Source organism: Thalassotalea euphylliae (genome assembly GCF_042682785.1).
In the GTDB taxonomy this organism is placed as follows: Bacteria; Pseudomonadota; Gammaproteobacteria; order Enterobacterales; family Alteromonadaceae; genus Thalassotalea_F; species Thalassotalea_F euphylliae.
In genome coordinates this window covers 1,153,432-1,339,523 of record NZ_JBHUIB010000001.1, presented here as the reverse complement: position 1 = coordinate 1,339,523, position 186,092 = coordinate 1,153,432, and the positions used below count along the sequence as shown (strand labels likewise).

Below are 186,092 nucleotides of genomic sequence, written 5' to 3'. Positions count from 1 at the left end.
TCACACTCGTGTTAACTGATTGCTCTCTCGTTGAGAGCGGATGCGCATTTTACGCTTCCCTGTTTTAATGTCAACAACTTTTTGAAAAAAACTTTAATTTATTTTTCTAAGTTATCTGACCCGTTTGGTGACTATATAAAGCAACTAAACTTATCAAAACAGCTTCTTGGCTTGTCCCCGAGAAGTGGATGCGCATTTTAGGGGTTTTTCGGGTGGCGTCAACACCTTTTTGAAATAAATTTGAAATAATTGTTTATTTGCAGATAATTTAATCAAAGCGCGTTTTTATTGGACTATATAGGACATTTAATCAAAGAAAAGTAACAATTATGTTCTTTATCTACGTTTGTTTACTATTTGCCTCCTAGTCTCCGTAATATCATTTTTACTTTTGCAAAAGCTGATTATTTAGAGAGTATTTTGCTAGTATTAAATTAATTTCAATAAGTTAATTATTACTATGCCTAACAATATTCGTTCTTTTAAAGGTATAACACCTCAAATCAGTCACCAATGCTATATAGATAGTACAGCCGTGATCGTCGGTGATATTGCGATAGGAGTCGATAGCAGCATATGGCCCCTTGTTGCCGCTCGCGGTGATGTAAACGTTATCCGTATTGGGGAACGCACGAATATACAAGATGGCACTATTTTGCACGTTACCCGTAAAAGCCAATCGAACCCTGACGGCTTCCCGCTGATTATTGGCGATGACGTGACCATTGGTCATCAATGTATGTTGCATGGCTGTAAATTAGGAAACCGCATTTTAGTGGGTATGGGTGCAATTATTATGGACGGTGCGAAAGTACAAGATGATGTGTTTATTGGTGCAGGTACATTAGTACCACCTAATAAGGTATTAGAAAGTGGTTACTTATATGTCGGTAACCCGATGAAAAAAGCGAGACCACTAAAAGAAGGTGAAATCGCTTTCCTTAAACAGTCTGCTATTAACTATGTTGAGTTAAAGAACGACTACTTAGCAGAAATCTAATAAGTAAAAGCAAAGTTTCAGCTATATGTGGAGGTGGATTTCATTATCCTCCGGCTCGTTCTTTTCAAGCCATAGTTCAACCACCTCTTCTAAATCATATTTAGTGCACTGGTCGATAGAAGCCAAATGTTTAAGCTTTGGACTATGAAAATAAATGGTAATTAGCTGACCAGCCATAAGACCTGTGAAACGCCAGGCGTCTTTATCTTGATCAAATGCCAAATCATCATTAAATAAAATCGATTGATTCATTATGTTACCTTTAAAAGCTCTCTGAGTTTATTTTCAACAGGCGTCTTATTGGGCATTACACCACGCCATACATTAAAGCTTTCTGCCGCCTGCCCCACTAACATCCCTAAACCATCAATAGCGGTTTCTGCACCTGATGCCAATGCCCAATCAATAAATACAGTATTTTCTGCTTTGTAAGACATGTCATAAGCAAAGCCACCGGTTTTGAAAATAGCAGGTGTAACAGCTGGTATCTCGTTAAACAGACTGGAAGAAGAAGAGTTAATGACAACATCAAATGGTGCTTCACTTTCGAGTTGTGCTGAAGTTAACGCAGCAATGCGACCATATTCATCAAAATGCGAAGCCAACTCCTCTGCCTTTGCATGTGTTCTATTGGTAATAACTAGCAACTCAGGCTGTTGTGCCAACAAAGGCTTAATTACGCCGCGCGCGGCACCACCTGCACCAATAAGTAAGACTCGTCGATTCAAAGGTGCTTTGTTCTCTAATAAGTCAGCAATTAGTCCTGCACCATCGGTATTGTCACCTAATATTGAACCGTCTTTGTTAAACACTAACGTATTTACAGCTTTAGCCAACTGAGCTCTCTCTGTCAGTTTCGTTGCCATGGAAAAAGCTTGTTCTTTAAATGGTGCGGTTACGTTGGCCCCTTTTCCACCTTGCTCGATAAAAGTCGTAATCGCGTCGTGAAAGCGATCAACATCCGGGCCAATTGCGTTATACTCGAGCACCTGCTTTGTTTGGTCGGCAAATTCGGCATGTATCAATGGCGATTTAGATTGAGCAATAGGGTTTCCAAAAACAGCGTATTTATCCATAACAAGCAAAGGTAGTGATTTTGTTTGGCATTAAAAAACTTTTTTCCGAAAGAGACAAGACGCAATCGTTATCAGATAGTGTTACGCCTTATATCTTAATTGGTGAAGAAGCAGGCACACGAGCGCTTGCCAATGCATTTTATGATGAAATGGAATCTAACATTCATCTAAAAGAACTTTTAGATATTCATGAACTGCCCCTTGATGGCATTCGTCAAAAGGTCTTTGAATATTTATCAGGATGGCTTGGTGGACCACCATTGTTTGAAGAGAAGTATGGTCACCCGAGATTGCGCCAACGCCATTTACATGTTGCTGTTACACGTAAGCAAGCGGAACTGTGGATGCTTTGTATGACAAACGCATTAAATAAAACTGTTGAACACGAGCCACTAAAACGAGAACTCAAGCAAAAGTTCGGACAGTTAGCTGCGCATATGATTAACCAGTAGTAACATCAGCAATAAAAAAAGCCGCAATACGCGGCTTTTTTATTTGGTTGGGGGTGATGAGGTGTTAAGTTTTAAAACTTATAACCAATCATCAGTGAGTAAACCATTGGGTCTACGTCAACTTCTGCCGTACCTTTAATATCTTCACCAATTTTAAAGTCTGCATCAGTGCCGATATCGATATAACGAATAGAAGCATTAATATGCCAATTATCATCTAGCTCATAGTCTGCGCCAACTTGGAACGATACACCGAAAGAGCCATCTAACTCTAAGTCATTAAAACCTAGACTTTTAGGTGCTGATTTAAATTCTTCGTCGAAGAAAATTGTGTAGTTAAGACCAGCACCCACGTAAGGCTTAAACTTTGATGCTGAATCAAAGTAGTAAATAGCGCTTAATGTCGGTGGTAAGTGTGTTACTTCACCTAATGTGATGCCATCTACGTCTAGTCCAGGAACACCAAATACACCTTCTGCAATACCTTGAGGATCATGAATTTTAACATCATGCTTAAACGGTGTAGCAGCTAATAGTTCTACAGCCCAGTTGCTGTCAAAGAAGTACACAAAATTTAAACCTAGTTGTGTGTTGTCATCTACAGAAACAGACAATGGTGTATCACCACCAAGTGCTTCAATATAAACGCCAGCTTTGTCACTATCAGGATCAACCATTGTTGCACCGCCGCGAACAAGAATATCGCCCGCTTGGTAACCTGCTGCTAATGACCCGAAAGACAATGTTGATAACACCGCTAATGTAATAAGACTTTTTTTCATGAGAGTATCCCTTTAAATAATTGGCGTCAGTTTACAATCGCGTCATGTATGAAAAGTTGATTTACCTCAAATTACTGTGTGGTTACATGTCGCTACAGTTAGACAACGAGCGCGATCATGATCTATATCAACTTTTGTGCTCTAGTCTGTATAAAAGCTAGACGATAGATGGGGTAAAGCAAATTAAATGCAGTGACCATGAAGTAGCATGGCCGTCTAAATTGTAATCACTTTGTTTGACTTGAAAGTAGGTAGAAACAAAACAGCTACAAAAACGTCCCATTGTTATAGGATGATTTGATATCATGACGTATGTTTTTTAACCCCGCGGCAGTATGAGCGTAGAGTCTAGCGTTGAAAATAAGGTCTTTATTTGGTTGCCTATATTTTGTGTATTAGGTCTATTTCCATTGATGATCTTCCGAATAGTCGAACATGATTGGATAATTGCCGCCTTAGACTTTTCTTTAATAATTATTCTCGGGCTTATCAGTTTCAACGCGATTACCGGCAAAGATCAAACGTTTGCATTTTCTGCAGTGGTCTCTGCTGTGGCAATATTACCTGTCGCAATGGTCTATTTGAAAGGCGCCGGCGCTATTGTTTGGTTCTATCCAGCCATTGCAGTCATCTACTATTTTGTATCGCCAAGAAGGGCGTCGTTACTTTCGGCCATCATGCTTATGTTTGTTTTGATAATCATCTTTGAACAGCTCGAGAGTTTTCAATTTTTTTCAACAGCAATCAGCATGGTCATCACGGTAGTATGCTCATTCACGTTCGCTTATCAAAAACGATTTCAAGCCAATAAACTGTATGAACTCAGCCACAAAGATGCCCTGACCAAAACATACAATCGCCGTGCGTATATTGATACGATGGACTCGATTACCAACAGCAGCATGGATAATCAAACCTGGTTATTGTTATTTGATTTAGACCATTTCAAAACCATCAACGATAAATTTGGACACAGCAGTGGAGATGATGTACTCACTCAAGTATGCGACATCATCTTTCCATTAATTGCCGATAACAAATTGTTTAGAGTAGGTGGTGAAGAGTTTGCCATTACCATGGATAACCAAAATACCAAAGACGCCTTTGCATTTGCTGAGATAATTAGAACGGCAATTGAAAGCGCATCGATAATACCAAATCACCAAGTCACCATATCGTGTGGTCTAAGTGAATTGCAGCATGGCGAAACGCCAAGTGCTTGGTACAAACGCGCAGATGACGCTCTGTACCAAGCAAAAACGGAGGGCAGAAATAAAACAGTGCTAGCTTAACCAGTCCCTTGGTTTCAAGTAATTAGTAAGTTTACCCTCTGCTGTATCTTTGTCTGGCTGAAAGTTGTACTCCCATCGCGCTAACGGTGGCATAGACATTAAGATTGATTCAGTGCGGCCTCCTGACTGCAAACCAAATAAAGTGCCACGGTCAAACACTAAATTAAACTCTACATAGCGACCACGACGATACAGCTGAAATTGACGCTCTTTCTCGCCAAACGGTGTATCCTTTCGCTTCTCCATGATAGGCACATACGCATCAATATAGCCTCGACCAACTGCCTTTATGTACTCAAAACACGTGTCGAAATCCCACTGATTTAGATCATCAAAAAACAGACCACCTACACCACGAGTTTCGTTTCGATGTTTTAAAAAGAAGTATTCGTCGCACCACTTTTTATGGGCAGGATAAATATCATTACCAAAAGGTGCACACAAGCCATGCGCTGTTTGGTGCCAATGCTTAATATCTTCATCAAATGGATAAAATGGCGTTAAATCAAAGCCACCGCCGAACCACCAAACAGGCGCTTCACCTTCTTTTTCTGCCACAAAAAAGCGAACATTGGCATGTGAAGTCGGTATAAATGGGTTTTTGGGATGAATCACTAACGATACACCGCATGCTCTCCACGTTCGTCCAGCTAATTCTGGTCGATGTGCTGTGGCTGAAGGAGGGAGTTTATTACCCGAAACTAGCGAGAAGTTCACACCACCTTGTTCAATAACTGCACCATCGGTCAGCACACGTGTGCGACCACCACCGCCCTCTTCACGCTGCCAGTTATCTTCAACAAATTTCGCCCGACCATCAGCAGCTTCAAGCGCCTGGCAAATGTCATCTTGCAACGTTTTTAAAAACGCAACCACAGGTTCAATTGCAACATTACTCATATGCGAAATACTTCTCCGGTAAGGCCATCAATAATCTTAGAGGGCTGATCAAATCCTAGTGTTTGACCTTTAATGACAAAATCGACCTGCTGCGATAAATACTGCTCTACTTCTTGCCAAGTTTTAGCAGGTGGCTCACCCGTAAGGTTAGCACTTGTCGAGACAATAGGTTTACCCAACTCATTGCATAAAGCGACAACATCAGGTTGGCTAGTAACGCGCACTGCCAATGTATCAAACTGACCGGTTAGCCATTTTGGTGTGGTAGGCGTGCAAGGCAACACTTGAGTGATCCCATCTGGCCAGCGTGAAAGCACAGAAAAACGTTTATCTTGTGGAATTTTTAAGTCATCAATATATGGCAGCAATTGAGAGTAATTTGCTGCCAATAAAATTAACCCTTTTTCGATTGGGCGTTGTTTTATATCGAGAATTTTTTGAACGGCTTGTTCGTTATCGGGATCACACCCCAAACCAAAAACCGCCTCTGTCGGGTAAGCAATAACACCACCTTCAGTGTATGCTTGTTCCGGTGTTTCAAAGGTCATTTTATACGCTAGCTGGTTTATTTGGGCGCTAGTCTAGCATTTTTAGGAAACAGAAACAGTACACACAATAGCGTTCACTACCAGTACTGTTCTACTTTTAACCGCACAAAAGTAAATTTACTTATTTATGTTACCTCTAGTGGTATTAATAAATACTAACCAAATAAACTTCGTACCTTTTCCCGCAACACAAACTTTTGAATTTTTCCTGTCGCTGTTTTAGGTAATTCACTAAATACTATTGTTTTAGGTATTTTGAAATGCGCTATATTTTCACGACAGAAAGCAATCACCTCTTGCTCGGTAATATTTGCGCCTTCTTTCAGTGTTACAAATGCACAAGGTGTCTCACCCCACTTTTCATCCTTGCGAGCAACGACAGCCGCCTCCAATATTTGCGGGTGTTTGTATAGTGTGCCTTCTACTTCTACAGACGATATATTCTCACCACCAGAGATAATAATATCTTTCGACCTATCTCTAATTTCAATGTAGCCATCCGGATGTTTAACAGCGAGATCGCCTGAATGAAACCAGCCCGCTTTAAATGACGCTTCGGTAGCAGATTCATTTTTAAGATAACCTTTCATTGTTGTGTTGCCCTTAAACATGATCTCACCTATGGTTTCAGCATCTGCAGCCACAGGTAGCATGGTATCAGGATCTAGCACATCAACGTGTTCTTGTGTTGGATATCTTACGCCCTGCCTTGCTTTGAGTGCAGCCCTTTGGTCGCTATCCAACGCATCCCACTCTGAGTTCCACTCACTCACAACACAGGGACCATATACCTCTGTTAAGCCATATGTTTGCGTAATATCAAATCCGAGTTTCTCCATACCTTTAATCACCGCAGGTGGTGGTGGTGCACCAGCAGTCATAGCTTTGATCCCTCGCGGTAACCCGTGCAAATACTCGGGTTCAGTATTCATCATCATATTGAGTACGATTGGGGCACCACAAAAATGTGTCACGTGATGTTCTTTCATAAGCCCGGTAATCGTTTCACACTCCGCTTGGCGAACACAGACTTGAGTTCCACCAACTGCAACAATTGTCCAAGGAAAACACCAACCGTTGCAGTGAAACATGGGGAGTGTCCACAGATAAACAGGAGGTTCTGGCATGGGCCAAATCATGGTATTACCGATTGCGTTAAGATAAGCACCACGGTGAGAATACACCACACCTTTGGGATTTCCTGTTGTGCCAGAGGTATAATTTAGCGCTAATGCCTGCCACTCATCTTCAATTAAATTGGGGGGCGCTTTATCTTCGGCTTGCTGAAGAAGTTGGTGATACTCCACTTCACCAATAGTGTCATATACACCGCTAAGCGGATCTACAATATCAATGACGAGCGGCTGTCGTGACGAAAGTGCTAATGCAGAACGCATAAGTCCGTTATATGCACTGTCAACTAACAACACATCACACTCACCATGATCAAGAATAAATGCCAGCGCTTGGGCATCTAGTCGCGTATTTAGAGAATTAAGCACCGCTCCGGTCATGGGCACAGCATAATGCGCTTCTATATATGCAGGGATATTTGCAGCAATAATGCTAACTGTATTTCCTGGCTTGACGCCTAGCTCAATGAGTGAGTTTGCAAAGCAATGGACATTTTGTTGAAACCTACGGTAACTAATATGCTGATTGCCATGAATGATGGCCGTCCTCTCAGGAAAAACTTGCGCAGTGCGCGCAAGGAAGTTAATCGGTGTTAACGGCTGTGCATTTGCCTTGCATTGGTCGAGGCCATGTTGATATATGTTCATTTCTCCCCCTTTCGTCTGCCTTGATTCAAATGCATATTGTCTATACTTGCTAGGCAGCTTGTTTCACTTAGCTTACTTTGGTGAAATTATTTTTAAATTCGCCTTTAGTCTATGGCGAACAATATTGGTGAAAAATTAGCAGCTAAATTTCCGTATCAGACCAAACACGGGTATAATGCGCGGCCTATTTAACCGGTTGTTTTGACCTTGTGTTTTAAACTTTGATTAAGAAGGCGCTTATACAATGAAAGTAGGTATTATCATGGGCTCTAAGTCGGACTGGCCGACAATGCAACATGCTGCTGATATGTTAGATTTATTTGGTGTTCCGTATGAAACCAAAGTGGTATCAGCTCACCGTACTCCTCACCTACTTGCTGAATATGCAGAAAGTGCTAAAGAACGCGGTATCAAAGTAATTGTTGCTGGCGCTGGTGGTGCGGCTCACTTACCAGGTATGACAGCAGCCTACACAAGCTTGCCTGTACTTGGCGTGCCTGTTCAGTCAAAAGCATTAAGCGGCCAAGACTCTCTACTTTCTATCGTGCAAATGCCAAAAGGTATTGCTGTAGGTACACTCGCTATTGGTAATGCTGGTGCAGCTAACGCTGGATTGCTAGCCGCACAAATCATCGGTACACATGATGAAGACGTGATGGCAGCTGTCGAGAAGTTCCGCAAAGAACAAACTGACACTATTTTAGCTAATCCAAACCCAGCTGAGTAGGAAGTACTTATCATGAATGTTCTTGTTTTAGGTGCAGGCCAATTGGCACGCATGATGGCATTGGCGAGTAAGCCTTTAAATGTCAATGTACGTGCTTATGATGTAGGCTCGCGCACAGTAGTAGATCCGTTAAACCTTGCGCAAAGCTATGGTGACTTAGCGGAAGGTATCGCGTTTGCTGACGCCATTACTGCTGAATTTGAACATATAGCTCATGATGTGCTTGCCCAATGCGAAGCATCAGGAAAGTTACACCCAAGTAGCCAAGCAATCAAAACAGGTGGCGATCGCCGCCTTGAAAAAGGTGTGCTTGAGCAATGTGGTGTGGCCAATGCCCAGCATAAAATCATTACTACTGAGCAAGACTTTGCGGATGCTATCAGTGAATTGGGTCTGCCACTTATCTTAAAAAGTGCATTAGCTGGCTATGATGGTAAAGGTCAATGGCGCATTAAAGATGCAAGCCAAGCTGCTGATATTTGGAAAGATATTGAAGCTTTCTTCGCTGGCGCCAACGAACCTGCAGCTCAAGCCGTTGTTGCAGAGCAAATGGTCCCATTTGATCGTGAAGTGTCGTTAGTGGGCGCTCGCGATGCTAAAGGCAATACCCAAGTCTATCCGCTTGTTGAAAACCATCACACTGATGGCGTATTAACGGTTACCGTAGCACTTGCACAAAATGAAGCCCTGACCGCACAGGCAAAAGCCATGTTCGATAAAGTGGCTGATGCATTAAACTATGTAGGTGTGTTAGCGATTGAGTTTTTCCAAGTTGGCGAACAGCTGCTAGTTAACGAAATTGCACCGCGTGTTCACAACTCAGGGCACTGGACGCAGCAAGGTGCCGATACCTGTCAATTCGAAAATCATATTCGTGCAACGACGGGGATGCCATTAGGCAGTGGCGAATTAGTGCGTCCAACAGCGATGATCAATATCTTAGGTGAAGATGAAGTACCTAGCGAGGTTTTGTCGGTACCAAGTGTTCATTTGCATTGGTATGGCAAAGGTAAGCGTGCTGGCCGAAAAATGGGTCACATCAACCTTTCTGCTGATACAAACAAAGCGCTTGTTGAACGCCTATACCAAGTAGCACAACTTCTACCTAGCGCAGCCTTTGAGGATATTCAGCAATACGCTGCCGAGTTAGCCAAAAAATATTAGGGCCTGTTCTCTAGTTACTGCGCTGATTGGAAGTGACCACACTTTTTATCAGCGCATTGTAACTTTTCTCCACTTGCCATAGAGCGCTTCAAAAGCAACGAAAAGCCACACTTCTCGCATTCACCTGCAACAGGTTCATGATTAACAGCAAATTTACACTTTGGATAATTGTCACATGGATAGAACGTTTTACCATAGCGCGTTGTTTTTGCGACTAAATTCCCTTTCTTACAGCTAGGACATGAAACTTCGGCAGTAGTTTCAGCCTCGTCATGTTCAATATGATTGCAATCAGGAAAATTCGTACAGCCAATAAACATACCGTATCGTCCTTGTTTTACGGCAAGCTCATGTCCACATTCAGGACACTCAGACCCCGGTAATACTTTGTCTTCAACTTTCTCGTGCTCTACAACAGGGCGAGTATAGTCGCAGGAAGGATAACTTTCACAGCCAATAAATGGTCCTGCTTTTCCTCTTTTCACCGCCAGCTCTGAACCACATTTAGGGCACGTCTCGTACTCTTTCTCTAATGCGTGTTTCGCTGCTTCAAATAATTTATCTGTCATAAAACGATCTTATTTCGCTGTTAATTTGCGATTGTTCTATTTTATACGCAAATGAATTATGTCTAAATCTAGAATTTATCCACCAAGGTTTTACGACGGCTCTCTCGCATTCTTCTTTAAGTTGGCAGCGAGTGGCTATGTACCAGCAAATTGGTTTGTAAAAGACCGACCTTCTGAACAAGAACGAGCTAAGAAAACAGGCCATCTAGCGTTAGAAATCGTCAGCCACTGTTGGAATTATTCGCATATGTTGGCATACCAGCTAAGTTCATTGGTACAACACCCGCCAACAAAATCTCATGTGACTATGACGTTATTTTACTGCCCTGACGATGAAAAAACACAAGAGTTGGTAAATTTCTTTGCAACCTTTGATGTGCCCAACGTCACGTGGAACTGGCAACCGCTAGAAAAAAAACTATTGTGTCGAAGAAGTATAGGAAGAAACCAAGCTGCCTTAGCCACCAAAGCTGATTGGGTATGGTTTACTGACTGTGACATTATTTTCTCGGAAAACTGCCTAGATAGTTTAGTGGATAGCTTACAAGGTAGAAATGATGCGTTAGTTTTCCCGCGTGAAGAAAAGACCACACCATTGCTACCCAACGAGCACCCTCTTTTACAACCTGGCGCAAGTCCACAATTAGTTAGTATCAACAATACCCGTGTCAAACCGTATTCTCGCCATAAGGCAACAGGCGAATTTCAAATTACTCATGGTGATGTAGCGCGAGCGATAGGTTACTGTGCCAACATCGATATTTACCAAACTCCATCAGAGCATTGGTGTAAATGTGTCGAAGATCGCGCTTTTCGCTGGCTGGTTGGCTCACACGGCGTGCCCATTGATGTCGACAATGTTTTTCAGATACGCCATGTCGCTAAGGGGCGATACAAAAAAGGGTCGCAATGGTCACAGGTCCGCAGCAAAATACGTCGTATGCAAACGAAATACAGCTAATACGTAACAATTACTTGAAGAGAATAACGTTATATTAATGTTGTTAAGTAAAGCCATTCATAACATTACGAAAAACCGCTTTGTCGTACCGTATACGCCTTTTTATCGTCACTACCCATTTCAGGGACGGCCTTCGATAAAAAGCGCTGACGACAGAGGGTGTGTTGATTTTGAATTAGGTATTTTTTACAACCGAGTGCCCAAAGCCGCTAATTCAACCATAGTGTCGAACTTGGTCAATACCAAACTTGGGCATGAAATTGACTCACCACAAGCTAAGAAGATATTTCGGTCTCCCTCTACGCTCTCAAAATACGAGCTAGAACAATTCGAGGGACTCTTCAAATTTACCGTGGTTAGAGATCCGTTCTCCCGCACCTTATCAGCCTTTCTTGATAAAATTGATCGAAAATACAATCAACATCACCAGAAAGTCTCATTCAAAGACTTTTTGAAAACACTCAAAGAAGGCAAACTTCATAGCAACTTACACTGGGCACCGCAGTCTTCAATCTTTCTGATTCCGTTTGAGAAATTTCAATTCGTTGGCCGCTTTGAAAACCTTAATGCGGATCTATCGACCATCATTCGCCACATAGACAACCAATCAGCCGCCCTTCATAGCTTCTCTCGTAAAGGCCCCCCTTCTACTAGCGCAAATGAAAAACTACGAAAATTCTACGATGAAGAATGTGAAGAGCTCGTAAAGCAAATGTACAAACAGGATTTTGCGTTATTGGAATATAACGACAGCATTCAATAACGTACTAAACCGACCTCTCGGTATTTTTATGCAATAAGTTAAAACCAAATTCAGTTGTTTTGATTTTGTGTTTTTCGTTAAATACGCGGAGTTTCTTGTTCTTAGCAACCATTGCCGGATCGCGATATCCGCGTGCATGGTCAAGATGAAGTACGTGCGCATTGTAGCGAACATGTTTGGCTTCGATTCCGTTATTGCGTAATCGCACGCCTAACTCTCTGTCTAATCCACCATACTGCATCCGTTGATCAAAGCCGTTGATATCAAAAATGTCTTGTTTCCAGGCTGATGCGTTGCATCCTAAAAAGCTTTTTGGCGCCGGCGTTATCACATTCATTAATGCTGCTCGCCAACCTGTTACTTTGTACTTTAAATGCTTACGCGTAACAGGTAAGCCATTATCTACTAGCCATTGCCAAGAGAAACAAGTGCCGTTCACAATATCTTCTTTGCAAATTAACTCGCTGGTGGACATGGGCAAGCGCATAACACTACCAGTTAAAAAGCGATTAGGTTTTACATATCGCAAGTGTTCCGCGATAAAATCAGGATGTGGGATGCAATCTCCATCTGAAAAAATAATGTAATCTGTTTCAACCGTTAGAATAGCTTTATTCAGAATTTCACATTTTTGAAAGCCATTATCTTCATGCCACACATGCTTAATATCTAGCCCTGTTTCTTTCCTCATTATCTCAATCAACAGACGCGTATCGTCAGTCGAGCCGTCATCTGCAACAACGATATCAAAATTGGTATAACGCTGAGCACTGTAGCCCCAAAGTACCTTTTCAAGCCAACAAGGAGAGTTATAGGTAGTAAATAAAACGGTTACTTTCATAAAAGTGAAACTGAAATTTGTGAAGCTGTTTATAACTGGCAAACAGCTGTCTTATTGGACACCATTATAGTGCGTTCTACATGACAGTTTTATGTAACCTTAGTCGTGACATGGTAAGCATTAAAAATCAGGTACCTATGTATTTCTGTATATTTTCATTCAACCGCGGGCAGCTTCTTAAAAACTGCGTGTCATCGATAGAGCTATGTGTCGATAAACCAAATATTATCGTTTTCGACGACAACAGTACCGACCGAGAAACAATGGCAGTGCTGTCAGAAATAAACGAAAAGCATGACGTCATTGTGCCCAAACTAGACGATCAGAACGCACATAAATGTGGTGGTTTGTACAACAACATGCAGCTTGCTCTTGACTCTATGCCTGAAGAGTCGCTTGTCTGTTTTGTCCAAGACGATACGCAATTTGTACGCCCTATTGATCAACATGACATGGATGACATCGAACATTTCTTCGCACATCATCAACAATCAGCGTTTATGCAATGCGCATTTTTGAAAGGTAAAGCGCGTAATCGAGTCAATGGCTATACCTATTTTGACAATGTCTCTGGTGCTTACTTAAGACAAGATGTAAAGCAAAGTGCAGGTATTTACTTCTCCGCGGTTAGTATTGGTCATGTTGGGCGGCTGAAAGCTGTGGATTGGACATTCAAATCACGTGAAAAAGACAACAATACACAAGCCAAAGCTTTATTTGGCCCGATGGGTTTTATGAAGAATCCTTTCCTGATGTACTTACCCAGTGCGCCAGCATATCGCGGCAAAATGAAAACATTGGGCCATAAACTGGCCGAAAAGAAAAATAACTGTGGCTTTCATCCATTCAACCTAATGGAAGACGCTCAATTAGCTGCATTCAAAGCGCGGAACCCAAGTACTCTGCCCTTTGCTGAAGATTTTTTATCGCTTGCATTCGCTGAGCTGCCAAAACCTTGGGTAACTAACCCTTTTCAAGGGACAAAGATACTAAAAGCGCTACACAAAGCAGAGCTTGTGGTTCGTAAAAAATTTGGCTAGGCCGTGTTTAGTGCAGCGGCCCGTCCGGCATTTCATCGAAAATTAAGTCTTCCATTTGTGAGTAGGCGTTCTCTCGTCCAGGAACATTGAAAAGTACCATCAAGACGACCCATTTAAGATCATCTAGATAAAAGTCTTTGGTATCAAGTTCCATTACACGGTCAATAACCATTTCACGCGTCGTCATATCAAGCAGGTTAACTTGTTCAAGGAACATTAAAAAACCACGACATTCCGGATCTAACCGTCTCATTTCATCCGCAGTATAAATACGCGTGGATGGACCCGAAACTTTTGTTAAGTAAGGATGTGCGTCGTTGTTTTGAAGTTCTGCTAGTTTTTCTAGCCAAGAAAGCGCTTTGTAAATTTCATCTTGATGAAATCCAGCGCGTGTCAACTCATCGGTGAGTTCATCATGGTCAACCATGATTTCAGCTTCGGAGTGAATGTAGTTCTCAAACAAATACATAAGAATATCGAACATAGTTACCCCCTATGCAATTTAAGATAGCCTCCAGGCACCGCAGATACCAGACCTCTAAGCTCTAACATTGTTAGCCGGGTTAACACTTCCTCTGTGGAAAGCTTACACCGGGAAACTACTGTGTCTACGGGAGTAGTTTCATAACCCACACTAGCTAACAAAACATCGTTTAACAAGCCCTGCTCTTTATTTTTTTCAACTTTTTCGCGCGGTTCGTTTAAATACTCAAGCTGCGCAGAAATTTCTAACTCTTCCACTATGTCGGCAGCATTTTCTACAAGCTTAGCCCCTTGCTTAATTAAATAGTGGCACCCCTTAGCCATTGGATTTCTTGGTGAACCTGGTACCGCAAATACCTCTCGATTTTGCTCTAATGCCGTGCGAGCTGTCACCAAAGAGCCACTTTTAACTTCAGCCTCAATCACCAAAACACCTAAACTTAGACCACTGATAATACGATTTCGTTTCGGAAAATGACCTGGACGAGCAGTAACGCCAGGCAAAAACTCACTGACAATGGCGCCATCGTTTTCAACAATCATTTTGGCCAGTAGCTTATTTCGAGTTGGGTAAACGACATCTATGCCGGTGCCAACCACAGCAACCGTTTTTCCTCTGGCCTCTAACGCGCCTTTATGCGCCATCGCATCAATGCCAAGCGCTAACCCACTGGTAATAGCCACATTGGGCGCTAACGTGTGTGCAAACTCAAAGGATAATTCACGACCTGTCGTCGTGGCACCTCGGCTTCCCACAATCGCTACTTGCGGTTGGCTCAAAACAGAAACATCGCCTTGTACCCAGATAACAAGTGGAGGGTCATATATTTCGCGCAGCAACTGTGGGTAGTCCAAATCATCGATACCAATGATTTTTGCGCCGACTTCGCGTGAGCGCTCAATAATCGACTCTATCCGAGGCCAGTCTGGCGCTAAGACAGCCTCGCGTTGCGTAGCGTTCAATCCACACGCTTTCAATTCGATTGAATTAAGAGTAAAAATATCGTCTAAACCATAACGGTCAAGTAATGAGCGTTTTTGCTGATAAGACAGTCTAGGGACCAGCTTTAACGCCAACCAAAAATGCTGAGCACGTTTCTCCACTTATCTCCTCCTTAAGATTCAAGTGTGCGACGCGATGTATTTATTATTGCCAATAAAAAAGGCATATCACTATAGGTATAGTAGATATGCCCTTGTTTTAGCAAAGATTAATTTTTATGGTGCGGCAACTACATCCAATAAACGCGCTGGCTTGCTTGTACGCATAATCAGTGCCATTGAAGCATTTTCATAAACTTTAAACACCATGATTTGCCCTAAGTCTTCTTCAGGCATATCGTATTCAGAGCCATCTTCTGCGGACATTCTTGCCCAACGAGATGCGTCTACTGTGTATTGAGGACCCGTGCGTGTTTCAACAACACTTGGGCTCTTGCGTTTGATGCTTAAGATGTCACCCACTTTAACCGAGTCAGCTTCACCTTTATTGATCATAATCACTTCTAGTTTACCGAACTCACGTCCATCGGATGACGATTTCACAATCACACCGCGTACAGAGTCATCCGCTTTTTGCATGGTAAAGAACGAAGGGAGTAATTGACCATCATTGATTGGCATCACAACATTACCCGCGCGTATTTCACGGCTAGCTGAGTTGACCAATAAAGTGCCTGGTCGTTTGTTTTCCATATCGCCATTGCGTATCGCTTGCGCAGTAGCAGTTAATCGAACATCAAAACCAATAGGCTCTTCTGTTTCAGGGTCAATAATTTCATCACCTATGTGATACACCGCATACGATTGACCCAGAACAAGGTTGTCTGTGACATACAACTTCATACCGTCCATACCTGATTTTTGGCCATCATCATTGCCAATAACATGCGGAAGCTGGTCGATTTGTTCTTGCGTTAATAAGTGGTCATATTGCATATACGGCGCAATCACATGAAGCGGCATGGTCTGAACAGGCTGCTTTTTCACTTCTTTACGAAGTTTTGGTGAGAGCTTAATCGTTGGTTTTTCGCGAACCACTTCAACTGGCGGCGCTATTGGTTCTGGCTCTTCAACAATAACTTCTTCTACATACTCTTCTTCGTAAGGTTCCTCTTCTACGATAAGCTGAGGCTCACCTTGATCATCGAAAACTAAACGGAGTACGTCACCAGGATAAATAAGGTGTGGATTGCTGATTTCTGGGTTGAGACGCCATAACTGCGGCCATAGCCAAGGCTGTTCGAGGAATATTGAAGAAATGTCCCAAAGCGTGTCACCTTCTTCAACAATATAGGTTTTCGGGGCATCCTCGTTTATTTGGAGTTCATCGGCTACCAAGTGCATTGGTAAGCTGAAGAATGTCGCAGCGAGTATAATTTTTTTTAGCATGCTACTCTGTCCATGTTATACAAAAACTTCAAACCACTATTATTCGTATTATTTAATGGCTAAAATTGAAACATAACATCCTAGATAAATTATCGCTATTTATTTGTAAAAATTATGACCGTTTTAAACGTTTTACGCTTTCCTGATGAAAGATTACGCACCAAAGCAGTAGAAGTTACTGAAGTAAATGATGAAATTCGCCAAATCGTTGATGACATGTTCGAAACCATGTACGACGAAAATGGTGTTGGTTTAGCCGCTACGCAAGTGGATATTCATAAACGCATTGTCGTGATGGATACCACGGAAGACCGCAGTAACCCTATTACCCTTATTAACCCTGAAATCATAAAGAAAAGTGACGAGACTTTTATTAATGAAGAAGGCTGTCTCTCAGTACCGACTTGCTACGCCAAAGTTACTCGACATGAACGTGTAACCGTGAAAGCACTAGACCGAGACGGAAACGAGTTCACGCTTGACGGTGAGGAGTTACTGGGTATTTGTATTCAGCATGAGCTAGATCACTTACAAGGCATCTTGTTCATTGATTACTTATCACCGCTCAAACGCAAGCGCATCCAAACCAAACTTGAAAAAGAAGCTCGCTTAGCCGCGAAAGCTTAAGGTAGACCATTGACAGCTCCACTTCGAATTATTTTTGCAGGTACACCTGATTTCGCTGCGAAACACCTACAAGCACTGATCGACTCTGAACATGACGTTATTGCGGCTTATTGCCCGCCAGATAAGCCAGCTGGACGCGGTAAAAAGCTAACTGCCTGTGCCACTAAAAATCTCGCGTTAGAACACAACATTCCAGTGCTTCAACCTAAAAACTTCAAAGAAGTTGAAGACCAAGAAGCATTGAAAGCACTTGGCGCTGATGTCATGGTTGTTGTTGCATACGGATTACTGTTGCCCAAGGTGATATTAGATGCACCGCATTTAGGCTGCATCAATGTTCACGGTTCGCTACTACCGAAATGGCGTGGCGCAGCGCCTATTCAACGTTCTCTCGAAGCTGGCGATTTGGAAACAGGCGTGACCATTATGCAAATGGACGAAGGCCTAGATACAGGCGATATGATTCTTAAAGCCAGTTGCCCTATTCTGGATACCGATACTAGCGCTAGCCTATACGAAAAGTTAGCTGATTTAGGTCCAGCTGCATTGATTGATACTCTCGCCCTCATGGCGTCCGGCGCATATCCCAGAGAACCGCAAAATAATGAACAGGCCACTTACGCCAGTAAACTCGATAAAGCAGAGGCGGAAATCGACTGGCACCAACCGGCGAAAACGATTGATCTGAAGTTACGCGCATTTACTCCGTGGCCAGGTACCTATGTCAATTTCACCGATGAAAACAACAAGGTGCACACGCTGAAAATTCATCAAGTGGTATTAACTGATACCGACAGTAGTAGTCAGGTACCAGGAACTATCATGCAAGCGGACAAACACGGTATTTTGGTGGCAACGGGAAGTACAGCGCTGAATATTTTGACGCTTCAGCTGCCAGGTAAAAAACCGTTACCTGTTCAAGATGTGTTGAATGGCCGCGCTGAATGGTTCGCCGTTGGCAACCTGATAACTGGACAAGCATAAGTACATAATGAGTAAGAATATTCGCGCCGTTGCCGCTCGCATTTGTTTCTCGGTTGTCGATCAGGGCAAAAGTTTATCTGAGCTTATACCACAAGCATCTTCAGAAGTTGCAGCCAAAGACAAAGGCTTACTTCAAGAAATTTGTTATGGCGTGTTAAGGCACTTGCCAGAACTTGAATATCAAGTACAACAATTAATGGATAAACCGTTAAAAGGAAAACAACGGGTCTGCCACTTTTTGTTGTTAGTTGGCATTTATCAGGTGAAGTATACGCGCATTCCTGATCACGCTGCAGTCAGTGAAACGGTATCCGCTACGCTGGCGTTAAAGCACAAATATTTAAAAGCGTTAGTCAATGGTGTACTACGTAGCTACTTGCGCAACAAAGATGTAAGTACACACTCCCCTAGTGATGCTATTACCTATAACCATCCAAGCTGGCTGATCAAAAAGCTAAAAGCAGGCTACGCAGATACATGGCAAGACATTTTAACAGCGAATATGGAACGCCCCCCTATGTGGCTTCGTGCCAATGCATTACAGGTTAGCGTCGAAGCATATCAACAGGAATTGCTTAACACTGAAGTTGCCGTTAGTGACATTGAAGAAAAGTCGGGCGCCATTCAGCTATCCCATGCTGTCGATGTCACGAAGCTTCCTGGTTTTGAGCAAGGTCGAGCGTCCGTGCAAGACGCCGCTGCTCAACAGTCCGCGCGCCTACTCGATTGTCAGCCCGGCGATGTCGTGCTTGATTGCTGCGCTGCACCCGGAGGGAAAACCTGTCATTTATTGGAGCATACGCCAGAGATTAAGCGTCTGACCGCTTTAGACATCGAGGAAAATAGGCTTGCACGCGTTCAAGAAAACCTGGATCGTATTGGCTTACAAGCCAAGCTAGTTGCCGCTGACGCCACGAATACCGACGCATGGTGGGATGGCGAGCTTTTCGATCGTATTTTGCTTGATGCCCCTTGTTCTGCAACGGGTGTGATCAGACGTCACCCAGATATCAAGTGGCTGAGAAAACCAGAAGACATCGACGTGTTAGCAAGCCTACAACGGTCGATATTTGAAAAAATGTGGTCATTACTTAAACCAGGTGGTACGTTGGTTTACGCGACCTGTAGCGTATTGCCGCAAGAAAATGCAGAGCAAGTTCAAGCATTTATTGAGCAACATCAAGATGCTGAGCTGATCGCGCTGCCAGAATACAATACTCAAGCCGGGTGGCAAATATTACCTGGCGAGCAGAATATGGATGGCTTTTTCTACGCAAAGCTAAAAAAGCGCCAGTAAAATAATTATAAAGTTGGCTAAATATGAAAATTATTATCATCGGTGCTGGGCAAGTAGGTGGCACTCTCGCGGAAAACCTTGTTGGCGAGAATAATGATATTTCACTGATCGATACGGACAGTGATAAATTACGTGAACTGCAGGATAAGCTCGACTTGCAAGTGGTTGCGGGACAAGGCAGTCACCCCGATGTTTTGGCCAACGCTGGCGCGGATGACGCCGATATGATCATTGCGGTCACCAACGATGACGCGACCAACATGATTTCGTGTCAAATTGCCTATACACTTTTTTCTACCCCTAAAAAGGTCGCGCGTATTCGTTCTTCAAATATCGTAGAGCGTGCTCGTGAGCTATTCAACAAAGACCATATACCTGTCGACCACGTTATTGCACCAGAGCAATTAGTGACACGTGATATTCGTCATTTGATTGATTATCCTGGTGCATTACAGGTGCTTGAATTTGCCGGCGGTAAAGTCAGCTTGGTGGCGGTAAAGGCTTATTATGGCGGCCTGCTTGTTGGACATGCCTTATCAACCTTAAAAGAGCATATTCCAAATGTAGACACCCGAGTGGCAGCTATATACAGAAATGGGCGCCCTATTCGTCCGCTAGGCACTACCGTTATAGAAGCAGATGACGAGGTATTCTTTATCGCTGCGAGTATTCACATTCGTGCCGTAATGAACGAACTTCAAAAACTAGAGCCCGCGTACAAACGCGTAATGATTGCCGGTGGCGGTAATATTGGTGCAGGTTTAGCAAAAGAGTTAGAAAATAATCATCAAGTTAAACTTATCGAGCGTTCGCAAGACCGTGCTGAAAAGCTTGCCGAGGAGCTCGATAGTACATTGGTATTTGTGGGTGATTCTTCTGATCAAGAGCTTCTCTTAGAAGAGAATATCGATCAATTTGACGTATTCATTGCGGTCACCAATGATGATGAAGCCAATATCATGTCATCGCTGCTGGCAAAAAAATTGGGTGTTCGTAAGACTATGGTGCTTATTCAACGTGATGCCTATGTAGACTTAGTGCATGGCAGTAGCATTGATATCGCCATCTCTCCTCAGCATGCCACTATTTCAGCACTATTAACGCACGTTCGTCGAGGTACTATCAACAATGTGTATAGCTTGCGTGGTGGTGCGGCAGAAGCCATTGAGATTGTAGCCAAAGGCGATGAATCGTCATCGAAGGTAGTTGGCCGTGAAATTCGCGATATTAAACTCCCTCCAGGCACCACCATAGGTGCTATCGTCCGCGGAGAAGAGGTGCTGATTGCACATTCCGATACCGTGATTATGGAAGAAGATCACGTCATTTTATTCTTGGTCAACAAGAAGTACATTACTGACGTCGAGAAGCTATTCCAAGTGGGCGTTATTTACTTCTAACCAAATGTCGTACTAATCGCGCCAGAACGCTGGCGTGAATAATACCAACAAGGTAAATATTTCAAGTCGGCCAAACAGCATAGCGACAATTAAGACCCATTTGCTGAAATCGCTAATCGATGCAAAGTTAGCTGCTACTTCACCTAACCCTGGACCCAGGTTATTCATACAAGCAGCAACTGCTGTAAATGCACTAATATTATCCATGCCGCTTGCAAGTAAAAGTAGCATACAAATAACAAACACCGCCGCGTAAGCCGAGAAGAACCCCCACACAGCTTCTACAACGCGATTGGGCAGCGTTTTCTTACCTAACTTGATAGAGAATATTGCTTTGGGGTGCACGAGCTTGTTAAGCTCGCGTATGCCTTGCAAGTAAAGCAAGATTGCACGCACGACTTTCATACCACCGCCTGTGCTCCCTGCACAGCCACCAATAAAGCTCGAGAAAATCAGTAATAGCGGCAATAACGTCGGCCAGTCAGCAAATGATGTGGTGGCAAAACCTGCGGTGGTGCTGATTGATACTGACTGAAACAGGGCTTGATCTAGCGCTTGGTCAGCATCTTGGTAGGTACCGTGATGCATCAGTACCAAGAAACAAATCAAGGTCAACGCAAACTGAATAGCGATAAATATTTTAAATTCAGGATCAGCAATATAGCTCCTGAACGATCGGCTCTGTACGGTCGCGTAATGCAAGGCAAAGTTAACACCCGCAATAATCAGAAACACGACACACACCAGGTTTATCATTGGGCTATTAAAATAGCCCATGCTCTCATCATGCGTTGAGAAGCCACCTATCGCTATGGTGGAAAATGAGTGGCATATCGCATCAAACACTGACATACCCGCAAGCCAGTAACATAGTGCACAGGCAATGGTTAACGAAAGATAGATGTACCACAAGTGCTTTGCTGTATCAGCAATCCTTGGTGTCATTTTAGAATCTTTTACCGGGCCTGGCGTTTCAGCACGATAAAGCTGCATACCACCAATACCGAGCATTGGCAGCACCGCAACTGCTAGAACAATAATCCCCATACCACCTAACCATTGCAATTGCTGACGATAAAACAGTACCGCATGCGGTAAACCATCAATTTGAGTCAATATGGTGGCGCCGGTTGTTGTTAAGCCTGAAAAAGCCTCAAAGAAAGCATCTGTGGTAGTTAGATTAGGTTGCTCGGTGAGCATCAAAGGAATAGCAGAAAAGCTAGCCAATACGACCCAGAACAATACAACGATAAGAAATCCCTCCCGGGCTCTTAAGTCACCTTTTTCATATCGGTTTGGATACCAGGCAGCAATACCGATGAATAAACACCACGCAAACGCAGTTAAAAATGGAACACCACCACCATCGCGGTATATCAGTGACACGATTGCAGGCGGCAACATAGTCACACTTAATAAGGTGACCAGCAGTCCTAAAATACGAATGATGTTTTTGTATTGCACTAACTATTTCTTATGCTGCGTTACTTACGTCATTTATCGCGGCGGATTAACCAAGGTTAGACGTCCCGAAGATACGGTAAGCAGTTGTTGTTCAAATAGTTTAAGTTGATCATCCGGGATAGCCAATAACATTTTGACATTTTCTTGATAATCTTCGGACACTACGTGTGCCTTGAAGGTTTTAATGAGGTGTTGAATATCACTTACTTCTTGGTAATCACAAGTAAGTTCTTTTTCAGTAACGGCGACTTTTATCGTAGTTTTTACATGTGGTAGCGCCTCTCGGACGGCGCCACCATAAGCCCGCTGTAGGCCACCTGTCCCCAGTTTTACGCCGCCAAAGTAACGTACAACAATGGCAGCAACTTCTCCAATACCAGAACCTTGAAGCACTGCTAACATTGGGCGCCCTGCCGTGCCACTAGGCTCACCATCATCAGAAAAACCATACTGTTGACTATCCATAGGAGAACCTTTCACAAAAGCATAGCAGTGATGATTTGCACTCGGATGTTCTTGTTGCAACTCAGCTAAACGCGCTTTAAACATCTCGGCATTTTGACAAGGGAACAGGTAACACAAAAAACGACTGCGATTAACAGTCGTTTCATGCATTACTTCCTCAACAGGGATTTTATAGTCAGGCATTAGGGCGTATTAATATTTAGGGCTATTTCCCTAATCAAGACTAAGATCACGCGTCATGTTCTCATTGTGAGACTGATGGACGATCACGTTATCTTCGATACGAATACCGCCAAATGGGCGCATCGCATCCACATGTTGCCAATTCACTAGTTCACCATGCTTACTCGCTTTAAGATCTGCTAATAGTGAATCAATAAAGTATAACCCAGGCTCAATAGTGAACACTTGATCGGCCTCTACAACGCGTGAAGTGCGAAGGAAAGGATGTGCATCAGGTGAGTTAATATGCGTTCCACGTTCATCAGCCATAAAACCGCCGACATCGTGCACTTGAAGCCCTAAATGATGACCTAAACCATGTGGGAAAAATGTAGAAACTATGCCCGTATCAACCGCATCAGCGGCACTACAATTAATAAAGTTGAACTCTGCAAGCACCTCGGCAATTGCTTGGTAGGTTTCTATATGCAGATCTACATAGCTTTTACCTGGTTTAAGCCCAGCTACCGCATCGAGCATCAATTTGTCCATACGGGTTATCAGCGCAGCAAAATCATTCTGTTCAAACGCGTAAGTACGCGTAATATCCGACGCATAACCATGGAAATTTGCACCTGCATCAATCAAAAACGAACGATGTGCTGCTGGTTTTACACGCTCTAATGCAGTGTAATGCAAAATAGCCGCATTTTCGTTTAACGCGACAATATTGCCATAGGGTGTATTGCTGTCTGTATGAGATGTTGCTTGAAGATAAGCTCGTTGGATCTCGTATTCAGTTTCCCCCGCCATAAAAGCCGCTTTCGCCGCTCTGTGGCCTGCAACTGCTTTTACGTTAGACTGGCGCATACACTCTTGCTCGTAAGGCGTTTTGTAGGCACGGTGAAAGTGTAAATAGTTAAGTACTGGTTCTGGGTTGATTTGGCTGAAACCTAAAGCAGTAGCGACTTCTACATGCTCACCTATATAGGCCACCTTTTCTTTATCATATGGCAAAAGCTGATCAACATCACTGGCTTTAGTTAATACTTTGATATCAAAATGCGCATTCCAGTAATCTTCCGGTAAAGGCAATACTTTATGCCAGAAATCTACTGGTTGATAATAGACAAGTGTCGGCTTATCTACACCGTTAATAATCAACCAACTATTAGGTACATCTGTTAACGGTAACCAGTGTTTAAAATGGGGGTTTACACGAAATGGGTAGCTGTTATCGTCTAAAAAAGCACGTAGCTCTTGTCCAGAATGAATTACTAAACCTTCCAGACCTTCGCGGTGCAACACATTTTTAGCACGAACTTGCAGTTCGCTGACATGTGTAGGATATAGGCTAGCTAAGCTTGTCATAATAATGTCTCTTATAAATTGTTTTGCTTGGTAACTAAGTTTGAATAGCTACCATTGTAATATGCATATTGTATACATTTCTATAAAAACTGGATCTAGTCAGCAATTTCTGTCGCGATTATCTGCTCGAACGGTGATTGATGACTTAATTTTAACTTTTCTTGGTAAATTTGCTGATAAGCCATCACACTTTTGACATATTCCCGCGTTTCTTTAAAAGGTATGGTTTCTATCCAGATATCAGCTGGCAGAGCATCCCCACGTTTAAGCCACTCTTTAACCCGATAAGGGCCAGCATTATAAGAAGCAGTGGCAAGAATTGCATTGCCATTATTTCTATCGAGTAATTGCTTCAGGTACTTAGTACCAAGATTGATGTTATTGGTGGCGTTTAGCAAATAGCGATTAGACACTGATCCTTTCTTAAGTTGCTTAGCTGTAGCCGGCATTATTTGCATTAATCCCCTTGCCCCTGCACCGGAATGCGCATCTGGCATGAAAGAACTTTCACGACGAGCGATAGCAAAAGCCCAACTAGCATCAATGTCATACTTGCTTGAGAATTTTTCAATATCCGCTTGATAGGCCATTGGAAAACGTAACTCTACATCATCCAAGTAACCCTGTGCGGCTAGTGTAAATATAGGCCTGTCATACCACTCTTTGTCATATGCAATCATAGCTGCCAATAGCTTTTCAGATTGCGGTAAATTTGATAGCCAATAGTTCCACTCTTTGCGTGCATGGCTGTAACGCTCTAAGTGGAACAGTTCGAAAGCCCTTTTAGCAGCATCATTGTTCAACGCTTTCAACTTTTGCTCGTCACTGTAAATCAATGGCTCATGCTGAAGTTGAATGGGTTGATTGATGTGCTTGGCCGCCAAAAAGCCGTAATAGTGTCGCTTTTGAGCAAGTTCTTTAAAAGCTAACGCTGCTTCTTCTTTTCTTTCCAACACCTCTAAACTTCGAGCATGCCAATAAAGCCACTGCGCCGTGTTCTTTTTGCTTTCAGGCAATGACATTAACGTATCGTAAATAGTTTTCCAATTTTGAGTTTGGAGTGCGTTGGTTAACTTCCACTGCACCAAATTACTGTCTAGATACGATTCAGGTACCTTATCGAGCCACTCAGTTGCAGCGACATGTTGTTTGCTAGCCAATGCAAGCGCAAAACGTGATGCTAAATAATCTCGTTGTTTTTGGGTAAATGGAAACTTTGTCTCTGCCTTTTTAAAAGTCTTTAGTGCACGATCAGGGTCGCGCCAGATAAGACGCTTTAATCCATAAGCCATAATTTGCGTTTCTTTATCATTAAAATAAGTGAAACGAGATAACTTTGTGATATGTGCAGGGTCGCGACGCACTTTATGCCAGAGTTTGCCAAGATACTGCTCTTCTGGTGGCAATAGGCCTGTTAAATATGGAATGAGTGTATGCTTTCCACCATCGGCAGCCAAGCCGATACGCTTCCATACTTTGTCACTCGTTCTATACCCAGCCTTTTGCCATAGTTTGAAAAGTGGATCACACGCCTTGTCCTGAGATTTACCCACCAGCCACCATTGACTGACTTCAGGTAGTACCGTTGTTTGAGGAACACCCGCATCTAACTGGTAGCGAAGTTTTGTACAGTTAAGCTTAGCGTTGCTGTTTGGCTTAAAGAACTTTAAGAACATCGCTTTGCGCTCTCGCTTAGCAAGATAGTTAAGCCATTTTTTTCTCAGCGGCCAATCTAATGGCGTGCTCTCGTATTCGTTTAAAAATTCTTCTATTTCGCTAGCATCTTTTAAGCGAATGTTATGTATAAGACGCTTCTGATCGAGGTATGGTTGCAGTGGATAAAAATGAAGTTGGTTATATAAGGCCTTATATGTTGGAGAATTGGCTTGCCAAACATTTTTCTCTGCCTTAAGAAAGGTTTTACGTTGGCTATTGATATCTTTAGCAACGACCGTATGGTGAAAAAGCACCGCAGCACAAGTAGTTAAGAAGAATATGCCGCGCTTAAAAGGGGTCATAACGTGAAAAATCCCGATGTAGTAGCTATTCGAAAAAGCACAACCAACACAAGTGTAACGTATATTTTGTGCTACGGTGAAAACATAAATGTACTATATTGCAACACCACTTTATAGACCGGACCGAATGCGATAGCATTGCGCGTTAACACAACTTGACAGTAATACTATGAGTACACTGAACGAAAGCCAAGCTGATCACCAATTAGATGCTTTGGGGCTACGCTGTCCAGAGCCCGTTATGATGATACGAAAAAAGATGCGTGAATTGTCTACTGGCGAGACACTTTTTATTCAAGCGGACGATCCAAGTACAACAAGAGATATCCCAAGCTTTTGTCGATTTATGGAACATGAGCTTATCGCACAAGATGTTGATAACGTGCCCTATCACTACATCATAAAAAAAGGAGGCTAAGCCTCCTTTTTTATTACGCTGTTACAGTCTTTAATTACTGTAACAACGAAATATCAGCCACTTCCAAGAAACGGCTACGAATAGCGCTTAACAGCGTTAGTCGATTCGTTTTAATCGCTTCGTCGTCGGCCATTACCATGACATGTTCAAAGAAGTTATCAATTTCAGTTTTGATAGTCGCTAAAGACGTTAACGCTTGTTGATAATCTTTCTCAGCTAACGAAGCAGACAATTGGCTATTAATATTGTCAAAAGCTGTCGCCAGTTGTTTTTCCGCATCTTCTTGAAGCAAATCAGCATTTACCGATGATAATAGTTCGCCATCAAACTTCGCTAAGATATTACCTACACGTTTGTTAGCTGCTGCTAGTGTTTCTGCCGCAGGCAATGTTTTGAAGTGAGCAACAGCTTTGATGCGTTGTTCAAAATCTAAAGGTGCCGTTGGCTTATTCACCAATACAGCTTGGATCACATCAACACTTATTCCTTGCTCTTCGTAATACGCTCTGAAACGGCCCATGACAAATTCGATTACATCACTTTCAACACTATCGCTCGTCAGCTTATCGCCAAATAAGCCTTTAGCATGAGTCACTAACGACGCAATATCTAGTGGTAATTGCTTTTCAATAATGATTCTAATCAAGCCAATAGCTGCGCGTCGAAGTGCAAATGGGTCTTTGTCACCTTTAGGCGCTTGTCCAATACCAAAGATACCAACGAGAGAGTCAATTTTGTCTGCTATTGCAACAGCACAACCGATATTTGCATCTGGTAAACTATCACCAGCAAAACGAGGGCGGTATTGATCTTCTAGTGCCTGGGCAATGGCTTCTGGTTCACCATCGTGTCTAGCATAGTATTTACCCATCGTCCCCTGTACTTGTGGGAATTCTAATACCATTTCTGACATCAAGTCAGTTTTACTCAATAAACCAGCGCGATATGCATCAGCATCGTTTTCATTGATTGCCAGAGCAATGAATTTGCTAAGTGCAGCAATACGTTCAGATTTATCTTTCAATGTACCCAATTGTTTTTGGAATAGTACACTTTCCAAACTCTTCAAACGTGATTCAAGTGACTGTTTTTTATCTGTTTTAAAGAAAAACTCTGCGTCTGCTAAACGCGGACGTATAACCTTTTCATTACCAAAAATGACTTGCTCTGGTGCTTTACTCTCAATATTTGCCACAAAGATGAATTTATTCATCAAGTTGCCATTCGCATCTTTTACTGGAAAGTACTTTTGATGGTCTTGCATCGAGTAAATAAGCGGTTCAGCTGGAACGGTTAGAAACTCTTCATCAAATGTACCCACTAACGTATTTGGCCATTCGTTAATACTGACAACTTCTTCAAGTAAATCAGGGTCAACAATCGCATGACCTTGAATGTCAGCAGCAACTTTTTCTACTTGTTCTACGATTAACGCTTTTCGTTTTTCATAGTCAGCAATAACGTAAGCGGCTTTTAATGCTTCTTCGTAGTTATCAGCGTGGTCTAACGTGACCACACCTTCGAAATGGAAACGGTGACCTAAAAGCTGATTGCTCGATTGCACACCTAACGCTTCACCCGAAATAACTTCTGCACCATAAAGCATCGTCAGTGTATGCACAGGGCGGATAAACTGGATTCGTTCACTTCCCCAACGCATAGGTTTTGGAATAGGCAATTTATTAAGTGCATGAACAACCATATCTGGTACAAGTGCTTGCACTTGCTTACCTGGTTGCGTTGCTTTGTGATATAACCACTCGCCTTTATCTGTGGTTAAACGGTCTGCTTCAGCAACTGTAATACCGTTTGAACGTGCCCAGCCCTCAGCCGCCTTTGTTGGGTTGCCATCAGCATCAAAAGCGACATTTGTCGCGGGGCCGCGCTTCTCAATTTCTTTGTCCGCTTGTTTTGCGGCAAGCGCTTTTACTTGTACCGCTAATCGACGTGGAGATGCGTACCACTTAATATCTTCGTAAGTTAACTCGGCACTATCAAGCTGTGTTTTAATTTGGTTGTAGAAAGTTGTAGCAAGCGTGCTTAACGCTTTCGGTGGTAACTCTTCTGTACCAAGTTCAATCAATAAAGTTTCAGTCGTCATTATGCATCTCCCTTTTTCTCTTCAAGAGTTGCGTCTTGGTTGTTACTTACTTGACTATTACACAGTGGGAAACCCAATTCTTCTCGAGCAGCATAGTATGCTTCAGCACAGGCTTTCGCCAACGTTCTTACTCGCAGGATATAACGTTGACGTTCAGTAACAGAGATAGCGTGGCGAGCATCAAGTAAATTGAAAGCATGTGATGCTTTCATCACCTGTTCGTAGGCTGGTAGCGGCAACCCCTTTTCAATTAGATCTTTGGATACTTTTTCACACTGATCAAATTGGTGGAATAAGTCTTCTACATCAGCGTGTTCAAAGTTGTAGGCAGATTGCTCAACTTCATTCTGATGGAAAACATCGCCATACATCACTTTACCCATAGGGCCGTCAGTCCACACCAAATCGTAAATTGAATCTACATTTTGGATATACATAGCTAAACGCTCTAAGCCGTAGGTAATTTCGCCTGTCACTGGTGCACACTCAAGACCACCTACCTGCTGGAAGTAGGTAAACTGCGTAATCTCCATACCATTTAGCCAAATTTCCCAACCTAAGCCCCAAGCACCTAACGTAGGAGATTCCCAGTTGTCTTCAACAAAGCGTATATCATGGACAAGTGGATCAATACCTAACTCTTTCAATGAGTTAAGGTAAAGTTCTTGGATATTTTTCGGGTTTGGCTTAAGCATTACTTGGAATTGGTAGTAATGTTGTAAGCGGTTTGGATTTTCACCATAGCGTCCATCAGTTGGACGACGGCAGGGTTGAACGTATGCGCTAGACATTGGCTCAGGGCCTATAGCACGTAAAAATGTCATTGGGTGGAATGTACCTGCCCCAACTTCTAAATCGAGTGGCTGAATAATTACACAGCCTTGACGGGCCCAATAATCTTGCAATTGCAGGATTAAGCCTTGGAATGTTTTGATATCAAAGTTAGCCATGAGGATATCTTTTTGCCTAAGTATTTTCGTAATATAACAGCTATCTAGAGTAATTGCTTTAGTAGTCTGTTAAAAGTAAAAAGCCCGATTTGATAACCGGGCATAAATTAGTTTGTCGTTCGTAAAATTCTACACGTCTAGGTTAGCAACCTTCAGTGCATTGTCTTCAATGAATTCCCTACGAGGTTCTACATGGTCACCCATCAGCGTATTAAATAACTGGTCAGCAGCAATAGCATCCTCGATCGTTACACGAAGCATACGACGAGTTTCAGGGTCCATTGTTGTTTCCCAAAGTTGATCCGGGTTCATCTCACCTAGACCTTTGTAGCGCTGTATGTATTGACCACGTTTCGATTCAGCCATTAACCAATTTAGTGCTTCTTCGAAAGAAGCAACTGGTTTAACTTTCTCACCACGTTTAACAAAAGCACCCTCTTCCATTAAACCATTGATGGATTTGTTCAATGCAATGATAGATTGGAATTCACCTGACTGAATGAAGTCAAACGTAACCGGGTACACTTTATCAATACCATGTTGGCGTACATTAAACTCTGGAAGGTAGATATTACGTTCACTGTTATGCTTGATATCTACAGAGTAAATAGAACCATTGCCCTCTTGATTCTCTAGTTGCTCAATAAGGCTGTCTGTCCATGCTTTTACTTTAGGTTCATCAGAGAAGTCATCTTTCGAGACTTCTAAACCGTAAACCATTTTTTCTAGAATATCTGCCGGAATTTGACGAGAGATTCTATTGATTGTTTCTAACGTAGAGCGGTATTGATTCACTAAACCTTCAAGAGCAACATCCGATATTGCTGGCGCAGATTCATTCACATGAATTTCTGCGTTTTCTAGCGCTAAAGTAGTTAAGTATTCTGTTAGTGCTTCATCGTCTTTAATATAACGCTCTTGCTTACCTTTCTTCACTTTATACAGTGGAGGTTGGGCAATAAAGACATGGCCACGTTCCATAATTTCTGGCATTTGACGATAGAAGAACGTCAAAAGAAGTGTACGAATATGAGAACCATCAACATCAGCATCGGTCATAATGATGATGCTATGGTAACGAAGTTTCTCTGGGTCATATTCATCACGACCAATACCTGTACCCAAAGCTGTAATTAATGTGCCAACTTCAGCAGATGAAATCATCTTGTCAAAGCGCGCTTTTTCTACGTTTAAGATTTTACCTTTCAACGGTAAGATAGCTTGGTTTTTACGGTTACGACCTTGCTTAGCTGAACCACCCGCAGAGTCACCCTCCACTATGTATAGTTCAGAAAGTGCGGGATCTTTTTCCTGACAGTCGGCAAGCTTTCCAGGAAGACCAGCGATATCTAGAGCGCCTTTACGTCGTGTCATTTCACGCGCTTTACGAGCAGCTTCACGAGCTCTTGCTGCATCAATAATCTTCATAATTATTGTTTTTGCAGTACTAGGGTTCTCTAATAGGTGTTCGCCCAGTTTCTCACCCATCGCCTGCTCAACTGCTGTTTTTACTTCAGAAGAAACTAGCTTGTCTTTTGTTTGTGAAGAGAATTTTGGATCTGGGACTTTAACAGAAATTACTGCTGTAAGACCTTCACGTGCATCATCACCAGAGGTATTGGTCTCGCCTTTTTTAGATTTGTTAAGACCTTCTTTTACCATGTAGCTATTCAACGTACGCGTTAATGCTGCACGGAAACCACTTAAATGGGTACCACCATCACGTTGTGGAATGTTGTTAGTAAAACAGAAAATATTTTCTTGGAAACCATCATTCCATTGCATTGCTACTTCAACCGCAATGCCATCTTCTCGCTCTAAGTCAAAGTAGAATATTTCTTCATTAACGGGCGTTTTGTTTGTGTTGAGGTATTCGACAAACGCTTGAATACCACCTTCATAATGAAAGTGTTCACTCTTATCTTCATCACGCTCATCAATTAACTTGATAGAGACACCTGAATTCAAGAATGATAATTCACGGATTCGCTTTAACAGAATGTCGTAGTGAAATTCGATATCTGAGAAAATTTCAGCACTTGGCCAAAAGCGAACCATAGTACCTGTACCATCGGTATCACCTACTTCTGCCAGAGGCGCTTTAGGTTCACCTAAGTGGTACTCTTGTTCATGGACTCTGCCATTGCGTCGAATAGTCAATGTCAGTTTGTCACTCAATGCATTAACTACCGATACACCTACACCGTGAAGACCACCAGATACCTTGTAACCAGAATCTTCACCACCAAATTTACCACCAGCGTGCAGTACCGTCATAATAACTTCTGCAGCCGACACCCCTTCTTCAGGGTGAATATCCGTCGGGATACCACGACCATCATCTTGAACAGACACTGAACCATCCAAGTGAATGGTTACAATGATGTCATTACAGTGTCCAGCCAACGCTTCATCAATAGAGTTATCTAGAACCTCAAACACCATATGATGCAAACCAGTGCCATCATCGGTATCACCGATATACATCCCTGGTCTTTTACGAACAGCATCAAGGCCTTTTAAAACCTTAATACTATCCGAGCCGTAATCGTTTTCTACTGTCATAGCGTTTAGCCTATTTCTTTCATTTCCGAAATCTTGCCATGTTCCACGTGAAACATAGAACAATTTTTTCTAATCGTTTCGCTAGAAAAAAGACTTTCTACAGCACTTTTCTCAATAGCGGTAATCACCATTTGGCAATCGAGTTTGGAAAGAGCTTTTTCAAGTAATACTCGAGAATTTACATCTAGCTCTGCACCAAAGTCATCAATTAACAAAATTGGTTTTACTGGCTTAACTTGTTCGATTAACTTTGTTTGTGCAAAAGTTAACGCCACTAAAAACAACTTTTGTTGCCCTCTCGACAACTTTAAATCAAGTGGTTTTCCATCTACCAAAAACTTTAAATCAAACTTATGGGCTCCACTAAATGAAAATCCTTGCTTCATTTCTCTGTTAAAGTTTTCTTTCAGTACCACATGTAAAGGTTTAGAGGAACTCCATCCTTTATAAAAATGTAGTGAAACACGATCTGATATTTCAGGTAGAAGTATCGGTAACCACGAGGCAAGTTCATTTTCCAGCTTGATTACATAGTCACTTCTTAACTTTGAAATTTGCTCTGAACTATTTACAAACTCGTTCGTCCAGTATTCAAAATCAAAACTTTTGTCTCTAGTTTTAATTAGCGCGTTGCGTTGTTTATGAATTTTTGAAAACCATTTCCATTGTTCTGAAAAAAGATGTTCCACGTGGAACAATCCTAAATCCAAAAACTTTCTCCGCTCTTTAGCTCCACCAAAAAATAGTTTAAAACTTTCAGGTGTCACAATTTGAACCGCAAAATGTTTCGCTAATTCTGACAACTTACTTACTCTAGCGTTGTCAATTTTAATCTGAAAACTAGGATCAGATTTTTTCTTACTTAAACCGTAGCTACGCCCTTGCTCATCTTTAACATTAATGAAAAATTCTTCGTGCTCAAAATGGCAAATAGACTCTGATTTAATCGTTCTAAATGACTTTCCGTGGCCAATGCAAAATAGAGACTCTAAAATACTGCTTTTGCCACTGCCATTATCTCCAATTACGATATTAGTCGACGAACTCAGCTTTAAGCCTTGCTCGTTAAGATTGCGTAAATTTTTTACATATAAACTAACTATCGTCATTTACAGACGCATTGGCATCACTACGTAGAGAGCCTCACTTGCTTCGCTACCCTCAATCATCACGCTACTATTAGCATCAGCTAAGGTGAATTTAACGTTACTGTCCTTAATCGCATTTAACACGTCGAGCACATAGCTAACGTTAAAACCAATTTCTAAATCTTCATAGGGGAAATTAATTTCAATAACTTCTTCCGCTTGCTCTTGTTCAGGGTTATTTGCGGTAATTTTTAATTCTCCGCTAGCAAAGTTCAAACGAACACCTTTAAACTTTTCATTAGACAAGATCGAAGCTCTACTTAGTACTTGCTTCAACTCATCTTTATTCGTTTCTAAGAACTTGTCACCATTACGAGGAAGAACACGCCTGTAATCTGGAAAGCGACCATCGACTAGCTTACTGGTAAATGAAAACTCGGTATCAATCAAACGAATATGATTAGACCCCATGAACACTTGCACTTCTTCTTCAACTGGATCAAGCAAACGAATAATTTCAAGAATACCTTTTCTTGGGACAATAACTTGGCGAGCAGGCAACGATAATGCGTTATTGCCAATTTTACATATAGCTAAACGATGTCCGTCTGTAGCAACCGAACGGATCTCTTCACCTTCAGTTTCAATCGACATACCATTCAAATAGTAACGTACATCTTGATTGGCCATAGAAAAATGCGTGCTTTCAATTAAACGAAGTAAATCCAATTTTCTAATTTGGAATTCTACATCGCCTTTCCATTCTTCGATATTTGGGAAATCTGTTGCTGGCAATGTTGATAACGAATATTTACTGCGTCCACTACTTATCGTGACTGAATCACCACTAGTTTCGAAAGTCAGGATAGAATCTTCTGGTAAGCTTTTAGAGATATCCAGTAGCTTTTTAGCCGGTATCGTCAATTTCCCCGACTCGCCTTGGTTGTTAATCTCAGTGCTAGCTACCATTTCAAGCTCCAAATCAGTAGCCGTTAGCGTAAGTGACTGCTCACTAACATCAAAAAGAATATTGCTTAAAATTGGAAGCGTGCTTTTTCTTTCTACAGCACCAGATACCAACAATAGGGGTTTGAGCAATGATTCCCTGTTCAGTGAAAACTTCATCTTTTATACCTGCTTATCAAGAGCCCTAAACTAGGACGACAGTGTTCTTATTAAATTCGAATAATCTTCTTTTATATCATGCGTTTCTTCACGTAACGCCTTGACTTTGCGACACGCGTGCAACACCGTAGTATGGTCTCGACCACCAAAAGCATCCCCTATTTCCGGCAAGCTATGATTCGTCAATTCCTTAGATAATGCCATTGCAATTTGTCTAGGTCTAGCAACAGAACGACTACGACGTTTTGAAAGCAAATCAGCAACCTTAATTTTGTAATATTCAGCCACTGTTTTCTGAATATTATCAATGGTCACTAGCTTGTCTTGCAATGCTAACAAATCACGAAGTGCTTCTCTAACAAAATCAATCGTAATCGAGCGTCCAGTAAAGTTCGCATTTGCGATAACACGATTCAATGCACCCTCTAATTCTCTCACATTTGAACGCAAACGTTTAGCAATAAAAAACGCTACTTCATCAGCTAAATTAACATTACTTTCTTGGGCTTTCTTTTTCAGGATGGCAACCCGAGTTTCGAGTTCAGGAGGCTCAATCGCGATCGTTAAACCCCAACCAAAACGGGACTTCAGACGATCTTCTACACCTTCAATTTCTTTTGGGTAACGATCACTGGTTAAAATTATTTGCTGATTACCTTCTAACAACGCATTAAACGTATGGAAAAACTCTTCCTGTGTGCGTTCTTTGTTAGCGAAAAATTGAATGTCATCTATTAGCAATGCATCTACTGAGCGGTAATACTGTTTAAATTTCTCTATCGCATTGTTTTGTAGGGCTTTAACCATATCCTGCACAAAGCGCTCTGAGTGCATATATGCTATTTTTGCTTTCGGGTTATTCAGTAAAATACCATTGCCAACAGCGTGCAATAAGTGAGTTTTACCTAAACCAGTTCCACCATAAATAAATAAGGGGTTATAAGCTGAACCTGGATTATCAGAAACTTGAGAAGCAGCAGCCCTTGCCAACTGGTTTGATTTACCCTCTACGAAGTTATCAAAAGTATACTTGTTTCGAACATTAGTCGTTTTTGGCAGGTTTGATTCAACTTCCTGTTTTGGTTGGCTCAACGGCGCATTAGCTACTGTTGGATCTTTACTAATACCACTGGTAGGAACTGTCTGCTGAACAACTGGTTTGGTGCCTACGTCAAACCTCAATAGCGGTGGGTTACTAGATTCTTCGATCGATACGATCGAGGTTATCCGCTCTACATACTTATCTCTTACCCAATCAAGCACAAAACGATTAGGTGCATACAAAGTCATGATATTGTCTTCTACAACACACTGAAGTGGACGGATCCACATACTAAACTGCTGTGCAGGAAGCTCTTCTTGTAAAACAGAGAGACAACGCTGCCAAAGAGAATGATCCAAAATGGACTCCTGGCGATATAAACTTCTTTGTTCGAACTCGTTTCACTTGTGGATCGTCGAGGCGATCAGACGGGACGTGAGAAGTTAAATTATTATACGAATCGGACAATTATCTACGCAGTTATCCACAGATGCAACAACAATCACTGGGGAAAACTCAGTTTAAAAACACCCCCCTTTTCTAGTTGTTGTTTTTATTATGTATTTATAATTTATTAGATTAATTTTTTACTAAAATACTCGCCTTAGAATATTTAAATATTAATAGTTTTATCGTTTATTTATTAATCAAAAAAGTTGTTCTGTGGTTAATTTGTGGATATGTTCAGATCTAATAGGATCGATCCGGCGATCATTTATGCAAATCAACTTCAGGAAAACATTGACAACTGCTCAAAGTCTATTTAAAATTCGGCCTCTTTTTTTAGACCAGTGTGCTCAATACGGCTGTTTTGCCTGGGCAACAACAACCGACGGAATAGTGTAATGAAAAGAACATTTCAACCTTCTGTATTAAAGCGTAAGCGCAACCACGGTTTCCGTGCTCGTATGGCTACTAAAAACGGTCGTGCAGTATTAGCACGTCGTCGTGCTAAAGGTCGTGCTAAGCTAAGCGCTTAATTCTCTTAGTCCCTTTAAGAGAATAAGTAACCAGTTTACTTATGAAATCGGTTACTTACGAATTCAACCGGGGGTCACGCTTGTTGACTCCCGGGCAATTCCAAGAAGTATTTTCAAACCCTTCTCGATTTGGCTCTAGTCATTTCACCATCCTAATTACCAAAAATAACCACTCTAAATGTCGCTTAGGCATGGCTATCGCAAAAAAGCGTGTCAAACTTGCAGTGCAACGAAATCGTATAAAGCGGCTAACAAGAGAAAGCTTTCGCTTACATCAACACGAATTACCTTCCGTTGATATGGTTGTTATGGTCAAATCAGGTATTGATAATTTAGACAATGCCACCATAAATAAACAGTTGGTGAAAATATGGCGAAAAATCGCTCAGCGTCACAAGCGCTAGTTATAAGCCTAGTGAGAGGCTATCAGCGGTTTATCAGTCCGTTGTTAGGCAACAATTGTCGATTCCAACCAACATGCTCACAATATACTGTTATCGCCATTGAACGCTTTGGCGTTATAAAAGGTTGTTGGTTAGCAATCAAACGTATACTAAAATGCCACCCACTCAATGCGGGCGGCGAAGATCCCGTACCACCATTAAACAAAGAGAAATAACAGATTATGGAATCCCTACGCAGTATGCTCTTTATTGGCTTATTGGTTGTTACCTTCCTGTTGTATCAACAGTGGGCACTAGACAATGCACCTGTGCCAGACGTAACACAAACTGCAAGCCAAACCTCTGGTAATACAACAGCCGATGACGACTTTGTACCAGCAGCATCAGAAAATGCCGCGCCAGTGGTTAAGCCGGTAGCATCAAGCGCACAGCTGGTTACGGTCGAAACTGATGTTCTAAACGTTAAAGTGAACACGCAAGGTGGCGACATCGTTGAAGTGACATTACTTGATTACGAAACAGAACAAGGTAGTGGCGTTCCATTTACTATCATGCAAAACGGTAGCATGAAATACATTGCACAATCAGGTTTAACTGGTGCAAATGGTATTGACCGTATTGTATCCGGCCGACCAATTTATAGTGTTGAATCGTCTTCATTAACCATGCAAGACGGCCAGCCATTGACACTAACACTGACCTATCAGCATGAATCCGGCATTGTAGTTCAAAAGAACTTTGAATTTACACCGGGCAGCTATCAAGTGAATGTGACCTATAACGTCACTAACAACACGACAAATACTGCAAGTGTTCAACTTTACGGCCAGTTAAAACAATCAAGCTATGTTGATAGCTCTTCAGGTTTGATTCCAACCTATCGCGGCGCTGCTTATTCAACAACTGAAGAGCGCTACGAAAAGTATGACTTTGAAGACATTGCTGACGCAAACCTCAATAAGTCTACACAAGGTGGCTGGGTAGCTATGCTACAACACTACTTCGTGTCAGCTTGGGTGCCGGAGAAAGCAGGAGTAAATCAACTTTACACTAGCTACACAAGTGCTGGCGATGCGGTTATCGGCTTTAAGGCACCAAGCCTTAATATTGAACCAAATACAACAGCTACTACATCTGCAGTATTCTATGTAGGTCCTAAAGATCAAGAAGCACTTGAACAAATTGCAGACGGTTTAGATTTAACTGTTGATTACGGCTTCTTATTTATGATTTCTCAACCACTATTCTGGTTACTACTAAAAATTCAATCAGTAGTGTCTAACTGGGGCGTAGCGATCATTATCATCACAATTATTGTGAAAGGCTTGATGTACCCGCTGACTAAAGCGCAGTACACATCAATGGCGAAAATGCGTGAACTTCAACCAAAAATGAATTCATTAAAAGAGCGCTTTGGTGACGATCGCCAGAAAATGTCGCAAGCAATGATGGAACTTTACCGTAAAGAGAAAGTAAACCCAGCAGGTGGCTGTTTACCTATTCTTATTCAAATGCCTATTTTCTTGGCACTTTACTGGGTATTCCTAGAAAGTGTAGAACTTCGCCACGCTGAATTTGGTTTATGGCTAACTGACTTATCTAGCAAAGACCCATACTACGTACTACCTATCTTAATGGGTATCAGTATGTTTGTGATGCAAAAGATGACACCAATGACGGTGCAAGACCCAATGCAACAGAAAATGATGCAATACATGCCGGTTGTCTTCACAGTATTCTTCTTCTGGTTCCCGTCAGGTCTGGTACTTTACTGGTTCATCAGTAACGTTATTTCTATTATTCAAATGAAGATGATCTTTAACGGTATGGAGCGTGCCAAGGCCAAAGCTACAGCTTAAGGTTTGTCGTCGATTGATAACCTATTGAAAAGGTGGCTTTTGCCACCTTTTTTATTGTCTCTTAAATAGTCCAATAATTATGTTCCCAAAGCGACATAGCGTTATAATAACGACATAGTAATATTTTGAGTTTGGTTATGTCTGCTAATTCTCCCTTCATGTCGTCAACGGAAACCATTGCTGCACAAGCAACTGCCCCAGGTAGAGGGGGCGTAGGCATCATTCGAGTGTCAGGCCCTAAAGCGAGTGATGTTGCACATGCTATTTTAGGCAAACAGCCGAAAACTCGATATGCAGATTACCTTAACTTTCGTGGGTTAAATGGCGATGTGCTTGACCAGGGTATTGCGCTATATTTCGAAGGGCCAAACTCTTTTACTGGTGAAAATGTACTTGAGCTACAAGGACATGGTGGCCCCGTTATACTTGATATGCTGCTCAAAGAAATTTTGCAGGTATCAGGCGTTAGAATGGCAAAGCCAGGTGAGTTCAGCGAACAAGCTTTTTTAAACGATAAACTCGATCTCACCCAAGCAGAAGCCATTGCTGACCTCATTAATTCCAATTCAGAACAAGCGGCTCGAAGTGCATTACACTCACTGCAAGGTGACTTCTCAAAGCTTATCAATGCGCTAGTCGAAGACGTCATACATTTGCGCATGTACGTTGAAGCAGCAATTGATTTCCCAGAAGAAGAAATAGATTTTTTAGCCGACGAAAAAGTGCTTAATGATCTTAAAAAGATTATTGCCGATCTCGATACTGTGCAAGCACAGGCAAAGCAAGGCAGTATTATTCGTGAAGGTATGCGCGTTGTTATTGCTGGCCGTCCCAACGCAGGAAAATCAAGCCTGTTAAACGCCCTGAGCGGAAAAGAAACAGCTATTGTGACAGACATCGAGGGAACGACTCGAGACGTACTTACTGAGCAAATACATATCGACGGTATGCCACTACATATTATCGATACAGCAGGGTTGCGAGAAAGTCCGGATAAAGTCGAGCAGATTGGCATTGAACGCGCGTGGGCAGAAATTAGCAAAGCGGATCGCGTTTTACTGATGGTAGATTCCAGTACACAGCAAGAGTCCGATATCACGGCATTTTGGCCAGAGTTCTTTGAACAACTTCCCGATAATATGGGCCTTACTATCGTCAGAAATAAAGCTGATATAAGCGGTGCTAAAACAGGAATGACAGCATCGGAGCAACACCCTGTTGTCACCTTGTCTGCAAAAAATGGTGAAGGTGTTAGTGATCTTACAGAACACTTAAAAACCATTATGGGCTATCAAGGCAGTATTGAAGGTGGCTTTATGGCTCGACGACGTCACTTAGTCGCGCTAGAAAACGCGCATCAGCACTTGCAAACAGGCTTGGATCAACTAGAAGCTTACGTTGCCGGTGAAATATTGGCGGAAGAGCTGCGCCTTTGCCAGCAAGAATTAAATGAAATAACCGGCGAATTCACCTCTGATGATCTACTTGGCAAAATCTTCTCGTCATTTTGTATTGGCAAGTAGTTCCTTAGTTTTTAATTCGCTGCGCTAAAAAATCGACCATAGCGACTACTTTGGGCGTAGCGCCTAACCGACTTGGGTAGATAGCATAGAAGTTAACACTTCGCCCTACCCAATCGCTATTTACCTCAACTAAATCACTGTCAGCCGAGTCAACCATATACTCCGGTAAAAGCGTAATTCCTAACCCTTGCTCTGCAAGCGATTTGAGGACATTAAAGTCGTTAGACATCATTAGGGGGCTTATATTTACGTCCTGCTCCTTATCTCCCACACACACGTGCCATATCGATTTATTACTATTTTCATTCATATATAAGCAACCGTGATCGTTTAAGTCACTCGGGTTATCAAACGTAACACCAGCATCTTTGCATATCTCGACATACGTGTTACTGGCATAAAAGCGCATGGTTACCGTCTGCAATCGTTTAGATATTAAGTTAGAGTCAGGCGACTCTCCTACTCTAACAACCAGATCGTAACCCTCCTCGATAACATCAACTCTGCGGTTGGTGAGCTTAAGATCGACGTTTACATTAGGGTAGGCTTGATTAAAATCGCTCAATAATGGTGCTATTAACGATTGACCAACGCCTACAGAACAGCCAAGCAGAATAGTGCCAGTGGCCGCTTCACTTAAGTTTTCTATGCACAGATCTGCTTGTGTAAGTTCATCGCTAATTCGTTGACAATGCTGATAATACACTTGACCGATTTCAGTTAAATGGAGTGATCGCGTTGATCGCTCCATTAAACGAACTGATAGTGCTTGCTCCAACCGAGTAACTTTACGGCTAATATTTGACTTGGGTAAATCTAAAGCATCAGCAGCTTTAGTAAAACTGCCTAAATCGACTACTTTTTTAAATACCATCAAATCATTTAAATCAACATTACTTAGCATTATTTGTTACCAAATGTAGAACACTGTTATCCAGTAAAGCATCTTTTTTACCAAAATTAAAATCAATAAACTAATTACTATCTTCAAAACGGCTAATTGGACAGGAACATGGAAATACTTAAATTTGATGAATTACCTCAAGGTGGATTTGCGGGCTTAATTGAGAAGCAATTTGTAAAAGATCAGAAAGTATTCAGCCCGGCTAGGCAAGGTAAGGCGACTAATGGTATCGGAAACTTTGTTTATCTTGCTGATGCTAACTTTTTACCGCACGGTGAAACCGGCATGCACCCGCATCGTGAAATAGATGTCATTTCGGTGATGGTTGAGGGAAAAGTTAATCATCAAGGATCATTAGAACACGGCAAATCATTAGTAGCTGGCGAGATACAGGCTCAACGCGCAGGTGCTGAAGGCTTTAGCCACAATGAAATTAACCCTAGTAATCAGCGCAACCAACTTATCCAATTATGGGTATTGCCTGATAAAACAGGCATGCCGGCTTCATATAAAACATATTTACCTGAAACAAACCAACTGACTAAGGTATATGGTGGCGATGCTAATCAAACTAAAACGCTAACGTCTCAAACAGAAATTTATGTAGCAAACACCGAGGGAAATTTTTCTACGACTTTTGACAGCGCAGCAATCATCTACATAAGCAAAGGAAACGTAATTGTTAATGACCGAGAGTTACCCGCTAGAACTCTGGTAAAAGTAAAAGACGGTTTTACTTTATCAAGCCATGAAAGTTCGCAAATTATCGTTATACGAGGGCAGAGCAATCAATAATATGCCAAACAAGCACTTGATAATGCTTTTCAATTTTATGTGTCTATTTCCTTTGGTGTATTTTATACCATCATTACTTGAAACGTATTTGATCCAGAACCTGGCTTTGATCACCTTACTTTCATTGTTGCTGATAGTGCCGTTACAATCATATATATTAATTCCTGGGTTTACCTACCTCTATCGATACATTACTAACAACTCCCGAGAATAATTCTAGCGTGATAAAATCCATTGCAATATTTCTTTTCTTGCAATGGATTTTTCTATGAACCCGATACAAATAATCGTTGGCAGTATGCTTGGCGGCACAGAATACGTGGCGGAAGCATGTGAGCAAACACTCAATGAACTTGGTTTTAAAACGACACTTCACTTATCTCCATCCCTTGAAGAAATTCCGTATGAAAATCAAACTTGGTTAGTATGCACATCTACACATGGTGCAGGTGACTATCCTGATAACTTGCTTGAGTTTGCCAACGCTGTTAATAAACAAGATCCCGTTTATCAAACAACTTCCCTTTTAGTGATCGGGGTTGGTGATACCAATTATGACACTTTCTGCTTTGCTGCAAAAAACTTAAATAAACTACTAATATCAAAGGGTTGCAAACCTATAATTGAACCGCTTTACTTAGATATGGCGCAAGATATAGATCCCGAAGAAATGGCTCAACAGTGGATCGAAACGAATAAAGATCACTTATCCTAATATTACACACCATTTATCCACATAAAAGAGTGATATTTCCCTCTGCTGTGGATAAATAACGTATAAACCCTGTATTTAACCTTTATTATCCAGTTAATTAAATTTTTTCAGAACTACACTGTGGATAAAAGGCCATTTTGATCAAAGCTTTTTACCGTGTAGATCAAACTTTGATCACAAGATCTGATCATGTCAAAACTATTGTTTTTAATGGTGTTTATTGACTTATACACAGAAAGGGCGAGATCTAATAAGTAATAATAACAAGATCTTTATATAGATCTTTATATTTAATTAATGGATCGCGGTGCGATCTTTTTGGAAAATTGATCATTCCCCTACCTATAAAAAAAGTGCTAAAATACGTCTCTTTTTTTTAACCTAAGGTCGCTGAATAAATGTGGTATCAAGACTCTTTTGACGTCATTGTTGTTGGTGGAGGGCATGCAGGAACGGAAGCATGTTTGGCTGCAGCACGTATGGGCTGTAAAACGTTATTGCTAACTCACAATATTGACACCTTAGGTCAAATGTCCTGTAATCCAGCTATCGGCGGTATAGGTAAAGGGCACCTAGTTAAAGAGATTGATGCATTAGGTGGATTAATGGCTACCGCCACCGATCACGCTGCGATCCAATTTAGAACACTCAATGCGAGTAAAGGACCAGCAGTGCGAGCAACGCGCGCACAGGCGGATCGCGCTTTATACCGGGCTTTTGTTCGTAATCACCTTGAAAACCAAGAAAACTTAACCATTTTCCAACAACCTTGTGATGACTTGATCTTGGAAAACGATCGCGTTGTTGGTGTATCAACACAGATGGGACTTAAGTTCAAAGGTCAAGCTGTCGTGCTGACTGTTGGTACATTCTTGGCCGGTCAGATTCACATTGGCATGAACAATTACCAAGGCGGTCGTGCTGGTGACCCTGCCTCTGTCAATTTGGCAAAAAGTTTGCGAGACATGCCGTTTAGGATGGATCGGTTGAAAACAGGTACGCCTCCTCGATTAGATGCGAGGACACTTGATTTCTCTGTTATGCAAGAACAGCCAGGAGATACACCACGCCCTGTATTCTCATTCATGGGATCGCGTGATGATCATCCAGAGCAAATTTCTTGTTACATCACTCATACTAACGAAAAAACACATGATGTCATTCGTGGTGGCTTAGATCGTTCTCCAATGTATACCGGTGTTATTGAAGGTATTGGTCCACGTTATTGTCCTTCGATTGAAGATAAGATCATGCGTTTTGCGGACAAAGACACGCATCAGATTTTTGTTGAACCTGAGGGGTTAACAACCAATGAGGTTTATCCTAACGGTATATCAACTAGCCTCCCATTTGATGTACAAATGGAGCTGGTTCGCTCTATCAAAGGCTTTGAAAACGCACATATCACTCGCCCTGGCTATGCCATTGAATATGATTTCTTCGATCCTCGCGATTTAAAACAAACCCTTGAAAGCAAGTTCGTTCAGAATCTTTATTTTGCCGGTCAAATCAACGGTACTACTGGTTATGAAGAAGCTGGTGCGCAAGGTTTAGTTGCTGCAACCAATGCTGGATTGCGTGTGCAAGGCAAAGACGAATGGATCCTAGGACGTGATCAAGCCTACATGGGCGTATTGATTGACGATCTAGCAACCTTAGGAACGAAAGAACCATACCGAATGTTTACTTCACGTGCCGAATACCGTTTGTTATTACGTGAAGACAATGCGGATATTCGTTTGACTGAAAAAGGTCGAGAGCTTGGTCTGGTTGACGATGCTCGTTGGACGCGTTTCAACGAAAAAATGGAAAATATTGAACAAGAACGTCAACGCTTATCAGGTATTTGGGTGCAGAAGAACCATCCAGCTGTAGACGAGCTAAACCAACAGTTGAAAAGCCCAGTAAGCAAAGAAGCGACATTGGAAGATATTATTCGTCGTCCAGAAACGAAATACGAAGATCTTATGTCAATTGAGGCATTTGGCCCGACTCTTGACGATAAGCAAGCAGCTGAACAAGTAGAAATTCAGATTAAATATCAAGGCTATATCGATCGTCAAATGGATGAGATCGAAAAGAAAAAGCGTCATGAGAATACGTTGATCCCTGTAGATTTTGACTACAGCCAAATCTCGGGTTTATCAAACGAGGTCGTTGCTAAACTTACAGATGCTCGCCCTGAGACTATTGGTAAAGCGTCACGAATTTCTGGTATTACCCCTGCAGCAATATCATTGTTACTGGTATACTTGAAAAAACACGGTTTACTCCGTAAAAGCGCTTAGTCTCGGTAACCTCTATGCTTGAACAAAATTTACGTGCGTTATTATCGCAAACGGATATTACTGTCAGCGATTTGCAGATCGTCCAGCTTATCGATTATGTCCAGCTACTGGACAAGTGGAACAAAACGTACAACCTGACGTCTGTTCGTGATCCTAACGAAATGTTGGTAAAACACATCATGGACAGCTTATCTGTAGGTAAACATCTGAAAGGCAATCATTTTATTGATGTTGGTACTGGCCCTGGCTTACCAGGAATTCCATTATCAATATTGTATCCTGAGCGAAATTTTGTATTATTAGACAGCTTAGGTAAGCGTATTACTTTTTTGCGCCAAGTTATTTTGCAGTTGAAGTTGACTAACGTAACTCCGGTTCAGTCTCGCGTTGAAGCGTACCAACCAGATGTTCCATTTGATGGCGTACTAAGCCGTGCATTTTCATCATTGCAGGACATGGTTTCTTGGTGTCATCACTTGATTGACAGCGAGTCAGGCCGATTTTTTGCGTTAAAAGGCATATACCCGACGGATGAACTTGCTCAATTGCCTGAGCACATTGAACTGGTGGAAAGTTTCCCATTAGTCGTTCCTTCACTGGAAGGTGAGCGACACTTAATAGAATTAAAAAAAACACAGTAAAAAATTCGAGGGAGCCGTGGGCAGAATCATTGCAGTTGCAAACCAAAAAGGTGGTGTAGGAAAAACCACAACTTCGGTGAATCTTGCTGCTTCATTAGCAGCAACAAAACGTAAAGTCTTGCTCATTGACTTAGATCCTCAAGGTAATGCGACCATGGGGAGTGGCGTTGATAAATACGACTCACTAAAAACCAGTTATGAATTACTGATTGAGCAACAACCCTTCGATCAAGTGGTATGTAAAGATACATCTGGCGTATATGATCTAATCGCCGCTAATGCAGATGTTACTGCCGCTGAAATTAAATTGATGGAAGTATATGCGCGTGAACTGCGTTTACGTAATGCGTTAGCCCCAGTTAAAGATGACTATGATTTTATTATTGTAGATTGCCCACCATCACTGAATATGCTCACTGTAAATGCTATGGCTGCCGCTGACTCGGTCTTGGTACCAATGCAGTGTGAGTACTATGCCTTAGAAGGCCTTACCGCACTAATGGAAACCATTTCGCAACTCACTTCTGTTGTTAATGCGGATTTAAAGATTGAGGGTATCCTGCGAACCATGTACGATCCGCGTAATCGACTAGCCAATGACGTGTCTGAACAACTCAAGCGTCATTTCGGCGACAAGGTATATCGCACTGTTATCCCACGTAATGTTCGCTTAGCAGAAGCGCCTAGTTTTGGTGCTCCTGCAATGTACTATGACAAGTCCTCCACTGGAGCCAAAGCCTATTTGGCACTGGCTGGTGAAATTTTACGTCGTGACGAAGTTGCGAAGAAAACCAATAACAAAGAACCGGTAACTGAGTAATTAAGGATTGCTATGAGCCCTGCTAAACGTCGCGGATTAGGTCGCGGATTAGATGCTTTATTAACACCTTCACCGAAATCAGAAGTGGGTAATGAACAAGCAGCAAGTGATATAGCGGATTCCCCAGAAAAAGGTGAACTTCGCAAGTTACCTATTGAACAGTTACAACCGGGTAAGTACCAACCACGTAAAGACATGTCTGCTGATGCGTTAGAAGAGCTCTCAAACTCTATTAAAGCGCAAGGTATCATTCAGCCAATTGTGGTTCGTACTATTGCTGAAAATCAGTATGAAATCATTGCTGGTGAGCGTCGCTGGCGCGCTGCACAGTTAGCTGAGATTGAGCTTGTACCTTGTCTTGTTAAAGATGTGCCTGATGAAGCAGCTGTTGCGATCGCTTTAATTGAAAACATTCAGCGTGAAGATCTTAATGCGATGGAAGAAGCTATTGCATTGGAACGTTTACTTACTGAGTTTGAATTAACTCATCAAGAAGTTGCTGAAGCCGTTGGTAAATCACGTACTACAGTCACTAATTTATTACGTTTAAATAACCTTAATGATGAAGTAAAAACATTGCTTGAGCATGGCGACATTGAAATGGGCCACGCAAGAGCATTGCTTGCGCTTGAAAACGATGAACAAACCACGACAGCACGTACTGTTGTTGCCAAAGAGTTAACCGTGCGTGAAACGGAGGCTCTTGTCAAAAAAGTGCAATATCCGACGCCAGAAAAGCCTGTAAAAGAGAAAGATGCTAATACCGTTTCTCTTGAACAAACCCTTGCTGAACGTATCGGTTCACCTGTGGCAATCAGCCACAATAAAAAGGGTAAAGGTAAACTTACAATTTCATATACTAGCCTCGACGAACTCGATGGAATTCTTGCTAAAATCCATTAATTTTTAGCATTTGACTCGCCAAATAAAACTTTTCACAAAATATTAAACTTTTTCGCACAATATAGGGGCTAAGGATGCCCTATATTGTTGCAATAAAACCGTAATTGAGTATACTTGCGGGGATTTTTTAAGATGTAATTTTATCTTACAAAAAACGCAGGGTTTACGAAGGTTTTCGTTAGAGGTTTAGACAATTGAATCAGCTGGTAAAGCCAGGTCGCAATTTAACTCGGCAGCAGTTGATAATCGCTTCTACCCTAACCTTAGTTTCTGCGGTAATAACATATTTTTATTGGGGGTTAGGCCATGCCCAGTCAGCATTAGCTGGTGGTTGTATCGGCATAATCCCTAATTTTGTGTTTGCTCTTTACGCATTTCGATATGCAGGAGCACGCGCCGCTAGGCAGGTAAGGGAATCCTTTATGAAAGGCGCGCGAATTAAAATGCTACTAACGGCTATTTTATTTGGGTTGAGTTTCAAGTTTTTGTCTCTGTCCTTAGTCGCATTTTTCGGCACATACATATTGGCGGTGATTTCTCCCATAATTTACAGCGCCATATACCGGTTTACTTTTAATCAACAATAATTGGGATACAAGATGGCAGCAGATACTGGCTCTTATATCAAACATCACTTGACCAATGCGAAGATGTGTTCCGTTGACGGTGGCATTGCTTTTAACAAAGCATGTGCTGATGCCGGCTTCTGGGCTGTTCACATTGACACATTATTATGGTCTATCGTGCTCGGTTTGATTTTTCTTATGACCTTCCGCTCAGTCGCTAAAAAAGCAACTACAGGCGTTCCAGGCAAACTTCAGTGTGCAGTGGAAATGATTGTAGAGTTTGTCGACCAGAGTGTGAAAGAGACTTTCCACGGTAAAAACGCATTAATTGCACCGCTTTCATTAACCATTTTTATGTGGGTGTTACTGATGAACGCGATGGACTGGGTACCCGTTGACTGGATCCCTACAATTGCTGGTTTAATCGGTCAACACGCGTTTGGTATGGACCCGCACGATGTGTACATCAAGTCGGTACCAACAACAGATATGAACATGACATTTGCCCTAAGTATCGGTGTATTTGTTCTTATCATTTTCTACTCTATCAAAATAAAGGGCTTCGGTGGTTTTGCGAAAGAACTAACACTACAGCCGTTTAACCACCCAGCGTTTATTCCTGTGAACTTCATTTTGGAATCTGTAACGCTAATCGCTCGCCCTGTATCACTTGCCTTACGTTTGTTCGGTAACTTATACGCAGGTGAATTGATCTTTATTTTGATCGCGACAATTGGTTTATTCCAATTACCAGTTCACTTCTTGTGGGCAGCGTTCCACTTGTTAGTTATTCCGCTTCAAGCTTTCATTTTCATGATGTTAACCATCGTGTATTTAAGCTTGGCGCACGAAGATCATTAATTTATTAATTTTTAAACTTTAAATTTACTTTTAAATAATCGGAGAAAAATATGGAACACTTAGGTTTACTATATGTTGCAGTGGCTATCATTATCGGTTTAGGTGCATTAGGTACCGCGATTGGTTTTGGTCTTTTAGGTGGTAAATTCCTAGAGTCAGCTGCTCGTCAACCAGAGCTTGCTCCTCAACTACAAGTTAAAATGTTCATCGTTGCTGGTCTTATCGATGCGATCGCTATGATCGGTGTTGGTATCGGCCTTTACATGTTATTCGCGCTTTCTTAATCGATAGAGTCATTAAATCATCGCGAATAACTGTAAATAGGAGCTACGAATATGAACATTAATGCTACCCTAATCGGTGAATCTATAGCATTTATCGTATTTGTGTGGTTCTGCATGAAGTTTGTGTGGCCGCCACTTATGGCAGCTATCGAAGAACGTCAGAAGAAAATTGCTGATGGTCTTGCTGCTTCTGACCGCGCTGCAAAAGATCTTGAGTTAGCTCAAGAAAAAGCTGCTGCGCAACTTAAAGAAGCTAAAGCACAGGCTGCTGAAATCATTGAAGCTGCGAAGAAACGCGAAGCACAAATGATTGATGAAGCGTCTGAAAAAGCACAAGCAGAGCGTGAGAAAATCATCGCTTCTGGTCATGCAGAAATTGAGTCTGAACGCAACCGAGCAAAAGAAGAGCTACGTCAGCAAGTGTCTACGTTAGCTGTTGCTGGTGCCGAGAAAATTCTTGAGCGTTCAATTGATGCCGCTGCACACAGCGACATCTTAGATAAATTAGTCGCTGAACTTTAAGGGGTATAGAGCATGTCTGAATTGACAACTATCGCTCGCCCCTACGCTAAAGCAGCGTTCGATTTTGCTGTAGAAGCAAATGGCGTAGACAACTGGTTAGAAATGCTAGTGTTTGCGGCTGAAGTTTCTAAAAACGAGACGATTACTACCTACCTTTCAGGTGGTGCGTCTACCGAACAAGCGCAAGAATTATTCTTGAATGTTTGTGGTGAACAGCTAAATGAACAAGGCCAAAACTTATTAAAAGTGATGGCTGAGAACGAACGTCTGTTGGTGCTACCACAGGTTGCTGAGCAATTCGCTTCAATGAAAGCGGATTACGACAAAGAAGTAACTGTGGATGTCACGTCTGCTGTTGAATTAACAGCTGACCAACAATCAAATATTAGCGCCGCGCTTGAAAAGCGTTTGGCTCGTAAAGTGAAGCTTAATTGTGTTGTAAGTGCTGACGTTGTGTCTGGCTTGATTATCAAAGCTGGTGACATGGTAATTGACGGTTCTATTCGAGGTAAATTAGACCGTTTAGCAACAACAATGCAATCTTAACGGGGAACAGAGCATGCAACTGAATTCCACTGAAATCGCCGAACTGATCAAAAAACGTATTGAACAGTTCGACGTAGTTAGTGAAGCTCGTAACGAAGGTACTATCGTTTCTGTAACTGACGGTATCATTCGCATCCACGGTCTTGCTGATGTAATGCAAGGTGAGATGATCGAACTTCCTGGCAACCGCTACGCAATCGCGCTTAACTTAGAGCGTGATTCAGTAGGTGCGGTTGTTATGGGTCCATACGCGGACCTAGCAGAAGGCGTAAAAGTTAAAGGTACTGGTCGTATTCTTGAAGTACCAGTAGGTCGTGGCCTTTTAGGCCGTGTTGTTAACACTCTAGGTGAGCCGATTGACGGTAAAGGTCCAATCGACAACGATGGCTTCTCGCCAATTGAAGTCGTTGCTCCAGGTGTTATCGACCGTAAATCAGTTGACGAGCCAGTACAAACTGGTATTAAGTCAATTGACTCAATGATTCCAATTGGTCGTGGTCAGCGTGAGCTTATCATCGGTGACCGTCAGGTTGGTAAATCAGCGATCGCATTAGATGCAATCATTAACCAGAAAAACACGGGTATTAAGTCAATCTACGTAGCTGTTGGTCAAAAAGCATCAACTGTTGCTAACGTAGTACGTAGCTTAGAAGAGCACGGCGCACTAGAAAACACTATCGTTGTTGTAGCGTCTGCATCTGAAGCTGCTGCACTTCAGTACTTAGCACCATACTCTGGTTGTACAATGGGTGAATACTTCCGTGACCGCGGTGAAGATGCGTTAATCGTATACGATGATTTATCTAAGCAAGCTGTTGCTTACCGTCAAATCTCGTTGCTACTTCGTCGTCCACCAGGTCGTGAAGCTTACCCAGGTGACGTATTCTACTTGCACTCACGTCTACTAGAGCGTGCTGCACGTGTTAATGAAGAATACGTAGAGCGTTTCACAAATGGTGAAGTTAAAGGCCAAACTGGTTCATTAACAGCTTTACCAATTATTGAAACACAAGCGGGTGACGTATCTGCATTCGTACCAACCAACGTAATTTCAATTACCGATGGCCAGATTTTCCTAGAGTCGAACTTATTCAACGCTGGTATCCGTCCTGCTGTTAACGCAGGTATCTCGGTATCTCGTGTTGGTGGTGCTGCACAAACGAAAATTATCAAGAAACTTGGTGGTGGTATCCGTTTAGCATTAGCACAATATGCTGAATTAGCGGCCTTTGCTCAATTCGCTTCAGACCTTGATGACGCTACTCGTGCACAATTAGAGCACGGTCAACGCGTAACAGAGTTGATGAAGCAGAAGCAATACAGCCCATTATCAATTGCGGAAACAGCTGTTTCTCTATTTGCTGCTGAAAAAGGCTACCTAAATGATGTAGCTATTGAAAAAGTAGTAGATTTTGAAGCTGCATTATTGTCTTACGCAAACAATGATAATGCTGAGCTTATGGCTACTATCAACGAAAAAGGCGATTACAACTCAGATATTGAAGCAAGTTTGGTTAAGTTACTTGATACGTTCAAGTCAACTCAAACTTGGTAATAGTAACTTTTTCGGAGAGAAATAGTCATGTCCGGCGCTAAAGAGATAAAATCGAAGATTGGAAGCGTAAAAAATACGCAGAAGATCACCAGCGCGATGGAAATGGTTGCAGCCAGTAAAATGCGCAGAGCGCAAGATGCAATGGCTGCCTCTCGTCCATACGCTGAAAATATGCGAAATGTGATCGGTCACATCGCGCGAGGTAACTTAGAATATCGCCATCCTTACATGGAAGAGCGTGAAGTTAAGCGCGTAGGCTATATTGTTGTCTCTACAGACCGTGGACTTTGTGGTGGCTTGAACATTAACTTGTTCAAGCAGGTACTTGCTAGCGCTGGTGAATACCAAGCGAATGGCGCCGAAGTTGAATTTGCAGTTGTTGGCTCTAAAGCCACAGCATTTTTCAACAATATGGGTGTTAAGGTATCGGCACAAATTTCAGGTCTAGGTGACCACCCTTCAGTAACTGACTTAATTGGTTCAGTGCGCGTTATGCTAGATGCATACGATAAGGGTGAATTAGACAAGCTGTACGTGGTTTACAACAAGTTTGTAAACACCATGACGCAGCAGCCGACAATCGATCAACTTTTACCTTTGCCTAAGTCAGACGATGACGAAATTAAACATCGCTGGGATTACTTGTACGAGCCTGATGCAAAAGCTCTTTTAGAGCAATTGTTAGTTCGTTACACAGAGTCGCAAGTATACCAAGGCGTGGTTGAAAACTTAGCATGTGAGCAAGCTGCTCGTATGGTTGCAATGAAAGCTGCAACTGATAATGCTGGTGATTTAATCAAAGAGCTACAACTGGTATACAACAAAGCACGTCAAGCAAGTATCACACAAGAATTGAGTGAGATTTGTGCCGGTGCTGCAGCGGTATAAGCAAAGGTCTTAATTAAGAGCAAAGATTAGAGGATTAAACATGAGTACAGGTAAAGTCGTCCAAATCATTGGCGCAGTTGTGGATGTAGAATTCCCACAAGATGCTGTACCTCAGGTATATGACGCGTTAACAGTAACTGAAGGTGACCTTTCAGGCTTAGTACTAGAAGTACAACAGCAATTAGGTGGTGGTGTAGTTCGTGCTATCGCTATGGGTTCATCTGACGGTTTGCGTCGTGGTCTGAACGTAGAAAACACAGGTAATAACATCCAAGTGCCAGTAGGTACTGCAACACTTGGTCGTATTATGAACGTATTGGGTGAGCCAATCGATGAAGCTGGCCCAATCGGTGAAGAAGAAAAATGGTCTATCCACCGTGAAGCGCCTTCTTATGAAGAGCAAGCTTCTGCTAACGAATTGTTAGAGACGGGTATCAAGGTAATCGACTTAGTATGTCCATTCGCTAAAGGTGGTAAAGTAGGTCTATTCGGTGGTGCTGGTGTTGGTAAAACCGTAAACATGATGGAACTTATCCGTAACATCGCTATCGAGCACAGTGGTTACTCAGTATTCGCTGGTGTTGGTGAGCGTACGCGTGAGGGTAACGATTTCTACCATGAAATGAACGATTCAAACGTACTTGATAAAGTAGCGCTTGTATACGGTCAGATGAATGAGCCACCGGGTAACCGTCTTCGTGTTGCGATGACTGGTCTTACTATGGCTGAGAAGTTCCGTGACGAAGGTCGTGACGTTCTTTTCTTCGTAGATAACATCTACCGTTACACACTTGCAGGTACTGAGGTATCAGCACTTCTAGGTCGTATGCCTTCAGCGGTAGGTTACCAACCAACACTTGCTGAAGAAATGGGTGTACTTCAAGAGCGTATTACGTCAACTAAGACGGGTTCAATCACGTCAATCCAAGCGGTATACGTACCTGCGGATGACTTAACTGACCCATCTCCTGCGACAACCTTCGCTCACTTGGATGCAACAGTTGTACTTTCTCGTGACATCGCAGCACAAGGTATCTACCCTGCTATCGATCCACTTGATTCAACATCACGTCAGCTTGATCCATTAGTTATCGGTAACGAGCACTATGAAACAGCACGTGGCGTTCAATCAACATTACAACGTTACAAAGAACTTAAAGATATCATCGCTATCTTAGGTATGGACGAGCTTTCTGAAGAAGATAAGCAAACTGTTGACCGTGCTCGTAAGATCCAGCGTTTCTTATCTCAACCGTTCTTCGTTGCTGAGGTATTCACTGGTTCTCCTGGTAAGTATGTATCACTTAAAGACACAATTGCTGGCTTTAAAGGTATTCTTGCTCGTGAGTATGATGATTTGCCTGAGCAAGCGTTCTACATGGTTGGCTCAATCGAAGAAGCTGTAGAGAAAGCTAAATCAATGTAAGGTGTTTAGCCGCTGCTTAATTTGATCAGCGGCTAATATTAGGAGGTCAAACAATGGCAGCAATGACTGTACATTTGAATGTAGTAAGTGCGGAAGAAGAGTTATTCTCTGGCCGTGTTGAATCATTGCAAATTACTGGTAGTGAAGGTGAATTAGGTATTATGCCTGGTCACGCACCTTTACTGACCTCACTAAAACCTGGCATGGCTCGCATCGTGAAACAACACGGTGAAGAAGAAGTGATTTACCTTTCTGGCGGTATGTTAGAGGTACAACCTAATAGCGTTACCGTGTTGGCCGACGTGGCGACACGTGCTGGAGACTTAGATCTTCAAGCAGCAGAAGATGCAAAACAACGTGCTGAAGCAAAATTAAATGCGCACAGCGACGATGTAAACTTTGCAGAAGCTGCCGCTGATTTAGCACGCGCTATCGCGAAACTTCGCGTTATCCAAGCTTCGGAAAAGAAATAAAATTACTAACCTGTTTTAGTGATATGAAAAAAGCGACCATTTGGTCGCTTTTTTGTTTTAACGCAAAGTGAAAACTCATTCTCCTCTAACTTTTCATTTGAGTAAACTTTGATGTCGAATGTCATATTTCTACGGTAGAATGTGTGGGATTTTTAGATTTTAAATGGAAATATCATGTCTTTATCAGTAGTTATCTTAGCAGCGGGCAAAGGTACTCGCATGCGTTCTTCATTGCCAAAGGTGCTTCATCCGGTTGCTCATAAGCCTATGGTGTCTCATGTTATTGATGCTGCTCGTCAGGTTAACGCTGAAGATATCTATTTAATTTATGGTTTTGGTGGCGATGTTCTAAAAGCACAAGTGACAGGAGATGACCTCAATTTTGTTGAGCAAAAAGAACAATTAGGCACTGGTCACGCTGTCGATATGGCATCTCCATACCTTAAAGATGATGAAGATGTTTTGGTTCTTTACGGAGATGTTCCACTAACTAAAGTATCGACTTTGCAACGCCTTATTTCGGCGAAACCAGTAGAGGGGATGGCTCTACTAACAGTTAAATTACAGGATCCAACAGGCTATGGTCGTATTATCCGTAGTAATGACACGGTAGTTGGCATTGTAGAGCAAAAAGATGCAAATGAAGAGCAGCTGGCCATTGATGAATGTAATACCGGTATTTTGCTTGCGAATGGTGGAGACTTAAAACGTTGGCTATCAAACCTTTCAAACGATAATGCGCAAGGTGAGTATTACCTTACTGATATTATTGCCATGGCGCATGGCGAAGGTAAGCAAATAGCGACCGCACATCCTGAGACTGAAATTGAAGTGGAAGGTGCCAATAATAGAGTGCAACTAGCCGCACTAGAGCGGGCTTACCAGCTAAGACAAGCAGAAGAGCTGATGATAGCAGGAGCTAGCTTACGCGATCCGGCGCGTATTGATGTGCGTGGAAATTTAATGGTTGGCCAAGAGGTAAAAATTGACATCAACTGTATTTTTGAGGGTGATGTCGAATTAGAAGATAACGTTACTATTGGCGCTAACTGTATTCTAAAAAACTGTAAAATTGGTAAAGGCGCAGAAATAAAGCCAAACACTATTGTTGAAGATGCCATTATTGGTGAGTTAGCGTCGGCGGGCCCTTTTGCACGTATTCGTCCAGGGTCAGAGTTAAAGCGCGACGCACATGTCGGTAACTTTGTAGAAATGAAAAAAACAGTTCTCGGTGAAGGTTCCAAAGCCGGACATCTTACTTATCTTGGTGATACCGAAGTTGGAAGTGGCGCTAATATTGGTGCGGGTACGATCACGTGTAACTATGACGGCGTAAATAAATCGAAGACTATTATTGGTGATGGAGCGTTTATCGGTTCTAATGCTTCCTTGGTAGCGCCAGTATCTGTAGGTGCAATGGCAACTACCGGTGCAGGCTCTGTTATCGTTAAAGATGTTGCTGATGAAGAGCTAGCGGTTGCTCGTGGAAAACAGCGTAATATTGGTGGCTGGAAACGCCCAGTGAAAAAATAGTCACTGTATATCGTGGCGATAAAAAAGGGAGCTTTATGCTCCCTTTTTGTTTAGCTAATTTATAGCTTACTCTCACTGGCTTTTATTCTCTGCTGAAAGAAAATGCATACTGGTGGCGAATCTATCCGGCATTCCTGGCCAAGCTTGGCTCATTGAACCGTCTGCTTGTTTTGTTTGCGTTGCTTGTTGATGTTTAGGCAACATCGCACAACCTTCACTGTTTTCCTTGATGTAACAATTAAGAAACGCTAACGAAAAGTGCTGATTAAAGTAGTTTAATTGGTTTTGCGCCCAGGAAGGTTCATGGTAGTGCCCTAAATCATCACTGTTAGCATAAGCGACTGATGGCGCAGGATGTGGCGCAACATTATGTCGAGCACCGTTATACACTAGAAGGTAATTATCTTCTTTACTGGTTTGCTCAAATAGTTTTTTGACACCTTGCTCATAACCTGAAATATCATCAAGGTCGCCTGTTATGTAAAGCGTGGCTGGTGAAATCGAACCAAGAGCCTCTGTGCTATGTAGGTTATGCTCTTGCCCCCAGGGGGCATAAGCAATCATCGCTTTCCAAGCGCTATCGACGTTCTGTTTTCCTGCATTGCAGAAATTAAAGCTTGGAAGAATTTTTACAGCAACCTCTTCAGGAATACCAAAGCGTATTAAACCTTGCTGGGTAACCTGGTAGCAACCGCCCACTGTGTTTATAGCGCCAAAGCCTCCCATTGAATAACCGATTACGCCGGCTTTGTTTGTATTGGTAATGTCGCCCAATGGTGTTGTTAGGCTACGAAAATAATCGAGTACGAATTGTTGATCGCGGCTACGGTGAATCAATGTGCTGATAAAGCCTTCAAAAGGCTTTTCTTTAAAGCTTATCTCTTTGGTCGTCGAATCGGTGTGATCGATACTGGCTACAATATAGCCATGACTCGCTAAGTGTTCTCCTAAATAGAACATTAACGTTCTATCACCTGTGTAACCATGAGACAAAACAATCAAAGGGTAACGGTTGTCACTGACTGGTTTAGCGTCTCGATATGCATTAGCCTGAATAGTGAAGGGCTGATGACTCCTTGTAACCGCATTGTATACGGCTAATTTTTCTTTGTTGTGGTGTGCTGGATACCAAACTTCAACCGTAAGTGGTCTTTCATAGGTACCTGAAAAAGTGCGGTGGTCAAAAGCTCGTTTGTTAACAACTGAAAGTGTGGTTACACCTACATTCAACTCACCTCGTTTAGATAGCTCTGGCAATATCGCCGGTGTTACTGGATATAGCTGTTCAGGCTCTGTTGCATCGACGTATATACAGATGAAAAACATAAAAGCAGTTAAAAAAACTCTTTTCATGATAGGTATTTGATTAATAAATAGTATAAATACTATCTTATTGTCTTTTACCATTGTCAACGCTATTGCTGGTATTTAGATTGTTTTTGAGCCACCTTCTCTAGGTATCGCCTCGATTCCTGCTTAGGGTGTTTATGTGTAAGCGCCCAATAGACTGATTTGGAAGTCAGACTATTAATGTCGCGTATAGCCCTATCTCGATTAGCATCAAAGGTTTTAAGCACATTCCCTGCTCCCCCATTGTAAGCGGAAATAACAGTGTAAGTTTTACTTTGCTTATTATTAACAGAAGCTAAATAACGCGTGTCTAACAAATGCAAATAGGCGGTACCGATATCGATATTGGTTTCAGGCGAAAACAATTGTTGCTTTGTCGGTTGCCCCGATCTGTTTTTTATTTTTTGGTAAACATCTTTACCGGCAGTTGATGGTACTACTTGCATTAAGCCATACGCATTGGCTGAACTGACGGCAAACGGGTTGAAGCTACTCTCTGTCTCGATTACCGCATAAATGAGATGTGCAGGTATTTGATACTTCTGCGCTGAGGCAATAACAAACTCACTATACTGTAATTGGCGTAAATGCTGGTGTTGAGGCACCAGACTAAAGGTGACTTTATGCTTGTTTGGCTCGTTTATAAGATTATTTTTTAGTAGATAGTCTGCAAAACGATTTGCACGCCATTGATACCTAATCGCTTGTTTATCTTGATCAATGACCTGCCTGTAAAGAAATGGCTCCTCACCAAGGTCTGGCGCACTACTAGAGAAAATGTCGGTATTTCTCGGATCCGCAGGCGTTAATAAGGTCAGGGTAATAGCTTGCTTGAGCAAATCAGTAGGGTTCTTTTTTGCAATCGTTTCTACCGTTACTGAGCCATTTTCAAAATCTACGATAGCTCTCGCTCGGTAGTCATTACTGTATTTCACATACTTTTTACTGGAAGGGAGCTCGGTATCCTCCTTACCCCAAATAGATTCAACGACTCGTTTCAGCTCTTTTAGCGCTAGCTTTACTTGTTCTGCATCGCGAATAATTGCTTTATGACTTTGTTGCGACTTTTCTATTACCGATACAATATCTTCAGGATTATTTTCAACCTGTTTTACCAACTCTTCGATGTGTTTTACCGAATGTAGAGATGATGTTGATTTACAGCCAAATAGAAAAACGAGAACAAAAATAAAGGAAAGGCGCTGCATAGTTAACATATAGGGAATAAGCGATAACCTTAGTTTTACCGTGAAGATATCAAAAACACCAGCCATAATGATTCGAAGCTATTGACTGGTTCAGGTTGACATTTAATAAACGATACCTATAATTCTTTCGAAACGAAACTTATTTGGTTTGATTTGTGTCAAAACGAAACACGCAACAACGACGTCACTATATTATCTCTGAGCTCAACGATGCTGGTGAAGTCAGCGTAGAAAGTTTAGCAAGACGCTTTGAGACATCGGAAGTTACCATAAGAAAAGACCTAGCTGCGCTTGAAAAAAGCGGTTTGCTGTTGCGTCGATATGGCGGTGCGGTGCCGTTGCCACGAGAAATTGTTGAACCACAAAATCAAAAAGTTTCGAAACAAAAGGAATGTATTGGCAAAGCGGCCGCATCTTTAATAAAAGACCACTATCGTATTGTTATAGACAGTGGCAGAACAACCTCTGCTCTCGTGGAGCACCTAAGCGATAAGCGTGGGTTAGTGGTGATGACCAACTCATTAGCAATAGCGTCTCGCCTGAACGAGCTAGAAAATGAGCCAACGTTGCTGATGACTGGTGGAACTTGGGATCCAACATCAGAATCTTTTCAGGGTCAAGTTGCAGAGCAAGTGCTTAAGTCTTACGACTTTGATCAGCTATTTATCGGCGCTGATGGCATTGATATCGAACGCGGTACCACAACATTCAATGAGCTGATAGGCTTGAGTAAGGTAATGGCGAACGTTGCACGTGATGTTATTGTGATGGTTGAGTCAGAAAAGATTGGTCGTCGAATTCCAAATTTAGAATTACCTTGGCAGCAAATACACACGCTAATAACAGACAATGGTTTGCCGGCCAACCTCAAACAAGACATAGAAAGTAAAGGCGTTATAGTGATATGCGCCGACTAACATTTTAACGCAAATAAGGAAGTCATTATGTGTGGCATTGTAGGTGCAGTAGCACAACGTGATGTAGTAGATATTTTGGTGGAAGGCCTGAAACGCCTTGAGTACCGTGGCTATGATTCAGCTGGTGTAGCCATTATCGATGATAACAAACAGCTACAACGTGTTCGTCGATTAGGTAAAGTGCAAGAATTAGCTGATGCAGTTGCGGAAAGCCCATTGTCTGGCGGTACAGGTATTGCGCATACTCGCTGGGCGACACACGGTGCACCAAGTGAAACGAATGCTCATCCACATGTTTCAAGTGACAATATTGCGGTGGTTCACAATGGCATTATTGAAAACCATGAAGAACTACGTGCTGAGCTTTCAGGTCTTGGCTATGCTTTTGTAAGCGAGACAGATACAGAAGTTATCGCTCATCTTGTTCATCACGAATTAAAGTCACATGATACGTTACTAGCAGCAGCGCAATCAGCGGTTAAGAAGCTTGACGGAGCTTATGGCACCGTGATCATGGATACCAATGACAAAGAACGAGTCGTTGTCGCACGTTCAGGTAGCCCATTAGTCGTTGGTTATGGCCTTGGTGAAAACTTTATTGCTTCAGATATGATGGCACTACTGCCAGTTACGCGTAAATTCGCGTTCTTAGAAGAAGGTGATGTTGCCGAAGTTACACGTTTTGAAGTGAATATATTTGACGTCGATGGCAACCCTGTTGTTCGTGAGGCGAAAGAGTCAGAAGTCAGCCACGATGCTGGTGATAAAGGTGAATATCGTCACTACATGCTTAAAGAGATTTACGAGCAACCATCAGCAATTCGCAACACGCTAGAAGGTCGTTTATTGGGTGGCGAGCTTAATACAGCAACATTTGGTGAAGGTGCTGATGACATCTTCAAAGAAATTGAACACGTACAAATTATTGCGTGTGGCACCAGTTATCACTCAGGTATGGTCGCGCGCTATTGGCTTGAAGCATTTGCAGGCGTTTCATGTAACGTTGAAATTGCCAGCGAATTCCGCTATCGCAAGTCACATGTGCCTAAAAACGCCCTACTGGTGACGATATCTCAGTCAGGTGAAACTGCTGATACGTTGGCTGCATTGCGCTTAGCAAAAGAACTTGGCTACCGTGCAAGTTTAACGATTTGTAACGTTCCAGGTTCAAGCTTAGTGCGAGAGTCTGACTTAGCATTTATGACCAAAGCTGGCGCCGAAATAGGTGTGGCATCAACTAAAGCGTTTACCACGCAGCTTGTTGGTTTAATGATGATGACGTTGGCTTTGGGCACACATCACGGCATGAGTGACGCTGATCAGAAAGCAATGGCTCAAGCGCTAATTACTCTGCCTAACAAAATTGAAGAAACATTCGCGTTAGCTGATGAGATTGAAGATTTAGCAGAAGACTTTGCTGATAAGCATCATTCTTTGTTCCTTGGTCGCGGCGATCAATACCCGATTGCAATGGAAGGTGCGCTAAAGCTTAAAGAAATTTCATACATTCATGCAGAAGCATATGCAGCGGGTGAACTTAAGCATGGCCCATTAGCGTTAATTGATGCGGAAATGCCTGTTATTGTTGTAGCACCCAAGAATGACTTGATTGAAAAACTTAAATCAAACGTTGAAGAAGTGCGTGCTCGTGGCGGTTTGATGTATGTATTTGCTGATAACGATGCGAAATTTGAAAGTGATGAAACCATGAAAGTCATCAATGTGCCACATTGCGACGACATGATTGCGCCAATTGTTTATACATTGCCACTTCAGCTACTTTCATACTACGTAGCTATCATAAAAGGTACAGATGTAGACCAACCGCGTAACCTAGCGAAAAGTGTAACGGTAGAATAATGTATCGATAGTCAAAAAAAGCGCTTTATGGCGCTTTTTTTATTGCTGTTTAACAATACAGGCCAAAAATTGCCTAATTAATCTCAAATTGTCATTTTGTTGCTGTTTTTGGATGATTTAATGGTTGACTACAACGAGACGCGCACGTCTAAATACCCTTGTTATACTTAATAAATGTGCGTTTACAGCGTCTTAGATGCGCTACAATATGCTCAGCAATGAACACTAGGGAACTAACATGTTAACGAATACCGCTCAGTGGCAACGTCTTTTAGGCCATTATCAAGAAATGAAATCAGTGCATATGAATGCATTGTTTTCGGATGACGATAATCGGTTCCAAGCCTTTTCTTTGACTGCAGCAGGTATCACCTTAGATTACTCCAAGAATCGTATTAACGCTGAAACAAAAACGTTGCTTGTCGACTTGGCGAAAGCCATGAAACTTGAAGAAAAGCGTGCAGCAATGTTCTGTGGTGATGCGATTAATAGTACCGAACAACGTGCAGTTTTGCATACTGCGCTGCGAAACTTTAGTGATGCGCCGGTGATGGTAGATGGTCAAGACGTCATGCCTGAAATCAAGGCTACACGTGAAAAAATGAAGCTGTTTGTCGATGCAGTATCGACAGGTAAAAAGGTTGGTTACAGCGGTAAGGCATTTACAGATATTGTCAGTATTGGCATTGGTGGTTCGTTCTTGGGCCCTAAAATCATGTCTGAAGCGTTAAAACCATATCGCCAAAAGCAATTGAATGTACATTTTGTTGCTAACGTTGATGGCTGTCATATTCAGGACGTGCTTGCATCACTCAATCCTGAAACAACGATGATTATGACCTCATCAAAAACATTGACAACACAGGAAACGTTGCGCAATGCAGAAACCGCTAAGGCGTGGTTTTTACAAACAGCAACACAAGCTGATGTTATTCACAACTTTGCTTGTGTCTCAACCAATATCGAGGGCGCAGAAGCTTTCGGTATTAGCCAAGACAATATTTTTCCAATGTGGGATTGGGTTGGCGGTCGCTACTCGGTTTGGTCTGCAATCGGGCTTCCTTTAGCACTCGCTGTTGGTTACGACAACTTCGAAGCGTTTCTAAAAGGAGCATATGAAATGGATCAGCATTTCACCTCTGCGCCTTTGGAAGAAAATATGCCGGTTTTAATGGCGTTACTTGGTATTTGGTATCGCAACTTTTTTGGTGCCCAGTCACACGTGCTTTTACCTTACTATCACTATTTACGAGGCTTACCAGCTTACGTGCAGCAACTTGATATGGAGAGTAACGGTAAGCGCGTAACGCAAGAAGGACAATCGGTGGATTATGATACTGGGCCTATAATTTGGGGAAGCGAGGGAACCAATGGTCAGCACTCATTCCATCAATTGATCCACCAAGGCAATACCGTTATCCCTGCAGACTTTATGTTGCCGCTACAGCCGCATCATGACGTAGCAGATCATCACGATATGCTAGCGGCAAATTGTTTTGGTCAAAGTCAGGCGCTCATGGCTGGCCAAACTGAAGTAGAGGTTCGAGCGGCTTTGGAGAGTGCAGGTAAGAGCCAAAAAGATATTGATGCATTAGCCAGCCATAAAACTATGCCTGGCAATAAGCCAAGCAATACACTGCTGTTTGATACGTTGGACCCTAAGACCTTGGGTAAGCTGATTGCGCTTTATGAACACAAAGTGTTCGTACAAGGCGTTATTTGGCAGGTTAACTCCTTTGATCAGTGGGGTGTTGAGCTAGGCAAGTTGTTAGGTAATCAGGTACTCAAATCTATAAGTGACGTGTCGTCATCTCTGGATATGGATGCTTCAACAAACGGTCTTGTTGCTGCATTTCGAAATCGTAAGTAGTCAACGTATCAGAATAGCGCCCAATAGAGGGCGCTAACACTTCTTATCGACTCTTTTACACATATTTACAGCATTACAAAGCTGTAACAACTATCCTTTTCATAACGCTTAAATTTTTGACAACCTGTTGGAGTCAGTTATGAAAAAAATTGCAGTTGCCCTTTCACTCTTGTTTGTTTGCTCTACCGTTGTGGCACAGTCGACCGTTTATGAAGGTGTGGTTGAGAAAGCCGAGGTTATTAATACCCAGGTAGGTAAAGACGGTAAGCCAATTTTGGGCGCTGCAATTGGTGTTGGCATCGGCTCTGCCTTTGGCAGTGGCAGTGGCAATGATGCTGCGAAGATTGTTGGCGGTTTGGCCGGCGCACGCAGTCAGATGAAAAAGAAAAAGCAATCGCTTTACGGCTGGCGATACATTATCAAGGCAGGTGAAGATTTACATGTCGTTGATGCGTGGTGTCCACAACCGGGTCAACAGTGTACAGGTATTCCAAAAGGAAAAAATGTATACGTCATAAATGGTAACGAAGTTGCCGTTAAATAAGTAGTTTGATGAATATGCTCGCTAGTAGACATACTTGCGGTATTCTGGGTGAAATTCAATGTAGTCACACCATGTGCTAAAGCTTTTCACTGTGTATCGCTTGTCTGTCGCTTTGTACCATTTTGAATGGGCTAATGCTGGCAAGCGAAATTTTATTTTTCTACCATCTATGGCAACGTAGCATGCCAATTCTTTTGGGGTTTCGTTTATCACTTTGATACGGACAAATCCCTCTAAAGTTCGACCAAATTCGGTTTTAATTTGCGGCATAGCGAAAGCAAAAAAGCTAGCCAATGCGACAATAAATCCTACAATAAAAGTCCGTCTATGTTGCATTGCGCTTTTCCAGCCAATAAGCAGCAACCAGCATTAAACTGGTGCCAATAGTTAAACGAACAATATCTGCTTGTTCGCCAAATAGCGTAATAGAAAATATAACCGCGAACGGAATGTAACCATTATTCATCAAGCCAAGCGTGCTCGCTTTCACTTGTTTTGCGCCATAATTCCATGCAGCGAAGCCTATTCCTGAAGCAATTACACCCAAATATAATAATACTAGCCATTGGTCTTTGGTAATGTCAGGGATACCACTATAACTGCCAGTAAAAAGCACAGTAATTACGCTAAAGATAGCCGCCCCCATATACATGATAGCCATACTATTAGTGTGACCAGCGTCAATGCTTTGTGAAAGATACTTATACCCGACCTGCCCCAATGCAAAGGCGATGTTAGCGCATTGTAAAATCAAAAAGCCTGTTAGCCATTGATTTGCTTCTGGCGCCCGATAAACAATAGTTGCAGCCCCTACAATCGAAATAAAAATAGGGACTAAAGAGGAGAATTGCCAGTTTCTTTGCCATATCGATGCGACAAGAAAAACGTAAATGGGCGTAAATATGGTGAATACTGCCACTAAATAGCCAGGTAAATATTGGTAGGACTGAATATAAGCCCAATACATTACGCCAAATTGAACAGCACCTAGCCCAAGTAACTTCAAACTATAGCTGTTGTTAGTGGAAAATTTAATAAAGGGTAGGAAAACAAGAGCGCACAGCAATAGGCGTATTGCTGCAACTAAGGTTGGGTCAACACCGGTAAGTTGGCCTTTTATAAGACCAAAAGAAAATGCCCACAACACAGAAACAAAGAGTAATGCTTTCACTTTTTAACCAATATCGAATGAATGTATCGCTTGTCACATAAGCTTAACCCAAGCTAATTGCTGTTTTCTAAAGGAATTTCAATTCATGGTAAATTTTTCTCATTATTTCGCTTGAAAGCGAGAATATCTGTCACCATGTCTAGCTTAACAATAAAAAAGCTGATGCCATTTCGGTATTAAGTAGTATTCAGAGAAAAGAGATTCACGTTATGGCGAATGTAGCCCCTATCAAAAAAGAACAACACCAGAACTTAAAAGTTGCAGCGAAAAGAACCTTAAAACACATTGAAGGTCAACACATTGTGCCTGTGACTGCACCAGAATTTGCTAAGGCGTCTAATAGCTTCCCTGTTTTCATCGTAAAAGATCCAGAATCGGGCCGTAAGCGCACTGTTGCTATGCTGGGCTTGGAAACGGGCGAAAACTTGTTCCTAAATGGTGATGAGTGGACAGGCTTGTACGCACCACAAAGCGTGGGAATGGTGCCTTTTTCACTGGGTTTAGATCCAGAGAAAGAAAAAACACTAACAGCATGCGTTGACCTAGATAGCGAATTTGTCGGTGAAGACAAAGAAATGCCACTTTTTGATGAAGCTGGCGAGCCTACTGAGCTATTAAAAAATATCGAAGAAACGCTTGGACGTTTATACGAGAGCGAAGTAATGACAGAACGCTTCATCAAAGAAATGGAAGAAGCTAACCTGTTAGAAGAGTTAGAACTTGTTATTGGCTTTGAGAATGGCGAGAAAAAGAAAATTGTCGGCATCCATACGGTTAAAGAAGCAAGTTTACGTGAATTAAGCGATGAGCAAGTGTTAGCTTTCCACAAGCGCGGTTTATTCATTCCTATTCACTCAATGCTAGCGTCTATGGGTCAATTGAACCGTCTTGTACAACTGCGTAATCAGCGCAGTGACCAAAAAGTAGCGGGCGTACAAATTCTGCCAGTGAACAAGTAATTGCAAACACAATACATCAAAGGGCCTTAGGGCCCTTTTTTATTGGCTGTAAATCAGAAGAAACTTAGGCGTTGCAGACAACAATAGCAGTTAACAACGTAGCGTAGCTGTGCTAATTTAGCTGTAATTGCTTAGTTATGTGGTGAATAACGAGGAAAACATGGCAGATAAAAATAAACTTTCCAAGGAGTTGGAAGAACAAATACAAAGCCTAGCCAGTGAAATATATATTCAGGTTGAAGAGAAAATGGCGAACATTTTGTCTTCGCATCAATCTCAACCTATCTCTGAGCAAGACATAAAAAGTCATGCTTTATATCAAGACGCTTTAAATAAACAGAAAGAACTCGAAGCGAGCTCAAGCCAACAGGCCGAGTCACTGCAAAAGCAAGTTGAGCAACTGCAGTCTCAACTGGAAGCTAGTGAGCTTGAAGTGAAGAAAATGGCGGAACTTGATACCGCTAAAAATTCGGACACAGAACAAGCCCTCAAAGAGAAAATTGATCAAATTAGTGAGCTTGAGGAGTCACTTGCTACAGCGTCCAAATCACTTGAAGAAAACACTTCAGCACTAGCGAGCGCAGAAAAGCAAGCTGCCGACCTTAGCAAAGAAAATGGCGGCTACTCAGAGAAAATTCAAAACCTGCTTAAAGCTGACAAAGCGAAAACGGCTACGTTAGAAGTGCAAAATCAGCAGATATCGGATCTTAACTTAAAGTTGAATGAAGCTACATCTGCATTGGAGCATGCACAATCGCAGTTTGGTCAGCAAAGCAATGATGCGCAGCAGGCACTTTCTGTTGCAGAGCAGCAGAACGCAAAATTGGCGGCTGATATCGAAAAATTGCAAGCGCAAGTATCAGATGCAGAGTCGTCAAACCAACAAGGACAACAAGCACTTCAAGATAAACTCGAAGCATTAGTCAGTGAAAATAATGAACTGAACCAACAGGTCCTTGCAGCACAACAAGCTACTGATGCTGCGAAAGCTGAACAAGCCACAACACAGGCGAATGTAAGCGAGCTGCAACAACAGCTGCAAACCAGTGAGAAAAAGGCTAACGAGCTTGAACAAGCTTTGGCGGGTGCGAGTAGCTCAGCGGCAGAACAAAGCAAAGAAACTGATGCATTAAATGCTCAAATTAACGAACTTACAGCGAAGCAATCGCAAGTTGAGCAGGCATTGGCACAAGCTAATGCAGAAAATAATGATCTAAAAACGAAACTATCTGCCGATCAACAGTTATTAGCAGAAGCTAAAGCTGAATCTGAGAAAACAACACAAACGCTAACAGCTCAACATCAAGATATTGTAGATAAGTTTAAAGCTGAAGCGTCATCACAGCAGCAGCAAATTGAAAAGCTACAGGCATCTAAGTCTGAGTTGCAGCGTAACATTGATGTGCTTCAACAGCATGTCACTGACTTTAAAGAGCAGACCGCTAAGTTAACTGAGCAAGTGACTATTGGTCAGAAGCAGCATGAGTCTGATCAGGCGACTATCGCAGACTTAGAGAAGCAGTTAGCGGCGGGTGAGTCTCAGTATGTCGAGCAAATAGAAGCATTAAATGCGCAAGTGGCTCAGTCTGAAAAAGACTTACAAAAAGCGGCAGAAAAAGTTGAGGCGCTTGAATACAATCAAGGTGAATTTGACAAGAAGCTTCAAGCTGCGGCAGACGCTGAACAGCAAGCACAGCAAAAGCTGGCGAGTGCGAAAGATAAGTTTGAACAAGACAACAACAATACACGCGATACTATTAAGTATCTCCGTGATGAAAACTTGTCTTTGATCAGCAAACACGAGCAAGAAGTGCAAGAGCTTGAAGATAAGATTCGCGAATATCGACTGCGCTTTGAATACGCGCAGAAACAGCTTCAAGGCTAATGGCGGTTTATACCGCCTTTTTCTTTTTCTCTTTGTTATACTTGCCGACAAAATTCGACTTCTGAGATAACGCCTTATGCCAATTCGTTTGCCATTTTCCAAACTTTCACTTTGGCAACAATCTGCATTTTGTTGCGCATTGCTTGAGCGCATGCTGCCTAATTATGCAATGTTCTCCCAGGCTGCTGAGTTTGGCGATGTTAACGTACTCCGCCAACAGCTAGACGTGCTATGGCAAAAACTTGAAAGCAGTCAAAAGCTGAAAGTTAACCTAGATACGCAACTTGGCAAACTTGAAGAGCACATTCCTGATCCCGAAGCGTTTGATTTTTTTGGTGTCTTTCCTGCTTTAGATGTTTGTATGGCGATGATATCGACGTTGCAGGCGATTGATAGTAAAGATGCTGAAGAGTTCAGCAATGTCTCGAGACTATCAGAGAACAGTGTCAGTTATTATGTTGAGCTGTTATTACTTGAGGAATTTGGCGAACTGCAGGACGTTAGTCAACAAGATATTAAACAGTATCCGTTAATGCAGTGGGAAATTGCTACACAGAATGAACTGTTTGATTTCCTAAAAAACTCGCCTGAAAATAAAGCAACCTGCAAACAGGCGAAAGACATGGTGCTTGAAGAAGGCATATCAAACCTAGGTATTGAAATTGGTTAACTGTCTTGATTGAGCCAAAATCAGTGCCTTCCGAAGTACAAATTGAGCCGCCAGCACAGCCGCAGGAACGAAAACACCCATCTATTTTATTGACCATCTGCTACGCTATATTTCTGGCTATAGTGCCTGGGTTTGTCGTTGGGAGTTTGTTTGGCATATACGCTGGCGTTGAAGATATTCAAAACGTGTCCGCGTGGTTTGCGCAAGTTGATGTAATGCTGGCCATGACTTTTACGATTTACTTTCTTGTCGTGCCTTCAGTCTTTCTCTTCAGTAAATGGAGCCTCTTCGAAAGCAATAGCCGCACTATTTCAGCACTGCTAAGTTTCGCACCGATATCGCTTAAACAAATGTGCTATGTAATCTTGTCGACAACGCTTTTTTGGTTGGCGTTTACTGCATTGGGCATTCTTCTCGAACTTCCAGAAGAACCATTCATGATGTCTATCAAGGCATCTGATGTTTCAGTCGCTTTTGTGATACTTACCGTATGTATTTTAGCGCCAGTGGTAGAGGAGTTGGTGTTTAGAGGCTTTTTGTTTGCACGACTTGAGCAAAGTAAAATTGGACTTATAGGTGCAGCAGTGACCACTAGCGTAATGTTTGCTGCTATCCATAGCCAATATACCATGGTAGGTATCTGCATGGTGTTCTTGCTGGGTGCTTATTTTACTTGGATGCGCATCAAATACCGCAATGTCGTGCTATGTATGTGGGCACATGGTGTGTGTAATTTGTTGACCATGGTAGCGCTATACCAGTTTACATAGCGTGTATTTGAGCAGAATAATATCGGCTTAACGCCCTACTCTACTTCGTACAAACGGTATGTCACTTGCCCAGCCGTTTTTTCTTTAATCAATTGCCAGCTTTCTGGAACACTAGGTTCGACCAACTGACTTTCTTGTTCTACATAGACGTTTGCTCCCGGTGCTAACCAGCCCGCAGCAAGCATATCGATAGTTTTTTGCGTCAAGCCTTGATGAAACGGTGGGTCAACAAAGGCAATATCAATCTTGTTATTTGGCGCTTGTAGGAATTGAAGTGCATCTACTGTCACCACATTAATGGTGTCTGCGCTCAATGCCTGCTTGTTAACCTGTAACTGTTTAGCTACATCTTTATTCAGTTCCAGCATCGTAACTGATGAAGCGCCTCGTGAGTAAGCTTCGAACCCTAAGCTCCCTGCACCTGCAAAACAGTCCAAACAGTGGCTGTCGTGTATCGACATCATCAACCAGTTAAAAAGGGTTTCTTTCACGCGATCTGTTGTTGGGCGCAAACCTTCAGCATTCAATACCGGCAGCTTCCTACCACGATGCTTGCCGCCAATAATGCGAATATTTGAATGGGCTTTTTGAGGTTGAGAGGATTTGGCTCTGCGAGGTCTATTCATGTGTTAAGTACTTATCTGAGGACGCAGGTTTGTCGCCGCTTAATAAGATGATAATATAGCCGCCAATTTTATCCCTAATCCTCTGAATTAGCTATCTCATATGCGCTAATTCTCAACCTGAAGCGATATACCATGGCGAAGAAGAAAGGTTTATTTTCCTGGCTAGGTTTCGGCGGTGACGATAAAGAACAACCGCAAGAAGCAGAACAACAAGAGCAGCAAGATGCTGTAACTGAGAGTGTTGAACAGGCAACAGAAGTTGTTGAATCCCCAAAAAGTGCTGCAGATAATGTCCTGCCAGAGCCAGAGCCAGAGCCAGAGCCAGAGCCAGAGCCAGAGCCAGAGCCAGAGCCAGAGCCAGAGCCAGAGCCAGAGCCAGAGCCAGAGCCAGAGCCAGAGCCAGAGCCAGAGCCAGAGCCAGAGCCAGCAGAAGAAAAGCAAGGTTTCTTTGCTCGCTTAAAGCAAAGTCTAACGAAAACTCGCCAAAACTTAGGTGGTGGCATCTTTGATTTATTCCGTGGGAAGAAAATCGATGATGAGCTATTTGAAGAGCTAGAGACTCACTTGTTACTTGCTGATGTTGGTGTTGATACCACGATGAAAATTATCGACTCACTAACGGAGTCTGCAAGTCGTAAGCAATTAAAAGATGCCGAAGCGCTTTACGATTTGCTTAAACTAGAATTGAAAAAGCTAGCAGAGCCAGTTTCACAACCACTTGAAATACCTGAGAGTGACTCGCCTTATGTCATTTTGATGGTGGGTGTAAACGGTGTAGGTAAGACAACGACCATAGGTAAGCTAACTAAGCAGCTGCAAGCTCAGGGTAAATCAGTCATGCTAGCGGCAGGTGACACATTCCGTGCTGCTGCAGTAGAGCAACTTCAAGTATGGGGTGAGCGCAACGATATTCCTGTTGTCGCACAGCATACCGGCGCCGACAGTGCGTCAGTGATCTTTGATGCGATTAGTGCAGCAAAAGCACGTGGCGTAGATGTCTTGATTGCAGATACTGCGGGACGATTGCAAAACAAAGGTCACTTAATGGAAGAGCTCAAGAAAGTTGTGCGAGTGATGAAAAAGCTTGATGATACAGCGCCACATGAAGTGATGCTAACCATTGACGCAGGCACGGGCCAAAATGCGTTAAGCCAAGCACAGCTATTCGATGAAGCGGTTAATTTAACCGGTATTACATTAACTAAACTCGATGGTACAGCAAAAGGCGGTGTTGTCTTTGCTATCGCTGATAAGCATCAAATCCCTATTCGTTTTATTGGTGTTGGTGAAGGTATTGACGATCTGCGTCCGTTCCATAGTGAAGACTTTATTGAGGCGTTATTCACAAAAGAATAATTTCAATATAAGCAATTGCATTTAGCGACATACTTGATAACAATAGAGTTGCATCAATATTTGGCCACGTCTGATTCGTGGCCTTTTTATAAGAACAACAATGATCAGCTTTAACCAAGTAAACAAAACCTATTCGGGCGGCTTCCTTGCCCTTAAAAATGTGAGTTTCAATCTGGCGGCAGGTGAAATGGCCTTTTTAACCGGCCATTCTGGAGCTGGTAAAAGTACATTATTGAAGCTGATTAGTCTGATGGAAAAGCCGAGTTCAGGCAGCATCCAAATAAATAATACGGACTTAGCCAAGGTGGGTTACAAACAAGTTCCTTTTATGCGACGAAAAATTGGGATGATTTTTCAAAACCATAATTTGTTGATGGATCGCACCGTATTCGACAACGTCTCATTACCACTGATTATCGAAGGTTATAGCCCTAAAGAAATTCGTAAACGTGTGGAAGCCGCGCTCGAAAAGGTCCACCTGTCAGATAAACAAAAATGCTACCCCAAAATGTTATCTGGTGGTGAACAACAACGTGTTGGTATAGCGCGCGCTGTTGTTAACAAACCGCCTATACTACTTGCCGATGAACCAACGGGTAATCTAGATCCTAAGTTATCACTTGATATTATTCGCTTGTTTGAAGAATTTAATGCAGTTGGGACATCGGTGCTAATTGCAACCCATGATCTCGGTCTAATTGCTCGCATGAAGTACCGCACGTTGACACTAAAAAGCGGTACGATGATCACCGACGGCATTGTGGATGGCCTTACGACCGATGAGGCTATGTAAATGAGTAGTATCAGAGAAAAAGATAGCCAAGATGGCGTGAGCTTGAAACAAAAAATCACGTCAGTGCCATTGCGCCATTTACAACAAGCAATCGGCAGTCTAGGTGATGTCTGGCGTACACCGTTTACAACATTTATGACTGTTTTGGTGTTAGGGATCAGCCTGACTTTACCTGCAACGTTACATTTGTTCGTCAAGAATGCGAATTCAGTGGTTGCTCAATGGGGCTCAGCTTCTGAAATTACTTTGTTTTTAAAACTTACAGTCAGTGATGACGATGGAGAAAAACTCGCGGCTCGAATACGCTTATATCCAGAAGTATCAGAAGTCACGTTTATCTCAAAAGCGCAGGCATTAAACGACTTTAAAGAAAACTCCGGCTTTGGCGAAGCTCTTGCCTATCTTAATAAGAATCCGCTACCGGCAACTTTATTAGTCACGCCAACAAAACGTGCTGGGCAAACGCAAGCAGCCAGCGAGTTACTCAATAAGCTTGAACAAGAACGCGAAGTTGACCAAGGTAAACTTGACCTGGAGTGGTTGACACGTTTAGAGGCAATGGCAAGGTTGCTCGAAGATATCGTTTTAGCCGTTGCGTTACTGCTATGCCTTTCGGTTATTTTAATTATTGGTAATACCATCCGGCTCGCTATTTTGAATCAAAAAGATGCGATTGCAGTGATGAAGCTTGTTGGCGCGACTGATAACTTTATTCAGCGTCCGTTTATGTATGCGGGTGTATGGTATGGCATATTGGGAGGCTTGGTCGCTAATATCACCATTTTCACACTTGCCCACTACCTCTCTGGCGCGATGACAGAGTTAACAGAGCTATATCAATCGAGCTTCAAGCTACAAACGCTTTCTTTTGGTGAAAACATGAGTTTAATGGCGTTTGCAATTATATTGGGGTTAATCGGTAGTTATTTATCGGTTAGGCAGCACATTAAAGCGATAGAGCCTACAGCTGATTAGTCATTGAGCATGGTATCAGCCCAGGCCATTGCATCTTGATGTGCCTGGCTACAAACCTCTTTAGGTATGTTAAATTGCTTGCTGATATTTTCACAGTGCAACCATCGACCTTGCTCAGCATGCTTTGCTAAATCTAAGTAACTGGTTAAGTAAATATTCTCGCCCAGCAATGCTGACTTTATTTCTGCGTCAATTGGCAAAATATTGATTACTTCAGCAATATCGTAATCCAAAATACCGTCGATTAATGACAACATACCGGTTAAAAACGCTTTAGGTGGGTTTTCACTATCATGTAAATATTGCGCGATTTGTTCACAAAACTTTGCGCGAAAGAGCGACAATCTCATAATTTCTGTTGGTTTATTTTGTGCGAGATCACTCAGTGCTAGCAAAGCAATAAACTTTTTCAGTTCTACCTCACCTATATAAATGAGTGCGTGCTTCAAAGAGGTTATTTCTTGACTGCGACCATACATGGGGCTGTTGATAAAGCGCAGCAATTTATAAGTGAGTCCTGGATCAATACTAAAAATATCGTTAATGGCATCAAAGTCTAAGCTGGCGTGACTTGATTGATTAATTAGCTCCAAAATATTGTGCTTGGTGGTGGATATTTTCTTTTGCTTCATCATTTCTGGTTTGGCAAAGAAGTAACCTTGAAAAAGCGTAAAACCAAGCAATTTTAATTGCTCGAATTGACGTGAAGTCTCAACTCGCTCAGCAAGCAGGGTTTTGTTGTAATGTTTAATACGGTTAATGTAGCGGCTAATATCGATGACAGAAATTTCCAGTACATCAACTTTGATAATGTCGACATAAGGTAAAAATACATCCCATTTAGGATCAAAATCATGATCATCAAGCGCTAATGTATAGCCCTTTTCCTTTAACTGCTTACACGCCTCTAACAATTCATCACTGATTGGCACGTCTTCCAGTATTTCTATGACTATTTTTTGTGGATCTAAGAAGCTTGGAAAGTGGCGAATCAAAGTGTCTGCATGAAAGTTTATGTACGCCGTTGCATTGCCTGTGACTTGCTCAACCCCCATGGTTAAATGGTTATTGGTAAGAATATTAGACGTCGCTTGATCTGGATCTATGTTGGGAAAGTAATTACTTTGTCCATCGCGAAATAGGAGCTCGTAAGCAATCAGCTCTTGTTTGGCATTAAGAATAGGTTGTCGTGCTAAGTACGAATACACAAATTATTACCTTTTTGCCACATTACCGCGGTCTAATGTTTGATACATTAATGAGTATAGATACGTATTGTCATACTTATGTAACCAATCAATGAGTATGATGTACAGCTTATTTTGAATAAATTTGAAATAAGTTCGGATCGTTAACGGTCTATTTACATCGAACTTTTAAGGGTCGCATCACATCAAAAGACGTGATATTATCGCGAGCCGACTGTCTAAATATGTTAGGCGGTTTCAAGTGTAAAACGAGGTTTTTCAATGAGTGAATCAATGCAATCAATGGCTTTAACTGTTCCACAAAGTGGCAGCATTGACGCATATGTCCAGTCTGCGTACAGCATCCCTGTGCTAAGTGCAGAGCGTGAGCAAGAGCTTGCGACTCGTTTACATGGTCAAAACGATCTTAATGCAGCGCAAGAGTTGATCATGTCGCACTTACGCTTTGTTATACATATTGCCAAAAGCTACTCTGGCTATGGCTTACCACAAGCTGATCTTATCCAAGAAGGAAATGTTGGCTTGATGAAAGCGGTTAAGCGCTTTAACCCTGAAGTGGGTGTGCGTCTGGTGTCATTTGCGGTGCACTGGATTAAAGCTGAAATTCATGAATATGTGCTTAAAAACTGGCGCATCGTGAAAGTGGCAACAACTAAAGCACAACGTAAATTGTTCTTTAATCTTCGCAAGAATAAAAAACGTTTAGGTTGGTTTAGTCATGATGAAGTCAACACGGTAGCTGAAACGCTAGGTGTAAGTACGAAAGACGTACTTGAGATGGAATCACGCATGAGCAGCCAAGACCAAGCGTTTGATTTAACGTCAGATGACGATGATAACGCCAGTGTAGGCAACTTCGCGCCAGCTCAGTTTTTGGAAGATAAGCAATCTGACCTTGCTACATCGGTAGAAGAAGCAAACTGGGAAGATCATGCAAACCAAAAACTGGCATCAGCGTTGATCACATTAGATGAACGCAGCCAAGACATTGTTCGCACCCGCTGGTTAGATGACGATAAATCAACGTTACAAGAGCTTGCTGACAAATACCAAGTATCAGCAGAGCGTATTCGCCAATTAGAGAAAAACGCATTGGGTAAACTCAAAAATGCGATGAGCCTCTAAACGAGCTTGATTCGACTAAATAAAAAGCCAACCTAGTGTTGGCTTTTTTTATGTCTGAAATACACCAACCCGACCACGATTGTACAATTTTTGACAGGTTAATGACCTGCAGTTTCATCGCGACACAATATTCACGACGTTGAAATGTAATCATTTTGTACGCAATACCTATCAGGGTTACACCTGATTACAAAAGCATTACACAGCAATACAGAACTGCACACTTTAAAACGAACTTTTGCAAAACCCTACCGCATTATCGGGGCAGGCAGAACGGAGCAACTGCCATACGCATTCCAATAAATATTATCGTTTTAAAGTTAGAGAGGAGTTGTTGTGAAATCATCTCAGTTAAGCACCGCAATCAAAAGTGCATTATTTGCAGGGGCAGCGAGTACCGTTGCTTTTGCTTTCCCAAGTTATGCTCAAGAAGATACCTCTGTAGAGCAAGTTGAAAGAATACAAGTCACGGGTTCACGTATTAAACGTGCCGATATGGAAACCGCCAGCCCAGTTACAGTTATTGATGCGAGTGAAATATCAGCATCAGGTGTAACATCAATTGATCAGCTATTGCAAAAAACGACCGCTGCTAGCGGCGCCATGACTAATCCTGGTATTAATAATGGTTCTGGTGGTAATGCATCGATCAATCTACGAGGTTTGGGCTCTCAACGTACCTTAGTGCTTGTTAATGGCCGCCGTATGATTAATTCGGGCACGGGTGCTGCATCGACTGTCGATCTAAATACTATCCCAGTGACCATGATTCAACGTGTTGAAGTACTAAAAGATGGCGCTTCAGCAGTATATGGTTCTGATGCCGTAGCAGGTGTAGTTAACATCATCTTAAAGCGCGATTTTGAAGGTCTTGAGCTTAGTACTTCAGGTGGTGTATCTGGCGAAGGTGATGGCGAAGAAGTCGCTATCGACTTAACGATGGGAACATCGTTCGACAAAGGTAACATTGTTGTTGGTGTTCAATATATGGACCGTGGTGATGTCAGCCAAGCTGATCGAGGTTTCAGTGATTGCCCTATTTCAGAACGTACTGGCGAGAATGGTGAAATAGAACTTTATTGTGGTGGTTCAAGTTATACACCTAATGGCCACATTTGGGGACCTGATGGCGAGAGCTTGCAAGGAAATCCTGATGGTAGCTGGCATGAATTCGGTGATGATGACAAGTATAATTACTCTGCTGACTCATACCTTTACACCCCGATGCAAAAATTCAATGTTACAGCGCTCGGTACATACGAGCTGTCTGACTACAGCACTTTATTTACAGAAGTTATGTACACAAAGCGTTGGTCTGAGCAACAGATGGCTCCTCAACCTGTATGGTTTGATTTTACCTACGAAGAATGGATGGGTGATTCTCTTCAAGAACACGGCCTAGAATACGGTGACTCGCTCTCTTATGGTCGTCGTATGACAGATACAGGCGAACGTAAGTTTGAGCAAGTTGTGGATACGTTCCGCGTAGTATTGGGTGTTGAAGGTGAGTTGGATAATGGCTGGTCTTGGGACACTGCGGTTAACTTTGGTCGAAACGACTCTGTTGATCGTCTCGCTAATTTACATAACATGGGCTCCATTCAAGAAGACATCAACGAAGGTAATTTTAATCCGCTAGACCCTGCTTCTTGGGAACAAGAAAACTTGGGGCAATACGTTTATACAGAACAAAATACCGGTGGTAGTGAAACGTTAATTCTGTCTGCATCATTAGCGGGTGAATTGTTTGAAATGCCTGCGGGTTATGCTGGCTTTGCCGCTGGTATCGAACATCGTCGTGATGAAGCGTGGTACGTACCTGACTCTCTTACATCACAAGGCTTAGCCAATGACCCTATTGTTGAGCCTACACGCGGTGACTACGATGTTAATGAAGCATACCTAGAGCTTGCGCTTCCACTGTTGGCAGATATGCCTTTTGCAGAGAGTGTTGAGCTAAGTACAGCGGTTCGTTACTTCGACTATTCAACATTTGGCAGTGATTCAACATGGAAGCTAGGTTTAACGTGGAAGCTAAACGATCAGCTAATGGTACGCTCTGTAGCGTCAACTGCATTCCGTGCGCCAACAGTAGATGAGTTATACGGCGGCGCATCACCATCGTTTGAACAAATTTCTCACCCTGCGACGGATCAATCACAAGCCGAGGTAACCGTTGGTGGTAATGAAAACCTAACACCAGAGGAAGCAGACACTTTCACTATGGGTGTTGTATACGAGCCATCATTTGTTGACGGCTTGTCTGTGACCGTAGACTATTTCAAAACGGACATTGATAACGCGATTACCGAAGTTGACAGCCAGTACATTGTTGATAACTGCTTGGATGCTAATGGGACGCCAATTAATCAAGACTCAGCACTGTGCGAGTCAGCGCAAATTGGTATGGATCAGTCTGGTCGAGTTTACTTTAACAACCAATTACAAAACATCGGTGCAGAAAACATCTCTGGCTTTGACGTGAACTTTGCTTATAGCTTTGCTGCAGCTGGTTTAGATTGGAGAGCGAGCTTAGATACTTCAATCCTTGATGAATATGAAGTCGAAGTTACCGGCCAAACGACGGACTATGCGGGCTTAATCACTGGTGGTATAGGTAGTTATGCTGAGCTTAAATCAAACCTTACATTGAATGTGTCGGGTAACGATTGGTCGGCACAGTACAAGGCTCGTTATATCAGCGGTATGGACAGCGCGGCATGTGTAGACGACCCATCAGCATGTTATGCGCCAGACACGCCAAGTGTTGTATATCATGATATGTCTGGCACGTATAACGCGACTGAATCACTAACGTTTACTGGCGGTGTCAATAATCTATTCGACAAAGAGCCACCGTATTACACAGGTAACAATGACTCTAATACTGATCCTTATACCTATGATGTTATGGGGCGTTACTTCTTTGTTAAAGCAACGTTAGCGTTCTAATCTAAACGCATGTTTAAAAAAAACGGTAGCTGAAGCTGCCGTTTTTTATTTGGCTTGATCCTTGTGTTTAAAAAGTAGCCATTTCTTTTGTTTTTTTACTAGCTATTAGTAATGTTTTTGATAGACTAACCGCCTAAAAATAATACTAATAACAATAAAAATAAGAAGATCTCGTTGGCCGACGCAAAAATTTTGGAAGCAGAATATGCTAAGCGGCAGCTTCCCAAATTAAAATCTCTCCTTAAAAAGTATCGACAAGTGAAGACGATGCAGTCGAGTTTGCTGCAATTGTCTGAGTTGGCGAGTACAGTTACCGATCTTGATGACTTCTTCCATGCATTAACGAATATTATTCATTCGCTTTTAGTGACTCGTAACCTACATATTGCGCTTCAAGACAATAAACGAGAGCTGGATATCGTATTTTGCAGCAATGAAATTGAGCGACGCTTGATTGAAAATGTTGAATTTGAAGATTGGCGTAAAGGGCTAACAGGTCTTGTATTTACACGCCAACAACCACTCCATTGCAACGCACAACAGCGTATGGATTTAGCAAAATCTGGCGACATCGTATTATACGGCTCGGTATGTGTAGATTGGCTTGGTGTTCCGTTGATGCGAGGCAAACAAGTCATCGGTGTGATCGCGATTCAAAGTTATAAAGACGACTACTTTTTTGATGACCGGGACCAAGAATTGCTCACATTTATAGCACAACATATTGTGACGGCGATTGATCGGGTCAAAAGTCGAGCGCTATTAGAAGAAAGTATTACCCAGCGAACTCGTAAACTGACGGAATCCAATCGTCGTTTACAACTTGAAATCGCAGAGCGTCAAAAGGCCGTAAATACCCAACAGACATTACTTAACATTTCCGAAATTATTGCATCAAAAACTGATCTGCCAACTATGTATGAACACATACATTCGCAGCTCAAGCATTTACTAGCCATCACTAACCTGTACATAGGCGTTAGAAGTGAAAGCAGTGGAGAGCTTAGCTTTCTGTATTACAGTGATGATCGTGTTGTAGAGATAGACAACAAAAAGCGTATCAAGCTATTTTTAGACTTGGCGTTAAAAACAGCTAAACCTATGCTGATCAGCAATGATCAACTGACTACGCTTTCTCCTGATGGGTACAAAAAAACGGTGCCGTACCTGTTCAATATTGGAAAAAAATATCAACCACTTTCATGGGTAGCAGCACCATTAATGGAAGATGGTAGCGCTATTGGCGTCATTGCTACCCATGTGCAAGCGGGTAGCGATACGCTTAACGAACAACACATTGAACTATTCCGTTTTGTTGCGCAACAACTGGCAAGTGCGGTCATTAGAGACCGAGATTTAAGTGTTGTCGAGCAAAGCAAAGAAGCCTTAGAGCATGTGGTAAGCGAACGCACTAAACAACTGCAAGCGACGAATATGAATTTGCGAATGCAAATTGAAGAACGTCGAAAAGCGGAAAGTCGCTTATATTACGAAGCACACCACGACGCCCTAACCCGTTTGCCAAACCGTGCAATGTTTACCGACAGGCTGACTCATGCACTCAGACATGTTAAACGCCATCAAGATCGTAGCTTTGCTGTTCTGTTTATTGATTTAGACAGATTCAAAGTGATTAACGATACCTTAGGACACCAAGTTGGCGATAAGTTTTTGATAGAGATCGCTGCCCGCCTGAAAGACTGTGTACGTGATAATGATGTTTTAGCGCGTTTAGGCGGTGACGAATTTGTTATTCTCCTCGATTCTCTTAACTGTCAAGACGATGTTGAAGAAGTCGCTGATCGCATTATCACGGCAATTGAACAACCCTTTGATATTGAAGGTAACTGCTTATATTCCAACGCCAGTATTGGAATCGCGTTATGTAGCCCAAGCTATGAAGAAGCCAGTGATATTTTGCGTGACGCTGATGCCGCCATGTATCAAGCGAAAAACTTAGGCCGTGGTCGCTACGTCTTCTTTGATGACAGTATGCGTGAACAGCTCATTGCAAGCATGACGCTAGAACAAGAATTGCGTATAGCCATTAAAGAAAATCAGTTTGAACTGCACTATCAACAAATTAGCGACTTAAATCGCACCAATACAATTGGCTTTGAGGCCTTGCTGCGCTGGCAACACCCAACAAAAGGCTTGCTAACACCAAGTGAATTTCTATTCATGGCCGATGAAACAGGAATGATATTGGAAATTGAAGAGTGGATTATTGCTGAAGTGAGTGCGCAGCTAATTGCGTGGCAAAGTGACGAAAAATACGAAAACGTGCTCATTGGTATAAACCTATCAGGCCGTTACTTGCACCAGCCGAACCAATTGAATGAATTAGTTGAATTGATCACTAAACATAACATTCAACCACAGCGATTAATTCTTGAATTTAATGAAGCGGCATTTATGCAGCAACCTGAATTGGCGCTAAAGAGTTTACGTCGCTTAAAAGAGTTTGGTGTTAAGTTAGCGCTTGATGATTATGGCGCAGGAATGTCCTCTTTCAATTTCCTACATAGCTATCCATTTGAATTCATTAAGCTTGATCGTAGCTTTACGCGCACATTGGAAAACAATGAGAAGCACCTTTCACTCGTTAAAGCCTTGCATGAATTGGGTAACAATTTTGGTTATCGTCTTGTTGCTGAAGGCATAGAATCTGAAGAGATTCTGCAAAAGTTAAACGATGCAGGGTGTGAATTTGGCCAAGGTTATCACATTGCTAGACCGAGTAAGATGTCATCTCGTGATGCGCTAACCGATAAAAGCTACGCATAAAACAGGCTATCGCGCCTAATTTTTATAGAAAAAACCTTCTACACGCAAAGCAATGCCGGGCGTTGTTGAGTAATTTTCTTCCTCTGGCCATTCCAAAAATGGCTCAACTTCAAAATACAGCCATTTTTTAATTGCATTAAAGCGATAGCGGTAACTTAGCGTGTATTTGTCGATCAAAAAGCCTTCATCACCATTACGCTCACCCTGGACAACAAGGCCCAAAGCGCCTGCTTCAAGCAACGAAAATTGGTGCAAATGGTAGAAGCCGTGTTTCCAGCGAATACCACTAAAGTCTTCAGAGCCACGAATTGAATAGTTAAATCGAAATTGGTCTCGTAGCCCTAGCTGATAGTCATATTCCAGCATCAAGCGAGCACCAACGCCGTCTTGAATAAAATAGTAAATAGACGGCTCAAATCGAAATGCATGCTTTTCGTGCCAAGCAAAGCGACGTTTGTAACGTGCGCGAGTAAATACATCCCCAGAGGCAATACCTAATCGAGTATCTGTTACCTCATCGTCGCCGCGATGGTGGACAAAGCGAACCGCTGCGGCGAATGTATCATCGTTTGAGGTTGGTCTGTCATTAACCGTTTCTAGAGGCAAATTTCGAATTTCGTCCTCTTCATCATCCGATAAAATCAAGTCAACTTTATCGGTTAAATGAGGCAGCTTTACACGTAGTCTAAATTTGGTATCAAACTCCTCAAAATCGCGTGCTTTGGGTTCCCAAGCAAGTCTTATTCTGGCGTTGATATCAGGTTGTTCCCTAGAGGTATCGTCATCGGTAAAAAAGCCATCAAACCAATAGGCAGATCGGAAAACGGTTTCGCTTACATTGGCATGCAGACTTTCAAACCAATCGATTTCAGCCTGTTCCATACTGCCTTGGATAACAAACTTTTCGACGTCTTTCGTTTCTTCTTGCTTCGTTTGAGGTGAGTCTGATTCTGCCGCTATTGCAGCACTTTGAAACAAAATTATTGCGATGAGCGAGTAAAGCTGTTTTACCACAAATTAACGTCCAACTCGTCCGTATGAATAACGCCAGTTATCCAGAAATAACAATTAATTGCCAGCATTTTTCATCATAGCATCATCAAAATGAAAAATGCTTTTGTGTTTCTGTTCAGTATAATAGTGTCAGTTTGTTTTTCATAACCATATCTGGGTACACTAGGCACCATTAGCTTAGCTAGCACCAGACCATTAATACGTGGTGATATATACATAGGAGTATTCCATGGGCGGAATCAGCATTTGGCAATTATTGATTATTGCCGTGATCGTTATTTTATTATTCGGTACCAAGAAATTGCGTACGTTAGGCACGGATCTCGGTTCTGCGGTTAAGGGCTTCAAAAAAGCCGTGACCGATGAAAATGAGAAAGACAAAAGCGCTGAGCCAGAGTCACTAACTGCGAAGAAAGATTCAGCAGAAGAAACGGCAACAGAAAAAGAGAAAGATCGCGCCTAATGTTCGACATCGGCTTCTGGGAGCTCATGCTCATAAGCATTATAGGGCTAGTTGTTTTAGGCCCTGAGCGATTGCCTGTGGCAATTCGCACCGTGCGAGACTGGGTGAGTACCATAAAATCTTTCAGCAATAACGTAAAAACAGAGCTGAAAGAAGAGTTGCGTATTAACGAGCTTCATGAAAACCTTAAAAAGGCAGAACAGTCTGACTTTAAACAAATGTCACCCGAGGTCGCTGAGTCGTTAAAGTCACTACAAGAGGCGGCTGATATGGTAAATCGCCCTTTTGAAAGTGCGACCGATCCTACACCTAGCGACGACAAACCAAAAGAGAGCCAACCGGCTAATGACCAAAAGCCCAGCTAATCATACGTTATTTGATCACCTTTTAGAGCTCAGAAATAGATTGCTACGTGCCATGTTGAGTGTGCTCGTTGTATTTTGCTGCTTGGTGTATTTTGCTCAAGATATTTATCAATATCTTGCTGAACCTTTATTGGCAACTATGCCTGAAGGAACGCAAATGATTGCAACTGACGTGGCGTCACCATTTTTCGCTCCGTTTAAGTTAACCATGGTGATCTCCGTTTTTATCGCTATGCCACTGATTTTGTACCAAGTATGGGCGTTTATCGCCCCTGGTTTATACAGTAATGAAAAGCGATTAGTTGCACCGCTGATGTTCGGTAGCACAATTTTATTCTATGGCGGCATTAGCTTTGCGTATTTCGTTGTGTTCCCGCTAGCGTTTGCGTTTTTTACCTCTGTAGCGCCAGAGGGCGTGACTATAGCAACAGATATCAGTAGTTATCTGGATTTTGTTTTAAAACTGTTTTTTGCATTTGGTGCCGCATTTGAGATACCCATTGCCATCATGCTGATGTGTTGGACTGGCATGACAACACCCGAAAATCTCAAAAAGAAGCGCCCTTATATTGTTGTAGGTGCGTTTGTGGTGGGCATGTTGTTGACACCGCCAGATATTATTTCCCAGACGCTTTTAGCTATCCCTATGTTGTTGTTATTTGAATTGGGGCTAATATTAGCGGGCTTTTATAAGAAAAAAGATCGAGATGAAGCGATCGTAGAGGAAGAATCGTGAAAAGAATAATGTTGTTTAGCGCTTTAGCGTTAATATCTAATGTCACTGTAGCTGGTGATTTAACAGTTGAGCTCGCACAGTGTAAAGCAGAGCAAGATAGCCTTAAGCGTTTAGTTTGTTACGATTCATTAGCTGAAAAAGCCCTGAAAACACCGGTTGCAGTTAATAAAGATGTAAACAAGCCAGGGCCTCAAGCTAACAAAACAGAGACAGTAGCATCTATGGCACCTAAAGCCGTTGCCGTTGTTAAGCCTAATCCACCAAGTGTGGCTGCGCCTGTTGCTGTTGCTCAAACAGATCAAGCTGAAGCTCAATTTGGTCAAGAGAATAAGAAAAAGCCAGAACAGGTTGACGAAGTGTCTTTCGTCGTTAAAACAGCAAGTTTGTCATTACGTAAAAAGTGGCGCTTTACTTTCGAGAATGGCCAACAGTGGGAACAAAAAGACACAGAAAAGTTTGCAAAATTTAAAGCAGGTGACCAAGTCACCATAAAACGGGGTGCATTAAATGCCTTTTATCTGAAAAAGGCAGATAGCAATCGCACAATAAGAGTAAAACGCATCAAGTAGACACTCGTGATAGATATTGGGGTAAATCTTACCAACAGCCGATTTGATAAAGATCGGGAAACGGTGATTGATTCGGCTGTATCGCAGGGAATATCGCACTTACTTGTTACAGGGACAAGTATCAAAGAAAGTCAGCAGGCACTGGCGCTAGCTGAGCAGTACCCCAATATTATTGCGTCAACTGCTGGTGTTCATCCACATGACGCTGATGGCGTTAGTGATGATTACCTTGAACATTTGTCTGAACTTGCTAAAAACCCACTGGTTAAAGCCATAGGGGAATGTGGGCTTGACTTTAACCGCAATTTTTCTGCGCCAGAGCAACAAAAGAAAGTGTTTGCCGAACAGGTCGCACTTGCTTCAAAAGTACAGAAGCCTTTGTTTCTCCATCAGAGAGAAGCCTTTACTGAATGGTTAGACATTCTTAAACCTTATATCGGCAAAGTCCCAGCCATGGTATCTCACTGTTTTACCGATAATAAAGACGTTTTACTTTCTTGTCTTGATGCTGGCATGTATATCGGTATTACTGGCTGGGTGTGTGATGAACGTCGTGGGCATGCGCTTCAAGAGGCAGTTAAGTTGCTCCCACTGTCTCGACTAATGATTGAGACGGATGCCCCTTATTTAACTCCAAGAACGATTAGGCCGCGCCCCAAAAGCAGCCGAAATGAACCGAAGTATTTGCCCTATGTCGTAAAAACAATTGCTGAATTGAAAGGCGTTGGAGAAGAAGCGATTATTGAGGCGAGTACAACGAACGCGAAAAAGGTTTTCCAGTTATGAGCATAGTGGCGCGATTGTATGCGCTATTGTTGTTAGCTGCGTTGGGAGTCAATGTGGCGAATGCCGTTAACTTTGGAATTGTGGCGCCACCTAAAGCAGTGGAACTAGAATCTCTTCGCTACGCCAAGGTTTCTCCAACCGCAAATTTATCTGCAGATGATATTGCCAAGCTACCGATTACAGAGTGGACTAATCAAAGTAATCCATCACAAGTATCGTTGTCACCAGGTGTTAATTGGATTCAATTAACACTATATAACCCAAACCAAGTCAATCAGCCATACTACTTGACCATGTTGAACAAGCTAGAGGTCAAACACGCCCTGTTATATCAACGCCAACCTCAGCTGCTAACCCCGCTACCTTTTGACCTCATCAGCACAAACTATTGGGTGAGCCATTTTGTTATCAAGGGTAATGATAGGCTTGAGCTTTTGCTGCGTGTAGATTCAGACATATATCAGCAGCTAGCCATCACATTGAGCAACCACCAAGAGCACTGGCAAACTCAATCGTCGCTCACTCAGTCTAAAAGTTTCGCGATAGGCGGAATAGTGTTTGTCGCAGCAATGTTCTTTTTGTTGTTTGTTACCACACGCGATGTCACGTTGGGGTATTTGTCGGTTTATTTTGTATGCCGTGCTGCATTTCTAGCAGCGATGTTGGGCAGTCATTTATGGTACTTCTTCCCGAGTCACTCCGAACTTAGAGCGATTGAAATTCCATGGTTGGTGGTTGCTTCTAGTATCTGTTTTTTATGGTTCAGTGCGCATTTGTTTAAATTAAAAGCGTACTTTCCACATTTCATTCGACCACTAAAAATACTAACCGTGTTGTATGTAGCCTATATACCAATTAGCTTTTATTTGTCTATTCACACGAACAATATATTAAGCGTTGTTATCTTTATTTTTAACAATATGATGCTTGCTGCGCTTGGCTTATATCTGTATCACAGAAAGCATAAATTGGCGCTGTTTTATGCAATTATCATGATGATTCAACTGCTGTTTACCGTTGCCGTTGTATTGGGCTTTTATTCAAATATGTCGGCCTTTGCCGATCGACATACGCTGCAAGTTATCTCATTTATCTTTAACGCTATTCTTGTTGTGTTACTTATTTGTCGACAGTATTACTATCAGCTGGCTGATAAACATCAAATGCAACGCGAGGCACTGGCAAATGCCGTTGCAACAAAACAAGCACAAGATGCACTGATTGAACTGCAAACGCAGAATCAGGAGGAGCTTGAACAACGTGTGCAAGAGCGCACCCTAGAGTTGAATATAGCGCTGAATGAACTCGAAGAGCTGAACCATGAGCTTGCGCAAAAAAATACGGTTGATGAACTTACAGGGTTATACAACCGTCGTTTCTATGATCAGCGATTATTAGCCGAGTATCGCCGCAGCAAGCGTAACCTAACTCCGTTGAGTCTGGTGGTGGTTGATATAGACTTCTTCAAACAAGTGAATGACAACTTTGGACATTTGGCAGGTGACCAATGTTTAAGTTGGTTGGCACAGCATATAAAACAGAGCTTGAAACGCAGTACCGATGTTGGTTGTCGATATGGTGGTGAAGAGTTCTGTTTGATTTTACCGGATACCGATTTAGCTGGTGCGATAGCCTTGGCAGAAAGCTTAAGGGTGGCTATTGAGTCGTTTGATTTTGTTTACCAAGGTCAGCATATAGCACTCACCATTAGCTGTGGAGTAACCACCTATCAGCAACAATCTGATATCACGCCTCAACATATTTTCGGCACGGCAGATCGTGCACTTTATCAGGCGAAGCGTGGCGGCAGAAACCAAGTTAAGTCGCTAACTATTTCTTCAGAATTAACCATAGAGGATTCAACCAATGGCTGATGCATTTGGGCAATTTCCAGCAAGGCGCATGCGCCGTATGCGCAAAGATGACTTTTCTCGTCGATTAATGGCTGAGAATCAACTCACTGTTAACGACCTCATCTACCCTGTATTTGTTTTGGAAGGCGAGAATCAACGTGAAGTTGTTGCATCAATGCCCGGTGTCGAGCGAAAAAGTATTGATCTCTTACTAGAAGAAGCAGCAGAGCTGGTTGAGCTTGGTATTCCAGCGATAGCTTTGTTTCCGGTAACGCCACAGGAGCAAAAGTCGCTGATGGCCGAAGAGGCTTACAATGCAGATGGCTTGGCTCAGCGAGCAGTGCGTGCATTAAAAGCAAAGTTTCCTGAGTTAGGCGTTATTACGGATGTGGCGTTAGATCCCTTCACCACTCATGGGCAAGATGGCATCATCGATGATGACGGTTACGTGCTGAATGATGTGACGAAAGACATATTGGTTAAACAAGCGCTATCACACGCTGAAGCGGGCGCTGACGTCGTTGCGCCGTCGGACATGATGGACGGTCGTGTAGGCGCTATTCGAGAAGCATTGGAAGAGGCGGGTCACATAAACACGCGTATATTGGCTTATTCGGCTAAGTATGCGTCTAACTATTATGGTCCATTCCGTGATGCTGTTGGCTCTAGTGGCAATTTAAAAGGCGGTAACAAATACACGTATCAAATGGATCCAGCAAACAGCGATGAAGCGTTGCACGAAATTGCCCAAGATATTGCCGAAGGTGCAGATATGGTAATGGTAAAGCCGGGTATGCCTTATCTCGATATTGTGCGTCGTGTAAAAGACAACTTTTCAGTACCTACGTATGCATATCAGGTAAGTGGTGAGTATGCGATGCATATGGCGGCTATTCAAAACGGCTGGTTAGCAGAAAAGCCTTGTGTAATGGAAGGATTGTTAGCCTTTAAGCGCGCCGGTGCTGACGGCATTCTAACGTATTTTGCCAAACAAGTAGCGCGCTGGCTCAAGGAAGGCTAATCGGTGTCTGCTAATAGCAGAAGCCATTTCTTAATACTTCACTCGTCAGTGCTACTGTTTGCGCTGGCGGGGTTATTCGCTAAATGGATCGCTCTTTCCGCATACTGGCTGGTCATGGGGCGTACCGGATTCGCCGCTTTAGCGTTAATCTGTTTTATTGCGCTAAGTGCAAAGCACACGTTCAAGATAGAGAGTCATCATCTTTCTAGATTCGCCTTAACAGGCGGCCTACTTTTATTGCATTGGCTTAGCTTTTTTTATGCTATTCAACAATCAACAGTAGCATTTGGTTTATTGGTTTTTGCCGCTTTTCCTATTTTTACGCTCGCTATTAACGCTTATGTTTTAAAGCGCATGCCCGACAAGGCTTCGATCATGCAAGGCGGATTAATATGTATTGGGATTTTATTATTAACCATTGATAAACCCTTGCTGACGAGTGCAACAGCATTAATATCCGGGCTTTTTTCGGCGTTTACCTTTGCTTTATTGTTGGCTGTGAACAAATCGCTCGTTCAGCAGTACCACTCTTCGCAAGTTGCCTTGTATCAAAACGGGTTCGCTTTTCTTTTGGGCTTACCATTTGTTTTGGTGTTCCCCACTTCCGTTGAGTTACTGGTTGCAGAGCTGCCGCTGCTTGTGCTGCTTGGCGTTGTTTTTACAGCTTTAGCGCATAGCGCACTGAATCGTTCGCTCACACAACTAACCACGCTGACGGTATCACTGGCGATCTGTTTAGAGCCCGTTTATGGCACGATAGCCGCCATGTTGTTGCTAGATGAAGCGGTTTCTTGGTCTATGCTGGCTGGTGGTGTGTTAATTATTGCAGTGAATATTGTCAGAGCAGTGTCGCCTGCTAACAGGAAATCACTAGCGATAGCCCGAGAGTAGCTAAGTGGTCATTTTCATGCAGCAATTCATCTGCGATCAGAGGATGTTTTTCTAGCCACGTTGAGGGTAAGCACAGTTTGATGGTGTGTTTATCGGCATCTGTCGTGTATTCGGGTAACACTTCATCTTGCCTGCGACGACATAGAATCACCGCCAACCTAAAAATAGCCAGCAATTGAGACGCTTTTTCTTTGTCCACCAATGCCAGTTTATCGAGTAGTGCACCATCGATATCACCTTTGTGCAATTTTATAAGGGTGACAATGAGCTGCCTTTCTGTTTGATCAAACCCAGGTAAATCGGCGTGCTGAATAATGTAAGCACCGTGTTGTTGATGATATTTGTACGAGAGTAATAATCCAACTTCGTGCAGCTGACAAGCACTGATTAGAAGCTGTTTGAGCTGTTCATTCAATTGCCAGGTTTTCGCATAGCAATCGAACAAGTGAGAAGCTTGTTGGCTGACGCGATCAGCATGTGCAACGTCAATATGAAAGCGTTCTACTAATGAGTGTATCGTACGGGTGCGAATATTCACTTTCCGCATATCTGGCAGCATTTCGTATAGCAACCCTTCTCGAAGCGCCCCACTAGAGAGCTGTAAAGCACTGATTTCAAAGCTCTCAAACAAAGCAATGAGAATAGCAAGCCCACTGACAAATACCGGTTTTCGATCACTCGTGAGCCCGTCGATATCAATGTTGCTTATGTCACCAGACGTTATAGCTTGTTGTTTTAGGTCATGCATAAATGGCAGGGTAACAATAGCAGGCAACTTTCTGTGCATTAATATCTCTGCAAGCGCTTGCATTGTTCCTGAGCCACCGAGGACCGATTGCCAACCAAACTCCGTATAGTCTTTTAAGAGTGGCAGTAACTGAGATTTGGCATCCGCCACAGCTCGTTCGAAGCGTTGCAAGGTAATATGGCCATCTTCAAAAAAGCGCTGATTAAAGGTGACACAACCCATATTTAGGCTGCTTGCTTGGTGAATACTAAAATGTTCGCCGATCACCAGCTCTGTACTTGCTCCACCTATATCGAGGACAAGTTTTTTAGCACCGCAGTCACTGGTATGAGCCACACCTAGATAAATACGCTCTGCTTCTTCGATACCTGACAACAAGCGAACCTGGTGCCCCAGTACCTCATTTGCTTTTGTAATGAACTCTTGACCATTTGTTGCAATACGAAGTGTTGCGGTGGCTACAATGCGGATATTTTCTGGCGCAATATCTTGAAGGCGTTCTGCAAAAAAGCTCAGGCACTCAAGCCCTCTAGACATGGCTTCTTGAGATAGGTTGTTTTGTTCATCTAGTCCAGAGGCAAGTCTCACTTTCCGCTTAACTTTGTCGACGATTTGCACGCCATCAGCAACCAAGCGCGTTATTAACATATGGAAACTGTTAGAGCCCAAATCTATGACGGCATAAAGAGGGCTGGTTGAGGTTGCTGGATGTGCTTGCATACTATCTTCTGCCGTGTGACTTTCCACGGTTTTGGCCACCATTGTGAGGGCGGTGACGGCGATGTTTCGGTTTTGGCTTAGGCAAATCCGTTAATAGCGCATCGTGATCATACTTACTCACTGGCAGTGCATGGCCGATGTAATTCTCGATAGCTGGCAAATTGAAAACATAGTCTTCGCAAGCAAAGCTAATGGCATGACCGGTTGCACCTGCACGTCCTGTTCGACCGATGCGATGTACATAGTCTTCGAAATCGTCAGGTAAATCGTAATTGAATACATGCGTTACTGCCGGGATGTGAAGACCACGTGCAGCTACGTCTGTAGCAACTAACACATCTAAATGCCCCTGCGTGAATTGCTCTAAAATTTTAAGACGCTTCTTTTGCATTACATCACCGGTTAACAAACCGACGCGGATTTTATCTGCATGCAAATGATTGTAGATGTTTTCACAACTGTGTTTTGTATTGGCAAAAATTATTGCTTTATCTGGCCACTCTTCTTCAATCAGTGTTTGTAAAAGTGCCATCTTATCTTCATTCGATGGATAAAATAGTTCTTCCGTAATACGTGTATTGGTGATTTGTTCAGGCGCTACTTCAACGCTTACTGGATCGTTCATATGCTCAAACGCCAGCTCTTTTACACGGAACGATAAGGTTGCTGAAAACAACATGTTCAAACGCTCAGTCGCCGGTGGCATTTTGCGGAACATATAGCGAATGTCTTTGATAAAGCCCAAATCAAACATGCGATCGGCTTCATCTAGCACTACGGCTTGAATATGGTTGAGCTTATAAACCCCTTGTTTGTAGTAGTCAATGAGGCGGCCACAAGTACCAATCAAAATATCTACGCCTTGTTCGAGTTCTTGGCGTTGACTTTCATAACCTTCACCCCCATATACGATACCAAGGCGTAATCCTGTGCTTTTTGCCATAGCTTTTGCGTCGTTGTGAATTTGAATGGCCAGTTCACGTGTTGGTGCCATGATAAGTGCACGAGGTTGATTGTGATCAGGTGCTGCTTGTTGCAGTAAGTGATGGAAGGTCGCAGATAAAAATGCGATTGTTTTGCCTTCCCCTGTTTGTGCCTGACCTGCAATATCTTTACCTTCTAAAAGAACAGGAAGAGATTTTGCTTGGATATTGGTACAGAATTGAAAGCCCATTGCTTCCAGTCCGGTCACTACTTTCGGCGCTAAACCAAGGTCAGTAAATTGAGTTTCGGTTAAATGTGTTTTTTTCATCCGCCAAGCTTAACAGGTTATTATACCAATTGAATTAAATATTTGCCCATTCAGCGAGAATTAAAAGGCTTATAGGCAAGACATTGATTGCAGATAATGGTTATTCCCTTATCAAAATCAATAACGCTGAGTATAAGGCTATTAAACTCACCCTTTGGGAGCTCGTCAGGAAAGTGATAACTTCACAAATTTCTTGGTTGGAGAATGACTACAACGGCATCAATTTGCTTTGTTCTAACTTCCCTGACGTAGCTCTGAACGGGTTAAATATATATTTCATTTGGTATCAGGCGTTAACAAACGCTTGTTGGTCAGGAAATAGGAAAAACTAGAGTGTTTTGCCATGTAACTAACAACATTGGTACTTGGTATAATAAAAAACTCTATTGAATAGTTCGCAATCAACTATCAGACAGGTATACTCTTGCTGATATAGCTTGCACATGTATCTAAATTCGGAGAAACAAATGAGCGATAAAATTCTTCAGCTAACTGACGACAGCTTTGAAGCTGACGTAATCAACGCATCTGGCTTAGTGCTAGTTGATTTCTGGGCTGAATGGTGTGGTCCTTGTAAAATGATCGCTCCACTTTTAGACGATATTGCTGACGAATACGAAGGTCAGGTTACTGTAGGTAAACTTAATATCGACCAAAACGCTGATACACCGCCTAAGTTCGGGATCCGCGGTATCCCTACTTTGCTATTGTTCAAAGACGGTAACGTTGCTGATACAAAAGTAGGTGCTTTATCAAAAACTCAATTAAAAGAGTTCATCGATAGCAACCTTTAATCATTAAAAGCCCGGCAAAAGCCGGGTTTTTTGTGTGAAAAGGGCATCAATTGCTCGATATAGCTAGGGTTAACTTTACCTCACCTATTTTTAATGCTAACTTTAGCTTGTAGTTATTTTACTTACCCAAATTCTATTCAAACTTTCATACATCGCCATCAGGCAATAAATAACAATTATTTATTAGTTTAAGAACCTCAACTATGAATCTTACCGAACTTAAACAGAAGTCTATTAACGAATTGGTCTCTTTAGCAGAGTCAATGAAGCTAGACAACTTAGCACGTAACCGTAAACAAGATATTATTTTCGCTATTTTGAAAGCGCACGCTAAAAGCGGCGAGGATATCTTTGGCAGTGGTGTGCTAGAGATTTTACAAGACGGCTTTGGCTTCCTGAGATCGGCAGACTCATCTTACCTAGCAGGTCCTGATGATATTTATGTTTCGCCGAGTCAGATTCGTCGTTTTAGTCTGCGTACAGGTGATACGATTCAAGGTAAAATTCGTCCGCCAAAAGATGGCGAGCGTTACTTTGCATTATTGAAAGTTAATGAAGTTAACTTTGACCGTCCTGAGAACTCACGTAACAAAATCTTATTTGAAAACTTAACGCCTGTTCACTGTGACTCGCGTATGGTGATGGAGCGTGGTAATGGTTCAACAGAAGATATTACAGCACGTGTTCTAGATTTAGCGTCGCCGATTGGTAAAGGTCAACGTGGTCTTATCGTTGCACCACCGAAAGCGGGTAAAACACTTCTTCTTCAAAACATCGCACAAAGTATTGCTCACAATCACCCTGAGTGTGAATTGATGGTACTACTGATTGATGAGCGTCCTGAAGAAGTAACAGAGATGCAGCGTCTTGTTAAAGGTGAAGTGGTTGCATCAACATTTGATGAACCTGCAAGTCGTCACGTTCAAGTTGCTGAAATGGTGATTGAAAAGGCGAAGCGTTTAACGGAACACAAGAAAGATGTTGTCATCCTGCTTGATTCAATTACCCGTTTAGCACGTGCATACAACACAGTTATTCCATCATCAGGCAAAATACTCACTGGTGGTGTTGATGCAAACGCATTACATCGCCCGAAGCGTTTCTTCGGTGCCGCACGTAATATTGAAGAAGGCGGTAGTTTAACAATCATCGCGACCGCGCTTGTTGATACGGGTTCAAAGATGGACGAAGTTATCTACGAAGAATTTAAAGGTACTGGTAACATGGAATTGCACTTGTCGCGTAAAGTGGCCGAAAAACGTGTATTCCCTGCTATTCACTTTAATCGCAGTGGCACACGCCGTGAAGAGTTACTGACGAAGCAAGACGAGCTGCAGAAAATGTGGATTCTGCGTAAGATTGTCCATGAAATGGGTGAAATCGATGCGATGGAGTTCCTTATCGATAAGTTGGCAATGACCAAAACTAACGATGAATTCTTCGACTCAATGAAGCGGAAATAAACGCTCCACACTATTTAAGAACGCCAGCTTAATGCTGGCGTTTTTGTCTGTTGAAAAAAAACGACAAAGTTATTTTACTTTCGAGTAGTAGCCATCAAACAAGGTTTGCCAATTCTTTCCGTTGTCTGCACTTGTTTTCCAGGTTTGGTTTACCCGTCCATCTTCTAATTGTTGCCAGCTAATTTGGTTAAGGGTTGCTATGCCCTTGGCGTCATATGTGGTGCCCTGTAACACCATTTTCCCATCTTTGAATTCACCATCTAGCTGCAGCAACAAGCCGCTATTATCAACCCAGGTTTGATGCCATTTACCCTTTTGTTTATCGTAAATGTTAAGGCTTTTACCTTCAAAACCTGTAGGTGTGGAATACTCTTCCAAAATACCACAGCCGTTATTAATCGATGAAATTTTACTGCTACTGACTTGGCTATTTTGACTATTGGACACCTGCCACTCACCCAGCCAAAAGTCGAATTGTCGATATTCCTTTTTTTCACAAGCTAGCACTGACTGCGGTAAGCTTAATGCGAACAAAAAAGACAAAATTAGTAAGCGCATGAATATATAGACCTTTTCATCTAACACATTACAACACTGTAAATGATACTTGCCTCGTTGTTAATTTCTGGTGTTTAAAAAGTAAACGACAAGATGTAATTATTTGTGTAGACTGCGCACCTTTCGAGGCGCCAGCTAGTTGTTTAAGTGGGATACGTGTGAAGTTAGTTTGTCAGTTCATGATATACATTGTCGTTATGTTAGTTACCACACCTCGGGTGTGGGCAGAGCAAGTAACGGTTCATGTGGTGACAGAAGACGCTTATCCGCTGCAATATATGGAAGGCGGTGAGTTAAAGGGACCTGCTACCGATGTGATTGTTAAGGTGCTTGAGCGAGCGCAGCTTGATTATCGAATTGATGTGCTGCCATGGGCTAGAGCCTATACCTTGGCAACAACGAAACCCAACACACTGATTTTTTCTATTGCACGCACGCAGCCACGAGAAGATGCTTTTCACTGGATTGGTGCTTTAATGAAGCTGCAATACTTTTTCTACGGTCATGAAGACCAATTTCCTGAAAACGCATACCAAGCGGAACAGTTCAAGCACATGCGTATTGGTGGCATCTTAGAAAGTGCTACTTATCAGTATTTGAGAGCTAATGGTTTTGAACGTTTGTACCATGTTGCCAACCCTAGCCAAAATTATGACAAACTGCTCTCTGGACGCATTGATTTGTTCACCGCCAATGTCGCTAGCTTTAAAGCGTCGTGTGTAAAGTTCAATAAAGATTGTTCACAAATAAAGCCGATAGCGCCAGTGGGCATCCCAGCTACTCAACTGTATTTCGCCTTAAGTAAAAACACTTCACAAGATATTGTCGATAAAATCAGAAAAGCCTACCAACAGCTCCGAGATGAAGGCGAAATTGTTGCGGAAATTGCGTTAGCATTCGATCATGTAGCATCTTAGGACGCGATTACTGCGTATTATGCCGTGGCTGTTCAATGGTGAGCACGCTATAATCACGCGATAGATAAATATATATAAAAAATATGAAATACAGCGATTTACGAGATTTCATCAATCAGTTAGAAAAATTGGGGCAGCTGAAACGTATAAAGCAGCCTATTTCTACTGATTTAGTGATGACAGAAATAAGCGACAGAACACTTAGAGCTGGCGGTCCGGCATTGTTGTTTGAAAATCCAGTAGGCTATGACGTGCCAGTACTTACCAATTTGTTTGGTACCCCAGAGCGCGTTGCATTAGCAATGGGACAAGACAGCGTTGATGCACTGCGTGACGTAGGTAAGTTGCTTGCCATGCTAAAAGAGCCTGAGCCTCCCAAAGGATTTCGAGACGCACTCGATAAGTTGCCCATTTTCAAACAAGTACTCAATATGCCAACTAAGCAGGTGAAAAAGCCTGCTTGCCAAGAACTTGTGCTAGAGGGTGATGACGTTGATCTGACCAAATTGCCCATTCAAAAATGCTGGCCAGGCGACGTGGCGCCGTTAATTACTTGGGGGTTAACGATTACCCGAGGGCCGCATAAAGAGCGACAAAACTTAGGCATTTATCGTCAGCAATTACTGGGTAAAAACAAAGTCATCATGCGCTGGTTGTCTCATCGTGGTGGTGCGATTGATTTCTTAGAGTGGAAAAAAGAACATCCAGGCGAAAAATTCCCGGTATCTGTTGCGCTAGGCGCAGATCCCGCTACTATTTTGGGGGCGGTAACCCCTGTGCCTGATACCTTGTCTGAATATGCTTTTGCTGGGCTTCTACGTGGTAGTAAAACCGAAGTTGCTAAGTGTGTGAGTAATGATTTACAGGTACCAGCTTCTGCTGAAATCGTACTTGAAGGTTATATCGACCCAGATGAACTAGCACCTGAGGGACCTTACGGTGACCATACGGGATACTACAATGAAGTGGATGACTTCCCTGTATTTACAGTAACGCATATCACACAGCGCAAAGCGCCTATCTATCACAGCACATACACAGGTCGTCCACCTGATGAGCCTGCTATTCTTGGTGTGGCACTCAACGAAGTGTTTGTGCCGATATTACAAAAGCAATTCCCAGAGATAGTTGACTTTTATTTGCCTCCTGAGGGGTGTTCATATCGCTTAGCGGTTGTGACCATGAAAAAGCAATATCCAGGACACGCCAAACGTGTGATGATGGGCGTTTGGTCTTTCTTGCGCCAGTTTATGTACACTAAGTTTGTGATAGTGTGTGACGATGATGTAAATGCGCGTGATTGGCAAGATGTTATATGGGCTATGACAACACGTATGGACCCTGCGCGTGACACGCTAATGGTAGAAAATACGCCCATTGATTATTTAGACTTTGCATCGCCTGTATCGGGCCTTGGCTCAAAAATGGGGATGGATGCAACCAACAAATGGCCGGGTGAAACTGATCGTGAATGGGGTGTACCTATTGTCATGGATGAAGATATCACCAAACAAGTAGATGAGATGTGGCAAGAGCTCGCAATATTGCCACCAACAAACAAAGAGTAGTAATTAGATGAAAACCATTGAGTGTCAGGTTGCTGACATTAGTAACCTTACGCCTTACGTTTACAAGGTGATGTTAAAACCTGCAGAGCAGGTTGACTTTAAGCCAGGTCAGTACTTGAATCTTGTCATGGCTGAAGATGACAAACGTGCATTCTCTATCGCCAGTGCACCTAGTGACGCCTTGATTGAATTACAAATCGGAGCATTTGGCGAAGACAGTTACGCAATGCAAGCGATTGAGCGCTTAAAAACAAGCGAATCCGTCACGATTGAAATGCCAATGGGCAATGCCTATTTGCGTGAAGATAGTCAGCGTCCACTGCTTTTACTGGCGGGTGGTACAGGGTTCTCATATATCAAATCAATGTTTGAGCATTTAGCTAATACGAACAGTGAGCGTCCAGTAACGGTTTATTGGGGCCTACGCTCTGCAGAAGCCGCCTTTGAATTAGACAAAACAAAAGCTGTTGTGGAATCGTTACCTCAGGCGACGTTTATTCCAGTTGCTGAGCAAGCTGATGGCCAGTGGCCAGGCAAAGTAGGTTTAGTTCACCAAGTGGCCATGAACGATATCGCCAACTTCGAAGCTTACGATATCTATTTAGCCGGTCGATTCGATATGGTTGGCATTGTACGCGACGACTTTATCGAACGAGGTGCGGTTAAAGAACATATGTATGCAGATGCGTTTGCGTTTATTTAATCGTACAACAATTCGTTAAACCGACATACACAAAGTCGCGAGCAATGTAAGTCAACGTTGATTTAAGACTTACTTGCTCGTGCTATCCTATCTCTAATAATCACACGGTTTCGCCCTGTGTCTTTCGCCTTATATAAGGCTTCGTCCGCAACTTTTATCCACCTCAACAAGTTCTGTTCGTAGTCTGCATCAGCGATAAGCGCACCAAAGCTTGCACTGGTATGAAAATGTTCACCATCAGCGGAGTTGAATTGCCATTCATTGATACTAATTCGCAGCGACTCGAGCTTCTGTGCCAGTGCAGCGGCTGTTATATAGGGGGCAATGACCACAAATTCTTCACCACCAAAACGAATGACTTTATCGGTCTCTCGGCTAAATTCTTGACCAATAAGCTCAGCTACTTTTTTAAGTACCTGATCGCCGGTAAGGTGGCCGTATTTGTCGTTAAGCAGCTTAAAGTGATCAAGGTCGAGCATAACCACCGACATTAACGCCATATTCCGTTGTGCAGTCTTTTGGATTAATGCAAAGTTTTCGTCAAGATAACGCCTGTTATGGACTTTGGTTAGGCCGTCAATCAAAGCTAATGCAGTCAGCTTTTCATTGGCATCATTAAGCGCTTGGGTGCGTTCTCTGACCTTCTCTTCTAGCTTTTGCTGATATTCATCAATCGCCCGCTTTTCTGACTGCAATACTTTATATAGTCGATCGACTTCTGAAGCGGCGTTAGGGTGCAATGGTTCAAAATTCTCTATGGTGTGATTATCGTATTTGTTGACTTGGTTGATAATGAAATTTAAAGGTCTGGTAATGCGCTTACCAAACTGCTGAGACATTGCTGTGGTCAAGGCGAGGGTAATAAGTAAACTCATGAATATCATTAAGTATTCACGCTCTATTTCTTCGACTGTCACGCGGTAATCGATAAGCGCATAGATTTTCCATCCATCGGCCGACTCAGTTTGAGAGTAGGCAAATTGAAAGTTATCAATGGTATCTAAGACAATTCTGTCTTGCGCTGAACTATCAACAATATACTGATAATCAAATAGGTAAAGTGGCTCCAGCATAAAGTCTTTATGTGCGTAGATGACATTGTCATGCTGATCGGTGACGATAATTTTAATTTGTTCATCGCCAAACTTACTGCTCGCCATTTCACCGATAAACATCAAGTCGACAGAACCCTCTACGATACCGATTGGTTGTGTGCTTGAGTCGTTGCCATAAATAGGTGTGCTAATCGCGACAATAGTATCACTGCCAAAACCGCGGCCTTTAAATACAGGCGATACGTATAGAGGCTGGCCAATAATGGCTTGTTGGAAATAATCGCGGTCCTTAACTGAACGACCGCCAGGCTTTCTCATTCGAGCAGCTGGGCTTGCGTTTATGATCTCCCCAGTCTCATCAGCGACTAACATGGTAATAAAACCAGCATAGCTCTGATGAACCTGTTCTAACGCAAACTGCCATTGGTCTTTTGGTGTAGAGCTTAACCAGTTACCAGCAATTGTCAGTGCACTTTTTTGGTTGTTTAAATATACATCCAGGGTTTCCGAAAACTTTTTGGCTCTATCATCTAACGTTGTTTCTACGATGCTTTGTGAAGAAAGAATCAGGCCACGACTGATTGCCAAGGTTGACGCGATCAATGCCAAAGAGGTCATCAACACCATAGCGTAATTTAACTGTTGCTGCATACCGCGCTTAATTGCAGGTTGTTGTCGCCAAGAAAATATTAGCTTGGTATCGAGGAGAAACGCGACAATACAGGCGATAGATGCGTAAAGGACGCCATTAAAGCCCTGTTTTAGAGAAATGAATAGCCAATAGACGTTGACCTCTGTCGAGGTTACCCAAATTAATAGCGCAGTAAGTGGCATGCCGATAACACACCAATAAAGAATATCCGCAAATAAGGTATAGGTGCCACGAGAGCGCAAGTAAGAAACGATAAGTGCTTCCAACCCGAAGGTAACAAAGCCGAAAGGATGACCCCAAATAAAATAGAGGGGGGTAACCGCAAGTATTGCCGTTAATAGTGCTAAACGCGGCTTGAGTGACATGGCGGCCAAAATGAAGACCGCATTACCAAAAATTAATTGGACTTCGGGCAGAAACGGAAAAGACAACGTGTTAAGGACAGCGCCTAGCAAGCCCAGCACAACTGCATATATCAAAGGATAGTATGCAGATATGGCTTTATTGGGCAGTGCTATTGTCATTAACGTTACTCAGTTAGCAGAACTTGCGTCGCTTCTCTAAATTTTTCTTGGTTCGCTAACGCTTTGGCGTATCCCCGTTTATCAGTGTCGGACAGTGTTGTATCAGGGATACCTGCCAGCGAGTTAAAGGCTCTTTCTGCTAGCGGCCAGTCTTGACCTGCGTTGGCAAAATGCCCCAGACAACTCAACCAAAAGCTATTATGCTGATCGCGCTGTAGATGCTTTTGCACCGCGCTAATTAACTCCGCAGGTTTATGAATCGTCAGTGTTTTCACTTGATTGATAAGCGGTGTATTAACGCCTTTTTTGATAACTGGCACTAATAATTTTGTTAGAGGTTCAGTCATCCCGTTGCTCGCTAACACTTGACAGTACGCTGCGATAATTTGTGTATCTTGTTTTGCTTTACGGCTCAGTTTGTCCCAATATTCATGCAGGGCAGTGTTGCTTTGTTTGCCAATTACCTCAGTGAACTTTTGTAAGTAAGCGGCAAAGGTTAATTCCCTGAGCAAGGGGGCCGAAAATGTTTTTGTTTTTGCAGCTTTATTCACCCACTCAATTGCAGCATCGGTATTTTTTTCCTGTAAGCAAAGCTTTATTTCCAGTGCCAGTAACCGGTGATCTTGGCCCAAATAGCTGTGATATTTGTCCATGAGCTCACGTGCATTGGTAAAATTCTGTTGCGCAAGCAGCAAGTCAGCTTGAATAAGCACGCTTTCTAAACTGGCCTTGTCGTTACTTTGCTGATGATGCTCAAGTAATTGAATATAATGTGAGGCGTTAGCTTCCAAAGATTGTGATTGCGCAGCTTTTGCGGCAATGAGATACGCTGTATCTTGTTGATTGCTTGGTTCCGCACTTTTGGCAAGAAGGTGCTCAGCCTGTTGAAAGTCGCCAAGCAAATATGCTGCAATCCCTTTACGGTAATCTCGCTCACCACGACGTTTACCTGCAAATGCTATGCGATTCCATGCACCAAGGCTGAAGTTAATACCGCCTTTGAATACTTTAAGGCTCATTAACAGCGCAACAAATAGCACGATTAAAAACAACGTTGCTGTCACAACAGATGATTCTATTGTTATATCGCCCATCGCAATCAATATATAGCCTTTTTCACCGATGAGCACCGGGCTGATAGCAACTGCAGCAAAGAAAATGATAAATATCAGAATGATTTTAATCATATTTATGCTCCGTCACTACCGTCTGTAGCATCATCATCACTTGCACTTGGCTCGTAAGGTAACGCGTTTAAATCTGGCGTGCTATTGGGAATACCCTTAATTTCAGCTTCTGAGGCTGGCGCTGCTGGCTCAGTTTGCTCGATAAGCCTTTCAATTTGCTGTGGCCTGTCTTTCAATACCGCGCGAATCGCTTTCAGTGAATCGAGTCGACTTGGTAAGCTGAGATTAACAATCTCACTTTTAAGTAGCTGAATTTCTTGGTGGAAATTTGCTACCTTTGCATCGTCCATATCAAAGTAGTCCTCTAACCAACCCTGTACTTCATTCAGTGTTTGATCATATAACGTATCTTGATATTGGCTAGCCGCCCATTGTGACAGCTGTAATTTGAGTTGCAGATTTTGGCGTAAAGTGTCTTGCTGACTGGGGGTGAGTAAAGCTTCTACATTAGCCGTTCTGCGACGAACCGTGATAAAGTCTGCGACAAATTTGTCCCACGTTTTTGATAAGTTGTCGAAAGAAGGGGTTTCAGATAGCTCGAAGTCTGCTTCTTGCTCAACCGCCTGTGGCAGGTGAGCCATAGCAATCGGTAATTCTTCTACCAGCTTGCTTAGCGCCATAAGCTTGATAATGACGTCCTGCGTTGCCAATTCAGGTAACACTTTCAGTGTTTCAATATCTTGCACAATAATCTGGCGAACCGGCAGAAATTCTGGGTCGTTAAGTTCTTTGATTCGCTGATCGGCATCCTTTAACAAGCCAATTGCGGCATTGGCATCTTTCTCAAGCCATAACGTGCGTGATGCAACACGAATCAGGTATTCCGCTTCATGAATTAGCCAGTCTGTGGCGTTACGCTGGTTAAGTTTCGTTGTTGTGGCTTCAAGGTTAGCGATTTTGTCTTGTATTGGCGCTAAGGCATCATTAGTCAGTCGACTAGCGCTTGATAATGTCGAATTTTGTTGCTGTGTAATGAGACGCTCAATTTCGAGCTTTGAACGGTCTAATTGTGCTTGGTTCTGATCTAACACCTCTTGCATCAAGGCTAAGTGTTTTTCGTTTTGCCAAACATAACCGCCACCAAGACCTGCCAATGCTGTTACTGAGCACAGTAACGCTAAAATAGCGGTTTTAGATCGTTTCTTTGCCGAAGGGGTTGGAGCCGGTCGGCGGCTAGCTTTTTTTTCTTGGACTGTTGGCTTTTCTTCCGGCTTGCTGTCTATTGCCTTGTCTTCTGTTTGTTGAGAAGAAGTATTATCTGTCATATGGGCTTTCCAAATTTTTCAACGCATCCAGGATGGCCTGATTACTGGCCCCTTGGCTACATAAGACGTTCTTTATTCCTGCTTGTTTGGCATTTTTGGCAATTCTTTCGCTTACAACGAGCCATAAGCATGTGTTTTGCCAGAAGTTATCACCACTTTCCGTTAATTGTACAACGCTTTCAAGTAAAGCGTTACTGGTAATCAAAAGGGTGTTGATGCCCCGCGCGCGCCAAGTATCGCTAATACCTGCGGGTAATGTCAGCCATTCACGTTGATAACTTTCGATATATTGAACATTAGCACCGCGTATGGTCAGGGAATTTGCCAATAATTCTCTGCCGCCGTTGCCACGCACAATGAAGATGTTTTTATTAGCAATGTCATTACTATTCAGCTGCTTTAGCGAAAGTAAGCCTTCACTATCATGTTTGGTTGGTACAATAACATCGTCAATACCATAGGCATGTAATGCGTTTTGCGTAGCATTGCCTACGGCAAAGACGTGTCGCATCGACCACAGCTTGAGAGGCTTTATTTGATTTGCATGTTCTGCTGCCGCGCGACTAACGAAAATGTAAATGGCATCGTTGTCTTTACAAGCAAGATTATTTGGAAGGCTTGCTTGCTTATTCGTGCGATAGTGAAAGAGTGGTTGACATGTTGCTTGAAAGCCAGCGAGCGTCAGCTCGCTAGCTAATTGATCAGCTTGAGGCTGAGGGCGAGTAACTAATATATGACGATTAGTTACTGCCATACACTTGCTTGAGTATGCGATCTGCGCCTAAACCGAGGAGTGTTTGTGCCAGCTTTTCCCCAAGCTGCTCACCTTCAGCAATAGAGCCTGTGATATCGCTCTCGATAATTTCGTCACCATTTACCGAACCCACTAAACCACGCAAGAATAGCTCATCATTCTCAACGATAGCATAACTACCGATCGGTACCTGACAGCCACCTTCCAATGCTTTATTCATGGCACGCTCTGCTAACACTCTTACACGCGTTTCTTTGTCTTCTAGTGGGGCAAGTAACTCTTTTATTGTTTCATCGTCTGTACGGCATTCAATGCCAACAGCGCCCTGACCGTTTGCTGGTAACATTTGCTCAGGCTCAATATATGCCTTAATGCGTTCTGGCATTTCCAAACGAATGAGGCCGGCAGCCGCTAAAATGATTGCATCGTATTCACCATCATCTAGTTTACGCAATCGTGTGTTGACGTTACCTCGAAGGTCTCGAATATCAAGATCTGGACGCTGCGATTTCAACTGACACTGACGACGTAAACTTGAGGTGCCAACGATCGCCCCTTTGGGTAAATCATCAATCGAGTTGTATGTATTGGAAACGAATGCATCACGCGGATCTTCACGTGGACAAATAACTTCGAGGCCCAAACCCTCTGGGAAGTCGACAGGCACATCTTTCATTGAATGCACGGCGATATCAGCGCGCCCTTCCAACATTGCTACTTCGAGTTCTTTGACGAATAACCCTTTGCCGCCGACTTTAGCTAACGGTGTATCCAAAATGATGTCACCTTTAGTCGTCATAGGTACAAGCTCAACAGTGATGTCACTGTGATGCTTTTCGAGCTGTGCTTTTACGTATTCTGCTTGCCATAAAGCTAGCGCACTCTTACGTGTTGCTATTTTTACTGTTGTCATATCACACCTTATGGCTGTTCGAGCGTAATGTCGGTGTCAGCTTGTTTGCTAACTGCGGCAGACAAAAACTGCCAAAATTCATCTCCGCCGCGCTTATCAATCCATTGTTCATCTTGGTAAGCAAAATGATGACCATTGAATTTCGTTGCCACCCAAATTTCATGCAGTGGAGCTTGCTTGTTAATGATAATTTTAGTGCCGTTTTTAAAACTCAATTCCAGTAAGCCACTGACGCCTTCGTAGTCAATGTCTGTACCGCAATCTTCAATGGCTTCTTCCACGGCGAGAAGCAACTCATCAGCGATGAAATTGTATTGGCTATCGTTCATTTATAAAATCCCGAATGATAAGACTTGTATTAGTTGATATGCATGTGCGTATAATACCAGTCAACTGCCGTAATTCCAGCGGATGAATGCAACTTTTGTCCTAAAACTTGTTGGCTTCAGAAATAATAATGAAAATGCGACTAAAACCCTATTTAACAGGCTTATTTACTTTACTTTTTCTTGCGGGTTGCGGCCTCAAAGGTTCTCTATATCAAACACCAGAACAACCTAATACACCAAGCGAAGAGCAATCGGAGCAACACTGATGGATTACTTCCAATATCAGGGTGACGACTTACATGCTGAGCAGTGCTCAGTAGCGTCGCTTGCGAAGCAGTATCAAACCCCGCTTTATGTGTATTCTCGAGCCACCATTGAACGCCATTGGCATGCATTTGATCAAGCCGCAGGAAATCTTCCTCATATGGTGTGTTACGCGGTAAAAGCTAACAGTAATTTGGCGGTGCTAAACGTTATGGCTCGCCTAGGCTCGGGTTTTGATATTGTGTCAGAAGGTGAGCTAGCACGAGTGATTGCTGCAGGTGGCGACCCTAAAAAAGTGGTGTTCTCTGGTGTTGGTAAGAAATCGGCAGAAATTCGTTATGCACTTGAGCAAGGTATTCATTGCTTTAATGTGGAGTCAGCAGCTGAGCTTGACCGTATCAACGATGTTGCCGCGCAGATGAATTGTAAAGCACCGGTTTCGTTTCGAGTGAATCCTGACGTTGATGCGGGTACACATCCTTATATCTCTACTGGTCTGAAAGAAAACAAATTTGGTATTGCCATTGATGAAGCCCCTAGCATTTATCAACACGCTGCCACGTTGCCACATATCGATATTAAAGGTGTAGATTGCCATATTGGTTCGCAACTGACTGAAGTTCAACCGTTTCTCGATGCACTGGACCGTGTATTGCTGCTCGTTGATACCCTTGCAGAGCAAGGCATTAAATTGAGCCACATTGATGTTGGTGGAGGTTTGGGTGTTTGCTATAACGACGAAACGCCACCGCACCCTAAAGAATGGGCCAAAGCGATTGCCGAAAAACTAGCTGGTTATGAGCTCACCCTTATCTATGAACCTGGCCGGGCCATTATGGCGAATGCGGGTATTCTGGTGACCGAAGTAGAGTTTATAAAAACCAATCAAGATAAGCATTTTGCTATTGTTGATGCTGCCATGAATGATTTGCTGAGACCTTCTTTGTATCAAGCCTGGCAAAACATTATTCCGGTAGATAAACAGGTGCGCGTAGCGACCAAAAACTACGATATTGTTGGCCCTATTTGTGAAACAGGTGACTTCTTAGGTAAAGATAGAGAGCTAGCGATCAGTCAAGGTGATATTCTGGCAGTGCGCTCCGCAGGTGCCTATGGTTTTACCATGAGTTCTAATTATAATAGTCGACCGCGCATTGCAGAAGTGATGGTTGATGGTGAAAAAAGCACATTGATTCGCGAACGTGAAACAATCGAGCAGTTGTGGCAAGGCGAGCATTTGCTTCCCTAAGAATAAAGACGAGAGTAATGCTGGTAAATTTCTCAAAAATGCACGGGTTGGGTAACGATTTTATGGTCATCGATAATGTGACCCAAAATGTGTACTTGCCAAATGACCAAATTAAAAAATTCGCCGACCGAAACTTTGGTGTAGGCTTCGACCAAATGCTGGTCGTCGAACCCCCTTACGATCCTGATTTGGATTTCCATTACCGCATCTTTAATGCCGATGGTAGTGAGGTAGGACAATGTGGTAATGGTGCTCGCTGCTTTGCGCGATTTGTCCGTGCTAAAGGGCTTACTAACCGCAATAAAATTCGTGTTTCCACGCAAACGGGCAAAATGACGCTGTATATCGAACGCGACGGTCAAGTGTCGGTGAATATGCCCACTCCTCAATTTGAACCTAAGCAGATTCCTTTCAATGCACAAAAAGTTGAAGGGACTTACATCATGCGTGCAGAAGAAGAAACCGTGCTATGTGGTGTTGTTTCTATGGGTAACCCACATTGTGTAGTAACGGTTGATGATGTAAGCACGGCACCGGTAGAGACGTTAGGTCATGAGCTATCGGTGCATGAGCGCTTTCCCAAACAAGCGAACATAGGTTTTATGGAGGTGGTATCACCTGACTACGTAAAACTGCGCGTTTATGAACGCGGTGCAGGTGAAACACTGGCATGTGGAAGCGGTGCTTGCGCGGCCGTTGTTATCGGTCAAACACAAAAGAAATTAAATCGTCAGGTAACCGTAGAGTTGCCTGGTGGTAAACTGAAAATATTTTGGAAAGGTCCTGGTCACCCAGTGAAGATGACAGGCCCAGCCACCCATGTTTTTGATGGACAAATGCATATATGAATGAACAAAACTTAGTCTCTTCAGACGAGTTGCCGTTAACTGACGAGCTGGTCGCTCGTTTTTTAGAAGATAATCCTGAGTTCTTTAATCGTAATCCTGAGCTAGTTAATGCGTTGCGATTACAAGATAATCAGCGTGGTACGGTCTCGTTGGTAGAACGCCAACAGCAGCAACTAAGACAAAAAGTGCACACACTAGAAGAAGAAATTACACACTTAATGTCTGTGGCAAACCACAATGAAAACCTTTTCCGCTTGTACAGCGATCTGTATTTGCAACTTATTGATTGTGTAGACCTTGATCAATTGTTGGATGTGTTGAAGCGCGCAACGCTTGAATTGTTATCGTTATCAAACTTGCGCTTGTGGCTAACACCAGAGTTCTCGACGGAACACCCAAGCATCACCGTTGATGACTGTAGTGATGTTGTTTCAGCGCGCTTGAGTAAAGAAGACTACTATTTTGGCCGCTTGCAACAGAAAGAGCAGCAACTTATCTTTAATACGACAGATGCGGGCTCTGTGGTGTTAATTCGCTTGACGCATCAAGCGCATGAGCTTGGGTTTATCGCGATCAGCAGTAATGATGCTGATCACTTTGATCCGCGCATGGACACCTTGTTGTTAAGCCAATTTAAGAAGCTAGTGTCTAAGTTGCTGTATCAGCAATTAGCCGGCTAACAAACGCACGTCCCTGAAGAGGTAGCCAGCTAATTTAGTGAAGTTTTATCGACGCATTGGTCAAATTAAAGCAATAAGCTTTGATTTAGACGACACTTTATATAGCAACCGTCCTGTGATGGTTGCTACAGAGCAAGCTATGCTTGCGTACTTTAAGCAACATTTAAGCCCGCTATTGTCGAATCCACCAGCTGCCTTTGATCGTAACTTTTGGCGACCGTTTCGACACGCCGCCATTAACGATAATGTCCAGTTGAAACATGATGTTACTGCACTTCGCCTAGATACATATACACGCGGTATTTTTGCCTTGTGTCATGATAACATTCGCGCAAAACAGATGGCGCAACAAGCTTTTGATTTCTTCATGGCAAAGCGAAGCGACTTTACCGTGCCCGAGAGCAGTAAGGCATTATTGGCAAAGTTGCGCACTAAAATGCCCGTCGTTGCGATTAGTAATGGCAATGTAGACACTGACGCAATAGGTTTAACGTCCTATTTTGACGCTATTTATCATGCAGGAAATGGCTTAGCCAAAAAGCCACACATTGATATGTTTCAAGCAGCGAGTAATAACATTAATGTTCCGTTGAAGCATATCTTGCACGTAGGCGATTGTGGTTTCGCTGATATTACTGGCGCCTTGCGAGCCGGTATGCAGACAGCCTGGCTTTCATGTTATGACGTTGGGCGCCCGATAAAAACGTTGCCACATATAGAATTAACCGCTGTAGAACAGCTAGAACATATTATTTAAGAGTACTTGATGGACGTTTCCGATCTTTTAGACGGTTTAAATGACAAACAACGTGATGCCGTTGCTGCGCCTTTGCAAAATATGTTGGTATTGGCAGGTGCTGGCAGTGGCAAAACTCGCGTATTGGTGCATCGTATTGCCTGGTTGATGCGCATCGAACAAGCTTCTCCACATAGCATTTTAGCCGTGACTTTCACCAATAAAGCGGCAGCAGAAATGAAGGCGCGTGTTGAAGAGACTACAGGCGGCAATGTGTTTGGGATGTGGATAGGCACGTTCCATGGCTTGGCCCACCGACTGCTGCGTATGCACTTTCAAGAAGCGAATTTACCGCAAAGTTTTCAGGTGCTCGACTCTGACGACCAACTTAGACTCGTCAAACGTACTATCCGTGCGCTAAACCTTGATGAAAAGAAGTGGCCTGCGAAGCAGGCACAATGGTACATCAATGGTAAAAAAGATGAAGGCTTAAGGCCGAAACATATTGAAGCTGGGTACGATCCAACAGAGCAAACCTTTATCAACATTTACCAAAGCTATCAGGAATCTTGTGATCGTGCTGGTTTGGTTGATTTTGCGGAACTTTTATTACGTGCACACGAACTTTGGCTAAACAACCCTGCCTTGCTTGAGCATTACCAACAGCGCTTCAAGCACATTTTGGTTGATGAATTTCAAGATACCAACTCGATTCAGTACGCTTGGTTAACTTTGTTGGGACAGCAACAAAGCAAGGTCATGATTGTTGGTGATGATGACCAATCTATTTACGGTTGGCGTGGTGCCAAAATTGAAAATATTCAACGTTTCTTGTCTGATTACGCGGGCGCTGAAACCATTCGCCTAGAACAAAACTATCGTTCTACAGCCAACATCCTCAAAGCAGCCAATACGCTTATTGCTAATAATAACAATCGTTTGGGTAAAGATCTGTGGACTCAGGACGCTGAAGGCGACAAAATTTCTGTTTATACGGCCTTCAACGAAATCGATGAAGCGCGGTTTATTGCTGGTCGAATCAATAGCTGGCGCGAAGAAAACGGTTCGCTAGATGATGTCGCTATCCTATATCGTAGCAACGCCCAATCACGCTTACTGGAAGAAGCACTATTACAATCTCAGTTGCCCTATCGAATTTACGGTGGTTTGCGCTTCTTCGAACGTCAAGAAATCAAAGATGCACTGGCTTACATGCGTTTGATTAATAATCGTGATGATGATGCCGCGTTTGAGCGCATTATCAATACGCCGACCCGTGGTATTGGTAACCAAACGGTTGGCATTATTCGTGACGCCGCTAAATCATTAGAGACGACGTTGTGGCAAGCGTGCAAACACATGCTGGAAGAGCAGTCTCTGAAAGGTCGTAGCGCCAACGCGGTAACGAACTTCCTGAACTTGGTTGACCAGCTTGAAGATGATTCGTGTAATCTAGATCTCGATCAACAAGTCAATTTTGTTATTGGTCACAGTGGTCTAAAAGCCATGTATCAAGCTGAAAAAGGCGAGCGTGCGCAAGCACGTATTGAAAACTTAAACGAGCTTGTCACTGCATGCCAGACGTTTGAATTAGAGCCTGAGCTTGAAGAAGAACAAACTAAGCTTACCGCCTTTTTGACACATGCGGCGTTAGAGGCCGGCGAATCACAGGCCGATGAATATGAGCCGGCTGTACAATTGATGACAATGCATTCGGCAAAAGGGCTTGAATTTCCATTAGTCTTTATTGCAGGCTTGGAAGAAGGTATGTTTCCTTCACAACAATCGCAGGAAGATATTTCGCGATTAGAAGAAGAAAGACGGCTTTGTTATGTGGGTATGACCCGCGCCATGGAAAAATTATATTTATGTCATGCCGAAAGCCGCCGATTATATGGTCAAGAGAAATACCATAAGCCGAGTCGCTTCTTGCGAGAACTGCCTCAAGAGTGTGTAGAAGACATCAGATTACAAAGCCAAGTGGCAAGACCTGCGGCAAGTGGCCGATTTTCGTCTACATTTACTACAGAGGCGTTTGATAATTCAGGTTTTAGTCTTGGGCAACGCGTACTTCACCAAAAATTTGGCGAAGGTGTGGTGTTGAATTACGAAGGCGCGGGTGCGCAAAGCCGCATTCAAGTCAATTTTGAACAAGTAGGAATTAAGTGGTTGGTGGTCGCCTATGCGAATCTTACCGCACTTGATTAAGTAAAAGGTTAGGAGTGCAGATGGCGGAACGTCTATTAGTAGTTGAAGACAGCAAAGCAATAGCCAAGGTTATTGAACAGCTTGGTAAAGCTTTGGGGTTTGAAGTCACCGTTGCCTATAACCTAGCGGAAGTTGAGAGCCTTCTTCAAGGTGGGGCTTCATTCTTCGCGGCAACCATAGATTATGCATTGCCCGATGCGCCAAATGGTGAGGCGATCGAATGTGTATTGTCTCATGGTATTCCAGGTGTCGTTATGACGGGCAAGATGGACGAGAAAACTCGTCAGAAAATCTTATCGTTGCCGGTAGTCGATTATATTCCCAAAGAAAACAGCCAAGCGTTCCTTTATTTGAAGCGTATTCTTCATTGGCAGCTGATCAACAGCGACAATGGCGTGTTAGTGGTTGATGACAGCTCTGCGGCAAGAAACCATGTGGTTGAGTTGTTAAAACGACGCAACTTCAAAGTATTCAGCGCAAATGATGGTGTAAGAGCTTTGGAGGTGTTAGAGCAACACTCAAATATCAAGATGGTTATTACTGATATGGAAATGCCAAACATGGACGGCATAGAGTTGACTAACGAAATTCGCAAACGTTACAACCGTGATAAATTAGCGGTTATCGGTATTTCAGGTGCTGAAAACGGAGTCCATTCTGCACGCTTTATTAAAAATGGTGCCGATGATTTCTTACGTAAACCTTTCTGTCCTGAAGAGTTTTACTGTCGTGTAACGCAAAATATCGAAAACTTGAGTAACATTGCGCAAATCCAGCGTGCAGCAAATACCGACTACCTAACAGACCTGCCTAATCGCCGTGCGTTCATACAATTCGGGCAAAAGAAAATCCCAGAATACATCAATGCCGGAACGCCTTATTGCTTAGCGATGTTAGACATTGATTACTTTAAGAAAATTAATGATAACTATGGCCATGAAGCGGGCGACAATGTATTAAAAGTGGTTGCGCTTTACATGCGCAAACACTTCAGTGGCGCCATGCTGGCGCGACTCGGCGGTGAAGAGTTTGCTATTTTGATGACCGGTGTTGATGAAGACCAATTATACGGTCGGTTAGATGATTTGCGCCGTGATATTTCAGTCTCAGTTATTCCTTATGAAGGGGAGCAAATTTCGATGACTGTCAGTATCGGGGTTGTCTTTAATGGTAAAGGCGCCTTAGCTGCTCAAATGAATGAAGCAGATCAGGCATTGTATTCTGCAAAAGAAAACGGCCGTAACCAAGTGAGTGTCTCAGGCCAAGACGATTAAGTCTTGGCTGATTGATTAACCTGCCCTTTTCGCGCCTTTCTTGCGCGAATTGAGTCGACGCTAAAAATAACAAGCGCCGCCCAAATAAAGCCAAAGGTCGCCAGCTTAGCTGGCACCAGAGGTTCCATATAAACAAATGTAGCAATCAAAAACATTAAGCTTGGGCCGATATACTGGAAAAAGCCCAATGCGGCGAGTGTCAGGCGTTTAGCGGCAGCCGTAAAACAAAGTAATGGTGCTGTTGTGACAACCCCCGCCATCATTAACGTAATATTTAATGAAGCGCTATTTTCAAACATATTTCCTGTCGGGCTGGCGACAAAGAACTGCCAATAAATCAGTGCAATTGGTAGCATCATAAGTGACTCAACCAATAAGCCTACAAACGAGTCGACATGCAGCTTCTTTCTAAGCAAACCATAAACGCCAAAAGTGCCGGCAAGAGCAAGTGAAATTATTGGCAGGGTGCCCAATAGAATCACTTGAATCATGACACCCACAACGGCCAGTCCAACGGCAAAAGCCTGCCATTTGCGTAGTCGCTCTCCGAGAAAAATCATACCAAGCGCAACGTTGAGCAAGGGGTTTATGTAGTAGCCAAGGCTGGCGTCTAGTAAGTAATCATTGTTGACTGCCCAAATAAACATGTACCAGTTAACACCCAAAAAACCTGCTGTGATGGATAATCGCAACATGATTTTTGGCGACGTAATAATGTCGACAAACTGCGGCCATTTTTTAATAAGTACGACAATAACCAACAATAACAATGATGCCCAAACAACACGGTGGATCATGATCTCTGCTGCAGCGACATCACCTAACAGTTTGAAATAGATGGGCGCCAAACCCCACATAAAGTAGGCGGCAACGGCATTGAAAATACCGGCATTAGAGGTGTTCGATGATGATGTCGACATGGCAAGGTAAGGAAAGCCGATTAAAAGGACGCGAATTCTAACACGTCCGTAAGCGCAATAGCTATTAGCCTACCATGTAGGTGCCAGTGCCAAAGGCAATGTGATCGCCAAGTTCGTTATGTAACTCCATACGAGCGACCGCTACTTTACTACCGCTGCGAATAATGTGTGCTGAGGCAACAAAATGTTCGCCGCGTCCTGGTCGCAGAAAGTCAGTGCGCAGGTCTATCGTGCCTAGCTTAGAGATATTTTCTTGAATAGTTTTAGGGTTGACCTCGTCCATATTGGCTATGATGTTGGCCGCAGCTACCACACCTCCGGCAAGATCCAATGCTGATGCAGTAACGCCTCCGTGCAGGATTTTTTGCATTGGGTTACCGATTAATTTGTCCTGCCAAGAAAAACTGATTTCTGAGCGCTCGTCATCAAAGCGGCTAATCTCGAAACCGAGTAATTGATTAAAGGGCATATTTTGATTCCACAATTGGGCAACCAAAGCAAATCGTTGATGTTTATCCATATTTATCTCTATCTGGTCAGATGTCTTCTGTATGGCAATAGTAGACTATCAGTAAATGAAAAATATTTTAATAGGCCTACTAGGGAAATACGTAGGCTTGGGATAAAATACCAAACGAATAATACTAGTAGGTTTTCTTCTTTGTCCGCTCTTGCTGTGCCACCGTCGGCAGAATTACATTCCACGCTAAAACATGCGTTTGGTTACGATGCGTTTCGCTCTGGCCAAGAAGCGATCATTTCGGAAGCGTTGGCTGGCCGCGATTGCTTAGTGTTGATGCCAACAGGTGGTGGTAAGTCAATGTGCTACCAATTACCAGCCTTGATGCTGCAGGGCATCACTATTGTCGTATCTCCGCTTATTTCATTGATGAAAGATCAGGTTGATGCCTTAACACGACAAGGCATTTCAGCCGCATTTATCAATTCGAGTTTGACGCAAATTGAAGTTAACCAGATATTCCAACAACTGGCTGCGGGTCAAATTAAGCTGTTGTATGTTGCGCCAGAGCGATTGACACAACGCTACTTTTTAGAGGGCCTGCATGGCTTGCCCATTCGTTTATTCGCAATAGATGAAGCCCACTGTATCTCTCAATGGGGTCATGACTTTAGGCGGGCATATACACAGCTAAGTTGTTTAAAACGCCAGTTTCCACATATTCCAGTGATGGCATTAACAGCAACTGCTGATGTCACCACACGCAAAGATATTCTCACGCAGCTTGGACTGGTCAATCCATACGTGCATTTAGATAGCTTCGATAGACCGAATATTCGTTTCACGTTGGCTGAAAAATATAATGGGCAAAAGCAAATTCTGTCCTACATAAAGCAGCGGAAGGACGATTGTGGAATAGTGTATTGCAGTAGCCGTTGGCAAGTTGAAAAACTGAGTAAATACCTTGGTGAAGCGGGTATTAATTGTGCGGCCTATCATGCCGGTTTAGAGCCTGAGATTCGCGCTTATGTGCAAGACGGCTTTACTAAGGACAACATTCAAGTTGTTATTGCGACTGTAGCGTTTGGTTTGGGTATCAACAAGCTTAATGTGCGCTACGTTGTCCATTTTGAGCCGCCAAGAACAATCGAGTCTTATTATCAGGAAATTGGCCGAGCAGGTCGTGATGGTATGCCTGCCGAAGCATTGTTTTTGTGTGATGAAGACGATATCGAGCGTATTAAAAAACGCATCCAAGATCACGAGGATGAGCAACGCGCAGAAGTTGAACTACAGCGTTTTCAAGCATTAACAGGGTTTGTTGAGGCGCAGAATTGTCGTCGCCAAGTCGTCTTGAATTACTTTGCAGAGCATACCAAATCTCGCTGCGGTAATTGTGATATCTGTCTCGATCCACCGAGTGAATTCGACGCAACCTTAGTGGCGCAGCAAGTGCTGTCTTGTGTTTTCCGTATCAACCAGCAAGGTGATATTCAGTATTTGGTGGAAGTCTTGCTGGGACAGATAACACCTAATATTCAAAAGAATGGCCATGAAAAAGTCTCTACTTTTGGTATTGGCAAAGGAAAGTCCCCGAGTTACTGGTACGCTATCATTCGCCAATTGATTCATTTGGGCTTTCTTCAGCAAGACATTGAGCAAAAATCTAGCTTAAAGTTAACGGAAGCAGCACGTCCAGTGCTTAAAGGCGAAGAAGTCTTGATGTTGGCAACGCCACGACTACAGCAAGCAAGTTACTGGAAGCAAAAATCAGCATCAACGACGAAATACGATCGCCAATTATTCGCAAAATTACGGTCATTAAGAAAAGATATTGCGGATGCTGAGGATATTGCACCATTTATCGTGTTTAATGATGCGACACTCTCAGAGCTAGCGCGAATGCAACCAAAAACAGAGCGTGAGATGTTGAGAGTTAGCGGTGTTGGTGATACTAAATTGGCACGCTATGGCAAACCATTTTTGGCGCTCATTAAAGAGCACCAAAGTTAGATCGAACTTAGTTTATTCGTTCAGCGAACTATTCGAATTGATCGAAGGCTTTTAACAGCAACTCTTGGTAGCCTACTAAACCGAGAATCTCTTCTGAATCGATAACCGGTGCAGAGCTTAGCCCGAACTTGTCAAACAGTCTTGCGACATAGCGAACATCCATTTCAGGTGGCACGGAAACGACGGGTTTCGACATCACCTCATAAATGTTCACCCTATCCACTGAGCGGTCTTTAGCGAGTACTTGTTTGGCAATATCAGACAATAACAATATGCCGTACGCATCATGCTTATCGCGTTTATTGACAATCACCACTTGTGCGTCATTTGCACGCATCGCTTCTAGCGCCTCCCTAATGGTTTGCATACCATCAAGTTTGACGTAATTTGAGGTCATCACCTCACTCACTTTTACCGGCGTTTTTGCATTCACAGTTCGTTCTCCACACTTGCACTAAGTTCACTGATTTGATGTTTAACACCGACAGCATCTTCAACATCTATTTGGAAGGCAATCCCAGTGCCTGGTTCTTCGTCAAATTTGCCTACTCTGGCGATTTCTTCGAGGATATGACGACTTCGGTGTTGTTCAACGAGGAAAAGCAGCACGTCTCGTTGTGTTTCTAAAGTCAGCCCAAAGAAGGTCGTAGACTGCTTTAGGCCCTCTCCACGTGCATGATTGATAACTGTTGCGCCAGTTGCGCCTGCTTCGCGGGCTGCATCCATGAGCGCATCAGTCATCGCCTCCTCAGCAAATACGATAATCATTTTAAAACGCATACAATTTCCTTAGCGAACAATGCTGGTCGAGCCTTTCTTTTTGGCAAGCCATTCAGATAATTGAGCATATGCCATCACCGACATAATCGGGAACAAACTAGCAAATGCGATCAAACCAAAACCATCAATCAATGGGCTGCGTCCGGGGACCGTTTCCGCCAACCCTAAACCAAGTGCTGCAACAAGTGGCACCGTAACGGTTGATGTGGTTACACCGCCTGAATCATAGGCAAGTGGAATAATCAATTTGGGGGCAAACGTGGTTTGAATGACAACCACAATGTAGCCGGCGATGATATACCAATGAATGGGGTCGCCAACGACAATACGATAACAGCCGAGTGAAATACCGATGGCAACGCCAATAGCTACCGCTATTCGCAGTCCCCATATACCAATGGAACCACCAGACACGTCATTTGCTTTAATGGCGACGGCTATCAAAGAGGGTTCAGCAATTGTGGTACTAAAGCCAATAAGAAAAGCGAATAAATACACCCAACCATAGTCTAGCCAGTCGAGTTCGATGCTATCCGCAACCGCGCTTAACGCGTCCTTGCCAGCGATGAATGCTGGATCAGTTAATTGCTGAGCCATCAGTTTACCGAGCGGGAATAAGGCTAATTCAAGGCCAATCAAAAACAAGGATAGACCAATCAACACCCAGACAAACCCGGCAATGACTTTGCCAAAGTTAGGTACTGGTTTTCTGATAACCGCAAATTGAAAGCCGAAGATGATGGCAGCAATGGGCAATACATCTTTGACGGTAGTGGCAATGGTGCCAATGATTTGATCGAGTAATTCTGCAAGCATTACAACATTACCATCCCGTAAGCCATGACGAAAATCATCGGTGTGAGCGAGGCTAAAGCAATTAAACCAAACCCGTCTATCATCGGATTTCGTCCTTTTATCGAGGAAGCGAGGCCTACACCGAGTGCTGTAACAAGCGGAACTGTGATTGTTGACGTAGTCACCCCGCCGGAATCATAAGCAATACCAATGATTTCAACCGGCGCTAACATGGTCATGATGACGACAAGGATGTAACCACCAATAATCAGATATTGGATGGGCCAGCCTTTTAATATGCGAAAAACACCTAATACGATGGCTAAGCCCACAGAAAGCGCTACAGTAAAACGCAGGCCCGTTGCATACTCTTTCATACCAGCGGGTGTATTTTCAATCATGCCCCCAGAGGCGGCCACTTTAGCCGCTTCTGCGGACACAGCGATTAGAGCGGGCTCTGCTACCGTCGTTCCAAAGCCAAGTGCGAAAGCAAACACCAGTAACCAGAACACACTGCCTTTTTTGGCGAAGGCATGAGCCATCGACTCACCAATTGGAAATAAGCCCTGCTCTAAACCATGGATAAAAAAGGTTAAGCCCAGCACAACAAAAATGACGCCAACAAGCAGTTGTCCGACATTAGGTAGTGGCTGCTGAATAATGACGAGTTGAAAAAATAAAATAACGGCAACTATCGGGGCGAGGTCGCGAAGACTGCCAATCATAAAGCCAGCAAGTTTTTTAATAGTCTGCTGCAAGCCGTTCCACTCCTAACGATAATAGATGCGTTCAGTATACGATTTAACTGTAGAAATACTTTTGATTTAAAACAAGATTTTTCATTATCGCTGAGGCTAATTTATGGAAATGGACTGATCCATCCATGTCGTTGTTGCGAGCTTCTTCGGCTCCGAGAAGTGCACTGACTTTGATTAGCGAGGTAAGGTTTTATCGCTTGGACAGGTTGTTAAATAAACAGGTTGAGCGGTTAAGCATTTTGCCTTTTGCCGCATGTGGTTCCTAGTTCATGCGTACTTACTTTGATGGCAAGTCGCTAAAATAGAACAAAAAATAAGTAAAAAAGTGGTAAATGGCATTTCATTTTGTAGTTGGGTGTGCAATATTTGAACAGCTCGTTTTAGAGTAGTACAGCCAAAAAATCTGTAAAAAGAATAAGAAAAAGAGATTGTTAATGAAAGTCACTATTCGCCAGGCAACGAAGGCAGACGTTGACCAGGTTGTCCATTTAATGTTTTCCGCAGGTCCTGATGCTTATCGCTATGTGTTCTCCATAAACCATGCTGATGAAGCGCTTGATTTTTTGCGCTATGCCTATCTAAAAGGCTTGGGAGAGTTTGGTTATCAAGGTCATTCTGTGGCATGTATAAAGGATAACGTTGTTGGTGTTATTGGCTTGCGCACCTACCAAGACAATAATGCTTATGTCTTATCTGCACTGAAAAATATTATCGGCTTTTACGGCGTGCGACAGGGACTAAAAGTGATATGGCGTGGCTTGCGTTTCGAGCGTGTAGTGAAAGCACCTAAAGCAAACCGTTTGTATATTCATAACGTCGGGGTTTGCGAATACCATCAAGGCGAAGGTATCGGCCGTAAGCTTATCAGTTACGCTATTGCACAAGCCAAAGCACGTGATCTGGTCGCTGCTTGTTTAGATGTTGCTATTTTGAATAAGCGCGCCAAAGCGTTATACCTCAAGTATGGCTTTCGCACACGACACGTTACTGCTAGTGCATTAAAAAGTGAGTTTGGCCGTGGTTTAAGTCACGAATATATGGAATTAACGCTACTTTAACAGTGATTTCGATAAAATGGCTGCGATGGCTACGATAGCCAGTGCCGACCAAGGCTGCGCTAAATAAATCATTGAAAGTGTCGCTGCCACAAGTGCACCCGCGGACATGATCGCTAATACAATTGCTCTTGTAGAACGTTGTTGCTGGGCATGCAGCTCAGCCAGCAGTGCGGTTTGCTTTTGATTAGCATCTTTGGTGGTTTGCAGCACGTCGTAAACTAAATCAGGAATCTCTGGGATTTTTTCATTCCAAAACGGCAAATTGTCTTTCACTTTTGTAAAGACGGCTTTGAAGCCCATTTGCTCATGAACCCAGTTTTCCAAGAAAGGCTTGGCGGTTTGCCATAAGTCTAATTGCGGATATAACTGTCGCCCTAATCCCTCAATGTAAAGCAGCGTTTTTTGCAGTAACACCAACTGTGGCTGGACTTCCATATTGAATCGACGAGCGGTGTTGAACAAGTTCACTAACACCTGACCGAACGAAATTTCAGCTAGCGGCTTATTAAAGATAGGTTCGCAAACGGTACGAATGGCGAATTCGAATTCATCAACACTCGTTTCTGCGGGCACCCAGCCAGAATCGACATGTAGCTCGGCAACTTTTCGGTAGTCGCGATTAAAGAAAGCAACGAAGTTTTCCGCGAGATAGCGCTTATCTTCTTTATTAAGCGTACCGACGATACCACAGTCGATGGCAATCCATGTTGGATCTGCTGGATTGGTGGCATTAACAAATACATTGCCTGGATGCATATCCGCATGAAAAAAGCTGTCGCGAAACACCTGTGTGAAAAACACTTCCACACCGCGCTCTGCCAACAATTTCATGTCTACGCCCAGGCTTTGCAGTGTTTCTACTTCACCTACACCAATGCCATATATGCGCTCCATCACCAATACATTTTTATGGCTGTAACTACTGTAAACCTCTGGCACATATAAGTGATGGTCTTGCTCTCGGCCCTGTGTAAAATTACGTTTTAACTGAATAGCATTGGCTGCTTCACGGTTTAAATCCAACTCATCCAGTATGGTTTTACGGTATTCATTGACGACTTCTTTAGGGCGTAAGCGTTTACCGTCTGGCAACCACTTAGCGATAATGCCGGCGAACATCAGCATCACATTGATGTCAGCAACAATGGTTTTTTCTATACCCGGTCGCAGCACTTTGATGACAACTTCAGTGCTGCTTTGATCATCGTTTAGTGTTGCTGTGTGAACTTGCGCAATTGACGCGGATGCTAGGGGCTTTACATCGAAATCTGTAAAGCATTGTTCAAAGATGTCCTTCCCAATAGCAGCATGTATTTGTTTTATTGCTTGTTCACCGCCAAAAGGAGGCACTTGGTCTTGCAGCAGCGCAAGTTCTCGGGCAAATTCTTCTGGCAATAAGTCTCGACGTGTCGACAACATCTGTCCAAACTTGATAAACACTGGTCCTAGTGACTCAATCGCCAAACGAAAGCGTTGTGCCGGTGTTTTGTCTTTATGCTTGTTGTGTAGCCAAAAAATGCTGATACGCAACACTTTTACGTACCAAGGTACAGCTTTACTTGGCAGCAGTTCATCTAATCCATATTGAAGAAAGGTTTTTACAATCTTATAAATTCGTAAACTACGCAAAAGGTGCTTCCTTAGCTGGACTGAGAAAAGTGTTGATAGAGTTTGGCAATACGCTGGTCAAGCAAAGAAAGTTGTTTGTCACAGGCTGTTACGCCGTTAATAAAGTGGCGAAGTTCTGAATTAGTGACGACCAATTTCTTCTCATGGATGAGATATTCACTGGCATCAGACTCAATTTGGGTTTTGACAAATTGTGCTTTCGATTTGATTTTACTGCCTAAACTCATCAGACGATAGGTAGCGATATCACCAATATGTTTTTCGAGTTCGCTTGGCCAATCAATATCTATACTGTCAGCAATCGCAGCAAACTTTTGCGCAACTTTTAAATCGCCCTGAATATCCAGTTTATCCTGCTTAATTAAGTCGGTAAGTTGCATATCTCGCGAGAGCTCGCGTAACGTCGACAAACTTGATGTCAGTTTGCAGTCTGCATCGGGCTCATCTGCGGACAACGGTGTGGTGACCATCAGCTTGTTTTCGGTCACCATAATTTGGCAAGCAAACGATAAATCCGTCAACGAAATTAATAGCGTAGCGCCATCAGCATCTGCGATCGCTGCCCGAGAGGCGGGGCTCATTGAAAGAGCTTGATTAGCGATTGTTTCGATAACGCTAGCCAGCAGCTGACGGTGCATTAAGGTTGCCATGAATTAGAACTTGTAGCCTTTGTGCAATGCGACGATTCCACCGGTTAAATTGTGATAACTGGTTTGTTCAAAGCCCGCATCTTCCATCATGGTTTTCAGCGTTTCTTGATCTGGGTGCATACGAATGGATTCTGCCAAGTAGCGGTAGCTCTCGCCATCTTTCGCGACAAGTTCACCCATTTGTGGTAACACGTTAAAAGAGTAAAAATCGTATGCCTTGCTCAAGAATTCGTGCTCTGGTTTTGAAAATTCTAATACCAGTAAGCGGCCACCTGGCTTTAACACACGGAATATCGACTTTAACGCATTATCTTTATTGGTTACGTTTCGTAAGCCAAACGCAATGGTACATACGTCAAAGGTATTGTCATCAAATGGTAGGAACTCGGCATTTGCTTGTACATATTCGATATTTTGCACTAAACCTTTGTCACGCAACTTGTCGCGACCCACGTTTAGCATTGAGCTATTAATATCGGCAAGAATCACTTTACCGTCTTTTCCAACAAGCTGCGAAAACTTGGCGGTTAAGTCGCCAGTACCACCGGCTAAATCAAGTACCTTGTTTCCTGGGCGAACACCAGACGCATCGATAGTGAAACGCTTCCATAAACGATGGATACCAAACGACATCAAGTCATTCATGATGTCATATTGCTGAGCCACCGAGTGGAATACGCCAGCCACCATTGACTCTTTGTCATTTTTATCAACGGTTTGATAACCAAAATGGGTAGTTTCTTGCTCTGTTTGAGCCTTGTCTTGTTGATGCTCAGTCATCGTTCATTCACTTGTGACTTTTAGTTGTCGCTAGTGTACTGCAAGCACTAGCGAAAATCAGCCTTTGCAAAAAAAATTAGTTACGAATTACTGAGTTTGGCTGTGCTAAAATAATAGGATTATTTATGAATATTTTTAGGTAGTTATTATGAGCGATGTAGATTCGTGGGTGTTTTATGGTCGTCGGTTAGTGCAAACCGGCAATCTCAACCACAACAATACCTTGTTTGGTGGCACCATGATGTCTTGGATCGACGAAGAGTTATACATCTATGCCAAGTGCCAATTGGGTAACCAAGATGACATGACCATGGTTACCGCCCGTTTTGGTGAAATTAACTTCCGAAGTCCTGCGTTCAAAGGCAATATCATTGAGTTCGGTATGAAAACCACACATCTAGGGCGCACATCGATTACCGTGGATGTGTTGGTGCGCAATAAATCAACGCATTGCGTGATTTGTGAAGTACATGACGTCACATTTGTGTGTGTGGATCCTGAAACGATGAAACCAATACCGCATGGTGCACAGCCAGAAGAAATCTAGTTTTGCACAGATATTTCTCATTAAAACTAGGAACAAACTACTTTTTTTTTATATGATAAGAAAAACCAAGGACAGGTTTATCTCATTGTTCACCAGAAGGTAAGAGCAGTACTACGTTAGAAATGTAGTACTAATAAGTCCGTGAAACCATCACATTGTTTGCTTTATGACAACAGCCAACAGTGTGGGACTAACCAAGAGGTACTCGCTTGAGCAAGCGTTTGAAAGTTAAAAGGGATCTCGTAGCAACACGTCGCGTCATTGCCATGACGAGTCTCATTTTGCTTGCTCTCGTCTTGTGGAATGCCTACTCCGCGATTCGCCTTCACCTCAATTATCAAAGCACACTGATGGATTCCGTCACTAATTCTGTGCTGGCTGATTATCAAGAACATATCACCATGTTGCGCAGTGATATTGATCGCTTTCAGTTTAACCATGCCGACACTATTGCCAAGCTCAGCAACCAAGGTGAGCTTGCCAGTAAAGAAATGTATATGTCGCTGCTGCAAGACCTCAAAGAATCAATTGATGAAGTCAGGTTATTCGCTATCGTAGATAAGCAAGGCAATGGTGTTTTAAAGCATATTACCGGTGATTTCCTTGATGACTGTAAAGAAGAGATTCATTCAACGGTATCGCTTGGTACGCAAGAGCATTTATTTTTGCATCGCAGTAGTAAAAGTATACATTTTGATTTGTTAGAACCGCTTGCAGTACATGACAAGAGTGGCTGGTTTTTCTTTGTTGCCTTTAACACGGCGGTTTTTGAATCGCTGCTAACCAAGTATCAATTGCCACACCAGCAATTGTTTTTGCTGCGCAGTGATTCAGTTGGCAAAATTGAACTCAGCACCACAACAACGGTTGACCAGAGTTTGGCGGGTATAGTCATGAGCGCTGAAGAGGTGCAAACCTTCACCCATGTCAAAGAAATTCCGGGCACACGTTGGCAAATAGCGATTCGTTTAGCGCCTGAATACCAAACCTCTATTTATCTGGAGAATTTAACTAAGGCTTGGGTGATCTGGGTCTTCGTATCACTCATTATTTTTACATTCTACAGACTCCAGAAGACACGTATTCGTCAACAAAGAGCGGCAGAAAAAGCGCTGGCGCACAGCGAAGCCCATGATGCACTGACAGGGTTAATCAACAGGGCGCGCTTTGAACAGGAGCTCAATGACTTCGTCGCCTCTTCACTGACTGACGGCAAAGAGGGGGTTGTTGTATTAGTCGATATTGATCAATTCCAGCTGGTGAACAATAGCTATGGCTATTCTACGGGTGATAACCTGCTGCACCAGACATCAATGCATATTGCGGAACAGCTGCCTAGCGGAGCACAGTTTAGTCGGTTAGGTAATGATGAGTTTGCAGTGCTGTTACCTGAGCTATCACACAGTGAGGCTTATAACTTTGCCGAAAAGATGCGTAAAAGTATCGGCGCTATTAATTACGAGGCTGAACAGCAGACAATCAACATTACGGCCAGTATTGGTGTTTTACATATCGACGGTGTGCAACGCTCTAGTGAACATATTTTAAATTCGCTCGCTCAGGCAGTGCGTATTGCCAAGGAAAAAGGTCGAAACCGTATTCAAGTCTATCAAAGCGAAGACAAAGCTTTGGTCCAGCATGCCCAAGAAATGGCCGTGGTTAAAGACATAGACAAAGCGCTAAGTGAAAATAGGCTGATGCTCTATCGCCAACACATTAATGCGCTACAAGGTGATATTAATATTCCTAAGTATGAAGTGCTTGTGCGCTTGAAAAACAAAGATGGCGACATTATTCCGCCCAATTTGTTTATTCCTGCCTCAGAAAAGTTTGGTTTAATTACCAAAGTTGATCGGTGGGTTATAGAGGCAACTTGTAAGAGCATTGCTGATACGGGAGACAATGGTCATTACAGTATCAACCTTTCAGGCATGACATTGGCGGATAAAGATATTATTGAATTTGTGCATAACATTTTTGCCAAATACGATATTAATCCTGCTCGCATTGGTTTTGAAATTACAGAAACGTATGCCATTACACATCTCAAATCCGCGATTCGTTTTATCACGGAAATGACCAATATGGGCTGTGAGTTTTCTTTAGATGACTTTGGTAGCGGCTTGTCTTCGTTTAGTTATTTACAGCAGCTGCCTGTTCACCACATAAAAATAGACGGCAGCTTCATTAGAGACATATGTAACAATCGCCTTAACCAAGTGTTTGTTGAAACCATGCATAATGTCGCTAAAGAAATGGGTAAAGACTGTATTGCAGAGTTTGTTGAAGACGAACAAACACAATTGCATTTGCAAAGTATCGGTATCGAGTTTGCCCAAGGTTTTTATCATCACCGACCCGAGCACTGGTTCGAATATTAACCAGTTACAAAGCTGTTTCAAACCTCGTTAATCAGTTGTTAATTTCTCTGTACCCCTTATTTATACTGTGTTTTCCATAACATAAACCTAACACTTTTTGACCACATCCTGCGCTAGCTACATGTTAAAATAGTTCAAATTTTGAACGCTTTGTGAGGTCTGTGTTGACTGTACTACCTAGATTGCGATTAGCGACGCGCGATGTCAGTTTTATTTTCATGCTCTTCTTTTTGCTTTGGTATGTGATCATCAGTGTTGATCGTACTCGCATGGCAAAAGTCGGGTTTGACATATCGAAGCAGCTTGAACAATTGCACTCGGTGGTAGCGTTACGCTTTGCTAATAGCGGCAATATTCAGCTTGAAGCGCGTAAACGAGATTTGATACACGACCATCACGGTGAAAATAAACAGTTAGAAAACTTTGTTGAAATTCGCTTTTTCTCTTCTTGTAACATTTACCAAATAGAGGACAGTTTAAACGGCAACATTACTAAGCTGAACAAAAGTGTCTTCCGCGCTTTGCCTTTAAAAAGCCGTATTCAGTTAGCAGAATATTGTGATTCAATTTTTGAGTTACAAGATTACGCATCGCAAACAGCCCTTCGTGTTAACGCGCCAAAAGTGATGGCTCATATCGATACGCCTAGCTTTTTGTTTGAACAGGAAAATGCACAGTACAGTAAACCTTGGTTGATTAGTGAAAAGTCTCGTATTCAGGGGCGTTTTGACAATAACCCTGATAGTCGCTGGTTCGTTAAAAAATTGGATGAAGACACGATCGCTACGCCTATTCTGGTCAGTAGCCGCCCAAGCTATTCATTAATCAATAACATATTGGGAATTCCCTATGGCATCTTTTATCGGTTTGATCTGATACAGCGATTCGAAGATGAGTCTGGGCTTATTCATGCGTTAAGAAATATTTCTGAATTAGTAAAGGTGAATAGCCGATGCATTGTCCGTTATTCGCCTCTGGTATTGCTGCTTTCGGCATTACTATACTTACTTTGTAAACGCGCGATAATATGTGGCATTCGCTTTTACAAGTTCAATGTAGTCTTCAAGCTGAACAGTTATGCGCTTGTGAAGCTATACACTCATGATGGCAGCGTCAAAGTGATAGGCTCGAACTTGCGCCAGCGTGCAAAACTGTTGAAGTCAGCTGAGGCGCTGACCATGCTGAATGAGAAGCTAGAACCAACTAAATCATTTACGCAGGCCAAGTATATCAATGTTGAGCACTATAACGAGCAGATGCAGTTTTCGATTGTCTCCAGCAATTTCAACAATGACAACCAAGAGTCTGGCTTGATGTTGCTGGTCAACAATCCTGAAATTCAAGCAACCATTGCTGAATATCAATCTATCTACCGGATAGATACGCTTACTCAACTGCCAAATCGCTCTGTACTCAAAGATGTTACTGCATCACAGCGAACCAGCCCGGGTTACTTGATGGCAATCATGGATCTCGATCACTTCAAAAACATTAATGACACTTATGGTCACTTATTCGGTGACTTGGTCCTCAAACAATTTGCTGATTATTTGCGGCAGACCTTTGGTCTTGAACAGCACGATGTGATTCTTCGCCTTGGGGGAGAAGAGTTTATGTTGCTAATTGAAGTGGATGAAGAAGTCTATAAAACCAGTGCTGATGGCTTTGCAAATCGGATTCTCGCGTTTAATCAGGCGGCTTTTAGTGTCAGTGGCGGCATAACACATTGGCAAAAAGGCGAGGAAAACTTCGATGTGGCCTACAAACGTGCTGACAACTTATTATACAAAGCAAAACATGGCGGCCGTCGGCAGGTGCATTATGATCGCCTCGAAGATATTGGGTTTATTGATCATGTGGTTGGTTGCAGCCTTACTTCCGTGACAACCATCGAGAAAAGTACGGTGACTAACTCTATCAATATGCAGCGAGCTTAAGGAGTTGAGATGAACAATATACAATTCTTTGCGACAAGTGTTCGCTACGCAGTCACACTGGGTACGTTACTGGTTTTTTATGGTTGGTTAAGCCATAACGCTGTATATGTGCAGCTAGTGCCTGATTTTTCACCCACACAATTTAATGCGGGTTTGTGTTTCTTATTCAGTGTCATCGCTCTCAGCTTTAATGGCCCAACTGTTATTCAGCAAGCGTCTCAGCAAACTGCAACAGTATGCTTGATTGTCCTCAGTGGATTAACCCTGATGCAGGATATTCTTCAATTAAGTTTGGGAATTGATACCTTGTTTTTGGATAACCCATTCTTGGTGGATAAAACGCCTAACCCAGGACGTATGTCCCCACTTACAGCTATTTGTTTTTTGTTTATCGGTATGATTTGCATTATTCGTGGACGACCTAACTTAAAGACGGAACTGGGAATGAGGGTCTATCTTGGTGCGCTATTCGCTCTGACTTTAGTCGCGGGTTCAGTGCTATTGGGATATCTGCTCTCAATAAGTGACGTTCAGTTAGGGGCGAGCTATACCGAACAGGCAATAGTCTCAGCTCTTTTGTTTTTGGGCTTAGCATTTATTAATTTAGTTAACTTACTTCATGAACCTGAATTCCCCATGGTTGAGCGTTATTTCAATGCAAATAGTGCGTTTATCATGGTGTTTTTATGGAGTTGTTATCTCTCGATAGCAGTCTAGTGCATTGAATCAGAGCGAATATCGGCGTATCCTTAGCCAGTATTCGCTCGAGATTGTGCATGTTCAAACGTATCCAAGTGACAGTTATGATGTTGTTATTGCTGGTAACGCAAGTTACAGGGCAAGAGCTGCACGCCTGTCAGCAAATGGAGATGATGTCCAGTCATACGATGGACATGGACCACGGCATGGGTTCCATGAATCATGATATGTCAGCAATGAACGAGATGCCTTGCTGCCAAGAACAATGTAAGTGTGAGTTAGGCACTTGTGTTAACCCGCAAGTGGCGGGACTTGTTACTAAACTATCAGAGCAAATCACGCCTACCGAAGATGTGAATTTGCCACTACATAATCAATATTTGCCACCTTCTCTCTTAGCTTCTTTTAAACCGCCGATCATTAGCTAGTCCTAGGGTAGATCTACCCAAAATTTGACCTTTTACAGCCTATTGGCTGCCATTTTTCATTTTTAGGTAAAGCAATGTCATATTTTCAATCGCGCGGCGCGATCCGTATTAGCCATATTTTGCTGATTTGTGTTGGTATTGGTGTTGGATTTTTAGGAAACCAATACTGGAATAGTCATCAGCACGTAATGACGAGTAGTGACTCTGAATCATCAGAGCCTCAGCCTTTGTACTGGGTCGCTCCAATGGATCCAAACTATCGTCGTGATAAACCAGGCAAATCGCCTATGGGAATGGACTTAGTTCCCGTTTATGAAGAGAGCGCGCAAGATGACGATGCGATGGTGCGAATCGCATCGCACGTTGTGCAAAATCTTGGTGTTAAAACTCATACCATGGCAATGGGCACTCTTATGCCAAATATCAATACGCTCGGATACGTGCAGTATGACGAAGAAAAACTGCAACATGTTCATCCACGTTTGGCTGGTTGGATAGAAACCTTATATGTTAAGGCTCAGGGCGAGTATGTCGATAAAGATGCGCCTTTGTATGAACTTTATTCGCCTGAACTCGTGAATGCGCAAGAAGAGTACCTGTTGGCGCTGAATACGGGTGAACAACCGTTAATTAAAGGTGCAGAAGGCAAATTACTTGCCCTACATGTGCCACAAGAAGCGATTAAAAAGCTTAAACAAACACGTCAGGTTGAACAGTTTGTGCAGTTCACTGCGCCTCAGAGGGGGGTGATCGAGCATTTAAATATCCGTGAGGGATATTATGTAAAACCTGACATGACAATGTTCTCGATTGGTGATTTGTCTTCAGTTTGGGTTGAAGCTGAAGTATTAGAGCGCCAAGCGCCTTTCGTTAATGTTGGTGCTTCAGTCACTATGTCGTTGGACTATCTACCGGGTAAAACATGGCAGGGTAAGGTTGACTACATATACCCCAGTCTAAATATGACGAATCGAACGTTGCGTTTACGGGTTAGGTTCGACAATGCAAATGGCGAACTCAAGCCAAATATGCAGGCAGCACTTTCCATTGAGTCTGCACACAAAGCCCCCGTATTACTGCTCCCGAAGCAGGCGTTAATTCGTACCGGCAAGTTTAATCGTGCCATAGTTGCGTTAGATGAAGGGGCTTATGTCGCCGTACCTGTCACGGTTACGCAAAATGATGACGAATACTTTGCGGTAGCGTCTGGTCTTTCTGCTGGTGACGAGGTGGTGATTGCCGGCCAGTTTCTGCTCGACTCTGAAGCAAGTAAAACAGCTGCATTTGAACGACTATTACCCGGTGTAGATAAAAGTAATGCGGCACGTGTCAGTGGACAGGTTAATAACGTGGATATAAACACACGTATCGTTAACATTTCTCGTGGTGCTATAGAAAAGTGGGATAGACCGCCTGCCACCATGGATTTCATTGTGGCTAATCAAGTTGATATCAAGGCGTTTGAAGCAGGTAAATCGCTCGATTTTACCTTCGAAATTCAACAGGGCGAATTTGTGATTGTCGATACTCATCGCGGAGTTGCTCCATGATCGCCGCCATTATTCGTTGGTCTATTTACAACCGCTTTTTAGTGTTGATGCTGGCGGTCATTCTCGCAGGCGCGGGTGTTTTTGCACTATCAAAAACGCCAGTTGATGCAATCCCTGATTTGTCAGATGTACAGGTGATTGTCAAAACGAGCTACCCAGGTCAAGCGCCGCAAGTGGTTGAAGATCAGGTCACATATCCACTGACGACCGCCTTATTGTCTGTGCCTGGAGCCCAGACAGTTCGCGGTTTCTCATTCTTCGGTGACTCGTACATCTACATTATTTTTGATGACGATACTGACTTGTACTGGGCACGTTCACGTGTGCTTGAGTCTCTATCGCAGGTGACGCCTAGTTTGCCCGCTGCCGCCAAGCCTGAACTTGGGCCAGATGCGACAGGTGTTGGCTGGGTATATCTTTATGCGTTAACGGATAAAACGGGCAGCCATGACTTGTCTGAACTACGTAGCCTTCAAGATTGGTTCTTAAAATTTGAATTGCAAACGGTAGAAGGTGTGTCAGAGGTCGCCACGGTTGGTGGCATGGTTAAGCAATACCAAGTGCAAGTGAACCCGGAAAAACTCCGAGTGCATGGTATCCCAATGTCATTAGTGGAAATGGCCATTATGCAAGGTAATCAGCAAGTGGGGGCGTCTGTCGTGGAAATGGCTGAGGCTGAATACATGGTTACCGTATCAGGCTATGTGCAATCAGTTGATGATCTTGGTCAGGTGCCGCTGGGCAAACGGGTCAACGGTATTCCGTTGTTATTGAAAGATGTTGCAGATATTCAGCTAGGTCCACAAATGCGTCGCGGCATTGCTGAATTAAATGGTGAAGGCGAAGTCGTTGGCGGCATTGTGGTGATGCGCTTTGGTGAAAATGCTGCGCAAGTTATTGCGCGCGTAAAGCAAAAGCTCAATGAGCTGAAGAAAGGCCTGCCTGAAGGTGTTGACGTTGTGCCTGTGTATGACCGGTCAACACTCATCAATCGTGCGGTAGATAATCTCTGGCAAAAACTGCAAGAAGAACTGGCCATTGTTGCACTCATTTGTGTGATTTTCTTGTTCCATATTCGCTCGTCTATTGTTGCGGTAATTTCATTGCCTATGGGCATTTTGGTCGCCTTTATTGTGATGTACATGCAAGGAATAAATGCCAACATCATGTCGCTCGGCGGTATTGCTATCGCTATAGGCGCAATGACTGACGGCGCTATTGTTATGATAGAAAACATGCATAAGCACATGGAAAGGACACCGTTAACGAAAGAAAACCGTTGGCAGGTTGTCACGCAGTCCGCCGTTGAAGTAGGGCCAGCGCTTTTCTTCAGTTTATTGATCATTACCGTTAGCTTTTTACCTGTGTTTATTTTGGAAGCACAAGAAGGCAGGCTTTTTAGTCCACTGGCTTATACCAAAACGTATGCTATGGCTGCTTCGGCAGGACTTGCCATTACGCTGATCCCCGTTTTGATGGGATACTTTATCCGCGGTAAAGTGATTGCTGAGCATAAAAACCCCGTTAATCGTTTGCTTGTTGCCGTATATCGACCTGTGCTTAGTGCTTGCTTGCGATTCCCTATTTCGACACTGGCTGTGGTCGGCGTGGTTACGTGGTTTGACTTTGCCCCGATAAAAGATATCGGTAGTGAGTTTATGCCGCCATTAGATGAAGGCGATTTGATGTACATGCCGACTACTTATCCCGGCATATCTATTGGTAAGGCGCAAGAGTTACTGCAGCAAACCGACAAACTTATTCGAACAGTACCTGAAGTGGAAAATGTGTTCGGCAAAATCGGGCGGGCTGAAACCGCCACAGATCCAGCACCACTAAACATGATTGAAACCTTTATTCAGTTGAAGCCAAAGTCAGAGTGGCGTGAAGGGGTGACCACTGACACGTTGATCGCTGAATTCGATAAACTAGTGAAACTGCCTGGACTTACCAATGCTTGGGTGATGCCCATAAAAACACGCATTGATATGTTAGCAACCGGCGTAAAAACGCCTGTCGGTATTAAAATCGCAGGTAGTGATATTCAGCAAATAGAACGTATTGCAACAGACATTGAGCACGTGTTAAATCAGGTTACTGGCACTGCGTCAGTATATGCAGAACGAGTGGCTGGTGGACGCTATCTCGATTTAAAGATTGACCGTTATAAAGCAGCCAAACACGGTGTTAGTATTCAAGAGCTTCAACAAACGATCAGTTTAGCGGTTGGGGGCAGAAATGTTGCTCAAACGGTTGAGGGACTGGCTCGCTATCCGATAAACGTCCGTTATCCGCAGTCATACAGAGATTCACCAGAGTCTTTAGCTTCTCTACCTATTGTGACAGAGAGTGGCCACCATATTGCGTTAGGTGACGTTGTTGATATCAAGGTAATAGACGGCCCACCTGGCATTAAAAGCGAAAATGCGCGTATCAATGGTTGGGTGTTAGTCGATATTGAAAACATTGATATTGGTCGCTACGTGGCAAGTGCGCAACGTGCGGTTGCTGAGCAAGTGACATTGCCAGCGGGCTATTCCATTGCTTGGGCAGGGCAATACGAATACATGCTACGAGCGCAAGAAAAATTGAGCTACGTTCTGCCGCTCACCATTGCCATTATCGTAATATTGTTGTTCCTCAATTTTAGGTCAATGCCTGAAGTGCTGATGATATTGCTTACGTTACCGTTGGCGATGATCGGTGGGATATGGTTGATTCATGACATGGGCTTTAATTTTTCTGTGGCTGTTGGCGTTGGCTTTATTGCGCTGGCGGGTGTTGCTGTTGAAATTGGGGTAATCATGTTGGTTTACTTGAACCAAGCTTATCAGGCAGCGCTCGATAATGCAGATGGTCAGCCGATCACCATGGAAGTGTTGAAGCAAAGTGTACTTAATGGCGCAGGGTTGCGCGTGCGGCCAGTGATGATGACAGTGACAACGGTTATCGTCGGCTTATTGCCTGTCCTTTACGGGGACGGAACAGGATCTGAAGTGATGAGCCGTATTGCCGCGCCGATGGTTGGTGGTATGATAAGCGCATTAGTTTTGACTTTGTTGGTGTTGCCAGTTGTCTATCTGTTGTGGCGCCAAGTGATGCTAGGGATCAGTACACGGCGTGAAAATACAGAGCACAGCAGCGACACTGCATAAATGGTTAATGGCGGCTGTAGGCATACAGCTGCTTATTTGGTCGATTACAGGCCTATATATGGTTGCCATGGATATTCACTATATTCATGGCGATACACTTGTTAAGAATAATCATACTTACGTTGATACCACCAGCGTTAAACTGGATTTATCGGCTATTCTCAAGCGCTACCCCAAGGCGCAAAAAATACGCTTGAGCAACCTAAACCATATTCCTGTCTATCGTTTTCATAGCGAAGACAAACATGTCATTGTTGATGCGCGCAACGGCAAAGTGCTCTCACCGATCTCAGAACAGCTTGCGATTGAATTAGCTGTGGCAGAATTTACCGGTTCAGCAGAGGTGATTTCAGCGCAGCTAATCACAGAGCAGCCTCCCTATGAATTGAGTGCTCGTCATTTGCCTGTATGGCAAGTTGCCTTTGCTGATGATATTGGCAGTATCCTGTATGTTGGTGTCAACAACGGAGAGGTGGTGACTAAAAGGCACCAATACTGGCGACTATTTGATTGGATGTTCCGATTTCATATTATGGACTATCAAGACAGCGATATTGCCAATAACCTCTTACGAGTGGTGGCGTTCATTACCTTGCTTGCGTCACTGGCAGGAGCTCTTCTCGTCTACATGAGAGTCGTCAAACCCAGCCTGCAGCGAAGAGCCATGGTAGGAGGTGCAAAGTGAGCACAATAAAACGCTGGCACAAATGGCTGGCTGCAGCAGTAGGGCTGCAGTTGATAGTTTGGTTGAGCAGCGGTCTGTATCTAAGCTTAATGAATAAAGATCTTGCTAGCGGGCGACTTCATTACGACTACTCTGAACCTACTGTTATTGATTCGACATCACTGATTAATATTAAAAAGCTGTGGGCGAAGAATGCGCCTGTGGTTGAAGTGGAACTTGTTCATCGTTTAGGCGCTCCCTATTATTTGCTTACCTACGAAAAAGGGTTGTATCGCCATTTTTTACACAAGTATCAATTGGTAAATGCTAAAACCGGTGACTTCACTATCGTGAATCAAGCCTTGGCGGAAGCGATTGCCAAACACTCCTACACGGGAGAGGGTCAAATATCAGAAATCGAGCTGCTAGGCGGTAATGTGGCGGATTTCCCAAAAGAACGAAACCCGTTGTGGCGAGTTGAATTTGATGATGATGTGAATACCCGTGTCTACGTGGAAGCGGATTCTGGCAGGCTTATTGGTCATAGCAACAGCCATAAACGTTTGGCTGATTTGATGTTGATGCTTCACTTTATGGACTACACGCGCACTGGCAGTTTCAATAATTGGCAAATGCTAGTGTTTGCGCTGGCAACCTTACTGTTAATGGTGACGGGCTATAGTCGACTAAGACGTTAGTTTTTGGGCTGGTCTAGCAATTGTTGCAATAAAGTATTAACGGCATTCGCTTCCAAGCGTTGCCACATACCTTGTTCCTTCAACGTGTCAAATGCTCGTTCAAAGCGTTCAAACGTCGCTTGGTCTACACTGCTTTTGCTAAACGCAAAGTAGACAGGTTCGCTGTTGATGATAAGTGGGTTCGCCGATAATTGTTGATAACGTTGGTCATATTGCTGATGAAAACTGAGAAAGTCTGATTCAACAAAAAAACCATCGGCGCGTTTCCTTGCTACTAAATCTATCATCACCTCGTTGTCAGATTGGTAACTAATGGTACCTTTAAAATTACTCTGATCGCTCACCAGCTCTTCCATGTTTTCACCGTAGTAAGCGCCTGTCTGCCAAATAAAATGAGCGTCTGCTTGTTCAAGTTCCTGCCATGTTGAAATAGGTGGAAATCGCCACCTAGGTGTAGCGAGTAAAATTTTCTCTTCGCGATGAGGCCCAATAAATTGAAAGTATTGCTCTCTCTCAGGTGTTTTAGAGAAATTGAGGGTCATGTCAATTTGGCCGCGCTCTAATAAGTTGATACCGCGACCAAATGGCGCGTCAATAAGGGTGTAGTCACATTTGGCTTGCTTGAACAGGGCATCTAAATAACTAAAGTTGGTGCCTTGCCATTGGTTTGATTGATTAAATGCTGTGTTTGGTGGAATAGCGAGCGGCGGATAAGACACTATATGCACGGATAACTGACAAGCTGAAACCGCACTATTGATGGCAAGTAGTGAAAAAATAATAAGAAATTTAAAGAACGTCAAAATCACTTATGGCCTGTTTATAGTTATTTTTCAAAGGCATAAGCAGTATATGCAGGCTTGGAATCTAACGTCAAGGTTAGAAAAGCTATCTAAATTTCAATTATGTGAAATTTTATTACAGACATAAAAAAACCGGTGATAAATATATCACCGGCGTATTAGCTATGAGGAAAGCTAGAATTTACAATTATTACAACAAGCGTTCACGTTGAGGAACGAAAGGAATTATAGAGTATCGACTCTAGCTTTGTAAAGCATAAAATGTAATTTATTTTCATAAAGGTTGTAAAAATACAGAAATAACTTGTTTTGATTGAAAAAAAGGCCGCTTGTGCGACCTTTTTAATCAATAAAAGAAAGTTTATAACATTAGTTGTTTGGGCTTTATTAATGCGCCTGCTGCCAATTGTCACCGATACCGGCTTCTGCAATTAGTGGCACTTTTAACTCTGCCGCGTCGTTCATGATCTCAACTAACGTTGCTGTGACCTTTTCAACATGGGTTTCTTTGATTTCAAAAATTAATTCATCGTGAACTTGCATGGTCATTTTTACTATGTCATCGCTTTGCTCTTGCACCCAAGCATCAACCGCTAACATTGCTTTTTTGATGATATCAGCTGCCGTGCCTTGCATTGGTGCGTTAATCGCAGCGCGCTCTGCCGCTTTTTTACGTGCTTGATTACGAGCCTTAATGTCTGGCAAGTACAAACGGCGACCATATAAGGTTTCGACGTACCCTTTTTCACTTGCTTGCTGGCGCGTGTCTTCCATATATCGCATCACGTTAGGGTAACGCTCGAAATATTTATCCATATAGTCTTGTGCTTGATTTCGGCCAACACCAATTTGTTTAGCTAGGCCAAAGGCTGACATGCCATAAATCAAGCCAAAGTTTATCGCTTTGGCACTGCGTCGCATATCACTGGTCACACTCTCAACGTCAACACCGAAAATTTCAGCTGCTGTAGCGCTATGTACGTCTTTTCCTTCGCTAAAGGCTTTTACTAGCCCTGGATCGTCTGATAAATGTGCCATGATGCGAAGCTCTATTTGCGAGTAATCTATGGCAACAATTTTGTAGCCTTCTGGTGCGACAAACGCTTGTCGAATTTTTCGACCTTCTTCAGAGCGAATAGGAATATTCTGTAAGTTTGGATCAGTTGACGATAAACGCCCTGTTGCAGCAACCGCTTGATGATAAGACGTATGCACGCGACCCGTTTTGTTTTGCACGAGAAGTGGAAGTTTATCAGTGTAGGTCGACTTCAACTTGGCTAAGCCACGATGCTCTAAGATTAGCTTAGGCAAAGGGTAATCAAGTGCCAATTCTTGCAATACCTCTTCAGCGGTTGAGGGTGCACCTTTTGGTGTTTTCTTGATAACCGGAATCTTCAACTCTTCAAACAATATCTCTTGCAGCTGTTTAGGCGATGCTAGGTTAAAAGACTTACCTGCAATATTATGCGCTTCTATTTCAAGTTCTGATAAGCGAGTGGCGATGGTTTGGCTTTGCTCTGCTAATAAGTCGCTGTCGATTAATACACCATGCGCTTCCATTCGCTGCAACACCGCACTTAAAGGCAATTCGATATCAGAGAATACGGATAAAGGCCCAACGTCTTTTTTCAGTTTGCTGCTGAGAACTTGGTGTAATCGTAGCGTAATATCGGCATCTTCTGCGGCGTAGTGACCCGCTTTATCAATATCAACTTGATTAAACGTTAGCTGCTTGGCTCCTTTACCTGCGATATCTTCAAATTTCACCGTTTTATGGCCAAGATATTTGTCTGCAAGCGCATCCATATTGTGGCGTGTAGCAACACTGTTAAAACAGTATGACTCTAGCATGGTGTCAAATGCGACACCGTTAAGTTGGATGCCATAGTGTGCTAGTACATGCGCATCATATTTAAGGTTTTGACCTACTTTTTTGAAGCTATCATTTTCTAAAAGAGGTTTCAGTTGCTCCAACACCCAATCACGACTAAGTTGTTGTGGTGCATCGATGTAATCATGGGCTACTGGTACGTAAGCTGCTTTTCCTGGTTCGATAGCAAATGATAGACCGACCAGCTCTGCCTGCATGTAATCGATACTGGTGGTCTCCGTATCAAAGGCGAACAACTCTGCATTCTTTAACTTTTCCAACCACTCATTAAATGCCGCTTCGGTATAAATGATGTCATATTCTGCTTCAACATCTGGGACCTCTACTTCTTCAGCTTCAGCAGCGAGATCTGCTGTTTCAGCTGACGAATCACCTTTTTTCAAGTCAGCCAAGTGGCGACGTAATTCATATTGGGTGAAAAGTTCGGTCAGTTTATCAATATCTTTATCGACAGGCCCTAGTGTCGTGGCATCTTGTTCAAGTTCAACATCGCATTTAATCGTTGCTAGCTCATAAGAAAGTGGTAATTGTTCAAGAGCATCGCGCAGGTTCTCGCCTATTTTACCCTTTACACTGTCTGCATTCGCTATCACATTGTCGAGTGTGCCGTGCTCTGTTAACCATTTTACTGCGGTTTTAGGCCCGCATTTTGTAACGCCTGGAATGTTATCGACTTTATCTCCCATTAGCGCTAGGTAATCGATGATTTGATCTGGCTTGATACCAAATTTTTCTACGACGCCCGCTTCATCCATCTCGACGCCAGTCATTGTATTTATAAGACGTACATGCGGTGTAACGAGTTGGGCCATGTCTTTATCACCGGTTGAGATAACGGTCTCTATGCCAGCTTCCGACGCTTGCTTGGCAAGTGTGCCAATAACATCGTCAGCCTCAACACCTTCGATGACCAGTAATGGAAAGCCCATAGCAGCGATCATTTCATGTAAAGGCGCAATTTGGCAGCGTAAATCGTCCGGCATTGGAGGGCGGTTGGCTTTGTATTCAGGGTACAGGTCGTTACGGAAGGTTTTACCTTTAGCGTCGAAAACAACAACGATATTGCCATTGGGGTAGTCTTTTTGCAGGCTCTTAATCATATTTAATACGCCAGTAATCGCCCCTGTCGGGTGACCATCTGCCGTCGAAAGCGCTTGCAAATAAGGTACATGATAAGCACGAAATAAATAAGATGAGCCATCTACGAGAATAAGTGGTGACAATGTCGAATCAGCCATGAAAGAGTATCTGCTAACGAGAAAATTTGGCTAAGCATGCCATATCCGGCATTAAGTCTCTACCGACATCAAATATTGGCCAGACAATTTTGTTGAGAAATACAAACTGCTCTGTGGATAACTTTGTTGACAAACAGCAAAACTCTCCGAAATAAATATTAATTTATATCAGATAAAGTTAGTTAAGTGTTTGAAAATACAATAAAAGGAGAGGCAAAAATCCTTTTCAACACAACTGTTATTATTTTTATGTTTTGTGGATAAAGCTTTGCTAGCTTTATCACTTGGTCGCTGTATGTTATTTCATCAGTCGCCAAGTAAGTTGTAAGAGATTACCAGAATCGATTGCGAAAGCCAGACAATTATTAAAATTTTTTTAACGATTTCTTACAACGTTAAATAACCATTTTTTATAAGCCAATAAATTCAATATCTGGACAAATATTGGTATAAATCAAGTCTCATTTGTATAAAAAATATCAACGGTATGATGAAGACCTATATCGGTAGTTGCCATTGCCAAGCTGTTCAGTTTGAAGTGGATACACCAGACACGATTGAAGTGGAAAATTGTAACTGCTCGATGTGCAGTAAAGCAGGTTTTTTGCATTTGATTGTGCCTTTGACACACTTTCGTATCACTAAGGGCAACGAACATCTTTCAACATACACCTTCAATACCGGTGTTGCACAACATTACTTTTGCAGAACGTGCGGTGTTAAGCCGTTTTATGTGCCTCGTTCCAACCCAGACGGGATGGACATTAATGTTCGCTGTTTAGACACTAGGCCACCTAACATCAATATTGTCGACTTTGATGGCCAAAATTGGGAGCAAAATGCAGCTGCTCTGGCACATAAGAGCCAAGCGTAGAAAGTCCAAGAATTAAAGCTGTGGAATAAAAAAGTAGCGCCTTTGCCTGCTCTTGTCAGGGCATACAACTGCGGCGCTAATTTTAGGTAGGGTATTGATGACCGTTAAGTCATGGTGACAAATTCTTCCGCAGAAGTTGGATGAATAGCCACGGTGTTATCAAAATCTGCTTTCGTCGCGCCCATTTTCATTGCCACGGCAAAACCTTGCAGCAATTCGTCGCTGCCAAAGCCAATTGAGTGAATGCCAACAATTTTTTCTTCTTTACCTACACAAATTAATTTCATGCGCGTTGGATCGCGGAAGTCTTCAGTAATCGCCTGATAAAGTGCTGTGAACTGTGAGTTATATACTTTCACCTGTTCTTCACCAAATTCTGCAATAGCCTCTTTTTCAGTAAGGCCGACCGTTCCGATAACAGGGTGGCTAAAGACCACCGTCGCGACATTTTCGTAGTCTAGGTGTTCATATGGTTTGTTATTAAACAAACGCTCACACAGGCGACGTCCCGCAGCCACGGCAACAGGTGTGAGTTGCACACGACCCGTGTTGTCTCCTACGGCATATATACCTTCAACGTTCGTATTTTGGTATTTATCTGTTGGAATATAGCCCTGCTCATTGGTTTTAACCCCAGTGACTTCAAGATTGAGATTGTCTGTTGCAGGTTCTCGGCCAATCGCCCAAATAAGAGACTCAACAGGTCCAACAGTGGCGCCATTTTCCATGTGGATAGTAAGCAAGCCATTGGCATCTTTTTCTACATGCGCCGGTACACTATTGTTATGAAGTGTCGGCCCATGCTTTGCCATTTGCTCAACTAAGGTGTCACTCAGCATGTCATCAAAATTGCGCAGCGGCTTCTCTTTTCGGACAATAAGGTGTGATTCACTGCCTAGCGCATGTAAAACGCCTGCGAGTTCAACTGCTATGTAGCCTGCACCGATGACAGCGACGCTTTTCGGTTGCTCAGTAAGCGCAAAGAATCCGTCTGAATCAATGCCGTGTTCCGCGCCAGGTATATTGGGAATTGACGGTCGTCCACCTGTGGCAATAACAATATGATCCGCCGTGTATCGTTCGCCATTTACCTCTACGGTATTCTTGTTGACAAACTTGGCGAAGCCTTCAATAACCGTAACGCCATTTGCACTGAAGCCTCGACCGTATGCTGCGTGGATACGCTCTATGTATGCTTCACGATTTTTAACTAGCGTTGACCAGTCAAAAGATTGAAGCGGTGCATTAAAGCCATAGTCTGCAGAGTAGTGCAATGCGTCGGCAATTTGGCCTGCATACCACATGGCTTTTTTCGGCACGCAGCCGACATTTACGCATGTGCCACCAATCGCTTTTGCTTCAATAACGGCTGCTTTTTTACCATGCTTTGCAGCACGATTCGCTGATGCAATGCCACCGCTGCCGGCGCCAATGGCGAGAAAATCAAAATGTTGAGTCATGTTTAAACCTTAGCTGTAAGGTGCCTGTATCTGTACTATTAGATAAGGGCAAAGTGCTAATAAAGCAAGCACTTGTTAGGTTAAGACACTTTTGCCGTCGCTTTTATTTCAACTTTGTCTTCAATTAATTTGTCAGCTAGGTCTTCGGCTTTTAGTGGAGGGTAATACAAATAGCCTTGTATAAAGTGGCACTCGCGATCGACTAGATATTGCAGTTGCTCTTGTGTTTCAACACCTTCCGCAATACATGCCATATTTAAACTGTTCGCCAGTACAAGGGTGGCGTCAACAATCGCTTCGTCGGTGCTTTCAACGCCAATACCATCAACAAAACTTTTATCAATCTTAAGAATATCGAGGGGCAATTGCTTTAGATAAGTCAGTGATGAGAAGCCAGTACCAAAATCATCTAAGGCAAGTTTTACACCTAGTGCGTTCAGTGCTTGCATGCTTTTAATGGCTTTTTCCGGTTCTGAAATTAACGCACTCTCAGTGACTTCCAGCTTTAGCGCACTGGCAGGTAAGTCATATGCTTTCAGTTTAGTATCAATAAAATCAACAAGGCCTTCATCAATGAAATGAGGTGCAGATAAGTTGACCGACAGATAGAAGTCAGGGCGATGTTGGCGCCAGCGCTTGAGCTCAGCAAAGCCCTTATTCATCGCCACATCGGTCATTTGGGCAATTAACCCGAGTTCTTCCGCTAATGGAATAAACTCAGCAGGTGATACAAATCCGTCCGCACTTATCCAGCGCATCAGTAATTCTGCACCAACCGCTTTACCCGTATGGGCATCCACAAGAGGTTGATATACGTTACTGAATTCGTCATTCGTAACCGCCAGCTTCATATTCGATTCTTTAGCCAAGCGCTGTTTGGCATCTTCATTCATATGCTCAGTAAAGAACTGGAAGTTATTACGGCCCATTTGCTTGGCGTGATACATGGCCACGTCGGCATTTCGCAATAGCTGCTCTTGTGAGTTAGAGTCGTCTGGATACAGCGCAATACCAATGCTGGCACCTACACTAACAACATAGTTATTGAGCTTTACAGGCTGTTCGACAACATCAATAATCTTCTGCGCAATCCGACCAAGGTCGCGATTCGACTTGAAGTTTTCCAATAAAACAACAAACTCATCGCCACCGATACGGGCGACCGTGTCGTCTTCACGCAATGTGTCGGTTAGTCGCTTGGTAATTTCCTTCAACAGTAAATCACCGTAGTCATGACCAAGGGAATCATTGATTTGCTTGAACCTATCAAGATCAATAAAGAACACTGAAATGGCCGACTGGTATCGGTTTGCTTTTTCAATCGCGTGTTTAATACGCTCTAGCAGTAATGAGCGATTTGGTAGGCCTGTGAGATGATCGTAGTTTGCTAGCAAGCGTAGCTCATTTTCCGCCGTTTTTTGTGCACTGATATCGGTCATCACAAATATATAGTGATATGAATGGCTCGCTTGATTAAAGCTTGCGCTAATATTCATCATCACATGGTATTCTTCGCCAGACGGTGTGATAACAATTTCTTCGCCACTGTAATGGTTTTCTGCTTTTAATCGCGGCAACAAATCGCTGTAAAAAGAACGTCGGCTCGCTCTGATGCCCAGTAGGTTTGGATCAAAGTCAAACTCTTCATGCTCCCAGCCGAACACCTTACACAGTGACTGATTGGCTGTCACACGGGTTAGCTTTTCATCTAAAATAAATACCCAATCTTGTGTTTGTTTGAAGGCATCACCGAAATGTTGAGCACGTTCTTCCTCAGCTTTCGCTTGTGTGACGTTGGTGTATGAGCCTGTTACACGAATCGCGATACCATCAAGGTCAATGGCAACAATTTTGCCCAAGTCTTTAAACCATAGCCACTCGCCATTTCGGTGTTGTAACCTGTAGGTGCATTCGAAGCTGTGGTTTTTGTCGGCCTGCATTAAGAACATTTGCCATTTTGCAATAAAGTGTTCGCGATCTTCTGGGTGAATCAGGCCGATATGCTCTTCTAAGGTGACCGACTTGTCTTTGTCTTGATAATTTAGCTCCTCTTTGAAGCGTTTGCCGTAGATGCGATTCTCACTGGCTACCCAATCCCATACTTCACTGTTACTGCCGCGCAGTGCAAGCTGCAAACGCTCTTCTCTGACTTTTACTTGTCGATGGGCATCAATAAGCGCTTGTTGCTGCTGGTAGCGATTCCGCATCCAAAAAACAAACGCTGTTAGTAATACCGCTGAATAGAAAAACAAGGCAACAGGAGAGCGCCAAGGGGCATATGTAACCCTAAACTGTATCGTACCTGGCTCTGAAAATTCGCCAGAATATGGCGATTTCGCCCATACCTTGAGGGTGTAATTGCCTGAGCTTAATTTCGGAAAGGTTATGTAGTTTTGCTTCGTCAATGGCGAATTAATATTCACCGGACCACTTAACGAATATTTGAATAATATGCGCTCTGAGTCCAAGAAAGAAAACGTTGAAAAATCGACCCTTACACCTACGTCATCATAGTTAAGGTGGACGATATGATTGTTACCTATAAACATAGGTGTCATTAGGTCTCTATTCAATGCGTCGACATTAGCAAATCGTAGCGAAAAGTTATCAACAGTCGTTCTTTCTGCAAGTAGCACTGGATCAAACATGGTTGCACCAAGCATTGTGCCGTATATGAATTTCCCATCTGATAACGCGGCAAACGCATTTCCATTAAATTCATCCGAGGCCAACCCATCCGACGAGGTAAAGTTTCGGATATGCTGACTATCTGGGTTCATGGAAAATATGCCAGCGTGGGTAGAGAACCAAATATTGCCTGTTCTGTCTGTTGCTAATGAATATACATTTTCGTTAATAATGCTATTAGAATTATCGTAAAAATAGAGCTGCTCAAACGTTAGTGGATCTAAGCCGAATAAACCCAAGCCTGCGTACGCAACCCAAAGCACGTTGTTTTTATCTAGTTTTACAGAATCGATATAAAATGCTTCAGCGTCTGCTCGCTTCTCAAACTGATGCAGTTTCTCTAACTGACCACTTTTAGGATCTATTGTCCATAATGCATCGTTTGTTGAGGCGACAATTTTTCCCTCTTGATAAGGAAAATCTGAAAAAGTATTCCATATTGTATTGATGCCAAGCGTTTCAGCTATTTCGTCGAAAACTTGTAGCTCTCCAGATTCTACATTGAGCTTTGCTGCACCTTTTTCACCAAACAGCCATAATTCACCATTTAAATGTTCAAGCAGCACATACTCTTGTTGCAGCCATTGCAGTGTTTCAGGTTTGAAGTTATTTTGTTTTACCGCTTTAGTTCTCGTATCAAACTGAATGACGCCACCATGTGTCGTTAACCATAATGTGTCTTCGATTTGATGAATATCTAGGATATTGCCCTCGGTATAGGTTGTTTTGCTTTGATCTGATACAAGGAATCGCTCTACTTTTCCTGTAACTAAGTCTACTCGGTTGAGACCATTCTGCGAGCCTACCCAAACGATGTTACTTTCGTTTTGATCAGCCTGTAGCGCATATACACCGCCAGCACTTAATGAGGTTAAGTTGTCTAAATTGGTATCAGTACTGTCATAGCCAATATTCCAGATAAGCTCACTGTGCGGATTCCAGTAGTAAGCGCCAGTAGCAGGAGACCCAAGCCAGAACACACCGTTTTTGTCCTTCGTAATCGCACGAATATCATTACTGGCAATGTGTTGAAATGCATCAGAGAATTGCATCATCAATACGTTTTTATTTGTGGGCAAATGTAGCTTATAAAGCCCTTGTGTAGAGGCAGTGTAGAGATATTCCTGCTCTTGATAGAACATCCAAATACTTATGTTATTGGCAAGCTGGTCTATCTTTACGGGAACCGAATTTTGCGTGAATGACGCTTTCATAGCTTCAAAGCTAAACTCGTAAAGGCCGTCATTGGTACCAAAAATAATGCGGTCATCATAACGAACAATATCGTATGTCTTTCTGGCTTCTTCTTGTTTAAAAGAGTCAGGGTTCTGTTTGCTAAGCGCATCTAGCGAGATTTCTTCAACTTGCTTTGATTTTGTATGATAAACAAATAGCCCTGCACGAGTCGCTAGGAATAGGAAATCGTCGAATTGACGCATGCGATAGATAAAATTGTAACCCGAAAGCTGTTCTGATAAGTCGAGCACTAGCTCATGACTTTGGGTATTATGGTGATAGATCCCCAGTTTTTTTTCGGTAGCAATCCAGTCAGAGTTTCCGTTCTCGGTCTCAAGTGAACCAATAACATAATTGCTGTCCAATGCAGCGCCTTCGCCTGCTACTCGCGTAAAGGTATTGTTATTTATGTCGTAGAAATAGAGACCTTTTCCATAAACACTCAACCAAACGCGACCTTTTCTCCCTTCACGTATTTCATATACAGGATATTTGTCAAAGTCGCCGTCAGGCCCTTTCAGGTTTCTAACGGTATATCCATCGTAAACATTAATACCATTCTCAGTACCGATCCAAATGAAGCCATTACTGTCTTGGATTATTGAATGAACAGTACCTTGGTTGAGTCCATCAGCAACACTAAGGTGTTCTAACGTTAGATTTTTAACGGGCGCAGCAATACTTGTGCTTAACGCACAGCACAGCATCACTACTATAAGTGTTAACCGTAAAATCAACCTAATACCTACCGCTCTGAATGTATTAAAGAAAATCTGTTATTAAATGACCTTAAGTCAGCCCGCTATTATGCCATGAAATTTGTTAATTGGGTGTTAATTGAACAATTGTTGCACTTTAATAACAGTCTAGCCGTTTGAGACGATTAATTCCCCGTTCGTGGTTGATTTGTGTGGCTAGCGGCACTACATCTATAACTAATTAGAATTTCCGCCAAGGTAACTTTTGTTATGTCAAACCCGTTGTTAACTGCTGAGGGCTTACCTCAATTCTCTGCTATTAAGCCTGAACATGTAAAACCAGCTGTCGAGCATGCCATTGCTGAGTGTAAGCGTGTGATTGAGCAAGTGTTAGCTGAACAAACCGAATTTACTTGGCAGAACCTCATTGCGCCAATTGATGAGGCTGATGATGTGTTAGGCAAGCTATGGTCGCCGGTATCGCATATGAATTCTGTTGTCAGCAGTGACGCATTGCGTGAAGCATATGAAAGTTGTTTACCACTGCTGTCTGAATACGGCACTTTCGTCGGCCAACACCAAGGTTTGTATGAAGCCTATAAGCAACTTTCTGAAAGTGCTCATTTTGAGGCGTTAGATACAGCGCAGAAAAAAGTGATTACCAATGCGCTTCGCGATTTCAAATTATCAGGTATTGCATTGCCTGCAGATAAACAAGCGCGTTACGGTGAAATTGTCACAAAAATGTCTGAACTCGGTTCAACGTTTAACAATAACCTGATGGATGCGACACACGCTTTTACGGTACTTATCAACGACGAAGCTGAGTTGTCAGGCTTACCGCAAAGCGCTAAAGACGCTGCGGCAGAATTAGCTAAGTCACAAGAGAAAGAAGGCTGGTTATTCACGCTAGATTTCCCAAGTTACCTACCGGTGATGACTTACTGTGACAATGGTGAATTACGCGAAAAAATGTATCGTGCCTTCGTTACTCGTGCATCTGATCTTGGGCCAAATGCTGGCGAATTCGATAACTCACAAGTGATGGCGGATATTTTAGCGTTGCGTCACGAGATTTCGTTGCTGCTAGATTTTGACAACTATGCTGACCATTCATTGGCAACCAAAATGGCTGACGATAGTAATCAAGTGTTAGGTTTCTTGCGAGACTTAGCGAGTAAGTCAAAACCACAAGGTGAAAAAGAGCTTGCTGAAGTCCATGAATTTGCGGCTAAAGAGTTCAATGCAACCGATCTAAATGCTTGGGATTTACCTTATTACAGCGAAAAGCTAAAACAGGCGCGTTACGCCATTTCTGATGAAGAACTTCGCCCTTATTTCCCTGAGCAAAAAGTGGTTGCCGGTTTATTTGAAGTGGTTAATCGCCTATTCGGTTTAACCATTAAAGAACGCGAAGGCGTTGATGTTTGGCACAAAGACGTTAAGTTTTACGATGTGTTTGGAGAAGACCAAACCTTGCGTGGCAGTTTTTACTTAGACTTGTATGCGCGCGCTAAAAAGCGCGGCGGTGCCTGGATGGACGACTGCGTAGGCCGTCGTGATTTAACGGATGGACGCACTCAGCTGCCAGTGGCTTACCTCACTTGTAACTTCAATGGCCCTGTTGGTGATAAGCCTGCGTTGTTTACGCACGATGAAGTAGTGACTTTATTCCATGAGTTCGGCCATGGTATTCACCATATGCTTACGCAAGTAGGCGCGTCTGGCGTTGCAGGTATTAATGGTGTTGCCTGGGATGCCGTTGAATTACCTAGCCAATTCCTTGAGAACTGGTGTTGGCAGCCAGAAGCGCTGGCGTTTATTTCGGGTCACTTCGAAACGGGTGAAGCCCTTCCTCAAGAAATGCTCGACAAAATGCTGGCGGCGAAAAACTTCCAGTCAGCGATGCAAATGCTTCGTCAGCTGGAATTTGGTTTGTTCGATTTCTTAATGCATGCCGAATACGACCCTGCCAAGGGTGACGAAATTCAACAAGTGCTCGACCAAGTACGTGAGCAATATGCGGTTGTGACAGCTGCAGATTTCAACCGTTTTCAACATAGCTTTGGCCATATTTTTGGTGGCGGTTACGCAGCGGGTTATTACAGCTACAAATGGGCTGAAGTGCTTTCTGCCGATGCGTTTTCGCGTTTTGAAGAAGAAGGTGTGTTCAATGAGAAAACCGGTCGAGACTTCTTGCATAACATCTTAGAGATGGGGGGTTCAAAAGAACCGTCTGAATTATTTAAAGCATTCCGTGGTCGTGATCCTGAAATAGAGGCGCTGCTTCGCCATAGCGGCATTGCAGGCTAAGTCATGAAATTAGAATCGTTCGATAAACTTTATCAACGCGCCGCCGAGCGAAAAGGTGGTGTGAGGCAGCTTAATATGCTGTTGCCAGCCACAGAGAATGAAGGTGCCTTATTAGCACTTGGCGATGATAGATTTTTAGCGGCTTTTACTAAGAAAGTCTTTCAGTCGGGCTTTGTTTGGCGTGTGGTTGAACAAAAGTGGCCTGATTTTGAAGAGACTTTCTTCAAATTTGATATCGAAAAGATTTTGATGATGCCGGAAGACATGATGGAGCGAAAAGCGGCGGATCCGAAAATTATCCGCAACTTTAATAAAGTGAAAACCATCAAGGCCAATGCGCAAATGATTTTTGAAGAGCAGCAAAACGGTCATAGCTTCGCAGAGTTTATTCAACAGTGGCCAAATGAGGACATTATTGGCTTATGGGCATATCTTAAAAAGCATGGTGCTCGCCTTGGCGGTAATACGGGCCCATATGCGTTGCGAGCGCTTGGTAAAGATACCTTCTTAATTTCTCGTGATGTTGAAGCTTACTTCCGTGCTCACGATATTATTTCTGGCGGCATTCAAACCAAATCGAGTTTGTCGACGATTCAACGTGCCTTTAATCAATGGCAGCAAGAATCAGATTTGTCTTTGGCGCAGTTGAGCCGATTGGTTGCCTACGCAACGGGTGATAACTATGTACAGGTTGAGCAATAATGACGGATATTGCCGTTGCTTATCGTCACAGTAGTGATGCTGACTACGCCAAGAAAATTGCGTCGAAGTGGCAGTTTGACTACATCGGTGATATTGCCGCAGCTAACAAGCATCCTGATTTAGACTTTGTGCTTCAAGTGAATGACCAAGTACTGGAGTTGATCAAGCGAGACGAACCAAAGCTTACGCCTATTAAAGTTGATTTTGTCGAGGGCGCATCTGCACATCGGCGCAAGTTTGGTGGTGGACGAGGGCAAGATATCGCCAAAGCAGTTGGCTTAAAGCATGGCTTTTGCCCACATGTAGTGGATGCTACGGCGGGATTAGGGCGAGATGCCTTTGTGTTGGCATCGTTAGGGTGCCAAGTCACACTGATTGAACGTAACCCTGTCGTCGCTGCGCTATTAGAAGATGGTTTAGCAAGGGGCGCACTGAGTACAGAAGTTGCTGACATTGTTGAGCGTATGACACTTATGCATCATTCATCAATCGATGAAATGTCACGCCTACCTGAGGCCGATGTTGTTTATCTTGACCCTATGTATCCGCACAAAGAAAAGTCTGCTCAAATAAAGAAAGAAATGCGGGTATTTCAAACCTTGGTTGGCAAAGATGACGATGCCGATCAGCTATTAGCACCAGCAAGGTTATTAGCGAAATATCGCGTAGCGGTTAAACGGCCAACTTACGCTGAACCACTGGCCGACCAGAAGCCAAGTACTGTCATAAAAATGAAAAAAAATCGTTTTGACATCTATGTAAATCAGGGTATCCCAAAAGCCTGAAATCATTGATTTAATTATATAAAATAAGAATTATAGTATTTTAGAGTAAAAACTCAGTGTAACATAACTGTCATAAAGTCTTAGTAAACTCTGGCAATCTATACTGCTACAAGAGATATACTAAGTGCGCGTATCAACCTTTTCACGCTCTTCTGTAGTTGCAATTAGTTCATTTGCCTTGATTTTTTTGGTGGCAATGTACCAAGTGGCAACTACATTGGCAGCGAACCGACTCCATATTGCGGAATATCAAAACTTAAAATCCCTAACCACGGTTGAGTTTTATCGAACCATTTCACAATACTTGCAATCGGGCGATGCAAGCTTATTGAACCTAGCAGAAGAGCAATTAGATAAAATTGCTGCAAGCAGCGCGAAGCTGGCCATTCCTTCAATGGAACAGGCAATCAATGAAAAAACGGCGCAACTGAAAACCGACATCAATGAAAAATACCGTGCTTGGGGCAAACTAAGTGGTGACCCTATGGCATTGCTTCGCAACAGTGAGCAAGGTATCTCAGCGGTAACTGGCAGCCTTGCCAGTTATGCTCAGCAAAGTGATGCGTTGTCGGATAGGCAAGTAGTCGATTATTTAGCAACCACGGCGCAAGTGGCAACAACCGTCAATGACATCGTTATTATCCGAGAAAAGCTATTTGCGAGCGATTCACCTAATATTTCCTTAACTGACCAACCATTGCGTGAACTTAGCGCATTGACTGATCGCATTAAAGGCTTTCCACTACTCGGTATTATGGAAGAGTCTGATGACGAAGATGAATTCGGCGATGACGATGATTTACTGTTAGACGATGAAGAAGATGCCGTTGATTTAAGTGAAGAAGCCGTTGATGAACTAGCTTCATTGGTGAACCGCTACCAAAGCGAACTTCGCAATACATTAGAACAACAAAGCCAACGTCAACGTGGTTTAGCGGTGCTAAACAGAGATGTTAAGTCGATGGAAGATATTATTCTTCAGGGCGAAGACGTCATAATTAAAGAGCAAGAAGATCTAAATAACCGCATTACTTGGGTGGTTGTAGTATTGATGTCATTGTTGGTACTTTTCTTGGCAGCTAACTATTGGTTAACGCGCACCGTGGTATTGAACCCACTTCGCCAACTTCGCGATAGCTTTGTGACATTAGTGGAAGAAGGCCGTGTAGATTTAATTACCGGTATTCCTGAAAAAACCGAACTTGGTCAAATTTCGACAAGTTTCAATAAAATGGTGACGCAATTAGCTGAAGAAGATAAGCAAAAAGCGAAGCAGTTAGGCTTGGTATCAACAGCAATGCAAACGATGGAATCACAAGCACAAACTATCTTGAATTCATCATCTACGACAAGTGAACACCTAAGCGTAGCCAGTAATATAATGGCGGCCTTGTCACAAGTGACAGACAACGTAAATACATTGTCGCAACAAGTGGCCGACAACGCGCAAGCAACACAACAGGCGATGGGTGACAGCCAAACAAAAGTAGAAGAAGTACTGCATGCCAGTGATGAAACCAATGCAGCTGCACAATCTGGCAAAGAGGCTATAGAATCTCTGACCCACGCGGTTGAAAGTGTTGGCTCTATTGTTGATGTAATCAGCTCAATAGCAGATCAAACGAACCTGTTAGCTCTTAATGCAGCCATTGAGGCGGCACGTGCCGGTGAGCATGGGCGTGGCTTCTCAGTTGTTGCCGATGAAGTGCGCCAGCTAGCTGGTAAAACACAAGACTCACTTAAACAAGTGAGTGAGCGATTAGAACAGTTGAACACGTCTAGCCAAGCGCTAGAGTCAAATATTTATGGTATTGAACAGGCATCTGCGCGTCAGAAAGAGATTTCACAGTTACTTAAGGACAATGCAGAAAGTGTCGTTGAGCAAGCCATTACCTCTGCAACGGTAGCGTCAGATTCGCTTGAGCAAATTAACCAACAGCGACAACATTTTGCAGAGTTTGAACAGGCAATGGAAAGTGTGAATATGGAAGTGTCGCATTCTCGTGAATTGGCTGAGAACATTTCACAAGACGTAGCTGAACAAGTAAGTGATATCAGTGCGACGTTAAAATTAGTATCATAATTTTTCAAACGTGCATTCGCACAAGAAATTCAGCCTCTAATGCCCTAAAATAGGTATTAGAGGTTTTTTTATGGCTAAATCACTGTGCAAGTGGAAGAAAAAGGATATAGAGAAAAATATCCATGAATTGATCCACCTTGTCGACAAACCCCGTTTTATTTGTAAAGACTGCGCACGCTGTGCTCATGACAAAGGTCACGTGTGCAAACCTGTCAAAATGAAAACGCACTAGTTCAACAAATCAATTAACACAATTGGAAGAGATATGATCGCTATCAATAGCAAAATGCCTAGCGGCGAGTTACAACAGCGTAAAAATGGTGAAATGACCAACCACAACACAGACGAGCTGTTTGCGGGTAAAAAAGTCGTCATGTTTGCTGTACCAGGCGCGTTTACACCAACCTGCTCTGCTTCACATCTGCCGGGCTATGTCGTCGCTGCTGATGATTTTAAAGCAAAAGGTATCGACCTTATCATTTGCTTGTCGGTAAACGATGCCTTTGTGATGGAAGCATGGGGTAATTCGCAAAATGCCGAGCACATTGAAATGCTTGCTGATGGTGATGGTAGCTACACCAAGTTGCTGGGTTTAGAGATGGAAACGGGTGCATTTGGTGGCCTCCGCTCACAACGCTACGCCATGGTGATTGAGGATGGTGTAGTAACCACGTTAAACGTTGAAGCGCCAAAATCATTCGAAGTAAGTAAGGCAGAGACAATTTTAAACGCGTTATAAAACGTAAATGAAAACAATTTACGTTAATTATCCATTTGTTTTTATTGGGTTTTATTTGTTTTTGAGCTCAAATAAAGGCACAATGCGCGTAGACTGAATTAAAGAGGTATTCTGATGTTAAAAGCAGATATGGTTAGCCAGCTGAATGAGCAGATTAATTTAGAGTTTTACTCGTCAAACTTGTATCTGCAAATGAGTGCCTGGTGTGAAGAAAATGGTTTTGAAGGCGCAGCAGAATTCATGCGCAAACACGCGTTAGAAGAAATGGGTCACATGAACCGCTTATTCACTTATGTGAGTGAGACAGGCGCGTTACCTATTTTAGGGACGATTGAAGCGCCACCGCACGAATTTGAATCGTTAAGCTCAGTGTTTGAAGAAACATACAAGCACGAATGTTTAGTGACAGAGCGTATCAATTCGTTAGCGCATGCCGCGTTTACTAGCCAAGACTATTCAACGTTTAACTTCTTACAATGGTATGTTGCAGAGCAGCATGAAGAAGAGAAGTTGTTTAAAGGCATTTTAGACAAGATTGAGCTAGTGGGTAATGACGGTAAAGCACTATTCTTTATTGATAAAGACTTAGCTGATTTAGCGAAAAACGGCTCGCCAAGTATTATGACTGACCCAGTTGCTTAATGGCTGTGGTGTGAGTTGAAATAAAAAAGGCTTCCAGTAGGAAGCCTTTTTTTGTCATGCAAACTGCGTTTATAACAGTGGTTTAAAACCTCCATAAACCATGCGTGTTGCATCAAATATTGGTCTGTCAGTATCCTGAGTAAGTGGCGCCACGAGCGCCTCCACCCTTGGGTCATTTGCTACTTTTTTATTGGCTTCATCTCGTGCCTCTTTTGAGGCAAATGTTACCCAGCCGAAAATAACCACTTCATCTTCTTTCGCATCCACGGCTTTGGTAAAAGGGACAGTACCTTCCAAAGCAGGATCATCTGTAAGGTATTCTTGGTAGTTCATCGCGCCATGATTACGCCATATATCTGCAACCTTTGACGCTATACCTTTGTAGGTTTCAATATGATCGCGTTGAATGGGAAACGCAAAGCCATCTATATAATCTGCCATCACCTTTCCTTATTTTTACTTACCTTTACCTACTTTGGGGCGAATGTTTTTCATCGGCATCAATGTGTTTAATGACCTTAGCGGGATTACCCGCAATCACCACATTGTCACCAAAACTTTTTGTGACGACGGCGCCCGACGCCACAACAACGTTATCACCTAGTGTAACACCGGGGTTAATCACCGCCTGCCCGCCAATCCAACAGTTTTCACCGATAGAAATAGGTTTGGCAAACTCTAATCCGCTATTACGCGCATTCGGCTCAATAGGGTGCGTTGCTGTATAAATACCCACTTGCGGTGCAATCATGCAGTTGCTGCCAATGCGCACTTTGGCAACGTCTAAAATCACACAACCAAAATTCGCGTAAAAGTTATCGCCTACATGAATATTGCAGCCGTAATCACAGTTAAACGTCGACTCGATATAGATATTTTGACCTGTGGTGCCAAATAATTGTTTGATCAGCTGAGTGCGTTTGTCATTGTCCGCAACAGAGATTGTATTCAGCTTTTCAGTGAGCAGTCTGGCCTGTAATCGCATGTTCACTAGCTCAGAATCTTTAGGGTTGTAGAGTTCTCCGGCTAACATTTTTTCTTTTTCAGTCATTGAGGTTCACTCTCCATCAGGCACTCAGTTCGCTATTTTTTTACTATTCACCGCCACCACAGCCGCCATCGCCAGCGTCACCGCTAAAGAATGCTCCATCACCGCCTTGAGTAGCTCGCATTGCATAGTCAAGTAAGGTATCAAAATTAAAGCGTGGCCAACTGCCAAAACACGTTTTCGATACATGCTGCCTTAATTCATCATAGCTAGCTTCAAAGGCTAGTGTGTCAAATTCTTCTTGCGTGCAAAACATGGCATAACTGTATTCGATGTTGTGATCATGTGTTAACGCGTCACGAAACACCGATTCTACTTGCTCGGCAGTATATGTCTGTTGCTTGTCGTAGGCGTCTACCAATAGCGGTGGTAACGTTCGGGCAATTTTAGAAATAGTATTGCGTTTGAATAAAGCATCAAGCATGTAGCGAAATCCTTTTGGCTGATTTGAAGATAATAGTGTTTGAAGAGTATTCCGTTATAACTTGCTAACTTAAACGATCTTTATTGAATATGTCAGTTGGCAGTCAATGTACTTCAACATTTCGTTAACTACTCGTGGCACTTTTATTGTTGCTGCAGGTGTTGCAGCTGATACCAGTATGTCACAGTGGGCAACAGAGACTTGTTGGCGCACAAAAAAATCGTTGATGTCATGAATAGCGTGCTGTGATAGCTCGACAACACCGATAAAGCTCTTAGGGTCATCAGTTTCAAGGAATGATGCACCCATGACTTCGTGTTTTAGTGTGTATGCCTGCATTTTATCTAATCGTAAAAAGCGAAAGGCAATGTCTATGTCGGTATTTGTATTATTCACAGAGTTCTTCTTTAAGGTAATTTGCGATTATTCAGCACCATCGTTGTCCGGGATAACTTCCCATGGCGCTTTTGAGCAGGTGAAAATATGCTTTTTAACCGCGAGTGCTTCTGTATTGGTATCCAATAGGCTGGCGGGAATATAGGTGCTGTTGTCGTCATTTTTGCCGGGTAAAGGCGAGCCACAATAGGTGCAAAAGGTGGTTTCCCAGTCATGTCCCGGTTTGTACCACGTTTTTATATCATTCTGGCCAGTTAGCCATTCGAATTGGGTATTTGGGACAACACAAACCGCGATACCGCCGCTGCCAGTCGACTTTCGGCAAATAGAGCAATGGCAAATATAAACATCGTTGAGCACAGTGTGTATTTGAAAGGTAACGGTGCCGCAATTACATGACCCTCTGGTTTTTGCGTTCATAGTCGCCTCAATGTCAGTTAATTAGCGTTAATTTATCATTATTTTAGATAATTGATCAGTTTGCTTAGCACTAGGCCGCAAATGTGTATACATAGCGGCCATGAGAGGAAAGCCGAGTTAACTATGTTTCTTGAAGAACTCCAGCACTACACGGTTAAACAATTCCGGTTGTTCCCATTGCACAGCATGGCCAGCTTCGGGTACTACGAGGGTTTCACTGTTTGGTAGTTCTATTGCTGCTGCACGCATCATTGAGGGGGGCTGGTATAAATCCGCGCCGCCAGCAACAAAAAATGTAGGGATGTTTGCAGCACGCATTTTCTCCCAAGTAATCTTACTTTTGGCTGGTTGACCGTGTCTGACGCCATCACCCTGCGACTTTTTGTACATGTTGAGCCATTCTTCAACGCCTTCCGGGTAAGCCCAGCGGTAAGAAGGGCCAAGCTCTTTGAATTCTGGGCCAAGATCATGAAAACCTTTCGATAGAATAAACGAAGAACGCTCTTCGATATTCTGGTCCCAACGACCAAACAAGCTACAGGCGATAACCATACTGAGCAGCTTTTCAGGGTATGACACCGCAAAATCTGAAACCGCAAAACCGCCAGCAGCTAGCCCCAAGATATGAAACTTATCTACGTTCAAGTGGTTGGTCAGTGCCAAAATGTCATCGGCATAGTTGCCTCTATCTTCTTTGGAGCCTGCCGGAGAGCCAAAGTAACCGCGTCTAGAGTAAGCAATAGTGCGAAAACCAGCTGCTGCGAATACGGGTTGTTGATAAGGCCAGGTAAGAGCGCTGCCGCGACCAGGGTGTGAAAGTAATATAGCAGGGCCAGTTCCGCCGGTATCCCAGTAGTAAAGCCCTGCACCACCCGGTAGTTCTATCACTCCTTCCTTAGCGGGAACTTGTTTGGGTGGCTTTACGTAATTGGGTTCGACTTTGCCTGGAATACCACATTCATTTCGTGTTGCTGCTTGAACTTGGTTGAGCATACCGCCTGTTGCGACAACTGAAGCGGCAACAGACGCTTTTACTAATAAATCTCTTCGGCTTTTATTGACCTTGTCATTTGTTGCTGTCATTTAACCTTCCCTGCTTATAGTTATTATCAATGGCTGTGTATTGCTAGCGAGATTGTCGCTAAGTCATTGATACTATGGCAGGTAAATTAAACGCGACAAGCAAAAAAGTATTTCATAATGCTTCAAAGAATATCTTTTGTTTGGCGAGATTAGTCGTTGGGATCGCATCAGTGTAATAACTTTACAAAGTTTGACCACAAATCCCACCTTTTGATAGATGGTTTTGAGCTTCGATTACATGGTTTACTGCTCCGTATTCGTAGAGGTCACTTTCGTCATGCGCAAAAATTGAAGCGTCTAGTTGGGTTTTGTTCTCTATGGCTATGGGCAATAAAAGGCAGGCTATTTTTACAAAGTTTTCTGTTCTGCCTTTCTCGATCGACTCGAGTGCCTGGTTGTAAATTTTCAGCTCTACATTAGCGACAGATTGACCACCGTAAACAAAAAATTTGACGGCGATAAAGCCTGATAAAGCTAAACCTACTATGAAACTGATCAATGCTACTATCAATGTGTTCAAGTCACCCTCCTTGCGTAGTTATTGCGCAGTAACTTCTAGTTGAACAACTAAATTACTCGTTGGCTCAGTCAAAAGGCTATCAAGCAAGTAGCGTTGACACAATGCAAATAGCTATTGCTTAATAACCTTAATGGCGATTATCCGTTGTTAACTCCCAAACTGAATACGCAATCCTGCATTGACGATAAAGCCATCATTTCGAGACCAAATATCTGTGGTCCAGCGTCCGCTTGGTGCTCGCTCTGGCAATAACAAAGGGTCGTCTTTGGTTTGACGGATATCCAGCAAGTTTTCGGCATTGATAAACCAACTGATGCGACCGACGGTAATTTGCCCTAGTAGTCCAAGGTGCCAGTATGGGTCACTCTTCTCTCGGTACGGATTATTTTCAAGGTGCTGAGTACCAGTGTAATAGGCTTCAAAGCCGACAATATGGCTACCATGTTCTTCCCACATCACGACCAGTCCAGCTGAATGTTGCGGCGTAAGAGCGATTGGCGTTCGACCTATACCAAATTCCTTTTCTTTAGTCGCGTCGGTATAAAGATAGCTACCCGTAAACTTAATGTCGTTCCAACGATAGCGCATAAGAAGTTCAGCACCGCGAATTTCACTTTCGCCATCAGCATTAACGATTTCGACTTGCTTATCGTCCGTCGAATTTGCGCCGTCAATGGTGCGAAGTTCTGTGACGTTGTCGATATCAGAAGCAAATAAGGTCATGCTGGTTTCAAGGCTACCCGTGGTGTAGCTTATGTCTAGAGAGGCAGTCGTCGCTTGTTCCTCTTCAAGATTTTCAAGCGGTGTAAGTCGCGAAAGGCCCGCCTCGTCTATGTCTTCAATAAATGGGCTAGGGGCAAAGTAGCCTTGGCCGTAGGCACCACGTATGATCCAATTTTCAGGACTGTACAATACCTATACACGTGGACTTGTTTGAGTGCCGTATTCACTGTGCCAGTCGGTACGTGCGCTCAATGAAAGGGAAATATCGTCATTAGCGTCGTAATCTACTTGAGAGAATATGCCCGGAACATCATAGGTATAGTCAAACTCATCATACGTATCAGAGCTAAATTGCTCAGACTGAAATGCAGCACCTACAAGCCAAGCGGTTTGGTCGGTATAACCTGAAACGCTCGACTCAACTAAGTAGCTCTTGTGCGTATCATCTTCCTGAACCGTGCCAAATTCATGCTCGTGATCTTGTTTCATAGCAGAGCCACGCACGTTTAGGTTAGTTACCTCGCCTAGCGGTTGGTCGTAAACAAAGCCCACGTCTGTGCGCAAACTGTCTTGGTTTTGCGGGAATGGGTTGCCGTCTGGCGCAGTGGCATTGCCTTTTGTGCCACCTTCGCGGTGTTCGCTCATGACACCCGCAGTAAAATAAAGATTCTCACCGTCATCACCTTGCCAGTACAAGCGTGGACGTATGGTTTCTCGGTTGTAGTCTGCCATGTCTATCCAACCGTCATCGTCTAGATCTTGCTTGGCTTGATGGTGAATACCGGCAGTAACTGATGCACTAAACGCGTCATCAATGGGTGACGCAAGGTAAGAGGTAAAGTCTTGTCCGTCGCGCGATGTCACATTAAGTAACGCCTCACCCTCGAACTCATCAGATGGTGTACGCGAGATTAGGTTGATAACGCCCCCAAGAGCAGAACCGCCATACAGTGATGATGCAGACCCTTTGATGATTTCAACCGTCGCTAAATCTGTAGGTGGAATTTGTAATAAGCCTATCGATGCCGTTTGCCCGCCATAAAGCGGTAATCCATCGCTGAGTAATTGTGTATAGCGACCGTAGAGCCCTTGCAAACGTATATTGGCGCTGCCCAAGGCTGGCGATGTGTTTTGCACACGAACACCGCCCGTTTCCGCTACCAGCATTGAGATATTGCCGGGGCGCATAATGGCTTTCTCTTGGATTTCTTCACCATTAATGATTTCAGTGCGTGTAGCAGATTCGGTAACAATTCTGCCCAGGCGCGATGCGCTTACTTGAATGCGTTCGATATCGGTATCGTGGTGATGGTCATGGTCATGGTCATGGTCATGGTCATGGTCATGGCTTTCTTCTGAACCATGGCTTTCTTCATGCTCATGGCTGTCATGCGCATGGTGTTCGCCATGTTGTTCCTTTTCTTTTTCCTGATGTTGTATGTGTTGTGAGTGTTGGTGCTGATTTTCTGCGGTGAAACTTCCTTCCGCAAAATCTTCTTTAGCGAATACTTCACCTGAAAGAAAATACGCAGGCATCAACAGTATCAATACTGCCTTGTTAATTGGGTTGTTAAGCATGTTTACCTCAAAAATGCTTGATCGTAATTGGGTGCCAGTGACTCATTTGAGCTGGCGATTAATGGGGTCAAACGTGAAAGGCGAAGCGCCTTATGAGGTAAAGATAGGAGGGCGATATAACGCCGTTATCCGTGTAATAGGGTGTTCAGTAGAGACAATTGCCGACAAGCTTCGCGCAACATTTAATTGGGTCGATACTGGCGTTGTGCTGATATAGACAATAGACGCACAGCCGCTAGTGAAGCAAACACAGTCACGTTCACAACAATCGACGTCACAGCATTCGGCTTCATTGTCATAGATATTATCTAGCGAGTAATCGGTAATAATATGCTGCGATTTTACTGGTTGATTTGTACTGTCTGAGAGGTGTTGTGTGGCTGTATTGTCTGCAGGCGCACAAGTCATCGGGTTAGCACCAGCAAAGGCCTGGCTCAAAAAAGCCAGTAACATCAAGGTAATAACAATAAGTTGTGACAGTGTTTTGTGCATAACAACTCTCTAGATAGTAGGAGAATTATTCTAAAGATTTCATTGTGCTTTGTGAATATCAGAAGCAGGTTTGATACACAAAAAGTGGTAACAAAATAAAAAGCCACCCTCAGCTGGCAAGCTAGTAAGCCAACCGAGGGCAGCGTCTTGGGAAACACTTTTCGCGTAAAGTAAGTTAGTGGTTACGCAGCGACAAGCGCATAGCCACGGCCCCTGACTGACTTAATTTTGATTTGCTGAGTATGCACACCAAGCTTTACGCGCAAATTTGAAATGTGGCAGTTGATACTTAAGTTGCACACCACCAGTGGCTTGTTGAATATATGCTGAGCAATGTGCTCTCTACTCACCAATTCTGGTGACTGTGTCACCAGCAATTGAAGTAAGTTGTATTCAAGTCCCGTTAGCTCCAACTCATTGTCTGAGATAAATACGCGTCTCGATAATGTCGATAATTCTAGGGGAGCAAGATGCTCTGGCATTGAAAAGGCATCCATGTCTACTTCCCTTATTCGTCGTCTGTATCTGCTTCTGTTAGCCCTGGCTGATTGAGAATGGTGGCCTTATAACCGGTTGCAGAGCCTGTACTATTCTCAATAACCAAAAACTGGTCGACTGATTCTTCATCAAGTATGAGCTCGAAGGACGTCAGGATAATTTCACTACCGCTTTCTTCGGCTATCACGTAGACCTGATACGTGTTGTTATTCAAGGTAATATCGTCTTGACCTGGAAAGCCCACTGTCTTTTTGTATGTCGCTGTTTCAATGGTTTCATTGCTGCGAACAAAGTAGGTGGTGACACTGGTGAAGTCTTCGTTATCAACTAAGTTGATGATGTTCACGTCGTGACTGTAAATACTGCTGCTACCACTGTTCTCCGCAACGAGTGTGTAAACGTTAAGTTCGATTTCGTCGACAACGCCGTCTCCGTCTTCATCAACGTTACCGTCTCCATCTTCGTCGACATGCTGCTCATCACTGAAAATGAAAACCGTTTTGTTGCTGTTCGTTGGGAGTGAAAGTAAGTGGTTACTTAGTATGGTTGAGCCATTACTGCTGTCGTTCATGTCGACACTAAAGTCGCCGTGTTCAACTGTTAACGCATTGCTGAGCTCGCCAAAGTTAAGTGTTGAAAATTCAGGTGAGTCATCAACACCATTGAGGTATATATCTGCAGTGCCTGAATACTCCTCTAAGTAATCGGTAGTGGCAACAGCGTTATAAAAACTGACACTTGCTTGCGCATTAATATCGTCATAGTGGGTAATTGACGAGTTTGAAATACGATCAATCGAGTAAGGCGATGAACCTGCGCCATCATTTTCTCGAATAGCCATGATGTATTGCGAGGAATAACTGTAGTCGATGCTGTCAGACGTGAATATCACCTCATCGCTACCTTCGGCCGTTAAATAGAAAACATAACTGCCTTGGTCGAACTTGTGGTTATCAGACAGCTCGCGATAAACGTAGCTACCGATTAATTCAGCTTCGTTAAAGGTTTGATCGTCTTCTGAAATATAAATATCAACAGCGTCACCACTCGGGTACATATTGAGGACACGAACGTTAAAGAGGTCATAAACATCATCATCGTCGTCATCAATAATGGGGATTTCCAATACTTGGGTAAACGGTGTTTGAATATCGTCACTCAGTACCACTAGGCTCATGGTGTCTTTTTGAATGGTTAGGGCATCTTCATAAATCAACTCTAATTCACTGCGTTCAGTGCTGTCACCGTCTTGCCATGCCAGCTCAAAAAAATAGTTATCAGGTGAAATCTCGGCGATGTTTAATGCCTCACCGTATTCAATAGCGGTATAAGTAATTTCTAGTTCATCAGTTTCGCTTGTTTCCAAGTCTTCGTCGATGGTGAGGTGTATTGCAGGTGCAGTTTTAGATGCGTTATAAAACTTAAGGTAACCGATATCGTCACCATCGCTGCTGCTGGAGTCGCAGCCCGCTAAGAAGCTCAGCGCAATAGCAATTCCGCTATATGTCATCACCGTGCGGCGTGAACTTTGTTTAAACAATCCCATAAAGTTATCTCTTTTATCATTCATTCTTTGCAGTAAAAATTTGGCAGTGCGGCTGCCGAGTAGCGACATGATAGAGTGATAGCGGCGATGTTAGTTCGCACCTTTACGTAATCTTTGCATTTCTTTAGCTTTCTTGAACGAGCCTTTACCTTTCTTGAATGAAGCTTTACATAACTGCTTATTTCTCTTGCTTCCTAGATAAATGACAGCCAATAAAAAAAGGAGCATAAATGCTCCTTTTCTCAATAGTTTTTATCGAATGGAACTATCGAATTTGCCCATCACCCAAAACGATAAATTTCTCCGTTGTTAGTGATTCGAGTCCCATTGGACCGTAGGCATGCAGCTTACTAGTTGAAATACCAATCTCAGAGCCTAGTCCTAATTGCCCTCCGTCAGAGAAACGCGATGATGCATTTGCCATTACAACTGACGAATTGATTTGGCGAATAAATTGCTGACAACGTGAGATATCCTGACTGACAATAACTTCAGTATGGTCAGAGGTAAATGCATTGATGTGCTCAATTGCACTGTCATAACTATCAACCACTTTTATCGCAATTTCTTGCGCTAAATACTCGGCATGAAAGTCATCGTCAGTTGCTGCCTCTGCACCACTAAAATAAGGCAGACTAGTGGCACACGCATGCACTTTCACCTTGTATGGTTCAAGTGCTGAAGCGGCTAGTGGTAAATACTGCTCCGCAATGTCTTTGTGAACCAATAAGGTTTCGATTGAATTACAAGCACTTGGTCTATCGGTTTTACCGTTCACCAATAAGTTCACCGCTTTATCGAGGTCGGCAAATTTATCGATATATAAATGACAAACCCCTTTGAAATGCTGGATGACAGGGATTTGACTGTTTTCGGTTACATAACGAATAAGCCCTTCGCCACCACGAGGAATCACTAAGTCAATGTATTCTCTTTGCTTGAGTAAGTCTTCGATGACCGCGCGACTTGTATCTGGAATGACTGAAATCATATAAGGATTCAGGTCATGTTTTGCGAGCACTTGGTGCAAGCAATTGGCTAGTGCCAAATTACTGTGAATAGCTTCAGAACCACCTCTTAGCACGACAGCGTTACCTGCTTTTAAACATAGCGCTGCAGCTTCTGCTGTTACGTTGGGACGTGCCTCATATATCATTGAAATAACGCCTAGCGGGATACGCATTTTACCGACTTGCATACCATTAGGACGTAATTGCATGTTGCTGATGTGCCCAACTGGATCTGGCAGTTGAGTGATTTCTCGTATGGCGCTGGCAATATCTGCGATGCGCTCTGGCGTTAGCGCTAAGCGATCGACCATAGCTTCTGCTAGGCCTTTGTCTCGAGCAGCACTCAGGTCTTTGGCGTTTTCCGCAATAATGTCTGCGCTGGCAGCTTCAATGGCCGTTGCCATTTCATCTAATAGTGTGTTTTTTTCGGTTGTGTTTAATTGTGCTACCTGACGGCTGGCGATTTTTGCTTGTTGCGCCATAGTCGTCATTGAAAAATTTGAATGTGTCATATGTGTAATCCTGTTCATTTGCCCTAATTCGTCAATCTCAACTGGCACTGAGTACGACCATATCGTCTCTGTGCACGATAACTTTGCTGGGGCAATAACCAAGAATGTTATCTATTTGCTTACTGTTCTTACCTTTGATTTTGGCAAGATCGTGATGATTGTACTGGCAAATGCCTTTGGCAATGGTGTTGCCGTTACTTGCTGAAATGAGATCAACAGAATCACCGGCAGAAAATTCTCCCGCGACTTGGCTAATACCTGAAGGCAGCAATGAGGCGCCACCATTAACGACAGCTTTGCTCGCACCGTCATCCAGATGAATTTGCCCTGCACTTTTAAGGGTGTGTTTTAGCCAGTTTTTCTTGGCTTTCACTGGTGCTTGGCGCGCTTCGAACAGGGTGCCTGGGTTACTTCCTTGCAATAGCTGATCAAATACGGTCGCGTCTGAGCCATCAACGATATAGGTTGCTATGCCGTTTTCAGTTGCTTTATCAGCGGCCTGAATTTTGGTTTGCATACCACCTGTAGCGATAACGTTGCTCGTGCCGCTTGCCATGGCATAAATCTCAGGAGTAATGTCGCTGATCACACTTATTTTGTTGGCTTCAGGATTTGCACGCGGATCTTGATCGTACACGCCGTCTACATCACTCAATATCATCAGTGCATCGGCTTCACTCACTAATGCGACAAGTGCAGCCAAGTTATCATTGTCGCCCACTTTTAGTTCTTCAGTGGCTACCGTATCGTTTTCATTGACGATAGGAATCACACCGTTTTCTAATAAAATACGAATGGTATTTTTGATGTTGATGTAGCGACTGCGGTCTTTTAGATCACCGTGAGTAATCAGCAACTGGCTACAAGGCACGTCGAAAAAGCGTTGCCAATTGGCCATCATTTTCATTTGTCCCACTGCAGCCATCGCCTGTTTTGTGGGGATTGAGGGGTTGGGAGAGCCGTGTTGTATTAATGAGCGACCAGCAGCAACACTGCCAGACGACACTAAAATCACTTCTTTGCCAGCCTGTTGGCAAGCGGTAACGAAGCGGGCGATAGAAAGTAAGTATTTGCCGCTACAACCATTTTTATCTGGCGCGACCAAAGCACTACCTACTTTGATAACAACACGTTGAAAGTTCATTTCTCCTCCTTATTCACTCTCCTTTAGCATGCCGTTATTACTGGGCAAATAGCAATCAACTTTTGCAAGTTTGTTTAAACGAAATCGATCTTTTTAATAGGTTTAGCGAATATTTGCATGAATATCCTTGTTTTCGACGATTTGATGATCTTATTACGACATACGAAAAGATTAGTAAGGAAAAATGTGTCGATTATTGCACCAATTTTAAAATCAATGGTTTACGCCTTTGTTTATCTATATCGTTCGTTTTGTTGAATGCTAAAAGTTGAGTAAATCAGTCAACTTTTCACGCTTGTTCGTGATTTTTGCGCTAATTTGGTGCGAACGTGTTGTTTTTAATGGTTAACCAGATTGAAAGTTAATCAACTAGCCACTTCCAATTGACGCGGAAATGCTTACAATTTGTTAACTGTCGTTTCACTTTTGATTTTGTTGACTATGTTGAGTTTTTTGCCAGGCCCTATCCTTGGTTTCTTATCTATGCTTTGTTACACCATTAACACCTTGTTCTGGGTGATTCCTGTGGTGTTAAGTTCATTTTTGAAAGCGCTTATTCCGTTGAATGGTTGGCAGAAAGTAACGAGTTACTTGTTAGATCAAATGGCAAGCAATTGGGTGGCTTGTAATACCTTCATTCAAAACCTTTTCACGAAAGTGGATTACAAGGTTACTGGCCTCGACAAGTTAGCAAAGAAAGATTGGTATTTAGTGGTGAGTAACCACCAGAGCTGGGTCGATATTCTGGTACTACAGCGATTGCTGCATGGAAAAATTCCGTTCTTGAAGTTCTTTTTAAAGAAAGAGCTTATTTATGTACCGGTACTGGGTATTGCATGGTGGGCGCTAGATTTTCCATTTATGAAGCGTTATAGCCAAGCATTTCTGAAAAAGAACCCGCACTTAATTGGTAAAGATATTGAAACCACTCGCAAAGCTTGTGAAAAGTTTAAACATAAGCCGGTTAGCGTGATGAACTTTATTGAAGGCACTCGATATACGCAGCAAAAGCATGACAAGCAAAAAGCCCCTTTTAAGCGTTTACTGCGTCCCAAAGCTGGCGGCATTGCTTTCGTCTTAGACGCGATGGGAGAGCATCTCCAGAAAATAGTGAATGTCACGATATACTACCCAGAGGGTATTCCTACGTTCGCAGACTTTATCTCTGGTCGAGTAAAAGAAATTGACGTGAATATCGAGTTGCTGGATATTGATGAACGTATTAGTGGTGATTACTTTAATGACAAAGCGTTTAAACAGTCTTTCCAAGGTTGGATAAATGAACTGTGGCAGAGTAAAGATGCGACATTAGAGCAGATGGTGACAGAAAGGAAGAAATAGATGCATCGATGGATAACCTTGCAACTTCAGCAGCTAGGCGTACCTGATAGCCAATTGCTTTTAATGGCCAACGTGTCTGGCTTTTTGCTATTGCTGGTATTTGCATGGTTGGCTCAATATGTTGTGAAGCATCGCTTAGTGTCGATGCTTCAAAAGCTTGTTGAGAAGTCAAAAAACAAATGGGATGACTTGCTGGTGAGTCACCGAGTTTTCGAGAAGTTGGCGATGCTGGTGCCATTGTTTATTCTTTTCGTGCTTGCTCCCGCCTTTCTCGACGAAGAGTCCTCTTTAATTCCCGCGTTAGCAATTATTGTAAAAGTGGCATTAGTGTTCCAAGTGGCGAGATGTATTGCTGCAATATTGGACGTGATTCGCCATATTTATCAAGCGAAAGCGAAAACCCGATATATGCCGCTTAGTGCAGCGGTTCAAGTAATCAAATTAGCCATTTATCTCGTTGCGACTATATTGGCAGTGTCGGTTATTATTGATCGTTCACCGATATACCTACTGAGCGGTTTAGGTGCCCTTACTGCGGTCTTGTTATTGGTTTTCCAAGATACGATAAAAGGTTTAGTGGCTAGTATCCAAATTGCGGCAAACAAAATGGTCGCGCCAGGGGACTGGATAGAGTTACCAAAGTATGGCGCAGATGGCGATGTATTAGAGATTGGCCTAAACACAGTTAAAGTACAAAACTTCGATCGTACCGTTACAACAGTGCCGACTTATGCGTTGATTAGTGGCTCATTTAAAAACTGGCGCGATATGTTTAATTCAGGCGGACGCCGAATTAAGCGAGCGATTCCTGTTGATGTGCAGAGCATTCGTTTTTATCAGCCTGACGAAATAGAACGTTTAAAGCAGTTCAAGCTACTTGAACCTTATCTAAAGCAAAAACAACAAGAGTTATGCGATCATAGAAACCATGCAGGCATAGATGAACATGACAGGTTTAATCAGCGTCAACTGACTAACATCGGCACCTATCGCGCTTACATCGAAGCGTATTTAAAGCAACATGAGAAAGTGCACAAAGAGATGACGTGCATGGTAAGGCAACTTGCACCGCAGCCAGACGGGTTGCCGCTCGAGTTATACTTTTTCAGTAATGATCAGAACTGGGTAAATTATGAAGGTATTCAGGCTGATATTTTTGACCACCTGTATGCTGTAGCGCCTGAGTTTGACTTGCGGATTTTCCAGCACCCTACAGGTCATGACTGGCAACGAGCGATAACTAAGTAGTTATCGCTGTTCAACTCTCTGCTGTTTTTCCATTAGCCTTTATACAGACGAATCACGCCTTCCTGCATGGTTGATGCAACAAGTTCACCTTCACGGTTGAAAATTTGGCCGCGCACTAGACCACGCCCACTGGTTGCTGACGGACTATCGATGGCATATAGCAACCAGTCGTCAAAGCGGAATGGGCGATGGAACCACATCGCGTGATCTATAGTGGCGATCTGAAGATTGGGATTCCAGTGGGTTTGACCATGAGGAAACAGTGCCGTAGGCAGGAATTGGAAATCAGATGTATACGCTAGCATGTAGGTATGGACGCGAAGATCATCCGGCAGTGCACCATTCGTTTTAATCCACATATGCGTTTTAGCAGGCATTTTTTCGGGATTCACCCAGTTATATTGTTCAACCGGTTTAATCTCGATAGGCTTTTCTGCCAGGAATTTTCCACGCACGGCGTCGGGCAATACATGCTGATTCTCGAAAATAAAATCTTGGTAAGAGGCAACCTCTTCTGGTGGTGGCACTTGCGGCATGACGTCTTGGTGTGCCAAACCAGGCTCCGGCGCTTGGAAAGATGCGGTCATAAAGAAGATAGTTTGGCCATTTTGAATCGCTTGCACTCTTCGGGCGCTGAAGCTTTTGCCGTTGCGAAGTTCTTCCACTTCATAAACTACAGGTTTTGATGCATCACCGGCACGCAAAAAATAGGAGTGTAATGAATGCACTTGACGCTCTGGTGCGACTGTTTCTTGCGCGGCTGATAGGGCTTGTCCCAGTACTTGGCCGCCAAACAGCGCTTTAAAGCCTAGATCTTGGCTTTGACCGCGATAAATACCTTGCTCGATCGTCTCTAACGATAGCAATGATGACAAATCATCGAGTACTTGACTCATAACTCACCTATTTCCAGTTATTTAGATGAAATTATAGCGTTTCTACTAGCCTGAAAATAGCGCGTTGACGATAGAATGTATGTTTTATTGAACATTTTTGCCAGTTTGTTCGTTCTTCTATATATGAATTATTTATTGCGCATCACGTTTAATTGTTGAATTTATGTTCAATATTGGCTAGGGTGATGATGATGACATGTAATGTCAGCGTTAATTATAGTTAGAGGCAGCTATGCAAGCGGTATCAAAACGCGAAGTTTTACTTGAACGAAGAAGTGAAACAGAGCACGACAATTCGCTGTTATGGGACAAGCTTACTTTGGCGCAAAAATTTGCAGCCAGTAGCTTAATCCAGTTTGGTTATGATTTAGCATTTATTCGAGGTAGCAGTCTAGGCAACCTTGCAATACTTTTGTGCGACGGCAAAACAGCAACGATTTCAGGCGACGGTGAAATTAACACTGCGCCGCAGATAAAAATAAGAGTTTAGTTTTAATTTTTATCACCAAGAAAAAAGCGCTCATTACAGCGCTTTTTTTGTTTCTGTCGTTTATCTAAGTGCTATGGGATTACCAACTGCCTGTTTTTTGCTGCTTATTTTGTCCAGTTGTGGCGTCAATTTCTTTCTGAAAATTGGCAAGTAAAGCCTCGATCAAAGACATTAACCCGTTAACGTTGTTGCTCGACCAATGGCGCTTTACATGTTTCTCTTGACCTGAAATGAACTTTAAAAATCGCTGGTAACTGCCCGCTGCAACACCTTCAATAGATTTTTGACATACCGGCTGTAGCTTTTCTTTACCCACCATACAAGCATTAAATATATTGGCGTAATTACTGATAAGTGGTGATATCAAGGTCATATCGCTGGCAACTTGCGGCGCTAACTCTTCAGCTTGCTCTTTCAGTTGATTTAAACGAAATTTGAAAAACTCTTCTTGCTTAGCTGCGACAAAAGCAATGGCTTCAGAGAGTTGTTTGTTTTCTTTGCGTGTTTGTGCCGTATCACGCTTTAATTTAACAAGCTCGTATTGCAATCGTTCCGAACGAAAATAGAAGTATATGCTGACAACAACGAAAATGGCGGCAAATATAGCTACAAATAACATAAGGTATGTATCGTCCTTCTTAAATCAACACTAACGCTCACTTAATCGCGATAGGAATATATAGGGGTCTATATCTTGCGCGACTGGTGCATCAATAGAGTACTGCAGATTGACAGAAAACTCGCCTAAATTTGCAAAAAATCTCACTTTTATTGCTTCGATCATTTTTTCAAATTTTTCTTTAGCTTCCTGAGTTTGATGGTGTGGATACAACACTATGTATTCACCGTCATTAATTTGCCCTGTCTGATCAAATTCCCCCAAATGTTCATTGATCATGGTGGCAATGGTTTTATTCACTTCATTGATAACACGCTTGTTAAAACTGAAGGTTAAATCTTGCCAGTTAGTGATTGCCAAATAGCCTATCACCAAGGGGTATTCGTACTTGCGCGCCTTTTTAAACGCACGATGATAAATATACTTGGTTTGTGCGGGAGACGGCAAAATATAAGAGGGTCGTTCAAGTTGCTCATACACATAGTTCTGCTTGCGAGAGCGGTAGGAAAGCCACTGTAAGAAATTAACGACAAGCAATAGCAAACCAAATAGCACCAGCATTGACGTCAATTGCTTCTGTTCTTCGAGCTTATCCGAGAATTCAGTGTGCACTTCGTAGCTCTCTGCGAGCTCTAACGCTAACGCTTTGTTGCTCGCTGTAGGGGCCTCTACAAACACACTGTCTGTTTCATTGTTTTGAAATAGAGGGAAAAATTGCTGCTGATTTTTCACGTATCTATTTAAATATTTATAGGCTTTTTGTGTATCGCCTAATCGTTGATAGCGGCGAGCGAGTAAGACAAAAAGTTCAATTTGCTCGCTACTGACATCAGCAACCTCAGCCAATTCTTCCGCAGCGATTAACAATGTGTCCGCATAATCCAGTCTATTGGTGGCAGCACTTGCTTTTGACAACGCAATAAGTGTGCTCATGTATGGCTTGTTGAGGTTTTGCCCCTTAAAAGAATTTTCCGCCTCTATAAGTGCTAAATAAGCGTTTTGATAATCCTTTTGGTCGAGCAGAACTTGACCGAGACCAAGCTCAGCATAGGCTCGCTTGAGGGGCCAGTCATTTGCTTCTGCTATTTTCTTGGCTTCCCAAAAGGCGTTGTAGGCATCGTCGAGCCTATCCACTTTGTGATAGGCGCTAGCTAGGTTGTAATAGGTATTGTCTAAACCATTCATTTTATTCAACGCAAAACGAAGCTTTAGCACTCGTTCGTGAATACGCAATGCGGTAGAGAAATCCCCTAGGTAATGGTAAGAGCTGGCGATTATTTCAAGTAATTCAATGTGTTCCGCATACTCTTTGTTGTCATCGACCATAGCTTTGAGTGCAAGCAAGTCGTCCGTGGCTTTTTTATCATTACCGACAATTGCATTTGCCATGGCGCGATAACCTAATGCCAGTAGCTGGTATTTAACTAAATTATGCTCCTTTGCCAACGCATGCACTTGCTCTACAAAATAGAAAACGTTGTGGTATTTACTCTTGACGAAATAACCGGAGACAAGTTTGGTTTCCAAGTTTAACTGTAATTCTGCAGGCAATGGTTTGTAAGTGAGTCCATCTACAGCGAATTGAAACGCACGCGACGCATCACCTCGATTATTGGCAACCTCAGCCAGTAACACATATGCACGAGCAATGACTTCTTTGGTGTATTGTGAGCGGTTTCTGACAATATCGGTGGCTAACTGCAGAATTTTGTCGTGTGGTAACGACTCCTGACCAGCGTCATAAAAGCTGTTGACTTGATCTGTATTACTGAGAATGGTTTCTCTTGAATGTTGCGCTAATGCTGAGCTACAACAAAATAACCATCCGAATACAATAATAATTCTGGTCCACGACATGTGAGAAATGCAATTCCTTGGAAGCGCGTTTATGAGCGACATAGTGTGCCATTCTAGCCCTTCACTGTGTAGGTCTTCAAATAAAGGTTTACAAATAATATCGCTTGTCTATAATTCGTCTTGAGTTACTAAAACTCGTTAAAGGCAAATCTGGTGAAAACTAGAGACGCAAAGTTACCGGTCTAAGGGGAAACCTAAGATGGCGGGACTGCCGAATTTAGATATAGTGGGGGCTTGTCTATATGAGGATTCAACCTCTTTTGTGACCCACCGTTGGCTTTGCGTGCCCTTCCTTTTTCGTCTAAATGAATTCCCAAATTTCTAATTATTCTTTTCTATGCGTTGGTTCGCATTTTTGCTTAGCAAATACTTTCTAAGATGACAGCAGAAGCTGCCACCTTAGAATATTTTCTTAAGCTACTTATTTGATTTTAATTGCTCATTAGCAATATATGCTCTGATCGTTTTCTCTAACATCGACAGAGGCATGGAGCCATTTTCTAAGATTTTATCGTGAAATTCGCGGATATCGAATTCTTCACCTAAGGCTTGTTCGGCTTCATAGCGAAGACGTTTGATGGTAAGTTCCCCAATTTTGTAAGATAACGCCTGACCAGGCCAAGAGATATAGCGATCAATTTCGGTGGTAACGTTATGCATTGATAGCGCGGTGTTGCTTGCTAAAAAGTCTAACGCTTGATCGCGAGTCCACCCTTTGGCATGCATACCCGTATCAACCACTAGGCGAGCTGCTCGCCACATTTCATAAGTTAAGCGGCCAAAATCACTATATGGATCCTGGTAAAAACCTGCCTCAATGCCAAGGTACTCTGAATATAACCCCCAGCCTTCGCCAAAGGCCGAAATATACGTACGATTTCTAAATTCAGGTACATTCTCCATTTCTCTAGCGATAGAGCCTTGTAAATGATGGCCAGGCACAGCTTCATGCAAAGTTAATGCTTCTAGCACATACAACGGGCGGCGATCGAGTCGATATGTATTTACCCAATAGTTACCAGGTTGGTCATCGCGTGAGGGGCCAGAATATCGACCTGTCGTATATTTAGGGGCAATGCTCGCAGGTACCTCAATAACCCCATATGGCGTCCGCGGTAGGGTTTTGAATAGCCCAGGTAGCTTTGCATCCATCTTTTTTGCAATAAATGAGGCTTCTTTGAGCAGCTCTTGTGGTGTTTTGGCGTAAAACTGAGGATCGGTACGTAAAAACTCAACGAAATCGGCAAAACTGCCTTCAAAGTTTAGCTCGTCAATAATAGCCTGCATTTCAGCACGAATGCGCTTTACTTCTGCCAAACCAATTTCATGTACTTCGTCAGCAGTCATGTCCAATGTGGTAAAGTGTTTTACGCGATTGTCGTAAAATGCGTCTCCATTAGGCAGACTGGTTGCCGCAATATTTTGTCGTGCATTGGGCATGTATTCGTTTACCATGAAATCATAAAATTGCTGGTAACTCGGAAACACTTTCTCTTCAATAACTTTCAGTGCTTGTGCACGTAACTGAGCCTGTTTCTCTTCTGAAATATGCTTAGGCATCGTTTTGAACGGTTGGTAATAGCCGCTATCGGTAGGTGAGTCTTTGATAAATGCTTTAATCGACTCTTCAAACCCTGTTAGCACAACTTTAGGCTGTGAGTATCCCTGTTCTAGACCAAGTCGCATCCACGCTGTTTGCTGCGAAAAATAGATAGGAAACTGAGAAAGTCGACTAATGTAGTCTAGGTAGTCTTGTTCAGTTTTGAAGGCCACCATGCGGTTAATAAAACTGATATAAGCATGAAAGCCTGATTCCGCGGTTAACGGCATCAGATGTTCTTTGTAGGTATAACTATCAAGCTGGTTCTTTATGCGGTAATGCAACACGGAATGATTAATTTTATTCGCTTCGGTTAAGTCATCGACGTTAACCTGGTTTAATGACTCAAAAATAACCGTGAGCTTTTGATGATTTAGGGCTAAAGCTTGTGAGCTCACATTGGGCAGATTCGCATTGTTGCCACCCGGCTCGGGTTTGTTGAAAGGGCTGGATTGCTCTTCGTAAGTTTGATAAGTGGAAATAACTTTTGCTAGTGCCGTGTCAGCAGTATTTGCCTTGTTGTTGCTATTGCTATCTGTTTGGCTACATGCCGTTAATAACAAAACCAAAAACAGTGAAATATATTTCATAAGCGGGCCTGTTGTTTATTATTCGCCTTTGGGCGTGTATATAGGGTGAGGAAACTGCGTTATTTTTTCGCTTAATGTTTTAATTTTTCATGGCTTGGGTCCAGTACCAAGCTAGTGTGGGTATTCCAGACAAAACCAGCAATTTCAATAAAACCAAACAGGTGTCCTTGTGTGAGCTCTTTCACATACAATTCGTATTGTTCTGAGGCATAGATAAATTGGATGCGTTATAAGCTTTCAGAAGTCACTGTCATGGTTGCGCAATTTCAACGGTCAAGCGGTTATTCTACTCTCAGGAATCCAAGTTTCAACGGCGACGTTGCGCATTTTTGTTACAGCTTTTGCATCGAAAATAGCCATGACAGCAAACTTATTGGTTCAACCACTATAAAAATTGTATTCAATGCTAGAAGTTTTCAAGATTTTTAGACAGAATGGGAGGGTAGGTAGAAGTATAATAAGTGTGTATCCTTGAAGCACCACGATTCCATATCACAAGCAGAGCAAAAACTTGCTACTACGCTAAAACAATTAGCGCAGTGGAAGTTGCCTGCGACTCCGATCAATTATGCGCTTGCTTACGAGTATATCAGTGAAAAAAACACGCCACTGATAACCAAAATTGACCAACATATCTTTAATCAACAATACCTTGATAATTTTACTATTGAAGAGCTTTATCATGAGTTTGTGTTGGGACAGAGTGACTTTCGTTACAGTATTTTTGATGATGTTGCCGATATTACCAGTCAGGTCAAAGAATCTTGCTTAACCTCCACAGTGCAGAGTAAGCAATTTGTTGAGCAAGTAGACACAGCGATTACTGATATAGAACAAGGTGATGCACGAAAGCAGGAAGAGTCTATTCAGCGACTTAAAGCCGCATCACAGCAGTTCATGGCGAAGCAGAGGCAATTAACTGAACAGCTTCTTCAAAGCCAACAACAAGCGAAAGTGCTGCAAACAGAGTTGGCCGAAGCACGCAAAGAAATTTATCTTGACCCTATTACTCGCTTGTATAACAAAAAAGCTTTGCATAAACATTTTGAAGCATGGACTACGAATGACCCCAATAAGCAGCTTGCGGCGGTAGTGGTTAATGTTGATCACTTCAAAGAGTTTAATGAAAAATTTGGTTCACTGATTGGTGATGTGATTTTGTCGAAAATAGCCAATAAAGTCAGCAACTATGTGGGTGAAAGTGGCTTACCTGTGCGTCTTGGCAACGAAGAATTTCTGATTTTGATGCCCGATGTTGAAGCGTCTGTAGCGTCTGAAATTGCAGAAAAAATTCGACAAGGTGTGGAGAAGCTCAGGTTTATCAGTAGTAAGTCTGGTATTCGATTACCTAAAATGACCATTTCTCTCGGTGTGTCTGAATACCAGCGCCGTGACAGTTTATCTTCTTTCGTAAAACGTACTAAACAAGCATTACTAAGCGCGCAAGTCAGCGGTAGAAACCAAGTCGCGGTTGTTTAATCAGACGTCAGCTAGTGCTGCTGCTAATTGCTCAATTGTTTCTTCTGAGTACACACGAATTCCGTTTTCTGAGAGCAGTGATGCTGTAACACCTTGCCCATTGATTTTGGTATTGCTAAAACTCCCGTCGTAAACTTTCTGACTGCCACACGATGGACTGTATTCTTTTAACAATGCAAACCTAATGTTGTGGCGACGACACAAATGGAGCGCATGTTGAGCACCAGACGCAAAAGGTTGAGTAACGTCGCTACCAGACACGGTAATTACTCTGTCATGTACCTGTTCTGCTGGCTCTCGCGGTACCGACATACCACCAGCAACTTCAGGACAAACGGTAATCACGCGTTTTTCTTCAAGCCACCTTTCCAGTAGCTGGTGATGTAATGGCTTTGCTAAGCCGTTGTATCGTACTTTAGCTCCCAAAAAGCACGCACTGACAAGTATTTTTTCTCCTTTATCCATCGGCCTACTCCTACCGTATATGCTGTTGAAGCGTTGTCAGGATATGGTAAAAATCATTATTGAGCTCACTGCTTTCAATGTCTATCCAGCAGGATTGGCTGTATATTTCAAAATTGAGGACGAAGGTACTGCTGTTCAAAATAAATCGAGCGTTGAAACGGTCTGCTCCAGAAATATTTTCTATGGTGCGAGCATCAAGGTGTCTTTGAATCAAACTTTCAGCAATCGACTCAACGTCGTCTTCGTCAAACGATTGTGCTAATCGAATATCAATACAATGCTCTCGTTGCTTTACGTGAGTCATGGCTAATTGTTGCATTTCTTCTCCATTATCAGTTTGACGAGTGTTTTAGCGAATGGCTTTATTGATCAAGGTCACTTTTTCTCATACTTATCTTTGTTAGCATAGCGCGGCTTGCTATCCCAGTGTATTGTCCGTATTCGACGCTAGGGGGGCAAACGAACAGTTTATGGCAGGCTAACATTAAGAGTAAACGCTAATAGATTATGTATCGTATGTAATCTTGAGTTTTGAACAAGTATCTTGAGCAAGTACCGACGGAAGCCGCTATAATACTAAAAAAATCAAGGACAACTTAGGTCTTTTTCCATATAATCGGTAAAGGCTCAAAAAAATTCTAATCATCAAAGAGAGATGGACATTATGAAAAAAATGACTCTTGCTATTGCAACAGCTGCTCTGATGTCTGCCCCAGCATTTGCTGGTGACGTAGAGGCAGGTAAAGCGAAATCAGCAATGTGTGCGGCATGTCACGGCGCAGAAGGTGTTTCAGCAATTCCAATGTACCCTAACCTAGCTGGTCAAAAACAAGCGTATCTTGCTAAGCAATTAAAAGATTTCCGTTCTGGTGCTCGCAAAGACCCTGTAATGGCACCAATGGCAATGGGTTTATCTGACGCTGATATCGACAACCTATCGGCATTTTACGCAAGCTTAAAACCATAAGCTAACAGCGTTTAAAAATTTGAGAAAGCGCCTATATGGCGCTTTTTTTGATGATAATTTTGCTGTTTGCGCTCTAATGTCAAAGACGTTATTGCATGACAACCAGTGATGAGGCGATATAAAAATTATTGTCCCAAGTTAACACCTCTGGTGCCTTGTCTAATTCAACAGTCTGCCACTGCGTGTTTACATCAAACCATTGCTCTTTTCTATCGACATACCCTTTTATTGGCATACTAAAATCGGCGACGACATTGCTCCATCTAAGGGAGAGCGAATTGTTCTGGATTTTGTATTCGAGAATAGGCACACGGTGGTCGCGTAAGTATTGTTCAAAGACAGAGGCTAGTGGCTTTCCAGATTGGGCAATGAGGTAATTTTCGATTTCTTTTGTCGTCACTGTTTTGTGATAAAACGCCTTATTTAGCCCGCGTAGCATAAAACGCCACTTTTCATCGTCGTTAACAATTTGTCTAATCGTATGTAGCAGAGCTGCGCCTTTGGCATACATATCAAAAGAGCCCAAGGTATGCTGGTGATAAGGGCCGATAATGGGTTTGTCGTTCACTATCCGGCTTCTCAGTCCTTGTTGATATTCGTTTCCAGCTTCGATACCAAAATGATACTCAACGAATAGACCCTCAGCATACGATGTAAAGCCTTCTTGAACCCACAAGTCAGCGATATCTTTGGCAGTGATACTATTGGCGAACCACTCATGAGCAATTTCATGAACTATGATGTAATCAAATTTTAGCCCCCAACCTGTTTGGCTTAAGTCCTTTCCTTTGTAGCCATTTTGAAAGCCGTTTCCATAAGTGACTGAGCTTTGGTGCTCCATACCTAAATAAGGGGCTTCAACCAGCTTAAAACCGTCTTTATAAAATGGATAAGGGCCAAACCAATGTTCCATAGCCTCCAAGGTTCTTGGTGCGTCTTTAAATTGCTCTTTCGCGATTTCTTCGTTCTCACGCAACACGAAGTATTCAGTATCAAGTTTGCCCTGTTCGCCAATAAAGGAGTCTTGCCAAGATACATAGTCTGCGATATTGATATTAACGCCGTAATTATTGATCGGGCTTTTTACTTGCCAATGGAAAGTCTGAGCGCTGCCATCTATGCTCTCTTCAATATTTATGAGTCGGCCGTTGGATACATTGATTAAGGGCCTTGGCACTGTGATATACATATCAATGCCCCTATCCGGCTCATCATAGCCGTGATCTTTGTTTGGCCACCAGATGCTTGCCCCAATCCCTTGATTTGAGGATGCAATAAAGGGCATTCCTGCACTGTCTTCTGACCAAGTGATGCCACCATCCCAAGGCGCATTTTTTGCAATTTGTGGTTTACCTGAGAAAGTGACGGTAAGTGCGTATTCTTTACCTATTTGTTGCTGTTCCTCTAGCGACACAAAAAAGCTGTAACCTTGTTGATTAAACCTAAGTGCTTTACCTGCCTGTGTAATAGCGTCTACTTGCATTGGTGGTTGAAGTTCAAATTGAAGCGTTTTGGCGCCGGTGAGCACTTTATATGTAATGACATTTGTACCGTGAAAATACTGTTTAGCGATATCGATATCCACCGTCAGCGCATAGTGTTGTAGGTCCCACCAACTGCGTTCTGGAGTGATAGCGCCTCGAAAGTAGCGTTGTTGTTCTTCATCAATATCAACATTGCTTTGTGCTAAGCACATGCTCGTTATCACGAGGTAAAAAGTCGCTGCTAAGTATCTCAACATGATGAAATCCTATCGCTTATAACGTTATGTTTGGTCTCATATGTACTATTGAGCTTGCACTCATTTCCTTATTTTGTAAAATCTACTGCCAGTAGCTGAGTGAAAACTTGGCTTTGAACTTGTCGGAGTGCCATAAGGCTGAGATCGCTAATAAGCGGGATCCGTAGAACCTGATCAGCGTAATTGCTGCGAAGGGAACAAGCGCAACACTGCCATATCTCTAAAACCGTGAGGTTTGGTGTGTGTTGTTCTCGTGATACACCTTACCAAACTCCGCCTAATGTAATTTTAATCAAATAGGTGAGAGCTATGAGTTCACTAACGCGCCGCGAGCGTCGTCAACAGGCGGAAGCCTTTATCAACAATGTATCGGGTCAGAGCTATCCGAATTCTGAAAAAATTTATGTACCGGGTGAGCTACACGACATCCACGTAGCGATGCGTGAAATCACCGTTGGCGATACCTTTGTTGGTGGTACAGAAGAAAATCCAATTTTTGAACCAAACGAGCCGGTGCGCGTGTACGATACGTCGGGTGTTTACACTGATCCAAATGTGAATATTGATGTTCACGTGGGCTTACCCAAGCTGCGCAGCGAGTGGATTGCCAACCGAGAAGATACCGAAGTCTTAGAAGGTGCGACATCCGGTTATAGCCAGCAGCGTTTGGCTGATGAAGGCCTTGACCATATTCGCTTTGAAAACTTACCTAAGGTGCGCCGTGCCAAACCTGGCAAGAATGTCACGCAAATGCACTATGCGCGACAAGGTATTATTACGCCGGAAATGGAATACATCGCGATTCGTGAAAACACCAAGCGTGCTGAAATGAAAGATGAGATCTTGAAGCAGCAGCATAAAGGCCAGAGCTTTGGGGCAAATATTCCAGAAGAGATAACCGCTGAATTTGTGCGTAAAGAAGTCGCGGAAGGTCGCGCTATTATTCCTTCAAACATTAACCACCCTGAATCAGAACCAATGATTATTGGCCGTAACTTCCTGATCAAGGTGAACTCAAATATTGGTAATTCAGCGGTCACTTCCTCGATTGAAGAGGAGGTAGAAAAGCTGGTTTGGTCTACCAAGTGGGGTGCCGATACCGTCATGGATTTATCGACGGGTCGGTATATTCACGAAACGCGCGAGTGGATTGTACGTAACTCGCCTGTACCCATCGGTACCGTGCCAATTTACCAAGCGCTGGAAAAAGTAAACGGTGTGGCTGAAGATCTAACATGGGAAGTGTTCAGAGACACGTTAATTGAACAAGCTGAACAAGGGGTAGATTACTTTACTATCCATGCTGGCGTGCTATTGCGCTATGTGCCAATGACCGCTAAACGTGTTACTGGTATTGTGTCTCGCGGCGGCTCTATCATGGCCAAGTGGTGTTTATCGCATCACAAAGAAAACTTCTTATACACCCACTTTGAAGATATTTGTGAAATTTGTAAGCAATATGATGTGGCATTCTCATTGGGTGACGGCTTGCGTCCAGGCTCTATCGCAGATGCCAACGATGAAGCACAGTTCTCTGAGCTTCATACTCTAGGTGAATTAACAAAAATTGCCTGGGAGCACGATGTACAAGTAATGATTGAAGGCCCTGGTCACGTGCCATTGCACATGATTAAAGAAAACATGGAAGAGCAGCTTGAGCATTGCCATGAAGCGCCATTCTACACATTAGGCCCGTTAACAACTGATATTGCACCTGGCTACGACCATATAACATCGGGTATCGGTGCAGCGAACATTGGTTGGTACGGGTGTGCCATGCTGTGTTACGTGACACCGAAAGAGCATTTAGGTCTACCAAATAAAGAAGATGTAAAAGAAGGCTTAATCACGTATAAAATAGCTGCCCACGCAGGTGATCTGGCCAAAGGTCACCCAAGTGCCCAAATTCGTGACAATGCCCTTTCAAAAGCGCGCTTTGAGTTTAGATGGCATGACCAATTCAATTTGGGATTAGATCCCGAGCGTGCTCGTGAATATCATGATGAAACCTTACCGCAAGAATCTGGAAAAATTGCACATTTCTGTTCAATGTGTGGTCCTAAATTCTGTTCAATGAAAATTACACAAGATGTCCGCGACTATGCCGCTAAGCTTGAGCAAGAAGGCGCTCAGCCTATCGAAATCAAGCTTGTAGATGAAACTGTAGCGGTTGATCAAGCTGCGCTTGAAAAAGGTATGGCAGAAAAGTCGGCAGAATTTAAAGCGACTGGCTCTGAAATTTATCATCAAGCGAAGTAGCGGCGCATTATTATGGCTGCTATCGCGATAGTGGGAGCTGGTTTGCTAGGTCGTTTGACGGCTTGGCAGTTAGCACATAACCATTCTGTCACCTTGTTTGATAAAGACAGCAAACAAGGTGTAAACAGTGCTGCTTATACGGCTGCGGGTTTGTTAACGCCTTACGGTGAGTCACTGAGCTGTGAGCCTGACATCGTTGAAATGGGTATTGTTGCATTGACGCAATGGCCTACGCTCCTTTGCGAACTGCCCAGTGCAGTCGACTTTCAGGTGAAAGGGTCTTTATGTGTGAGCCATGCGCAAGATCAAGGTGATTATTTACGCTTTGTTCGTCATATTGAACAGTGCTATCCGCAAGCTGCACTTAAAAAGTTGGCGAGTGAAGAACTTAGTCAGGTTTCGGCGGCAATAGCCCAGCGATTCGGTACTGGTGCGTTTATTCCTGGTGAGGGTTGCATCGATAACCATCAGTTACTGGAAGCGCTTACGCATGCACTTGAGCTAGCTGAGGTGAAATGGCACCAACATACCCTCGTTAAAGCGATATCGCCGTATACGGTTAAATATGAAAATCATGCAGGGGAAGACAAGCTTAAACGCTTTGATCTGGTGATTGATTGTCGGGGTATCGGTGCCAGTGTTGGCGAATCTGAGTCGCAAGATGAAAGTGCACTGACTGAGCTTCGCCCAGTGCGCGGCGAGGTGTTGCGTGTTCGCGCTCCAGAAGTGGATTTCAAGCTCCCCGTTCGGCTAATGCATCCTAGATACAAACTCTATATTTCTCCGAAAGCCAACCACGAATATGTCATTGGCGCGACAGAGATTGAAAGTGGAGATACTAGCGGCGTTACCATCCGGTCATCTCTAGAGTTGCTGTCGGCACTCTACAGTTTGCATCCTGGATTTGCTGAAGCGGAGATTCTCGAGCAACTGAGTCATCGTCGCCCAGCATTTGCAGACAATAAGCCTAAAGTAATAAACCAATCTGGGTTGCTTCAACTCAATGGTTTATATCGACACGGCTATTTGTTGGCGCCAGTGATGTTAAGTGTTGGCGTATATTTGGCCAAGCAGCAATTGAACCCTACCGAAGCAATAGAAGCTCCGCCGTTTTTATCTAATTTAGTAACACACATATTGGGTGAGGAAATCGCAGGGTGCAATGCACAGGTTATAGGATAAGTAATGAATACATATTTTGTTAATGGCAGTGAATTTGTCGTAGAGGATGACCACCCAATTACCTTGGGTAGGCTTTTGCAGTGTTATTTTGACAAAAATAAAAAGCCTACCATGTTTGCCGTTGCGGTGAATAAAGGGTTTGTTGCACAGCCAAGTTATGATTCAACCTACGTTGAGCCAGGCGCAGTAGTGGATTTGTTTTCACCTATTCAGGGGGGGTAGTAGCATGAGTCTATCCATTTATGGCCAATCGTTAACTAGCCGATTACTTATTGGCACTGCGCTCTATCCAAGCCCAGAAATAATGAAACAGGCAATCATCGCCAGTGAGTCGCAAGTAATGACGCTCTCGTTGAAACGCCAAGCACCTGGACAACAAGGTGGGCAAGTTATATGGGACTATTTGCAATCGCTCGCTACTGGGCGTGGCATAAAACTGCTCCCCAATACTGCTGGTTGTAAGACCGCAGATGAAGCAATTACGCTGGCGCAGATGTCTCGTGAGATTTTTCAGACGAATTGGATAAAGCTAGAAGTTATCGGTGATGACTACAATTTGCAGCCAGATCCTTTCGAGCTGTTAAAAGCGACAAAGGCGTTGTTGGCCGATGGTTTTCAAGTACTGCCTTACTGCACAGATGACCTAGTGCTATGTCAGCGGCTCTATGATGCTGGCTGTGAGGTCATTATGCCATGGGCTTCTCCAATAGGCACAGGCAAGGGGCTTTTAACCCCCTATAACTTAGAAGCAATTCGCACCCGCCTTCCTAATGCTACCTTGATAGTGGATGCGGGTATTGGTAAACCTTCTGATGCGGTGCAAGCACTGGAAATAGGTTATGACGGGGTATTGCTCAATAGTGCCGTAGCGTTGGCGTCAAATCCGGTGCAAATGGCTCATGCATTTGCGTATGCCATGAAAGCGGGAGAGCTGGCAATGAGCGCAGGTATTATGCCTGAGCGCCAAACAGCGCATCCAAGTACACCGACACTCGATACACCATTTTGGCACCAATCATGATGTTAGTAAAAAACCAAGAAAGTAAGCAGACATCTAAACCTATTATTTGGACAATATCTGGTAGTGATTGCTCAGGTGGCGCTGGCGTTGCTGCAGATATCAAGACTATTCACGGTTTAGGTGGTGAGGTATGTACCCTGATCACTGCCAATACGAGTCAAAATAGCCATCAACTAGTGGCTGTAAACCCTGTTGATATAAATATTCTGTCTGAACAAGCTGAAACCTTGCTTGCAGATAAACCACCTACTGCAATCAAAATTGGTTTATTGGCAAATGATGACCAAGTAGTCTGGTTGACACACTTATTGTCTGAATTAAAAAAATTACGCCCTGAATTAATGGTGGTTTATGATCCTGTAGCAAGCGCCAGTGTTGGTGGTAAATTTAGCGAACTTTCTTTCGACAAATTGAACAGACTATTTCCGCTGATCAACGTGATTACACCCAATACATCAGAGCTAAAAGCGCTCTCTAATGTTGAAGATGAAGTACATGCAGTAGCACAACTACTGGATCAAAGTATTGAGTATGTAGTTGTCAAAGGTGGTCATAGTGTTAGTGACATATGCTGTGATAGTGTCTTTTTTCACAGAGAAAATAATGAGCTTGATTGGTATCAAGTGCAAAGTCAGCGAGTCAACACCAGCTATAGCCATGGTGGAGGTTGCGCATTCGCCTCTGCGATGACGACATTTTTATCGCTTGGCTATCTGATGCGTGATGCATTAACGCTTACAAAAGCATTTATCAATCAGGGGCTTAGTCAGCATCGAGATGAAGTTGAGTATTATGGAGCCTTTGCAGCAGATGGCTTTCCGACAAATGCAGAGTACTTTCCTGCGGTTTGCAGTCCGTTTGATAATCAACAATTATGCTTTCCTTCGTTAGATTTAAATGGGCAGAAGTTAGGGCTGTATCCGGTCATTGATTCTCTTGAATGGTTGCAGAAGCTTGTGCCTTTAGGGCTCAATATTATTCAGTTGCGCTTAAAAAACTTGTCGATGGAAGAGGTTGAACTTCAAATTGTCGAAGCAATTCAGATGACAAAAGGCACAAATACTCGACTATTCATTAATGATTACTGGCAGCTCGCAATCAAACATGGTGCATATGGTGTTCATTTAGGACAGGAAGACTTAGTCGACGCTGATCTCGACGCTATCGCAAATGCAGGTATTCGACTAGGTATTAGCACTCACGGTTGTTATGAGTTCATTTTGGCTAAACAACTTCAGCCTAGCTATCTGGCCATCGGTGCAATATTCCCAACAGTTACAAAAGATATGACAGGGCAAATTCAGGGGGTCGACAACTTGCGTCATATGTTGGCGCTAAAAGACGATGTTCCTGTCGTTGCTATTGGAGGAATTAACGAGGAACGTGCGAAAGTTGTTGCTGAAACGGGTGTGGATAGTATCGCTGTAGTAACGGCAATCACGCATGCAAAAAACTACAAAACAGCGGTTAATCGCTTGAATGAAATAACTTTATAGAGCATAAAACTGCTCTATAAAGTGTATGGGATGTTATGTAGAAGACCTATTAGTTGAGGTCGTCATCTTTCCAGTATTTCGTGCCTTGTAATGTCGCTTGCAGTGCTAAGCCATTTTCTGTCATTTGGAAAATCTCAACACCCTCAACAGCGGTTCCTGCAGCACTACCTTCTCCACCTTTTTCTCCGGTTTTTGCGGCGGCATCAGCTTGTCCTGAAAAATCCCAACCATCTTCGATGAATTTTTTCATAGCATCTTTGTCATGGAACACGAAGACAACATTAAAGTCTTTGACGCCCAATCCAACCCCAACACCCGCTGAAAACATCGACATGTATGTCTTTTGACCGCTAGCATTGTCTACCACCATGCCACTGCCATTTCCTGTGGAGAGTAGTAACAAGTTGACGCCAATATTTGAAAATGTCGCATAGCCTGCTGCATTTTTGATTTTGTCTTTGGCACTAGGCTCTTCCTTGTACAAACGTGTCAAAATCTTTTGCTCCATCTCGTGTATTTCCTGACGGTCTTCTTTGACGTCTGCCATTGCAGGTGTGCTTAGCAGTAGAGCTGATAGTAAAAGTGTGACGTAGTATTTCATCGTATGTACCCTTTGCTGACTGAACTGATTTGATGGAGCTCAGTATAGGGTTGTGACGTAGTTGTTACTAATGTCATTTTCTCATAGCAGATATGCGTTATGCGCATATCTCCAATCACCAGCGATACGTGTAACCTATAGCATAAGCGTCCGAATCGTTGCCGAAACGGGTGGTAACACCAGTATTCAATGAAAATTTTAATGACTGATTGTGAGATAGCGACATACTGTAGGTTACGCCGGCGCGAAAGTTTTCATCTTTAACACCCGTTTTCTCGCCATCAACAAAGGTATCGCCGCCGCCAAAATAATTGCTATTGAAGGCTATCCACTGGCCAGGTTTTATATCGTAAACGATATGCATTTGCAGGTTGAAAATGGGGTCTTGCTCAAATCTTTTGAAGCGCTGGTAGTCAGTATTATCAGTAAAAAACTTCATGCCAAAAGAAAAGTCGACTTCCCAATTTCCATGCGGAATGGAAACCCCTACCTCAGGTTTGAAAAACCATCTATTGGAACCCGGATTGAATATGAACTGCTTGTCGTATTTACCCGTAGGGGCACTCACTTGAAAACTTACACCAGCAACGATTTTCTTGGGGGCTTTTATGTATTCAGCAATTTCCATTGCTGGTGCATTATAAAAATTATAATTGAGGCGAAAGCGAGTGTCTGCCATGCCACAGTATTCGCGCTCGGCGGGTTCGCCATTAAGAAGCGCTTCGCCCTTACCACACATGTGCGCGGTAATAATGTCGAACTTAGCCGAATTACCATACATAGAAAATGTGCGTGCGTAGGCAATGGCTTGTGAATCTATCTCCAGTGTGAAGTCTTCCACAGGAATTGCTGCCGATGTATACACATCGCCATCAATATAGAGATACGCTGCGCCAAGAAAATTCTGGTCAATAGGTAAATTGGTGTATAGCCGAGGATCTAAATCTTCCGCGTTAACACTTGTTACTACAGCGCTCGTTGCTAGAAGTAGTGATGCGTAAACTACCTTTTTCATATACTACTTTTCTAATTCTATTTCAGGCGCCCATTCGTACCATTCACTGTCAAACTCTTGTTGCAGTGTGAAGCCATGTCCTTGGTCAACGGTAATCAAGGGTTCATCCTCTGTAGGCTCAGGTGTAGCGAAGGCGACACCGCCGGATAACATTGTTTCTACAGATTCTGAATCTATTTGAACGCCAGAAAAAATACCGGCATCAATAGAGAGGCCACTGGTGTTCCAGAACACACTACGCGTTTTAACCAAATTGGCATATCTGTCTTGGATATTAACGAAAATATTAACAGTATTTGCTGCATCCCCAAGATCTACACCAATGACCTGACCAACTTTGATTTGTCGGTATAACACAGGGTTTCCAATACGAACACTGCCCAAGCGGTCGGTGGTGAGTTTTACATTAAGCCCATAAGGCAATTGCTCTACAACCGGTGCAGAATCTTCCGCTTTAAATTCAGTTTTGGTTTGGCCCGAGCCAGGTAAGACACTGATGTATCCACCCCCTAAGATTGCACCGACATTACGAGAGCCTACCAGTCCTAGCTCTGGTTCAGTGAGCCAGAACTTGGTGCCTTCAACAGCAAAGCCTCGGCCAGTATCTTTAAGGTAGGCTATTGCTTGGGCGCCATATGTTTCTTCATTGAAGACGAGACGCTCTACAATACCGATTGGCTGATCTTTATATTTAATTTTCATGCTAGAGCGTAATCCCGCGACTTCATTGAAGTCTATAGTGATCGCAACGCCTGCATTACGTGCATGTTCAACGTTATCAAATAAGGTAAACAAGTCGCCCTCGTTTAGTGGGGTATCACCATTTGACTGTTCGGGTGTGAAGAAGCTGATGCCACCAGTAAGTACTGCATCAGCAGACTCTGTTTTCATGGTAAAGTTCGCGAATGAACCTGATACAGTCACACCACTTGCATTGTAAAAACGCGAGTAAGCGCTAACTAAATGACGGTATTTATCGTCAATAGTGATATTGATGAACACATCGCTGCCGTCACTATCTAATGAGACGTTGTCAACCTGACCGACGCTAATGCCACGGTAGCTAATTGGGCTGCCAGGGTTTACAACACTGCCAGACTGCGCTGATATTTTTAACTGAAGTCCATCAGCACTGTGATGTTTAGCAGGAGGGGTTAATGTAGCGGCAAATGAATTTGCTGGGTCTCCAGCGCCGGCATTTAGCGTGAAATAGTCACCCCCGAAAAGTGCCTCAGTATCAGTAAGGCCATTCAAAGAGACATTCGCCTGCACGAGCCAGAACTGCGTTTGGTCGCGCAAAACAAATTCGAACTGTGGAAGCAAACCTGCGGTCAGATACGCTCGCCCACCTTGATGCGTGATTGCATGGATTGAGCCAATTTCTTCACCACGATACATGATGCGTGTGCCTTTGCGCACATCTTTGGCTGTTGCCACAACTAACTCAAGTGGTAGTCGTTGTTCGGCAAACTCTTTTCGCTCAAATAGCGTGAAACGATCACCATTTTCAGGTGAACCTGCATTGGCTTTCTTGCCCTCATCGAATGCAATACCGCCTTTAAGAATTGATTGAATCGATTGCGCTTCCACATCGAATGCTTGCAAGCCTCCCGTTACTTTAAAGCCACTGGCATTCCAAAAACGACTGTCTTTTGTGACATAGCTTTGGTAGTCCTCTCGAACGTGAATATGGACCAGAAATTGGTTAGGACCAATATTTTCAATGGCTTGAACTGTGCCGACTTGTTGCTGCTTGTAAAATATTGCTGCCCCACGGCGAAGTGACTGAACATCGCTACTCTCTAAAACTAGGTGCAAGCCAGGCTCTGAGTAATGGTAAGGAGGTTTTTGACCGTATACCTTAAATTTTAGTTGTGGTGTACCTTCCTGAGATGGGCGGAAGCCTATGTGTGAGCCTGTTAACAGGCGGTGCATATTCGTCACACCACCTAAATCTAGGCTTGGGGTTTCAACGAAAAATTGTGAGTCGCTAGTAAGGTACGGCGATACGCGAGGATTGATTTTGGCTATTGCTCTAATCTTACGGGTTTCCGGGTCT

At 43.0% G+C, this 186,092-nt stretch carries 170 protein-coding genes, 1 pseudogene and 2 riboswitches (1 of these 173 running past the window's edge); of the genes and pseudogenes, 96 read left to right on the top strand and 75 right to left on the bottom strand.

Translation table 11 applies throughout. The features are described from left to right. Positions 1 to 460: 460 nt before the first annotated feature. Positions 461 to 1,000: a gamma carbonic anhydrase family protein gene (locus tag ACFSJY_RS06100; RefSeq protein ID WP_386032175.1), complete on the top strand. Its 540-nt coding sequence runs from the start codon at positions 461 to 463 to the stop codon at positions 998 to 1,000. A gap of 21 nt (positions 1,001 to 1,021) precedes the next feature. Here ACFSJY_RS06100 and ACFSJY_RS06095 read toward each other — a convergent pair whose 3' ends face one another. Then, the gene (locus ACFSJY_RS06095; RefSeq protein WP_386032173.1) at positions 1,022 to 1,252 is read right to left on the bottom strand and encodes a hypothetical protein; all 231 of its coding nucleotides are present in this window, start codon (positions 1,250 to 1,252) and stop codon (positions 1,022 to 1,024) included. Continuing rightward, the gene (aroE, locus tag ACFSJY_RS06090) at positions 1,252 to 2,076 is read right to left on the bottom strand and encodes a shikimate dehydrogenase (protein ID WP_386032171.1); all 825 of its coding nucleotides are present in this window, start codon (positions 2,074 to 2,076) and stop codon (positions 1,252 to 1,254) included. Before aroE ends, ACFSJY_RS06095 begins: the two co-directional genes overlap by 1 nt. Positions 2,077 to 2,090: 14 nt before the next feature. Between aroE and ACFSJY_RS06085 the strand changes: the two genes are divergently transcribed. After that, positions 2,091 to 2,528, top strand: a complete 438-nt coding sequence (locus tag ACFSJY_RS06085) for a group II truncated hemoglobin (protein WP_386032169.1) — start codon at positions 2,091 to 2,093, stop codon at positions 2,526 to 2,528. A 71-nt stretch (positions 2,529 to 2,599) separates the two neighbouring features. Here the strand turns inward: ACFSJY_RS06085 and ACFSJY_RS06080 are convergent, their stop codons facing one another. Further along, the gene (locus ACFSJY_RS06080; protein ID WP_386032167.1) at positions 2,600 to 3,310 is read right to left on the bottom strand and encodes an OmpW/AlkL family protein; all 711 of its coding nucleotides are present in this window, start codon (positions 3,308 to 3,310) and stop codon (positions 2,600 to 2,602) included. Positions 3,311 to 3,645: 335 nt separating this feature from the next. Here ACFSJY_RS06080 and ACFSJY_RS06075 point away from each other — a divergent pair, with 335 nt between their 5' ends. Then, the gene (locus ACFSJY_RS06075) at positions 3,646 to 4,602 is read left to right on the top strand and encodes a GGDEF domain-containing protein (protein ID WP_386032165.1); all 957 of its coding nucleotides are present in this window, start codon (positions 3,646 to 3,648) and stop codon (positions 4,600 to 4,602) included. Here the strand turns inward: ACFSJY_RS06075 and hemF are convergent. The 3 genes from hemF to ACFSJY_RS06060 form a co-directional block, all read right to left on the bottom strand. Then, the gene (gene hemF / locus ACFSJY_RS06070) at positions 4,594 to 5,502 is read right to left on the bottom strand and encodes an oxygen-dependent coproporphyrinogen oxidase (RefSeq protein ID WP_386032163.1); all 909 of its coding nucleotides are present in this window, start codon (positions 5,500 to 5,502) and stop codon (positions 4,594 to 4,596) included. The genes ACFSJY_RS06075 and hemF overlap by 9 nt on opposite strands. Continuing rightward, entirely contained in the window at positions 5,499 to 6,050 is a 552-nt protein-coding gene (tsaC, locus tag ACFSJY_RS06065) for an L-threonylcarbamoyladenylate synthase type 1 TsaC (protein WP_386032161.1), read from the bottom strand. Before tsaC ends, hemF begins: the two co-directional genes overlap by 4 nt. Before the next feature lie 155 nt (positions 6,051 to 6,205). After that, on the bottom strand, positions 6,206 to 7,831 hold the full coding sequence (locus ACFSJY_RS06060; RefSeq protein ID WP_386032159.1) for an acyl-CoA synthetase: 1,626 nt from the start codon (positions 7,829 to 7,831) through the stop codon (positions 6,206 to 6,208). A 244-nt stretch (positions 7,832 to 8,075) separates the two neighbouring features. On the opposite strand from ACFSJY_RS06060, the gene purE reads away from it, so the two are divergent. Further along, the gene (purE, locus tag ACFSJY_RS06055) at positions 8,076 to 8,558 is read left to right on the top strand and encodes a 5-(carboxyamino)imidazole ribonucleotide mutase (RefSeq protein WP_386032156.1); all 483 of its coding nucleotides are present in this window, start codon (positions 8,076 to 8,078) and stop codon (positions 8,556 to 8,558) included. Between the two features lie 12 nt (positions 8,559 to 8,570). Continuing rightward, positions 8,571 to 9,722, top strand: coding sequence for a 5-(carboxyamino)imidazole ribonucleotide synthase (locus tag ACFSJY_RS06050; protein ID WP_386032154.1), 1,152 nt, complete (start codon positions 8,571 to 8,573; stop codon positions 9,720 to 9,722). Positions 9,723 to 9,736: 14 nt separating this feature from the next. Here the strand turns inward: ACFSJY_RS06050 and ACFSJY_RS06045 are convergent, their stop codons facing one another. Further along, positions 9,737 to 10,291: a DNA topoisomerase family protein gene (locus tag ACFSJY_RS06045; RefSeq protein ID WP_386032152.1), complete on the bottom strand. Its 555-nt coding sequence runs from the start codon at positions 10,289 to 10,291 to the stop codon at positions 9,737 to 9,739. 58 nt (positions 10,292 to 10,349) lie between these two features. On the opposite strand from ACFSJY_RS06045, the gene ACFSJY_RS06040 reads away from it, so the two are divergent. Then, positions 10,350 to 11,252 (top strand): glycosyltransferase family 2 protein, encoded by a 903-nt coding sequence (locus ACFSJY_RS06040; protein ID WP_386032150.1) that lies wholly within the window; start codon positions 10,350 to 10,352, stop codon positions 11,250 to 11,252. A 37-nt stretch (positions 11,253 to 11,289) separates the two neighbouring features. After that, positions 11,290 to 12,015 (top strand): sulfotransferase family protein, encoded by a 726-nt coding sequence (locus tag ACFSJY_RS06035; RefSeq protein ID WP_386032148.1) that lies wholly within the window; start codon positions 11,290 to 11,292, stop codon positions 12,013 to 12,015. Between the two features lie 4 nt (positions 12,016 to 12,019). Here the strand turns inward: ACFSJY_RS06035 and ACFSJY_RS06030 are convergent, their stop codons facing one another. Beyond that, a complete protein-coding gene (locus ACFSJY_RS06030; RefSeq protein ID WP_386032146.1) occupies positions 12,020 to 12,856 on the bottom strand; it encodes a glycosyltransferase family 2 protein in 837 nt (278 codons plus the stop codon). Positions 12,857 to 12,936: 80 nt separating this feature from the next. On the opposite strand from ACFSJY_RS06030, the gene ACFSJY_RS06025 reads away from it, so the two are divergent. Continuing rightward, on the top strand, positions 12,937 to 13,896 hold the full coding sequence (locus tag ACFSJY_RS06025) for a glycosyltransferase family A protein (protein ID WP_386032144.1): 960 nt from the start codon (positions 12,937 to 12,939) through the stop codon (positions 13,894 to 13,896). Positions 13,897 to 13,903: 7 nt separating this feature from the next. On the opposite strand, the gene ACFSJY_RS06020 is transcribed toward ACFSJY_RS06025, so the two are convergent. From ACFSJY_RS06020 to ACFSJY_RS06010, 3 genes are all read right to left on the bottom strand, one after another. Next, entirely contained in the window at positions 13,904 to 14,380 is a 477-nt protein-coding gene (locus ACFSJY_RS06020) for a DUF494 family protein (protein ID WP_386032142.1), read from the bottom strand. Between the two features lie 2 nt (positions 14,381 to 14,382). Further along, a complete protein-coding gene (gene dprA, locus ACFSJY_RS06015) occupies positions 14,383 to 15,483 on the bottom strand; it encodes a DNA-processing protein DprA (protein WP_386032140.1) in 1,101 nt (366 codons plus the stop codon). A 114-nt stretch (positions 15,484 to 15,597) separates the two neighbouring features. Next, positions 15,598 to 16,770 (bottom strand): LysM peptidoglycan-binding domain-containing protein, encoded by a 1,173-nt coding sequence (locus ACFSJY_RS06010; RefSeq protein WP_386032138.1) that lies wholly within the window; start codon positions 16,768 to 16,770, stop codon positions 15,598 to 15,600. A 114-nt stretch (positions 16,771 to 16,884) separates the two neighbouring features. Here ACFSJY_RS06010 and def point away from each other — a divergent pair, with 114 nt between their 5' ends. From def to trkA, 4 genes are read left to right on the top strand one after another with little or no spacing between them, the layout of a single operon-like run. Next, positions 16,885 to 17,397 (top strand): peptide deformylase, encoded by a 513-nt coding sequence (def, locus tag ACFSJY_RS06005; RefSeq protein ID WP_386032136.1) that lies wholly within the window; start codon positions 16,885 to 16,887, stop codon positions 17,395 to 17,397. Between the two features lie 9 nt (positions 17,398 to 17,406). Then, the gene (gene fmt, locus ACFSJY_RS06000; RefSeq protein WP_386032134.1) at positions 17,407 to 18,381 is read left to right on the top strand and encodes a methionyl-tRNA formyltransferase; all 975 of its coding nucleotides are present in this window, start codon (positions 17,407 to 17,409) and stop codon (positions 18,379 to 18,381) included. Positions 18,382 to 18,388: 7 nt separating this feature from the next. Continuing rightward, the gene (gene rsmB / locus ACFSJY_RS05995; RefSeq protein ID WP_386032132.1) at positions 18,389 to 19,678 is read left to right on the top strand and encodes a 16S rRNA (cytosine(967)-C(5))-methyltransferase RsmB; all 1,290 of its coding nucleotides are present in this window, start codon (positions 18,389 to 18,391) and stop codon (positions 19,676 to 19,678) included. Between the two features lie 23 nt (positions 19,679 to 19,701). Beyond that, complete coding sequence (gene trkA, locus ACFSJY_RS05990) at positions 19,702 to 21,078, top strand: Trk system potassium transporter TrkA (protein WP_386032130.1); 1,377 nt, start codon at positions 19,702 to 19,704, stop codon at positions 21,076 to 21,078. A gap of 12 nt (positions 21,079 to 21,090) precedes the next feature. Here trkA and ACFSJY_RS05985 read toward each other — a convergent pair whose 3' ends face one another. From ACFSJY_RS05985 to ACFSJY_RS05970, 4 genes are all read right to left on the bottom strand, one after another. Then, the gene (locus ACFSJY_RS05985; protein WP_386032128.1) at positions 21,091 to 22,542 is read right to left on the bottom strand and encodes a TrkH family potassium uptake protein; all 1,452 of its coding nucleotides are present in this window, start codon (positions 22,540 to 22,542) and stop codon (positions 21,091 to 21,093) included. A 33-nt stretch (positions 22,543 to 22,575) separates the two neighbouring features. Then, the gene (locus ACFSJY_RS05980; RefSeq protein ID WP_386032126.1) at positions 22,576 to 23,190 is read right to left on the bottom strand and encodes a YigZ family protein; all 615 of its coding nucleotides are present in this window, start codon (positions 23,188 to 23,190) and stop codon (positions 22,576 to 22,578) included. Positions 23,191 to 23,220: 30 nt separating this feature from the next. Further along, entirely contained in the window at positions 23,221 to 24,540 is a 1,320-nt protein-coding gene (gene pepQ, locus ACFSJY_RS05975) for a Xaa-Pro dipeptidase (RefSeq protein ID WP_386032124.1), read from the bottom strand. A 95-nt stretch (positions 24,541 to 24,635) separates the two neighbouring features. Then, the gene (locus ACFSJY_RS05970; protein ID WP_386032122.1) at positions 24,636 to 26,558 is read right to left on the bottom strand and encodes a transglycosylase SLT domain-containing protein; all 1,923 of its coding nucleotides are present in this window, start codon (positions 26,556 to 26,558) and stop codon (positions 24,636 to 24,638) included. Positions 26,559 to 26,727: 169 nt separating this feature from the next. Here ACFSJY_RS05970 and tusA point away from each other — a divergent pair, with 169 nt between their 5' ends. Beyond that, on the top strand, positions 26,728 to 26,976 hold the full coding sequence (tusA, locus tag ACFSJY_RS05965; RefSeq protein WP_386032120.1) for a sulfurtransferase TusA: 249 nt from the start codon (positions 26,728 to 26,730) through the stop codon (positions 26,974 to 26,976). Between the two features lie 34 nt (positions 26,977 to 27,010). Here the strand turns inward: tusA and glyS are convergent, their stop codons facing one another. The 6 genes from glyS to dnaA all read right to left on the bottom strand — a co-directional run bounded on the left by glyS (position 27,011) and on the right by dnaA (position 36,206). Next, complete coding sequence (gene glyS, locus ACFSJY_RS05960) at positions 27,011 to 29,077, bottom strand: glycine--tRNA ligase subunit beta (protein ID WP_386032118.1); 2,067 nt, start codon at positions 29,075 to 29,077, stop codon at positions 27,011 to 27,013. Continuing rightward, on the bottom strand, positions 29,077 to 30,027 hold the full coding sequence (gene glyQ, locus ACFSJY_RS05955; protein ID WP_386032116.1) for a glycine--tRNA ligase subunit alpha: 951 nt from the start codon (positions 30,025 to 30,027) through the stop codon (positions 29,077 to 29,079). Before glyQ ends, glyS begins: the two co-directional genes overlap by 1 nt. Positions 30,028 to 30,156: 129 nt before the next feature. Then, complete coding sequence (gene gyrB / locus ACFSJY_RS05950) at positions 30,157 to 32,592, bottom strand: DNA topoisomerase (ATP-hydrolyzing) subunit B (RefSeq protein WP_386032114.1); 2,436 nt, start codon at positions 32,590 to 32,592, stop codon at positions 30,157 to 30,159. Between the two features lie 5 nt (positions 32,593 to 32,597). After that, the gene (recF, locus tag ACFSJY_RS05945) at positions 32,598 to 33,701 is read right to left on the bottom strand and encodes a DNA replication/repair protein RecF (protein WP_386032112.1); all 1,104 of its coding nucleotides are present in this window, start codon (positions 33,699 to 33,701) and stop codon (positions 32,598 to 32,600) included. Continuing rightward, the gene (dnaN, locus tag ACFSJY_RS05940) at positions 33,702 to 34,805 is read right to left on the bottom strand and encodes a DNA polymerase III subunit beta (RefSeq protein WP_386032110.1); all 1,104 of its coding nucleotides are present in this window, start codon (positions 34,803 to 34,805) and stop codon (positions 33,702 to 33,704) included. It lies immediately after the preceding gene. 30 nt (positions 34,806 to 34,835) lie between these two features. Beyond that, on the bottom strand, positions 34,836 to 36,206 hold the full coding sequence (gene dnaA, locus ACFSJY_RS05935; RefSeq protein ID WP_386032108.1) for a chromosomal replication initiator protein DnaA: 1,371 nt from the start codon (positions 36,204 to 36,206) through the stop codon (positions 34,836 to 34,838). 486 nt (positions 36,207 to 36,692) lie between these two features. On the opposite strand from dnaA, the gene rpmH reads away from it, so the two are divergent. The 5 genes from rpmH to mnmE all read left to right on the top strand — a co-directional run bounded on the left by rpmH (position 36,693) and on the right by mnmE (position 40,613). After that, complete coding sequence (gene rpmH / locus ACFSJY_RS05930; protein ID WP_116002236.1) at positions 36,693 to 36,827, top strand: 50S ribosomal protein L34; 135 nt, start codon at positions 36,693 to 36,695, stop codon at positions 36,825 to 36,827. An 80-nt stretch (positions 36,828 to 36,907) separates the two neighbouring features. Then, complete coding sequence (gene rnpA / locus ACFSJY_RS05925) at positions 36,908 to 37,231, top strand: ribonuclease P protein component (protein ID WP_386032105.1); 324 nt, start codon at positions 36,908 to 36,910, stop codon at positions 37,229 to 37,231. Beyond that, positions 37,198 to 37,446, top strand: coding sequence for a membrane protein insertion efficiency factor YidD (gene yidD / locus ACFSJY_RS05920; RefSeq protein WP_386032103.1), 249 nt, complete (start codon positions 37,198 to 37,200; stop codon positions 37,444 to 37,446). The genes rnpA and yidD overlap by 34 nt, the downstream gene beginning before the upstream one ends. Before the next feature lie 6 nt (positions 37,447 to 37,452). Next, positions 37,453 to 39,090, top strand: a complete 1,638-nt coding sequence (gene yidC / locus ACFSJY_RS05915; RefSeq protein WP_386032101.1) for a membrane protein insertase YidC — start codon at positions 37,453 to 37,455, stop codon at positions 39,088 to 39,090. Positions 39,091 to 39,248: 158 nt separating this feature from the next. Beyond that, positions 39,249 to 40,613, top strand: coding sequence for a tRNA uridine-5-carboxymethylaminomethyl(34) synthesis GTPase MnmE (gene mnmE / locus ACFSJY_RS05910; RefSeq protein WP_386032236.1), 1,365 nt, complete (start codon positions 39,249 to 39,251; stop codon positions 40,611 to 40,613). Positions 40,614 to 40,617: 4 nt separating this feature from the next. On the opposite strand, the gene ACFSJY_RS05905 is transcribed toward mnmE, so the two are convergent. Beyond that, entirely contained in the window at positions 40,618 to 41,517 is a 900-nt protein-coding gene (locus ACFSJY_RS05905; protein ID WP_386032099.1) for a LysR family transcriptional regulator, read from the bottom strand. 108 nt (positions 41,518 to 41,625) lie between these two features. Between ACFSJY_RS05905 and ACFSJY_RS05900 the strand changes: the two genes are divergently transcribed. The 16 genes from ACFSJY_RS05900 (at position 41,626) to glmU (ending at position 56,333) form a co-directional block, all read left to right on the top strand. After that, positions 41,626 to 42,312, top strand: coding sequence for a pirin family protein (locus ACFSJY_RS05900; protein ID WP_386032097.1), 687 nt, complete (start codon positions 41,626 to 41,628; stop codon positions 42,310 to 42,312). A gap of 268 nt (positions 42,313 to 42,580) precedes the next feature. Further along, positions 42,581 to 43,027 (top strand): flavodoxin domain-containing protein, encoded by a 447-nt coding sequence (locus ACFSJY_RS05895; RefSeq protein ID WP_386032095.1) that lies wholly within the window; start codon positions 42,581 to 42,583, stop codon positions 43,025 to 43,027. Between the two features lie 398 nt (positions 43,028 to 43,425). Then, complete coding sequence (gene mnmG / locus ACFSJY_RS05890; RefSeq protein ID WP_386032092.1) at positions 43,426 to 45,315, top strand: tRNA uridine-5-carboxymethylaminomethyl(34) synthesis enzyme MnmG; 1,890 nt, start codon at positions 43,426 to 43,428, stop codon at positions 45,313 to 45,315. Between the two features lie 14 nt (positions 45,316 to 45,329). Further along, on the top strand, positions 45,330 to 45,956 hold the full coding sequence (rsmG, locus tag ACFSJY_RS05885; protein WP_386032090.1) for a 16S rRNA (guanine(527)-N(7))-methyltransferase RsmG: 627 nt from the start codon (positions 45,330 to 45,332) through the stop codon (positions 45,954 to 45,956). Positions 45,957 to 45,972: 16 nt separating this feature from the next. Beyond that, positions 45,973 to 46,776, top strand: a complete 804-nt coding sequence (locus ACFSJY_RS05880) for a ParA family protein (RefSeq protein ID WP_386032088.1) — start codon at positions 45,973 to 45,975, stop codon at positions 46,774 to 46,776. Positions 46,777 to 46,788: 12 nt separating this feature from the next. Beyond that, positions 46,789 to 47,679, top strand: a complete 891-nt coding sequence (locus tag ACFSJY_RS05875) for a ParB/RepB/Spo0J family partition protein (protein ID WP_386032086.1) — start codon at positions 46,789 to 46,791, stop codon at positions 47,677 to 47,679. 194 nt (positions 47,680 to 47,873) lie between these two features. After that, positions 47,874 to 48,266 (top strand): ATP synthase subunit I, encoded by a 393-nt coding sequence (locus ACFSJY_RS05870; RefSeq protein WP_386032084.1) that lies wholly within the window; start codon positions 47,874 to 47,876, stop codon positions 48,264 to 48,266. A 12-nt stretch (positions 48,267 to 48,278) separates the two neighbouring features. Further along, positions 48,279 to 49,106: a F0F1 ATP synthase subunit A gene (gene atpB / locus ACFSJY_RS05865; protein WP_386032082.1), complete on the top strand. Its 828-nt coding sequence runs from the start codon at positions 48,279 to 48,281 to the stop codon at positions 49,104 to 49,106. A gap of 50 nt (positions 49,107 to 49,156) precedes the next feature. Next, complete coding sequence (gene atpE / locus ACFSJY_RS05860) at positions 49,157 to 49,390, top strand: F0F1 ATP synthase subunit C (RefSeq protein ID WP_386032080.1); 234 nt, start codon at positions 49,157 to 49,159, stop codon at positions 49,388 to 49,390. A 51-nt stretch (positions 49,391 to 49,441) separates the two neighbouring features. Further along, positions 49,442 to 49,912 carry a F0F1 ATP synthase subunit B gene (gene atpF, locus ACFSJY_RS05855; RefSeq protein ID WP_386032078.1) on the top strand — a complete coding sequence of 157 codons (471 nt, stop codon included), beginning with the start codon at positions 49,442 to 49,444 and terminating at the stop codon, positions 49,910 to 49,912. 12 nt (positions 49,913 to 49,924) lie between these two features. Beyond that, the gene (gene atpH, locus ACFSJY_RS05850; protein WP_386032076.1) at positions 49,925 to 50,458 is read left to right on the top strand and encodes a F0F1 ATP synthase subunit delta; all 534 of its coding nucleotides are present in this window, start codon (positions 49,925 to 49,927) and stop codon (positions 50,456 to 50,458) included. Between the two features lie 13 nt (positions 50,459 to 50,471). Beyond that, a complete protein-coding gene (gene atpA / locus ACFSJY_RS05845) occupies positions 50,472 to 52,013 on the top strand; it encodes a F0F1 ATP synthase subunit alpha (protein ID WP_386032074.1) in 1,542 nt (513 codons plus the stop codon). A 27-nt stretch (positions 52,014 to 52,040) separates the two neighbouring features. Then, positions 52,041 to 52,901 carry a F0F1 ATP synthase subunit gamma gene (atpG, locus tag ACFSJY_RS05840; RefSeq protein ID WP_386032072.1) on the top strand — a complete coding sequence of 287 codons (861 nt, stop codon included), beginning with the start codon at positions 52,041 to 52,043 and terminating at the stop codon, positions 52,899 to 52,901. 40 nt (positions 52,902 to 52,941) lie between these two features. Then, complete coding sequence (gene atpD, locus ACFSJY_RS05835; protein ID WP_386032070.1) at positions 52,942 to 54,327, top strand: F0F1 ATP synthase subunit beta; 1,386 nt, start codon at positions 52,942 to 52,944, stop codon at positions 54,325 to 54,327. Between the two features lie 53 nt (positions 54,328 to 54,380). Further along, positions 54,381 to 54,800, top strand: coding sequence for a F0F1 ATP synthase subunit epsilon (locus ACFSJY_RS05830; protein WP_386032068.1), 420 nt, complete (start codon positions 54,381 to 54,383; stop codon positions 54,798 to 54,800). Positions 54,801 to 54,974: 174 nt separating this feature from the next. After that, positions 54,975 to 56,333, top strand: coding sequence for a bifunctional UDP-N-acetylglucosamine diphosphorylase/glucosamine-1-phosphate N-acetyltransferase GlmU (gene glmU / locus ACFSJY_RS05825; RefSeq protein ID WP_386032066.1), 1,359 nt, complete (start codon positions 54,975 to 54,977; stop codon positions 56,331 to 56,333). Positions 56,334 to 56,405: 72 nt separating this feature from the next. Here glmU and ACFSJY_RS05820 read toward each other — a convergent pair whose 3' ends face one another. Both ACFSJY_RS05820 and ACFSJY_RS05815 read right to left on the bottom strand, forming a co-directional pair. After that, positions 56,406 to 57,686: an alpha/beta hydrolase family protein gene (locus tag ACFSJY_RS05820; protein WP_386032064.1), complete on the bottom strand. Its 1,281-nt coding sequence runs from the start codon at positions 57,684 to 57,686 to the stop codon at positions 56,406 to 56,408. 62 nt (positions 57,687 to 57,748) lie between these two features. Beyond that, positions 57,749 to 58,957 (bottom strand): murein transglycosylase domain-containing protein, encoded by a 1,209-nt coding sequence (locus ACFSJY_RS05815; RefSeq protein ID WP_386032061.1) that lies wholly within the window; start codon positions 58,955 to 58,957, stop codon positions 57,749 to 57,751. A gap of 89 nt (positions 58,958 to 59,046) precedes the next feature. Between ACFSJY_RS05815 and ACFSJY_RS05810 the strand changes: the two genes are divergently transcribed. The 4 genes from ACFSJY_RS05810 (at position 59,047) to ACFSJY_RS05795 (ending at position 64,082) form a co-directional block, all read left to right on the top strand. Beyond that, a complete protein-coding gene (locus tag ACFSJY_RS05810) occupies positions 59,047 to 59,808 on the top strand; it encodes a DeoR/GlpR family DNA-binding transcription regulator (RefSeq protein ID WP_386032059.1) in 762 nt (253 codons plus the stop codon). A gap of 27 nt (positions 59,809 to 59,835) precedes the next feature. After that, positions 59,836 to 61,668 (top strand): glutamine--fructose-6-phosphate transaminase (isomerizing), encoded by a 1,833-nt coding sequence (gene glmS / locus ACFSJY_RS05805; protein WP_386032057.1) that lies wholly within the window; start codon positions 59,836 to 59,838, stop codon positions 61,666 to 61,668. A gap of 238 nt (positions 61,669 to 61,906) precedes the next feature. Next, positions 61,907 to 63,538, top strand: a complete 1,632-nt coding sequence (gene pgi, locus ACFSJY_RS05800) for a glucose-6-phosphate isomerase (protein ID WP_386032055.1) — start codon at positions 61,907 to 61,909, stop codon at positions 63,536 to 63,538. Between the two features lie 139 nt (positions 63,539 to 63,677). Then, positions 63,678 to 64,082: a hypothetical protein gene (locus tag ACFSJY_RS05795; protein WP_386032053.1), complete on the top strand. Its 405-nt coding sequence runs from the start codon at positions 63,678 to 63,680 to the stop codon at positions 64,080 to 64,082. 21 nt (positions 64,083 to 64,103) lie between these two features. Here the strand turns inward: ACFSJY_RS05795 and ACFSJY_RS05790 are convergent, their stop codons facing one another. Together ACFSJY_RS05790 and ACFSJY_RS05785 are read right to left on the bottom strand one after the other, a co-directional pair. Next, positions 64,104 to 64,418 (bottom strand): hypothetical protein, encoded by a 315-nt coding sequence (locus ACFSJY_RS05790; RefSeq protein ID WP_386032051.1) that lies wholly within the window; start codon positions 64,416 to 64,418, stop codon positions 64,104 to 64,106. Then, on the bottom strand, positions 64,408 to 65,253 hold the full coding sequence (locus ACFSJY_RS05785; RefSeq protein WP_386032049.1) for an EamA family transporter: 846 nt from the start codon (positions 65,251 to 65,253) through the stop codon (positions 64,408 to 64,410). The genes ACFSJY_RS05790 and ACFSJY_RS05785 overlap by 11 nt, the downstream gene beginning before the upstream one ends. A 209-nt stretch (positions 65,254 to 65,462) precedes the next feature. Here ACFSJY_RS05785 and ACFSJY_RS05780 point away from each other — a divergent pair, with 209 nt between their 5' ends. The 4 genes from ACFSJY_RS05780 to ACFSJY_RS05765 all read left to right on the top strand — a co-directional run bounded on the left by ACFSJY_RS05780 (position 65,463) and on the right by ACFSJY_RS05765 (position 69,537). Continuing rightward, positions 65,463 to 66,212 carry a SapC family protein gene (locus ACFSJY_RS05780; RefSeq protein ID WP_386032047.1) on the top strand — a complete coding sequence of 250 codons (750 nt, stop codon included), beginning with the start codon at positions 65,463 to 65,465 and terminating at the stop codon, positions 66,210 to 66,212. A gap of 160 nt (positions 66,213 to 66,372) precedes the next feature. Beyond that, positions 66,373 to 68,097 (top strand): hypothetical protein, encoded by a 1,725-nt coding sequence (locus tag ACFSJY_RS05775; RefSeq protein ID WP_386032045.1) that lies wholly within the window; start codon positions 66,373 to 66,375, stop codon positions 68,095 to 68,097. A 76-nt stretch (positions 68,098 to 68,173) separates the two neighbouring features. Continuing rightward, complete coding sequence (locus ACFSJY_RS05770; protein WP_386032043.1) at positions 68,174 to 68,767, top strand: YjaG family protein; 594 nt, start codon at positions 68,174 to 68,176, stop codon at positions 68,765 to 68,767. Between the two features lie 5 nt (positions 68,768 to 68,772). Further along, positions 68,773 to 69,537: a CPBP family intramembrane glutamic endopeptidase gene (locus ACFSJY_RS05765; protein WP_386032041.1), complete on the top strand. Its 765-nt coding sequence runs from the start codon at positions 68,773 to 68,775 to the stop codon at positions 69,535 to 69,537. 35 nt (positions 69,538 to 69,572) lie between these two features. On the opposite strand, the gene rsmD is transcribed toward ACFSJY_RS05765, so the two are convergent. Further along, on the bottom strand, positions 69,573 to 70,163 hold the full coding sequence (rsmD, locus tag ACFSJY_RS05760) for a 16S rRNA (guanine(966)-N(2))-methyltransferase RsmD (protein ID WP_386032039.1): 591 nt from the start codon (positions 70,161 to 70,163) through the stop codon (positions 69,573 to 69,575). A 132-nt stretch (positions 70,164 to 70,295) separates the two neighbouring features. Between rsmD and ftsY the strand changes: the two genes are divergently transcribed. From ftsY to ftsX, 3 genes are all read left to right on the top strand, one after another. Next, positions 70,296 to 71,519 (top strand): signal recognition particle-docking protein FtsY, encoded by a 1,224-nt coding sequence (ftsY, locus tag ACFSJY_RS05755; protein ID WP_386032037.1) that lies wholly within the window; start codon positions 70,296 to 70,298, stop codon positions 71,517 to 71,519. A gap of 100 nt (positions 71,520 to 71,619) precedes the next feature. Further along, positions 71,620 to 72,312: a cell division ATP-binding protein FtsE gene (ftsE, locus tag ACFSJY_RS05750; protein WP_386032035.1), complete on the top strand. Its 693-nt coding sequence runs from the start codon at positions 71,620 to 71,622 to the stop codon at positions 72,310 to 72,312. Continuing rightward, a complete protein-coding gene (gene ftsX / locus ACFSJY_RS05745) occupies positions 72,313 to 73,287 on the top strand; it encodes a permease-like cell division protein FtsX (RefSeq protein ID WP_386032033.1) in 975 nt (324 codons plus the stop codon). On the opposite strand, the gene ACFSJY_RS05740 is transcribed toward ftsX, so the two are convergent. Continuing rightward, on the bottom strand, positions 73,284 to 74,495 hold the full coding sequence (locus ACFSJY_RS05740) for an EAL and HDOD domain-containing protein (protein WP_386032030.1): 1,212 nt from the start codon (positions 74,493 to 74,495) through the stop codon (positions 73,284 to 73,286). The genes ftsX and ACFSJY_RS05740 overlap by 4 nt on opposite strands. A gap of 261 nt (positions 74,496 to 74,756) precedes the next feature. Here ACFSJY_RS05740 and rpoH point away from each other — a divergent pair, with 261 nt between their 5' ends. The 3 genes from rpoH to ACFSJY_RS05725 all read left to right on the top strand — a co-directional run bounded on the left by rpoH (position 74,757) and on the right by ACFSJY_RS05725 (position 81,359). Continuing rightward, positions 74,757 to 75,620 carry an RNA polymerase sigma factor RpoH gene (gene rpoH, locus ACFSJY_RS05735; RefSeq protein ID WP_386032028.1) on the top strand — a complete coding sequence of 288 codons (864 nt, stop codon included), beginning with the start codon at positions 74,757 to 74,759 and terminating at the stop codon, positions 75,618 to 75,620. A 336-nt stretch (positions 75,621 to 75,956) separates the two neighbouring features. Further along, entirely contained in the window at positions 75,957 to 78,572 is a 2,616-nt protein-coding gene (locus ACFSJY_RS05730; protein ID WP_386032026.1) for a TonB-dependent receptor, read from the top strand. Between the two features lie 174 nt (positions 78,573 to 78,746). After that, positions 78,747 to 81,359 carry a bifunctional diguanylate cyclase/phosphodiesterase gene (locus ACFSJY_RS05725; RefSeq protein ID WP_386032024.1) on the top strand — a complete coding sequence of 871 codons (2,613 nt, stop codon included), beginning with the start codon at positions 78,747 to 78,749 and terminating at the stop codon, positions 81,357 to 81,359. 15 nt (positions 81,360 to 81,374) lie between these two features. Here the strand turns inward: ACFSJY_RS05725 and ACFSJY_RS05720 are convergent, their stop codons facing one another. Beyond that, positions 81,375 to 82,373 carry a hypothetical protein gene (locus tag ACFSJY_RS05720; RefSeq protein WP_386032022.1) on the bottom strand — a complete coding sequence of 333 codons (999 nt, stop codon included), beginning with the start codon at positions 82,371 to 82,373 and terminating at the stop codon, positions 81,375 to 81,377. Positions 82,374 to 82,602: 229 nt separating this feature from the next. Here ACFSJY_RS05720 and tatA point away from each other — a divergent pair, with 229 nt between their 5' ends. From tatA to ACFSJY_RS05680, 8 genes are read left to right on the top strand one after another with little or no spacing between them, the layout of a single operon-like run. Continuing rightward, a complete protein-coding gene (tatA, locus tag ACFSJY_RS05715; protein ID WP_386032020.1) occupies positions 82,603 to 82,836 on the top strand; it encodes a Sec-independent protein translocase subunit TatA in 234 nt (77 codons plus the stop codon). Between the two features lie 26 nt (positions 82,837 to 82,862). Next, positions 82,863 to 83,201 carry a Sec-independent protein translocase protein TatB gene (gene tatB / locus ACFSJY_RS05710; protein WP_386032017.1) on the top strand — a complete coding sequence of 113 codons (339 nt, stop codon included), beginning with the start codon at positions 82,863 to 82,865 and terminating at the stop codon, positions 83,199 to 83,201. Next, positions 83,182 to 83,937 (top strand): twin-arginine translocase subunit TatC, encoded by a 756-nt coding sequence (gene tatC, locus ACFSJY_RS05705; protein WP_386032015.1) that lies wholly within the window; start codon positions 83,182 to 83,184, stop codon positions 83,935 to 83,937. Before tatB ends, tatC begins: the two co-directional genes overlap by 20 nt. Next, complete coding sequence (locus ACFSJY_RS05700) at positions 83,934 to 84,506, top strand: hypothetical protein (RefSeq protein ID WP_386032013.1); 573 nt, start codon at positions 83,934 to 83,936, stop codon at positions 84,504 to 84,506. The genes tatC and ACFSJY_RS05700 overlap by 4 nt, the downstream gene beginning before the upstream one ends. A 6-nt stretch (positions 84,507 to 84,512) precedes the next feature. Continuing rightward, on the top strand, positions 84,513 to 85,292 hold the full coding sequence (locus ACFSJY_RS05695) for a TatD family hydrolase (protein WP_386032011.1): 780 nt from the start codon (positions 84,513 to 84,515) through the stop codon (positions 85,290 to 85,292). Next, positions 85,289 to 87,166, top strand: coding sequence for a sensor domain-containing diguanylate cyclase (locus ACFSJY_RS05690; protein WP_386032009.1), 1,878 nt, complete (start codon positions 85,289 to 85,291; stop codon positions 87,164 to 87,166). Before ACFSJY_RS05695 ends, ACFSJY_RS05690 begins: the two co-directional genes overlap by 4 nt. Further along, entirely contained in the window at positions 87,159 to 88,166 is a 1,008-nt protein-coding gene (gene hemB, locus ACFSJY_RS05685) for a porphobilinogen synthase (RefSeq protein ID WP_386032006.1), read from the top strand. The genes ACFSJY_RS05690 and hemB overlap by 8 nt, the downstream gene beginning before the upstream one ends. Before the next feature lie 3 nt (positions 88,167 to 88,169). Next, complete coding sequence (locus ACFSJY_RS05680) at positions 88,170 to 89,057, top strand: DMT family transporter (RefSeq protein ID WP_386032004.1); 888 nt, start codon at positions 88,170 to 88,172, stop codon at positions 89,055 to 89,057. On the opposite strand, the gene ACFSJY_RS05675 is transcribed toward ACFSJY_RS05680, so the two are convergent. Next, complete coding sequence (locus ACFSJY_RS05675; RefSeq protein ID WP_386032002.1) at positions 89,023 to 90,552, bottom strand: Ppx/GppA phosphatase family protein; 1,530 nt, start codon at positions 90,550 to 90,552, stop codon at positions 89,023 to 89,025. The two genes, ACFSJY_RS05680 and ACFSJY_RS05675, sit on opposite strands and share 35 nt — an antisense overlap. Next, positions 90,527 to 91,777 (bottom strand): ATP-dependent RNA helicase RhlB, encoded by a 1,251-nt coding sequence (rhlB, locus tag ACFSJY_RS05670; RefSeq protein ID WP_386032000.1) that lies wholly within the window; start codon positions 91,775 to 91,777, stop codon positions 90,527 to 90,529. Before rhlB ends, ACFSJY_RS05675 begins: the two co-directional genes overlap by 26 nt. Before the next feature lie 467 nt (positions 91,778 to 92,244). Between rhlB and trxA the strand changes: the two genes are divergently transcribed. Beyond that, positions 92,245 to 92,571, top strand: a complete 327-nt coding sequence (gene trxA, locus ACFSJY_RS05665; protein ID WP_386031998.1) for a thioredoxin TrxA — start codon at positions 92,245 to 92,247, stop codon at positions 92,569 to 92,571. 203 nt (positions 92,572 to 92,774) lie between these two features. After that, complete coding sequence (rho, locus tag ACFSJY_RS05660) at positions 92,775 to 94,034, top strand: transcription termination factor Rho (protein WP_386031996.1); 1,260 nt, start codon at positions 92,775 to 92,777, stop codon at positions 94,032 to 94,034. 69 nt (positions 94,035 to 94,103) lie between these two features. Here the strand turns inward: rho and ACFSJY_RS05655 are convergent, their stop codons facing one another. Next, positions 94,104 to 94,592, bottom strand: coding sequence for a hypothetical protein (locus ACFSJY_RS05655; RefSeq protein WP_386031994.1), 489 nt, complete (start codon positions 94,590 to 94,592; stop codon positions 94,104 to 94,106). A gap of 158 nt (positions 94,593 to 94,750) precedes the next feature. Here ACFSJY_RS05655 and ACFSJY_RS05650 point away from each other — a divergent pair, with 158 nt between their 5' ends. The 3 genes from ACFSJY_RS05650 (at position 94,751) to fre (ending at position 97,780) form a co-directional block, all read left to right on the top strand. Next, complete coding sequence (locus ACFSJY_RS05650) at positions 94,751 to 95,509, top strand: substrate-binding periplasmic protein (RefSeq protein ID WP_386031992.1); 759 nt, start codon at positions 94,751 to 94,753, stop codon at positions 95,507 to 95,509. 83 nt (positions 95,510 to 95,592) lie between these two features. Continuing rightward, a complete protein-coding gene (ubiD, locus tag ACFSJY_RS05645) occupies positions 95,593 to 97,077 on the top strand; it encodes a 4-hydroxy-3-polyprenylbenzoate decarboxylase (RefSeq protein WP_386031990.1) in 1,485 nt (494 codons plus the stop codon). Between the two features lie 7 nt (positions 97,078 to 97,084). Further along, positions 97,085 to 97,780: an NAD(P)H-flavin reductase gene (gene fre, locus ACFSJY_RS05640; RefSeq protein ID WP_386031988.1), complete on the top strand. Its 696-nt coding sequence runs from the start codon at positions 97,085 to 97,087 to the stop codon at positions 97,778 to 97,780. Between the two features lie 62 nt (positions 97,781 to 97,842). On the opposite strand, the gene ACFSJY_RS05635 is transcribed toward fre, so the two are convergent. The 6 genes from ACFSJY_RS05635 to cyaY are packed head-to-tail and all read right to left on the bottom strand — an operon-like array spanning position 97,843 to position 104,459. After that, entirely contained in the window at positions 97,843 to 100,011 is a 2,169-nt protein-coding gene (locus tag ACFSJY_RS05635) for a diguanylate cyclase (protein WP_386031985.1), read from the bottom strand. A gap of 5 nt (positions 100,012 to 100,016) precedes the next feature. Continuing rightward, positions 100,017 to 101,198, bottom strand: coding sequence for a heme biosynthesis HemY N-terminal domain-containing protein (locus ACFSJY_RS05630; RefSeq protein WP_386031982.1), 1,182 nt, complete (start codon positions 101,196 to 101,198; stop codon positions 100,017 to 100,019). Positions 101,199 to 101,200: 2 nt separating this feature from the next. Continuing rightward, positions 101,201 to 102,463, bottom strand: a complete 1,263-nt coding sequence (locus ACFSJY_RS05625; RefSeq protein ID WP_386031980.1) for a uroporphyrinogen-III C-methyltransferase — start codon at positions 102,461 to 102,463, stop codon at positions 101,201 to 101,203. After that, entirely contained in the window at positions 102,453 to 103,217 is a 765-nt protein-coding gene (locus tag ACFSJY_RS05620; protein WP_386031977.1) for a uroporphyrinogen-III synthase, read from the bottom strand. The genes ACFSJY_RS05625 and ACFSJY_RS05620 overlap by 11 nt, the downstream gene beginning before the upstream one ends. Beyond that, positions 103,204 to 104,130 carry a hydroxymethylbilane synthase gene (gene hemC / locus ACFSJY_RS05615; RefSeq protein WP_386031975.1) on the bottom strand — a complete coding sequence of 309 codons (927 nt, stop codon included), beginning with the start codon at positions 104,128 to 104,130 and terminating at the stop codon, positions 103,204 to 103,206. The genes ACFSJY_RS05620 and hemC overlap by 14 nt, the downstream gene beginning before the upstream one ends. Positions 104,131 to 104,138: 8 nt before the next feature. Then, entirely contained in the window at positions 104,139 to 104,459 is a 321-nt protein-coding gene (cyaY, locus tag ACFSJY_RS05610; RefSeq protein ID WP_386031973.1) for an iron donor protein CyaY, read from the bottom strand. A 128-nt stretch (positions 104,460 to 104,587) separates the two neighbouring features. On the opposite strand from cyaY, the gene lptM reads away from it, so the two are divergent. From lptM to ACFSJY_RS05575, 7 genes are read left to right on the top strand one after another with little or no spacing between them, the layout of a single operon-like run. After that, positions 104,588 to 104,725 (top strand): LPS translocon maturation chaperone LptM, encoded by a 138-nt coding sequence (gene lptM, locus ACFSJY_RS05605; protein ID WP_386031971.1) that lies wholly within the window; start codon positions 104,588 to 104,590, stop codon positions 104,723 to 104,725. Continuing rightward, positions 104,725 to 105,972 carry a diaminopimelate decarboxylase gene (lysA, locus tag ACFSJY_RS05600; RefSeq protein ID WP_386031969.1) on the top strand — a complete coding sequence of 416 codons (1,248 nt, stop codon included), beginning with the start codon at positions 104,725 to 104,727 and terminating at the stop codon, positions 105,970 to 105,972. The genes lptM and lysA overlap by 1 nt, the downstream gene beginning before the upstream one ends. Before the next feature lie 17 nt (positions 105,973 to 105,989). After that, a complete protein-coding gene (dapF, locus tag ACFSJY_RS05595; protein WP_386031967.1) occupies positions 105,990 to 106,820 on the top strand; it encodes a diaminopimelate epimerase in 831 nt (276 codons plus the stop codon). Further along, on the top strand, positions 106,817 to 107,500 hold the full coding sequence (locus ACFSJY_RS05590) for a DUF484 family protein (protein ID WP_386031965.1): 684 nt from the start codon (positions 106,817 to 106,819) through the stop codon (positions 107,498 to 107,500). Before dapF ends, ACFSJY_RS05590 begins: the two co-directional genes overlap by 4 nt. Positions 107,501 to 107,537: 37 nt before the next feature. After that, positions 107,538 to 108,257 (top strand): HAD-IA family hydrolase, encoded by a 720-nt coding sequence (locus ACFSJY_RS05585; protein ID WP_386031963.1) that lies wholly within the window; start codon positions 107,538 to 107,540, stop codon positions 108,255 to 108,257. Between the two features lie 9 nt (positions 108,258 to 108,266). Continuing rightward, on the top strand, positions 108,267 to 110,444 hold the full coding sequence (gene uvrD, locus ACFSJY_RS05580; RefSeq protein ID WP_386031961.1) for a DNA helicase II: 2,178 nt from the start codon (positions 108,267 to 108,269) through the stop codon (positions 110,442 to 110,444). Between the two features lie 20 nt (positions 110,445 to 110,464). Beyond that, positions 110,465 to 111,718, top strand: coding sequence for a diguanylate cyclase (locus ACFSJY_RS05575; RefSeq protein ID WP_386031959.1), 1,254 nt, complete (start codon positions 110,465 to 110,467; stop codon positions 111,716 to 111,718). On the opposite strand, the gene rarD is transcribed toward ACFSJY_RS05575, so the two are convergent. Both rarD and ACFSJY_RS05565 read right to left on the bottom strand, forming a co-directional pair. Next, complete coding sequence (gene rarD, locus ACFSJY_RS05570; protein ID WP_386031957.1) at positions 111,715 to 112,638, bottom strand: EamA family transporter RarD; 924 nt, start codon at positions 112,636 to 112,638, stop codon at positions 111,715 to 111,717. The genes ACFSJY_RS05575 and rarD overlap by 4 nt on opposite strands. A 64-nt stretch (positions 112,639 to 112,702) precedes the next feature. After that, positions 112,703 to 113,158 (bottom strand): thioesterase family protein, encoded by a 456-nt coding sequence (locus ACFSJY_RS05565; RefSeq protein WP_386031955.1) that lies wholly within the window; start codon positions 113,156 to 113,158, stop codon positions 112,703 to 112,705. 141 nt (positions 113,159 to 113,299) lie between these two features. Between ACFSJY_RS05565 and recQ the strand changes: the two genes are divergently transcribed. After that, positions 113,300 to 115,111 (top strand): DNA helicase RecQ, encoded by a 1,812-nt coding sequence (gene recQ / locus ACFSJY_RS05560; protein WP_386031952.1) that lies wholly within the window; start codon positions 113,300 to 113,302, stop codon positions 115,109 to 115,111. A 28-nt stretch (positions 115,112 to 115,139) separates the two neighbouring features. Here recQ and ACFSJY_RS05555 read toward each other — a convergent pair whose 3' ends face one another. From ACFSJY_RS05555 to ACFSJY_RS05540, 4 genes are read right to left on the bottom strand one after another with little or no spacing between them, the layout of a single operon-like run. Further along, positions 115,140 to 115,508, bottom strand: coding sequence for a CBS domain-containing protein (locus ACFSJY_RS05555; protein ID WP_386032234.1), 369 nt, complete (start codon positions 115,506 to 115,508; stop codon positions 115,140 to 115,142). Positions 115,509 to 115,540: 32 nt separating this feature from the next. Beyond that, on the bottom strand, positions 115,541 to 115,891 hold the full coding sequence (locus ACFSJY_RS05550) for a P-II family nitrogen regulator (RefSeq protein ID WP_386031950.1): 351 nt from the start codon (positions 115,889 to 115,891) through the stop codon (positions 115,541 to 115,543). A gap of 9 nt (positions 115,892 to 115,900) precedes the next feature. Further along, positions 115,901 to 116,707 carry a DUF1538 domain-containing protein gene (locus ACFSJY_RS05545; RefSeq protein WP_386031948.1) on the bottom strand — a complete coding sequence of 269 codons (807 nt, stop codon included), beginning with the start codon at positions 116,705 to 116,707 and terminating at the stop codon, positions 115,901 to 115,903. Next, complete coding sequence (locus tag ACFSJY_RS05540) at positions 116,707 to 117,411, bottom strand: DUF1538 family protein (RefSeq protein ID WP_386032232.1); 705 nt, start codon at positions 117,409 to 117,411, stop codon at positions 116,707 to 116,709. The genes ACFSJY_RS05545 and ACFSJY_RS05540 overlap by 1 nt, the downstream gene beginning before the upstream one ends. Before the next feature lie 467 nt (positions 117,412 to 117,878). Here ACFSJY_RS05540 and ACFSJY_RS05535 point away from each other — a divergent pair, with 467 nt between their 5' ends. Beyond that, on the top strand, positions 117,879 to 118,502 hold the full coding sequence (locus ACFSJY_RS05535) for a GNAT family N-acetyltransferase (RefSeq protein ID WP_386031946.1): 624 nt from the start codon (positions 117,879 to 117,881) through the stop codon (positions 118,500 to 118,502). Here the strand turns inward: ACFSJY_RS05535 and ubiB are convergent. Genes ubiB through ubiE form a run of 3 tightly spaced genes read right to left on the bottom strand, consistent with a single transcriptional unit; the run spans position 118,494 to position 121,561 of the window. Beyond that, positions 118,494 to 120,131: a ubiquinone biosynthesis regulatory protein kinase UbiB gene (ubiB, locus tag ACFSJY_RS05530; protein ID WP_386031944.1), complete on the bottom strand. Its 1,638-nt coding sequence runs from the start codon at positions 120,129 to 120,131 to the stop codon at positions 118,494 to 118,496. The two genes, ACFSJY_RS05535 and ubiB, sit on opposite strands and share 9 nt — an antisense overlap. A gap of 11 nt (positions 120,132 to 120,142) precedes the next feature. Then, the gene (locus ACFSJY_RS05525) at positions 120,143 to 120,781 is read right to left on the bottom strand and encodes a ubiquinone biosynthesis accessory factor UbiJ (protein WP_386031942.1); all 639 of its coding nucleotides are present in this window, start codon (positions 120,779 to 120,781) and stop codon (positions 120,143 to 120,145) included. A 3-nt stretch (positions 120,782 to 120,784) separates the two neighbouring features. Beyond that, entirely contained in the window at positions 120,785 to 121,561 is a 777-nt protein-coding gene (gene ubiE / locus ACFSJY_RS05520; RefSeq protein WP_386031940.1) for a bifunctional demethylmenaquinone methyltransferase/2-methoxy-6-polyprenyl-1,4-benzoquinol methylase UbiE, read from the bottom strand. 148 nt (positions 121,562 to 121,709) lie between these two features. Here ubiE and ACFSJY_RS05515 point away from each other — a divergent pair, with 148 nt between their 5' ends. From ACFSJY_RS05515 to ACFSJY_RS05475, 9 genes are all read left to right on the top strand, one after another. Beyond that, entirely contained in the window at positions 121,710 to 122,108 is a 399-nt protein-coding gene (locus tag ACFSJY_RS05515) for an acyl-CoA thioesterase (RefSeq protein ID WP_386031939.1), read from the top strand. Positions 122,109 to 122,329: 221 nt separating this feature from the next. Continuing rightward, a complete protein-coding gene (locus ACFSJY_RS05510) occupies positions 122,330 to 124,489 on the top strand; it encodes a putative bifunctional diguanylate cyclase/phosphodiesterase (RefSeq protein ID WP_386031937.1) in 2,160 nt (719 codons plus the stop codon). A 161-nt stretch (positions 124,490 to 124,650) separates the two neighbouring features. Next, positions 124,651 to 126,426, top strand: a complete 1,776-nt coding sequence (locus tag ACFSJY_RS05505) for a GGDEF domain-containing protein (RefSeq protein WP_386031935.1) — start codon at positions 124,651 to 124,653, stop codon at positions 126,424 to 126,426. A 9-nt stretch (positions 126,427 to 126,435) separates the two neighbouring features. After that, positions 126,436 to 127,143, top strand: coding sequence for a hypothetical protein (locus ACFSJY_RS05500; protein WP_386031933.1), 708 nt, complete (start codon positions 126,436 to 126,438; stop codon positions 127,141 to 127,143). Positions 127,144 to 127,202: 59 nt separating this feature from the next. Then, positions 127,203 to 127,553: a hypothetical protein gene (locus tag ACFSJY_RS05495; protein ID WP_386031931.1), complete on the top strand. Its 351-nt coding sequence runs from the start codon at positions 127,203 to 127,205 to the stop codon at positions 127,551 to 127,553. A 74-nt stretch (positions 127,554 to 127,627) separates the two neighbouring features. Continuing rightward, on the top strand, positions 127,628 to 129,103 hold the full coding sequence (locus ACFSJY_RS05490) for an efflux RND transporter periplasmic adaptor subunit (RefSeq protein ID WP_386031929.1): 1,476 nt from the start codon (positions 127,628 to 127,630) through the stop codon (positions 129,101 to 129,103). After that, positions 129,100 to 132,258: an efflux RND transporter permease subunit gene (locus tag ACFSJY_RS05485; protein WP_386031927.1), complete on the top strand. Its 3,159-nt coding sequence runs from the start codon at positions 129,100 to 129,102 to the stop codon at positions 132,256 to 132,258. Before ACFSJY_RS05490 ends, ACFSJY_RS05485 begins: the two co-directional genes overlap by 4 nt. Further along, positions 132,224 to 132,943, top strand: coding sequence for a PepSY domain-containing protein (locus tag ACFSJY_RS05480; protein WP_386031925.1), 720 nt, complete (start codon positions 132,224 to 132,226; stop codon positions 132,941 to 132,943). Before ACFSJY_RS05485 ends, ACFSJY_RS05480 begins: the two co-directional genes overlap by 35 nt. Then, a complete protein-coding gene (locus tag ACFSJY_RS05475; RefSeq protein WP_386031923.1) occupies positions 132,940 to 133,620 on the top strand; it encodes a hypothetical protein in 681 nt (226 codons plus the stop codon). Before ACFSJY_RS05480 ends, ACFSJY_RS05475 begins: the two co-directional genes overlap by 4 nt. Here the strand turns inward: ACFSJY_RS05475 and ACFSJY_RS05470 are convergent. Next, a complete protein-coding gene (locus ACFSJY_RS05470) occupies positions 133,617 to 134,423 on the bottom strand; it encodes a substrate-binding periplasmic protein (protein ID WP_386031921.1) in 807 nt (268 codons plus the stop codon). The two genes, ACFSJY_RS05475 and ACFSJY_RS05470, sit on opposite strands and share 4 nt — an antisense overlap. A 387-nt stretch (positions 134,424 to 134,810) precedes the next feature. Next, positions 134,811 to 137,552 (bottom strand): DNA polymerase I, encoded by a 2,742-nt coding sequence (gene polA / locus ACFSJY_RS05465; RefSeq protein WP_386031919.1) that lies wholly within the window; start codon positions 137,550 to 137,552, stop codon positions 134,811 to 134,813. 487 nt (positions 137,553 to 138,039) lie between these two features. Here polA and ACFSJY_RS05460 point away from each other — a divergent pair, with 487 nt between their 5' ends. Further along, the gene (locus ACFSJY_RS05460) at positions 138,040 to 138,426 is read left to right on the top strand and encodes a GFA family protein (protein ID WP_386031917.1); all 387 of its coding nucleotides are present in this window, start codon (positions 138,040 to 138,042) and stop codon (positions 138,424 to 138,426) included. Positions 138,427 to 138,530: 104 nt separating this feature from the next. Here the strand turns inward: ACFSJY_RS05460 and gorA are convergent, their stop codons facing one another. Both gorA and ACFSJY_RS05450 read right to left on the bottom strand, forming a co-directional pair. Then, positions 138,531 to 139,886 (bottom strand): glutathione-disulfide reductase, encoded by a 1,356-nt coding sequence (gorA, locus tag ACFSJY_RS05455; protein WP_386031915.1) that lies wholly within the window; start codon positions 139,884 to 139,886, stop codon positions 138,531 to 138,533. Positions 139,887 to 139,966: 80 nt separating this feature from the next. Next, positions 139,967 to 144,547: an EAL domain-containing protein gene (locus ACFSJY_RS05450; RefSeq protein WP_386031913.1), complete on the bottom strand. Its 4,581-nt coding sequence runs from the start codon at positions 144,545 to 144,547 to the stop codon at positions 139,967 to 139,969. Positions 144,548 to 144,778: 231 nt separating this feature from the next. Between ACFSJY_RS05450 and prlC the strand changes: the two genes are divergently transcribed. The 6 genes from prlC to ftnA all read left to right on the top strand — a co-directional run bounded on the left by prlC (position 144,779) and on the right by ftnA (position 151,772). Then, positions 144,779 to 146,821: an oligopeptidase A gene (gene prlC / locus ACFSJY_RS05445; protein ID WP_386031911.1), complete on the top strand. Its 2,043-nt coding sequence runs from the start codon at positions 144,779 to 144,781 to the stop codon at positions 146,819 to 146,821. A 3-nt stretch (positions 146,822 to 146,824) separates the two neighbouring features. Then, positions 146,825 to 147,523, top strand: coding sequence for a DNA-3-methyladenine glycosylase I (locus ACFSJY_RS05440; protein WP_386031909.1), 699 nt, complete (start codon positions 146,825 to 146,827; stop codon positions 147,521 to 147,523). Beyond that, positions 147,523 to 148,308 carry a class I SAM-dependent methyltransferase gene (locus ACFSJY_RS05435; protein ID WP_386031907.1) on the top strand — a complete coding sequence of 262 codons (786 nt, stop codon included), beginning with the start codon at positions 147,523 to 147,525 and terminating at the stop codon, positions 148,306 to 148,308. Before ACFSJY_RS05440 ends, ACFSJY_RS05435 begins: the two co-directional genes overlap by 1 nt. Before the next feature lie 124 nt (positions 148,309 to 148,432). Then, complete coding sequence (locus ACFSJY_RS05430) at positions 148,433 to 150,391, top strand: methyl-accepting chemotaxis protein (protein WP_386031905.1); 1,959 nt, start codon at positions 148,433 to 148,435, stop codon at positions 150,389 to 150,391. Between the two features lie 265 nt (positions 150,392 to 150,656). Further along, complete coding sequence (locus tag ACFSJY_RS05425) at positions 150,657 to 151,130, top strand: peroxiredoxin (RefSeq protein ID WP_386031903.1); 474 nt, start codon at positions 150,657 to 150,659, stop codon at positions 151,128 to 151,130. Positions 151,131 to 151,244: 114 nt separating this feature from the next. Beyond that, positions 151,245 to 151,772: a non-heme ferritin gene (gene ftnA / locus ACFSJY_RS05420; RefSeq protein WP_386031901.1), complete on the top strand. Its 528-nt coding sequence runs from the start codon at positions 151,245 to 151,247 to the stop codon at positions 151,770 to 151,772. 69 nt (positions 151,773 to 151,841) lie between these two features. Here the strand turns inward: ftnA and ACFSJY_RS05415 are convergent, their stop codons facing one another. The 13 genes and pseudogenes from ACFSJY_RS05415 to proB all read right to left on the bottom strand — a co-directional run bounded on the left by ACFSJY_RS05415 (position 151,842) and on the right by proB (position 163,166). After that, positions 151,842 to 152,213, bottom strand: coding sequence for a DUF1428 domain-containing protein (locus ACFSJY_RS05415; protein ID WP_386031899.1), 372 nt, complete (start codon positions 152,211 to 152,213; stop codon positions 151,842 to 151,844). 25 nt (positions 152,214 to 152,238) lie between these two features. Continuing rightward, positions 152,239 to 152,823 (bottom strand): sugar O-acetyltransferase, encoded by a 585-nt coding sequence (locus ACFSJY_RS05410; protein WP_386031897.1) that lies wholly within the window; start codon positions 152,821 to 152,823, stop codon positions 152,239 to 152,241. A gap of 43 nt (positions 152,824 to 152,866) precedes the next feature. Further along, positions 152,867 to 153,244: a DUF6559 family protein gene (locus ACFSJY_RS05405; RefSeq protein ID WP_386031895.1), complete on the bottom strand. Its 378-nt coding sequence runs from the start codon at positions 153,242 to 153,244 to the stop codon at positions 152,867 to 152,869. A 69-nt stretch (positions 153,245 to 153,313) separates the two neighbouring features. Continuing rightward, positions 153,314 to 153,640, bottom strand: coding sequence for a hypothetical protein (locus ACFSJY_RS05400; protein ID WP_386031893.1), 327 nt, complete (start codon positions 153,638 to 153,640; stop codon positions 153,314 to 153,316). A gap of 27 nt (positions 153,641 to 153,667) precedes the next feature. Further along, complete coding sequence (locus ACFSJY_RS05395; RefSeq protein WP_386031891.1) at positions 153,668 to 154,060, bottom strand: GFA family protein; 393 nt, start codon at positions 154,058 to 154,060, stop codon at positions 153,668 to 153,670. Between the two features lie 117 nt (positions 154,061 to 154,177). Continuing rightward, complete coding sequence (locus tag ACFSJY_RS05390) at positions 154,178 to 155,143, bottom strand: alpha/beta fold hydrolase (RefSeq protein WP_386031889.1); 966 nt, start codon at positions 155,141 to 155,143, stop codon at positions 154,178 to 154,180. A gap of 181 nt (positions 155,144 to 155,324) precedes the next feature. After that, positions 155,325 to 155,663, bottom strand: coding sequence for a hypothetical protein (locus tag ACFSJY_RS05385; protein ID WP_386031888.1), 339 nt, complete (start codon positions 155,661 to 155,663; stop codon positions 155,325 to 155,327). 147 nt (positions 155,664 to 155,810) lie between these two features. After that, positions 155,811 to 157,826 (bottom strand): annotated as a pseudogene (locus tag ACFSJY_RS05380) (TonB-dependent receptor plug domain-containing protein). Between the two features lie 228 nt (positions 157,827 to 158,054). Continuing rightward, the gene (locus ACFSJY_RS05375; protein WP_386031886.1) at positions 158,055 to 158,456 is read right to left on the bottom strand and encodes a hypothetical protein; all 402 of its coding nucleotides are present in this window, start codon (positions 158,454 to 158,456) and stop codon (positions 158,055 to 158,057) included. Positions 158,457 to 158,638: 182 nt separating this feature from the next. Then, complete coding sequence (locus ACFSJY_RS05370) at positions 158,639 to 158,953, bottom strand: winged helix-turn-helix domain-containing protein (protein WP_386031884.1); 315 nt, start codon at positions 158,951 to 158,953, stop codon at positions 158,639 to 158,641. Between the two features lie 11 nt (positions 158,954 to 158,964). Beyond that, on the bottom strand, positions 158,965 to 160,500 hold the full coding sequence (locus ACFSJY_RS05365; protein ID WP_386031882.1) for a hypothetical protein: 1,536 nt from the start codon (positions 160,498 to 160,500) through the stop codon (positions 158,965 to 158,967). A 265-nt stretch (positions 160,501 to 160,765) separates the two neighbouring features. After that, positions 160,766 to 162,022 carry a glutamate-5-semialdehyde dehydrogenase gene (locus ACFSJY_RS05360; RefSeq protein ID WP_386031880.1) on the bottom strand — a complete coding sequence of 419 codons (1,257 nt, stop codon included), beginning with the start codon at positions 162,020 to 162,022 and terminating at the stop codon, positions 160,766 to 160,768. A 37-nt stretch (positions 162,023 to 162,059) separates the two neighbouring features. After that, positions 162,060 to 163,166 carry a glutamate 5-kinase gene (gene proB / locus ACFSJY_RS05355; RefSeq protein ID WP_386031877.1) on the bottom strand — a complete coding sequence of 369 codons (1,107 nt, stop codon included), beginning with the start codon at positions 163,164 to 163,166 and terminating at the stop codon, positions 162,060 to 162,062. Between the two features lie 441 nt (positions 163,167 to 163,607). On the opposite strand from proB, the gene ACFSJY_RS05350 reads away from it, so the two are divergent. After that, on the top strand, positions 163,608 to 164,507 hold the full coding sequence (locus ACFSJY_RS05350) for an acyltransferase (protein ID WP_386031875.1): 900 nt from the start codon (positions 163,608 to 163,610) through the stop codon (positions 164,505 to 164,507). Further along, on the top strand, positions 164,508 to 165,755 hold the full coding sequence (locus ACFSJY_RS05345; protein ID WP_386031873.1) for a mechanosensitive ion channel family protein: 1,248 nt from the start codon (positions 164,508 to 164,510) through the stop codon (positions 165,753 to 165,755). A gap of 32 nt (positions 165,756 to 165,787) precedes the next feature. Here ACFSJY_RS05345 and tesB read toward each other — a convergent pair whose 3' ends face one another. Then, entirely contained in the window at positions 165,788 to 166,651 is an 864-nt protein-coding gene (gene tesB, locus ACFSJY_RS05340; protein ID WP_386031871.1) for an acyl-CoA thioesterase II, read from the bottom strand. Positions 166,652 to 166,883: 232 nt separating this feature from the next. Between tesB and ACFSJY_RS05335 the strand changes: the two genes are divergently transcribed. Further along, positions 166,884 to 167,141 (top strand): hypothetical protein, encoded by a 258-nt coding sequence (locus ACFSJY_RS05335; protein WP_386031869.1) that lies wholly within the window; start codon positions 166,884 to 166,886, stop codon positions 167,139 to 167,141. Between the two features lie 79 nt (positions 167,142 to 167,220). Here the strand turns inward: ACFSJY_RS05335 and ACFSJY_RS05330 are convergent, their stop codons facing one another. The 4 genes from ACFSJY_RS05330 to ACFSJY_RS05315 all read right to left on the bottom strand — a co-directional run bounded on the left by ACFSJY_RS05330 (position 167,221) and on the right by ACFSJY_RS05315 (position 171,992). Next, on the bottom strand, positions 167,221 to 167,760 hold the full coding sequence (locus ACFSJY_RS05330) for a hypothetical protein (protein ID WP_386031867.1): 540 nt from the start codon (positions 167,758 to 167,760) through the stop codon (positions 167,221 to 167,223). 30 nt (positions 167,761 to 167,790) lie between these two features. After that, positions 167,791 to 169,617 carry a tetratricopeptide repeat protein gene (locus ACFSJY_RS05325; RefSeq protein WP_386031865.1) on the bottom strand — a complete coding sequence of 609 codons (1,827 nt, stop codon included), beginning with the start codon at positions 169,615 to 169,617 and terminating at the stop codon, positions 167,791 to 167,793. 133 nt (positions 169,618 to 169,750) lie between these two features. Continuing rightward, positions 169,751 to 169,833: riboswitch (cyclic di-GMP riboswitch) on the top strand. 201 nt (positions 169,834 to 170,034) lie between these two features. Then, the gene (locus ACFSJY_RS05320) at positions 170,035 to 171,807 is read right to left on the bottom strand and encodes a DUF885 domain-containing protein (protein ID WP_386031863.1); all 1,773 of its coding nucleotides are present in this window, start codon (positions 171,805 to 171,807) and stop codon (positions 170,035 to 170,037) included. A 71-nt stretch (positions 171,808 to 171,878) separates the two neighbouring features. Next, on the bottom strand, positions 171,879 to 171,992 hold the full coding sequence (locus tag ACFSJY_RS05315; protein WP_386031861.1) for a DUF1820 family protein: 114 nt from the start codon (positions 171,990 to 171,992) through the stop codon (positions 171,879 to 171,881). Between the two features lie 286 nt (positions 171,993 to 172,278). Here ACFSJY_RS05315 and ACFSJY_RS05310 point away from each other — a divergent pair, with 286 nt between their 5' ends. Next, positions 172,279 to 173,286, top strand: a complete 1,008-nt coding sequence (locus ACFSJY_RS05310) for a GGDEF domain-containing protein (RefSeq protein ID WP_386031859.1) — start codon at positions 172,279 to 172,281, stop codon at positions 173,284 to 173,286. Here the strand turns inward: ACFSJY_RS05310 and ACFSJY_RS05305 are convergent, their stop codons facing one another. After that, entirely contained in the window at positions 173,287 to 173,751 is a 465-nt protein-coding gene (locus ACFSJY_RS05305) for a 2-thiouracil desulfurase family protein (RefSeq protein WP_386031857.1), read from the bottom strand. Positions 173,752 to 173,761: 10 nt separating this feature from the next. Continuing rightward, positions 173,762 to 174,070, bottom strand: coding sequence for a DUF3630 family protein (locus tag ACFSJY_RS05300; protein WP_386031855.1), 309 nt, complete (start codon positions 174,068 to 174,070; stop codon positions 173,762 to 173,764). Positions 174,071 to 174,415: 345 nt separating this feature from the next. On the opposite strand from ACFSJY_RS05300, the gene ACFSJY_RS05295 reads away from it, so the two are divergent. Next, positions 174,416 to 174,718 (top strand): c-type cytochrome, encoded by a 303-nt coding sequence (locus ACFSJY_RS05295; protein ID WP_386031854.1) that lies wholly within the window; start codon positions 174,416 to 174,418, stop codon positions 174,716 to 174,718. Between the two features lie 88 nt (positions 174,719 to 174,806). Here ACFSJY_RS05295 and ACFSJY_RS05290 read toward each other — a convergent pair whose 3' ends face one another. Continuing rightward, on the bottom strand, positions 174,807 to 176,459 hold the full coding sequence (locus tag ACFSJY_RS05290; RefSeq protein ID WP_386031852.1) for a M1 family metallopeptidase: 1,653 nt from the start codon (positions 176,457 to 176,459) through the stop codon (positions 174,807 to 174,809). A gap of 113 nt (positions 176,460 to 176,572) precedes the next feature. Then, positions 176,573 to 176,673: riboswitch (TPP riboswitch) on the top strand. Between the two features lie 95 nt (positions 176,674 to 176,768). Between ACFSJY_RS05290 and thiC the strand changes: the two genes are divergently transcribed. The 5 genes from thiC to thiE are packed head-to-tail and all read left to right on the top strand — an operon-like array spanning position 176,769 to position 182,417. Beyond that, positions 176,769 to 178,718 (top strand): phosphomethylpyrimidine synthase ThiC, encoded by a 1,950-nt coding sequence (thiC, locus tag ACFSJY_RS05285; RefSeq protein ID WP_386031850.1) that lies wholly within the window; start codon positions 176,769 to 176,771, stop codon positions 178,716 to 178,718. A gap of 12 nt (positions 178,719 to 178,730) precedes the next feature. Continuing rightward, the gene (locus ACFSJY_RS05280) at positions 178,731 to 179,900 is read left to right on the top strand and encodes an FAD-dependent oxidoreductase (protein WP_386031848.1); all 1,170 of its coding nucleotides are present in this window, start codon (positions 178,731 to 178,733) and stop codon (positions 179,898 to 179,900) included. Between the two features lie 3 nt (positions 179,901 to 179,903). Then, positions 179,904 to 180,122, top strand: coding sequence for a sulfur carrier protein ThiS (thiS, locus tag ACFSJY_RS05275; RefSeq protein WP_386031846.1), 219 nt, complete (start codon positions 179,904 to 179,906; stop codon positions 180,120 to 180,122). Between the two features lie 4 nt (positions 180,123 to 180,126). After that, positions 180,127 to 180,921, top strand: a complete 795-nt coding sequence (locus ACFSJY_RS05270; protein WP_386031844.1) for a thiazole synthase — start codon at positions 180,127 to 180,129, stop codon at positions 180,919 to 180,921. Next, positions 180,918 to 182,417, top strand: a complete 1,500-nt coding sequence (thiE, locus tag ACFSJY_RS05265) for a thiamine phosphate synthase (protein ID WP_386031842.1) — start codon at positions 180,918 to 180,920, stop codon at positions 182,415 to 182,417. The genes ACFSJY_RS05270 and thiE overlap by 4 nt, the downstream gene beginning before the upstream one ends. A gap of 49 nt (positions 182,418 to 182,466) precedes the next feature. Here the strand turns inward: thiE and ACFSJY_RS05260 are convergent, their stop codons facing one another. The 3 genes from ACFSJY_RS05260 to ACFSJY_RS05250 all read right to left on the bottom strand — a co-directional run. Continuing rightward, entirely contained in the window at positions 182,467 to 183,018 is a 552-nt protein-coding gene (locus ACFSJY_RS05260) for a lipid-binding SYLF domain-containing protein (RefSeq protein WP_386031840.1), read from the bottom strand. 115 nt (positions 183,019 to 183,133) lie between these two features. Next, on the bottom strand, positions 183,134 to 184,033 hold the full coding sequence (locus ACFSJY_RS05255; RefSeq protein WP_386031839.1) for a transporter: 900 nt from the start codon (positions 184,031 to 184,033) through the stop codon (positions 183,134 to 183,136). Between the two features lie 3 nt (positions 184,034 to 184,036). Continuing rightward, on the bottom strand, positions 184,037 to 186,092 hold the 3' portion of the coding sequence (locus tag ACFSJY_RS05250; RefSeq protein WP_386031836.1) for a PqiB family protein. Its footprint extends 965 nt past the window's final position; only the last 2,056 of its 3,021 coding nucleotides appear in the window; its start codon lies off the right edge, out of view; the stop codon is at positions 184,037 to 184,039.

Excerpts from the sequence above, each read along its gene's own strand:
- ACFSJY_RS06030 (WP_386032146.1), bottom strand. The coding sequence starts at position 12,856 with ATGAAAGTAACCGTTTTATTTACTACCTATAACTCTCCTTGTTGGCTT.
- ACFSJY_RS05335 (WP_386031869.1), top strand. The coding sequence starts at position 166,884 with ATGCAAGCGGTATCAAAACGCGAAGTTTTACTTGAACGAAGAAGTGAA.
- atpB (WP_386032082.1), top strand. The coding sequence starts at position 48,279 with ATGGCAGCAGATACTGGCTCTTATATCAAACATCACTTGACCAATGCG.
- ftnA (WP_386031901.1), top strand. The coding sequence starts at position 151,245 with ATGTTAAAAGCAGATATGGTTAGCCAGCTGAATGAGCAGATTAATTTA.
- ubiD (WP_386031990.1), top strand. The coding sequence starts at position 95,593 with ATGAAATACAGCGATTTACGAGATTTCATCAATCAGTTAGAAAAATTG.
- ACFSJY_RS06100 (WP_386032175.1), top strand. The coding sequence starts at position 461 with ATGCCTAACAATATTCGTTCTTTTAAAGGTATAACACCTCAAATCAGT.
- ACFSJY_RS05410 (WP_386031897.1), bottom strand. The coding sequence starts at position 152,823 with ATGACTGAAAAAGAAAAAATGTTAGCCGGAGAACTCTACAACCCTAAA.
- atpA (WP_386032074.1), top strand. The coding sequence starts at position 50,472 with ATGCAACTGAATTCCACTGAAATCGCCGAACTGATCAAAAAACGTATT.
- purE (WP_386032156.1), top strand. The coding sequence starts at position 8,076 with ATGAAAGTAGGTATTATCATGGGCTCTAAGTCGGACTGGCCGACAATG.
- ACFSJY_RS05330 (WP_386031867.1), bottom strand. The coding sequence starts at position 167,760 with ATGTTATTTGTAGCTATATTTGCCGCCATTTTCGTTGTTGTCAGCATA.
- rpoH (WP_386032028.1), top strand. The coding sequence starts at position 74,757 with ATGAGTGAATCAATGCAATCAATGGCTTTAACTGTTCCACAAAGTGGC.
- atpH (WP_386032076.1), top strand. The coding sequence starts at position 49,925 with ATGTCTGAATTGACAACTATCGCTCGCCCCTACGCTAAAGCAGCGTTC.
- ACFSJY_RS05630 (WP_386031982.1), bottom strand. The coding sequence starts at position 101,198 with ATGATTAAAATCATTCTGATATTTATCATTTTCTTTGCTGCAGTTGCT.
- ACFSJY_RS05375 (WP_386031886.1), bottom strand. The coding sequence starts at position 158,456 with ATGCACAAAACACTGTCACAACTTATTGTTATTACCTTGATGTTACTG.
- ftsX (WP_386032033.1), top strand. The coding sequence starts at position 72,313 with ATGAGTAGTATCAGAGAAAAAGATAGCCAAGATGGCGTGAGCTTGAAA.
- yidD (WP_386032103.1), top strand. The coding sequence starts at position 37,198 with ATGGCGAAAAATCGCTCAGCGTCACAAGCGCTAGTTATAAGCCTAGTG.
- ACFSJY_RS05900 (WP_386032097.1), top strand. The coding sequence starts at position 41,626 with ATGGAAATACTTAAATTTGATGAATTACCTCAAGGTGGATTTGCGGGC.
- ACFSJY_RS05370 (WP_386031884.1), bottom strand. The coding sequence starts at position 158,953 with ATGGATGCCTTTTCAATGCCAGAGCATCTTGCTCCCCTAGAATTATCG.
- ACFSJY_RS05590 (WP_386031965.1), top strand. The coding sequence starts at position 106,817 with ATGAATGAACAAAACTTAGTCTCTTCAGACGAGTTGCCGTTAACTGAC.
- trkA (WP_386032130.1), top strand. The coding sequence starts at position 19,702 with ATGAAAATTATTATCATCGGTGCTGGGCAAGTAGGTGGCACTCTCGCG.
- ACFSJY_RS05415 (WP_386031899.1), bottom strand. The coding sequence starts at position 152,213 with ATGGCAGATTATATAGATGGCTTTGCGTTTCCCATTCAACGCGATCAT.
- recF (WP_386032112.1), bottom strand. The coding sequence starts at position 33,701 with ATGACGATAGTTAGTTTATATGTAAAAAATTTACGCAATCTTAACGAG.
- ACFSJY_RS05360 (WP_386031880.1), bottom strand. The coding sequence starts at position 162,022 with ATGACACATTCAAATTTTTCAATGACGACTATGGCGCAACAAGCAAAA.
- ACFSJY_RS05425 (WP_386031903.1), top strand. The coding sequence starts at position 150,657 with ATGATCGCTATCAATAGCAAAATGCCTAGCGGCGAGTTACAACAGCGT.
- pepQ (WP_386032124.1), bottom strand. The coding sequence starts at position 24,540 with ATGACAAGCTTAGCTAGCCTATATCCTACACATGTCAGCGAACTGCAA.
- tesB (WP_386031871.1), bottom strand. The coding sequence starts at position 166,651 with ATGAGTCAAGTACTCGATGATTTGTCATCATTGCTATCGTTAGAGACG.
- ACFSJY_RS05980 (WP_386032126.1), bottom strand. The coding sequence starts at position 23,190 with ATGCCTGACTATAAAATCCCTGTTGAGGAAGTAATGCATGAAACGACT.
- ACFSJY_RS05895 (WP_386032095.1), top strand. The coding sequence starts at position 42,581 with ATGAACCCGATACAAATAATCGTTGGCAGTATGCTTGGCGGCACAGAA.
- ACFSJY_RS05770 (WP_386032043.1), top strand. The coding sequence starts at position 68,174 with ATGCCAATTCGTTTGCCATTTTCCAAACTTTCACTTTGGCAACAATCT.
- ACFSJY_RS06075 (WP_386032165.1), top strand. The coding sequence starts at position 3,646 with ATGAGCGTAGAGTCTAGCGTTGAAAATAAGGTCTTTATTTGGTTGCCT.
- ACFSJY_RS06010 (WP_386032138.1), bottom strand. The coding sequence starts at position 16,770 with ATGCTAAAAAAAATTATACTCGCTGCGACATTCTTCAGCTTACCAATG.
- rho (WP_386031996.1), top strand. The coding sequence starts at position 92,775 with ATGAATCTTACCGAACTTAAACAGAAGTCTATTAACGAATTGGTCTCT.
- dnaN (WP_386032110.1), bottom strand. The coding sequence starts at position 34,805 with ATGAAGTTTTCACTGAACAGGGAATCATTGCTCAAACCCCTATTGTTG.
- lptM (WP_386031971.1), top strand. The coding sequence starts at position 104,588 with ATGAAAATGCGACTAAAACCCTATTTAACAGGCTTATTTACTTTACTT.
- ACFSJY_RS05365 (WP_386031882.1), bottom strand. The coding sequence starts at position 160,500 with ATGGGATTGTTTAAACAAAGTTCACGCCGCACGGTGATGACATATAGC.
- ACFSJY_RS05970 (WP_386032122.1), bottom strand. The coding sequence starts at position 26,558 with ATGACCCCTTTTAAGCGCGGCATATTCTTCTTAACTACTTGTGCTGCG.
- thiE (WP_386031842.1), top strand. The coding sequence starts at position 180,918 with ATGATGTTAGTAAAAAACCAAGAAAGTAAGCAGACATCTAAACCTATT.
- rsmG (WP_386032090.1), top strand. The coding sequence starts at position 45,330 with ATGCTTGAACAAAATTTACGTGCGTTATTATCGCAAACGGATATTACT.
- ACFSJY_RS05460 (WP_386031917.1), top strand. The coding sequence starts at position 138,040 with ATGATGAAGACCTATATCGGTAGTTGCCATTGCCAAGCTGTTCAGTTT.
- ACFSJY_RS05290 (WP_386031852.1), bottom strand. The coding sequence starts at position 176,459 with ATGTTGAGATACTTAGCAGCGACTTTTTACCTCGTGATAACGAGCATG.
- ACFSJY_RS05535 (WP_386031946.1), top strand. The coding sequence starts at position 117,879 with ATGAAAGTCACTATTCGCCAGGCAACGAAGGCAGACGTTGACCAGGTT.
- ACFSJY_RS06035 (WP_386032148.1), top strand. The coding sequence starts at position 11,290 with ATGTTGTTAAGTAAAGCCATTCATAACATTACGAAAAACCGCTTTGTC.
- tusA (WP_386032120.1), top strand. The coding sequence starts at position 26,728 with ATGAGTACACTGAACGAAAGCCAAGCTGATCACCAATTAGATGCTTTG.
- gyrB (WP_386032114.1), bottom strand. The coding sequence starts at position 32,592 with ATGACAGTAGAAAACGATTACGGCTCGGATAGTATTAAGGTTTTAAAA.
- ACFSJY_RS05655 (WP_386031994.1), bottom strand. The coding sequence starts at position 94,592 with ATGCGCTTACTAATTTTGTCTTTTTTGTTCGCATTAAGCTTACCGCAG.
- ACFSJY_RS05485 (WP_386031927.1), top strand. The coding sequence starts at position 129,100 with ATGATCGCCGCCATTATTCGTTGGTCTATTTACAACCGCTTTTTAGTG.
- uvrD (WP_386031961.1), top strand. The coding sequence starts at position 108,267 with ATGGACGTTTCCGATCTTTTAGACGGTTTAAATGACAAACAACGTGAT.
- ACFSJY_RS05270 (WP_386031844.1), top strand. The coding sequence starts at position 180,127 with ATGAGTCTATCCATTTATGGCCAATCGTTAACTAGCCGATTACTTATT.
- ACFSJY_RS05255 (WP_386031839.1), bottom strand. The coding sequence starts at position 184,033 with ATGAAAAAGGTAGTTTACGCATCACTACTTCTAGCAACGAGCGCTGTA.
- ACFSJY_RS05325 (WP_386031865.1), bottom strand. The coding sequence starts at position 169,617 with ATGTCGTGGACCAGAATTATTATTGTATTCGGATGGTTATTTTGTTGT.
- ACFSJY_RS05295 (WP_386031854.1), top strand. The coding sequence starts at position 174,416 with ATGAAAAAAATGACTCTTGCTATTGCAACAGCTGCTCTGATGTCTGCC.
- ACFSJY_RS05260 (WP_386031840.1), bottom strand. The coding sequence starts at position 183,018 with ATGAAATACTACGTCACACTTTTACTATCAGCTCTACTGCTAAGCACA.
- ACFSJY_RS05905 (WP_386032099.1), bottom strand. The coding sequence starts at position 41,517 with ATGCTAAGTAATGTTGATTTAAATGATTTGATGGTATTTAAAAAAGTA.
- ACFSJY_RS05345 (WP_386031873.1), top strand. The coding sequence starts at position 164,508 with ATGCATCGATGGATAACCTTGCAACTTCAGCAGCTAGGCGTACCTGAT.
- aroE (WP_386032171.1), bottom strand. The coding sequence starts at position 2,076 with ATGGATAAATACGCTGTTTTTGGAAACCCTATTGCTCAATCTAAATCG.
- yidC (WP_386032101.1), top strand. The coding sequence starts at position 37,453 with ATGGAATCCCTACGCAGTATGCTCTTTATTGGCTTATTGGTTGTTACC.
- ACFSJY_RS05495 (WP_386031931.1), top strand. The coding sequence starts at position 127,203 with ATGTTCAAACGTATCCAAGTGACAGTTATGATGTTGTTATTGCTGGTA.
- ACFSJY_RS05815 (WP_386032061.1), bottom strand. The coding sequence starts at position 58,957 with ATGGCTGGTGTTTTTGATATCTTCACGGTAAAACTAAGGTTATCGCTT.
- ACFSJY_RS05300 (WP_386031855.1), bottom strand. The coding sequence starts at position 174,070 with ATGCAACAATTAGCCATGACTCACGTAAAGCAACGAGAGCATTGTATT.
- ACFSJY_RS05320 (WP_386031863.1), bottom strand. The coding sequence starts at position 171,807 with ATGAAATATATTTCACTGTTTTTGGTTTTGTTATTAACGGCATGTAGC.
- prlC (WP_386031911.1), top strand. The coding sequence starts at position 144,779 with ATGTCAAACCCGTTGTTAACTGCTGAGGGCTTACCTCAATTCTCTGCT.
- polA (WP_386031919.1), bottom strand. The coding sequence starts at position 137,552 with ATGGCTGATTCGACATTGTCACCACTTATTCTCGTAGATGGCTCATCT.
- ACFSJY_RS05780 (WP_386032047.1), top strand. The coding sequence starts at position 65,463 with ATGGCGAATGTAGCCCCTATCAAAAAAGAACAACACCAGAACTTAAAA.
- ACFSJY_RS05440 (WP_386031909.1), top strand. The coding sequence starts at position 146,825 with ATGAAATTAGAATCGTTCGATAAACTTTATCAACGCGCCGCCGAGCGA.
- rhlB (WP_386032000.1), bottom strand. The coding sequence starts at position 91,777 with ATGAAAAAAACACATTTAACCGAAACTCAATTTACTGACCTTGGTTTA.
- dapF (WP_386031967.1), top strand. The coding sequence starts at position 105,990 with ATGCTGGTAAATTTCTCAAAAATGCACGGGTTGGGTAACGATTTTATG.
- rsmB (WP_386032132.1), top strand. The coding sequence starts at position 18,389 with ATGAGTAAGAATATTCGCGCCGTTGCCGCTCGCATTTGTTTCTCGGTT.
- proB (WP_386031877.1), bottom strand. The coding sequence starts at position 163,166 with ATGAACTTTCAACGTGTTGTTATCAAAGTAGGTAGTGCTTTGGTCGCG.
- ACFSJY_RS06040 (WP_386032150.1), top strand. The coding sequence starts at position 10,350 with ATGTCTAAATCTAGAATTTATCCACCAAGGTTTTACGACGGCTCTCTC.
- pgi (WP_386032055.1), top strand. The coding sequence starts at position 61,907 with ATGTTAACGAATACCGCTCAGTGGCAACGTCTTTTAGGCCATTATCAA.
- ACFSJY_RS05305 (WP_386031857.1), bottom strand. The coding sequence starts at position 173,751 with ATGGATAAAGGAGAAAAAATACTTGTCAGTGCGTGCTTTTTGGGAGCT.
- tatB (WP_386032017.1), top strand. The coding sequence starts at position 82,863 with ATGCTCATAAGCATTATAGGGCTAGTTGTTTTAGGCCCTGAGCGATTG.
- ACFSJY_RS05350 (WP_386031875.1), top strand. The coding sequence starts at position 163,608 with ATGTTGAGTTTTTTGCCAGGCCCTATCCTTGGTTTCTTATCTATGCTT.
- ACFSJY_RS05625 (WP_386031980.1), bottom strand. The coding sequence starts at position 102,463 with ATGACAGATAATACTTCTTCTCAACAAACAGAAGACAAGGCAATAGAC.
- glmU (WP_386032066.1), top strand. The coding sequence starts at position 54,975 with ATGTCTTTATCAGTAGTTATCTTAGCAGCGGGCAAAGGTACTCGCATG.
- glmS (WP_386032057.1), top strand. The coding sequence starts at position 59,836 with ATGTGTGGCATTGTAGGTGCAGTAGCACAACGTGATGTAGTAGATATT.
- ACFSJY_RS05830 (WP_386032068.1), top strand. The coding sequence starts at position 54,381 with ATGGCAGCAATGACTGTACATTTGAATGTAGTAAGTGCGGAAGAAGAG.
- ACFSJY_RS06080 (WP_386032167.1), bottom strand. The coding sequence starts at position 3,310 with ATGAAAAAAAGTCTTATTACATTAGCGGTGTTATCAACATTGTCTTTC.
- tatA (WP_386032020.1), top strand. The coding sequence starts at position 82,603 with ATGGGCGGAATCAGCATTTGGCAATTATTGATTATTGCCGTGATCGTT.
- ACFSJY_RS05525 (WP_386031942.1), bottom strand. The coding sequence starts at position 120,781 with ATGGCAACCTTAATGCACCGTCAGCTGCTGGCTAGCGTTATCGAAACA.
- def (WP_386032136.1), top strand. The coding sequence starts at position 16,885 with ATGACCGTTTTAAACGTTTTACGCTTTCCTGATGAAAGATTACGCACC.
- hemF (WP_386032163.1), bottom strand. The coding sequence starts at position 5,502 with ATGAGTAATGTTGCAATTGAACCTGTGGTTGCGTTTTTAAAAACGTTG.
- ACFSJY_RS05690 (WP_386032009.1), top strand. The coding sequence starts at position 85,289 with ATGAGCATAGTGGCGCGATTGTATGCGCTATTGTTGTTAGCTGCGTTG.
- ACFSJY_RS05635 (WP_386031985.1), bottom strand. The coding sequence starts at position 100,011 with ATGACAATAGCACTGCCCAATAAAGCCATATCTGCATACTATCCTTTG.
- ACFSJY_RS05540 (WP_386032232.1), bottom strand. The coding sequence starts at position 117,411 with ATGATTGGCAGTCTTCGCGACCTCGCCCCGATAGTTGCCGTTATTTTA.
- ACFSJY_RS06025 (WP_386032144.1), top strand. The coding sequence starts at position 12,937 with ATGACAGTTTTATGTAACCTTAGTCGTGACATGGTAAGCATTAAAAAT.
- atpE (WP_386032080.1), top strand. The coding sequence starts at position 49,157 with ATGGAACACTTAGGTTTACTATATGTTGCAGTGGCTATCATTATCGGT.
- ACFSJY_RS05280 (WP_386031848.1), top strand. The coding sequence starts at position 178,731 with ATGGCTGCTATCGCGATAGTGGGAGCTGGTTTGCTAGGTCGTTTGACG.
- cyaY (WP_386031973.1), bottom strand. The coding sequence starts at position 104,459 with ATGAACGATAGCCAATACAATTTCATCGCTGATGAGTTGCTTCTCGCC.
- ACFSJY_RS05390 (WP_386031889.1), bottom strand. The coding sequence starts at position 155,143 with ATGACAGCAACAAATGACAAGGTCAATAAAAGCCGAAGAGATTTATTA.
- lysA (WP_386031969.1), top strand. The coding sequence starts at position 104,725 with ATGGATTACTTCCAATATCAGGGTGACGACTTACATGCTGAGCAGTGC.
- ACFSJY_RS05550 (WP_386031950.1), bottom strand. The coding sequence starts at position 115,891 with ATGCGTTTTAAAATGATTATCGTATTTGCTGAGGAGGCGATGACTGAT.
- trxA (WP_386031998.1), top strand. The coding sequence starts at position 92,245 with ATGAGCGATAAAATTCTTCAGCTAACTGACGACAGCTTTGAAGCTGAC.
- ACFSJY_RS05820 (WP_386032064.1), bottom strand. The coding sequence starts at position 57,686 with ATGAAAAGAGTTTTTTTAACTGCTTTTATGTTTTTCATCTGTATATAC.
- ACFSJY_RS05500 (WP_386031933.1), top strand. The coding sequence starts at position 126,436 with ATGAACAATATACAATTCTTTGCGACAAGTGTTCGCTACGCAGTCACA.
- ACFSJY_RS05405 (WP_386031895.1), bottom strand. The coding sequence starts at position 153,244 with ATGCTTGATGCTTTATTCAAACGCAATACTATTTCTAAAATTGCCCGA.
- rpmH (WP_116002236.1), top strand. The coding sequence starts at position 36,693 with ATGAAAAGAACATTTCAACCTTCTGTATTAAAGCGTAAGCGCAACCAC.
- tsaC (WP_386032161.1), bottom strand. The coding sequence starts at position 6,050 with ATGACCTTTGAAACACCGGAACAAGCATACACTGAAGGTGGTGTTATT.
- ACFSJY_RS05575 (WP_386031959.1), top strand. The coding sequence starts at position 110,465 with ATGGCGGAACGTCTATTAGTAGTTGAAGACAGCAAAGCAATAGCCAAG.
- ACFSJY_RS06020 (WP_386032142.1), bottom strand. The coding sequence starts at position 14,380 with ATGTTCGATATTCTTATGTATTTGTTTGAGAACTACATTCACTCCGAA.
- mnmE (WP_386032236.1), top strand. The coding sequence starts at position 39,249 with ATGTCGTCAACGGAAACCATTGCTGCACAAGCAACTGCCCCAGGTAGA.
- ACFSJY_RS05875 (WP_386032086.1), top strand. The coding sequence starts at position 46,789 with ATGAGCCCTGCTAAACGTCGCGGATTAGGTCGCGGATTAGATGCTTTA.
- atpF (WP_386032078.1), top strand. The coding sequence starts at position 49,442 with ATGAACATTAATGCTACCCTAATCGGTGAATCTATAGCATTTATCGTA.
- ACFSJY_RS05545 (WP_386031948.1), bottom strand. The coding sequence starts at position 116,707 with ATGCTTGCAGAATTACTCGATCAAATCATTGGCACCATTGCCACTACC.
- ACFSJY_RS06050 (WP_386032154.1), top strand. The coding sequence starts at position 8,571 with ATGAATGTTCTTGTTTTAGGTGCAGGCCAATTGGCACGCATGATGGCA.
- ACFSJY_RS06060 (WP_386032159.1), bottom strand. The coding sequence starts at position 7,831 with ATGAACATATATCAACATGGCCTCGACCAATGCAAGGCAAATGCACAG.
- ACFSJY_RS05620 (WP_386031977.1), bottom strand. The coding sequence starts at position 103,217 with ATGGCAGTAACTAATCGTCATATATTAGTTACTCGCCCTCAGCCTCAA.
- gorA (WP_386031915.1), bottom strand. The coding sequence starts at position 139,886 with ATGACTCAACATTTTGATTTTCTCGCCATTGGCGCCGGCAGCGGTGGC.
- hemB (WP_386032006.1), top strand. The coding sequence starts at position 87,159 with ATGGCTGATGCATTTGGGCAATTTCCAGCAAGGCGCATGCGCCGTATG.
- ACFSJY_RS05435 (WP_386031907.1), top strand. The coding sequence starts at position 147,523 with ATGACGGATATTGCCGTTGCTTATCGTCACAGTAGTGATGCTGACTAC.
- glyS (WP_386032118.1), bottom strand. The coding sequence starts at position 29,077 with ATGACGACTGAAACTTTATTGATTGAACTTGGTACAGAAGAGTTACCA.
- fre (WP_386031988.1), top strand. The coding sequence starts at position 97,085 with ATGAAAACCATTGAGTGTCAGGTTGCTGACATTAGTAACCTTACGCCT.
- ACFSJY_RS05555 (WP_386032234.1), bottom strand. The coding sequence starts at position 115,508 with ATGACCTCAAATTACGTCAAACTTGATGGTATGCAAACCATTAGGGAG.
- rarD (WP_386031957.1), bottom strand. The coding sequence starts at position 112,638 with ATGTCGACATCATCATCGAACACCTCTAATGCCGGTATTTTCAATGCC.
- hemC (WP_386031975.1), bottom strand. The coding sequence starts at position 104,130 with ATGACAACAGTAAAAATAGCAACACGTAAGAGTGCGCTAGCTTTATGG.
- thiS (WP_386031846.1), top strand. The coding sequence starts at position 179,904 with ATGAATACATATTTTGTTAATGGCAGTGAATTTGTCGTAGAGGATGAC.
- ACFSJY_RS06095 (WP_386032173.1), bottom strand. The coding sequence starts at position 1,252 with ATGAATCAATCGATTTTATTTAATGATGATTTGGCATTTGATCAAGAT.
- ACFSJY_RS05490 (WP_386031929.1), top strand. The coding sequence starts at position 127,628 with ATGTCATATTTTCAATCGCGCGGCGCGATCCGTATTAGCCATATTTTG.
- mnmG (WP_386032092.1), top strand. The coding sequence starts at position 43,426 with ATGTGGTATCAAGACTCTTTTGACGTCATTGTTGTTGGTGGAGGGCAT.
- ACFSJY_RS05515 (WP_386031939.1), top strand. The coding sequence starts at position 121,710 with ATGAGCGATGTAGATTCGTGGGTGTTTTATGGTCGTCGGTTAGTGCAA.
- ACFSJY_RS05395 (WP_386031891.1), bottom strand. The coding sequence starts at position 154,060 with ATGAACGCAAAAACCAGAGGGTCATGTAATTGCGGCACCGTTACCTTT.
- atpD (WP_386032070.1), top strand. The coding sequence starts at position 52,942 with ATGAGTACAGGTAAAGTCGTCCAAATCATTGGCGCAGTTGTGGATGTA.
- glyQ (WP_386032116.1), bottom strand. The coding sequence starts at position 30,027 with ATGGCTAACTTTGATATCAAAACATTCCAAGGCTTAATCCTGCAATTG.
- tatC (WP_386032015.1), top strand. The coding sequence starts at position 83,182 with ATGACCAAAAGCCCAGCTAATCATACGTTATTTGATCACCTTTTAGAG.
- ACFSJY_RS05790 (WP_386032051.1), bottom strand. The coding sequence starts at position 64,418 with ATGCAACATAGACGGACTTTTATTGTAGGATTTATTGTCGCATTGGCT.
- ACFSJY_RS05795 (WP_386032053.1), top strand. The coding sequence starts at position 63,678 with ATGAAAAAAATTGCAGTTGCCCTTTCACTCTTGTTTGTTTGCTCTACC.
- ftsY (WP_386032037.1), top strand. The coding sequence starts at position 70,296 with ATGGCGAAGAAGAAAGGTTTATTTTCCTGGCTAGGTTTCGGCGGTGAC.
- ftsE (WP_386032035.1), top strand. The coding sequence starts at position 71,620 with ATGATCAGCTTTAACCAAGTAAACAAAACCTATTCGGGCGGCTTCCTT.
- ACFSJY_RS05775 (WP_386032045.1), top strand. The coding sequence starts at position 66,373 with ATGGCAGATAAAAATAAACTTTCCAAGGAGTTGGAAGAACAAATACAA.
- ACFSJY_RS05565 (WP_386031955.1), bottom strand. The coding sequence starts at position 113,158 with ATGGATAAACATCAACGATTTGCTTTGGTTGCCCAATTGTGGAATCAA.
- ACFSJY_RS06045 (WP_386032152.1), bottom strand. The coding sequence starts at position 10,291 with ATGACAGATAAATTATTTGAAGCAGCGAAACACGCATTAGAGAAAGAG.
- ubiE (WP_386031940.1), bottom strand. The coding sequence starts at position 121,561 with ATGACTGAGCATCAACAAGACAAGGCTCAAACAGAGCAAGAAACTACC.
- rsmD (WP_386032039.1), bottom strand. The coding sequence starts at position 70,163 with ATGAATAGACCTCGCAGAGCCAAATCCTCTCAACCTCAAAAAGCCCAT.
- atpG (WP_386032072.1), top strand. The coding sequence starts at position 52,041 with ATGTCCGGCGCTAAAGAGATAAAATCGAAGATTGGAAGCGTAAAAAAT.
- thiC (WP_386031850.1), top strand. The coding sequence starts at position 176,769 with ATGAGTTCACTAACGCGCCGCGAGCGTCGTCAACAGGCGGAAGCCTTT.